This window comes from Nonomuraea sp. NPDC049625 (genome assembly GCF_040675285.1).
Taxonomy (GTDB): domain Bacteria; phylum Actinomycetota; class Actinomycetes; order Streptosporangiales; family Streptosporangiaceae; genus Nonomuraea; species Nonomuraea angiospora_A.
Genome location: NZ_JBFAOQ010000013.1, coordinates 57,672 through 285,123 on the forward strand (window position 1 = coordinate 57,672; position 227,452 = coordinate 285,123).

Annotated in this window: 208 protein-coding genes, 3 tRNA genes and 1 riboswitch (2 of these 212 only partly in view); of the genes, 88 read left to right on the forward strand and 123 right to left on the reverse strand. The window is 70.4% G+C overall.

The features are described 5' to 3' along the window. A protein-coding gene (locus AB0J87_RS42630; protein ID WP_363976021.1) for an NAD(P)H-dependent glycerol-3-phosphate dehydrogenase crosses the window boundary here: on the reverse strand, nt 1–734 show its 5' portion. The gene continues 277 nt to the left of window position 1, outside the view; 734 of the gene's 1,011 nt are visible here — the first part of the coding sequence; its start codon is at nt 732–734; the stop codon falls past the left edge of the window. Nucleotides 735–738: 4 nt separating this feature from the next. Beyond that, entirely contained in the window at nt 739–1,449 is a 711-nt protein-coding gene (locus tag AB0J87_RS42635) for a lysophospholipid acyltransferase family protein (protein ID WP_363976024.1), read from the reverse strand. 80 nt (nt 1,450–1,529) lie between these two features. Between AB0J87_RS42635 and cofC the strand changes: the two genes are divergently transcribed. Next, nucleotides 1,530–2,165 carry a 2-phospho-L-lactate guanylyltransferase gene (gene cofC, locus AB0J87_RS42640; protein WP_363976027.1) on the forward strand — a complete coding sequence of 212 codons (636 nt, stop codon included), beginning with the start codon at nt 1,530–1,532 and terminating at the stop codon, nt 2,163–2,165. 109 nt (nt 2,166–2,274) lie between these two features. Here cofC and AB0J87_RS42645 read toward each other — a convergent pair whose 3' ends face one another. Further along, entirely contained in the window at nt 2,275–3,483 is a 1,209-nt protein-coding gene (locus tag AB0J87_RS42645; RefSeq protein WP_363976030.1) for an MFS transporter, read from the reverse strand. A gap of 57 nt (nt 3,484–3,540) precedes the next feature. Between AB0J87_RS42645 and AB0J87_RS42650 the strand changes: the two genes are divergently transcribed. Next, a complete protein-coding gene (locus AB0J87_RS42650; RefSeq protein WP_350729709.1) occupies nt 3,541–3,780 on the forward strand; it encodes a hypothetical protein in 240 nt (79 codons plus the stop codon). A 91-nt stretch (nt 3,781–3,871) separates the two neighbouring features. On the opposite strand, the gene AB0J87_RS42655 is transcribed toward AB0J87_RS42650, so the two are convergent. The 4 genes from AB0J87_RS42655 to leuC form a co-directional block, all read right to left on the reverse strand. Continuing rightward, the gene (locus AB0J87_RS42655) at nt 3,872–4,171 is read right to left on the reverse strand and encodes an HU family DNA-binding protein (protein ID WP_350729708.1); all 300 of its coding nucleotides are present in this window, start codon (nt 4,169–4,171) and stop codon (nt 3,872–3,874) included. Nucleotides 4,172–4,270: 99 nt separating this feature from the next. Further along, entirely contained in the window at nt 4,271–4,498 is a 228-nt protein-coding gene (locus AB0J87_RS42660; RefSeq protein ID WP_355208881.1) for a hypothetical protein, read from the reverse strand. Continuing rightward, nucleotides 4,477–5,064, reverse strand: coding sequence for a 3-isopropylmalate dehydratase small subunit (gene leuD / locus AB0J87_RS42665; RefSeq protein WP_363976035.1), 588 nt, complete (start codon nt 5,062–5,064; stop codon nt 4,477–4,479). Before leuD ends, AB0J87_RS42660 begins: the two co-directional genes overlap by 22 nt. Nucleotides 5,065–5,078: 14 nt before the next feature. Further along, entirely contained in the window at nt 5,079–6,464 is a 1,386-nt protein-coding gene (gene leuC / locus AB0J87_RS42670) for a 3-isopropylmalate dehydratase large subunit (RefSeq protein WP_363976038.1), read from the reverse strand. Between the two features lie 234 nt (nt 6,465–6,698). Here leuC and AB0J87_RS42675 point away from each other — a divergent pair, with 234 nt between their 5' ends. Beyond that, a complete protein-coding gene (locus AB0J87_RS42675) occupies nt 6,699–7,415 on the forward strand; it encodes an IclR family transcriptional regulator (RefSeq protein ID WP_350729701.1) in 717 nt (238 codons plus the stop codon). Nucleotides 7,416–7,473: 58 nt separating this feature from the next. After that, the gene (locus tag AB0J87_RS42680; RefSeq protein WP_363976042.1) at nt 7,474–9,186 is read left to right on the forward strand and encodes a hypothetical protein; all 1,713 of its coding nucleotides are present in this window, start codon (nt 7,474–7,476) and stop codon (nt 9,184–9,186) included. Between the two features lie 588 nt (nt 9,187–9,774). Here AB0J87_RS42680 and AB0J87_RS42685 read toward each other — a convergent pair. The 5 genes from AB0J87_RS42685 to AB0J87_RS42705 form a co-directional block, all read right to left on the reverse strand. Further along, a tRNA-Glu gene (locus AB0J87_RS42685) sits at nt 9,775–9,847 on the reverse strand. A gap of 18 nt (nt 9,848–9,865) precedes the next feature. Next, nucleotides 9,866–9,941, reverse strand: a tRNA-Glu gene (locus tag AB0J87_RS42690). 80 nt (nt 9,942–10,021) lie between these two features. Continuing rightward, entirely contained in the window at nt 10,022–10,603 is a 582-nt protein-coding gene (locus AB0J87_RS42695) for a hypothetical protein (RefSeq protein WP_363976045.1), read from the reverse strand. 115 nt (nt 10,604–10,718) lie between these two features. Then, nucleotides 10,719–11,333 (reverse strand): response regulator transcription factor, encoded by a 615-nt coding sequence (locus AB0J87_RS42700; protein WP_192787601.1) that lies wholly within the window; start codon nt 11,331–11,333, stop codon nt 10,719–10,721. 283 nt (nt 11,334–11,616) lie between these two features. Further along, nucleotides 11,617–12,984, reverse strand: a complete 1,368-nt coding sequence (locus AB0J87_RS42705) for a sensor histidine kinase (RefSeq protein ID WP_363976048.1) — start codon at nt 12,982–12,984, stop codon at nt 11,617–11,619. 109 nt (nt 12,985–13,093) lie between these two features. Here AB0J87_RS42705 and AB0J87_RS42710 point away from each other — a divergent pair, with 109 nt between their 5' ends. Then, nucleotides 13,094–14,020, forward strand: coding sequence for an alpha/beta fold hydrolase (locus tag AB0J87_RS42710; protein WP_363976051.1), 927 nt, complete (start codon nt 13,094–13,096; stop codon nt 14,018–14,020). A gap of 5 nt (nt 14,021–14,025) precedes the next feature. On the opposite strand, the gene AB0J87_RS42715 is transcribed toward AB0J87_RS42710, so the two are convergent. After that, nucleotides 14,026–14,097 (reverse strand) — tRNA-Gln (locus tag AB0J87_RS42715). Between the two features lie 164 nt (nt 14,098–14,261). Here AB0J87_RS42715 and AB0J87_RS42720 point away from each other — a divergent pair. Further along, entirely contained in the window at nt 14,262–16,229 is a 1,968-nt protein-coding gene (locus tag AB0J87_RS42720; RefSeq protein WP_363976054.1) for a M3 family metallopeptidase, read from the forward strand. Between the two features lie 44 nt (nt 16,230–16,273). Here AB0J87_RS42720 and gltX read toward each other — a convergent pair whose 3' ends face one another. Further along, nucleotides 16,274–17,647 carry a glutamate--tRNA ligase gene (gltX, locus tag AB0J87_RS42725; protein WP_363976057.1) on the reverse strand — a complete coding sequence of 458 codons (1,374 nt, stop codon included), beginning with the start codon at nt 17,645–17,647 and terminating at the stop codon, nt 16,274–16,276. Then, a complete protein-coding gene (locus AB0J87_RS42730) occupies nt 17,640–18,416 on the reverse strand; it encodes a fumarylacetoacetate hydrolase family protein (protein WP_185068095.1) in 777 nt (258 codons plus the stop codon). Before AB0J87_RS42730 ends, gltX begins: the two co-directional genes overlap by 8 nt. Before the next feature lie 139 nt (nt 18,417–18,555). Here AB0J87_RS42730 and AB0J87_RS42735 point away from each other — a divergent pair, with 139 nt between their 5' ends. Further along, on the forward strand, nt 18,556–18,912 hold the full coding sequence (locus tag AB0J87_RS42735) for an antibiotic biosynthesis monooxygenase (RefSeq protein WP_355208858.1): 357 nt from the start codon (nt 18,556–18,558) through the stop codon (nt 18,910–18,912). 30 nt (nt 18,913–18,942) lie between these two features. On the opposite strand, the gene AB0J87_RS42740 is transcribed toward AB0J87_RS42735, so the two are convergent. Next, the gene (locus tag AB0J87_RS42740) at nt 18,943–19,539 is read right to left on the reverse strand and encodes an HD domain-containing protein (protein WP_363976062.1); all 597 of its coding nucleotides are present in this window, start codon (nt 19,537–19,539) and stop codon (nt 18,943–18,945) included. Between the two features lie 225 nt (nt 19,540–19,764). Here AB0J87_RS42740 and AB0J87_RS42745 point away from each other — a divergent pair, with 225 nt between their 5' ends. After that, nucleotides 19,765–21,321, forward strand: a complete 1,557-nt coding sequence (locus tag AB0J87_RS42745; protein WP_363976064.1) for a heparinase II/III family protein — start codon at nt 19,765–19,767, stop codon at nt 21,319–21,321. A gap of 15 nt (nt 21,322–21,336) precedes the next feature. Here AB0J87_RS42745 and AB0J87_RS42750 read toward each other — a convergent pair whose 3' ends face one another. Next, nucleotides 21,337–22,092, reverse strand: coding sequence for an SDR family oxidoreductase (locus tag AB0J87_RS42750; RefSeq protein WP_363976067.1), 756 nt, complete (start codon nt 22,090–22,092; stop codon nt 21,337–21,339). A gap of 73 nt (nt 22,093–22,165) precedes the next feature. Between AB0J87_RS42750 and AB0J87_RS42755 the strand changes: the two genes are divergently transcribed. Beyond that, entirely contained in the window at nt 22,166–22,786 is a 621-nt protein-coding gene (locus AB0J87_RS42755) for a TetR/AcrR family transcriptional regulator (RefSeq protein ID WP_363976070.1), read from the forward strand. A gap of 14 nt (nt 22,787–22,800) precedes the next feature. On the opposite strand, the gene AB0J87_RS42760 is transcribed toward AB0J87_RS42755, so the two are convergent. The 3 genes from AB0J87_RS42760 to AB0J87_RS42770 all read right to left on the reverse strand — a co-directional run bounded on the left by AB0J87_RS42760 (nt 22,801) and on the right by AB0J87_RS42770 (nt 24,590). After that, nucleotides 22,801–23,181, reverse strand: coding sequence for a nuclear transport factor 2 family protein (locus AB0J87_RS42760; RefSeq protein WP_363976073.1), 381 nt, complete (start codon nt 23,179–23,181; stop codon nt 22,801–22,803). A 93-nt stretch (nt 23,182–23,274) separates the two neighbouring features. Further along, complete coding sequence (locus AB0J87_RS42765) at nt 23,275–23,637, reverse strand: VOC family protein (RefSeq protein WP_363976076.1); 363 nt, start codon at nt 23,635–23,637, stop codon at nt 23,275–23,277. Nucleotides 23,638–23,753: 116 nt separating this feature from the next. Continuing rightward, the gene (locus AB0J87_RS42770) at nt 23,754–24,590 is read right to left on the reverse strand and encodes an alpha/beta fold hydrolase (RefSeq protein WP_363976079.1); all 837 of its coding nucleotides are present in this window, start codon (nt 24,588–24,590) and stop codon (nt 23,754–23,756) included. A 77-nt stretch (nt 24,591–24,667) separates the two neighbouring features. Between AB0J87_RS42770 and AB0J87_RS42775 the strand changes: the two genes are divergently transcribed. Continuing rightward, the gene (locus AB0J87_RS42775; protein ID WP_363976082.1) at nt 24,668–25,531 is read left to right on the forward strand and encodes a helix-turn-helix domain-containing protein; all 864 of its coding nucleotides are present in this window, start codon (nt 24,668–24,670) and stop codon (nt 25,529–25,531) included. Nucleotides 25,532–25,633: 102 nt separating this feature from the next. Here AB0J87_RS42775 and AB0J87_RS42780 read toward each other — a convergent pair whose 3' ends face one another. Then, nucleotides 25,634–26,458, reverse strand: a complete 825-nt coding sequence (locus AB0J87_RS42780) for a sugar nucleotide-binding protein (RefSeq protein ID WP_363976085.1) — start codon at nt 26,456–26,458, stop codon at nt 25,634–25,636. A gap of 96 nt (nt 26,459–26,554) precedes the next feature. Here AB0J87_RS42780 and AB0J87_RS42785 point away from each other — a divergent pair, with 96 nt between their 5' ends. Next, nucleotides 26,555–27,337, forward strand: a complete 783-nt coding sequence (locus AB0J87_RS42785; RefSeq protein WP_363976088.1) for a helix-turn-helix transcriptional regulator — start codon at nt 26,555–26,557, stop codon at nt 27,335–27,337. A gap of 263 nt (nt 27,338–27,600) precedes the next feature. Then, nucleotides 27,601–28,551, forward strand: a complete 951-nt coding sequence (locus tag AB0J87_RS42790; protein ID WP_363976091.1) for a GNAT family N-acetyltransferase — start codon at nt 27,601–27,603, stop codon at nt 28,549–28,551. A 315-nt stretch (nt 28,552–28,866) separates the two neighbouring features. On the opposite strand, the gene cimA is transcribed toward AB0J87_RS42790, so the two are convergent. Both cimA and AB0J87_RS42800 read right to left on the reverse strand, forming a co-directional pair. Beyond that, complete coding sequence (cimA, locus tag AB0J87_RS42795) at nt 28,867–30,444, reverse strand: citramalate synthase (protein WP_350729667.1); 1,578 nt, start codon at nt 30,442–30,444, stop codon at nt 28,867–28,869. A 192-nt stretch (nt 30,445–30,636) separates the two neighbouring features. Continuing rightward, nucleotides 30,637–31,281 carry a thioredoxin domain-containing protein gene (locus tag AB0J87_RS42800; protein WP_363976094.1) on the reverse strand — a complete coding sequence of 215 codons (645 nt, stop codon included), beginning with the start codon at nt 31,279–31,281 and terminating at the stop codon, nt 30,637–30,639. A gap of 59 nt (nt 31,282–31,340) precedes the next feature. On the opposite strand from AB0J87_RS42800, the gene AB0J87_RS42805 reads away from it, so the two are divergent. Continuing rightward, complete coding sequence (locus AB0J87_RS42805) at nt 31,341–31,985, forward strand: O-methyltransferase (RefSeq protein ID WP_350729663.1); 645 nt, start codon at nt 31,341–31,343, stop codon at nt 31,983–31,985. A 38-nt stretch (nt 31,986–32,023) separates the two neighbouring features. On the opposite strand, the gene AB0J87_RS42810 is transcribed toward AB0J87_RS42805, so the two are convergent. Continuing rightward, entirely contained in the window at nt 32,024–33,121 is a 1,098-nt protein-coding gene (locus tag AB0J87_RS42810; RefSeq protein ID WP_350729662.1) for a branched-chain amino acid aminotransferase, read from the reverse strand. A gap of 217 nt (nt 33,122–33,338) precedes the next feature. Next, entirely contained in the window at nt 33,339–34,385 is a 1,047-nt protein-coding gene (locus AB0J87_RS42815) for a 3-isopropylmalate dehydrogenase (RefSeq protein WP_350729660.1), read from the reverse strand. Nucleotides 34,386–34,486: 101 nt separating this feature from the next. After that, a riboswitch (cyclic di-AMP (ydaO/yuaA leader) is annotated at nt 34,487–34,630 on the forward strand. Nucleotides 34,631–34,678: 48 nt separating this feature from the next. On the opposite strand from AB0J87_RS42815, the gene AB0J87_RS42820 reads away from it, so the two are divergent. Next, nucleotides 34,679–35,209 carry a C40 family peptidase gene (locus AB0J87_RS42820; protein WP_363976099.1) on the forward strand — a complete coding sequence of 177 codons (531 nt, stop codon included), beginning with the start codon at nt 34,679–34,681 and terminating at the stop codon, nt 35,207–35,209. Nucleotides 35,210–35,241: 32 nt separating this feature from the next. Here AB0J87_RS42820 and AB0J87_RS42825 read toward each other — a convergent pair whose 3' ends face one another. Next, nucleotides 35,242–36,408 (reverse strand): ROK family transcriptional regulator, encoded by a 1,167-nt coding sequence (locus tag AB0J87_RS42825; protein WP_363976102.1) that lies wholly within the window; start codon nt 36,406–36,408, stop codon nt 35,242–35,244. A gap of 100 nt (nt 36,409–36,508) precedes the next feature. Between AB0J87_RS42825 and AB0J87_RS42830 the strand changes: the two genes are divergently transcribed. Genes AB0J87_RS42830 through AB0J87_RS42850 form a run of 5 tightly spaced genes read left to right on the forward strand, consistent with a single transcriptional unit; the run spans nt 36,509 to nt 41,181 of the window. Continuing rightward, nucleotides 36,509–37,612, forward strand: a complete 1,104-nt coding sequence (locus AB0J87_RS42830) for a sugar ABC transporter substrate-binding protein (protein WP_363976105.1) — start codon at nt 36,509–36,511, stop codon at nt 37,610–37,612. Next, complete coding sequence (locus AB0J87_RS42835; protein ID WP_363976108.1) at nt 37,613–38,332, forward strand: ATP-binding cassette domain-containing protein; 720 nt, start codon at nt 37,613–37,615, stop codon at nt 38,330–38,332. It begins immediately after the preceding gene. Continuing rightward, the gene (locus AB0J87_RS42840) at nt 38,329–39,513 is read left to right on the forward strand and encodes a sugar ABC transporter permease (RefSeq protein ID WP_363976111.1); all 1,185 of its coding nucleotides are present in this window, start codon (nt 38,329–38,331) and stop codon (nt 39,511–39,513) included. The genes AB0J87_RS42835 and AB0J87_RS42840 overlap by 4 nt, the downstream gene beginning before the upstream one ends. Next, on the forward strand, nt 39,510–40,361 hold the full coding sequence (locus tag AB0J87_RS42845; RefSeq protein WP_363976114.1) for an ROK family protein: 852 nt from the start codon (nt 39,510–39,512) through the stop codon (nt 40,359–40,361). Before AB0J87_RS42840 ends, AB0J87_RS42845 begins: the two co-directional genes overlap by 4 nt. 4 nt (nt 40,362–40,365) lie before the next feature. Beyond that, nucleotides 40,366–41,181, forward strand: coding sequence for a class I SAM-dependent methyltransferase (locus tag AB0J87_RS42850; RefSeq protein ID WP_363976117.1), 816 nt, complete (start codon nt 40,366–40,368; stop codon nt 41,179–41,181). Between the two features lie 351 nt (nt 41,182–41,532). On the opposite strand, the gene serA is transcribed toward AB0J87_RS42850, so the two are convergent. Further along, a complete protein-coding gene (gene serA, locus AB0J87_RS42855; RefSeq protein ID WP_363976120.1) occupies nt 41,533–43,122 on the reverse strand; it encodes a phosphoglycerate dehydrogenase in 1,590 nt (529 codons plus the stop codon). 333 nt (nt 43,123–43,455) lie between these two features. Here serA and AB0J87_RS42860 point away from each other — a divergent pair, with 333 nt between their 5' ends. After that, on the forward strand, nt 43,456–44,217 hold the full coding sequence (locus AB0J87_RS42860; RefSeq protein ID WP_350729645.1) for a hypothetical protein: 762 nt from the start codon (nt 43,456–43,458) through the stop codon (nt 44,215–44,217). A gap of 97 nt (nt 44,218–44,314) precedes the next feature. Beyond that, a complete protein-coding gene (locus tag AB0J87_RS42865; protein ID WP_363976124.1) occupies nt 44,315–45,676 on the forward strand; it encodes an MFS transporter in 1,362 nt (453 codons plus the stop codon). On the opposite strand, the gene AB0J87_RS42870 is transcribed toward AB0J87_RS42865, so the two are convergent. From AB0J87_RS42870 to AB0J87_RS42880, 3 genes are read right to left on the reverse strand one after another with little or no spacing between them, the layout of a single operon-like run. Then, complete coding sequence (locus tag AB0J87_RS42870; RefSeq protein ID WP_363976127.1) at nt 45,636–48,191, reverse strand: FtsX-like permease family protein; 2,556 nt, start codon at nt 48,189–48,191, stop codon at nt 45,636–45,638. The genes AB0J87_RS42865 and AB0J87_RS42870 overlap by 41 nt on opposite strands. Then, nucleotides 48,188–48,868: an ABC transporter ATP-binding protein gene (locus AB0J87_RS42875; RefSeq protein ID WP_363976130.1), complete on the reverse strand. Its 681-nt coding sequence runs from the start codon at nt 48,866–48,868 to the stop codon at nt 48,188–48,190. The genes AB0J87_RS42870 and AB0J87_RS42875 overlap by 4 nt, the downstream gene beginning before the upstream one ends. After that, complete coding sequence (locus AB0J87_RS42880; RefSeq protein ID WP_355208797.1) at nt 48,865–49,386, reverse strand: PadR family transcriptional regulator; 522 nt, start codon at nt 49,384–49,386, stop codon at nt 48,865–48,867. Before AB0J87_RS42880 ends, AB0J87_RS42875 begins: the two co-directional genes overlap by 4 nt. Before the next feature lie 88 nt (nt 49,387–49,474). On the opposite strand from AB0J87_RS42880, the gene AB0J87_RS42885 reads away from it, so the two are divergent. From AB0J87_RS42885 to AB0J87_RS42895, 3 genes are all read left to right on the forward strand, one after another. Then, a complete protein-coding gene (locus AB0J87_RS42885; RefSeq protein WP_350729636.1) occupies nt 49,475–50,026 on the forward strand; it encodes a DUF1707 and FHA domain-containing protein in 552 nt (183 codons plus the stop codon). A gap of 106 nt (nt 50,027–50,132) precedes the next feature. Beyond that, a complete protein-coding gene (gene dacB / locus AB0J87_RS42890; protein WP_363976134.1) occupies nt 50,133–51,677 on the forward strand; it encodes a D-alanyl-D-alanine carboxypeptidase/D-alanyl-D-alanine-endopeptidase in 1,545 nt (514 codons plus the stop codon). Nucleotides 51,678–51,875: 198 nt separating this feature from the next. After that, the gene (locus AB0J87_RS42895; protein WP_363976137.1) at nt 51,876–52,649 is read left to right on the forward strand and encodes a CAP domain-containing protein; all 774 of its coding nucleotides are present in this window, start codon (nt 51,876–51,878) and stop codon (nt 52,647–52,649) included. Nucleotides 52,650–52,782: 133 nt separating this feature from the next. Here the strand turns inward: AB0J87_RS42895 and AB0J87_RS42900 are convergent, their stop codons facing one another. Genes AB0J87_RS42900 through AB0J87_RS42915 form a run of 4 tightly spaced genes read right to left on the reverse strand, consistent with a single transcriptional unit; the run spans nt 52,783 to nt 56,100 of the window. After that, a complete protein-coding gene (locus AB0J87_RS42900; RefSeq protein ID WP_355208791.1) occupies nt 52,783–53,556 on the reverse strand; it encodes an ABC transporter permease subunit in 774 nt (257 codons plus the stop codon). Then, nucleotides 53,553–54,302 (reverse strand): ABC transporter permease subunit, encoded by a 750-nt coding sequence (locus AB0J87_RS42905; protein ID WP_350729629.1) that lies wholly within the window; start codon nt 54,300–54,302, stop codon nt 53,553–53,555. Before AB0J87_RS42905 ends, AB0J87_RS42900 begins: the two co-directional genes overlap by 4 nt. Further along, nucleotides 54,299–55,051 carry an ABC transporter ATP-binding protein gene (locus tag AB0J87_RS42910; protein WP_350729627.1) on the reverse strand — a complete coding sequence of 251 codons (753 nt, stop codon included), beginning with the start codon at nt 55,049–55,051 and terminating at the stop codon, nt 54,299–54,301. Before AB0J87_RS42910 ends, AB0J87_RS42905 begins: the two co-directional genes overlap by 4 nt. Next, the gene (locus AB0J87_RS42915; protein WP_355208788.1) at nt 55,048–56,100 is read right to left on the reverse strand and encodes an ABC transporter substrate-binding protein; all 1,053 of its coding nucleotides are present in this window, start codon (nt 56,098–56,100) and stop codon (nt 55,048–55,050) included. Before AB0J87_RS42915 ends, AB0J87_RS42910 begins: the two co-directional genes overlap by 4 nt. A gap of 219 nt (nt 56,101–56,319) precedes the next feature. Here AB0J87_RS42915 and AB0J87_RS42920 point away from each other — a divergent pair, with 219 nt between their 5' ends. Beyond that, the gene (locus tag AB0J87_RS42920; RefSeq protein WP_363976143.1) at nt 56,320–57,513 is read left to right on the forward strand and encodes an amidohydrolase family protein; all 1,194 of its coding nucleotides are present in this window, start codon (nt 56,320–56,322) and stop codon (nt 57,511–57,513) included. On the opposite strand, the gene AB0J87_RS42925 is transcribed toward AB0J87_RS42920, so the two are convergent. Continuing rightward, nucleotides 57,469–58,626 (reverse strand): helix-turn-helix domain-containing protein, encoded by a 1,158-nt coding sequence (locus AB0J87_RS42925; protein ID WP_363976146.1) that lies wholly within the window; start codon nt 58,624–58,626, stop codon nt 57,469–57,471. The genes AB0J87_RS42920 and AB0J87_RS42925 overlap by 45 nt on opposite strands. An 88-nt stretch (nt 58,627–58,714) precedes the next feature. Between AB0J87_RS42925 and AB0J87_RS42930 the strand changes: the two genes are divergently transcribed. Then, on the forward strand, nt 58,715–59,641 hold the full coding sequence (locus AB0J87_RS42930; protein ID WP_363976149.1) for an adenosine deaminase: 927 nt from the start codon (nt 58,715–58,717) through the stop codon (nt 59,639–59,641). Nucleotides 59,642–59,887: 246 nt separating this feature from the next. Here the strand turns inward: AB0J87_RS42930 and AB0J87_RS42935 are convergent, their stop codons facing one another. Further along, on the reverse strand, nt 59,888–60,151 hold the full coding sequence (locus tag AB0J87_RS42935) for a hypothetical protein (protein WP_355208778.1): 264 nt from the start codon (nt 60,149–60,151) through the stop codon (nt 59,888–59,890). A gap of 205 nt (nt 60,152–60,356) precedes the next feature. Then, nucleotides 60,357–60,620, reverse strand: a complete 264-nt coding sequence (locus tag AB0J87_RS42940) for a hypothetical protein (RefSeq protein WP_192787646.1) — start codon at nt 60,618–60,620, stop codon at nt 60,357–60,359. A gap of 308 nt (nt 60,621–60,928) precedes the next feature. Between AB0J87_RS42940 and AB0J87_RS42945 the strand changes: the two genes are divergently transcribed. Further along, nucleotides 60,929–61,126, forward strand: coding sequence for a hypothetical protein (locus tag AB0J87_RS42945; RefSeq protein WP_363976154.1), 198 nt, complete (start codon nt 60,929–60,931; stop codon nt 61,124–61,126). On the opposite strand, the gene map is transcribed toward AB0J87_RS42945, so the two are convergent. The 3 genes from map to AB0J87_RS42960 all read right to left on the reverse strand — a co-directional run bounded on the left by map (nt 61,113) and on the right by AB0J87_RS42960 (nt 63,206). Continuing rightward, on the reverse strand, nt 61,113–61,880 hold the full coding sequence (map, locus tag AB0J87_RS42950; RefSeq protein WP_363976157.1) for a type I methionyl aminopeptidase: 768 nt from the start codon (nt 61,878–61,880) through the stop codon (nt 61,113–61,115). The genes AB0J87_RS42945 and map overlap by 14 nt on opposite strands. Before the next feature lie 73 nt (nt 61,881–61,953). Further along, complete coding sequence (locus AB0J87_RS42955) at nt 61,954–62,676, reverse strand: siderophore-interacting protein (RefSeq protein ID WP_363976160.1); 723 nt, start codon at nt 62,674–62,676, stop codon at nt 61,954–61,956. Then, nucleotides 62,673–63,206, reverse strand: coding sequence for a PadR family transcriptional regulator (locus AB0J87_RS42960; protein WP_363976163.1), 534 nt, complete (start codon nt 63,204–63,206; stop codon nt 62,673–62,675). The genes AB0J87_RS42955 and AB0J87_RS42960 overlap by 4 nt, the downstream gene beginning before the upstream one ends. A 405-nt stretch (nt 63,207–63,611) precedes the next feature. Here AB0J87_RS42960 and AB0J87_RS42965 point away from each other — a divergent pair, with 405 nt between their 5' ends. Beyond that, entirely contained in the window at nt 63,612–64,076 is a 465-nt protein-coding gene (locus AB0J87_RS42965; RefSeq protein ID WP_363976166.1) for a hypothetical protein, read from the forward strand. 129 nt (nt 64,077–64,205) lie between these two features. Here the strand turns inward: AB0J87_RS42965 and AB0J87_RS42970 are convergent, their stop codons facing one another. The 4 genes from AB0J87_RS42970 to AB0J87_RS42985 are packed head-to-tail and all read right to left on the reverse strand — an operon-like array spanning nt 64,206 to nt 66,668. Beyond that, on the reverse strand, nt 64,206–64,679 hold the full coding sequence (locus AB0J87_RS42970; RefSeq protein WP_363976169.1) for an HIT domain-containing protein: 474 nt from the start codon (nt 64,677–64,679) through the stop codon (nt 64,206–64,208). Nucleotides 64,680–64,721: 42 nt separating this feature from the next. Further along, complete coding sequence (locus AB0J87_RS42975; RefSeq protein ID WP_363976173.1) at nt 64,722–65,168, reverse strand: NUDIX domain-containing protein; 447 nt, start codon at nt 65,166–65,168, stop codon at nt 64,722–64,724. Continuing rightward, nucleotides 65,161–65,694: a class I SAM-dependent methyltransferase gene (locus AB0J87_RS42980; RefSeq protein ID WP_363976176.1), complete on the reverse strand. Its 534-nt coding sequence runs from the start codon at nt 65,692–65,694 to the stop codon at nt 65,161–65,163. Before AB0J87_RS42980 ends, AB0J87_RS42975 begins: the two co-directional genes overlap by 8 nt. After that, a complete protein-coding gene (locus AB0J87_RS42985) occupies nt 65,691–66,668 on the reverse strand; it encodes an NAD(P)-dependent alcohol dehydrogenase (RefSeq protein ID WP_363976179.1) in 978 nt (325 codons plus the stop codon). The genes AB0J87_RS42980 and AB0J87_RS42985 overlap by 4 nt, the downstream gene beginning before the upstream one ends. A gap of 125 nt (nt 66,669–66,793) precedes the next feature. On the opposite strand from AB0J87_RS42985, the gene AB0J87_RS42990 reads away from it, so the two are divergent. The 3 genes from AB0J87_RS42990 (at nt 66,794) to AB0J87_RS43000 (ending at nt 70,967) form a co-directional block, all read left to right on the forward strand. Beyond that, nucleotides 66,794–67,132 (forward strand): hypothetical protein, encoded by a 339-nt coding sequence (locus tag AB0J87_RS42990; RefSeq protein ID WP_350729606.1) that lies wholly within the window; start codon nt 66,794–66,796, stop codon nt 67,130–67,132. Continuing rightward, a complete protein-coding gene (locus AB0J87_RS42995) occupies nt 67,110–67,604 on the forward strand; it encodes an acyl-CoA thioesterase (RefSeq protein ID WP_363976183.1) in 495 nt (164 codons plus the stop codon). Before AB0J87_RS42990 ends, AB0J87_RS42995 begins: the two co-directional genes overlap by 23 nt. Nucleotides 67,605–67,706: 102 nt before the next feature. Beyond that, nucleotides 67,707–70,967 carry a LamG-like jellyroll fold domain-containing protein gene (locus tag AB0J87_RS43000; protein WP_363976186.1) on the forward strand — a complete coding sequence of 1,087 codons (3,261 nt, stop codon included), beginning with the start codon at nt 67,707–67,709 and terminating at the stop codon, nt 70,965–70,967. 77 nt (nt 70,968–71,044) lie between these two features. Here the strand turns inward: AB0J87_RS43000 and ilvC are convergent, their stop codons facing one another. The 5 genes from ilvC to AB0J87_RS43025 form a co-directional block, all read right to left on the reverse strand. After that, nucleotides 71,045–72,028, reverse strand: coding sequence for a ketol-acid reductoisomerase (gene ilvC, locus AB0J87_RS43005; protein ID WP_350729809.1), 984 nt, complete (start codon nt 72,026–72,028; stop codon nt 71,045–71,047). A gap of 22 nt (nt 72,029–72,050) precedes the next feature. Further along, on the reverse strand, nt 72,051–72,575 hold the full coding sequence (gene ilvN / locus AB0J87_RS43010; protein WP_349450824.1) for an acetolactate synthase small subunit: 525 nt from the start codon (nt 72,573–72,575) through the stop codon (nt 72,051–72,053). Beyond that, nucleotides 72,568–74,307 carry an acetolactate synthase large subunit gene (locus tag AB0J87_RS43015; RefSeq protein ID WP_363976190.1) on the reverse strand — a complete coding sequence of 580 codons (1,740 nt, stop codon included), beginning with the start codon at nt 74,305–74,307 and terminating at the stop codon, nt 72,568–72,570. Before AB0J87_RS43015 ends, ilvN begins: the two co-directional genes overlap by 8 nt. A gap of 205 nt (nt 74,308–74,512) precedes the next feature. Beyond that, on the reverse strand, nt 74,513–77,140 hold the full coding sequence (locus AB0J87_RS43020) for an EAL domain-containing protein (protein WP_363976193.1): 2,628 nt from the start codon (nt 77,138–77,140) through the stop codon (nt 74,513–74,515). A 236-nt stretch (nt 77,141–77,376) separates the two neighbouring features. Next, nucleotides 77,377–78,195 carry a 2-hydroxyacid dehydrogenase gene (locus tag AB0J87_RS43025; protein ID WP_363976196.1) on the reverse strand — a complete coding sequence of 273 codons (819 nt, stop codon included), beginning with the start codon at nt 78,193–78,195 and terminating at the stop codon, nt 77,377–77,379. Between the two features lie 128 nt (nt 78,196–78,323). Here AB0J87_RS43025 and AB0J87_RS43030 point away from each other — a divergent pair, with 128 nt between their 5' ends. Next, nucleotides 78,324–79,382: a PQQ-dependent sugar dehydrogenase gene (locus AB0J87_RS43030; protein WP_363976199.1), complete on the forward strand. Its 1,059-nt coding sequence runs from the start codon at nt 78,324–78,326 to the stop codon at nt 79,380–79,382. A gap of 485 nt (nt 79,383–79,867) precedes the next feature. Here the strand turns inward: AB0J87_RS43030 and AB0J87_RS43035 are convergent, their stop codons facing one another. From AB0J87_RS43035 to AB0J87_RS43045, 3 genes are all read right to left on the reverse strand, one after another. Continuing rightward, nucleotides 79,868–81,853: a VanW family protein gene (locus AB0J87_RS43035; RefSeq protein WP_350729594.1), complete on the reverse strand. Its 1,986-nt coding sequence runs from the start codon at nt 81,851–81,853 to the stop codon at nt 79,868–79,870. Nucleotides 81,854–81,945: 92 nt separating this feature from the next. Next, nucleotides 81,946–82,608 carry a response regulator gene (locus tag AB0J87_RS43040; RefSeq protein ID WP_363976203.1) on the reverse strand — a complete coding sequence of 221 codons (663 nt, stop codon included), beginning with the start codon at nt 82,606–82,608 and terminating at the stop codon, nt 81,946–81,948. A gap of 88 nt (nt 82,609–82,696) precedes the next feature. Then, nucleotides 82,697–84,271 carry a sensor histidine kinase gene (locus tag AB0J87_RS43045; RefSeq protein WP_363976206.1) on the reverse strand — a complete coding sequence of 525 codons (1,575 nt, stop codon included), beginning with the start codon at nt 84,269–84,271 and terminating at the stop codon, nt 82,697–82,699. Nucleotides 84,272–84,406: 135 nt separating this feature from the next. On the opposite strand from AB0J87_RS43045, the gene AB0J87_RS43050 reads away from it, so the two are divergent. From AB0J87_RS43050 to AB0J87_RS43060, 3 genes are read left to right on the forward strand one after another with little or no spacing between them, the layout of a single operon-like run. Next, the gene (locus AB0J87_RS43050) at nt 84,407–85,378 is read left to right on the forward strand and encodes a tripartite tricarboxylate transporter substrate binding protein (RefSeq protein WP_350729589.1); all 972 of its coding nucleotides are present in this window, start codon (nt 84,407–84,409) and stop codon (nt 85,376–85,378) included. Next, a complete protein-coding gene (locus tag AB0J87_RS43055) occupies nt 85,378–85,863 on the forward strand; it encodes a tripartite tricarboxylate transporter TctB family protein (RefSeq protein WP_363976210.1) in 486 nt (161 codons plus the stop codon). Before AB0J87_RS43050 ends, AB0J87_RS43055 begins: the two co-directional genes overlap by 1 nt. After that, entirely contained in the window at nt 85,864–87,372 is a 1,509-nt protein-coding gene (locus AB0J87_RS43060; protein WP_363976213.1) for a tripartite tricarboxylate transporter permease, read from the forward strand. It begins immediately after the preceding gene. Here the strand turns inward: AB0J87_RS43060 and AB0J87_RS43065 are convergent. The 4 genes from AB0J87_RS43065 to gatC all read right to left on the reverse strand — a co-directional run bounded on the left by AB0J87_RS43065 (nt 87,356) and on the right by gatC (nt 92,132). Next, the gene (locus AB0J87_RS43065) at nt 87,356–88,717 is read right to left on the reverse strand and encodes an MFS transporter (RefSeq protein WP_363976216.1); all 1,362 of its coding nucleotides are present in this window, start codon (nt 88,715–88,717) and stop codon (nt 87,356–87,358) included. The genes AB0J87_RS43060 and AB0J87_RS43065 overlap by 17 nt on opposite strands. 138 nt (nt 88,718–88,855) lie before the next feature. Continuing rightward, complete coding sequence (gene gatB / locus AB0J87_RS43070; RefSeq protein ID WP_363976701.1) at nt 88,856–90,343, reverse strand: Asp-tRNA(Asn)/Glu-tRNA(Gln) amidotransferase subunit GatB; 1,488 nt, start codon at nt 90,341–90,343, stop codon at nt 88,856–88,858. A gap of 2 nt (nt 90,344–90,345) precedes the next feature. Further along, nucleotides 90,346–91,836, reverse strand: coding sequence for an Asp-tRNA(Asn)/Glu-tRNA(Gln) amidotransferase subunit GatA (gene gatA / locus AB0J87_RS43075; RefSeq protein WP_350729582.1), 1,491 nt, complete (start codon nt 91,834–91,836; stop codon nt 90,346–90,348). Further along, a complete protein-coding gene (gene gatC, locus AB0J87_RS43080; protein ID WP_185068184.1) occupies nt 91,833–92,132 on the reverse strand; it encodes an Asp-tRNA(Asn)/Glu-tRNA(Gln) amidotransferase subunit GatC in 300 nt (99 codons plus the stop codon). Before gatC ends, gatA begins: the two co-directional genes overlap by 4 nt. A gap of 146 nt (nt 92,133–92,278) precedes the next feature. On the opposite strand from gatC, the gene AB0J87_RS43085 reads away from it, so the two are divergent. Then, nucleotides 92,279–92,752, forward strand: a complete 474-nt coding sequence (locus AB0J87_RS43085) for a hypothetical protein (protein WP_363976220.1) — start codon at nt 92,279–92,281, stop codon at nt 92,750–92,752. Here the strand turns inward: AB0J87_RS43085 and AB0J87_RS43090 are convergent. The 3 genes from AB0J87_RS43090 to AB0J87_RS43100 all read right to left on the reverse strand — a co-directional run bounded on the left by AB0J87_RS43090 (nt 92,722) and on the right by AB0J87_RS43100 (nt 98,748). Next, nucleotides 92,722–94,794: an EAL domain-containing protein gene (locus AB0J87_RS43090; protein ID WP_363976223.1), complete on the reverse strand. Its 2,073-nt coding sequence runs from the start codon at nt 94,792–94,794 to the stop codon at nt 92,722–92,724. The two genes, AB0J87_RS43085 and AB0J87_RS43090, sit on opposite strands and share 31 nt — an antisense overlap. A 684-nt stretch (nt 94,795–95,478) precedes the next feature. Then, nucleotides 95,479–97,668, reverse strand: coding sequence for an NAD-dependent DNA ligase LigA (gene ligA / locus AB0J87_RS43095; protein ID WP_363976226.1), 2,190 nt, complete (start codon nt 97,666–97,668; stop codon nt 95,479–95,481). A gap of 87 nt (nt 97,669–97,755) precedes the next feature. After that, a complete protein-coding gene (locus tag AB0J87_RS43100; protein WP_363976228.1) occupies nt 97,756–98,748 on the reverse strand; it encodes a methionine synthase in 993 nt (330 codons plus the stop codon). A 24-nt stretch (nt 98,749–98,772) separates the two neighbouring features. Between AB0J87_RS43100 and AB0J87_RS43105 the strand changes: the two genes are divergently transcribed. Next, the gene (locus tag AB0J87_RS43105) at nt 98,773–99,405 is read left to right on the forward strand and encodes an MBL fold metallo-hydrolase (RefSeq protein WP_355205476.1); all 633 of its coding nucleotides are present in this window, start codon (nt 98,773–98,775) and stop codon (nt 99,403–99,405) included. On the opposite strand, the gene mnmA is transcribed toward AB0J87_RS43105, so the two are convergent. Continuing rightward, entirely contained in the window at nt 99,398–100,456 is a 1,059-nt protein-coding gene (gene mnmA / locus AB0J87_RS43110) for a tRNA 2-thiouridine(34) synthase MnmA (RefSeq protein ID WP_363976231.1), read from the reverse strand. The genes AB0J87_RS43105 and mnmA overlap by 8 nt on opposite strands. Before the next feature lie 67 nt (nt 100,457–100,523). Here mnmA and AB0J87_RS43115 point away from each other — a divergent pair, with 67 nt between their 5' ends. After that, the gene (locus AB0J87_RS43115) at nt 100,524–101,567 is read left to right on the forward strand and encodes a DUF695 domain-containing protein (RefSeq protein ID WP_363976234.1); all 1,044 of its coding nucleotides are present in this window, start codon (nt 100,524–100,526) and stop codon (nt 101,565–101,567) included. A gap of 19 nt (nt 101,568–101,586) precedes the next feature. Here the strand turns inward: AB0J87_RS43115 and AB0J87_RS43120 are convergent, their stop codons facing one another. Further along, nucleotides 101,587–102,750: a cysteine desulfurase family protein gene (locus AB0J87_RS43120; protein WP_363976237.1), complete on the reverse strand. Its 1,164-nt coding sequence runs from the start codon at nt 102,748–102,750 to the stop codon at nt 101,587–101,589. Nucleotides 102,751–102,804: 54 nt separating this feature from the next. On the opposite strand from AB0J87_RS43120, the gene AB0J87_RS43125 reads away from it, so the two are divergent. The 8 genes from AB0J87_RS43125 (at nt 102,805) to AB0J87_RS43160 (ending at nt 110,297) form a co-directional block, all read left to right on the forward strand. Further along, complete coding sequence (locus tag AB0J87_RS43125) at nt 102,805–103,317, forward strand: TetR/AcrR family transcriptional regulator (RefSeq protein ID WP_363976240.1); 513 nt, start codon at nt 102,805–102,807, stop codon at nt 103,315–103,317. 388 nt (nt 103,318–103,705) lie between these two features. Beyond that, complete coding sequence (locus AB0J87_RS43130; protein ID WP_363976243.1) at nt 103,706–104,902, forward strand: MFS transporter; 1,197 nt, start codon at nt 103,706–103,708, stop codon at nt 104,900–104,902. A gap of 188 nt (nt 104,903–105,090) precedes the next feature. Further along, entirely contained in the window at nt 105,091–105,990 is a 900-nt protein-coding gene (locus AB0J87_RS43135) for an ABC transporter ATP-binding protein (RefSeq protein WP_363976246.1), read from the forward strand. After that, the gene (locus AB0J87_RS43140) at nt 105,987–106,751 is read left to right on the forward strand and encodes a hypothetical protein (RefSeq protein ID WP_363976249.1); all 765 of its coding nucleotides are present in this window, start codon (nt 105,987–105,989) and stop codon (nt 106,749–106,751) included. The genes AB0J87_RS43135 and AB0J87_RS43140 overlap by 4 nt, the downstream gene beginning before the upstream one ends. Before the next feature lie 27 nt (nt 106,752–106,778). Next, nucleotides 106,779–107,480, forward strand: coding sequence for a response regulator transcription factor (locus AB0J87_RS43145; RefSeq protein WP_363976252.1), 702 nt, complete (start codon nt 106,779–106,781; stop codon nt 107,478–107,480). Beyond that, entirely contained in the window at nt 107,477–108,994 is a 1,518-nt protein-coding gene (locus AB0J87_RS43150) for a HAMP domain-containing sensor histidine kinase (protein ID WP_363976259.1), read from the forward strand. The genes AB0J87_RS43145 and AB0J87_RS43150 overlap by 4 nt, the downstream gene beginning before the upstream one ends. A gap of 59 nt (nt 108,995–109,053) precedes the next feature. Beyond that, a complete protein-coding gene (locus AB0J87_RS43155; protein WP_363976262.1) occupies nt 109,054–109,875 on the forward strand; it encodes an AraC family transcriptional regulator in 822 nt (273 codons plus the stop codon). A 62-nt stretch (nt 109,876–109,937) separates the two neighbouring features. Then, nucleotides 109,938–110,297 carry a hypothetical protein gene (locus AB0J87_RS43160; RefSeq protein ID WP_350729553.1) on the forward strand — a complete coding sequence of 120 codons (360 nt, stop codon included), beginning with the start codon at nt 109,938–109,940 and terminating at the stop codon, nt 110,295–110,297. 94 nt (nt 110,298–110,391) lie between these two features. Here AB0J87_RS43160 and AB0J87_RS43165 read toward each other — a convergent pair whose 3' ends face one another. Next, nucleotides 110,392–111,264: a hypothetical protein gene (locus AB0J87_RS43165; protein WP_363976265.1), complete on the reverse strand. Its 873-nt coding sequence runs from the start codon at nt 111,262–111,264 to the stop codon at nt 110,392–110,394. A 310-nt stretch (nt 111,265–111,574) separates the two neighbouring features. Here AB0J87_RS43165 and AB0J87_RS43170 point away from each other — a divergent pair, with 310 nt between their 5' ends. After that, entirely contained in the window at nt 111,575–112,369 is a 795-nt protein-coding gene (locus AB0J87_RS43170; RefSeq protein WP_363976268.1) for a metalloregulator ArsR/SmtB family transcription factor, read from the forward strand. Nucleotides 112,370–112,556: 187 nt separating this feature from the next. On the opposite strand, the gene AB0J87_RS43175 is transcribed toward AB0J87_RS43170, so the two are convergent. The 12 genes from AB0J87_RS43175 to AB0J87_RS43230 all read right to left on the reverse strand — a co-directional run bounded on the left by AB0J87_RS43175 (nt 112,557) and on the right by AB0J87_RS43230 (nt 125,830). Further along, nucleotides 112,557–113,510, reverse strand: coding sequence for an electron transfer flavoprotein subunit alpha/FixB family protein (locus AB0J87_RS43175; RefSeq protein ID WP_350729546.1), 954 nt, complete (start codon nt 113,508–113,510; stop codon nt 112,557–112,559). Between the two features lie 19 nt (nt 113,511–113,529). Continuing rightward, nucleotides 113,530–114,309, reverse strand: coding sequence for an electron transfer flavoprotein subunit beta/FixA family protein (locus AB0J87_RS43180; protein ID WP_350729545.1), 780 nt, complete (start codon nt 114,307–114,309; stop codon nt 113,530–113,532). Between the two features lie 195 nt (nt 114,310–114,504). Further along, the gene (locus tag AB0J87_RS43185) at nt 114,505–115,710 is read right to left on the reverse strand and encodes a serine/threonine-protein kinase (protein WP_363976272.1); all 1,206 of its coding nucleotides are present in this window, start codon (nt 115,708–115,710) and stop codon (nt 114,505–114,507) included. Between the two features lie 35 nt (nt 115,711–115,745). Then, nucleotides 115,746–117,569 carry a serine/threonine-protein kinase gene (locus AB0J87_RS43190; RefSeq protein WP_363976275.1) on the reverse strand — a complete coding sequence of 608 codons (1,824 nt, stop codon included), beginning with the start codon at nt 117,567–117,569 and terminating at the stop codon, nt 115,746–115,748. Nucleotides 117,570–117,585: 16 nt separating this feature from the next. Continuing rightward, nucleotides 117,586–119,541 carry a serine/threonine-protein kinase gene (locus AB0J87_RS43195; protein ID WP_363976278.1) on the reverse strand — a complete coding sequence of 652 codons (1,956 nt, stop codon included), beginning with the start codon at nt 119,539–119,541 and terminating at the stop codon, nt 117,586–117,588. 132 nt (nt 119,542–119,673) lie between these two features. Next, complete coding sequence (locus tag AB0J87_RS43200) at nt 119,674–120,192, reverse strand: YbaK/EbsC family protein (RefSeq protein WP_350729537.1); 519 nt, start codon at nt 120,190–120,192, stop codon at nt 119,674–119,676. A gap of 70 nt (nt 120,193–120,262) precedes the next feature. Next, nucleotides 120,263–121,813 (reverse strand): FAD-dependent oxidoreductase, encoded by a 1,551-nt coding sequence (locus AB0J87_RS43205; protein WP_363976281.1) that lies wholly within the window; start codon nt 121,811–121,813, stop codon nt 120,263–120,265. A 54-nt stretch (nt 121,814–121,867) separates the two neighbouring features. Next, nucleotides 121,868–122,710 (reverse strand): M55 family metallopeptidase, encoded by an 843-nt coding sequence (locus AB0J87_RS43210; RefSeq protein WP_363976284.1) that lies wholly within the window; start codon nt 122,708–122,710, stop codon nt 121,868–121,870. A gap of 16 nt (nt 122,711–122,726) precedes the next feature. Next, nucleotides 122,727–123,932 carry a DUF6395 domain-containing protein gene (locus AB0J87_RS43215; RefSeq protein WP_350729532.1) on the reverse strand — a complete coding sequence of 402 codons (1,206 nt, stop codon included), beginning with the start codon at nt 123,930–123,932 and terminating at the stop codon, nt 122,727–122,729. Continuing rightward, complete coding sequence (locus AB0J87_RS43220) at nt 123,923–124,288, reverse strand: hypothetical protein (RefSeq protein WP_363976287.1); 366 nt, start codon at nt 124,286–124,288, stop codon at nt 123,923–123,925. Before AB0J87_RS43220 ends, AB0J87_RS43215 begins: the two co-directional genes overlap by 10 nt. A 68-nt stretch (nt 124,289–124,356) precedes the next feature. Continuing rightward, on the reverse strand, nt 124,357–125,130 hold the full coding sequence (locus AB0J87_RS43225) for an enoyl-CoA hydratase-related protein (RefSeq protein WP_350729529.1): 774 nt from the start codon (nt 125,128–125,130) through the stop codon (nt 124,357–124,359). A 46-nt stretch (nt 125,131–125,176) separates the two neighbouring features. Then, complete coding sequence (locus AB0J87_RS43230) at nt 125,177–125,830, reverse strand: endonuclease (protein WP_363976291.1); 654 nt, start codon at nt 125,828–125,830, stop codon at nt 125,177–125,179. 94 nt (nt 125,831–125,924) lie between these two features. On the opposite strand from AB0J87_RS43230, the gene AB0J87_RS43235 reads away from it, so the two are divergent. Next, nucleotides 125,925–126,209, forward strand: coding sequence for a Fe-S cluster assembly protein HesB (locus AB0J87_RS43235; protein ID WP_350729526.1), 285 nt, complete (start codon nt 125,925–125,927; stop codon nt 126,207–126,209). Nucleotides 126,210–126,215: 6 nt separating this feature from the next. Here AB0J87_RS43235 and AB0J87_RS43240 read toward each other — a convergent pair whose 3' ends face one another. Continuing rightward, nucleotides 126,216–126,905 carry a rhodanese-like domain-containing protein gene (locus tag AB0J87_RS43240; protein WP_363976294.1) on the reverse strand — a complete coding sequence of 230 codons (690 nt, stop codon included), beginning with the start codon at nt 126,903–126,905 and terminating at the stop codon, nt 126,216–126,218. 68 nt (nt 126,906–126,973) lie between these two features. Between AB0J87_RS43240 and AB0J87_RS43245 the strand changes: the two genes are divergently transcribed. The 3 genes from AB0J87_RS43245 (at nt 126,974) to AB0J87_RS43255 (ending at nt 131,083) form a co-directional block, all read left to right on the forward strand. Next, nucleotides 126,974–128,980, forward strand: coding sequence for a CehA/McbA family metallohydrolase (locus AB0J87_RS43245; protein WP_363976297.1), 2,007 nt, complete (start codon nt 126,974–126,976; stop codon nt 128,978–128,980). A 206-nt stretch (nt 128,981–129,186) separates the two neighbouring features. Continuing rightward, nucleotides 129,187–129,948 (forward strand): hypothetical protein, encoded by a 762-nt coding sequence (locus AB0J87_RS43250; protein ID WP_363976300.1) that lies wholly within the window; start codon nt 129,187–129,189, stop codon nt 129,946–129,948. Then, entirely contained in the window at nt 129,941–131,083 is a 1,143-nt protein-coding gene (locus AB0J87_RS43255; RefSeq protein ID WP_350729519.1) for an XRE family transcriptional regulator, read from the forward strand. The genes AB0J87_RS43250 and AB0J87_RS43255 overlap by 8 nt, the downstream gene beginning before the upstream one ends. On the opposite strand, the gene AB0J87_RS43260 is transcribed toward AB0J87_RS43255, so the two are convergent. Both AB0J87_RS43260 and AB0J87_RS43265 read right to left on the reverse strand, forming a co-directional pair. Then, entirely contained in the window at nt 131,063–131,938 is an 876-nt protein-coding gene (locus AB0J87_RS43260; RefSeq protein ID WP_363976303.1) for an oxidoreductase, read from the reverse strand. The genes AB0J87_RS43255 and AB0J87_RS43260 overlap by 21 nt on opposite strands. A 131-nt stretch (nt 131,939–132,069) precedes the next feature. Beyond that, nucleotides 132,070–133,200, reverse strand: coding sequence for a DUF418 domain-containing protein (locus AB0J87_RS43265; protein ID WP_363976306.1), 1,131 nt, complete (start codon nt 133,198–133,200; stop codon nt 132,070–132,072). Between the two features lie 501 nt (nt 133,201–133,701). Between AB0J87_RS43265 and AB0J87_RS43270 the strand changes: the two genes are divergently transcribed. After that, the gene (locus AB0J87_RS43270) at nt 133,702–134,415 is read left to right on the forward strand and encodes a helix-turn-helix domain-containing protein (protein ID WP_363976309.1); all 714 of its coding nucleotides are present in this window, start codon (nt 133,702–133,704) and stop codon (nt 134,413–134,415) included. Nucleotides 134,416–134,733: 318 nt separating this feature from the next. On the opposite strand, the gene AB0J87_RS43275 is transcribed toward AB0J87_RS43270, so the two are convergent. Beyond that, nucleotides 134,734–134,994: a hypothetical protein gene (locus AB0J87_RS43275; protein WP_363976312.1), complete on the reverse strand. Its 261-nt coding sequence runs from the start codon at nt 134,992–134,994 to the stop codon at nt 134,734–134,736. A gap of 231 nt (nt 134,995–135,225) precedes the next feature. Next, nucleotides 135,226–135,474: a phosphopantetheine-binding protein gene (locus AB0J87_RS43280; protein ID WP_363976315.1), complete on the reverse strand. Its 249-nt coding sequence runs from the start codon at nt 135,472–135,474 to the stop codon at nt 135,226–135,228. Nucleotides 135,475–135,651: 177 nt separating this feature from the next. On the opposite strand from AB0J87_RS43280, the gene AB0J87_RS43285 reads away from it, so the two are divergent. The 4 genes from AB0J87_RS43285 (at nt 135,652) to AB0J87_RS43300 (ending at nt 140,012) form a co-directional block, all read left to right on the forward strand. Beyond that, nucleotides 135,652–136,680: a ketoacyl-ACP synthase III gene (locus AB0J87_RS43285; protein ID WP_363976317.1), complete on the forward strand. Its 1,029-nt coding sequence runs from the start codon at nt 135,652–135,654 to the stop codon at nt 136,678–136,680. A 234-nt stretch (nt 136,681–136,914) separates the two neighbouring features. After that, nucleotides 136,915–138,189, forward strand: coding sequence for a beta-ketoacyl-[acyl-carrier-protein] synthase family protein (locus AB0J87_RS43290; RefSeq protein WP_363976320.1), 1,275 nt, complete (start codon nt 136,915–136,917; stop codon nt 138,187–138,189). Next, entirely contained in the window at nt 138,186–138,968 is a 783-nt protein-coding gene (locus tag AB0J87_RS43295; protein ID WP_355205390.1) for an SDR family NAD(P)-dependent oxidoreductase, read from the forward strand. The genes AB0J87_RS43290 and AB0J87_RS43295 overlap by 4 nt, the downstream gene beginning before the upstream one ends. A gap of 72 nt (nt 138,969–139,040) precedes the next feature. Beyond that, nucleotides 139,041–140,012, forward strand: a complete 972-nt coding sequence (locus AB0J87_RS43300) for a zinc-binding dehydrogenase (RefSeq protein WP_363976324.1) — start codon at nt 139,041–139,043, stop codon at nt 140,010–140,012. A gap of 27 nt (nt 140,013–140,039) precedes the next feature. Here AB0J87_RS43300 and AB0J87_RS43305 read toward each other — a convergent pair whose 3' ends face one another. Continuing rightward, complete coding sequence (locus tag AB0J87_RS43305; protein WP_363976327.1) at nt 140,040–140,816, reverse strand: methyltransferase domain-containing protein; 777 nt, start codon at nt 140,814–140,816, stop codon at nt 140,040–140,042. Between the two features lie 55 nt (nt 140,817–140,871). Between AB0J87_RS43305 and AB0J87_RS43310 the strand changes: the two genes are divergently transcribed. Both AB0J87_RS43310 and AB0J87_RS43315 read left to right on the forward strand, forming a co-directional pair. Further along, nucleotides 140,872–141,810 carry an LD-carboxypeptidase gene (locus AB0J87_RS43310; RefSeq protein WP_363976330.1) on the forward strand — a complete coding sequence of 313 codons (939 nt, stop codon included), beginning with the start codon at nt 140,872–140,874 and terminating at the stop codon, nt 141,808–141,810. Between the two features lie 254 nt (nt 141,811–142,064). Continuing rightward, nucleotides 142,065–143,834, forward strand: a complete 1,770-nt coding sequence (locus AB0J87_RS43315; RefSeq protein ID WP_363976333.1) for an N-acetylmuramoyl-L-alanine amidase — start codon at nt 142,065–142,067, stop codon at nt 143,832–143,834. Here the strand turns inward: AB0J87_RS43315 and AB0J87_RS43320 are convergent. Together AB0J87_RS43320 and glgP are read right to left on the reverse strand one after the other, a co-directional pair. Further along, complete coding sequence (locus AB0J87_RS43320) at nt 143,797–144,693, reverse strand: MurR/RpiR family transcriptional regulator (RefSeq protein ID WP_350729495.1); 897 nt, start codon at nt 144,691–144,693, stop codon at nt 143,797–143,799. The genes AB0J87_RS43315 and AB0J87_RS43320 overlap by 38 nt on opposite strands. Nucleotides 144,694–144,746: 53 nt before the next feature. Further along, nucleotides 144,747–147,329: an alpha-glucan family phosphorylase gene (gene glgP, locus AB0J87_RS43325; protein ID WP_363976337.1), complete on the reverse strand. Its 2,583-nt coding sequence runs from the start codon at nt 147,327–147,329 to the stop codon at nt 144,747–144,749. A 293-nt stretch (nt 147,330–147,622) separates the two neighbouring features. On the opposite strand from glgP, the gene AB0J87_RS43330 reads away from it, so the two are divergent. The 3 genes from AB0J87_RS43330 to AB0J87_RS43340 all read left to right on the forward strand — a co-directional run bounded on the left by AB0J87_RS43330 (nt 147,623) and on the right by AB0J87_RS43340 (nt 152,827). Next, nucleotides 147,623–149,722 carry an alpha-1,4-glucan--maltose-1-phosphate maltosyltransferase gene (locus tag AB0J87_RS43330; RefSeq protein WP_363976339.1) on the forward strand — a complete coding sequence of 700 codons (2,100 nt, stop codon included), beginning with the start codon at nt 147,623–147,625 and terminating at the stop codon, nt 149,720–149,722. Between the two features lie 72 nt (nt 149,723–149,794). Continuing rightward, entirely contained in the window at nt 149,795–151,498 is a 1,704-nt protein-coding gene (gene treS, locus AB0J87_RS43335) for a maltose alpha-D-glucosyltransferase (protein WP_363976342.1), read from the forward strand. A gap of 3 nt (nt 151,499–151,501) precedes the next feature. Then, nucleotides 151,502–152,827 carry an aminoglycoside phosphotransferase gene (locus tag AB0J87_RS43340; protein ID WP_363976345.1) on the forward strand — a complete coding sequence of 442 codons (1,326 nt, stop codon included), beginning with the start codon at nt 151,502–151,504 and terminating at the stop codon, nt 152,825–152,827. A 28-nt stretch (nt 152,828–152,855) separates the two neighbouring features. On the opposite strand, the gene AB0J87_RS43345 is transcribed toward AB0J87_RS43340, so the two are convergent. After that, a complete protein-coding gene (locus AB0J87_RS43345) occupies nt 152,856–153,689 on the reverse strand; it encodes an NAD(P)-binding domain-containing protein (RefSeq protein WP_363976348.1) in 834 nt (277 codons plus the stop codon). A gap of 104 nt (nt 153,690–153,793) precedes the next feature. Between AB0J87_RS43345 and AB0J87_RS43350 the strand changes: the two genes are divergently transcribed. From AB0J87_RS43350 to AB0J87_RS43370, 5 genes are all read left to right on the forward strand, one after another. Then, a complete protein-coding gene (locus AB0J87_RS43350; RefSeq protein ID WP_363976351.1) occupies nt 153,794–156,874 on the forward strand; it encodes a BTAD domain-containing putative transcriptional regulator in 3,081 nt (1,026 codons plus the stop codon). A gap of 103 nt (nt 156,875–156,977) precedes the next feature. After that, the gene (glgB, locus tag AB0J87_RS43355) at nt 156,978–159,140 is read left to right on the forward strand and encodes a 1,4-alpha-glucan branching protein GlgB (protein ID WP_350729805.1); all 2,163 of its coding nucleotides are present in this window, start codon (nt 156,978–156,980) and stop codon (nt 159,138–159,140) included. 100 nt (nt 159,141–159,240) lie between these two features. Beyond that, nucleotides 159,241–161,133: a S8 family serine peptidase gene (locus tag AB0J87_RS43360; protein ID WP_363976354.1), complete on the forward strand. Its 1,893-nt coding sequence runs from the start codon at nt 159,241–159,243 to the stop codon at nt 161,131–161,133. Between the two features lie 140 nt (nt 161,134–161,273). After that, nucleotides 161,274–162,638: a S8 family serine peptidase gene (locus tag AB0J87_RS43365; protein ID WP_363976357.1), complete on the forward strand. Its 1,365-nt coding sequence runs from the start codon at nt 161,274–161,276 to the stop codon at nt 162,636–162,638. A gap of 235 nt (nt 162,639–162,873) precedes the next feature. Next, the gene (locus AB0J87_RS43370; RefSeq protein ID WP_363976360.1) at nt 162,874–164,232 is read left to right on the forward strand and encodes a S8 family serine peptidase; all 1,359 of its coding nucleotides are present in this window, start codon (nt 162,874–162,876) and stop codon (nt 164,230–164,232) included. Nucleotides 164,233–165,307: 1,075 nt separating this feature from the next. Here AB0J87_RS43370 and AB0J87_RS43375 read toward each other — a convergent pair. The 6 genes from AB0J87_RS43375 to AB0J87_RS43400 all read right to left on the reverse strand — a co-directional run bounded on the left by AB0J87_RS43375 (nt 165,308) and on the right by AB0J87_RS43400 (nt 170,431). Continuing rightward, nucleotides 165,308–166,210 carry an aminoglycoside phosphotransferase family protein gene (locus tag AB0J87_RS43375; RefSeq protein WP_363976363.1) on the reverse strand — a complete coding sequence of 301 codons (903 nt, stop codon included), beginning with the start codon at nt 166,208–166,210 and terminating at the stop codon, nt 165,308–165,310. A 251-nt stretch (nt 166,211–166,461) separates the two neighbouring features. Further along, complete coding sequence (locus AB0J87_RS43380) at nt 166,462–166,971, reverse strand: nitroreductase family deazaflavin-dependent oxidoreductase (protein WP_363976365.1); 510 nt, start codon at nt 166,969–166,971, stop codon at nt 166,462–166,464. After that, nucleotides 166,968–167,984: an alpha/beta fold hydrolase gene (locus AB0J87_RS43385; RefSeq protein WP_363976367.1), complete on the reverse strand. Its 1,017-nt coding sequence runs from the start codon at nt 167,982–167,984 to the stop codon at nt 166,968–166,970. Before AB0J87_RS43385 ends, AB0J87_RS43380 begins: the two co-directional genes overlap by 4 nt. Nucleotides 167,985–168,079: 95 nt before the next feature. Further along, entirely contained in the window at nt 168,080–168,610 is a 531-nt protein-coding gene (locus AB0J87_RS43390) for a PadR family transcriptional regulator (protein ID WP_363976369.1), read from the reverse strand. A gap of 349 nt (nt 168,611–168,959) precedes the next feature. Then, a complete protein-coding gene (locus tag AB0J87_RS43395) occupies nt 168,960–169,472 on the reverse strand; it encodes a hypothetical protein (RefSeq protein WP_363976372.1) in 513 nt (170 codons plus the stop codon). A gap of 119 nt (nt 169,473–169,591) precedes the next feature. Continuing rightward, nucleotides 169,592–170,431 (reverse strand): helix-turn-helix transcriptional regulator, encoded by an 840-nt coding sequence (locus AB0J87_RS43400; RefSeq protein WP_363976375.1) that lies wholly within the window; start codon nt 170,429–170,431, stop codon nt 169,592–169,594. Nucleotides 170,432–170,548: 117 nt separating this feature from the next. On the opposite strand from AB0J87_RS43400, the gene AB0J87_RS43405 reads away from it, so the two are divergent. Beyond that, the gene (locus tag AB0J87_RS43405; protein ID WP_363976378.1) at nt 170,549–171,169 is read left to right on the forward strand and encodes an NAD(P)H-dependent oxidoreductase; all 621 of its coding nucleotides are present in this window, start codon (nt 170,549–170,551) and stop codon (nt 171,167–171,169) included. Between the two features lie 48 nt (nt 171,170–171,217). Beyond that, entirely contained in the window at nt 171,218–171,853 is a 636-nt protein-coding gene (locus AB0J87_RS43410; protein WP_363976381.1) for a DsbA family oxidoreductase, read from the forward strand. 9 nt (nt 171,854–171,862) lie between these two features. On the opposite strand, the gene AB0J87_RS43415 is transcribed toward AB0J87_RS43410, so the two are convergent. Continuing rightward, nucleotides 171,863–172,378 carry a hypothetical protein gene (locus AB0J87_RS43415; protein WP_363976384.1) on the reverse strand — a complete coding sequence of 172 codons (516 nt, stop codon included), beginning with the start codon at nt 172,376–172,378 and terminating at the stop codon, nt 171,863–171,865. Nucleotides 172,379–172,696: 318 nt separating this feature from the next. Here AB0J87_RS43415 and AB0J87_RS43420 point away from each other — a divergent pair, with 318 nt between their 5' ends. Then, nucleotides 172,697–173,032 carry a hypothetical protein gene (locus AB0J87_RS43420; RefSeq protein WP_363976387.1) on the forward strand — a complete coding sequence of 112 codons (336 nt, stop codon included), beginning with the start codon at nt 172,697–172,699 and terminating at the stop codon, nt 173,030–173,032. Here the strand turns inward: AB0J87_RS43420 and AB0J87_RS43425 are convergent. After that, on the reverse strand, nt 173,029–174,168 hold the full coding sequence (locus tag AB0J87_RS43425; protein ID WP_363976390.1) for an alpha/beta hydrolase: 1,140 nt from the start codon (nt 174,166–174,168) through the stop codon (nt 173,029–173,031). The two genes, AB0J87_RS43420 and AB0J87_RS43425, sit on opposite strands and share 4 nt — an antisense overlap. Nucleotides 174,169–174,300: 132 nt before the next feature. Here AB0J87_RS43425 and AB0J87_RS43430 point away from each other — a divergent pair, with 132 nt between their 5' ends. The 3 genes from AB0J87_RS43430 to sppA all read left to right on the forward strand — a co-directional run bounded on the left by AB0J87_RS43430 (nt 174,301) and on the right by sppA (nt 177,972). Then, nucleotides 174,301–175,506, forward strand: coding sequence for a histidine kinase (locus AB0J87_RS43430; protein WP_363976393.1), 1,206 nt, complete (start codon nt 174,301–174,303; stop codon nt 175,504–175,506). Then, the gene (locus AB0J87_RS43435; RefSeq protein ID WP_363976395.1) at nt 175,503–176,198 is read left to right on the forward strand and encodes a response regulator transcription factor; all 696 of its coding nucleotides are present in this window, start codon (nt 175,503–175,505) and stop codon (nt 176,196–176,198) included. Before AB0J87_RS43430 ends, AB0J87_RS43435 begins: the two co-directional genes overlap by 4 nt. Nucleotides 176,199–176,274: 76 nt before the next feature. Continuing rightward, nucleotides 176,275–177,972 carry a signal peptide peptidase SppA gene (gene sppA, locus AB0J87_RS43440; protein ID WP_350729452.1) on the forward strand — a complete coding sequence of 566 codons (1,698 nt, stop codon included), beginning with the start codon at nt 176,275–176,277 and terminating at the stop codon, nt 177,970–177,972. A 4-nt stretch (nt 177,973–177,976) separates the two neighbouring features. Here the strand turns inward: sppA and AB0J87_RS43445 are convergent, their stop codons facing one another. The 5 genes from AB0J87_RS43445 to AB0J87_RS43465 are packed head-to-tail and all read right to left on the reverse strand — an operon-like array spanning nt 177,977 to nt 181,891. Beyond that, entirely contained in the window at nt 177,977–178,459 is a 483-nt protein-coding gene (locus AB0J87_RS43445) for a flavin reductase family protein (RefSeq protein ID WP_363976399.1), read from the reverse strand. A gap of 58 nt (nt 178,460–178,517) precedes the next feature. Further along, nucleotides 178,518–179,453 carry an ABC transporter substrate-binding protein gene (locus AB0J87_RS43450; protein ID WP_363976402.1) on the reverse strand — a complete coding sequence of 312 codons (936 nt, stop codon included), beginning with the start codon at nt 179,451–179,453 and terminating at the stop codon, nt 178,518–178,520. Nucleotides 179,454–179,491: 38 nt separating this feature from the next. Beyond that, complete coding sequence (locus AB0J87_RS43455) at nt 179,492–180,184, reverse strand: ABC transporter permease (RefSeq protein WP_355205310.1); 693 nt, start codon at nt 180,182–180,184, stop codon at nt 179,492–179,494. Continuing rightward, complete coding sequence (locus tag AB0J87_RS43460; RefSeq protein ID WP_350729446.1) at nt 180,181–180,861, reverse strand: ABC transporter permease; 681 nt, start codon at nt 180,859–180,861, stop codon at nt 180,181–180,183. Before AB0J87_RS43460 ends, AB0J87_RS43455 begins: the two co-directional genes overlap by 4 nt. After that, on the reverse strand, nt 180,854–181,891 hold the full coding sequence (locus AB0J87_RS43465; protein ID WP_350729444.1) for an ABC transporter ATP-binding protein: 1,038 nt from the start codon (nt 181,889–181,891) through the stop codon (nt 180,854–180,856). Before AB0J87_RS43465 ends, AB0J87_RS43460 begins: the two co-directional genes overlap by 8 nt. Nucleotides 181,892–182,217: 326 nt before the next feature. Between AB0J87_RS43465 and AB0J87_RS43470 the strand changes: the two genes are divergently transcribed. Further along, a complete protein-coding gene (locus AB0J87_RS43470) occupies nt 182,218–184,050 on the forward strand; it encodes a hypothetical protein (RefSeq protein WP_363976407.1) in 1,833 nt (610 codons plus the stop codon). An 87-nt stretch (nt 184,051–184,137) separates the two neighbouring features. Here the strand turns inward: AB0J87_RS43470 and AB0J87_RS43475 are convergent, their stop codons facing one another. Both AB0J87_RS43475 and AB0J87_RS43480 read right to left on the reverse strand, forming a co-directional pair. Further along, nucleotides 184,138–184,608, reverse strand: coding sequence for a DUF1801 domain-containing protein (locus AB0J87_RS43475; protein WP_350729441.1), 471 nt, complete (start codon nt 184,606–184,608; stop codon nt 184,138–184,140). Between the two features lie 89 nt (nt 184,609–184,697). Continuing rightward, nucleotides 184,698–185,153 (reverse strand): carboxymuconolactone decarboxylase family protein, encoded by a 456-nt coding sequence (locus tag AB0J87_RS43480; RefSeq protein ID WP_350729440.1) that lies wholly within the window; start codon nt 185,151–185,153, stop codon nt 184,698–184,700. 184 nt (nt 185,154–185,337) lie between these two features. On the opposite strand from AB0J87_RS43480, the gene AB0J87_RS43485 reads away from it, so the two are divergent. Further along, a complete protein-coding gene (locus AB0J87_RS43485; protein ID WP_363976411.1) occupies nt 185,338–187,815 on the forward strand; it encodes a tetratricopeptide repeat protein in 2,478 nt (825 codons plus the stop codon). A gap of 13 nt (nt 187,816–187,828) precedes the next feature. Here AB0J87_RS43485 and AB0J87_RS43490 read toward each other — a convergent pair whose 3' ends face one another. Next, complete coding sequence (locus tag AB0J87_RS43490) at nt 187,829–188,272, reverse strand: SRPBCC family protein (protein WP_363976414.1); 444 nt, start codon at nt 188,270–188,272, stop codon at nt 187,829–187,831. Nucleotides 188,273–188,535: 263 nt separating this feature from the next. Between AB0J87_RS43490 and AB0J87_RS43495 the strand changes: the two genes are divergently transcribed. The 3 genes from AB0J87_RS43495 (at nt 188,536) to AB0J87_RS43505 (ending at nt 191,804) form a co-directional block, all read left to right on the forward strand. Beyond that, nucleotides 188,536–189,837: a LamG domain-containing protein gene (locus AB0J87_RS43495; RefSeq protein WP_363976417.1), complete on the forward strand. Its 1,302-nt coding sequence runs from the start codon at nt 188,536–188,538 to the stop codon at nt 189,835–189,837. A 5-nt stretch (nt 189,838–189,842) separates the two neighbouring features. After that, nucleotides 189,843–190,286, forward strand: coding sequence for an Rrf2 family transcriptional regulator (locus AB0J87_RS43500; RefSeq protein ID WP_363976421.1), 444 nt, complete (start codon nt 189,843–189,845; stop codon nt 190,284–190,286). 156 nt (nt 190,287–190,442) lie between these two features. Then, a complete protein-coding gene (locus AB0J87_RS43505; RefSeq protein ID WP_363976704.1) occupies nt 190,443–191,804 on the forward strand; it encodes an MFS transporter in 1,362 nt (453 codons plus the stop codon). A gap of 523 nt (nt 191,805–192,327) precedes the next feature. On the opposite strand, the gene AB0J87_RS43510 is transcribed toward AB0J87_RS43505, so the two are convergent. Further along, a complete protein-coding gene (locus AB0J87_RS43510; RefSeq protein WP_363976424.1) occupies nt 192,328–192,795 on the reverse strand; it encodes a hypothetical protein in 468 nt (155 codons plus the stop codon). Nucleotides 192,796–192,818: 23 nt separating this feature from the next. Here AB0J87_RS43510 and AB0J87_RS43515 point away from each other — a divergent pair, with 23 nt between their 5' ends. After that, the gene (locus tag AB0J87_RS43515; RefSeq protein ID WP_363976426.1) at nt 192,819–193,211 is read left to right on the forward strand and encodes an RloB domain-containing protein; all 393 of its coding nucleotides are present in this window, start codon (nt 192,819–192,821) and stop codon (nt 193,209–193,211) included. 142 nt (nt 193,212–193,353) lie between these two features. Here the strand turns inward: AB0J87_RS43515 and AB0J87_RS43520 are convergent, their stop codons facing one another. From AB0J87_RS43520 to AB0J87_RS43560, 9 genes are all read right to left on the reverse strand, one after another. After that, nucleotides 193,354–194,193: an alpha/beta hydrolase gene (locus tag AB0J87_RS43520; RefSeq protein WP_363976429.1), complete on the reverse strand. Its 840-nt coding sequence runs from the start codon at nt 194,191–194,193 to the stop codon at nt 193,354–193,356. Nucleotides 194,194–194,306: 113 nt separating this feature from the next. Then, nucleotides 194,307–195,488 (reverse strand): DUF6596 domain-containing protein, encoded by a 1,182-nt coding sequence (locus tag AB0J87_RS43525; protein ID WP_363976432.1) that lies wholly within the window; start codon nt 195,486–195,488, stop codon nt 194,307–194,309. A 112-nt stretch (nt 195,489–195,600) separates the two neighbouring features. Continuing rightward, nucleotides 195,601–196,305, reverse strand: coding sequence for a YciI family protein (locus tag AB0J87_RS43530; protein WP_363976435.1), 705 nt, complete (start codon nt 196,303–196,305; stop codon nt 195,601–195,603). Nucleotides 196,306–196,588: 283 nt separating this feature from the next. Next, nucleotides 196,589–197,755, reverse strand: a complete 1,167-nt coding sequence (locus tag AB0J87_RS43535) for a lipid-transfer protein (protein WP_363976438.1) — start codon at nt 197,753–197,755, stop codon at nt 196,589–196,591. Next, nucleotides 197,752–198,156, reverse strand: coding sequence for a MaoC family dehydratase (locus tag AB0J87_RS43540; protein WP_363976441.1), 405 nt, complete (start codon nt 198,154–198,156; stop codon nt 197,752–197,754). Before AB0J87_RS43540 ends, AB0J87_RS43535 begins: the two co-directional genes overlap by 4 nt. Continuing rightward, nucleotides 198,156–199,082: a bifunctional MaoC family dehydratase N-terminal/OB-fold nucleic acid binding domain-containing protein gene (locus tag AB0J87_RS43545; protein ID WP_363976444.1), complete on the reverse strand. Its 927-nt coding sequence runs from the start codon at nt 199,080–199,082 to the stop codon at nt 198,156–198,158. The genes AB0J87_RS43540 and AB0J87_RS43545 overlap by 1 nt, the downstream gene beginning before the upstream one ends. Further along, nucleotides 199,079–200,233 (reverse strand): acyl-CoA dehydrogenase family protein, encoded by a 1,155-nt coding sequence (locus AB0J87_RS43550; RefSeq protein ID WP_363976447.1) that lies wholly within the window; start codon nt 200,231–200,233, stop codon nt 199,079–199,081. The genes AB0J87_RS43545 and AB0J87_RS43550 overlap by 4 nt, the downstream gene beginning before the upstream one ends. After that, nucleotides 200,233–201,204, reverse strand: coding sequence for an acyl-CoA dehydrogenase family protein (locus AB0J87_RS43555; RefSeq protein WP_363976449.1), 972 nt, complete (start codon nt 201,202–201,204; stop codon nt 200,233–200,235). Before AB0J87_RS43555 ends, AB0J87_RS43550 begins: the two co-directional genes overlap by 1 nt. After that, complete coding sequence (locus AB0J87_RS43560; RefSeq protein ID WP_363976452.1) at nt 201,205–202,809, reverse strand: AMP-binding protein; 1,605 nt, start codon at nt 202,807–202,809, stop codon at nt 201,205–201,207. A 234-nt stretch (nt 202,810–203,043) separates the two neighbouring features. Between AB0J87_RS43560 and AB0J87_RS43565 the strand changes: the two genes are divergently transcribed. After that, on the forward strand, nt 203,044–203,640 hold the full coding sequence (locus AB0J87_RS43565) for a TetR family transcriptional regulator (protein ID WP_355205529.1): 597 nt from the start codon (nt 203,044–203,046) through the stop codon (nt 203,638–203,640). A 177-nt stretch (nt 203,641–203,817) separates the two neighbouring features. Here the strand turns inward: AB0J87_RS43565 and AB0J87_RS43570 are convergent, their stop codons facing one another. Further along, nucleotides 203,818–204,777: a helix-turn-helix domain-containing protein gene (locus AB0J87_RS43570; RefSeq protein WP_363976455.1), complete on the reverse strand. Its 960-nt coding sequence runs from the start codon at nt 204,775–204,777 to the stop codon at nt 203,818–203,820. Nucleotides 204,778–204,855: 78 nt separating this feature from the next. Here AB0J87_RS43570 and AB0J87_RS43575 point away from each other — a divergent pair, with 78 nt between their 5' ends. The 5 genes from AB0J87_RS43575 (at nt 204,856) to AB0J87_RS43595 (ending at nt 209,808) form a co-directional block, all read left to right on the forward strand. After that, the gene (locus AB0J87_RS43575) at nt 204,856–205,797 is read left to right on the forward strand and encodes an NADP-dependent oxidoreductase (protein ID WP_363976708.1); all 942 of its coding nucleotides are present in this window, start codon (nt 204,856–204,858) and stop codon (nt 205,795–205,797) included. A gap of 97 nt (nt 205,798–205,894) precedes the next feature. Further along, the gene (locus tag AB0J87_RS43580) at nt 205,895–206,884 is read left to right on the forward strand and encodes a sigma-70 family RNA polymerase sigma factor (protein WP_363976458.1); all 990 of its coding nucleotides are present in this window, start codon (nt 205,895–205,897) and stop codon (nt 206,882–206,884) included. Between the two features lie 42 nt (nt 206,885–206,926). Continuing rightward, nucleotides 206,927–208,042, forward strand: a complete 1,116-nt coding sequence (locus AB0J87_RS43585; protein WP_363976461.1) for a steroid 3-ketoacyl-CoA thiolase — start codon at nt 206,927–206,929, stop codon at nt 208,040–208,042. Between the two features lie 40 nt (nt 208,043–208,082). After that, complete coding sequence (locus tag AB0J87_RS43590) at nt 208,083–209,102, forward strand: MBL fold metallo-hydrolase (RefSeq protein WP_363976464.1); 1,020 nt, start codon at nt 208,083–208,085, stop codon at nt 209,100–209,102. A gap of 25 nt (nt 209,103–209,127) precedes the next feature. Next, nucleotides 209,128–209,808 carry a FadR/GntR family transcriptional regulator gene (locus tag AB0J87_RS43595; protein WP_185068291.1) on the forward strand — a complete coding sequence of 227 codons (681 nt, stop codon included), beginning with the start codon at nt 209,128–209,130 and terminating at the stop codon, nt 209,806–209,808. A 5-nt stretch (nt 209,809–209,813) separates the two neighbouring features. On the opposite strand, the gene AB0J87_RS43600 is transcribed toward AB0J87_RS43595, so the two are convergent. Then, nucleotides 209,814–210,536 (reverse strand): SDR family oxidoreductase, encoded by a 723-nt coding sequence (locus AB0J87_RS43600; protein ID WP_363976467.1) that lies wholly within the window; start codon nt 210,534–210,536, stop codon nt 209,814–209,816. 102 nt (nt 210,537–210,638) lie between these two features. Between AB0J87_RS43600 and AB0J87_RS43605 the strand changes: the two genes are divergently transcribed. Beyond that, nucleotides 210,639–211,493 carry a helix-turn-helix transcriptional regulator gene (locus tag AB0J87_RS43605; RefSeq protein WP_363976470.1) on the forward strand — a complete coding sequence of 285 codons (855 nt, stop codon included), beginning with the start codon at nt 210,639–210,641 and terminating at the stop codon, nt 211,491–211,493. 302 nt (nt 211,494–211,795) lie between these two features. Continuing rightward, nucleotides 211,796–212,743 (forward strand): DNA polymerase ligase N-terminal domain-containing protein, encoded by a 948-nt coding sequence (locus AB0J87_RS43610; RefSeq protein ID WP_363976473.1) that lies wholly within the window; start codon nt 211,796–211,798, stop codon nt 212,741–212,743. A gap of 26 nt (nt 212,744–212,769) precedes the next feature. Here the strand turns inward: AB0J87_RS43610 and AB0J87_RS43615 are convergent, their stop codons facing one another. From AB0J87_RS43615 to AB0J87_RS43645, 7 genes are all read right to left on the reverse strand, one after another. Then, complete coding sequence (locus tag AB0J87_RS43615; RefSeq protein WP_363976476.1) at nt 212,770–213,690, reverse strand: aldo/keto reductase; 921 nt, start codon at nt 213,688–213,690, stop codon at nt 212,770–212,772. Between the two features lie 164 nt (nt 213,691–213,854). Then, nucleotides 213,855–214,835 (reverse strand): ABC transporter permease, encoded by a 981-nt coding sequence (locus AB0J87_RS43620; RefSeq protein WP_363976479.1) that lies wholly within the window; start codon nt 214,833–214,835, stop codon nt 213,855–213,857. 5 nt (nt 214,836–214,840) lie between these two features. Next, nucleotides 214,841–216,322, reverse strand: coding sequence for a sugar ABC transporter ATP-binding protein (locus tag AB0J87_RS43625; protein ID WP_363976482.1), 1,482 nt, complete (start codon nt 216,320–216,322; stop codon nt 214,841–214,843). Beyond that, the gene (locus AB0J87_RS43630; RefSeq protein ID WP_363976485.1) at nt 216,322–217,347 is read right to left on the reverse strand and encodes a sugar ABC transporter substrate-binding protein; all 1,026 of its coding nucleotides are present in this window, start codon (nt 217,345–217,347) and stop codon (nt 216,322–216,324) included. The genes AB0J87_RS43625 and AB0J87_RS43630 overlap by 1 nt, the downstream gene beginning before the upstream one ends. A gap of 15 nt (nt 217,348–217,362) precedes the next feature. Then, nucleotides 217,363–218,097 (reverse strand): SDR family oxidoreductase, encoded by a 735-nt coding sequence (locus AB0J87_RS43635; protein WP_350729393.1) that lies wholly within the window; start codon nt 218,095–218,097, stop codon nt 217,363–217,365. Further along, nucleotides 218,094–219,392 carry an L-fuconate dehydratase gene (locus AB0J87_RS43640; RefSeq protein WP_350729391.1) on the reverse strand — a complete coding sequence of 433 codons (1,299 nt, stop codon included), beginning with the start codon at nt 219,390–219,392 and terminating at the stop codon, nt 218,094–218,096. The genes AB0J87_RS43635 and AB0J87_RS43640 overlap by 4 nt, the downstream gene beginning before the upstream one ends. Continuing rightward, entirely contained in the window at nt 219,389–220,234 is an 846-nt protein-coding gene (locus AB0J87_RS43645; RefSeq protein WP_363976489.1) for a fumarylacetoacetate hydrolase family protein, read from the reverse strand. The genes AB0J87_RS43640 and AB0J87_RS43645 overlap by 4 nt, the downstream gene beginning before the upstream one ends. A gap of 680 nt (nt 220,235–220,914) precedes the next feature. Between AB0J87_RS43645 and AB0J87_RS43650 the strand changes: the two genes are divergently transcribed. Further along, the gene (locus AB0J87_RS43650; protein WP_363976492.1) at nt 220,915–222,120 is read left to right on the forward strand and encodes a cytochrome P450; all 1,206 of its coding nucleotides are present in this window, start codon (nt 220,915–220,917) and stop codon (nt 222,118–222,120) included. A 74-nt stretch (nt 222,121–222,194) separates the two neighbouring features. Here the strand turns inward: AB0J87_RS43650 and AB0J87_RS43655 are convergent, their stop codons facing one another. The 5 genes from AB0J87_RS43655 to AB0J87_RS43675 all read right to left on the reverse strand — a co-directional run bounded on the left by AB0J87_RS43655 (nt 222,195) and on the right by AB0J87_RS43675 (nt 227,059). Continuing rightward, on the reverse strand, nt 222,195–222,824 hold the full coding sequence (locus AB0J87_RS43655; RefSeq protein WP_363976495.1) for a DUF559 domain-containing protein: 630 nt from the start codon (nt 222,822–222,824) through the stop codon (nt 222,195–222,197). 1,198 nt (nt 222,825–224,022) lie between these two features. After that, entirely contained in the window at nt 224,023–224,763 is a 741-nt protein-coding gene (locus AB0J87_RS43660) for a class I SAM-dependent methyltransferase (RefSeq protein ID WP_363976498.1), read from the reverse strand. A gap of 207 nt (nt 224,764–224,970) precedes the next feature. Continuing rightward, nucleotides 224,971–225,381 (reverse strand): DUF2000 domain-containing protein, encoded by a 411-nt coding sequence (locus AB0J87_RS43665; protein WP_363976501.1) that lies wholly within the window; start codon nt 225,379–225,381, stop codon nt 224,971–224,973. Between the two features lie 56 nt (nt 225,382–225,437). Next, on the reverse strand, nt 225,438–226,271 hold the full coding sequence (locus AB0J87_RS43670) for an SRPBCC domain-containing protein (protein WP_363976504.1): 834 nt from the start codon (nt 226,269–226,271) through the stop codon (nt 225,438–225,440). Nucleotides 226,272–226,351: 80 nt separating this feature from the next. Then, the gene (locus AB0J87_RS43675; RefSeq protein WP_363976507.1) at nt 226,352–227,059 is read right to left on the reverse strand and encodes a helix-turn-helix domain-containing protein; all 708 of its coding nucleotides are present in this window, start codon (nt 227,057–227,059) and stop codon (nt 226,352–226,354) included. Between the two features lie 61 nt (nt 227,060–227,120). On the opposite strand from AB0J87_RS43675, the gene AB0J87_RS43680 reads away from it, so the two are divergent. After that, nucleotides 227,121–227,452 carry the 5' end (the start) of an AraC family transcriptional regulator gene (locus AB0J87_RS43680; RefSeq protein ID WP_363976510.1) on the forward strand. The gene runs 502 nt beyond the window's last position, so only the first 332 of its 834 coding nucleotides appear in the window; its start codon is at nt 227,121–227,123; the stop codon falls past the right edge of the window.

Here is a 227,452-nt window from a genome sequence, read left to right on the forward strand (position 1 = left end):
TCCCCCATGCCCGCGAGCCCCGCGAACGTGTGCTGGTCGGCCCCCAGGGCCGCGCCCAGGCGGGAGATCTCGGCCAGCCCCCTGGTGATGAGCATGGCGCCGACGTTGTCGCCCATGCCCATGCCCGCGGAGACGCCCACGGCCAGGGCGATCACGTTCTTCACCGCGCCGCCCAGCTCCACGCCGACCACGTCGTGGTTGGTGTACGGGCGGAACCACGGCGGCAGGTGGCAGATCGCCTGCAGCCGGGCGGCGACCGACTCGTCGGTGCAGGCGACGACGGTGGCGGCGGGCTGGCGTTCGGCGATCTCCTTGGCCAGGTTGGGGCCTGAGACGACCGCGACCCGCTCCTCGGGCACCTCGGCGACCTCGCGGATCACCTCGCTCATCCGCTTGGTCGTGCCCAGCTCGATGCCCTTCATCAGGCTCACCAGGACGGCGTTCGGCGGGATGTGCTCGCGCCAGGCGGCCAGGTTGGGCCGCAACTGCTGCGACGGCACCGCCAGCACCACGAACTCGGCCCCTTCGAGCGCCCGGGCCGGGTCGGTCGTGGCGCGCAGCTTCTCCGGGAGGGGGAGGCCCGGCAGGTAGTCGGGGTTGACGTGGTCGCGGTCGATCGCCTCGACCAGCTCCCGTCTGCGGCCCCAGAGCATGACCTCGTTGCCTGCCTCGGCCAGGATCGTCGCGAACGTGGTCCCCCACGAGCCCGTCCCGAAAACGGCCACCTTTGTCATGCCATCACTCCTTGGCCGGATCGTAGGGAGTCTCGGGGGCCTTCTCGCCACGCAGCTCGGCGAGCTGCTGGGTGATCGCGGCCGTGATGTCGGCCGTCGCCGCGCGCAACACCTCCGCCTGCAGCGGCCGGCCCTGGTACTTCGACAGGTCCACCGGTGGGCCCACCGTCACGCGGAACGTCTTGCGCGGGAACAGCCTGGGCTTCTTCTCCCCGTACGGCAGCAACTCATGCGCGCCCCAGTGGGCCACCGGGATGACCGGCGCGCCGCTCTCCAGCGCCAGCCGGGCCGCGCCCGTCTTGCCCACCATGGGCCACAGGTCGGGATCGCGGGTGCAGGTGCCCTCGGGGTAGAACAGGATCGCGGCGCCGGCCTCGAGCCGCTGGGCCGAGATGTGCAGGGACTTCGCCGCCTCGGCGCTGCCCCGGTCGACGGGGATGGCCAGGAGCCCCGTCACCGCCCTGCCCAGGAACGGCACCTTGAACAGAGCGGCCTTGGCCAGGATTACCGGCCAGCGCCCGTTGTTGTAGAGGAAGTGCGACAGCAGGACAGGATCAGTCCAGGAGAGGTGATTGGTCGCGATGATCACGCCGCCGGTGCGCGGGATGCGCTCCCCACGACGCCAGTCCCTCTTGACCAGGAGCCAGGACAGCGGTTTCACGATGACGACTGCCAGGGTTTCCCAGAAACGCGATGGTCGCGCGGGGCGGCTCATGGTCTCCTCCAACACGTACGGGATGCGCCCCAAGTCTCCCGGTTGGCCGCGCGGGATGTCGAGGCGGGATGCTTAAGACTATGAGCATCCGCTGGTCCCTGGTCATCCCGGTGAAGACGCTGGTCGCGGCGAAGACGAGGCTGGCGGCGGCCACGGGCCCGCACCGGACCAGGCTGGCCGTGGCCGTGGCGAGTGACACGGTGGCGGCGGCGCTCTCGTGCGCGCGGGTCGCCCGGGTGATCGTGGTGACGGCCGATCCCGCCGCGGCCGGGCCCCTGGGCGCGCTGGGGGCCGAGGTGGTGCCCGACCCGGACCGCGGCCTGAACACCGCCCTGCGCACCGGGGCCGCCCATGCCGTACGCGTCGCGCCGGGCGACGCGGTCGGGGCGCTCCAGGCGGACCTGCCCGCCCTGCGGTCGCCGGAGCTGGGGACGGCGCTGGAGGCCGCCGCCGAGTTCGACCAGTCCTTCGTGCCGGACGCGCTCGACGTCGGGACGACCTTCTACGGGGTGCGGCCGGGGATGCCGTTCACGCCGAGGTTCGGCGGGGAGTCGCGGGCCAAGCACCTGGCGGGCGGGGCCAAGGAGCTGTGCCTGACGGGGATCGACTCGGTGCGGCGGGACGTGGACACGCCCGACGACCTGCGCGCGGCGATCGCGCTGGGCCTCGGCCGCCACACGGCCGCGGTGGTCGCCGAGCTGTGGCCCGGCTCATGAGACGGCTGGGTCCGGTCTTCTCCTGCCGCGGGCTCATGAGACAGCTGGGTTCCCGTCTTCCTGCCGAGGGCTCATGAGACGGCTGGGCTCCGGTTTTCCTGCCGCGGGCTCATGAAGTGCTCGCGGAGGTCTTCATGATGGCGGGCGAGGTCGCCACCGCCAGGTGCGCCAGGCTCATCAGGGCCACGGCCGCGGCGAAGGCCGCGTAGCCGCCGAGCCACTCCCCCAACGCGCCGCCGACCAGCCCGCCCAGCGGGTACGCCCCCCACATCAGGAAGCGCATGCTGGCGTTGACCCGGCCCATCAGGTGGTCGGGCGTGATGCGCTGGCGGTAGCTGAGCTGGGCCACGCCGAAGATCGAGCTGACCGCGCCGAACAGCGACGAGGCGGCCGGGAAGATCAGCAGCTGCCAACCGGGGCCGGTCGCCAGCGCGGGCAGGTAGAGCACGGCCGCCAGGACGGCGGAGCCGTACAGGGTGGGGCCGCTGCCGAAGCGCGCGGTGAGGCGGGCCACCAGCGCGGCGCCCACGAGGGAGCCGACGGCGGCGGCCGACAGCAGCAGCCCGTACTGGGCGGAGCCGACCCCCAGCTCCTTGACCAGGTAGAGCGGCAGTCCGACGGCCGCGATGCCGTTGGCCGCCATGACGAGCGCGCCCACGATCGCGACCCTGCGCAGCACCCGCTCTCCCGCGACGAACCTGATGCCCTCCGCCACCTCCTGGCGCAGCCTCCGCTCGCCGCGCCGCGGGCTCTCCTCGGCGCGCACGCCCCACAGCAGGAACGCGGAGAGGAGGTAGCTGACGGCGTCGGCGAGCAGCGCGATCGGCGCGGTGAACACGGCCACCGCCCAGCCGCCGACGCCCGGTCCGGCGAGCAGCGAGGTGTTCCTGGTGACCTCCAGGACGCCGTTGCCGCGTTCGAGGCGCTCCTTGGTCACGATGGCGGGCAGGAAGCTCATGTGGGCGACGTCGAAGAAGACCGTGCCCACGCCCAGCACCAGGGCGACCGCGTACAGCTGCGGCAGCGTCAGCACGTCGAGCCAGGCCGCCACCGGGACCGACAGCAGCGCCACGCCACGCGCGAGGTCGGACCAGATGAGGATCGGGCGGCGCCGCGACCGGTCCACCCACACGCCCGCGGGCAGCCCGATCAGCAGGAAGGCGAGCATCTGGGCCGCCGACAGCAGGCCGAGCTGGAAGGCTCCGGCGTCCAGGGCGAGGAGCGCCGCCAGGGGCAGGGCCACGACCGTGACCTGCGTGCCCAACTGCGTGATGGCGTTCGCCCACGCGAACCGCCAGAAATCGCCCGTACGTCCCATGTCTCTCGATCTTTGCCGCCTGGCCGGGCAAGGGGCAAACGAATTACGCTGATCAGCGTGCAGGGAACGGTACGCAGCTTCGACGAGGCCACGCGCTCGGGGACGGTGTTCCTCGACGACGGGACCGTGCTGGAGTTCGGCACGTCCGCCTTCGACGCGGGGCCGCTGCGGCTGCTGCGCACGGGACAGCGGGTCAACATCGGGATGTCCGGCGAGGAGATCGCCTACATCACGCTCTCGACCTTCCCGGTCCCGGACGCCTTCCGCGGCCGCCCGCCGGCGGGCGATTCCGAGTAACAGGCCCTTTTGCCGGGTCGCGGCCCGGCCGATTGCGGGCCGAAATGCGAAACGCCCGGGCCGATGGCCCGGGCGGAAGCGCGTGCTGGGTTTACTTCTTCTTTCCGGCTTTCTTGCCGCCCTGGTTGACCAGTTCCTTGAAGTCGGATCCCGGGCGGAACTTCGGCCCCCAGCTCTCGGGGACGTTGATTTCCGCGCCGGTCGACGGGTTCCTGGCCGTGCGGGCGGGCTTGTTCACCATCTCGAATGCGCCGAAGCCCGTGATCGAGACCTTGTCGCCGCTCGCCACGGCCTTCTGGATGGTGTCGATGACCGCGTTCACGGCCTCGGTGGCCGTCTTCCTGTCGCCAACCCGATCAGCGATGGCCTCGACGAGTTCTCGCTTGTTCATGAAAGTCCTGCTCCCCCAGTTACGGCTCGGGGTTCCAGCTCATGAGTTCGCCCTAGAAACCCCTTACGGGCTTGAAAGTAGGCGGGATCGCCGGTGAACTCAATCACCTAGCGCGTTTTCCTCACTACGTGGCGTGTCGAGAGAGGCCAGAAAGGCGTCGAGTCGGGCGGCGGCCCTTTCCGGGTCACGCTTCGCCAGATCGCAAATCGCGAGGTAGCGGCGGGCCAGCCGGTCCTTCTCGGCTGGGGGAAGCATGCGGACGCGGCGGTGCGCCTCGCGCAACCGCCGCGCCAGTTCGTCGTCTTCTAGACGGTCGTCGGCAGCCATGGCTGCCGACCATTCTCGTACGACGCCACATCGTCGGCGTGACGCAGGGTCAGCCCGATGTCGTCGAGGCCCTCCATGAGCCGCCAGCGGGTGTAGTCGTCGATCTCGAACGACACGGCCTCATCGGCCCAGCGGACCTGGCGTTCGACCAGGTCGACGGTGACCTCGAGCTTCGGGTCCGCCTCGACGGCCGACTGCAGCGCCTCGACCTTGTCGCCCGGCAGGATGACCGGCAGCAGGCCCATCTTCGTGGAGTTGTTGCGGAAGATGTCGCCGAAGCGGGCGGCGATCACGACGCGGAACCCGTACTGCTGCAGCGCCCAGACCGCGTGCTCGCGCGAGGAGCCGGTGCCGAAGTCGGGGCCGGAGACGAGGATCGAGCCGCCCTCGTAGGACGGGTCGTTCAGCACGAACGTCGGGTCCTCGCGCCAGGCCGCGAACAGGCCCTTCTCGAACCCGGTGCGGCTGACCTGCTTGAGCCAGACGGCCGGGATGATCTGGTCGGTGTCGACGTTGCTGCGGCGCAGCGGCACCGCCGTACCGGTGTGGGTGGTGAATGCTTCCATCGGTCCAGGTCTCCTTACAGGTCGGCGGGCGCGGTCAGACGGCCGGTGACGGCGGTCGCGGCGGCGACCTGCGGCGACACCAGGTGGGTGCGGCCACCCTTGCCCTGGCGGCCCTCGAAGTTGCGGTTGGAGGTGGAGGCGCTGCGCTCGCCGGGCTGGAGCGTGTCGGGGTTCATGCCCAGGCACATCGAGCAGCCGGCCTCGCGCCACTCGGCGCCGGCAGCCTTGAACACCTCGTGCAGGCCCTCCTGCTCGGCCTGCACCTTGACCAGCATCGAGCCGGGCACGATCAGCGTGCGGGTCTTCACCTGGCGGCCGCGCAGGATCTCGGCGGCCGAGCGCAGGTCCTCGATGCGGCCGTTGGTGCACGAGCCGACGAACACGGTGTCGACCTCGATCTCACGCAGCGGCGTGCCGGCGGTCAGGCCCATGTACTCCAGCGCCCGCTCGGCGGCCGAGCGCTCGACCGGGTCGGAGAAGCTCTCCGGGGACGGGACGGACTCGCCCAGCGGCAGGCCCTGGCCCGGGTTGGTGCCCCACGTGACGTACGGGGTCAGCGTCGTGGCGTCGATCTCCACGACCTTGTCGAACACGGCGTCGTCGTCGGTGCGCAGCGTCTTCCAGTACGCGACGGCCTGGTCCCACGCCTCGCCCTCGGGCGCGTGCGGGCGGCCCTTCAGGTACTCGAACGTGGTCTCGTCCGGCGCGATCATGCCGGCGCGGGCGCCCGCCTCGATCGACATGTTGCAGACCGTCATGCGGCCCTCCATGGAGAGCTTGCGGACGGCCTCGCCGCGGTACTCCACGATGTAACCCTGGCCGCCGCCGGTGCCGATCTTGGCGATGATGGCCAGGATCAGGTCCTTGGCGGTCACGCCGGCGGGCAGCTCACCGGAGACCTCGATCGCCATCGTCTTCGGCCGGTACGCGGGCAGCGTCTGCGTGGCCAGCACGTGCTCGACCTCGGAGGTGCCGATGCCGAACGCGATGCCGCCGAACGCGCCGTGCGTCGAGGTGTGGGAGTCACCGCACACGATCGTCATGCCCGGCTGCGTCAGCCCGAACTGCGGGCCGATGATGTGCACCACGCCCTGACCGGCGTCGCCCATCGGATGGAGCCTGATGCCGAACTCGGCGGCGTTCTTGCGCAGCGTCTCGACCTGCGTCTTGGACACCGGGTCGGAGATCGGGCCGAGCACGGTCGGCACGTTGTGGTCCTCGGTGGCGATCGTGAGATCGGGCCGCCGCACCTTCCGGCCGGCGAGACGGAGCCCGTCGAACGCCTGCGGGCTGGTCACCTCGTGAATGAGGTGCAGGTCGATATAGAGCAGGTCCGGTTCGCCCTCGGCACGCCGGACTACGTGCTGCTCCCAGACCTTCTCGGCCAGTGTGCGGCCCATGATCTCCTCCTGTTTGTTCGCGGTGCGCCATCGCACCGCTTGCTCAGGCCCGGTCCCGCCGGTCGCCGCTCCGGGGGACCAGCGCTCCCTCCGTGCCTTCTGCGATGCTTCGCATCGCGGCTCGGTCGCTCAGGTCGGTCCCTTTCGTTCTTCAGTCCAGAGACCGGCGCTCCCTCGCGGCGGGAGTTTGCCTCCGACTTGCCTTCTCATATGTCGAGACGGCAGTATCGGTGTATGGACAACTCTAGCGGAGTCGGAGTACTCGACAAGGCCGTTCTTGTACTCAATGCCCTCGAAGCGGGACCCGCTTCACTGGCGCAGCTCGTCCAGGCCACCGGTCTGGCCCGCCCCACGGCCCATCGGCTGGCCGTCGCACTTGAGCACCACCGCATTGTGAGTCGTGACACACAGGGCAGGTTCGTCCTGGGTCCCCGGCTTTCCGAGTTGTCCACCGCGGCCGGCGAGGACCGGCTGCTGGCAGTGGCCGCCCCCGTACTGATGCAGCTCAGGGACCTCACCGGGGAGAGCGCGCAACTCTACCGCCGGCAGGGCGACGAGCGCGTCTGCGTCGCGGCCGCCGAACGCGCGAGCGGCCTGCGGGACACCGTGCCGGTGGGCTCCGCGCTGCCCATGTCGGCGGGCTCGGCCGCGCAGATACTGCTGGCATGGGAGGAGCCGGACCGGCTGCACCGCGGCCTGCGCGGCGCCAAGTTCAGCGCCGCCACCCTCGCCTCCGTACGGCGCCGCGGCTGGGCCCACAGCGTCGGCGAGCGCGAGCAGGGGGTGGCCAGCGTGTCTGCGCCCATAAGGGGCAGCGGCGGCAAGGTGATCGCGGCCGTATCGGTCTCCGGCCCCATCGAACGGCTCACGAGGGCGCCGGGCCGGCTCCACGCGGTGCCCGTTATGGCGGCGGCCGAACGTATAACGGAGGCAATGCGTCGCACGTCATGATCGGCGAAAGCAGGTATTTGGGGAGCCGAGTGCCTCGTGGGCGCACTAGCCTGAGTGCGTGACAGATCGCATCGAGGTAGCCGCCACTGAGCTGCGACCCCTGCTCGAAGAGTTCATCATGTGGGCGCGTGCGAACGCGCCCGGAAGCGACCCCGAGCTCGTGGGGCCTGCCGCACTGTGGCACCGTCTCGCCTTCTCGCAGGACCTCGGCACGTGGAAGCGTGCTGACCTGCGCAACCTGCTGCTCGACCGCATGCCCAAGGTCGTGGAGGATCCCGACGCCGCCGCCGACGGGATGCTCCCGGCCGTGGACGCGTACCTGACGTTCCTCTCCCAGACCGGCAGGCTGGCCGAGGGCTCGGACTCCCTCGCCGATCTGCAAGCTGAGCTCGACGACGTCGAGGACGAGTTCGTCGACCTCATGGAAGAGCTGCTCGACGACGCCGAGGGCGACGACGACGGGGAGGACGAGGTCGGCGACCTGGGCGATTTCGAGCCGTTCGCGGACGACCTCGCCGAACTCGACACGATCAGGCTGCGGCCCGACTCGGAGCTCGCCGCGGCGGCCCGGCAGGCGCCGCTGGTGGCCAAGGCCCGCGACCTCGCCCTCTGGGTGGGTTCCGGCCGCCGGGTGGGCGAGGACACCCTGCTCACCGACGCCGAGGTGGAGGAGGCGCTGGCGGCCGTCGGGCTGCCCAGGCCCGACACCGACGGCCCGATCGCCGAGGTCGTCCCGCAGCTCTGGAACATCTGGAACCTGGCCGTGGACCTGGAGTTCCTCCAGCCCGGCGAGGGCAACACGGTCGCGGTGCAGGACGACACCTCTGAGTGGCCGTTCGACGACGACGAGGACGTTCTCGACGCCTGGATGCTCGGGCTCCACTCCGTCGACTACGGCGACCCTGAGCTGAGCGACGAAGACCTCACGATGGCGCTGGCGGGTCTGACCCGGGGCCTGCTGGTCAGGCTGCTGCTGGCGGGGGGCTCGCGCGAGCTCGACGACCTGGCGCAGGACCTGGCCGAGTCCGCCGCCGACCTCGACGAGCTGGGCTCTGACGCGTGGGAGGCGGCAGGCGAACCGCTGGCCCCCGCGATCGACTGGCTCGTCGGGTACGGCATGGTCGAGGTCGACGGCAGCACCGTCCGCCTCACGCCGCTCGGCACCGAGGGGGTCGTCCACCTGGTGGACGACGCCGACATCGAAGTGGACGCGCGGCCCGCGATCGAGTCCATGAGCGCCCACGAGCTGCTGGCGCTCAGCGCCGAGCTGCCCGAGGACGAGGCCGACGCGGAGTTCGCGGCCTGGATGCGGCTCCGGGAGCCGGGCAAGGCGGCCGAGGAGCTGCTGGAGGCGGCGGCCGAGGACGAGAGCGACGCGCTGATCAGGGTGCAGGCGGCCAGCGTGGTCGGCACCCTGGGCGAGGCCGCCATCCCGGCCTGGCAGGCGGCGCTCAAACAGCCCTCGCTCCGGCCCTACGCGGCCACGCACCTGAGCCAGCTGGAGGTCGAGGGGGCGCCCGAGCCCACCCAGGACGACACCCACTGGCTGATCCTGGACATGTGGACGATCTCGGCCGGGCTGGGGCGTTCCGAGTTCGTGAGCAGCCTGCGGGACATCGGGCCGGAGATGGTCAACAACCTGCTCGAGGTGATCTGGCGGATTCCGCACGCGCACGTGGAGGAGTTGCTGGACCTGATCTCCCAGGTCCACCCGGACAAGCAGGTCGCCAAGACGGCCCGCCGCGCCCTCTTCAAGGCGCGCTCCGTGTAACCACCGCTCCATGGAGGCCCTCGCCACTCGGCGGGGGCCTTTCCACTTCCGGCCCCCGGAACCCCCGGCTTCTCAGGACTTCTCAGGCGAGCCACCCACCACACGCGGCCGGATACCTCGGCCCTGCACCCGCACGCGGCCGGACACCTCGGGCCCGCCACGCGTAACCGGGTCCCTGGGCCCTGCACGCCCACAGCGATCACCACCGCACGGAGCCGGACCCCTCGAACCGGCAACCACCGCGCGGCCTGGCCTCCTGAGCTTCGCACGCTCGCGAGGCGCAGCCCACTCATCGCACGTAGCCGGCCGTCTCGGGGCGGCGACCCACCGCACGTACCCCGGCCTCCTGGCGCTTTTACGCTCACGACAAACAGCCGCAAGAGCCGGACGCCTTGGGAGAGCAAGCACCGCACGCGGCCAGGCTTCGTGGGCCTCGGACTCCACAGCGAGCGCCCACCGAACGGGGCCGGACGCCTCGGGTCGGCGAGGCGCCGCATGTGGGTGGGTTTTGTCCAGGGAGACGTGGCAGGCGGGAGCGGAAAACAGAAACGCTCCGGGCTGTGAGCGCCGGAGCGAGTGTGATAGACGTAGTCCCGACCGGATTCGAACCGGCGCTACCGCCTTGAGAGGGCGGCGTCCTGGGCCACTAGACGACGGGACCTTCGCGGGCTTGTGACAGTGGTAGTCCCGACCGGATTCGAACCGGCGCTACCGCCTTGAGAGGGCGGCGTCCTGGGCCACTAGACGACGGGACCCTGTCCACAAGCTGCTGGTGCCGGGATCTCCCCGGCAACGCAGGTAACTCTACCGCACCCCGGAGACCACACCAAACTGCTTAACGGCCCATCAGGTCGGGCCTGTGGCGGCGTACCCAAGCCCCCATCGCCCCGCCTTCCCACAGCGGGTCGAACTCCCCGAGCGGGATCGCCACCTCCGGCCGGCCGGTGGCCGGGTCCACGGGGACGCGGGCCAGCCGCTCGCGCATCCAGCCCGGCACCCGCGGCGGCACCGTACGCTCGCCCCACCCGACGAGCCCCACCGAGCGCAGCGGCTCCACCCGTACCCGCACGCCGCCCGGACGGCCGATGCGCCTGGGGCCGGCCAGTTGGGTGTCCACGACGTCGATCCTGGTGATGTCGGGCCAGCGGAGGTGGACGCGGAAGCCGTACGAGTCGGTCAGCTCCACGCCGTCGGCGGAGAAGCGGACGACGGTGCCGGTGGCCAGACGGCGGTGCTTGGCCACGAGCACGGCCAGGAGGGCAGCGGTGGCCAGCGTCCCGATGACGGCGCCCAGCGGGGTGCTGCCGGTGAAGATGGCGCCGAGGAGCAGGCAGACGACGAAGAAGAGGGCGAGCGGAGCGACGAACGGGGCGACGAGGCGCGGGAAGTTGCCCGCGCGAATACGAAACTCATCCATAAGTCGGGCGGACTCTACCCAAACCACTGCTGTGACTCCACCCTCACGCCCCTCGCCCGCTGCCGGTCGGTGGGTCAAAACCTGGCCGGGGAAGCGCTCGTCTCCATCGTCACTGTCAGTCGGTGAGGAGGCCGCGACGGTAGGCCTCGGCCACGGCGGAGGCGCGGTCGCGGACGTCGAGCTTGGCGTAGATGTGCAGGAGGTGAGTCTTGACGCTGGCCTCGCTGATGAACAGGCTCGCCGCCGCCACCTTGTTCGTCGCTCCCCCGGCCACCAGGCGCAGCACCTCCAGCTCCCGTTTGCTGAGCCTGCCCCTGGTGGGCTTGCGGAGGGCCGCCGCGAGCCGGCCGGCCACGGCGGGGGCGAGGACGGTCTCGCCCCGGTGGGTGGCTCGGACGGCGCGCACCAGCTCCTCCGGCGGGGCGTCCTTCAACAGGTAGCCGGTGGCGCCCGCTTCGAGGGCGGGCAGGACGTCGGTGTCGAACGTGGTCAGGACCAGCACCCGCGGGCCCGTGCCGCTGAGGCGGCGGATGGCGGTGACGCCGTCCATCCCCGGCATGCGCAGGTCCATGAGGACGATGTCGGGCTCGAGCTCGGCGGCCAGGCGTACGGCCTCAGCGCCGTCGGCCGCCTCGCCGACGATCTCAAGGTCGGGCTCGCCGCCGAGTGCCGCGCGCAGGCCGTCGCGCACAATGGGGTGATCGTCCGCTATCAGCAGCCTCAGCCGCATCTCTCCCCTTCCGGCCGGCACCCGTCGTCCCTCGTCAGGGTCTCATCCATCGCCCCTCCTTGGGCCGAGGGCCGGCTGACCACACATCCGATGAACAGGGCGCGGGGGCGCCTCACTGGTAGCGCCGCGTCATGCGTGCGCGCGACTTCCGCCTTTGGGAAGAGGGCTGAGGGGGCCTGGACGGGACGAGCGGGCGTGGGGGACGGCGAGCAGGGCGGGCGTTGGGGACGGGGAGCAGGGGGCGGCGGCAGCTCCCGGGTGGTGGCCGTGGCCGGCTCGCGGATCATGGAGGGTCGTCCTCGGCGGGGATCGCGGGGATGGCGGCGGCTACGGCGGTGCCCTGGTCGGGGGTGGACTCGATGTCGAGGGTGCCGCCGACGGCGCGGACGCGTTGGCGCATTCCGTCGACGCCGAAGCCGTCAGCGGGCTCCTGCGAGGCAAAACCAGCGCCGTCGTCTCGAATGTCGAGGAGGACGCTTTCGTCCGTGTACGACAGGGTCAGGCCCGTCCTGGAGGCCCTGGCGTGCTTGGCGACGTTGGCCAGGGCCTCCTGGGCCACGCGGAACAGCGTGTCCTCGATGGGGGCGGCCAGGGCGACCGGCGTGCCGGTGATCTCGAGGGTCAGGTCGACGCCGGCCGACCGCGACCACGACTCGGCCAGGTCGGTGATCGCGTCCGGGAGCTTCGAGGTCTCCAGCGGCTCCGGGCGCAGGGCGCGTACGGACCGGCGGGCCTCGGAGAGACTGCGGCGGGCCAGCTCGGCGGCCTGGTCGAGGTGGCGGCGGCGGGCCTCGGCCCGGGAGGTGCGGTCGGCGGCGTTGAGCTGGCCGATCAGGGCGACGAGGTCCTGGGCGACCGTGTCGTGGATCTCGCCCGCCACGCGGTGCCGCTCGTCGAGCACGCCCGCCCGCCTGGCCTGGTCGAGGAGCCGGGCGTTGAGGGAGGCGTTCTCGGCCATGGCGGCGCGCAGGCGCTCGACCAGGCGGCGGCGCTTGTCGTGCTCGCCGGAGACGTACCAGCCGGCCACGACCAGCGGCAGCGCCACGCCCGCGATCACGGTGAGCAGGGTGCCCCGGGCGCCCGGCCCCGCCTGGGCCGTCACGATGACGATGGCGGTGAGCGTCACGCCCGCCATGGTCAGCCGGGCCGGGAGCAGGGCGCTGGCCAGCGGGTAGCCGATCGAGGCGAACACGATGAAGGCGGGGCTCGCGGCCGTCAGCACGGCGGCGAGCGCGATCAGTACGAGGAAGTGGCCCACGACGAGCGCGCGGCGCGTGTCCCTGCGGGGGTGGAGCCAGGCGATCGGCGCCACCCACACCGCCGCGGCCAGCGCGACCGCCGGCCACCACGGCGCGAACGCCGCCGGGCCGGGGCCGAAGTCGGCGGCCGGCCCGCCGGACCACGACCCGGCGACCGCCGTCCACGTCGCCGCAGGGCCGCCGCCCGTCGCCGTCCACGCCGTCGGGAGGCCGCCCGTCGCCGCCCACCCCGGGCCTGCCGTTTCGGCGAGCCAGGCCGGCAAGGGACCGGCCAGCCAGCGGAGGAGGGGCCAGGGCACGTCCGCGAGGGCGGCCGCGGTCGAGGAGATCCCGAGCAGTCCGTAGGCGAGGCACAGAAAGGCCCCGCGTTCGCGCCCGTCGAGCCAGCTCATGGGGTCAAGCCTGGCATGGCGTCAACCGATCGGTGGATGCCGGACGTCCACCGCACGATGAGCCGGGCAGGCGATGCGCACCCGCTCTGAGCTGGGCGAACATCGATTCATGAGCTTTCCGACCCGTAGGGACATGTTTCAGTACGCCGCCGTCGCGGGCGCGGGCGCCGTGGGCGCCCAGGCCGCCAAGCCGAGGCGGGAGGTGACCACGTACGTCTTCGTGACCGGCGCGAACGGCTCGGCCAGCGGCGACTCCGAGCTGACGCTGCGCGGCCACCGCACCGTGGGCGTGGCCCTGCCGGGGCACGGCCCCGAGGAGCAGTTTCACCTCGCCTACCAGACCCCGCAGGACCTGGAGAAGCTGGCCACGCTGCCGTCGCCGGTGGCGGGGGTCACGCTGGACGACTATGTCGAGGCCACGGTGGACGCCGTGCGCCGGGTCTCCGGCTACGGCCCGGTGATCCTGGTGGGCGGCAGCCTGGGCGGCGCGACCATCACGAAGGCGGCCGACGCGGTGCCCGACCTGATCGACCTGCTCGTCTACGACACCGCGTTCTGCTGCACGAAGCTGAGCTCGCCCAACGACTATCTGGGGACGCCGGAGGGCAAGGAGAGCCTGGCGGGCAGCGTGGCGGCGGGCATCATCGCCGACCCGAGGGTGATCGGCGCGATCCGCATGAACTGGCGGACCGGCGACAGGAAGTTTCTGGACGCGGTCAAGGCGGCGTTCATGGCGGAGGCGAGCGAGGGCGAGCTCCTGGCCATGCTGAACACGTTGCTGCCGGATGAGAGTTTCCTGGTGGGGAGCGCCGACGCTCGGGGGCGCAAGGAGGCGTGGGGACGGGTGCCGCGCGTCTACATCAGGCACACGCGGGACAGGGTGATCCCGCTCGCACTGCAGGACCGGATGATCAAGGAAGCGGATGCGGCCACGCCAGGCAACAAGTTCAAGGTTTACTCGGTGGAGGCTTCGCATGCGCCGACGGCGAGAACGTACCGGCTGATTACCGAAATCCTGCACAAACTGGCGAAATGATAAAGCTGGGGTACCAGGACTCGAACCTAGACTAACTGAACCAGAATCAGTCGTGCTGCCAATTACACCATACCCCACCGCTTGCGACCCCTGGAGGGCGCTCTCGGCGACGTCCGAAAGAATAGCCCAGCTCTGGGGCTAAGACCAAAACGAATAGCCAACGAACCCTCCAGCGCCCACAGCAGCGGCCCTCACGTGCCAAGCTGAAGGGGACAAAACACCACGTGGAGGAGCCCCACCGTTGGCCGGTAACCCGTTCTTCACCCCTAGCGACCTGCCGTACGAACTGCCGCCCTTCGCCGACGTCCGCGAGGAGCACTACCTGCCCGCGTTCGAGCGCGGCATGGCGGAGCAGCTGGCGGAGGTCGACGCGATCGCAGGCAGCACCGAGGCGCCGACGTTCGACAACACGATCGCCGCGCTCGAGCGGTCGGGACGGATTCTCGACCGCACGGCCACGGTCTTCTTCAGCATCGCCGCCTCCAACACCACCGACGGCATCATGGAGATCGAGAAGGAGATCTCTCCCCAGCTGACCAGGCACGGCGACGCGATCCGGCTCAACCGGGCGCTGTGGGCGCGCATCAAGCAGGTGTCCACGGAGGATCCCGAGGAGGCCTGGCTGCTGGAGAAGTACCGGGAGGACTTCATCAGGGCGGGCGCCGACCTGTCGGAGCCGGACCAGGACCGGCTCCGGCAGCTCAACGAGGAGCTGTCGAAGCTCTCGACGGAGTTCGCGCAGACGCTGCTGAAGGCCTCGACGGAGTCGGCGCTGGTGGTGTCGGACCCCAAGGAGCTCGACGGCTTCGACCAGGCCAAGATCGAGTCGCTGCTCAAGGACGGCAAGTACGTCCTGCCGCTGCTCAACTTCACCCTCCAGCCGGGCCTGGCCCAGCTCACCGACCGCGACGTGCGCCGCAGGCTGTACGAGCTGAGCGTCGGGCGGGCGCCCGGCAACTTCGAGCTGGCGGCCAGGATGGCGGCGCTGCGGGCCGAGCGGGCGGAGCTGCTGGGGTTCGCCAGCCACGCGGCGTACGTGGTGGCCGACCAGACGGCCAAGACCGTCGAGGCGGTCGAGGAGATGCTCGGCCAGCTCGTCGCCCCCGCCGTGCGCAACGCGCGCAAGGAGGCCGAGGCGCTGTCGGAGCAGGCCGGGTTCGACATCGAGCCGTGGGACTGGTCGTACTACTCCGAGAAGGTGCGCCAGGCCCGCTACGACTTCGACGCCGCCGAGATGCGGCCGTACTTCGAGCTCGACCGCGTCTACCGTGACGGCATCTTCTTCGCGGCCGGGAAGCTGTACGGCCTCACCTTCACCGAGCGGCCCGACCTGGGCGGATACCACCCCGACGTGACGGTGTACGAGGTGTTCGACGAGGACGGGAGCCGGCTGGGGCTGTTCGTGCTCGACCCGTACGCGAGGGAGACCAAGCGCGGCGGCGCGTGGATGAACAACCTGGTCGACCAGTCGTTCCTGTTCGGGCAGCTGCCGGTGGTCATCAACAACCTCAACGTCACCAAGCCGGCCTCGGGGCCGACGCTGCTGACGTACGACGAGGTCAACACGGCCTTCCACGAGTTCGGGCACGCGCTGCACGGGCTGTTCTCCCAGGTGCGCTTCCCGCGCGTGTCGGGCACCCACGTGCCGCGCGACTTCGTCGAGTACCCGTCACAGGTCAACGAGATGTGGGTGACCTGGCCCGAGGTGCTGGCCAACTACGCCAAGCACCACGAGACGGGCGAGCCGATGCCGGCCGAGCTGGTGGAGAAGCTGCAGGCGGCGGAGAAGTTCAACCAGGGCTTCAAGACCGTCGAATATCTCGCCGCGACCCTGCTCGACTGGGCCTGGCACAAGCTGGCGTCCGGGGAGACGGTGGCCGACCCCGAGGCGTTCGAGTCCGCGGCCCTGGAGTCCGCCCAGATCGCCGTGCCACAGGTCGGGCCGCGTTACAGGACCAACTACTTCGCCCACATCTTCTCCGGCGGCTACAGCGCGGGCTACTACTCCTACATCTGGAGCGAGGTGCTCGACGCGGAGAGCGTGGAGTGGTTCAAGGAGAACGGCGGGCTCACCAGGGCCAACGGTGACCACTTCCGCCGCGAGCTGCTCTCCCGCGGCGGCAGCCTCGACCCGCTGACCGCGTTCCGCAACTTCCGCGGGCGCGAGCCCAGCATCCAGCCGCTGCTCGTCCGCCGCGGCCTCGACTGAGCCCGTGCGCCGGCGGCCCGCCCTGCGGGCCGCCGGTCGCCGGATCAGCCCTTCAGGCGGGCCAGCGCGGCGCGCAGGCGCTCCTGCGCCCGGGCACGGCCCAGCACCTCGATCGACTCGAACAGCGGCAGGCCCACCGTCCGGCCGGTGATCGCCACGCGGACCGGCGCCTGGGCCTTGCCGAGCTTGAGCCCGTACGCGGTCCCGACCTCCTCCAGCGCCTCCTTGAGCGACTCGGGGTCCCAGCTGACCGTCTCCAGCCGCGACAGGTAGTCGGTGAGGATCTCCACCGGCGAGTTCTTCATCGCCTTGTCCCAGGACGCCTGGTCGAAGACCGGCTCGTCGAGGAAGAGGAAGTCGACGTTCTGCCGGATCTCCGACAGCACCGCGATGCGGGTCTGGGCCAGCGCCGCGACCTTGCTGAACAGCTCGCGGTCCCAGGACGGGTCGAGGTAGGGCTCGCAGCGCTGCTCGAACGTCTCCAGCGGCAGCGCCCGGATGTACTCGCCGTTGAACGCGCGCAGCTTCTTCTCGTCGAAGAACGCGCTGGCGGAGTTGACGTCCTCCAGCCGGAACAGCGGCATCATCTCGGACCACGGCATGATCTCGCGGTCCTCGCCCGGCCCCCAGCCCAGCAGCATCAGGTAGTTGACCGTGGACTCCGCGAGGTAGCCCTCCGCGCGGTAGTCCTCCAGGGCCACCTTGTCGCGGCGCTTGGACAGCTTCTTGCGCTGCTCGTTGACGATCACCGGCAGGTGCGCCCAGACCGGCGGCGTGGCGCCCAGCGCCGGCCACAGCAGCATCTGCTTGGCCGCGTTGCCCAGGTGCTCCTCGCCGCGGACGACGTGGGTGATGTTCTGGGTGATGTCGTCGACCGCGTTGGCCAGCACGTAGAGCGGCGAGCCGTCGGTGCGGGCGATGACGAAGTCCTCCTGCGCCTCGTTGGGGAACTCCACGTTGCCCCGGATGAGGTCCTCGACGACCGTGACGCCGTCGTCGGGGGTGCGGAAGCGGACCGCGCCCTCGGTCAGGCCGCGGTCGCGGCAGTGGCCGTCGTAGCCCCGGTGCTCGGAGCCGGTGCGGGCCACCAGCAGCTCACGCGTGCAGTCGCAGTAGTAGGCCCGGCCGTCGGCCAGCAGCTTCGCCACCGCCTCGCGGTGCTGGGTCTCGTACGCCGACTGGAAGTAGGGGCCCTCGAACGCCGGGTTGCCGCCGTTGATGCCGATCCAGTCGAGGGCGGAGATGATGCCCTCCGTCCACTCCGGACGGTTTCGCGACGCGTCGGTGTCCTCGATGCGCAGCACGAAGCGGCCGCCGGACTGCTCGGCCAGCGCCCAGTTGAACAGCGCCGTGCGGGCACCGCCCACATGGAACATGCCGGTTGGGGACGGGGCGAACCGCACCCGTACTTCAGTCACGGGAGACCACCTTGTTCGTGAGTGTGCCGATGCCTTCGATGCCGACGCTGACCTCGTCGCCGATCTCGAGCGGGCCGACGCCCGCGGGCGTGCCGGTCAGGATGACGTCGCCGGGGATCAGGGTCATGACCGCGCTGACGTAGGCCACCAGCGCGGGGATGTCGTTGATGAGCTGGCTGGTGCGGCCGCTCTGCCGGATCTCGCCGTTGACCGTGGTCGTCAGCGCCAGGTCGCTCGCGTCGAGGTCGGTCTGGATCCACGGCCCCAGCGGGCAGAACGTGTCGAACCCCTTGGCCCGGGTGAACTGCACGTCCTTCTTCTGGAGATCGCGGGCGGTGACGTCGTTGGCGCAGGTGTAGCCGAAGATCACGTCCTTGACCCGCTCGACCGGCACCTCGCGGCACAGCCTGCCGATCACCACGGCCAGCTCCCCCTCGTAGTCGACGCGGTCGGACAGCGTCGTGGGGTACGCGATGTTCTCGCCGTGGCCGATCACCGACGTGGACGGCTTCATGAAGATCAGCGGTTCCTCGGGCACCTCGTTGCCCAGCTCGGCCGCGTGCTCGGCGTAGTTTCTGCCGATGGCGACCACTTTGCTCGGCAGCATCGGGGCCAGCAGTTTCACCTGGGACAGCGGGTGCCGCTCGCCGGTGAACTGCACCTGGCCGAACGGGTGACCGGCGACCGCGGAGATGACCTCCTCGCCCGGGCCGCCCTCGACCACGCCGAACGACACGCCTTCGCCTGTGGAGAACCTCGCTATACGCACCTGACAAGGCTATCGCCGCCACCGCCAGGCTCCGCCCAACCCGTACCTCGTGCCGCGCCGGACCAGGAGCAGGACCCTGAGGATGCCCGCGTTAGCCTGGATCTCTCAGCAGGTGGTGTCGCCGAAGAGAGGGGCCCCGTTGTCCGTCGTGAAGATCAACGTCCTGAACGTGCCCGCCGACATGCGCGAGGAGCTCGAACGGCGCTTCGCCAACCGGGCGGGCATGGTGGAGTCGGCCGACGGGTTCGAGTGGTTCGAGCTGCTCAGGCCGGTGGAGGGCACCGAGCGCTACCTCGTCTACACCCGCTGGCGCAGCGAGGAGGACTTCCAGAACTGGCAGCAGGGTGAGGCCTTCCGGCGCGGGCACGCGCAGGCCGCGCAGGCCGCCCAGGAACAGGGGCACGGCCACGGCCACGGCCACGGGCAGGGGCCCGCGGCGACCGGCTCGGAGGTGTGGACCTTCGAGGTCGCCGAGAGCACCGGCCCCAAGTCATAGCCGATCCGGCTTCCAGGACCCTTTTCGGGGTCAGGCGTCCAGCGGGTTGCGCGCGATCCGGCCCACGATGCCGGCGCGGACGAACTGGCCGGCGATGCTGGACGGCTTGCGCGCGCCCTGCTCCGAGATGCACGCCCCGAACTCCTTGGCGATCTCCAGCCTCGGGTAGCGCTCCAGGACCTCGCGCCTGATCGCCTCGGGGATCTCCTCCGTACGGCGGCCCGAGATGTCCATGCCGGTCGAGAGCTCCAGCAGGTGGCCCTCCGGGTCCTCCTCCAGGGGCACCTCGTCCCACATGTGCCGGATGATCACCTCGCGGGCGCGTACCCTCCGCTCGGGCGACCAGCCGGCGCCGGCGCAGAAGACCCAGGCCACGTCGCCGCCCGCCTCCTCGAACGGCACCGAGTGGCTGTCGAACTCGGCCACCAGCCCGAGGTCGTGCAGCATGGCCGACACGTAGAGCAGCTCCGCGTCGAACGCGATGCCGTGCTCACGCGCGTACGCGGCCGCCCACAGGTAGGCCCTGATCGAGTGGTTGAGCAGCGAGGGCGTGTGGTAGCGGGCGGCCACCTCCAGCGCTCCGCGGCAGGCGGGTGTGTCCGGGATCACGAGGTCGTCGAATGTCACCGCACCAGCATGTCGCGCCAGGTACGGCTACGCCATGCGAGACACCGGGGGCGCATCGAGCATCTAACGAATCCGCCACTCAACTTGACCCATTGATCGCGATTCGGAAAGCATGTCCCACCTTCACTTTTTGTCCCGAAAGGAACTGGCGTGCGCCGGCTCGCGATACCTCTTGCCCTTTTGCTGGCGCTCGGCGGGTTAGGTAGCCCCGCGCATGCCGACAAGGTGACCCGGACCGCGGAGTGCCAGGGCGACTGGCTGCCCGGCACCCCCACGGCCGACGACGTCATGAAGGGCGAGATCTCGCTGGTCGGGCTGCCCGCGTACAAGCTCGGCAAGAAGATCAACTGGAGCGCGAGCCCGTACGGGAACCGTTCGTGGGAGTTCGTGTTCCAGTCGCTGCGCTGGATGGGCACGCTGGTCGTCGCGTACGAGAACAGCGGTGACCGCAGCTACCTGGATCGCGCCACCGAGATCACCAAGGACTGGGTCGCGAACAACAAGCCCGGGGCACGCGGCACCAAGCCGTACACGTGGAAGGACCACCCGGTCTCGCTGCGCACGCAGCCGCTGCTCTGCCTGAGCATGCACGTCAAGGAGAGCTGGCTGAAGGACAGCCTCGCCGACCACGCCAAGCTCCTGTCGGACTCGCGGCTCTACAAGAAGGGCCACAACCACGGCATCGACCAGGACATCGCGCTCATGGGCATCGGCTGCAGGTACGGCCGCAAGGACTGGTCGGACCTGGCCTCCCGCCGGCTGACCGGCACGGTGAAGCTCGACGTCGACTCGCAGGGCGCGCTCATGGAGCAGGCTCCGCGCTATGCGGTGTACGTCTACAGCCGGCTGCAGGTCGCGATGACCAACATGAAGGCGTGCGGCAGGAAGGTGCCCGGCGAGATCGCCAAGCGGGCCGAGGCGATGAAGGACTTCATCGCCCACGCCACCATGCCGACCGGCTACATGGTGCCCATCGGCGACGGCACCGCCGAGACCGAGCCGAAGATCGAGACGGGGACGCCGAAGCAGAAGGTCAAGACCTACCGGGCGGGCTACGTCTTCGGCCGCACGGCCTGGAGCAAGCCGGACTCGGCGTACTACTCGATCAGGTTCGGGCCCGGGCTGAAGTTCCACGGCCACGAGGACCACCTGGGCGTCACGTACTACGCCCATGGCCGCAATCTCCTGGTGGACGGCGGCTTCCACTCCTACGAGAAGAGCGCCTACCGCTACTGGACGCTCTCCCCCGAGGCCCACAACGTGCCGACGGTGGTCGGGGCCCGCTTCAAGCCGCGGACGTCCTCGAAGCTCGTGGCGTCGAAGTACGGCAAGGACCGGCAGTCGTTCAAGCTGACCGACAAGGCGTACGGGGTGAGCCGCACCAGGTCGGTCCTGGTGAACCACGGCGAGGACCTGATGGCGGTGCTGGACACGGCCTCGGGCGGCAAGAAGATCAGCAACCTCTGGCGGTTCGACCCGTCGCTCAAGCTGGTGTCCAACGGCGGGGGCAAGGTCGTGCTCGGGGACGGCAAGTTCAAGGTCACCCTGCTGCAGTTCTCGTCGTCGTGCGACCGGGTCGGCGGGCAGAAGGTGGAGCGCGGCGGGAAGGTGGGCTGGGTCTCGCCCACGTACCTGTCGAAGCTGCCGACCAATGTGGTGGTGTCGCCGGCGGCGCGGTCGCTGCTGACGGTGATCGTGCCCGGGACGGACTCGCCCAAGGTGTCCTGCTCGGGCGGGAAGGTCACGGTGGACGGCACCTCGTTCTCCGCCAAGGCGTTCTAGCCTCGGCTCCTGCCGTCAGCCCAGGAAGGAGCCGCCTCCATCCACCATGATCGAGCAGCCGGTGATGAATGAGGCGTCCGGCCCGGCCAGGAAGACGGCGGCGCGGCCGACGTCGGCCTCCGCGTCACCGGTTCGCCGCAGCGACAGGCCGGACAGCGCCGCGTCCAGCTCGTCCGGCCGCGTGTCGAAGTAGGATTTCGCCCCTTCGCTGAGCGCGAAGGGGCAGATCGCGTTGACCGTGATGTCGTGGGCACCCCACTCGCGGGCCGCGGTCCTGGTGAGGCCGCCGACGGCGGCCTTCGCCGAGACGTACGCGCCGTAGCCGACCAGCCCCTGGATCTCGGAGCCGGAGCGCAGGTTGATGACGCGACCGCCGCCCTTGAGGTGAGGGAAGCAGGCCCGCATGAAGTACGTGCTGGCCATGGGGCCGGTGCGGAACGCCAGCTCGAGATCCTCGTCGGTGATCTCCTCCAGCGGCACCCCGACGCGGGCCGCCATCGCGTTGTTGACCAGGATGTCCACGGTGCCGAACCGCTCGACCACCGCGGCCACCGCGGCGCCGACGGCGGCGGAGTCGCGGATGTCGCAGGTCAGCGGGATCGCCGCAGCGCCGAGGCGCTCGATCTCGCCGGCCGTCCCGGCCGCCGCCTCGCCGTTGAGGTCGACGACGGCGATCGAGGCGCCTTCCTTGGCCATGGCCGTCGCGATGCCGCGCCCGATCCCCTGCCCGGCGCCTGTCACTATCGCGACCTTGCCCTCCAACGAACCCATGACGGCTCCTTCCCTTCACGCTATCCAACACCTGTCGGCTAAACAACGGGTGCCGTCAAAGTACACTGAGCCCGTGCCCGAAGAGAAGCCCCCGCTGACCGGCCGCGTCCAGGCCGACCCCCGCGCGCGGCGATCCCTGGCCGCGCTGCAGCAGGCGCTGCTGGATCTCGTCCTGGACAAGGAACTGGGGCAGATCACGGTGGCCGACGTCACCAAGCGGGCCGGCCTGAACCGCTCGACCTTCTACGACCACTTCTCCGACGTCCACGCCCTCGCCGAGTCGGCCTGCGCGGCGATGTTCGACGGCCTGGTCGCCGCCGCGCCGAAGCTGGGCCGGTACGTGGCGACCCGGAGCGAGCCGCCCGTCGAGACCACGCGGCTGTTCGCGCACGTCGCCGAGCACGCGCACCTGTACCGGGCGCTGCTGGGCCCCGACGGCAGCGCCCGGCTCCAGGACCACCTGCGGCACCGCATGACCGTCGCCATCCACGTCAGCGGACAGCACACCTCACCGGACGACGGCGGCTCCACCCATGTCGACGATCCTGCGGACATCCCTCATGACGTTCCGGCGGCGTTCGTCGCGGGGGCGCTGCTGTCGGTGGCGGCGGACTGGGTGCGGCGGGGGTGCCCGGGCACCCCCGAGGAGCTCTCCGCGGCGGTCTGGCCCCTGATGGTCGGCGCCTCACCCTGAGCCGGCGGCCGCCGTCAGAACATCCCGTACGGGATCTCGCCGGGGTCGGGCACAGGCTGCACCACGTCCCAGTGCTCGACGATCTGCCCGTCCACCATCCGCCATATGTCGACGACCGCGATCCCGCGCCCGTCCCCTGGCGGGACCATGTGATAGTGCAGCATCACGTGGTCGTCCTCGGCGATGACCCGCTTGAGGTCGAGCTTCGCCCCGGCGACCGGGGCGCTCGCGATGAACTCGATGAACGCGTCTCTGCCTGAGGGATTTCCCGGGCTGTGCTCGATGAAGTCCTCCCGGAGCAGGTCGCGAAGTATCTCCACGTTCCCCGCCGCGAACTCCGAGAAGCCGCGCAGGACGATTTCCTTGTTGCGTCCGGCAATGCCGTTCTCACTCATGCGCCCACCATGCGGCGTCCCGGCCCGGCCCGTCGATTACATCCCATGTAATCGACAACCGGTTACCAGGGGGTCAGGGGAGCCCCTGGTCCGTCATTTCTTGGAGATCATGACCTCGTGGCCGTCCGGGTCGGTGGCCTTGATGTAAGTGCCCCAGGCCTCCTCTACCGGGTCGGTCACGGTGACGCCGAGCTCACGCAACTGACGCACCGTCTCGTCGATGTCATCGCAGGCGAAGGTGAGAAAGGCGCCCTCGCCCGGCTTCTTGTCGAACGCCTCCGCGCTGTGCAAGGTGATCGAGGTCTCTCCGTTCGGCGGCTTGACCTCCACCCAGCGCGCACCTGGCCACATCTCAGCATCGACGGTCTTGGTGAAGCCGAGCTTGTCGACGTAAAAATCCACCGACCGCTGCTGATCGGCTACATACATGACGGCGACGTTGATGTGGGTGATCATGGATATCCCTTTGTCGGCTCGACTGCATCGGTTGTCGGCGATGCCCGCACTGCCCTCTCCGCGCAGCGCGACACAGCAGAAGCCTATGTGAGCCGACCTTGCCGAACCCGCCGGCGTCACATCCCACGTGATCGACGGTGGATCGCGGTGAAGGCCAGGAGCAGTTCGGCGGTCCGCGGCGGATCTTCCACGATGGGCGAGTGTCCGGAACCGGGCAGCAGCTCGATCTTCGCGCCCGGAACGACGCCATAGTCGGCCGCGGACGAGGATCGCCACCTCCGGTCCTCCGCACCGAAGATCACCAGCAGCGGCTTGCCGAGGGCCTTCAGCCGATCCGGGAGCGCCCGCTCCTCCAGGTATTCGCGGGGTGCCTGCATGATCGCGACGAACGCATGGAAGCTCATACCGCGCAGCTCGTCCACGAACGCCTGCGGGATCGGGTGGTCCGCCCGCCTGAAACCGGTGCTCGAGAACTGGCGGATCAGCTCGTCGCTCGGCGGCCACTGCGAGGGTCCTATCGCGGCGGACTCCTGCGCGATGAAGGCGTCCATGCTGGGTCCGGTGTTGATGAGCGCGAGCGCGGTCACCAGGTCGGGCCGTTGCTCGGCGAGGGCGGTGGCGACGGCGCCGCCGCTGGAATGGCCGGCGACCACGGCGTGCTCGACGCCGAGCCGGTCCAGCGTCGCGCCGACCCTGCGTGCCTGGTCCGGGACCGCGTAGCTACCGTCGGCCGGTTGGCCCGACCGGCCGTGCCCGAGCAGGTCGATCCGGATGACGCGATGGGATCTGGTCAGCAGCGGAACCAGCAGGTCCCACCACATGGCCGAGGATGCCGTCCCGTGGATGAGCAGGAGCGGGGGCGCGTCGCGGGGGCCGTCCTGGCACACGTGGATGTCGCCGTCGTCCAGGGACAGGGTCTCGGTGGCCTCGGTTCCACCGTCAGAAATGGTCATGAGGCCACTCTCGCCGCCGGTACGGGTGGCTGGATTGGACAAATGTTCCCCTCGATCGGCCCGCGTAGCATGAAACGGTGCGGACATTCGTGCACGGCGCGGCTGTGTGGGACGTGGCATGCCCGCGGCGGCCCAGCCGGGTGGCCGGTGTCACCATGGCCGGGTTCCGGGTCCGTGACCTGGACACGCTCCGGATGGTCCCGCATCCGGCCGTGACGCTGCTGGTGGAGTTCGGCGCCGGTTCGGCCGTCATGGACTACGCCGCCGGGCGGCAGCAGCGGGGAAGCATCGTCGCCGGGCCCGGGCTCGGGTCCGGAGGCGCGGTCCGGGCACGGGGTGAGAACGTCGAGTGCGTGCAGGTGCGCCTGTCCCCGGCCATCGCACGCGCGGTTCTGGACGTCTCCCCCGCCGACCTCGACGGCACCGTGGTGGCCCTCGACGACCTGTGGGGCCGGGAGGCGTCCCGCATCCGCGAACGGCTGAGCGAGGTCTCGTCGTGGCAGGAACGCTTCGCGTTGACGGACGCGCTGCTCGCCCGCCGGCATGAGTCGGGGCCGCCGGTGGACCCGGAGGTGGCCTGGGCCTGGCAGCGGATCGTCGCCGGCCGCGGCCTGGTCCGGGTCGACGGGCTGGCTGCCGAGGTCGGATGGAGCCGTAAGCGCCTGTGGTCCCGGTTTCGCTCGCAGATCGGCCTGCCGCCCAAACGCGCGGTGAAGCTGGTCCGCTTCGATCATGCCGCCCACCGCCTGGTCGCGGGTGAGGGCCCGGCCCGAGTCGCGGCCGACGCCGGCTATGCCGACCAGTCCCACCTGCATCGGGACGTCGTGGCGTTCACCGGGGTGACGCCCGCGACCGTGGCCGGCGAGCCGTTTCTGGCGGTCGACGACATCGCGTGGCCCAGCCAGGTGACACCCGCCGGTTCGCCGGCCGGCCGCGCGTGAGACGGCCACCGCTTCGGTGGCCGATCGGACGTGAGACGGTCACCGCCTTCGGTCACCGACCGCACGCGAGACGGTCGCCGGCCAGATGTGAGGCGGCCACCGCTACCGGGCGGTCACGAACTCCCGCGCACCGCGCAGCCTGGTCCGCAGCTGCCGCTGGGTCAGGGTGCAGTCCAACCGCACATCGAGCGGCCCAGGCAGGTCGGTGTCGGCACGCCGGCCGGACGGCAACCGAGCCGGATCCAGTCCGTCGCGCCGGGCTACGAGGCAGCCCAGCTCATATCGGCTCACCGCATCCGCCCCGGCCACGTGATGGATCCCGGCGCGATCGCAGTTCGCGAGCTCCAGGAGGGCTGCCGCCAGATCACCGACATGCACCGGACAGCGCACGTCGTCGGTGAACAACACCCCGTGCGTGCCGCCTGCGGCCAGCGCGTGCACGAAGTCCTCGTGTGGAGAGCCGCCGTCACCGATGATCAGCGACGTCCGTACGACCACCGCCGCAGGATCGATCGCCTGCACGGCCACCTCCGCGGCCGCCTTCGCCGCTCCGTACGGACTGACCGGGTCGGGCACGCAGTCCTCGGCATAGGTGATCGCCCTGCCCGAAAAGACGGCGTCGCTGGACACGTGCACCAAACGTGCGCCGTTCCCGGAGGCCGCGACGGCCACGTGAGCGGCGCCCACGGCCGTCGTCACCCAGTCCGACTGGCGGTAGGCCGCGTTGACGACGACGTCGGGGTTGAACGCGCCGATCAGGTCGACCACGGTCGTACGGTCGCGGACATCGAGCGGCAGCCAGTCGACCCCCGCCGCCGTTCCCGGCCGCGTCAGACAGGTCGCGGCCACGACGTCACCGGCCGTCGCGGACTGCCGTACGAGTTCGGCGCCGAGAAAGCCGCTGCCGCCCACGATGAGGATTCTCATGAGCTGCGACCGTAGCGGACCGTGCTACGTCACGACGTTACGCCGGTAGTGGTAGGTCCCGCCCGGCTCACCACGGCGGCCCGGTAGAACTGGAGCATGCATCGCGATCGCACGGTCGGCGAACTGCTGCGGGAGTGGCGCCGGCGCCGCCGGCTGAGCCAGCTCGACCTGGCCGTACAGGCGGACGTGTCCAGCCGGCACATCAGCTTCGTCGAGACAGGCCGTACGGTCCCCAGCCGCCGGATGCTCCTGCACCTGGCCCAGCACCTGGACGTCCCCCTGCGCGAACGCAACCGGCTCCTGGTCGCCGCCGGGTACGCCCCCGCCTACGAGCGGCGCCCGCTGGAGGACCCGGAGCTGGCGCAGGCGTACGAGGCCATCCAGGGCGTGCTGCGCGGGCACGAGCCGTTCCCCGCCGTCGCCGTGGACCACCACTGGAACGTGCTGCTCAGCAATCCGGCCATGGAGATCTTCCTGGACGGCGTCGACCCGGAGCTCCTGAAATCGCCCGTCAACATGATGCGGCTGGGCCTGGACCCGCGCGGGTTCGCGCCCCGGCTGCAGAATCTGGGGCAGGTACGGGCGTACCTGCTGCCTCGGCTCGCCCGCCAGGCCGCCCGCACGGGAGACCCCGAACTGAGTGACCTGTACGAGGAACTCCGGTCCTACGGCAGCGAGGACGACCCGCCCACCGCCGGGGCCGCCGACATCGCCATGCCCATCCGGCTCCGGCACGACGGGGTCGAATTGAGGTTCTTCAGCACGATCACGACGTTCGGGGCGGCCTTCGACATCACCCTCGAAGAGATCGCCATCGAAACCCTCTTCCCCGCCGACCCCACGACCACCGCCTACCTGCGTCGCCTGGCCACCTCGTGATCAGCGGCTCTCCACTGTCGCCAGTTGCCCGGACAAGGAGCCTCAACGGCATCAGTCTCCGGGTGCGCTGATCACAAAAGGTTTGCGCGAGGGGCGGCGATCAGATAGACCTTGCTGCCGGACTCCTGTCGGCAGGACCGAGGAGCCACGACATCGAGAGGAGGGATAAGCCCATGATCCCCATGATCACTGCGCTTGTGTCCTCCCGGGGCGCGGACCGCGTCTGACCCCGGAGCGGACAGGCGCCTTCACCGGAGAGTGCCTTGACCGTGAAACAGAACGACCTGACCATCCGCCCGATCACCGGGCACGAAGAACTCAACCTCTTCTCCCGACTTCCCTACGTCCTCAACGAGGAACTGGCGGACGACCTCGCCGCCGGTCGCCGCCGACCGCAGTGGATGTGGGTGGCCCTTCGCGGCGACCACCTGGTGGCCAGAGCCGCCTGGTGGAGCCGGAACGGCGACGATACACCGTTCCTCTTGGACATTTTCGACATCGACGACAGCAGCGCGGATCACGAGCGCATAGAGATCGGCGTACGCCTGCTGCGGACCGCCATGGCCGAAGTTGCCCCGGCAGGCACCCGTCCCCCCGGGTACAGCCGCATGATCCCGTCTGACTGGCGCGAGGCCGGAGCGGCCAGGCGCGTCGTCGAGGACCGCATGGCCGCCCTGGAACGGACCGGCGCCCGCCTGCTCGTCGAACGGCTGCGCCTGGAGTGGCGCCCCGGGACGCCGATCTCCGATCCCGGTGGACGCCTGGCGTTCCGGCCGGTCCGGGACACCGAAGAAATCCTCGCCCTGATGACCTTGGTCCTGGATGGCACGCTGGACGCGCACAGCCGCGACGACCTGACCCGGATGTCCCCCCGCGAAGCGGCGATCAGGCACTATGAGGACGAGCTTGCGCATTACCGGAGCCCGCGAGACTGGTGGCGGGTCGCGACGCTGCCGGACGGCGAGCCGGTGGGGTTCGTCACCCCGGCCCGCAACGACTACAACCCCATCATCGGCTACCTCGCCGTGCTGCCCGCGCACCGAGGCAACGGCTACATCGACGACATTCTTGCCGAAGGCACCCGTATCCTCAGCGCGCAGGACGTCCCGCGTATCCGGGCGGCCACGGATCTCGGCAACGTTCCCATGGCGAGCGCCTTCCAACGCGCCGGATACGTCAACTTCGAACGGACGATCAACATGACCTGGGACTGATCCGGGCATCGGGCGGGAGGCCACAAACGACCTTCCCGCCCGGCTCGGCCGCATCCGGCGAAAGCCCTTCGGCCCAGCCGGCTCCGTCTGCCGACAGCCATCCCGCGCTGGGAGTCATTCTGAGCAATCGTCACCCCTCACGTCTCACTGCGCGGGCGAGCGAGCAGGCTTGGGTGGGCTCCAGCAGGCCCACCGCGTAACAGGGCGACGGGCGGGCGCAGCGAGCGGGGGTTTCGGGGACCGAAGGGGGCGGGAGCCCTCCTGGGAGGCGCTGCCCGCAGCGCCCCTATCGCGGAGGACCGGGCGGTTTCCCGCTCAGGCGGTCTTGTGGCCGGCGCGGAGGAGGCCGTAGGTGACTGCCTGCTCCAGGGCCTGCCACGACGCGTCGATGATGTTCTCCGCCACCCCGACCGTGGCCCACTCGGACGTGTCGTCGCTGGAGGTGATGAGGACGCGGGTGATGGCGTCCGTGCCGTGGGTGCCCTCGAGTATGCGGACCTTGTAGTCCACCAGTTCCAGCTTCGCCAGCTCGGGGTACAACTGCTCCAGCCCCAGCCGCACGGCCTTGTCCAGGGCGTTGACGGGGCCGTTGCCCTCGCCCGTGGCGACGATGCGCTCGCCCTTGGCGTGGAGCTTGACGGTGGCCTCGCTGACCAGTTCGCCGCCCTTCGTACGCTCCACGATCACGCGCCACGACTCGACCTCGAAGTGGCGCTTGCGCTTGCCCTCCACGGTGTCGCGCAGCAGCAGCTCGAACGACGCGTCCGCGGCCTCGAAGGTGAATCCGCGCGACTCCAGGTCCTTGACGCGTTCGACCAGGGTCTTGGTGTGTTCCGGGGTGAGGTCGTAGCCGAGTTCGCGGCCCTTGAGCTCGACCGAGGCGCGGCCGGCCATGTCGGAGACGAGCATGCGCATGTCGTTGCCGACGGCGGCGGGGTCGATGTGCTGGTAGAGGTTGGGGTCGACCTTGATGGCGCTGGCGTGCAGGCCGGCCTTGTGGGCGAAGGCGGAGGTGCCGACGTACGGGGCGTGGGAGTTGGGGGTGACGTTGGTGACCTCGGTGATCGCGTGGGCGATGCGGGTCATTTCGGCGAGGGCGGTCGTGGGGACGAGGTCGAAGCCGCGCTTGAGCTGGAGGTTCGCCACGACCGTGAAGAGGTTGGCGTTGCCGGAGCGCTCGCCGTAGCCGTTGGCGCAGCCCTGTACGTGCGTGGCCCCGGCCTTGACGGCGGCCAGGGTGTTGGCGACGGCGCAGCCGGTGTCGTCGTGGCAGTGGATGCCGACGCGGGCGCTGGTCAGGACGGCCTCGTGGACGATCTCGGCCAGCTCGTCGGGGAGCATGCCGCCGTTCGTGTCGCACAGGGCGATGACGTCGGCTCCGGCTTCGGCGGCGGTCCTGAGGACTTCGAGCGCGTAGGCTGGGTTGGACTTGTAACCGTCGAAGAAGTGCTCGGCGTCGAGGAAGACTCGCTGTCCCTCCGCACGAAGGTGAGAGACCGTGTCGCGGATCATCGCGAGGTTCTCCTGGAGAGTCGTGCGGAGGGCCAGCTCCACGTGCCGGTCGTGGCTCTTGGCGACAAGGGTCACGACCGGCGCGCCGGATTCGCGCAATGCGGCCACCAACGGGTCGTCGGCTGCCTTCACACCGGCTCGGCGGGTCGCACCGAACGCGGCGAGCTGCGCGTGCTTCAGGTCCAGCTCTGTTTGAGCACGCCTGAAGAACTCTGTGTCCTTGGGGTTGGCGCCCGGCCAGCCCCCTTCGATGAAACCGACGCCCAGGCTGTCCAGGTGGCGCGCGACGGCGAGCTTGTCGGCGACGGTGAGGCTGAGCCCCTCCTGCTGAGCGCCGTCACGCAGCGTCGTGTCGTATACGTGGAAGCGGTCGTCGGCCATGAGTCTCTCTTCTCTGGAAGCCTCTGGAAAGCAAAAAGACCCCTCACGGACGTGAGAGGTCTGCGCGCTGGCGGTGTCCCTTGTCAGCCAGCGCGCCTGCTGATAATGAGCAGACCGTAGAACATGGTGCCGCCCAGTCTGCCATACGCATTCAGCATCTGGCACATCGATCTCAGCTTCTGGGACAAGCCTTTACACGGTGACGCCGTCACCACCTGTGATGACGCGCTCGAGCGCGGCCGGGTCGAACGCCTCGTTGCCCAGCAGCTTCCCGTCGAGCAGCACCGTGGGCGTGCCCTGGAGGCGGACCTTCGCGGTCTCCGCCAGATGGGCCTGCGCGTACGACTGCGACCTGACGCACTCGTCCACCGACGCCCCCGCCTGCCTGGCGGCCTTGACCAGGTCCTCGACGGCGAATCCGGACGCCTCGCCGTGCGGCGCGGGCTGCATGGCGTACAGCTCGTCCCTGAAGCCGAGCCAGTTCTCCTCGGGGACGCAGCGGGCGGCAGCGGCGGCGCGGACGGAGTTGGAGCGCATGGGCTCCTCCTGGAAGATCGTCACCGGATGGAAGACGACCTTGACCTTGCCTTCCATGGCGAGTTTCCTGATGGTGCCGTCTACCTTGGCGTGCATGTCCTTGCAGATCGGGCAGTCGAAGTCCTCGTACACGTCCAGCACGGGGGCGTCCCCGCCCCGGTCGGCCAGGACCATCGATCCGTCCATCTGCCGGGTCAGCCGCACCCCGTCGGACGATCGGCCCGGCTCCGAGAACGACACCACCCCGAGTATGGCGATGGCCACGCACGCGAGCGCCACCGCCAGCAACCGCTTCATCATCAGCCCACTCTCACCTCATTGATCGCGCAGACCTTACCCGATGCCGGGAGAATGGATATATGAAGGCATACCTCCTAGATCCCGCCGTAGCACAGTACGTCCTCGCGCACACGACCCCGCCCGACGCCCTGCTGGACGAGCTGGCGAAGGAGACGCTCAGCGCCACCGGGGACGCCGCCGGCATGCAGATCTCGCCCGATCAGGGCACCTTCCTGACCATGATCACCCAGCTCGTGGCGCCCCAGGTCGTCGTCGAGGTGGGGACGTTCACCGGCTACTCGTCCGTGTGCATCGCCAGGGGCCTGTCCGGCGGGCGGCTGCACTGCTTCGACCTGAGCGACGAGTGGACCTCCGTCGCCCGCCGCTACTGGCGCGAGGCCGGGGTGGAGGACCGCGTGACGCTCACGCTCGGCCCCGCGCTGGAGACGCTCGCCGCCTTCGACCAGACCGTCGACCTGGCCTTCCTCGATGCCGACAAGGGCAACTACCCCGGCTACTACGAGCTGCTCATGGAGCGCCTGCGGCCCGGCGGCCTGATCGTGGCGGACAACACGTTGCGCCGGGGCCACGTGGCGGACCCGGCGCACGAGGAGCAGACCACCGTGGAGATCCGGCAGTTCAACGACCTGGTGATGGAGGATCCGCGGGTGACGGTCCTCATGCTGCCGGTCGCGGACGGGATGACCCTGATCAGGAAGAACTAGGCGCGGCGGCCGGGCCCTCGCGGACCCGGCCGTCCCCACTAGACGATCTTGTGGATCCAGTTGTGGGCGTCGGGGCGGGCGCCGTACTGGATGCCCACCAGCTCCTCGCGCACCCGCATCGTCACCGGGCCGGGGTTGCCGTCGGCGACGCTCCAGGAGCGGTCGGCGCCCTTCACCGTGCCCACCGGCGTGACCACGGCCGCCGTGCCGCACGCGAACACCTCGGTGAGCTCCCCGGACTCGCATCCGGCCTGCCACTCGTCGATCGAGATGAGGCGCTCCTCGGTCTCCAGGCCCAGGTCGCCGGCCAGCTCCAGGATCGACTCCCTGGTGATGCCGGGCAGCAGGGTGCCGGTCAGCGCGGGGGTGACGAGCTTGTCGCCGAAGACGAAGAACAGGTTCATCCCGCCCATCTCCTCGACGTACTTGTGCTCGTGGGCGTCCAGCCACACCACCTGGTCGCAGCCGTTCTCCACGGCCTGCCGCTGCGCGACGAACGCGGCCGCGTAGTTGCCGCCGCACTTCGCGAAGCCCGTGCCGCCGGGGGCGGCCCGCGTGTACTCGGTGGACAGCCAGACGGAGACGGGCTTGAGCCCACCCGTGAAGTACGAGGCCGCCGGGGAGGCGATGACCATGTACTTGTACGACTTCGACGGGTAGTTGACACCGAGCCCCGCCTGGGTGGCGATCATGAAGGGGCGCAGGTAGAGGCTGTGACCCTCGGTCGTGGGCACCCATTCCCTGTCGGTCTGGACGAGGAGCTCGAGCGACTCCACGAAAGCCTCCTCCGGCAGCTCCGGCATGGCCATCCGGAGCGCGGAGCGGTTGAAGCGGGCGGCGTTCGCGTACGGGCGGAACGCGACGATCGAGCCATTGGCCTGGCGGTAGGCCTTGAGCCCCTCGAACAGCTCCTGCGCGTAGTGGAAGACCGAGGTGGCCGGGTCGAGCGAGAGCGGGCCGTACGGAAGGAGCTTGGCGTCGTGCCAGCCCTGCCCCTCGGTGTAGTCGATCGAGACCATGTGATCCGTGAAGGTCTGCCCGAAGCCGGGGTTCGCCAGTACCTGCTCCCGCTCGGCCGCGGTGCGAGCGTGGTCGGATAGCTGCACGTCGAAGCTGAGCTTCTGAGCGATGGTCATGACGTCGGTCCTTCTCTCTGCGAATCTGCCCAAATCTACAAGAAATCTGCGGATCGGTGCTGGTGAGCGGGCGCTGCCCGGAAGGCAGTCCCGGTACTTCCTATTGTCTCGCTATATGGGATGGCAAGCGGCCAATGCGGCGATCAGCCCTTTTGGACGCAAAAAAGCGCCTGGCGGCCCTCGTCGGACCACCAGGCGCGTTGGGGGCTAGGCGGTCCTAGCCGGATACTCGCGCGGTGATGTCGTCACCGATCTCGTGGGTGGTGCGGCCCGCCCAGCCGGCCAGCCGCTCGAGGATGTCATCGGCGACCGCCTGCTCGACCTTGGCCGCCTCGGCGTGCAGGCCCAGGTGGTCGAGGAGCATGGCGACGGACAGGATGGTCGCGGTCGGGTCGGCCTTGCCCTGGCCGGCGATGTCGGGGGCGCTGCCGTGCACCGGCTCGAACATGCTCGGCGCGGACCGCTCGGGGTTGATGTTGCCGCTGGCGGCCAGGCCGATGCCGCCCGCGATGGCGGCGCCCAGGTCGGTGATGATGTCGCCGAACAGGTTGTCGGTGACGACCACGTCGAACCGTTCCGGCTGGCTCACGAAGAACATCGAGGCCGCGTCGATGTGGCAGTAGTCGGTCGTGACGTCGGGGTATTCCGCCGCCAGGCGGTTGACCGTGCGCTGCCACAGGTCACCGGCGAAGGTGAGGACGTTGGTCTTGTGGACGAGCGTCAGCTTCTTGCGCGGCCGCGTGACGGCCTTCTCGAACGCGTAGCGCACCACGCGCTCGACACCGTAGGCGGTGTTGAGCGACTCCTGGGTGGCGATCTCGTGCGGGGTGCCGCGCCGCATGGCGCCACCGGTGCCCGCGTAGAGGCCCTCGGTGCCCTCGCGGACGACGATCATGTCGATGTTCTCCGGCGGCGTGTCCGCCAGCGGGGTCTCCACGCCGGGGAACAGCTTGACCGGGCGCAGGTTGACGTAGTGGTCGAACTCGAAGCGGAGCCGCAGCAGCAGATCGCGCTCGAGGATGCCCGGCGGCACGCTGGGGTCGCCCACGGCGCCGAGCAGGATCGCGTCGTAGCCGCGCAGCTCTTCGAGCACGGCGTCGGGCAGCGTCTCGCCGGTACGGTGATAGCGTGCGGCTCCCAGGTCGTAGTGAGTGGGCTCGATCTTCGTGCCAACTGCCTCCAGGACCTTGAGCCCTTCGGCCACGACCTCGGTGCCGATCCCATCGCCGGGGATGACGGCCAGACGGATGTTACGCGACTCCATGGGCGGTACCTTACCGCGTCGTCTCGGCTGACGAACACTTCATCTCATCTTTCGGACGCCCCCTTTGTCCGGTATTGCGGTTCTTTGACCGTTTCGTTAAAGTCACCGACCAGCCTAATCCGCGCGCCGTTGCGTGGAGTCGGGGACCCACATTCCCCCTGGGGCGAGTCGGCATCCCCATGCCGTAGGGCTACTTCCAGGCCCGAGCCCGTCAGCTAACCCGGCCGGCCGTATGGAAGGACAGACCCCTGTCTCGAATCGCCATTGTCCTGGCGGCGGGCGCCGCCGGGCTCATGCTGGCCTCCCCAGCCCATGCCTCGTCCAAGCTCGACGACCTCACCACCCTGACCGGCGGCCAGATCAAGGAAATCCAGGAGAAACAGGCTCCGAAGCCCGCCTGGAAGGTCGCCATCAAGTTCGCCATGAGCAAGCGCGGCACCCCGTACGTGTGGGGCGGCGCCAGCCCGAGCGGATACGACTGCTCCGGGCTCATGCTCAGGGCGTACGAGCACGCCGGAATCGAACTCCCCCGCACCGCCGCCGAACAGTACGGCGCGTTCACCAAGAAGATCGCCTGGAAGGACCTCAAACCCGGCGATCTGGTCTTCTTCCACGGCCTCGGGCATGTCGGGATGATCTCCCGGCCCGGCTACATGGTCCACTCGCCGCACACGGGTGACGTGGTCAAGGAAGAGCGCCTGACCTCCTGGCGCAGAGACTCCTTCGTGGGCGGCGTCCGCCCCGACCGCAAGGGCGTACGCCTCTGGTCCAAGCTCCAGGAGCAGCGCGACGAAACGCCCACCACCCTCACGGCCACCCTGTAGGAGGCTGCGGCGTCCGCCTCCCCACGCGACGGTCAGGGGAGGCGGGCGTCGAAGATGAGCTCCCAGGCACGGGTCCTGGCGCGGGCCACCGCGCCCAGCAGGACGCCGCTGTCCCCCAGCGTGCTGGCCACCACCGACGGCCGCAGCGGGCCGAGCTCGGCGATGCGGGCCTCGATGGACTCCCCCAGGAGGTCCAGGTTGCGGCCCACGCCGCCGCTGAGCACGATCACCTCCGGATCCAGCACGGCGGCCACCGCCACCAGCAGGCCGCCGATGCGGCGCCCCTCGGCCTCCACCACCGAGCGGGCCACTCTGTCGCCGGAGGCCGCCGCGGCGAAGACCTTCTTGGCCGTCCGCAGGCTCAGGCCGGCGGCGCGGGCCGCGCGGACCACTCCGGGCGCGGCGGCGACCGCCTCCGTGGCGCCGTGGGCCAGGGCGTCACCGGCCGGCGGCGCCGGGTCCTCGGTCGCGGGCAGGTACGAGACCTCCCCCGCCGCTCCCCGGGCGCCCACGTACAGCTCACCGTTGATCACGATGCCCATCCCGACGCCGGTGCCGACGGACACCAGCGCGAAGTTTGACGTGCCGCGCCCCGCCCCGTGCGTGTGCTCGCCGACGGCGGCCAGGTTGATGTCGTTCTCGATGACGAGGTCGACCTCCATCTCGGCGCGCAGGCGCTCGGCCAGGTCGGAGCCGGGCAGGTTGGGGGCGAACTCCAGGCGCCCGAGCTCCGGGTCGTACACGCCGGGCGTGCCGACGACGGCGCAGGCGATGTCGGGCCAGTCGACGCCGGCCTCGTAGGCGGCGGCCCGGCACAGCTGTCCGACCAGGAGGGCCAGTTCGGCGGAGGTGAGGGCGGTGTTGCGCCCGTCCCTCCGGCCGGCGAATTTCCCGCGCAGGTCGGCGACGGCGACCCTGATCCAGTCACGCCCGATGTCGACGCCGGCGACGTGGGTGGCGGCGGCGTTGACGTCGTACAGGGACGTGACCGGCCCCGGGCGGCCGGAGACCTCGCCGACGAGGTGAACGAGCCCGTCCACCTCCAGCCCGGCCAGGGCCGCGGACACCGTGGGCTTCGACAGGCCGGTGATCTTGGCGAGGTCGGTGCGCGAGGCGGGGCCGTGCTCCTGAAGATGGTCGAGCAGGCGGCGCTCGTTCAGCACTCGCAGCATCCGCGGATTACCCAGGTCGCCCCGCATCTCACCCTCCTTGAGGAAACAGAGCCTAGCCAACTCGCCTGATAGTAAATTACCTTTCTTACCAAGCACAGGGGCGGCACATCCGGAAGGACGAAGTGCGATGCACCGAGCATGGCGATCAATCCCTGTCGCGGCGGTCCTCCTGGCCGCCGCCTGCGGAAACGCCGGGAACAGTGCCGGAAACGGCACCGGCGCCACCACCACGACCACGCAGAACCAGGGCGGCAAGACGATCGCGCTGTTCCTGCCCGAGTCCAAGACCACCCGGTACGAGGCGTTCGACCGCCCGCTGTTCGAGGCGAAGGTCAAGTCGCTCTGCCCCGACTGCAAGATCCTCTACAGCAACGCCGAGCAGGACGCCCCCAAGCAGCAGCAACAGGTCGAGGCCGCGCTCACCCAGCAGGCCGACGTGCTCGTGCTCGACGCCGTGGACGCCAACGCCGTGGCTCCCCTGGTGAACCAGGCCAAGCAGAAGAAGGTCCCGGTCATCGCCTACGACCGGCTGATCTCGGGGATCGACTACGCGTACTACGTCTCGTTCAACAACGTACGGGTGGGCGAGATGCAGGGCCAGGCCCTGCTCGACGCCATGACCGCCAGGGGCACGGCGGCGAAGGGCCAGATCGTGATGATCCACGGCTCCCCCACCGACCCCAGCTCGGCCGACTACAAGAAGGGCGCCAAGAGCGTGCTGGACGGGAAGGTGAAGGTCGGCAGGGAGTTCGACACGCCGGACTGGAGCCCCGACAAGGCGCAGCAGGAGATGGAGCAGGCCATCACCGCGCTGGGCAAGGACACCATCACGGGCGTGCTGTCCGCGAACGACGGCATGGCGGGCGGCGCGATCTCGGCCATGAAGCGCGCGGGCTACAAGCAGCTCCCGCCGATCACCGGCCAGGACGCCGAGCTGGCCGCCGTCCAGCGCATCCTCACCGGCGAGCAGTACATGACCATATATCTGGACATCAGGGCGGAGGCGGAGAAGTCCGCCGAGCTCGCCGTCGCCGTCGCCAAGGGCGAGCAGCCCACCGCGCCCGCCAAGGTCAACAACGGCGCGGCCGACATCCCGGCGTTCCTCCTCGACCCCATCCCCGTCACGGCCGACAAGGTCAAGGACACGATCGTGAAGGACGGCTTCTACACCGCCGCCCAGCTCTGCACGGGCGAGGTCAAGGCCGCCTGTGAGAAGCAGGGCATCGAGTAGATGCTCTCGGCGACAGACATCTCCAAACGGTACGGGGCGGTCCAGGCGCTCGACGGGGCCCGCCTGGACCTGCGCCCCGGCGAGGTCGTGGCCCTCATGGGCGACAACGGCGCGGGCAAGTCCACGCTGGTCAAGGCCATCTCGGGGGTCGTGACGCCGGACGCCGGCACGATCATCGTGGACGGCTCGCCGGTCAGGATCGCCAACCCGCACGACGCGCAGGCCCTCGGCGTCTCGACCGTCTACCAGGACCTCGCGCTCTGCGAGAACCTCGACGTCGTGGCCAACCTCTTCCTGGGCACCGAGCGCCGCCGCGGCTCGCTGCTGCGCCACATCGCCATGGAACGCGCGACCCGCGACCTCCTCGGCCAGCTCGACGTGCGCATCAGGGACATCAGGGTGCCGGTCGCCATGCTGTCGGGCGGCCAGCGGCAGTCGGTGGCCATCGCCAGGGCGCTCATCGGCGAGCCGCGGCTGGTCATCCTCGACGAGCCCACGGCGGCCCTGGGGGTCGAGCAGACGGCGCAGGTGCTGGCGCTGATCGGGCGGCTGCGCGAGCGCGGGCTCGCGGTGCTGGTCATCTCGCACAACCTCGCCGACGTACGCGCGGTGAGCGACCGCGTGGTGGTGCTGCGGCTGGGCCGCAACGCCGGTGAGTTCACCACGGCCACCGCCTCCCAGGAGGAGATCGTGGCCGCGATCACGGGGGCGGGGACATGACCGACACGCTGGTACGCAGCCCGTACACGCCGAAGGTCGCCGTCGAGCGGCTGCGCCAGGGGGACGTCGGCGCATGGCCGGTGGTCGGCGGGCTGATCGCGATCGCGATCGTGTTCAGCACGCTCAACGACCGCTTCCTGTCCCCCGAGAACCTCACCAACCTCGTGCTCCAGATGGCCGCCACCGGCACGATCGCGCTCGGCATCATCATGGTGCTGCTGCTCGGCGAGATCGACCTGTCGGCGGGCTCGGTCAGCGGTCTGTGCGCCACGATCATGACGATCGTCCACGTCAAGCAGGGCTGGAACCCGCTGCTCGCCATCCTCCTGGCGCTCGCCGTGGGCGCGGCGATCGGGTTCCTGCACGGCCTGATGCTGACCAAGCTGCGGATGCCGTCGTTCGTCGTGACGCTGGCCGGGCTGATGGGCTGGCTCGGCCTGCTGCTCTACCTGCTGCGGCAGGGCGGGACGATCAACCTGCCGTTCACCGGCTTCATCTCCAAGCTGAGCGACACCTGGCTGCCGGGCTGGCTCGCGTGGACGGTCGCGGCGGCCCTGGTGGCCGTGTCGGCGGGCGCGTCGCTCGCGGTCAGGAGGCTGCGGCTGGCGGCCGGGCTGCCGGTGACGCCGCTGTGGTGGTCGCTGGCCAAGGCGGGCGGGCTGGCGGTGCTGCTCGCCGCGGCGGTGATCGTCATGTCGGCGGACCGCGGCGTGCCGCTCCTGCTGATCATCTTCGGGGCGCTGGTGGTGCTGCTCGACCTCATGCTGAGGCACACCACGTTCGGGCGGCACCTGTACGCCGTCGGCGGCAACGCCGAGGCCGCCAGGCGCGCCGGCATCAACGTCACCAGGATCAGGATCCTCGCGTTCATGCTGGCCTCCACGCTGGCCGCGGCCGGGGGCATCCTCGCCGCCAGCCGCCTGTCGGCCGTCAACCAGGGCTCGGGCGGCAGCGACATCCTCCTCATGGCGATCGCCACCGCGGTCATCGGCGGCACCTCGCTGTTCGGCGGGCGCGGCCGGGCCTACGACGCGCTGCTCGGCGTCCTGGTCATCCAGGCCATCTCCAACGGCATGTACCTGCTCAGCGTGGACTCCTCGGTGCGGTTCATGGTGACCGCCGCGGTGCTGGCGCTGGCCGTGGCCATCGACTCGCTCGCCCGCAGGGGCGCCGCCCGGTGACCCGGGTTCTGGGCATCGACGTGGGCGGGACGAAGGTGGCCATCGGGGTGTCCACGGCCGACGGCCCCGCGCTGTCCGCCCACGTCCGCCTGGACACCGGGCCTGACACGCTCGCGCGGGCGCTCGCGGCGGCCCGGGCCCTGGACGGCGCGCCCGCCGCGGTGGGCTTCTCGACGTGCGGGGTGATCCGCGATGGCGTGGTGCGGCTCGCCCCGAACGTCCCCGGCTGGGAGGGCCTCGAACTGCCGAGGCTGCTCCAGGAGGCGTACGGCGCCACTCCGGTGTCCATCGACAACGACGTGAACGCGGCGGCCGCCGCGGAGCTGCGCTGGGGCGCTCTGCGCGGGGTCTCCACGGGCGTCTACCTGAACCTGGGCACCGGCCTGGCGGCGGCCCTGGTGGTGGACGGCCGGGTGGTGCCGGGCGCCCACGGCGCGGCAGGCGAGATCGGCTACCTCCAGGTGACGCCGGGCGAGCCCGCCTTCGCCGACGGCCGGGTGCCCCTGGAGGAGCGCGTCGCGGGCGGCGCGCTGGCCGCCCGCGGCACCGCCCTCCTGGGCCGCCCCGTCACGGCGGCCGAGCTCCTGGGCGGAGGTCACGCGCGGGAGCTGGTGGACGAGGCGCTGCGGACGCTGGCCATGAGCGTGGCGAACCTGTGCGTGGTCCTCGATCCCGAGCGCCTGGTGGTCGGCGGCGGCATGATGGGCGCGGCGGAGCTGATCCTGCCGAGGCTGGCGGCCGAGGTCGGCCGGGCGGTGCCGTTCCCGCCGGAGGTGCGCCCGGCCCGCTTCGCGGACGACGCGCCCCTGCTGGGCGCGCTGGCGCTGGCCCGCGCGGCGGTAGCGTAGGGGTATGGCACTGGAGCAGGTGCATCTCACCGGGGAGAAGGCCACCCTGCTCGCGACCCTGTACGGGCGGGCGCTGGACGCGCGGTCCCCGGATCCGATCCTCGGCGACGACCTGGCCGCCGAGGCGGTCGAACGCATCGACCACGACTTCACCGAGACCGGGATGAACGCCGGCCTGGCCGTCTCGGTCGCGATCAGGGCGCGGTTCATCGACCGGTGGGCGGCCGGGTTCCTGGCCACCCATCCCGAGGCCACCGTGCTCCACCTGGGCTGCGGCCTCGACACCCGCGTCCACCGGCTGGACCCGCCGCCCAGCGTCCGCTGGTACGACGTGGACTACCCCGACGTGATCGAGCTGCGGCGGCGCCTGTTCCCCGAGCGGCCCGGCTACCGCCTGATCGGCTCGTCGGTCACCGAGCTGAAGTGGCTGGAGCAGGTCCCGGGCCACGCCCCTGTGCTGGTCGTGGCCGAGGGCCTGCTCTACTATCTCGACCCCGGCGAGGGCCGGGCCCTCATCATGGCGATCGTCGACCGCTTCCCCGGCGGCCAGTTCGTCTTCGACGCGGTGAGCCCGCTCGGGCTCAAGACGCAGAAGCTCAACAGGCCGGTGCGCAAGGCGGACGCCCACCTGGTCTGGGGAATCGACGGGCCGGGCGAGCTGCTGGCGATCCATCCGAGGTTGCGTTGCCTGAGCGCGGTGAGCGCGTTCGACATCGAGGGGTTCGACCGCCTGCCGACGCCGCACCGCGTCGCGGCCCGGATCGCCGGGCTGCTGCCGGGGGTGAAGCGGGCGGCGGTGTTCTACCGGCTCGGGTTCTGAGGGGCGCCGCCGTTGTCCCTGCGGTCCAGGGCGGTCTGCAGGGCCTGCGCGGCCTCGTCCTCATGCTCCTCGGCACGGTTCCAGGCATACATCTCGTACATGTGACTCATCTCATTTCGCGAGCCGTTCGGCGGACGAATGGGACTTATTGGCCGACACCACGACGCTCCGCGGCGAGTCGTCGACCTGCCCTAACAGGCCCCGCCGCGGCAGGTAATAAGTACGAGCACCTGGCGCATTACCAGCAACAGTACCCCAGCAATCTCATTGGATGTCCTAGTATCTTGCATGCTGAGACAACAAAGGCCGCCACCCGGAACCGGGTGACGGCCTTCAGGCCGGGCAGGAGGCTCAGCCCTCCAGGTCCACGGAGCGGCCGCTCTCGGCGCCGATCTCGTTCCCGATCTGGTCGATCACGTCGGCCGGGATCGCCGAGTCGACGGTCAGCGCGATGAGCGCGTTGCCGCCCTTGGTGGAGCGGGCCACCTGCATCGAGGCGATGTTGACGCTGTGCTCGCCGAGGAGACGGCCGACCACGCCGACGATGCCGGGACGGTCGGTGTAGGTGAAGAACGCCAGGTGGGCCGTCGGCTCGATCTCCATCTCGTAGCCGTTGACCTCGACGATCTTCGTGATCTGGCGCGGGCCGGAGAGCGTGCCGGACACCGAGACCTGGCGGCCGTCGGCGAGCACGCCGCGCACGGTCACCACGTTGCGCCAGTCGGGGCTCTCCGAGCTGGTCACCAGCTCCACGTTGAGACCGCGGTCCTTGGCCAGCAGCGGCGCGTTGACGTACGTGACCTGCTCCTCGATCACGTCGGTGAACACGCCCTTGAGGGCGGCCAGCTCGATCACCCGCACGTCCTCGGAGGCGATCTCACCGCGCACCTCGACGTCGAGCTTGGTGGCCACCTCACCGGCCAGCGCGGTGAAGACGCGGCCGAGCTTCTCGGCCAGCGGCAGGCCCGGCTTGACGTCCTCGGCCACCACGCCGCCCTGGACGTTGACCGCGTCCGGCACGAACTCGCCCGCGAGCGCCAGCTTCACGCTCCGCGCGACCTGGGTGCCGGCCTTCTCCTGGGCCTCGTGCGTGGAGGCGCCCAGGTGCGGCGTGACGACGACCTGGTCGAGCTCGAACAGGGGGCTGTCGGTGCACGGCTCCTTGGAGAACACGTCGAGGCCCGCTCCCGCGACGCGCCCCTCCTTGATCGCCGAGTAGAGGGCGCCCTCGTCCACGATGCCGCCGCGGGCGACGTTGATGATGCGCACCGACGGCTTGACCTGGTGCAGCTCCCTGTCGCCGATGAGACCGAGGGTCTCCTTGGACTTGGGCAGGTGGACGGTGATGAAGTCGGCCTGCTTGAGCACCTCTTCAAGGCTGAGGAGCTTGACGCCCATCTGCGCGGCGCGAGCCGGCGGCAGGTAGGGGTCGTAGGCGATCAGCTCGACGCCGAACGGCTGCAGCCGCTGGGCCACGAGCTGCCCGATCTTGCCCAGACCGAGGATGCCGATGACCTTCTCGTCGAGCTCGACACCGGTGTACTTGGAGCGCTTCCACTCCCCGTTCTTCAGCGCGGCGTGGGCCTGGGCCGTGTTGCGCGCGCTGGCCAGGATGAGCGCGAGGGTCTGCTCGGCGGCGCTGGTGATGTTGGAGGTCGGCGCGTTGACGACCATGACACCGGCCTTGGTGGCGGCTTCGACGTCGACGTTGTCGAGGCCGACGCCGGCGCGGGCGACCACGCGCAGCTTCGGCGCCGCGGCGATGGCCTCGGCGTCGACCTGCGTGGCGGAGCGCACGATCAGGGCGTCCACCCCGGCGAGGGCGGGCAGCAGCTGGGAACGGTCGGCGCCGTCGGTGTGGCGGACCTCGAAATCAGCGCCGAGTACGGCGAGGCCAGCCTCGGACAGCTCCTCTGCGACCAGAACGACGGGCTTGTTCACTGGTGTGGATCCTTAACGGCACGGCGGGCATTCGGGGGACACGTCCACGGATCCCCCGACGGTCCCACAGATTCTATCCGGCGCTTGTGAACGCGTTCACGAGGCACCCACGATGTGAGACAGCTCCGCTCTACCCCCGGAGGAAGAAACTCATCCACTCCGCTCACATCTTTGTCTTGATCGGGAGATTTATTCGCCATTAGCCTGATAAGCCGTGGCCGAGTACCTAGGGTTCGTCTTATGAGCATCGGGAATCCTGCGCTTGCCGACGCGCTCGCTCAGCATGGCACTCCGCATCGCCTGCTGAGCGCTCTCGCCGACGGTGGAGTCCTGGTGGCAGTGCGGTCAGACCGCTCGGTCGTCCTCGGGACGACCCAGGCCGGAGACCGGGTGTTGCTCGGTTACACCGGCTCTGTCACCTATGCCAGGCACCGCGGCAGTCATTCCCTATCGGCGTGCGACGCCGACACCATCCTGGACATCCAGCGCGTCACCGGCGTGCGGGAGATCGTGATCGACGCGGCCGGACCAGCCGCCGCGGCCGTGCCCATCGACGACCTCCAGCGCTTCATGTCCTCGTCGCGTTCGGGGCCGACGCCCGTCCTCTCGGGGGCGGTGCCTGCCGCGTACGCGACGGGGGCGATGGCGACCGTGTCACGCGGTGCCGCGCTGGCCCAGGTGGCACCTCCGACTCCGCAGGCGCCGACGCTGCCGTGGGTGCCCGCGCCCCGGCCGCACCTGTCGGGGCCCATGCAGCAGGTGGACCCCGGCTACCGGCGGTGCGCGCATCCGATCCTGCCCGCGCTGCGGCAGGCCATCGGGCTGCTGCTCATGGACTTCCCGCTGGTGCACCACGTCTGGATCTCCGAGGCGCGCACGGCGTCCGGGGCTCCGGGGATCATGCTGCACGTGAAGGTGCACATGTCGGCCGCCGAGGACGTCGTACGCGACCTGCACCGCCTGGTACGCGCCCGGCTGCCGCAGTTCGCGGCCTCCGGTGCGCCGATCCTCATGGCGAGGGTGGCGGACGCGCGCAGCGAGCAACGGATGATCGAGATCGGCGCGCACGTGGTGTGCGCGAACGTTATCGACTGACGCGAGCCATATGGCGCGGGGCCCGGGTGATCGGGCCCCGCGGCATGGGAAAAAGTGGGCCCTCCCGAACAAGCCCTCGCTCGGGTTCAATGAGTAAATGATCACACCGGCGGTGCGCTCGTCCACGGTCTCCAGGGGCGTGCGCCTCGGCTACGGCGTCGGGTCCTTCTGCACGGCCACGGTCAGCACCGTGCCCGGCCTGCTCCTGCTGTACTACATGACCAATTTCCTGGCCGTGCCCGCCTGGCTGGCCGGGGTCGTGGTGACCGCGCCCAAGGTCTGGGACCTGATCGTCAACCCGCTGATCGGCCGCTGGTCGGACCGGACCCGGTCGCGGCTGGGCCCCCGGCGGCCCTGGCTGCTGGCGGGCGCCTGCACGCTGCCGATCGCGTTCTTCCTGGTGTTCGCGGGGCCGCCGCTGACGGGCGTGCCCGCCGCGCTCTACGTGGGGGTGTGCTTCCTCGTGACGGCGACGGCGTACGCGCTGTTCGAGGTGCCGTACAAGGCGATGCCCGGCGAGATGACCCACGACTACCACGAGCGCACCTCGCTGCTGCAGTGGCGCATGATCTTCATCGGCGCGGCCACCGCGGTCAGCGGCGTGCTCGCCCCGGCCATCGTCACGAGCCAGGGCGAGCACGGCACGCTGGACAGCTACCGGCTGATGGCCACGGTGATCGCGGTCATCCTGCTTCTCGCCATGCTGGGCTCCTTCTTCGGCACGGCCCGCGCGCCCATGACCGGCGCGCCGGAGGCGGACCGGGGAGGGTGGCGCGAGCAGTTCGCCGCGATCAAGGGCAACCGGCCGTTCCTGTGGCTGACCATGCTGGCCTGCACGCAGATGCTCGCCGTGAGCATGATGCTGGCCGCCGCGCCGTACTTCGCCGCGTACACGCTCGGCTCGCCGAAGGCCACGCAGACGCTCTTCGCCGCGCTGGTCGGCCCGATCCTGCTGACGATGCCGCTGTGGGTACGCCTGGCCAAGCGCTTCGACAAGCGGGGCGCGATGATCCTGGCGGCGCTCCTGTACGCCGGCGGCACGACGGCTGCCCTGGCCACGCCGGTCCTCGGCATCGTGTGGGCGCACGTGACGATCCTGGTGGTCGGCGTCGGCTACGCGGGGGTGCAGTTGCTGCAGTTCTCGATGCTGGCGGACGTGATCGCGGTGGACGCCGCCGAGACCGGCAAGCGGCGGGCGGGCGTGCTGACCGGGCTGTGGACGGCCATCGAGAGCGGCGTCAGCGCGTTCGGCGCGCTGATCTTCGGGGTGATCCTGTCGATCGGCGGTTTCATCGAGTCCGAGCCCAGCAGGCCGGTCGAGCAGCCGGACAGCGCGGTGACCGCGGTTTTGATCGGGCAGACCGCGGTCCCGGCACTGATCATCTTCCTGTCGGTGCTGATGACGCTGAAGTACCGCCTCACGCCACCCGGCGCGCCAGCACCAGACGCGTCCGCGTGAACAACCCCGCCGTCAGCGCCGCCAGCAGGGGCAGCCCCACCACGACCCCGGCCAGGAAGAGCCAGGGGACGGCGATCGTCGTGGCTCCCGGGTTGAACAGGTCCATGATCCCGTAAACCCTCCGGGTCAGCGGCCAGGTCAGCGCGATGCCGCTGACGGTGCCCGCCGCCAGGCCCACCAGGGCGCCGAGGCCGGAGATGTAGGCCGCCTGGGCCGCCACCACGAGCCTGCGGACCCGCGCCGTCCCGCCGACCGCGGACAGGGTGTCGAGGTCCGGGCGCATGTCGGCGGCGGCCAGCCCGGTGGCCGCGAACGTGCCGCCGAGCACCAGGACCAGCGCGGCCACGAGCAGGATCGTCAGGGTGAAGAAGCGGCTCTCGGCGTTGCCCCGCTCCGCGAGGGCGTAGGCCTGATCTCCGACAAGGACCCTGATCTCCGTGGTCAGCCGCTGATCGTCGATATCTGTGTACGCCGCGTAGAAGGTCCGCTGCGACACCTTGAACCCCGCCTGGGTCAGCACGGACGGCGGGATCAGCACGCCTGTCTGACCGACGTCGGCCGGCGCCGCCGCCACGGCGGGAACCCGGAGGGTCGTGACCGGCTCCCCGTCCCAGTCACCGACCCCGATCCTGATCACGCCGTCGCGCACGGCGCCCGGGCTGAACGCCACGGCCTTGCCCGCCGCCAGTGCCGCCGCCGCCTGCGGATCCCTGCGTTTCTGGAGGAAGGCGAGCACCTCCTCGTCGGCCACCTCCGCGGGGCCGTAGTCATGATCGCGGGGGTCGCACGGGGACGTGCAGCCCTCCGGCAGGGCGACGCTCAGGCTGAGGGGCTCGCCCCGCGCGTCCATCACGTTCAGCCCGTTGACCAGGCTCACCCCCGGCAGCTTCCGCTGCACGAGCTCCCGCACCCGCGCCCACCCCTGATCGTCCGCCTTCCAGGCACCGATCACCATGGTGTCCGCGGGGACGATCGAGTTGCGTTTCGCCTCCTGGTCGACATAGTCGCTGTTGAGGCCGATGCCCAGCGTGACGGCTCCCATCGTGGCCGCCATGACCGCGGCGGTGGCGGAGGCCGTACGGACGCGGTGGCGGGAGGCGTCGCGCACGGACAGGCGCAGCGGGAGCGGCAGCCGCCCGGCGAGCCGCCCCGTGGCCTGGACCAGCCACGGCATCAGCGCGACCAGCCCGAACACCACCGGCATAGAGGCCAGCGCGACCGACAGCAGGCCCCGGTGCAGGGCGACCCCCGTCGCGGCCAGCCCGAGCAGCACCAGCACGGCCCCGAGCACGGGACGGCCCGCGCGGCCGGACGTGTCCACGGCGGCACGCCCGGCGAGCACGTGCACGGGGCTCTGCCGGCTCGCCTGGATCGCGGGCACGATCGCCGCGGTCAGCGCGCTCACCACGCCCAGCGCGGCCACGCCGAGCACCTGCGCCCAGGGCACGTCCGCCGGACCGTGCGTCCAGTCCAGCCGGCGGGCCGCGAGCCACTCCCCCAGCAGCCCGGCGCCGATGCCCAGGGCGGCGCCCAGCAGGGCCGCCGCGCCGCCGAGCACCAGGCCGTCGGCCAGCACGATGGTCTTGAGGTGCCGCCCGGAGCCGCCCTGCGCGGCGATCACGGCGAGCTCCCTGCGCCTGCGGCGCAGCCCTACAGCGAAGGCGGGGCCCGCGAGCAGGACGGTCTCGGTCACGATGAGCACGACGCCGACACCCAGCTCGACCAGCCCGTGCAGGTCCCGGGGCCCGGAGTCGCCGGCGCCGGAGCGCTCGATCAGGAACCGGGACTTGACGCCCAGGCCCACCTTGTTGAGCCTCTGCACGTCCGGCTGCTGGACGGGGGCGGCGGTGTCGATGAGCCAGCCGCTGTCGTTGCCGTCGTTCTGGTGCGGGAGCAGCCCTTCCGGCAGGGCGAGCATCTCGCGCAGGCCGGGCCGGTTCGGGTGCTCGGCGACCCCGACCACCCGCACGGTGCGGTCCGGCCGCCACGTCTTGATCGTGTCGCCGACCCGGACACCGCTGTCGATCAGCGCGGGGGACACGGCGACCTCACCGGGTGCGGCGGCGAACCTGCCCTCGACCAGGTGGCGCATCCCCCTGGTCAAGGGGTCGCGCAGATCGGCCTCGAACACATCGACCCGGCTGTAGCCGTCCGCCAGGCGGGCCTGGACGACGTTCGCCTGGTAGCGGAGCAGGCGGCCCTGGAGCAGCGTGCCGATCTCGGCGGGCGTCCACGGCCGCTCGGGACTCTGCGATTGGCGCAAATTGGTGATCTCCCCGTCCGCGCTCTGCTCGACCGGGGTGCGGAACGGGGTCGTGGCGATGCGGGCGTCGGCCGCCCCCAACGTCGAGTCCAGCTTGTCGCGGCTGGTGATGCTCGTGGTGGCGGCGCCGGTGAGCACCGCCGTGATGACCAGGACGGGCAGGCCGATCATCACCATGATCAGCGCGGTCCGGCCCTTGAAACGCAGGGCGTCCCTGCGGGAGATGCGCAGCGCGGCGCGGAACGCGCTCATCGGGCGCTCTCCAGCCGCACGGCGCTCGACTCCACGATCACGCCGTCACGCAGGTAGACCACCCGGTCGGCCCAGCCCGCGTACCGCGGTTCGTGGGTGACCAGCAGGACCGCCGCGCCGGCGTCGCAACGGTTGCGCAGCAGCTGCAGGATCTCGTCCCCGGTGGCGGTGTCGAGCGCGCCGGTCGGCTCGTCGGCCAGCAGCAGCCGCCGATCGCCGACCAGCGCCCTGGCGATGGCCACACGCTGGCGCTGCCCGCCGGACAGCTCCTCGGGGAAACGGCCGGCGACCTCCCCGGCCCCCACCTCGGCGAGCACGGCCAGCGCCTCCTCGCGGGCGGTCCCGGAGCGCACGCCGTCGAGCTCCCTCGGCAGCATCACGTTCTCGGCGGCCGTCAGGGACGGGATGAGGTTCAGGTCCTGGAAGACGTATCCAACGCTGGTGCGCCTGAGCGCGGCCAGGTCCTTCACCCTGGTCAGGTCCTCGCCCTCGATGGTCACGGTCCCCGAGGTGGGCCGGTCGAGACCGCCCGCCACGTTGAGCAACGTCGACTTGCCAGAGCCCGACGGGCCCATGACCGCGACCAGCTCCCCCGCCGCCACCTCCAGGCTCACGCCCTTCAGGGCCTGCACCTGGCCATGCTCGCGGGTCACGTCCCGCAAACTCACCACAGTCATCGCTCTTGCTCCTTGGACATCTGCTTGGAAACGGCCTCGCAGTGGTCCAGCCAGCGCTGCTCCGCCTCGGCCTTGAAAATCAGCGAGTCGAGGACCAGCCGCTGTGCGAACCCACCTGCCGCGGCCCGTTTGGCCCGGGTCAGCTCCTGCAGCCCGCGCATGGTGGCCACGCGCTGGGTCTGGATGACCTCGGCCACGTCCAGGCCACCGGCCACGGCCATCGCGATCTTGATGGCCAGCTCGTCCCGAGGCCGGTCGGACTGGGCGACGGGGGTGCTGAACCATCGCTCCAGCTCCTCCCGGCCGGCCTCGGTGATCGTGTAGACCGCGCGGCCCTGCTCGTCGGCTCCCCCTGGGGCCACCAGGCCATCTCGCTCAAGCCGGGAGAGCGTCGTATAGACCTGGCCGATGTTCAGCGGCCAGGTCGCCCCTGTGGACGTCTCGAACTCAACCCTGAGCTGATAGCCGTAACGCGGTCCGCTGCTCAGCAACGCGAGCAGTCCGTGTCTTATCGACATGGATACTGAGTATGCATACTGAGTATGCCCATCGCAAGCGATCCGTGTTTTCTGGACAGCGAGCGCCCTTCGGTCCGATACTCGCTACATGAGCTCGACGCAGCCGCCTTTTCGCGCATCAGACGGGGAACGCGACCGCGCGATCGGGGAGCTCAGGGACCAGGCCGTGGAGGGCCGGATCTCCCACGACACGTTCGTAGGCCGGGTTGACCAGGCGCTGCGCGCGCAGAACCGGCACGAGCTCGACAAGCTGGTCGCGGACCTGCCGCGCAAGCCGACGATCCGGCAGCGGCTGACCGACGCCGTCGCGTCGGTCTCCGAGTTCACCACCCGGGTGCAGTCCGCGTGGCGGCGGCCCCGGCTGCCCAAGCTGGCGCTGCCCGACGACGACCGGCTGCGTTACGTGGTGGGGCGCGGGTCGGCGTGCGACCTCGTCCTGTCGGACTTAACCGTCTCCCGGGTCCACGCCGAGCTGCGCCGCGAGGACGACGGCGAGTGGATGCTGGTGGACCTCGGCTCGCTCAACGGCACCCGGCTCAACGGGTGGCGGCTGGTGGGGCCGGCGCGGGTGCGGTCGGGTGACGAGATCTCGTTCGGCGACTGCGGTTTCATGGTGAGCTCGGGCCAGCCGTCCTTCTGACGCCTCCGCCCAGAGTCGCCCGACAAATACGGATATTTGCGGATTACAGCTGGCTTGCGGTGATCCACGCTGGCATGGCGATTCCCCATTCATTTGGAGACCCCCCATGCGGCGCACCTCAGCATCCCTCGTCGCGGGCACGCTCGTCGCGGCCCTCGCGTGGGCGTCCAGCCCCTCCTCCCCAGCCGTCGCCCTGGAGCCCTCCGCCGGCGTGGCGGACCTCAACCAGGACATCAACAAGATCCTCAGCGACTCCCGGCTCACGATCGCCAGAGCGGGCGTGGTCGTCAAGAGCGCCGCCACCGGCGAGGAGCTGTACGCCACGGACGCGGGCAAGCTCCTGACCCCCGCCTCCAACACCAAGCTGTTCACCTCCGCCGCGGCCGCCGAGACCCTCGGGCTCGACTACCGCTTCTCCACCACCGTGCTCTCCTCGGGCCGCAAGGCCGGGTCGCTGCTGGCCGGGGACCTGGTGCTGCGCGGGACCGGCGACCCGACCATGCTGGCCGAGGACTACGACGCGCTGGCCGCCAAGGTCGCCGCCGCGGGCGTCAAGGTCGTGACGGGCAAGCTGGTGACCGACGACACCTGGTTCGACTCGCAGCGGCTCGGCAACGACTGGTCGTGGGACGACGAGACCGCCTACTACGCGGCGCCCATCTCCGCGCTGACGGCCTCGCCCGACAGGGACTACGACGCCGGGTCGGTGATCGTCTCCGTGGCCGCCGACGGCGACAAGGTCAAGGTGTCCACCACCCCGGAGACCGGCTACCTGAAGATCGTCAACAAGGCCACGGTGGGCTCGGAGACCGACGTGCTCATCGAGCGGCAGCACAACAGCCGCACCGTCGTGATCACCGGCACGGTGAAGGACCCGTACCAGGAGTGGGTGGCCGTGGACGACCCCACGGCGTACGTCGCGTCGCTGTTCCGCGCGTCGCTGACCAAGCACGGCGTCAAGGTGCTCGGGCCGACCGTCACGGGCGCGGCCCCGGCCGAGGCCAAGGAGCTGGCCGGGCACCAGTCGATGACGCTGGGCGAGCTGCTGGTCCCGTTCCTGAAGCTGAGCAACAACATCCACGCCGAGATCCTCACCAAGGCCATGGGCCGCAAGGTCGCGAACCAGGGCACGTGGTCGGCCGGGCTCAAGGTCAGCACCGACTTCGCCAAGGCGAACGGGGTGCAGGTGATCAACATGCGGGACGGCTCCGGCCTGTCGCGCCGCGACGGCTTCTCGCCGGGCTCGATCGTGCAGCTGCTGACGGCGGTGCGGAGCAAGCCCTGGTTCACCACCTGGTACGAGTCCCTGCCCATCGCGGGCAACGCCGAGCGCTTCGTGGGCGGCACCCTGCGCAGCCGGATGCGGAACACGCCGGCCGCGAACAACGTCCACGCCAAGACGGGCTCGCTGACGGGGGTGACCTCGCTGTCCGGGTACGTCACGAGCGCCGAGGGCGAGCCGCTGATCTTCTCGATCATGCTGAACCAGTACCTGTCCGGCTCTCCCAAGGACATCGAGGACAAGATCGCCATCCGGCTCGCCCAGTTCACGCGCGCCACCGCGACCGCCGACGCCACGCAGCTCCGCGCCACGGAGCAGGGCGAGGCGGGCGACCTCGAATGCTCCTGGCTGAAGCCCGTGCAGTGCTAGCCATCACCTGAAATCGCCTGAAACCGCGCGGCCCTCTGACGCTCAGGGGGCCGCTGTGGTTTACCGGGATCGAGGCAGCTGGATCACGATTCGGCCACTTGGAGCTCCAAGTTAGGTCTGAAATTTCCGTACATCGTCGACTCGGGAGCGCCAGAATGCGGGTTCGACGCAATGTCGAGCCCTGAACCGGAGGAAAGAATGCGCGGACAGCTCCAGGCACTCGTCTGCCTCGGGAGTCTGGCGGCGTTGAGTTTCCCCGCGACCGCCGCGCAGGCGGTCACCCAGGCCGCCTCGGCGCAGGCGTGCCGCGTGGTCGCGGCCAAGCCGGTCGCGACCAGGGGCGTGGTCCAGGGCACCGCAACCAGGACGGGCTGCACCGACCGGGCCCGGCTCAGGGTACGCATCCAGGTCGTCGCGCCGGGCCCCGACCGGGTCCTCAAGAGCGGCTCGAAGACGGTCGGCACCGGACGGATCACCGCAGGCGTGCGGTGCTCCCCCACCCCGCGCAGCTACTACGTGGTCGCGGTCGACTCGAAGGGGCGCAGCGGCCGGTCGCGCCCCGTGAGGCTGTCGTGCGCGTCGGGCGGCGGCTTCGCGTCCCCGATCGAGACGGAGGTCGTCAAGATCACGAACAGGGCCAGGGCGAAGAAGGGCTGCCGCCCCCTCATCCACGACCCCAGGCTGCACCTTGCCGCCGAACGCCATTCGGCCGACATGGGGGAGAACAACTACTTCTCGCACGACTCACGTGACGGCCGCACGTTCGACCGGCGCATCAAGGCCGCCGGTTTCTCCTTCAGCTCAGCCGCCGAGAACATCGCCATGGGCCAGCCCACCGCGGCCTCCGTGATGAGCGGCTGGCTCAAGAGCTCAGGAAACCGGGCCAACATCCTCAACTGCTCCTTCACCCACATCGGTGTCGGGCACAACGCCAAGGGACCGACCTGGACCCAGGTCCTCGCCACCCACTGAGCCACGGGAGCGTCGGGCCTCCACCGGCCACACCCGCCGGTATCCCACCGCACGCCCACGCGCTCCCTTCCGAGCGGGTCCGGCCGCGTCTCCCCCGCACACAGGACCGCGGCCGGGCCCGCAAACTCCCCGCTTACGAGCGGTCGGAGAAGCGGGCCAGGACCAGCGACTCGACCACGCCGACGACCGCGTACGCCAGGATCGACACGGCGGTGACCACCACGATGTCCGCCCACACCTCGTCGTAGCGGAAGCCGCCGATCGCCCGCAGGATCTCGGCGCCGATCCCCCGCCCCGTGGCCAGCCACTCCGCGATGAGCGCCCCGATGATCGAGGCGGGCACGGAGATCCGGGCCGAGGCGAAGACGGAGGGCATCGCGGTCGGCACGGCCACCTTGCGCAGGACGGTCAGGCGCGTCCCACCGTACGCCATGATCAGGTCGGTGGCCTGCGGCGAGGCGGAGCGCAGCCCGAAGGCGATGTTCACCAGCGCGGGGAAGAAGACCACGATGCCGCCGATCACGGCCACGCCCAGCAGGTCGCGGCCGAAGATCAGGGTGATCAGCGGCGTCATCACCACGAGCGGCACCGACCGCAGCAGCATCGCGACCGGCATGAACGTCTGCTCGACGGTCCTGAACAGCACGAACGCGACCGCCACGACCATGGCGGCGATCATCCCGGTGGCGAACCCGATGGCCGCGTCCCTGATCGTGATGCCCAGCGCGCCGAACACGGCCTCGCGGTGGGCGGCCGACGAGGTCAGGTACTCCCAGACCTGCGGCGGGCGCTTGCCGACGAGCGGGCTGATCCCGAACGCCTCCAGAGCCACCCACCACGCGGCCACGACGATGACCACGGAGGGAACCAGCGGCCCGACGATCCTCAGCACGGTGCGGCCGATCACTGTGACTCGCCTCTCGACCAGGGGGTGACCACGCGCGCGAGGAGGGCGACGATCGCGTACCCGAGCCCGGCGATCAGCCCGGACACGAGCGCGAGCCCCCACGTGCGCGGCACCTGGAACTGCTGCTGGGAGATCATCAGGGAGACGCCCAGCCCGGAGTCGTTGCTGCCGAGGTACTCGCCGATGATCGCCCCGAGCAGCGCGGAGGGCGCGGAGATCTTCAGGCCCGCGAACGTGCTGGGCAGGGCGGAGATGATCTGCACGTAGCGGAGCCTGGCCAGCCGGCCGCCGCCGTACACGGTGACGACGTCCAGGCTGGCCCGGTCGGCGGAGCGCAGCCCGAGCAGGGCGCCGATGAGCGTGGTGAAGAAGACGGAGATGGCGGCGAGGAAGACCACGGTGGCGTCGCCGCCGAAGACCACCAGCACGATGGGGCCGATGGCGAGCAGCGGGATGCAGTAGCTGATGACGGCGAGCTGGGTGGCGACGGCCTCCAGCCGGGGCACGAGCAGCACCAGCAGCGCCACGCCGATGGCCAGCCCGTTGCCCCACAGGAAGCCCTGGACCGCCGCGCCGAGCGTGGCCGAGACGTTCGGGCCGTAGAAGGCCCAGCCGTCGGCGCCCATGGCGGCCAGCACCGCCCACGGGGTGGGCACCGCGCCGCCGCCGGCGAACACGGTGACGGCGAGCAGCCACCACAGCGCGACGAGCGCGACGACGCCGAGCAGCCCTTGGACGCGCCTCATGCGCCGTGCCCGAACAGCAGGTCGCTGAGGTGGTCGTGGATCGCGTGGAACTCGGGCGTACGCATCATCTCGGGGGTGCGGGGCCGGGGCAGCCCGATCTCCACCATCTCGATGACCCGCCCCGGGCGCGGGCTCATGACGGCGACCACGTCCGAGAGGAAGATGGCCTCGCCGATGCCGTGGGTGACCATGAGCGTCGTGGCGGGCTTCTCGGTCCAGATGCGCAGCAGCTCCAGGTTGAGCCGCTGCCTGGTCATGTCGTCCAGCGCGCCGAACGGCTCGTCGAGCAGCAGCACGCTGGGCTTGACCACCAGCGCGCGGGCGATGGACACGCGCTGCCGCATGCCGCCGGACAGCTCGGCGGGCCGGGCCTTCTCGAACCCCTCCAGCCCGACCAGCTTGATCAGGTCCTCGATCACGCCGGGCTCCGGCTTGAGCCCGGCGACCTCCAGCGGCAGCCGGATGTTGGCCGCGACGCTGCGCCAGGGCAGCAGCGCGGAGTCCTGGAAGGCGATGCCGAGGTGGTGGCTCCTGCGTAGCTCCTCGGGGGTCTCGCCGTTCACCCGGATCTCGCCCGACGTGGGCTCCTCCAGCCCGGCGAGGATGCGCAGCACCGTGGACTTGCCGCAGCCGGAGGGGCCGAGCAGCGACAGGAACGAGCCCTTCGGCGTCTGGATGTCGACGCCCTGCAGCGCGGTCACTCCCTTGCCGAAGGACTTGCTCAGCCCCGCGATGCTGATCCCCGTCATGACAGCTTCAGGCTCGGGTCGGCCTTGTAGATCTCGTCCAGGATCGTCAGGTCGAACAGCTGCTCGGCCTTGATGGTCAGGCCGGCCTTGGCGAGCGAGGCGATGTTCTGCTCGATCAGCTCCGGCGTCATCGTGAACAGGCCGTTGGCCTTGACGTCGGGGGTGACCACGAGCTCGTTCTGCATCTTGGCCTCCTCGGTCTGCTCCTTGACGTCGAGGTTCTGGTCCTTGCCGTAGACGGTGGCGGCCAGCTCGGCGGACTTGGCCGGGTCGGCGACGGCGTCCCTCCAGCCCTTGATCTCGGCGGTCAGGAACGCCTTGAGCTTGTCGCGCTCCTTGTCGATCGTCTCCTGCGTCACCGTGAACGTCTCGGCGACCAGCGGCAGGCCGGCGTCGGCGAACAGCAGGTAGGCGGGGTCGTGGCCCTGCATCCGCAGCCGTACGGGACCGCTGGTGACGTAGCCGACGTAACCGTCGAGCTGCCCGGAGGTGAGCATCGAGGGGTCCGACTGGAACGGCACGCGGGTCACGCTCGACGGGTCGAGGTTGTTGGCCTTGAGCAGCGCGTTCCAGACCAGCTCGTTGGAGTCCTGGACGCCGATCTTCTTGCCGACGAGGTCCTTGGCGTCCTTGATCGGGTTCTTGTTGAGCGAGACGATCGCGAACGGGTTCTTCTGGAAGGTCGCGCCGACGATCTTCAGCTGGGCGCCCTGCAGGACGGCCGGGGCGGTGATCGTGGGCGCGGACAGGCCCGCCCAGCAGCGGCCCGTGGCCAGGCCCGACTCGACCGAGGTGCCGGAGCCGCCGCCCGACAGGAGCTCGACCTGCGAGAACCCGGCGGCCTTGAAGTAACCCTTGGTGTCCGCGAAGTACTCGCCGGCGAACTCGACGTTCTTCTTCCAGGAGAGCTGGAGCTTGACCGAGCCCAGCCCGCTCGTTTCTCCGCCCCCGCCGGCGGCCGTGGTCTCGCCGCAGGCGGCCAGGCCGAGCGCCAGACCGGCCAGACCTGTTGTCCGCAGGAACGCGCGGCGATCGAGAGAAATAGCCATAATTCATCCTTGAGCGGCGGTGAACGTGCAGGTCAGGACGGTATCCATTGATTATTACCATCGTGTGACGGTGGTTTTGGACGCCCGGGCACCGGAAGCCGTCACGCAGGGAGAATGCGGGAAAACCGCTGGCGAGCCCTGTAGGTCCCTACGAGAGCGCCGTCCGAGGACCGTAGATCCCTCCAGCCACCCGGCGGCTCCGGTAGCGTCGAGCCTGAAATGAGACTCGACGGAATCCCCCTTTGGGACGGTACCGAATATCGCGGCCCAGTCGATCTGAGCTGGGAGCCGGACCGGATCATCAGCGTGCAGCCGGACGCCGTGCCCGGCCATGACGGTCTGTGCGTGCTCCCCGGCCTGGTGGACACGCACGTGCACCTGGTCGGCTACGCGGGCCCCGGCGACCCGCCGGACTTCGCGACCTGGCCGCTGGTGACCACCCGGGACGAGCAGGTGCTGCACGGCGCCGCCCACGCCCAGCGGGCCATGCGGCACGGCGTGACGACCCTGCGCGACCTGGCGGGCGACGAGGCTCAGATCGCGCTGCGCCGGGTGTTCGACGCCGGGGTGCTGCCCGGGCCGCGCGTCCAGGTGCACGGCGTGGTGGGGATGACGGCCGGGCACAACGACCTGTTCGTGCCGCCCGCGTTCCCCGTGCGCAAGCCCACGGCGGACGGCCCCGACGAGTGCCGCAAGCTCGTACGCGCCTGGGCCCGCGCCGGCATGGACGGCATCAAGCTCACGACCAGCGGCGGCGTGCTGTCGATCGGCGACAAGAACGCCTGGCGCAACTACACCCGCGACGAGATCAGGGCGGTCGTCGACGAGGCGCACGCGCTCGGCATGCTGGTGGCATCGCACGCCCACTCCGAGGACGGCATCCGCGTGGCCGTCGAGGAGGGTGTCGACTCGATCGAGCACGGCACGCTCATGAGCAAGGACCTGGCCGAGACGCTGGCCGCCCGGGGCACGCCGGTCGCGCCGACGCTGCTGATCAACGAGGCCATCGCCGAGGGCCGCGTCCCCGTCACGCCCGAGGCCAGCGCCAAGGCCGCCGAGCTGATCACCCGGCGCGACGTGCTGCTGGCCCAGGCCGCCGCGCTGGGCGTGCGGTTCGTGCTCGGCACCGACGCCAACGGCCACCACGTGCAGTTCGGCGACCAGTTCGCCGAGGTCGTCCACATGACGCGGGTGCTCGGCATGGACGCCGAGTCCGCGCTGCGGGCGGCCACCTCCGACGCGGCCGACTCGATCGGCATGCCCGTGGGGCGGATCGCGCCGGGGCTGGGCGCCGACTTCGTCGTGCTGCGCGGGCGTCCGTGGGAGCGCATCGAGGACCTGGCCACGGAGAACATCGTGGCCGTGGTCTCACGGGGCCGCGTCGTCGCGGGCCGCCTGCCCGTCTCTCCCTGACCGCAACGCCAGGTAGAGGTCGGTACGGTCGCGCATCGACGACATGCGCCGCCCGGTCAGCTCCTCGATCCGCTGCATGCGGTAGCGCAACGTGTTGACGTGCACGTACAGCTCGTCGGCGGTGCGCTGCCAGGAACCGCACGTCTCCAGGAAGATGTCGAGCGTGCGCAGCAGCTCGGAGCCGTGCCGCGCGTCGTACTCCTCCACCGGCCCCAGCAGGTGATCGCGGAAGGACCGGCGCACGCTGGCCGGCAGCGCGGCCATCAGCAGGTCGAAGCTGTCGATGTCGGCCACCGACATGATCGACACCGGCCCCGGGCCGCCCCGCGCGGACTCCATGCCCCGTCTGGCCGTCTCCAGCGCCTCGCCGAGCTGCGACACGCTGGCCGCCATCTCGCTGATCCCGGCGGCGATGCTCAGCCCGGGGCGCTCCGCCACCAGGCCGCGCAGCTCGTCGGCCAGGCTCTTGCGCGACGCCCGGCCGTTGACCAGCACGATCGCCTCCTGCGAGGTGCCGCCGACGATCAGGTGCCGGCCCCTCCTGGCCAGGCCCTCGTGCAGGACCTCGGGCAGGTCGTAATCGTCATTCACCGGTCCCGTCCGCGTGACCGCCATGGCGGCGGTCGGCAGGCCCGGGTCGGCGCCGAGCAGCCGCAAGTGCGCGGAGACCTCGCCCGGCGGGATGTGGCCCAGCACGTCGAGCAGCGTCTGCGCCCTCACCCGTTCGGCCCTGCGCTGCTCGGTCGCGAACCCCTCGGCCGTCACGACCTGCGTGATCACGCCGAACGACTGGTCGGGAGCGGCCAGGAGCAGCGGCAGCCGGCGCCGTTCGCACGCCTTGACCAGCTCCTCGGGCAGCTCTCCCAGCACGATCAGCCCCACGACCAGGCCGGCGGCGTCGGTGGCCCACAGCGCGTCGGCGAACCGCTCGCAGTCGGCCGGCTCGCCGTACCAGACGCCGCTGGTGAGCACGAGGTCGCCGGACTGCAGGTAGCGTCGCGGGTCGGGCAGGTCCGTCGGGTACGCGCGCCGGATCTCGCGGTCGACCTCCTCGTGACCCGTCACAAGCGTCAGCCGCAGGTCGTCGCGCGCGAGCAGGTCCGACAGCCTCATGAAATCTGATGTTATGCCAGCTCAAAACCCAAGAGTTCAGAGGTTCGCACGATACTCCGACCTCGCGGTGTCGGGTTTACTCGTGGTCATGCGTCCCAAAGCAGAGCTCCATCTGCACATCGAAGGCACCCTCGAGCCAGAGCTCGTCGTCGAGCTGGCCCGGCGTAACCGGATCGACCTGCCGACCTTCGACGTGGACGCCATCCGCTCCCGCTACTCCTTCACCGACCTGCAGTCCTTCCTGGACCTCTACTACGAGCACATGGCGGTCCTGCGCACCGAGGAGGACTTCTACGACCTCGCCGCCGCCTACCTGCGACGGGCCAAGGAGCAGGGCGTGCGGCACGCGGAGATCTTCTTCGACCCGCAGGCGCACCTGAGCCGGGGCGTGCCGCTGGAGGTGGTGTTCGGCGGGCTGTCGGCGGCCCTGAAGGACGGCGGCGTGTCGGCCGCGCTGATCCTGTGTTTCCTGCGTGACCAGGGGGCGGACGAGGCCGAGCAGGTGCTGCGGGCGGCGCTGCCGTACCGGGAGTCGTTCATCGGGGTGGGGCTGGACTCGGCGGAGGTGGGCTACCCGCCGTCGCTGTTCAGGCGGGTCTTCGAGATCGCGGCCGCCGAAGGGCTGCACCGGGTGGCGCACGCGGGCGAGGAGGGCGGTCCCGACTACGTGTGGGAGGCGCTGGACATCCTGCGCGTCGAGCGGGTGGACCACGGGATCAGGGCCATGGAGGACCCGCAGCTCGTGGCCAGGCTCAGGGACGAGCGGATCCCGCTGACGGTGTGCCCGCTGTCGAACGTACGGCTGCGCGCCGTGCCGTCCCTGCGTGACCACATCCTGCCCGCGATGCTGGACGAAGGGCTCGTCGTGACCGTCAACTCGGACGACCCCGCGTACTTCGGCGGTTACGTCGAGGACAACTACGCGGCGCTCCAGCGGGAGCTGGGGATGACGGACGAGCAGCTCGACCGGATCGCCCGCAACTCCTTCGATGCTTCGTTCGCGTACGAAGCGTGAGACTACGGGGACCTGCCCCTCGGCATCGGCCGCCGAGGAGCAGGTCCGGTAGCGGCATCGCTGTTCTGGCGAGGTGTTCGCAACCACCGCCTCCGAGTGGCCCTGCGTGGGTGACGGACGCGGATTCGAAGTGCGGGCCGACCACCTGCGCGAGGCCTCTCTCACAGACGAGACTGGGCGAGACCGTGAGGCCCGACCCTGCGGGCGGGCCCCGTGGTCACGTTTCTCAACCGCCGAAGAGACTACTTAGGCGAGCGTGCACTTCCGGTTGTCGTTCTCGTCGTGACGGCTGAGGATGTCGAGGATGTCGCCGGTCTTGACGCTCAGCAGGCTGTTCTCGTTCGTGTTGATGTCGCCGCCGGCGATGAGGTTGTCGTCGCCACAGACGAACAGGATCTTCCTGTTGTCGTCGTGGTCCTTCGGGAAACCGGTGGTGGCCGCGAACGCGGAGCCGCCGAACACGGCCATCCCGGCGACGAGGCCGGCCAGAACGAGTCCATGTCTGTACATGTCGATTCCTCTCTGATGCATTTCAACTACTCTCCGTAGCTGTCGGAGGGAGATGTCCCCGACGCTCGACTGCGACAAACGCCCACAATTTTCACTTTTGACCCTGCGGGCGCTTCTCTCACAGACGAGTGGTTGAGCAAGACCAAGGGGCCCGGCCTGACAGGCGGGCCCCGTGGTTACGTTTCTCAACCGCTGAGGAGACTGCTTAAGCGAGCGTGCACTTCCGGTTGTCGTCCTCGCTGTGGGCGCTGAGGATGCCGAGGATGTCGCCGGTCTCGATGTTCAGCAGCTTGTTCTCGTTCTTGTTGATGTCGCCGCCGGCGATGTAGTTGTCGTCGCCACAGACGAACAGGATCTTCCTGTTGTCGTCGTGGTCCTTCGGAAAGCCGGTGGTGGCCGCGAACGCGGAGCCGCCGAACACAGCCATCCCGGCGACGAGGCCGGCCAGAACGAGCCCATGTCTGTACATATCGATTCCTCTCTGGTACATGTCCACTACTCTCCGTAGCTGCCGAGAGTGAATGTCCCCGGCCCCCAACTTCGACAAACGCCCACAATTTCGCTCTTGACCTGGCGAAATGGCGCGCATGGCCGAACCGATATACAGATCGTCGATCTTGACGTGGCAGTGCTTCCCCGTGGTGACTCCTGTACCTTTTCCCACCTCGCCACAGACCATGGCGCGGGCGCATTCGGGACCTCAGACTGGTACATACGGGCGGTGATCATGACCATGCGTAACGACCCGCCCCATCCGACCGCCCCGAACTCGACGTGATGCGTGCCCTGGTGCTGGTCGGGCTGGTGTTCTTCCACGCGTCGCCGGCGTTCGGCTCCCAGGACGACTTCCACGGATCACGTTCGTCGGCGCGGCACTCCGCGCGATCTGGGCCGCTCACGTTCTCGCTGCTGCTCGCGCCGCTGGTGCGGCGCGCCAGGTTCCCGTTCGGGATGCGGGGGCCTACGGCACGGTGAGGATGACCGGGCCGTCCGCGGTGATGGCGACCGTGTGCTCGACGTGCACGCTCCTGCTGCCGTCTCCCGAGCACACCGACCAGCCGTCCTCGGACATGTAGTACTCGTCGTCGCCCCCGGCCATCAGGCTCGGCTCGATCGCGATCACCAGGCCGGGCCGCAGTCGCATCCCGCGTCCCGCGCGGGCCTCGTTGGGCACGAACGGCGACTCGTGCATGGCCCGCCCGATGCCGTGGCCGCCGAAGTCGTTCTGCATGCCGTATCCCGCACCGCGCCCGACCGTGGACATGGCGTGGCCGATGTCTCCCATCCGGCCGCCGGGCACGGCCGCCTCGATGCCGGCGGCCAGCGTCTCCTCGGCGACCCTGATGAGCTTGAGGTCCTCCGCGCGCTGCTCGCCGACCGCGAAGCTGACCGTGCCGTCGGCGTGCCACCCGTCCACGAACGCGCCGCAGTCGACGCTGATCAGGTCGCCGTCACGCAGCCGGTACGGGCTCGGCAGGCCGTGCAGCATGACCCCGTTCACGGACGTGCAGATCACCCCCGGGTACGGGGTCGCGCCGAACGACGGGTGGTAGCCGAGGAAGGACGCTCCCGCCTTAGCGTCCTCGATGACCGTCCGGGCCACCTCGTCGAGCGCCTTCAGCGAGACGCCGACGGCGGCCCGCTCGCGCACCGCGGCGTGGACGGCGGCGACGACCCGCCCCGCCTCCCGCATCGCGTCGATCTCTCCAGCACTCTTCAGCTCGATCACGGCCCCTCCTCGCATGCGTTACCAATAACTATACCGGTATTACTATCACGCTACGAGGGCCTGTCGCACCGCTCTAGTCGAGCCCCTTTCTGCCGGGCGTCCAGAAGGGCTTCGTACGGACGTCCCTGCGCTGCCAGCCGCGCTCGTTGACCAGGTGGGCACGGATGGCCTGGATCGTGCGCGCCTCCCCGGCCAGGTAGGCCACGCCGGGCCCGTCCGGCAGGTCCAGCTCCCTGACGGCGTTGACCAGGACCTCCGACCTGGCCGCCGGCTTGCCACCCCGGCACACCTTGACCAGCTCCTTGGGCAGCTCCAGATGGTCGCCCGGCCCTTCGGCCTCCACCGCGCCGTATGCCGCGACGCCTTCCGGGAGCGCCCGCAACATCGCGCCGAACGCCACCGAGGCCGTCTCCTCGCCCGCGAACAGGTGGTAACGGGCTTCCTGCGTGACGAAACTGCCGTCCGGCCTGGTGAAGGAGATCTCCATGCCGGGCTCGGCGGTCCTGATCCAGGAGGCGCCCGGCGAGTCGCCGCCGTGGTCGTAGCCGATCAGGTCGATGGCCTCCCAGGCCGGGTCGTGCCGCCAGATCGAGTAAGTGCGCAGGACGCCGCCCAGCAGGCCGCCGCCGTCGCCGATGAAGAGGCGTACGTGCTGGCCGGGCGTCCATTCCAGGCCGGCGAGCGCCTCTCCCCCGATCCTGACCCGCCGCATGCGGGCGGTCACCTCCTCGACCTCGACCACCTCGCCGGTGAGGAACATCCGGTCGAGTAACCGCCGTGCGACGCTCCGCCTCATGGCGCCTCCTTCCATGGCCGTCTCCTGGTGTCCAGCTCCTCGATCCTGCGGCGGGCCTCCACGAAGACCTCCTGGATGCGCTCGACCACGGCCGGGTCGCCGTGCGCGTGGGCCAGCGCCTTCACGGCGGCTTTGACCAGGCGCAACGCCGGCCCGACGATCTCGGCGGCCTCGGGCTCGCGGAACATCCCCCACTCGCCCCTGCTGGCCGCCCGCCCCCACAGCCGCTCGATCACGTCGGCCTGCTCCTCGGCCGCCCGCCTGCCGTCCTCGGTGACGTGGTAGACCTTGCGGCCGTCCGTCTGCTCGACGCGTACCAGTCCTTCGTCCTCGAGCAGCTGGAGGGTGGGGTAGATGGAGCCGGCGCTGGGCTCGTAGGTGCCGTTGAAGCGGTCGGCGAGGCGGCCCATGACCTCGTAACCGTGGCCGGGCCGCTCGACGATCAGGGCCAGGATGGCCAGGCGAAGCTCGCCAGGACCGAAGAAGCGCCCGGTGGGGCCCCGCTCGGGGCCGCGACGCGCGTGCATCATGGCTCGGATGCTATATCGAACGATATAGCTAAGCAACTGTCGATCGAGCCCATCGCGGCCCGGCCACCCGGTAAAGCCGCAGGACAGGGCTCTTCTTCGGAGATTGTGGTGGCGGTTGGTGATGCCACTGTCGGGGGTATGGAGGCTAACGGTGCTGTTGTGGAAGGTGTGGAGTCGTTTGTTGCCGGAGGGCGTGTGCGCACCGTACGCCCCTCTTCCGTCCACGCTCGCTATGACGGACGCCTGAAAACAAGGCTATGGCCTGTCCTATGCCCGGCTCCTCGGCGAACATGGCAAAACCACAGAACGTGTCTCCGCTTCGTCACAGGAGCGCGGCCGTCGTGGCGCCGTACTCATCCAAGGTCCCGGACACGCGGGGCGAGCCATCCAACACTGGGGGAATTGATGAGTACACGGGGGAACGGCAAGCGGCCGCGGATCCGCGCTCTGCGCGCGCACGGCGTGCGGGCGCTGGCCGTGGGAGGGACGCTGGCCGCCTCGCTGCTGGCCGTCGCCGGGCCGGCGCACGCCACGACCGACGTGAGCGTGTCCGGTTCGGAACTGTACGTCTACGGGGGCGACGCGTCCGACAACATCGACCTGTCCCTGTCCGGCCGCTGGGTGATCGTTTCGAACGCCGGCGACAGGATCGAAGCGTCCGCGCCGTGCAGGCGGGAGAGCGCCAACCGGGTGGCCTGCCCGGCAGACGAGATCGAGTCGATCGTGGCGGTCACCGGGCCGGGCGACGACACGCTGCGGAACCGTACGCGCCTGCCGATGCGGGCGAACCTGGCGCCGGGGCGGGACAACCTCATCTCGGGGAACGGGGCCGCCACCATCGGCGGCTCCGGCAACGTGATCGAGATGTAGTCGGGCGACGACCTGCTTTCCGGCAACGGGGGCATCGACCTGGCCGGCGTGGGCGATGGCATGGACAGGTACGACGCCGGGGCCGGGAAGTTCGGCGAGAACTGATTGACGGGTGAGTGCCCCGCCGCTTCAGGAGAGGCGGCGGGGCGCTGACCGGAACCGGCGGATCTCCGCCCCCAACCCCCGCAGCGACTCGACCGGATGCTCGATCTCCGTCCACGGAGGCGTGAGATCCGTGTCCGTGTAGCGCGGGACCACGTGAATGTGGAAATGGAAGACGCTCTGCCAGGCGGTCTCACCGCTCGCGTGCCACAGATTGACCCCCTTCGCCCCCAGCGCGCCCGTGAGCCGGCGCCCCACCTCCACGGTGGTCCGCATGACGTGGGCCGCCTCGTCGAGCGGGATGTCCGTCAGATCCCGGTGATGCGCTCTCGGCACGACGAGCGTGTGCCCCTTGGTGGCCTGGGCGAGGTTGAGGAAAGCGATCGTGTGGTCGTCCTCGTGGATCGTCTGCGAGGGCTCGGTGCCTTCGACGATCCGGCAGAAGACGCACGTGCCGCCGCTCAGGCCGTCGGCGCCGCGCCCGGCCTCGGTGTCCGTCACGGATCACGATGCTCGCAGCCCGCCCGGAACCCGCTCAACCGATTATCCGGCGTCCTGCTCGAACAGGCGGTGGAGGAGCGCGCCCTGGCCGGATTGCAGCACGTGGCCGTGCTCCAGCGGGATCCAGAAGCACTCGAACCGCGTGGGCGGCTCGTTCCCGTCATGGTCCTCGCGGCTCGCCCACCGATCCGGGGTCTCTTCGTGCAGGGCCAGCTGGAAGATGTGGCGGCGCTGGAGCTCGGCGCGGTAGGGGGTTATGTCATACTCCGCCACGCCGAGTTTCCGCACGACGGTGAAATCGTGGAGCCCGGTCTCCTCCCGCGCCTCCCTGAGCGCCGCGTCCCGAGGGTCCTCCCCCTCCCTGATGCCCCCCGCGGGGACCTGCACGCCCACTTCCTCGGGGCTGTAGTCCACGTGGCGGAACACGAGCAGCTTGTCATCCCGGACGATGTAACAGAGGGCCGTGTCGCGGATCGTTCTGTCAGGCATAGGCGATGATCGCATAGCGCTCGTCGTGCACGGGACCGCCCCAAAGGTCGATGTCGTCGCTGAGCGGCTCGACGCGCAGGTCGGCGACCAGCGGGCGGACGGCGGCGGCCAGGTCGGCGGCGCCGAGACCGCCGTTCCAGGGCAGCGATCCGGCTCCCTCCACGTAGGGGTGCCCGGTCTCCCGCCAACGTCCCTCCACGAGCACGAGCCTGCCGGACGGGCGCAGGCGGCCGACCCACTCGCGCAGCGCCGCCTCGGGGTCGTTCAGGGTCCACACCAGGTGCCGGCAGAGCACCACGTCGAAGCGGTCGTCGCCGGTGGGCGGGGCGGCGGCGTCGCCGACCAGGAACCGCCCCGCGAGCCCGGCGGACGACAGCTTGGCGCGGGCCTGCTCGATCATCCGTGGCGCCACGTCCACGCCGGTCACCCGGTGCCCGGCCGCGGCCAGCAGCATGGACAGGGACCCGGTGCCACAGCCGACGTCGAGGACGTCGGCCGGCTGGGGCGGGGTCAATCCCGCCGTCATGCCATGGTGATGACGACCTTGCCCCGGGCGTGGCCGTGCTCGATGTAGCCGATCGCCTCGGGGACCTCGCTCAGCGGGTGGGTCCGGTCGATGACCGGCCTGATCTTCCCCGCTTCGAGCAGGTCGCGCAGGGCTACGAGATCGTCCGTGTTCTCGTCGGCCACGTATCCGGCGCGCAGGCTCTGCCGTACGAACAGGGACGACACCATCACGTGGATGATGCGGGTCATGACCCCCACCCAGCGCCCGCCCTTGTCGCCGCTGTTGTGCAGATAGATCCCCTGAGGGGCGAGCACGCGCCTGCAGTCCGCCAGGGAGCGGTTGGCCACGTTGTCGAGGATGACGTCGTAGCGCTCGCCGCTGCGCGCGAAGTCCTCCTTGGTGTAGTCGACGACGTGATCGGCCCCGATCGAGCGTACGATCTCCACGTTCCCGGGCCCGCACACGCCGGTGACCTCCGCGCCCAGGGCCTTGGCGATCTGCACCGCGAACGGCCCCACCCCGCCCCCCGCGCCATTGACCAGCACCTTCTGCCCGGCCCTGACCTGCGCCTTGTCACGGAGGGCCTGTAACGCGGTGACGGCCGCCACCGGCACGGCCGCCGCCTCCTCGAACGTCAGCCCGGCGGGCTTCCGCACCACGAACCCCTCCGCCGGAACGGCCACGTACTCGGCGAACGCGCCACGGCAGAAGCCGTACACCTCGTCGCCGGGCCGCAGCGCGGTGACGCTCCTGCCGGCCGCCACGACCTCCCCGGCCAGGTCGCCGCCCAGCAGGTGGGCCTTGGGGCGGGTCAGCCCGGCCTGCGCCCTGAAGATGTAGGGCAGGCCGCGCAGGAGGTGCCAGTCCCCCGCGTTGACGGAGGCCGCCCGGACGCGGACCAGCACGTCATCGTCGCCGATCTCGGGTTTGTCGACGTCCAGGAGCTTGATGACGTCGGGCGAGCCGTAGGAGTGGTAGCGGACGGCCTTCATGGCGATGCTCCCTGGTCAGAGTCTTTGGTCACGTGTAAGATTCTTCTTACACATGAAAGACGGTAACACCCGCCGATCGCCATCGACAATGCTCACCAATCGGTAGCAATTGCTAACCTATGAACATGGAGCCATGGCCGCAGAAAGATCAGATAGCCGCGGCGCTACGCCAGATCAGCGCCGGATTCGCGGCGCTGGCGGATGCGATCTCGGCCGATCCGGCTCAACCCCCAGCAGACAGCCGGCATCGAGCGCTCATCGCCGAATGGGGGCGCGATGGCCTGACCAGGGCTGAAGCCAGCGCGTTGTTCCGCAAGCACGGCTTCTCCCCCCAGGCCGCCGGCGGCTGGGCCCGCGGCGACTGGCTGGAGGTCCGCGAGGACGGTCGCCGCTATCTCACCGAACGTTCGCTGCACTGGCTGGCCGAACAAGGAGCCCCCGATGACGCACAGCCCCGTGACTGAGCCCTTCAGCGTCCGCCTCGAGGTCCGCATCTACGAGATCGACCCGCAGCTCCACCTCAACGGCGGCTTCTACATCCAGTACGCCGACCACGCCCGCTTCGCCTGCGTCCGGGCCGCCGGGGTGTCGGTCGAGGAACTGCTCGACAGCGGCCTCGGCCCCGTCAACCTCGAGACCGTCATCAAATACCACCGCGAGCTGCGCGGCGGCGACGAGGTGGACGTCACCTGCGACTGGGAGTGGAGCGGCGGGAAGACCTACCGGGTGCACCATCTCCTGCGGCGCGTGGACGGCACCGTGGCGGCCGAGGTGAGCCACGTGAGCGGCCTGCTCGACCTGAAGACCCGCCGGCTGGTGCCCGATCCCGACCGCGAGTGGCACACGAGAGCCGCCAAACCCGAACTCCTCGGCCTCACCGCAAATTCGGCCCCTGAAGAAATCTTCGAGCAGAATGCACAAAACCCTGGACTCTGAGTTCCGGGGCGGGTGAAAATCCGATCGTCCATCCGAAGATCGTGGAGACGCCGGGCAGCTCTTGTTCCGCGCGTAACCCCTGCTCAACACGGGCGAGGACGTATGCGGGTAGTGCATGGGCTGCTCACGGCGGCGCTGATCTTAACCATCTCTCCGGCGGTCGCCGCCCAGGCCGACGAGGTGCCGGAGCCACCGAAGGCCGTTCAGGAGCCGCCGAAGGCCGAGGAGGCCGCGGTCGCGGCCGCTCGGAGCGCCGGCCGGCCGGTGGAGATCGAATCGATGCGTACGGAGACCCGCCAGGTCTTCGCCAAACCGGACGGCACGCTCTCGATGGAGCTGAACGTCCGCCCGGTACGCGTCCGGCAGGCGGGCGGCTGGGTCCCCGTCGACACCACGCTCCGCCTCAACCCCGACGGCTCGGTCAGCCCGGCCGCGACGGCGATCGGGCTGAGGTTCTCCGGCGGCGGCAACGCCCCGCTGGCCAAGCTGTCGCGCGGCGCCAAGTCCCTGGAGCTCGGCTGGCAGGGCACGCTCCCCAAGCCCACGCTGAACGGCGACACCGCCACCTACGCCGAGGTCATGCCGGGCGTGGACCTCCAGGTCACCGCGGACGTGGACGGCTTCTCCCACATCCTGGTGGTCAAATCGCGGGCCGCCGCGGAGAGCATGACGGAGCTGACGTTCCCGCTGTCGGCCTCCGGCCTGTCGGTCGAGTCGGACAAGGCGGGCAACATCGAGGCCGTCGACAAGAACGAGGGCACGATCTTCACCGCGCCCACCCCGAAGATGTGGGACTCCAAGGGCATCACGAGCCCGCAGGCGCTCAAGGAGGGCCGCTCCCCGGAGGCGCGCGAGGCGACGATGGGCGTGGAACTGGCGGGCAAGCAACTGCGGCTCAAGCCCGACAGAACGATGATGACGGACCCGAACACCAAGTTCCCCGTCTATCTCGACCCGTACTTCTCGGCCGCCCGCAACGCCTGGACGGCGGTCTGGAGCAACTGGCCCAACTCCAACTACCTCAACTCCAGCGACGTCGCCCGGGTCGGCCACGTCGAGTCGCAGAAGAACCGCTCGTTCTTCCAGATGAACACCGGCTCGACCATCCACGGCAAGCAGATCATCAAGGCCACGCTGCGCACGTACGAGACGTGGTCGTACTCCTGCAGCGCCCGCAAGGTCGAGGCCTGGGCCACCAACACCATCAGCAAGGCCACGACCTGGAACAAGCAGCCCTCGTGGGTCAGGCTGCTGTCCACGGTGAACGTGGCCAAGGGCTGGGGCTCGTCCTGCCTGCCCGGCGGCGTCGAGTTCGACGTCACCTCGCAGGTCGTGGACGCCGCCGCCAAGAAGTGGCCCAACGTCACGATCGGTCTGCGGGCCACCAGCGAGACCGACGTGTACGCCTGGAAGAAGTTCAAGAACAACCCGAGCCTGGTCATCGAGTACAACTCGATCCCGTCCGACCCGGTGGCCGCCGACGCCTGGTCGGACCCGGGCGGCCCCTGCGTCTCCGGTGACGGGCGGCCGGTCATCAGCACGGCCACTCCCAAGCTGTGGGCCAAGCTCAAGGACACCGACAACTCGGTCAAGGGCCGTTTCGAGTGGTACAACGCCGCCGGGACCAAGACCGGCGAGTACGTCACCGCGACGGGTTCGTCCGGCTCCGCCTACTACGCGACGATCCCGGTCAGCCTGTACGCGGACGGCGCGCTGATCCGCTGGCGCGTCCGGGCCGAGGACGGCAAGGCCAACAGCGCCTGGAGTCCCTGGTGTGAGGCCACCGTGGACGCCACCGCGCCCGGCAGGGAGCCGGTCGTGACCTCGCCCCAGTACGCCGAGGAGGGCTGGAGCGACGGCGTCGGCCTGGCCGGCACGTTCACGTTCGATCCCAACGGTGTCACCGACGTGGCCGCCTACGTCTACGGGCTGGACACCACGCCGAAGTCCGAGGTGGCGCCCGCCGCCGACGGCACGGCCACGATCGCGCTCACCCCGCGCCACGATGGCCCCAACGTCCTGTCGGTACGCAGCAAGGACCGCGCGGGCCAGCTCGGCCCGATCCGCACCTACGTCTTCAACGTCAACGGCGGCAAGGGCCCGAACGGCCACTGGGCCATGAACGAGGGCCAGGGCGGCGTGACCGCCGACGCCACCGGCGCGCACCCCGCCACCCTGTACGGGACGTCGTGGACCACCGGCAGGACCGGCGCGGGGCTGAAGCTGGCCAACGCCTACGCCCAGACCACCGGCCCCATCACGGACACCAGCCGCAACTTCACCGTCACCGCCTGGGCCCGCCTGACGGGCACGACCGCCTCCGCCACCGCGCTCACCCAGGAAGGCGGCAGGACCGGCGCGGTCTCGCTGCAGTACAGCAAGACCGACGACCGGTGGGCGCTGGTGCTGACGGGCACGGACGCCGACAACGCGACGACCGTGCGCGCCCTGTCCGGGGCCGCTCCCCGGTTGAACGAGTGGACCCACCTGGCCGGCGTCTACGACTCGGCCGCCCGCCAGATCTCCCTCTACGTCAACGGCAGGCTCGAATCCACGGTCGCCGCCACCTCACCGTGGAACGCGGCCGGACCCCTCACCATCGGCCGCGGCAAGATCAACGGCGCAGCGGCGGACCCCTGGACGGGCGACCTCGACGAGGTCCGCGTCTACGGCCGCGCCATGTTCGCCGACGAACTCGCCGACCTGGTCAACAGCGCTGCCACGCTGGTCGGCCACTGGACGCTGGATGAGGAGTCCGGCCTGACGGCCGCCGACTCGTCGGGCAGGGCAACACCCGCGACCCTGTCGGGCGCAGCCTCGTGGACGGCCGGCTGGCTGGACGGCGCGCTCGCGCTCGACGGAGTCAACGGCTACGCCCAGACCACCGGCCCCGCCATCAGCACCAGATCCAGCTTCACCGTGGCCGCCTGGGTCCAACTCGACTACCTGCCCACCACCGACACCGCCGCCGTGGCCCAGCCCGGCAGCCGGACAGCCGGATTCCAGCTCGGCTTCGACAAGGAACAACAGCGGTGGACCCTCGGCATGAGAGCCGCCGACACCGACACCGCCACCCTCGTACGCACCCGCTCCGACGCCATCCCCAACCCACTGGAGTGGACCCACGTCGCCGGCGTCTACGACGCGCTGGCCGGCGAACTGCGCATCTACATCAACGGCCAACTCTCCACCACCACCATCACGTCCCACACGAGCGCGTGGAACGCCACCGGCCCGCTCCAGCTCGGACGGACCAAGACCGCGGGTGCCTTCACCGGCTACTGGCCGGGGACCGTGGACGACGTCCGCACGTACGACGGCGTGCTGAGCGCCGAGCAGATCGCTCAGCTGGCCGCCCAGTAAGTCCCTCTCAACACCGCCGGTAATACGGCAACGGGTGGGTGGGCCCGAGGCCCACCCACCCGTCATGCTCCGGCGTGTTACGCCTTCAGCCAGCTCATCATCGGACGCAGCTTGGCACCCGTCTTCTCGATCGGGTTCTCGGCCAGCTCGTCGCGGTGACGCTGGAACTCCTTCTGGCCGCCGTCGAACTCCTCGACGAGCTGCCGCGCGAAGGTGCCGTCCTGGATTTCGGCCAGGATCCGGCGCATCTCCTGACGGGTCTCGTCGGTGATGACGCGCGGGCCGCGGGTGTAGCCGCCGTACTCGGCCGTGTCGGAGACGGACCAGTACATCTTCGAGATGCCACCCTCGTACATGAGGTCGACGATCAGCTTCATCTCGTGCAGGCACTCGAAGTAGGCGACCTCGGGCTGGTAGCCCGCCTCGATGAGGGTCTCGAAGCCAGCCTTGATCAGCTCGGACACGCCGCCGCACAGCACGGCCTGCTCGCCGAACAGGTCGGTCTCCGTCTCCTCGGTGAACGTCGTGCGCAGCGCGCCGGCGCGGGTGCCGCCGATGCCCTTCGCGTACGAGAGCGCCAGGTCCAGCGCCTTGCCCGAGGCGTCCTTCTCGACGGCCACGAGACACGGCACGCCGCGCCCGGCCTCGAACTGGCGGCGGACGAGGTGGCCCGGGCCCTTGGGGGCGACCATGCACACGTCGACGCCCTCGGGCGCCTCGATGAGGCCGTAGCGGATGTTCAGGCCGTGGCCGAAGAACAGCGCGTCGCCCTCGACCAGGTTGGGGGCGACGTGGTCGGCGTACAGGTGGCGCTGGATGTGGTCCGGCGCGAGGATCATGGTGAGGTTGGCCTCCTCCACCGCCTCCGCCGGGGTGACGACCCGCAGCCCGTCGTTCTCCGCCTTCTCGCGGCTCTTGGAGCCCTCCGGCAGGCCGACACGCACGTCCACGCCGGAGTCACGCAGGGAGAGCGCGTGGGCGTGGCCCTGGCTGCCGTACCCCAGCACGGCCACGTGGCGCCCCTGGATGATCGACAGGTCGGCCTGGTCGTCGTAGTAGATCTCGGTCACTTGCTAATACCTTTCAGGCGGTACGGTCCAGTGCCCTGAGGGACCGGTCGGTGATGGAACGGGCGCCGCGGCCGATGGCCACCATGCCCGACTGGACGAGTTCTTTGATCCCGAACGGCTCGAGGACCTTGACGAACGCCTCGAGCTTGTCGGGAGTGCCGGTGACCTCGATGGTCACGGCGTCGGCGGCCACGTCGACGCAGCGCGCGCGGAAGAGGTTGACCAGCTCCAGCACGTGGGAACGGCTGTCGGCGTCGGCCTTGACCTTGATCAGCATCAGCTCGCGCTGGACGGACTGCGACGTGTCGAGCTCGACGATCTTCAGGACGTTCACCAGCTTGTTGAGCTGCTTGGTGACCTGCTCAAGCGGCAGCTCCTCGACGCTGACCACGATGGTCATGCGCGAGATGTCGTCGTGTTCGGTCGGCCCCACTGCCAGCGAGTCTATGTTGAAGCCCCTTCGGCTGAACAACGCGGACACGCGTGCCAGTACGCCCGGCTTGTTCTCGACAAGCACCGACAGAGTATGCCTACTCATCCTCGTTCTCCCACTTGGGCGCCATGTCACGGGCGATCTTGATGTCGTCGTTGCTGGTGCCCGCCGGGACCATGGGCCAGACCATGGCGTCCTGGTGGACGACGAAGTCGACCACGACGGGCACGTCGTTGATCTCCATGGCCTTCTTGATCACGGCGTCCACGTCCTCGGCACGCTCGCATCGCAGGCCCACACAACCATAGGCCTCGGCCAGCTTGACGAAGTCGGGGATGCGGCGGACCGTCTGCAGGTCGGTGTTGGAGTATCGCTGGTCGTAGAAGAGCGTCTGCCACTGGCGGACCATGCCGAGGTTGCCGTTGTTGATGACGGCGATCTTGACCGGCACGCCCTCCAGGGCGCAGGTGGCCAGCTCCTGGTTGGTCATCTGGAAGCAGCCGTCGCCGTCGATGGCCCACACCGTGGATTCGGGGCGGCCCATCTTGGCGCCCATCGCGGCCGGGACGGCGAAGCCCATCGTGCCGAGGCCGCCGGAGTTGATGAACGTGCCGGGGTTCTCGTAGTCGATGAACTGCGCGGCCCACATCTGGTGCTGGCCGACCCCGGCCACGTAGTACGTGTCGGGCCCAGCGATCGCGCTCAGCCGCTCCATGACGTACTGGGGCGCCAGCGTGCCGTCCTCGTACGTCTCGTAGCCCAGCGGGTACGTCTGCTTGTAGCCGTTGAGCGTCGTCCACCACTCGGTGTAGTCGCCCTTCTGGCCGGACGCCTGGATCACGGCGACCAGGTCGCTGATGACCTCCTTGCAGTCACCCACGATGGGCACGTCGGCGTGGCGGTTCTTGGAGATCTCCGCCGGGTCGATGTCGGCGTGCACGACCTTGGCGTACGGGGCGAACGACGCCAGGTCGCCGGTCACCCGGTCGTCGAAGCGCACGCCCAGCCCGATGAGCAGGTCGGCCTTCTGCAGCGCGCCCACGGCCGACACGCTGCCGTGCATGCCCGGCATGCCCATGTGCTGCGGGTGGCTGTCGGGGAACGTGCCGCGCGCCATCAGGGTGGTGATGACCGGGATGCCGGTCAGCTCGGCCAGCTGCAGCAGCTCGGCGGAGGCACGCGCCTTGTGGACGCCGCCGCCGACGTACAGGACCGGCCGCTTGGACTCGGCGATCAGCTTGGCGGCCTCGCGGATCTGCTTGGAGTGCGGCCTGGTGACCGGGCGGTAGCCCGGGAGCTGCATGGTCGGCGGCCAGCTGAAGGTGGTGTCGGCCTGCAACGCGTCCTTGGAGATGTCCACGAGAACCGGGCCGGGACGGCCGGTGGAGGCGATGTGGAAGGCCTCCATGATCGTGCGGGGGATGTCCGCCGGGTCCGTGATCAGGAAGTTGTGCTTCGTGATCGGCATGGTGATGCCGACGATGTCGGCTTCCTGGAACGCGTCCGTGCCGATGGCCGCGCTGGCCACCTGGCCGGTGATCGCCACGATCGGCACCGAGTCCATGTACGCGTCGGCAATCGGCGTCACCAGGTTGGTGGCACCGGGGCCGCTGGTGGCCATGCACACCCCGACCTTGCCGGTCGCCTGCGCGTAGCCCTCGGCCGCGTGACCGGCGCCCTGCTCGTGGCGTACGAGCACGTGCCGGACTTTGGTCGAGTCGTAGAGAGGATCGTAGGCCGGCAGAATGGCACCGCCCGGGATCCCGAACACTGTGTCGACTCCAACGTGCTCCAGCGCCCTCACCAGGGCCTGTGCACCTGTCATCCGTTCGGTCATCGGCTCGTTCCTTGCGTGGCTACTCGCTTAAGGACATAAAAAATGCCCCTTCCCACCGGGACGGCGGGTCTGGGGCGGCGCGCAGGTCGTCGTGCTTCGCTATCGGCCTGCGCGCCGGCGAAGTACTACGAGAATCTCACTGCGAAGCATGACCTACACCATAGCCGCACTGAATGCCCTGGTGCCAACTTCGTGGACACATGTCTCAAACAGTGAGACTCGTACGCATCAACGAGTCGACTCCGCGCGCCGCCATCGGCCGTGCGACCAGGAAGCCCTGACCCTTCGTGCACCCCATCCGCTTGAGCAGATCGAGCTGTTCGGGACGCTCTATCCCCTCTGCCACCACGATAAGCCCGAGGTCGTGGCCGAGCCGAACGATGGTACGGGTGAGCAGGGTCAGCGTGTCGTCGTTGCCCAGCCCCGACACGAACGACGGATCGATCTTGATCATGTCGACCGGGAGCTGCCGCAGGAACGCGAGCGACGCGTAACCCGTGCCGAAGTCGTCGATGGCCAGCCGCACCCCGAGCGCCCGCAGCTCCGACAGCCGCTTGATCGTCTCCTCGGCGTCCTCGACCAGCATCTCCTCGATCACCTCGAGGGTGAGCGCGGAGGCCGGCAGCCCGCTCTCGGCCAGCGCCTCCTCGACCGTCTCGACGAACCGCGGCGCGGTGATCTGCCGGGCCGACAGGTTGAGCGACAGGCCGATGTCCCAGGACGAGGCCCGCCAGGCGGCCACCTCGCGGCACGCCTCGCGCAGGATCCACTCCCCCAGCGGCACGATCAGCCCGGTGTCCTCGGCCGGGCCCAGGAACTGCTCGGGCGGCACGAACACCGACCCGCGCCACCACCGCACCAGCGCCTCGACCGAGGTCACCCGCGAGGTGGCCAGATCGACGATCGGCTGGTACTCGATCGCGAACTGCTGCTCGATCAGCGCCCGCTGCAGGTCGGCCGCCAGCTCCAGCCGGCGCACCACATCGGCGTGCATCTGCGCGGCGAACACCTCGACCCGCCGCCCGCCCAGCTCTTTGGAGCGCGCCATCGCGACATCCGCGTTACGGATGAGGTCTCCGGCCGGCATGTCGTCCTCGGTGAAGGCCACGCCCACGCTCGCGGTCAGCGCCACGTCGCGGTCGGCGACGCGGAACGGCTCCTGCGAGACCGCGCGTACGAGCCGCTCGGCCAGATCGACCGCGACCTGCGCGTCACCGCCCGTCTCCACGAGCACCGCGAACTCGTCGCCGCCCCACCGGGCGAGCGTGTCGTCGGCGCGTACGGCGCCGCGCAGCCTGCGCGCGGCCTGCCCGAGCAGGTAGTCGCCGCTGGCGTGGCCCACCGAGTCGTTGACCGAGGTGAACCCGTCGAGGTCGAGGAAGATGACCGCGACGTTGGCCGCTCCGGCGCCGGAGGTGCGCCCCGAGAGCACCTCGCGGGTGCGCTCCTCGAAGTAGGAGCGGTTGGGCAGCCCGGTGACGCCGTCGTGGAAGGTCAGGTGGGCGACCTGGTTGCGCAGCGCCTCCTCGTCGCTGACGTCCCTGGTGGTCACCAGCAGCAGCTCGTCGCCGCCGACGTGGCGGGTGGCGACCGACTCGGTGGGCCGCCACGTGCCGTCGGCCGCGCGCACCCGGCAGGCGATCAGGCAGGCGCCGGGCGCGGCGTTGTCCTCGTCGAGGTGCATGGCGCGCAGCGCGACCTGGATGCCGGGGACGTCCTCCGGGTGGATGTAATCGAAGATCGATCCGCCGACCACGTCTTCGGGGCGGTAGCCGTACGTGACCTCGACCCCGGCGTCGATCTCCCGCACCACACCCTCGTAGTCGGCGAGGAACACCACGTCGCCGGTGCTCTGGGCGAGCTCCCTGAGCTGCCGCTCACCGAGCTTGACCAGGCCGCGCAGGCGCATGTTGGTCGCCGAGACGAAGAACAGGCGGACGATCAGGAGCAGCACCACGGAGACCGCGACCACCACGACGCCGGTCACCGGCCGCTCGGCCCCGCCGCCCACCAGGTGGGCGAGCAGCGTGCAGGCGGCCACGGCGACCAGCCCCATCGGCACCAGCGCGACCACACCTCCGACGGCGGATCTCCCCGCCGCACCCGGACGCGGCGCCCACGGGATGGCGGCGAGCAGCAGGAACGCGACAGGCGCGAGCATGACGGTCCAGATCTGCGGATCGCCGCCGTCGAGCCTGGCGACGCCGGCCGCCAGGCCCGCCACGGTCATGGTGGCGAGCACGCCGACGCCCGCCAGGGCGAGCGGCCAGGAGGAGGCCCGGCTCGTCAGCACCGACGGGATCACGGCGCACGTCACCAGCAGCGCGATCATCGGCGGCAGCATGACCAGCGTGAACGCCGCCGGGTCCGCCGCGTCGTCGTAGACGTGCCGCAGCGCGGCCACCCAGCCGATCAGGAAGAGCGAGGCGGCGCACAGGTAGGCGTCGGTGACATGCCGTAAAACGACCCTGGCCGGGAATCTGCGGTCGGCGGCGATCAGCGCGCCTCCCGCCGTCACCACGGTGCCGAGCAGCACAAACAGGTCGGCGAAACTGACCAGGAAGCTCTCGGCGAACGGGCGCAACGCCACGCCGGCGGCCCAGATGACGGCTCCGCCGCCCATCCAGCGCGCGCCCAGCGCCGTCGGCCGGTGCCCGGCCGACTTCACCGAGGCGAACAGCAGCGAACCGGCCGCGATCAGCGCCGCCAGCCCGCCGGCGACAGCGCCGGTGAGCAAGGCCTCACCGCGTACGCCGAGCGCGGCGGCGAAGGCCACCGCGCCTGCCGCCGCCGCGGCGGTCAGCGGCACCCGTGGATCACGCCAGCGGATCACAGTCGTTGCCCATCCCGTCTCGAACCCTGCACCTGCGACCGCCGAAGCCCGGTCGATCACTTCGCCAGTGTGTGCGCTCGTGGGTGCGCGGGTGGTGACAACGCCGATGTCGTCACCGATCTGATAACCACACAGACCAATTTCCGCCAAGAGATCCTTGACAGCGAGTCAGGACCTCCTCGCAAAGGCAACCGTACGCACCGAAGGTCACGGACCAGCCACTTTCCGGGATCCTCTCAGTACGAGTCGGTGATGACGTTGACCAGCGGTTCGTCTGCGAGATAGCGCAGCAGCTGGGCGCGGATCAGGCGCAGCATGCGCCGCCCGGACGCGGGGGTGCTGCCCGCGACGTGCGGAGTGATCAGGAGGCCCGGAGCGCTCCAGAGGGGGTGGCCCTCGGGCAGCGGCTCGGGCGCGGTCACATCCAGCGCGGCGCGTAGCCTACCGTTTTTGAGCTCCGCGATCAGCGCGTCCGTGTCGACGATCCCGCCCCTGGCGGCGTTGACCAGCACGGCGCCGTCCTTCATCCGCGCCAGGAAAGCCGCGTCGACCATGCCCGCGGTGTCGGCCGTGGCGGGCACGAGCAGCACCACGACGTCAGCCTCCGGCAGCAGGGCTGGCAGCTCGTCCATGGCGTGCACGCCGTCGCGGGCGTTCCTGGCCACGCGTACGACCTCGACCTCGAACCCCTCCAGCCGCCTCTCCAGCGCGGCGCCGATGGAGCCGTAGCCGACGATGAGCACGGTGGAGTCGGCCAGCACGTCGGTGTGGTGGTAGGTCCACTCGCCCCTGCGCTGCGCGTCCACGAACCCGGGGAACTCCCGCAGCACCGCGATCATCGCCCCGACGGCCCATTCGGCGGTCCCGGCGTCGTGCACGCCGCGGGCGTTGCACAGCACCGCGCCGTCCGGCAGGTGCGGTCGGTACGGCTCCACACCCGCGGTGACGGTCTGCACCAGCCGCAGGGAGCTCATCCTGGCCAGCGTGCCCGGGACGTCCGGCACGGTGACGAGCGGCGGGATCCAGACCTCTACCTCGTCGATCCCTTCCGGCATCGGGGCTGTGCCATCGTAAACAGCACATTCAACCCCAGGCAGGTCGGACAGAACATCAGCCGCCGAATCGGACGGAACCCAGGTCTTCATGCCGAGAACCTTATGACTCCAAGGGAAGTATGGAACACATGAGGAAGCTCTGGACGCTCATGCTCATGGCCGTGCTCACCGCCTGTTCCAGCGGTCTGGCCGGCGGCGGGGAGGTGACGCCGACGGCCACCGCGCCGGCCGGGGCCGGGCCGGGAGAGCCCAGGGACGTGGTGACGGGGCTGGCGGTGCCGTGGGCGATCACGTTCCTGCCCGGAGGCGACGCGCTGGTCACGGAGCGTGACACGGCCAGGCTGCTTCGCGTGACCCGGGACGGGAAGGTGACCTCGCTGGGCACGATCCCGGGGGTGAGCGCGGCCGGCGAGGGCGGGCTGATGGGGGTGGCGGCAAAGGATCAGCACATATTCCTTTACTACACCGCGGAACAGGACAACCGGATCGTCCGCTACCAGCTCACCGGCGACCGCCTCGGCGACGAGCGGGTCCTGGTGCGGGGCATCCCCAAGGGCGGGATCCACAACGGGGGACGGCTCGCGTTCGGACCCGACGGGTTCCTGTACGCCTCCACCGGCGAGACCGGCGACGACCAGCTGGCCCAGCAGCGCGACTCGCTGGGCGGCAAGATCCTCCGCATGACCATGGACGGGGCGCCCGCGCCCGGCAACCCGTTCGGGACGCTCGTCTACAGCTACGGCCACCGCAACGTCCAGGGGCTGGCGTGGGACACGTCCGGCCGCCTGTACGCGTCGGAGTTCGGCCAGAACACCTATGACGAGGTGAACCTCATCAAGGCGGGAGGCAACTACGGCTGGCCGGAGGTCGAGGGGCGCAGCGACGACTCGCGCTACGTGAACCCCATCGTCACCTGGTCCACCGACGAGGCCTCGCCGTCGGGGATGGCGTACGCGAACGGCTCGCTGTGGGTGGGGGCGCTGCGCGGGACGCGGCTGTGGCAGGTCCCGCTGGCGGCGGACGGGTCGGCGGGCACGCCCGTCGCCCACTTCACCGGCCGCTACGGCCGCCTCCGCGCCGTCACCGCGGCCCCGGACGGGACGCTGTGGGTCGGCACCAGCAACAAGGACGGGCGCGGCTCCCCGCGGCCGGGTGACGACCGCATCCTCTCGGTCCCGCTCTCGTAACCCCGCCTCAGACGCCCCCAGACGCGCCCCAGACCCGGGCAAACGCCCTCGGGGCCCCGAAGTACCCGAAAGGGAACCCGGCGCCGCCCACACGCCACACACCGTCCGCGTCGCCCGTGCAGCACGCGGGCGGCGCCGCCGGCTCGGCTGCTGAGGTACGGACCCACGCCCGCCGGCGGGACAGCGCCCACACCGTAGGCGCGTCTCGGCGTGCCCCGTCTTCGGCGGAGGGCCGGGCGGGCGGCGAGCGGCAGGCGGGCGACGGCAGGCGGCGGGCGGCGGGCGGCGGGCGGCGGTAGGGAAACGCCAGTTCCCGCCCAGCGCGCGGTCGCGTCTCGGGGGCCGTCAGGTGGGAGGGGCTTGGCGTGGAAAGCGGCGGGCCGGGCCGTGGGAGGGCCCGGCCGGGAAAGGCACGGGCCCGGACCGTGCGAGGGTCCGGGCCGGGGAAGGACGTGGGCCGGAGGTGGCCCCGGGACGAGCGGGGGTCAGCTGCAGGTGGTCTGCGTCTGGGGCCGGTACTTGGTGGTCAGCTTCTTGTCCTTCTTGACCACCTTGCCGTCCTGGTGGAACACCCGGGTCACATCGATCGTGAACCCCTGCTCCCCCACCGTCGGCAAGCACCCGGGCGCCGAGCTGGTCTCGGTCCGGAACGGCCGGATGTCCCGCTTCTCGGACGCCACCGCCTCCACCTCGTCGTACCGCTCGGTGCTCCACAAGGTGACCGTCACCGAAGTCTCCGTGAAGGCCGTCTTGATCAGCACGCCGAAGTCGGAGTCGTTGCGCCACTTCAGGTCCGTGTCCGGATAGAGCAGCGCCACGTCCCGCCCGGGCGGGTAGCGGGGGGCGTAGAAGTCCATCGGCTGGTGCTCGACCAGGTCGAACCCGCCGAAGAAGGCCGCGTTGTACATGGTCGTGGCGAACTGGGAGACCCCGCCGCCGACGATGCTCACCATCCGCCCGCCGACGATCTGTCCCGCCTCGACGTACCCGTCCTCGACGGTGCGCTCGCCCACGACCTCGTTGATCGAGAACGTCGCCCCGGGCTTCACCAGCTGCCCGTCGAGCTCCTGCGCCATGCGCTGGATGTTCTTGACGCGAGGCTGGCCGGCGTCGAACGACGTGGTGAACGTGCCCACGGTCTCCTTGACCCCGAGGTCGCGTACCTGCTCCGTCGTGACCGCGGGGGCGACGGCGCCCAGCCGGACCGGGATCGTCCGGCTGCCGCCCTCGTCGAACAGCCGCTCGGCGTCCCTGGCCAGCAGCTTGTCGTTCACGCCCCGCCCCGTGCGGGCGGGCACCAGGACCGGCTTGCCGTTCACGATGTCGTACGTGGCGTCGCGCGGCTGCTGGGCCGCGTCCACCAGCCGGCTCTCCAGGGCCGCCAGCACCGCCGTGGTGTCGAACTGGGGCGCGAGCCCGCCGGAGCCGTCGGAGTTGTAGGTCAGGTTGGCGGCGATCATGGCCGGGGGGATCTGCGCCTGCTTGTCGCCGACCGTCAGCGTGACGGGCCCGGAGACGGCCTGCTTCGCCTTGGTGAGGGCGGTCGCGACGGCGTCGGCGCTGGTGACGGACTTGGCCGGCCTGAGGGTGAGCACGACGTTGCCGCCGCCCTGCAGGAAGGCGTCGCCGATCCGGCGCACGGCGTCCTCCCGGTCGAGCAGCACGCCGTCCTCGGGCTGGCGGGCCTTCGGCTCCAGCCCGGTGAAGGTCACCCGGCCCTCGCGGGGCTTCTTGTCAGCGGCCTCGGCCATGCCCTCGACGGTCCTGGCCAGCTGCGAGGAGTCGAGGTTCACCTTCGGCTGGAGCTGGGTCTTGCCGGTGAGGCCCCGCCACACCTCCTGCGGGCTGGGGAACCCGCTGGGCGCCTGGCCGATCGTGCCGACCACGTCGAGTTCGAGACCGGCCTCGTCGGACTGGATGGTCTCCTTGCGGCCGGCGATGTCGACCACGACCGGGCGGCTCAGCCGGGTGGCGAGCTCGTTGCGGAGCTTGTCGGCCGCCTGGGTGACGGTCAGCCCGCCGATGTCGACGCCCGAGACCTGGGTGCCGCGCAGGACGGAGCCCGACATGAGCACGGCGGGCACCACGTACGCCAGCGCCGCGAGCAGCACGACGCACACCAGCAGGCCCGGCAGGAGGCGGCGCTTGCGAGGCGGCTCGGGCTCGTACGAGGTCGGCCGCTCCGAGGGGGAGCCGAACACGGGCGCGGGCGGGGTCGGCGGTTGCTTGCCGTTCACCGGCCATGGCTGCGCCGGCGGCGCCACAGGGGGCAGCGCACCGCCCGAGGGACCGCCCGGGGCGCTCGGGCCTTGGGCCGGCCGGGGTTCCTGCCTGTCCGTGGGGCCGAAGATGTCCCGGGAGACACCCGGGGGCAGCCCTTCGATCCGCGGCTTCTTGGAGACCCCCGACGCGGGTAACGGCACCGAGGCGAACGGGTCGGTCGGTGATTCGATCGGTCCGGCGTTACGCACGCCTCAATCTCCTCCCGGTCCGCAGCCAAGTCTCAGGCAACAGTAAGGCACGCGGATCCGCATATGTCACGGGAAATGGCTACGGAAGTGTGTCAACCTAGCCACCGGTAGCGATGTTCCGGTCGTCCGGCGGTGCCGTAACGGGGCCGGAACTCGGCCTGCCCGGCCACGCACAGGTATTCGAGATAGCGGCGGACGCTCACCCTCGACAGGCCCGTGAGCTCGGCCGTCTCGGTCGCCGACAGGTCGCGGCCCGCCTCCCGGAGGGTGTCCGCGACCAGTTCGCACGTGGCCGCCGACAGCCCCTTCGGCATCGGCGCGGACGTCTTGGGGCTCCCGAAGAGCCGGTCCACGTCGTCCTGCCGCGCCTCGGGGCCGATGGCGGTCAGGCGCCTGCGGGTGTCGGCGTACTGCTGGAGCCGGTCGGTCAGCGCGGCGGCGGTGAAGGGCTTGATGAGGTAGTTGACGGCGCCGCCGCGCATGGCCTCCCTGACCGTGGGCACGTCGCGGGCTGCGCTGATCATGAGGACGTCCACGCCGTGGAGCTGATTGAGCACCTCAAGTCCCGACATGTCGGGCAGATAGATGTCGAGCAGCACGAGGTCCGGCCGCAGCTCGGCCACCGCGGTGAGCGCGTCGGCCCCGCTGTGCGCGACGGACACGACCCGGAACCCGGGTACGCGCGCCACGTAGCCGCTGTGGATGCGGGCGACCATGAAGTCGTCATCCACCACCAGCACCCGGATGTCACTCATGACCGCACCTCCGCCAGGAGCCCGGGCACGCGCACCACTGCCGCAGGTCCCGGCACGCGCACCTCCGCCGCGGGTCCCGGCACCGGGATCACGTGCGGCCCTTCGCCGGGAGCAGGGCCGTGAAGACCGCGCCGCCCGAGTTCCGTACACGTACCCAGCCGCCCCGGCGCAGACACGCCTGCCGGGTCAGCGCCAGCCCGAGCCCGCGCGGCCCCGACTGGGCGGCCTTGGTGGTGAACCCCTCCCTGAACACCTCTTCCACCAGGTCGGGCGCGATGCCCGGCCCGGAGTCGCCCACCCGTACGCGCAGCCCGCCGGCGTCGGCCTGCACCGACACCTCGATCGTGCCCTCGGCGCCGTCGAGCGCGTCGATGGCGTTGGCGACCAGGTTGCCGACCACGAGGACCGCGTCCTGCGGGTCGCCGAGCAGGCCCTCGGGCACGGCGGAGTCGTCCGACAGCACGAGCCGGGCGCCCCGCTCGGCCGCCTCGGCGGACTTGGCCAGCAGCAGGGCGGCCAGGGTGGGGTCCTGGACGCGTTCGCGCAGGTCGGTGACGTAGCTGCCGCCGGTGCTGCGGGTGATGAAGTTGATGGCCGCATCGTGCTCGCCCAGCTCCAGCAGGCCGACGATGGTGTGCATGCGGTTGGCGAACTCGTGCGCCTGCGCCCGCAGCGCGTCCGTCGCGCTGCTGGTGTCGTGGAGCTCGCGGGCCAGCCGGGTCAGCTCGGTGCGGTCCCGCAGGGTGACGACCCAGCCGCGGTGCTGGCCGCGTACCGAGACCGGGGTGCGGTTGAGCACCAGCACGCGCTCGCCGTGCAGCACGACGCGGTCCTCGCCGGGGTCGGCGCCCCCGAGCACGTCGCGCATGCGCTCGGAGACCGGCATCTGCGTCAGGTCCTCGCCGACGTTGCCCAGGAGCTCGCGGGCGGCGTCGTTGACCAGTGTGACGCGGCCGTTGAGGTCGAGCGCGAGCACGCCCTCCTTGACGCCGTGCAGCACACCCTCGCGCTGCTCCAGCAGCGCGGCGATCTCGCGCGGCTCCAGCCCGAACGTCTGCCTGCGCACCCGCGCGGTGATCACCGCGGCCAGCGTGAGCCCCGCCAGCAGCACGGCCAGCGCCGTCCAGATCAGCGGCGGGAGCGCGGCGCCGAGCTGGCCGACGACCGTGGTCTCCAGCACGCCGACCGAGACCAGGCCGATCACGCTGCCGTATTCGTCGCGGATGGGGGCCTTGCCCCTGACCGTGGTGCCGATCGTGCCGGTCTCGGTGCCGACCCAGCTCCTGCCGGTCTTGAGCACGGTGGTGCCGTCGGTGGACAGCTGCTTGCCGATCAGCAGGGTGTTGGGATGGGCGTAGCGCTTCTGCTCGGCGTTGGCGATCACGACATAGTCGGCGCCGGTCTCGTGCTGCACACTCATGGCCAGCGGCTGCAGGACCGTCTCCGGATTCTTCAGTTTGAACGCTTCCCTGACCTGTGGGAGCCCTGCCACGGACTGCGCGATGGCCAGCGCCCGCTGCTGGTGCAGCGAGTCGAGCTGATCGCGCGTGTGCTCGGCCCACACCCCTGCGGTGCCCCCGACGGCGAGGATCACGATCACCATCTGGAGCACGAACAGCTGGGTCCCGAGGGAGGCGTCCTGGACGCGTCTCACGTTGCACATGGAAACAAACGCAGGTCACGGCCAGGTTGCGACCAATACGACCACTATGACGGCAAGCGTGCAAAGCCTCGACGTGGGCGAGCGGGGGCTTCACGATCCCAGTTTTACAACCGTGAAACACCCCCTGGAGTGATCATGCGCTTGCGCGTATTCGCCGCCCTCGCGGCATTCTCCCTCGCCGCGCTGACCGGCTGCGGCGAGTCAGGCACCGGCACGTCCGCCAGCGGCTCCTTGCGGATCATGGCTCCGGCCTCCCCCGGCGGCGGCTGGGACCAGACCTCCCGCATCGCGGAGCAGGCGATCAAGGCCGCCGACTCCAAGCGCAAGGTCGAGGTGTACAACGTGCCCGGCGCGGGCGGCACGATCGGCCTGGCGCAGCTCGCGGGCGAGAAGGGCAACGGCAACCTGCTGATGACCATGGGCCTGGTCATGGTCGGCGCCATCGAGCAGAACAAGTCCAAGGTCACCCTGGCCGAGACCACTCCGATCGCCAAGCTGACCGAGGAGTACGAGATCGTCGTCGTCCCGGCCGAGTCCCCGTACAAGTCGCTCGCCGACATGGTGGCGGCCTGGAAGGCCGACCCGAAGAAGGTGTCGATCTCGGGCGGGTCCGCCGGCGGCACCGACCACATCGTGGCGGGCCTGATGGCCAAGGCCGCGGGCGTGGACCCGAAGCAGGTCAACTACATCGCCCACTCCGGCGGCGGCGAGGCGCTCAACGAGCTGCTCGGCAACAAGGTCAGCGCGGGCATCTCGGGCGTGGCCGAGTTCGCGGAGCACGTGAAGTCCGGCAAGCTGCGCGCCCTCGGCGTGACCTCCGCCGAGCGGATCCCCGGCCTGGACGCGCCCACGCTGAAGGAGGGCGGCCTGGACGTCTCGCTGGCCAACTGGCGCGGCTTCGTCGCCCCCGGCGGCCTGTCCGACGCCGACAAGAAGGCGCTGACCGACCTGGTCACCAAGATGCACGACTCGCAGCCGTGGAAGGACGCGGTGAGCAAGAACGGCTGGATCGACTCGTTCCAGACCGGGCAGCAGTTCACCGACTTCCTGAGCTCCGAGCAGACCCGGGTCAAGGGCATCATCGCCGAGATGGGGCTCGTTTCCTGATGGCTCGCTGGTGGCGGCCCGAGCTCGGGCTGGCGGTCGTGGTGCTGGGCCTGGGCGTGCTCGTCGTGATCGGGACGCTGGACGTCTCCGCGGCGGCCTCCCAGCTCGGCATCGGGCCCCGTTTCTTCCCCATGCTGGTGGGCGGCGCCATGGTGCTCATCGGCCTGTTCTACGTGGCCGACGTCCTCCGCGGCGGCCACGGCGACCCTGAGGAGAGCGAGGACGTGGACGTGGAGGCGCCCACGGACTGGCGCAGCGTCGGGCTGGTCAGCGGGATCTTCCTGGCGTTCACGGCGCTCCTCAACGTGCTCGGCTGGATCATCGGCGCGAGCCTGCTGTTCTTCGGGCTGTCGCTGGCGCTCGGGGCCGAGCACAAGGTGCGCACGGCCGTGATCTCGGTGGTCGTGGGGCTCGCCACGTACCTGCTATTCGTCAAGGGCCTCGGCGTGTCGCTGCCGGGCGGGCTGCTGGCGGGGGTGATCTAGGTGGAGTCGCTCCAGCTTCTGCTCGACGGCTTCGCCGCCGCGCTCACCCCCGTCAACCTCCTGTACGCGCTCGTCGGCGTCACGCTCGGCACCCTCGTCGGCGTGCTGCCCGGCATCGGGCCCGCGATGACCGTGGCGCTGCTCCTGCCGATCACGTTCACGGTGCCGCCGGCCAGCGCGTTCATCATGTTCGCGGGCATCTACTACGGCGGCATGTACGGCGGCTCGACCACCTCCATCCTGCTCAACACGCCCGGCGAGTCCTCGTCGATGATCACGGCGCTGGAGGGCAACAAGATGGCCCGGCGCGGCCGGGCGGCGCAGGCGCTGGCCACGGCGGCCATCGGCTCGTTCGTGGCCGGGACGATCGCCACGGCACTGCTGGTCGTGGCCGCGCCCGCCGTGGTGAGCTTCGCGATCTCGTTCGGCCCCGAGGACTACTTCGCGCTGGCGATCCTGGCCTTCACCGCCGTGTCGTCCGTGCTGTCCCGCTCGGTCGTGCGCGGCCTGGCCTCTCTGGGCCTCGGGCTGGTGATCGGGCTCATCGGCATCGACCAGCAGACCGGCCAGGCCCGGCTCACCATGGGCATCCCGCAGTTGCTCGACGGCATCGACGTCGTGATCGTCGCGGTGGGGCTCTTCGCGCTCGGCGAGGCCCTCTACGTGGCCTCGCGGCTGCGCCACGACACGCCCGAGGTCGTGCCCGTCGGACGGGCGTGGATGGGGCGCGCGGACTGGCGGCGCTCCTGGTTCCCGTGGCTGCGCGGCACGGCGCTGGGCTTCCCGTTCGGCGCGCTGCCCGGCGGCGGGGCGGAGATCCCCACCTTCCTGTCGTACGCGGCCGAGAAGCGGCTGGCGCGCGGACAGGCCCGCGAGGAGTTCGGCAAGGGGGCCATCGAGGGTGTGGCCGGGCCCGAGGCGGCCAACAACGCCTCCGCGGCGGGCACCCTGGTCCCGCTGCTCACGCTGGGCCTGCCCACGTCGGCGACGGCCGCGATCCTGCTGGCCGCCTTCCAGCAGTACGGGCTCCAGCCCGGGCCGCAACTGTTCGACCACAACCCGGCGCTGGTGTGGGGCATGATCGCGTCGCTGTTCATCGGCAACACGATGCTGCTGGTGCTGAACCTGCCCCTCGCTCCCCTGTGGGCTCGCGTCCTACGGATCCCCCGCCCGTACCTGTACGCCGGGATCGTCCTGTTCGCCGCCCTCGGCGTCTACGCCCTGAACGGCACCGTCGTGGACCTCGTGGTCCTGTACGTCCTGGGTCTCCTGGGCTACGCCATGCGCCGCTTCGGCCTGCCGGTCGCCCCCGCGGTGATCGGCATGATCCTGGGCCCGATGGCGGAGATCCAGCTCCGCCGGGCCCTGGCGATCGGGGCCGGCGACGTGACGGTCCTCGTGCGCAGCCCGGTCGCCGTGGTGCTGCTGGTCCTGGCCGCCCTGGCGTTGCTCACGCCGGTGTTCAGGACGCTGTCGGCCCGGCGGCGTGCGGTCACGCCGGTCGATTGACGGGCTCACGAGCTGGTTCCGCCGGTGCCACCGGATCGGCGGAACCGCTCGTGGCCCGGCGCCCGAAAGACCGGGGCGCGATCGCCAGCCCGGCCAGCGCCATGACCAGCGTGGCCGCGTACACCGTCCAGTATCCCGAGTGGGCCGCCGTGAACAGCGCACTGGTGACGGCCACCGCCACCACCGAGAACACCGACTCGCCCACCTGCAACGCCGAGCTGTTCCTGCCCTGCTCGCCGGGTGCCGACAGCTCCAGCGTCAGCACCGACAGCGTCGGGTAGAGCAGGCCGATCCCGAAGCCGGTGATGATCCACGCCGGGTAGGCCAGCGCCACCGGCACCGCGGTGAACGTCACCGTGCCCATGAGCAGGATGCCCAGCGCCAGCATGGCCGAGCCCAGCCGCAGGTTCGTCGCCTGGCTGAAGGTCTCGCGGCCCTGCAGCCACGAGGCGAACGACCAGGTCAGAGAGCCTCCCATGAGCACGAGGCCGGCGGCCAGCGTCGACAGGCCGCGCGCCTGGATCAGCATGAGCGGCACGATCACCTCGGCCGCGAAGAACGCGCCGGAGGCCAGGCCGCGCAGCCCGACCACGGACGGCAGCCCGCGGGCGGCGCGCAGCGTACCGGCGGGAAGCAGCCTGGGCAGCGCCACGAGCAGCACCGCCAGGCCCGCGACCAGCAGCACGAGCCGCCCGTCGCTGCCGTACTGCATGAACCCGGCGCCCACGGCCGTCACGACCGCCCAGCCGATCTTCCCCGGCAGGCCGGGCTCGGACTCGCTCTGCCCACCGGCCAAAGGCTGACCCGCCAGCCCGCGCAGCAGCACCAGGCCGCCCGCCACGGTCAGCATCGGCACCAACAGGAACACCCAGCGCCACCCGAGCGTCTCGGTCACCACCCCCACGATCGCCGGCCCCGCCATCGAGGGCACCACCCACGCGGTCGCAAAGAGGGAGAAGATCCGCGGATGCAGCTCCTCGGGATAGACCCGGGCCACCACGACATAGAGCGCCACGCTGACCAGCGCGCCGCCGAACCCCTGCAGGAACCGGCCCGCGATCAGCACCTCCATGCTCGGCGCCAGCCCCACCACCGTCAGACCGCCGACAAACCCCGCCACACCGGTCCACAGGGGCGCCAGGGGGCCGCGTACGTCCGCCCACCGGCCGCCGAGCACGGTGCCCACCACGCTGGCCGCCATCGCCCCGCTGAACGCCAGACCGTAGAGCTCCAGCCCGCCGAGCTCCTTGGCCACGACCGGCATGGCGATCGCGACCGCCATGTACTCGAAGGCCACCAGCGACACCATCGCCACCAGGCCCGCCGTCAACGCTTTTCTCTTCATGCCCCGAACGCTACGGAGCCCCGCCTCCCGGCGCCTCCAGCGCCGGTCCTAGCCGGCCCCGGCAATTGGGCCTAGGACCCCGCGCCAACGATGAGGGCCCCGCCGTCGGAACGGCGAGGCCCTCATCGTTTGCCGGCGTTATTCGGAGACGCCCAGCTTCTCCAGGATCAGCTGGCGGGCGCGGGCCGCGTCGGCCTTGCCCCTGCTCGCCTTCATGACGCCGCCCACCAGGGCGCCGGCTGCGGCGATCTTGCCGGACCTGACCTTCTCGGCCGCGTCGGCGTTGGCGGCCAGCACCTGGTCGATGATGGCCAGCAGCTCGCCCTCGTCGCTGACGATCTGCAGGCCGCGCTTCTCGACCACCTCGTCCGGGGTGCCCTCACCGGCCAGCACGCCTTCGAGCACCTCGCGCGCCAGCTTGTCGTTGAGCGCGCCCGAGGCCACCAGCTCGGTCACCCTGGCGATCTGCGCCGGGGTGATGGGCAGGTCGGCCAGCGCGACGCCGGTCTCGTTGGCGCGCCTGGCCAGCTCGCCCATCCACCACTTGCGCGCGTCCGCCGCCGGGGCGCCCGCCGCGACCGTGGCCTCGACCAGGTCGAACGCGTCGGCGTTGTGCATGGCCTGCATGTCGAGGTCGGACAGCCCCCACTCGGCCTGCAGCCGCTTGCGCCTGACCGACGGCAGCTCGGGCAGGGCCGCCTTCAGCTCCGCCACCCAGGCGGTGTCGGGCGCGATCGGCACCAGGTCGGGCTCGGGGAAGTAGCGGTAGTCCTGCGCCTCCTCCTTGGACCTGCCGGACGTGGTGGTGCCGGTGTCCTCGTGGAAGTGCCGGGTCTCCTGAATGATCTTCCCGCCGTCGGCCAGTACGGCCGCCTGGCGCTCGATCTCGCTCCGCACGGACCGCTCGACGCTGCGCAGCGAGTTGACGTTCTTGGTCTCCGTACGGGTGCCCCACTCGGAGGAGCCGCGCGGCATGAGCGACACGTTGACGTCGCACCGCAGCGAGCCCTCCTCCATGCGCACGTCGGAGACGCCGAGGGAGCGCATGATCTCGCGCAGCTCGGTGACGTACGCCTTGGCCACCTCGGGCGCGAGCCGGTCGGTGCCCGGGATGGGCTTGGTCACGATCTCGACCAGCGGGATGCCGGCGCGGTTGTAGTCGACGATCGAGTAGTCGGCCCCGTGGATGCGCCCGGTCGCGCCACCCACGTGGGTGGACTTGCCGGTGTCCTCCTCCAGGTGCACCCGCTCGATCCCGATCCGCACGATCTGCCCCTCGACCTCGACGTCGAGGTAGCCGTCGAAGCAGAGCGGCTCGTCGTACTGCGAGATCTGGTAGTTCTTCGGCATGTCCGGATAGAAGTAGTTCTTCCGGGCGAAGCGGCACCACTCGGCGATCGAGCAGTTCAGCGCCAGGCCGATGCGGATGGTCGACTCGATGGCCGCGGCGTTGGCCACCGGCAGCGACCCGGGGAGCGCCAGGCAGGTCGGGCAGACCTGCGTGTTGGGCGGGGCGCCGAAGGCGGTCTTGCAGCCGCAGAACATCTTCGACCTGGTGCCCAGCTCGACGTGCGTCTCCAGGCCCAGCACCGGCTCGAACCGGTCGAGCGCTTCGTCATAGACCATGGTCATAGCGACGGGGCCTCCTTCAGCAGCGGGCCGCCCCAGCGGCTCTCCAGGGCCTTCTCGACGGCCGCACCGACGCGGTAGCAGCGGTCGTCGGCCAGGACCGGGGCCATGATCTGCAGGCCGACCGGCAGGTTGTCCTCGTCGGCCAGGCCGACCGGCACCGACATGGCCGCGTTGCCCGCCAGGTTGGACGGGATGGTGCACAGGTCCGCGAGGTACATCGCGATCGGGTCGTCGGCGCGCTCGCCGATCCCGAACGCCGTGGTCGGCGTGGTCGGCGACACCAGCACGTCGACCTGCTGGTAGGCGGCCTCGAACTCGCGGGAGATGACCGTGCGCACCTTCTGCGCCTGGCCGTAGTAGGCGTCGTAGTAGCCGCTCGACAGCGCGTACGTGCCGAGCATGATGCGCCGCTTGACCTCGGCGCCGAACCCGGCGGCCCTGGTCAGCGCCATGACCTCCTCGGCGCTGCGGGTGCCGTCGTCGCCGACGCGCAGGCCGTAGCGCATGGCGTCGAAGCGCGCCAGGTTGGACGAGCACTCCGACGGCGCGATCAGGTAGTAGGCGGGCAGCGCGGTCGTGAACGACGGGCAGGAGACCTCGACGACCTTGGCCCCGAGCGACTCCAGGAGCTGCACGGCCTCGTGGTAGCGGGCCAGCACGCCGGCCTGGTAGCCCTCGCCGGCGAACTCCTTGACGACGCCGATCCGCATGCCGGCGATGTCGGGGTTCTTCGCGGCCTCGACCACGCTCGGCACGGGCGCGTCGATCGAGGTGGAGTCCATCGGGTCGTGCCCGGAGAACGCCTCGTGCAGCAGCGCCGCGTCGAGCACGTTGCGGGCGAACGGGCCCGGCGTGTCGAGCGAGCTGGCGAACGCGATGAGCCCGTAACGGGACGAGCCACCATAGGTGGGCTTCATGCCCACGATGCCGGTCACCGAGGCCGGCTGCCGGATGGAGCCGCCCGTGTCGGTGCCCGTGGACAGCGGCGCCTCGTACGCGGCCACGGCGGCGCTGGAGCCGCCCGACGAGCCGCCGGGCACCTTCGTCAGGTCCCACGGGTTGTGGGTGACCTGGTACGCCGAGTTTTCCGTGGAGGAGCCCATGGCGAACTCGTCCAGGTTGGTCTTGCCCAGGAAGACCAGCCCGGCCTCGCGCAGCCGCGCGGTGACGGTCGCGTCGTACGGCGGGCGCCAGCCCTCGAGGATCTTGGACGCGGCCGTGGTCGGCATGTCGCGCGTGGCGAAGATGTCCTTGTGCGCGATCGGCACGCCGGCCAGCGGGCCGAGCTTCTCGCCCGCCCTCAGCCTGGCGTCGACGGCCCGCGCCTGCTCCAGCGTCGTCTCGCGATCGATGTGGAGGAACGCCTGGACCTTGGGCTCGACCTCGGCCATGCGGTCGAGGTGCGCCTCGGCCACCTCGACGGCCGACACCTCGCCGCCGGCGATCATCGATCCCAGCTCGGCGGCCGTCTTACGGATCAGACTCATGCCTCCTCCCCGAGGATGCGCGGCACCCGGAAGCGGTCGTCCTCGACGGCGGGCGCGCCGGAGAGCGCCTGCTCGGGCGTCAGGCACTGTCGTACCTCGTCGGCACGGAAGACATTGGTCAGCGGAAGCGCGTGCGACGATGGCGGCACGTCCTCGGCGGCGACCTCGGCGACCTTCGCAACCGCTTCGATGATGGCATCGAGCTGGGTGGCGTAGTGGTCGAGTTCGTCGTCGGTGAGCGCCAGCCTGGACAACCGGGCCAGGTGTGCGACCTCGTCGCGGGTTATGGCGGACATGAGTCGTGTAACCCGTTTCGTGGATGGAGTCTTTGGACAATGCCATCCTAGGGGGCTTGACGTGGCAGCCCCGAACCGATTAACCGCCCCGAAACGAACCTCACCCTGCTCCCGCTCGTTATCCGCTTGGGGACAGGGGGTCGGCTGTGGAGCGGAACGGCTGCGGCGCGGGATGCCTGGTGGTGCTCATCGTGCTGACGATGCCCCTGGTGCTCGTCGCCGGAGTACTGCTGGCGGCCGCCACCGTGTCCGCCGCCCGGCTGGAGTACCGCGCCGCGCACGGCGAGGGCACGATGGGCACCTTCACGGCGACCGACCTGGACTGCTCGGGCCGCGGCCCCTGCCGCTGGGAGGGTGTCTTCGAGTCCCCCGCACGGATCCGGCAGGATGCCTGGATCTACGGGTACGAGCCCCTCGACCTGTCCGAGGGCGACCGCGTGCCCGCCCTGGACGCGGGCCACGACGTCAAGGTGTTCCGTCCGGGCTCCTACGACTGGCCCGGCGTGCTGCTGCTGTCGGTCCTCTCGCTCGCCACCCTGCTCCTGCCCGCCTACCTGCTCCGGCGCGTCCTGCGGAAGCGCCCGCCGGGTCAGGCCGATCGGCTGACCTCGGGCTGGTAGCCGTACTCGATCCCGGGCCCAGCGCCGGTGTGCTCCCTGAGCCAGACCGTGGCGTCGGCGGCGGCCATGGGCCGCCCGAACAGCCACCCCTGCCCCATGTCGCACCCCATCTCGTCCAGCCGCATCGCGACCTCGTCCGACTCCACGCCCTCGGCGACCGAGCGCAGGCCGAGCGAGCGGACCAGGTCCACGATCGAGCGGACGATCCGGTAGTCGTCCTCCGACTCGGCGATCCGGCGTACGAACGAGGCGTCGATCTTGACCTCGGACACGGCCAGGCGCTGGAGCCGGATCAGCGACGAGTAGCCCGTGCCGAAGTCGTCGAGCGCCAGCGGCACGCCCAGCGCGGCCAGCGCCTTGATGGTCTCGTGGGTGTAGGCCTGGTCGCCCGTCAGGATGCGCTCGGTCACCTCCAGCTGGATGGCCCCCGGCGGGAGCCCGGAGGCGGCCAGGCCGACCTCCAGTTGCTCCGGCAGGGCCGAGTCGAGCAGGTCACGGGCCGAGATGTTGACGGAGATCTGCACCTGCAGCCCCGTGTGCCACCAGCGGGCCGCCTGCTCCAGCGCCGCCTCGATGACGTACGCCGTGAGGGGCCGCATCAGGTACGACTGCTCCGCCAGCGGCACGAACTCCGACGGCGGGATCATCCCGTGCACCGGATGACGCCACCGCAGCAGCGCCTCGACGCCCTGGACGGCGCCGGTGCCGAGGCTGACCTTGGGCTGGAAGTGCAGCCGCAGCTCGCGGCTGTCGATGGCACGGCGCAGGTCGCCGAGGAGATTGAGGCGTTCGGGAGAGTTGCGGTCCTTGTCGGGCTGGTAGAGCTCGACCCCGGTCCGCCCCTCCTTCGCCAGGTACATGGCCACGTCGGCCCGTTGCAGCAGCAGCTCGAAATCGGGGGCGTGGTCCGGATAGAGCGCGATCCCGACGGAACCGTCCACGTCGAAGGTCATGCCCTCCAGCCGGACCGGCTCGGTCAGCGCCGCCCGCAGCCGGGCCGCGACCTCCCTGGCCGCGTGGGCGTCCCTGATCGAGGGCAGCAGCACGGCGAACTCGTCACCGCCCAGCCGCGCCACGACGTCGCCGGGGCGTACGGAATGGGTGAGCCGGTGAGCCACCGTCTGCAGCAGCCGGTCGCCCACCGGATGCCCCATCGTGTCGTTGACCTCCTTGAACCGGTCGAGGTCGAGGAGGAACAGGCCCACCCGCTCGTCGTGCCGGGCCTCGGCCAGCGCCTCCTCCGTGCTGACGATGAGCATCTTGCGGTTGGGCAGGCCGGTCAGCTCGTCGTGCAGGGCCTGATGGTCACGGCGCATCGAGAGCGTGGCGGTGAAGTAGACGGCGGCCAGCGGGGCGACGAAGAGGGGCACCATGCCGGGCGAGTGCTCCATGGCCACGACGACCAGGGGCGCCAGGCCGAGCAGCCCGACGTACACGAGGCTCTGCGGGACGACCGTGACCCTGAACACCCGCATGATCGAGCGCCGCTCGTGCAACGCGACCGCGCCGCACACGAGAGCCGCCCTGGTCGCGAAGTACGCGACCCCGGCCAGCGCGATCGCCGGCAGGTCCGACCCGTCCGGCACCCACGGCACGGCCGGGCTCGGCGCTATCCCGAACACCCCCATCACCACGGCCGCCGCGGTGAGCGCGAGCGTCGACTGCGCGATGTTGAACATGACCCGATGCCACGCCTTACGCGTCACCACCCCGTTCATGGCGACGGCGACGGCCTGCATGAGCACCGCGACGGGCAGCCCGAAGTGCAGGAGCACGGCGAAGGTGAACATGGTGGAGGGGTACGTGCCACCCACCGAGGCGGCGGACGACACCATCACGGGCCTCAGCTCGCCCAGGATCACCAGCACCGACAGCGCCCAGAACAGCGGCGTGCGGGCGAGCTCCACCAGCCCGACGGCGTCCAGCCTCAGCATGGCCACCACGAGCGCGGTGAAGCCGATCACGGTTACGCCCGCGAGGAACGCCCAGAGCGGCGAGCCGACGCGTGGTCCGGTGTCGCGGGTGTCGGTTGGGTCAGTCATCGGTAACAGAACCCCCATTAGGTCACTATGGGAGGGTACGACCTTCACCCCACTTCGCGAAACCAAGCGCGTACGTTCCGTCACTTCTCCTTTCCGACATATACCCAAAAACCACCCTCGGTAGCAAGCCGCCTACCCTCCCCGCACAACCGACCCTCTCGGCCCCCATCACCGACAGCGGCCCGCCCCGACGCCGCACAGCCCGCCCCACTCCACCCGACGCGCATCCCGCATCGAGCCGGGCACCACATACCAGCGCCACACCCCACGGCGGCCGGGCACCGCACACCAGCGCCGAACTCCACCGCGCCACACCCCGCCGACGCGGCGCCCAAGACCTCGTGGTGCTGCACGCCAAGATGCGACGCGCCAAGGCCACCGCACGCCGCCCAACCCCGCCGACGCGGCGCCGCCCTGCCGCTCCAACCGCCCCCGCGCGCTGGCGTGCCATCCCGGCGACGCGACGCCACCCCCGCCGCTCCCGCGCGCTGCCGTGCCATTCCGGCGACGCGACGCCACCCCCGCCGCCTCACCCGCTCCCGCGCGCTGCCGTGCCATCCCCACACGCGCCACCCACCAAGCGCCCAGCTCGCCGGAGCGCCGCATAGCGCACGCCGCTCGCCCGGCACCGCATCCCGCGAAGCAGCCGGACGCCGCGCACCAGCGCCCGGCCGTCGAGAGGTGCTAAGCCTCCGTGGGCACCGCCGCGGCCGCGGCCGCTTCCGGACCGTCCTTCAGCAGGACCTCGAACCCGGCCCCGTCCAGGATCGGCACCCCGAGGCTCACCGCCTTGTCGTACTTCGACCCCGCGTTCTCCCCCACCACCAGGAACGACGTCTTCTTCGACACCGACCCCGACACCTTCCCGCCCCGGCTGGTGATCGCGTCGGCCGCCGAGTCGCGGGTGTAGCCCTCCAGCGTCCCCGTCACCACGAACGTCAGCCCCTCGAGCGTCTGCGGCCCCTTCTCCGGCGCGGGCTCGTCCTCCATCCGCACCCCCGCGGCCCGCCACCGGTCGATGATCTCCCGGTGCCAGTCGACCGAGAACCACTCCCGGATCGTGGCCGCCACCCGGGGCCCGATGCCCTCGACGGCGGCCAGCTCCTCCTCCGAGGCGTTCATGATGCGGTCGATCGAGCGCATCTCGTCGGCCAGCGCGCGGGCGGTCGGCGGGCCGATGTGCCGGATCGACAGGGCGACCAGCACGTTGGCGAGCGGCGCCTGCTTGGCCTGCTTCAGCTCCTCGATGAGCTGCAGCGCGTTCTGGCTGGCCCCGCCGTCGATGTTGGAGAAGAAGGTGACGACCTTCTCCTCCCCGGTCTTGGGGTCGATCTTGGCCAGACCGGTGTTCTGGTCGCGGACGATCGACTTGATGGGCAGCAGCTGCTCCAGCGTCAGGTCGAACAGGTCGGCCTCGGTGCGCACCACGGGCTCCTGGGGCGGCAGCGGCTGGGTGAGCGCGGTGGCCGCGACGTAGCCGAGCCCGTCGATGTCGAGCGCGCGCCGCCCGCCCGCGAAGAAGATGCGCTCGCGGATCTGGGCGGGGCAGCGGTGGGTGTTGGGGCAGCGCAGGTCGGCGTCGCCCTCCTTCTCGTACGCCAGCTCGGTGCCGCACTCCGGGCAGTGGGTCGGCATGACGAACTCGCGCTCCGACCCGTCGCGCAGCGCCGTCACCGGCCCGACGATCTCGGGGATGACGTCGCCCGCCTTGCGCAACACCACGGTGTCGCCGATGAGCACGCCCTTCTTGACCACGATGGCGGCGTTGTGGAGCGTGGCCCGCTCGACGGTCGAGCCCGACACCGTCACGGGCTCCATCACCGCGTACGGCGTGACCCGCCCCGTGCGGCCCACGCCCACCTCGATGTCGAGCAGCTTGGTGTTGACCTCTTCCGGCGGGTATTTGTACGCCATCGCCCACCGCGGCGCCCGCGACGTGGAGCCCAGCTCCCGCTGCGTGCGGAAGTCGTCGACCTTCACGACCACCCCGTCGATCTCGTACGGAGGATCGTGCCGGTGCACGCGGTAATTCTCGATGAACTCGTTGACCTCGGTGAGCCCCGGCACCACCTGGTAGAGATCGCTGACCGGCAGCCCGAACTCCCGCAGCCGGTCGTACACGTCCGACTGCGCCCGCGGCACGGCCGAGCCCTCCCAGATGCCGATGCCGTGCACGAGCATCCGCAGCGGCCGCTGGGCCGTGACGCGCGGGTCCTTCTGCCGCAGCGTGCCGGCCGCGGAGTTGCGCGGGTTGGCGAACGGCGTCTTGCCCTGCTCAATGAGCTGCTCGTTGAGCTGCTTGAAGTCCTCGACCGGGATGTAGACCTCGCCGCGCACCTCGACCAGGCTGGGGACGTCGTGGCCCGTGAGCCGGTGAGGGACGCCCTTGATCGTGCGGACGTTGGCCGTCACGTCGTCGCCGGTGCGCCCGTCGCCGCGGGTCGCCCCGCGCTCCAGCTTGCCGTCACGGTAGACCAGCGCGATCGCCAGCCCGTCGATCTTGAGCTCGCAGAGGTAGGGCCCCGGATCTCCCTCGGCCAGCCGCTCCGCCCGCTGCATCCAGGCGGCCATGTCGGCTTCGTTGAACGCGTTGTCGAGGCTCTCCATGCGGTTGAGGTGCTGGACCTTGGCGAAGTCGCCCGACACGGGGGCGCCGACCTTCTGTGTCGGCGAGTCGGGGGTCTGGAGCGACGGATGCGACTCCTCCAGCGCGAGCAGCTCCTTGAACCACCCGTCGAACTGGGCGTCGCTGACCGTCGGCTGGTCGAGCACGTAGTAGCGCCAGCGAGCGTCGTCGACCAGCTCGCTCAGCTCGGCATGCCGCTTGAGCGCGGCCACGGGCACGCCCGCCACCTCGGCGCCTGGCTCACTCACCGTCTGCTCCCCTCCCGAACCCGAACCCGAATCCGAACCGTACGTCAACCTGTGCAAACGCTACCGCTGAGCACTGACCTTCAGCGCTCACCCCCGTTGCGACCCGGCCTCCGGGTCCTCCCTGAGCACCTGGGCCGCCTTCCGGCAGGCCGCCAGGGCCGCGCGGGCGTACGCGGGTGACGCCCCGGCCAGCCCGCACGCCGGGGTCAGCACGACCTGCTCGGCCAGCCGGTCGGGCGCGAACCCGAGCCGCCGCCACAGCTCCAGCGCCGGTTTGGCGACCACCCCGACGCCGGGCAGCCGGGGGTCCCGGCCGGGCACGACCCCCAGCAAGAACCGCAGACCCGCCTCGACGGCCTCCCCGACGGAGTCCTCGTCCCTGCGCCGCAGCAGCGCGGCGTCCACCGACACCCCGCGCACCCCGGCCCTGCGCAGCACGTCGAAGGGCACGGACGGCGCGCAGCAGTGCACGATCGGGGCGTCGAAGGAGCGCATCGACTCCTCCACCCGCCACTCCTCGACGGCCGCCAGCCGCCCGAACCCCGACGCCGTCGGCACGGTCCCCGCCAGCACCCCGGGCAGCCCCGGCTCGTCGAGCTGCAGCACGATCTCCGTCACCCCGGGCAGCCGCCGCCGCACGTCGGCGCAGTGGTCGGCGACCCCCTGCGCCAGCGAGTCGGTCAGATCGCGTACGGCCCCGGGGTCGGAGAGCATCTTGTCGCCGTGTTTCAGCTCGATCGACCCGGCCAGCGTCCACGGGCCGCAGACCTGCAGCTTGAGCGGCCCGGAGTAGTCGTGGCCGACCTCCTCCAGCCCGTCGAGATCCCGCCGCAGATGATCGACGGCCCGCTGATGGTCGCGCCCCGGCCGATCGGCCAGCCGCCACCCGGAGGGCTGCACCTCGACGGGCAGCTCGACGAGCAGCCCGGCCGTCCTGCCGATCATGTCGGCGCCGACGCCCCTGGCTGGCAGCTCGGGCAGGTACGGCAGTCCGGGCACCTCACCGAACACGACCCTGATCGCCTCGAGATGGTCCTCGCCCGGGTGCGAGCCGACTCCGGTGGCTTCCCACGTTGACATGGGGACAAGCGTAGGCTCTGCGGAATGGAGCTGACGAAACACGAGCACGCCTGTGTACGCGTGGAGAAGAACGGCAAGGTCCTGATCATCGACCCCGGGACGTTCAGCAAGGGACCCGTGCTCGACGGGGCCGACGCGGTCCTGATCACCCACGAGCACTGGGACCATGTGGACGTCGACAAGTTGAAGGCCGCGCCGCCCGCCCTGGAGATCTACACCTGCGAGGGCGTCGCCGCGGATCTGACGGACGTTCCGCAGAAGGTCCAGGTGGTACGGCACGGCGACGCGTTCGAGGCGGCCGGTTTCCGCGTGCGGGCGTTCGGCGAGTGGCACGCCAAGAACCACCCCGACGTGCCCGTCGTCCAGAATGTCGGGTTCCTCGTGGACGACGAGATCTTCTACCCGGGTGACGCCTTGACGGTCCCGGGAGTGGACGTGCCCACCTTGCTGGTCCCGACCGGCGGACCCTGGCTGAAGCTCGGGGACATGATCGGATATCTCCGCGAGATCCGCCCGGCAAGGGCGTTCTCCACCCATGACGGCCTGTACAACGACATCGGCTTCGGCCTGGTGGACAACTGGCTGAAGATGGAGTCGGAGCACCAGAGCGCCGACATCCGCCGCCTGGCGGTCGGCGAGTCGGTGACGCTCAGCTAGCGGCGACGATCGTCGCCGAGCCGATCACGGTCTCGCCGGAGTAGAGCACGGCCGCCTGGCCCGCCGCCACCCCGGTGGCCGGGCGGTCGAGATCGATGCGGACGCCGCCACCGACCTCCTCGAAACGGCACCCGTAGACCTCTCCGTGCGCCCGCAGCTGCACGGTCAGGTCCTCGAACGTGGACGGGCCGTTCCACACCGGGCTCCCGCACGTGATCGAGGTGACCTCGAGCGCGGCACGCGGGCCGACCGTGACGGTGTTGGACACCGGCTCGATCGACAGCACGTAGCGGGGCCGGCCGTCGGCCGCAGGGCGGTCGATGTGCAGGCCCTTGCGCTGCCCGATCGTGAAGCCGTGGGCGCCCTGGTGGCTGCCGACGACCTCACCGCTCTGGTCGACGATGGGGCCCTCGGCCGAGCCGAGGCGCTCGGCCAGGAAGCCGCGGGTGTCGCCGTCGGCGATGAAGCAGATGTCGTGGCTGTCGGGCTTGTCGGCGACGGTCAGGCCGCGCCTGGCGGCCTCCTCGCGCACCTGGGCCTTGGTCGAGTCGCCCAGCGGGAAGATCGCGTGGCTGAGCTGCTCGCGGGTGAGCACCCCGAGCACGTACGACTGGTCCTTGCCCTGGTCGGGGCTCCTGGACAGCACGCCGTCGACCAGCTTGGCGTGGTGGCCGGTGGCGACCGCGTCGAAGCCCAGCGCCAGCGCCCGGTCGAGCACCGCCGAGAACTTGATCTTCTCGTTGCACCGCAGGCACGGGTTGGGCGTGCGGCCCGCGGCGTACTCGGACACGAAGTCCTCGACCACGTCGCGTTGGAAGCGCTCGGCCATGTCCCAGATGTAGAAGGGGATGCCGATCACGTCGGCGGCGCGTCGCGCGTCGCGCGAGTCCTCGATCGTGCAGCAGCCCCGCGCACCCGTGCGGTGGGATTGGGGGTTGGCCGACAGAGCGAGGTGCACACCAGTGACGTCGTGACCGGCCTCGGCGATCCGAGCGGCGGCCACGGCGGAGTCGACGCCGCCCGACATGGCGGCAAGCACACGCAGTCCCATGACCGTTCCAGCGTACTGTCCGCGCGGGAGTGCGCGACCATGGGCGGGGTCTGCGAGTATTCAGGCCATGCGACTGTTCGGGCGCAAGGGCGCAGAGGAAGAGACCGGCGACGGGATCGCCGAGTTCTGGGCGTGGTGGCAGGAGTCCAGGCCGGGGCTCGACTCCCTGGTCGCGAACGGCGACGTCGAAGGGCTTGAGGAGCGGCTGGCCCCGGCGGTCGCCGCCATCCACCCGGGCCTGGTCTGGGAGGTGGCTCCGGGCAAGGAGGCCGCACACGCCCTGGTGGTGACCGCGGCCGGCGACCCCGAGCTGCGCTCGCTCGCGCACCGCTGGGCCAAGGCGGCGCCGCCGTCCGACATGCTGTGGGAGTACCACCCGTCGCGGCAGGCCAATCCGCAGGCCATGGAGCTGACGCTGGACGTCGGCGGCTTCGAGTTCGCGCTCGACAAGCTGATGCTGGGGCTGCGGGTGCCGAGGGACCAGCCGCGGGTCGACGTGTCCGCGTACCACCCGATCTTCGGCGAGCTGGACGAGGACACCAGGATGGAGGCCACCCTGCTGGCCCTCGACTGGCTGCTCGGCGAGGACGACGTGGCCCGCTGGGTCGGGGAGATCACGCCGGCCACGTTCCAGCCGATCGACTCCGTGCCCGCCGTTCACCTGCCCGCCGTGGTCGCCGACGTGGCCTCGGGCTACACCGAGGAGGAGTGGGTGCTGCTCGAAGGGCAGACCGGCAGCGGCGCGCCGCTGGTGGCCACGGCCCGCCACCCGCTGCGGCCGGTGGACTATCCGCTGTTCGACCAGCACATCGCGATCACGCTGCCGTACACCCACCGCGACGAGAACGGCCTGCCGGTCGGCGACTCGCTGACGGCGCTGCGCGACTTCGAGGAGCGACTGGCCGCGCGGCTGCTCAAGCTGCGCGACGACGCGGTGCTGGCGGCGCACATGAGCGCCGAGGGGCATCGGATCATCCACGTGTACGCCGACCCGACCGGCGACGCGGCGATCCACGCGAAGGAGCTGATCGTGAGCTGGGAGGAGGGCGAGCCCCGGGTGGACGTGGCCGCCGATCCGTCCTGGTCCGCCGTGGTGTCCTTCCTGACCTGAGCCCCCGGCTGCCCGGGTCTCAGCTGAGGCCGGCTCGGCGGGCGCGTTCGACGGCGGCGGGGAGCACCTCGATCAGGCGGTCGACGTCGTCGCGGGTCGAGGTGTGGCCCAGCGTGAACCTGAGCGAGCCCCGCGCCGCCGCCGACTCCGCCCCCATGGCCAGCAGCACATGGGACGGCTGCGCCACGCCCGCCGAACACGCCGAGCCCGTCGAGCACTCCACGCCCTTGGCGTCGAGCAGCATGAGCAGCGCGTCTCCCTCGCAGCCGGGGAAGGAGAAGTGGGCGTTGCCGGGCAACCGGTCGGCGGGGTCGCCGTTGAGCACCACGTCGGGGACGGCCTGGCGTACGCGCTGGATGAGCTCGTCGCGCAGCGACGTCAGGCGGCGGGCCAGGGCCTCCTGCTCCTTGACGGCGGCGCTGACGGCGGCGGCCAGCCCGGCGATGGCGGGCGCGTCGAGCGTGCCCGAGCGCACGTCGCGCTCCTGGCCTCCGCCGTGCTGGACGGAGACCGGCGTCAGCCCTCTGGCCAGCAGCAGCGCACCGGCCCCCATCGGGCCGCCGACCTTGTGGCCGGTCAGCGTGAGCGCGTCGACCCCCGAGGCCGAGAACGACACGGGCAACTGCCCCACCGCCTGAACCGCGTCGGTGTGGAACGGGATGCCGTGGTCATGGGCGATGGCCGCCAGCACGTGGACGGGCTGGACCGTGCCGACCTCGTTGTTGGCCCACATGACGCTGATCATGGCCACGTCGCCGGGGTCGCGCTCGATGGCCTCGCGCAGCGTCTCGGGGTGGACCCGGCCGTACGCGTCCACGCCGAGCAGCTCGACCTCGGCGCCCTGACTGTCGGCCAGCCAGTGGGCGGGGTCGAGCGCGGCGTGGTGCTCCACCGAGCTGATCAGCACGCGCCGCCTCGGACGGCGCGACCAGTAAAGGCCCTTGATCGCGAGGTTGTCGGCCTCGGTGCCGCCCGAGGTGAACACGACCTCGCTGGGCCGGGCGCCGAGCGCGTCGGCGATCGCCTCGCGCGCCTCCTCGACCACCCTGCGCGTCCGGCGGCCCGCGGCGTGCAGCGAGGAGGCGTTGCCGACGCATTTGAGCTGCTCCGTCATGGCCTCGATCGCCTCGGGCAGCATGGGTGTGGTAGCCGCATGATCAAGATAGGCCGACGGTCTGGTCACCCGATCAGGGTATCTCGTTTGCTACTGTACCGTCCGGACGGTACAGTAGAGCCCATGCGAAGGGACGAGCTTTTGGACGCGGCAGAGGACCTGCTCTGCGATCAGGGCTCGTCCGCACTCACCCTGGCCGCCGTGGCGGACCGGGCAGGCGTCAGCAAGGGCGGCCTCCTCTATCACTACGGCACCAAAGAAGCCCTGATCAAGGGCATGGTGGAGCGTCTGATCGAGGACTTCGACCAGCTCATGGTCGCACAGCCCGGGGAGACCTACACCGAGCGCTACCTGCACGCCACGCTGGCCGCCGTCCGCTCCGGACGGCTGCGACGATGGGCCGTGGTCACGGGCGCCTCGGGCAACCTCTTCCTGCTCGCGCCGCTACGCGAGGCGATGGCCCGCTGGCATCGCGAGGGGTTGGGCGAGGAGCCGGATCCGCGGACGTCGCAGATCGTACGACTGGCGTGTGAAGGGCTCTGGGACGTGGCCAGCCACGACCCGGAGCTGAACACCGAGGACGATCTCCAAGCGCTCGAGACCCGGATGAAAGCGCTGCTCAAACCCCCTTCCTGAGCCCCTGACCCGCCCGCCTCCCCACCGTGGGGACGCGGGCCCGTCGATGTCCTCGGACGACAGCCGGTACGGCGCCGGCCCGACTGGCGCGCGGCCTTCCCTCAAGGCGGAGGCCACGATCGAGCCGGCGCCCGGACCGCGTCCCAGACACGGGCCGCCGCTCGCCCGGACACCCGTCGCGACCACTCGACCTGGGTGCTCGGCCAGTGACTGTGCTCGGTGCTCAGTACGAGCGGGCAGGCGGAACCCCTCGGGCCACAACCGTCCAGCCGAACCCCTCCGAACCCCTCCCCCACCCCGGCACGAGCTCGCCCGGATGCCGCGGGGCGGGCGGGTCCCGAGACCTAAATATGGCGAAATAGTGCGAATTCTTGTGAGGTGTTAAACGATGACCCGTTCCCTGAGGAGTGCCCGTTACGGGGCGGTTCTGACGTTTGTGCTGGGCGGACTGATGGTCGGCACCATGACGGTGCGCATCCCGGCGCTGACCGACAAGCTTGGCCTGTCCGAGTCGACGGTCGGCGCCGTCCTCCTCGTGTGGGGCCTGGGCGCGCTGGTGACGATGCAGTCCATGCGCCGGATCATGGCCCGGGCGGGTAGCCGGGCGGTGCTGCGGATCGGCGGGCCGCTCACCGCGCTGGGACTCGTGGCCGTGGCGTTCGCCCCGAACCTCCCGTTGCTCATGGTGGCCGTGGCGCTCTTCGGCATGGCGTTCGGCACCGTGGACGTGGCCATGAACGCCCAGGGCTCCACGGTCGAGCAGGCGTACGGACGGCCGCTGATGAACGGCATGCACGCGGGCTGGTGCGTGGGCGCCATCTCGGCGGGCGCGCTGGGCAGCGTGGCGATCGCCGTGGGGCTGCCGTTCACCGCCAACGTCGCGCTGATCGGCCTGATCTCGCTGCCCGTCATGGTCATGATCGGCCGTACGTACCTGCCCGAGCCGCCGGCGGCCGAGACCGCGACGGCGGCCCGCCGGCGCATGCCGCCGATCGTCTACCTGCTGGGCGCGATCATGTTCTTCGCGTTCATGGTCGAGGGCACGGTCGCCGACTGGAACGGCCTCTACATGCGGAACGAGCTGGGCGCCCCCGAGGCGCTGGCCGCCCTCGGCTACCCGGTGTTCGAGCTGGGCATGCTGATCGCCAGGCTCACCGGGGACCGGCTGCGGACCAGGTTCGGCGTGCGGGGCATGCTGACCGTCTCCGGGGTGGCGACGGCCGGGTTCTTCGCGGTGGTGCTGATGGCGCCGGCGGCGCTGGTGGCGGTGTTCGCGATGTTCTTCGTCGGGCTCGGCGTGGCGACGATCTCGCCGCTGACCCTGTCGCTGGCGGGCACCGCGACCGACTCCCCAGGACCGGCGATCGCCCAGGCGGGCGCCATGGGGTATGCCGGCCTGCTGCTCGGGCCCGTCGTGATCGGCTTCATCTCGGACGCCACGACGCTGCGTACCGCGCTCGGCATCGGGGTCGTCCTGGGCGTGCTGATCGCCGCCGCCTCCCGCCTCCTCCCCCGTAGCGAGCCGTCGGCGATCACCCCGGCGGTCACCCCGGCCGACCGTGAGACCGTCGAGGTCGCGGCCTGAACATTTGTGCCGGCTCACTCTGTACGCCGCCGTCGCCGCCCAGGCGTACGAAGCCCGCATGACGTCCTAAGAGTTCTCTGTGGATCGGCGGCCGGCGGCGCCCCCACCGCCCACGTGGGGGCGCCCGGCTCACAGACAACTCACAGACTCCTCAGAACTCCCCCAACCGCCGCCCCCACGCTGGACCCATGATCCAGCTCGACGGACTGACCAAACGCTACGGCGACGTGCTCGCCGTGGACGATCTCACCTTCACGGTGCGCCCGGGGCAAGTCACCGGCTTCCTGGGCCCGAACGGCGCGGGCAAGACCACCACGATGCGCATGATCCTCGGCCTCGACCTGCCCACCTCCGGCACCGCCACGATCAACGGCCGTGCCCACCACGAGCTCCGCCACCCGCTGCGCGAGGTCGGCTCGATGCTGGAGGCGCAGGCCGTGCACCCGAGGCGCAGCGCGTACAAACACCTGCTCTACCTCGCCCAGACGAACGCCATCCCCGACGTCCGCGTCGCCGAGGTGCTGGACCTGGTCGGGCTCACGGCGGTGGCGGGCAGGAAGGCGGGCGAGTTCTCGCTGGGCATGGGACAGCGGCTGGGCATCGCCGCTGCGCTGCTCGGGGATCCGCCGGTGCTCATGCTCGACGAGCCCGTCAACGGCCTGGACCCCGAAGGCGTCCTGTGGATCCGCACGCTCATCCGCGGGCTGGCCGCGGAAGGGCGCACGGTGCTGGTGTCCAGCCACCTGATGAGCGAGATGGCGCTGACCGCGGACCGCCTCGTGGTGATCGGCAAGGGCCGGCTCATCGCGGAGGGGGAGATCGACGACTTCACCGAGGGCGGGGCGGCGGTGTTCGTACGCACGCCCGACGCCGCCTCCTTCGCCCGGCGCCTGGAGCTGTCCGGCGCCCACGTCCGGCCCGGCGGCGCCGACGAGCTGCTGGTCACCGGCATGACGGCACCCGACGTCGGGCGGCTGGCGGCGGCCGAGGGCGTGCCGCTGTTCGAGCTGGCCCCCCGCCGCGCGTCACTGGAGGAGACGTTCATGGAGCTCACCCGGGAGAGCGTCGAGTACGGGGCGGCACGATGATCGACGCGGGGGTGCTGAAAGCGGAGTGGACCAAGTTCAGCAGCATCAGGTCCACCATGGTGCTGTCGGTGGCCACCGCCGCCGTCGCGGGGCTGCTGGGGTGGCTGTTCAGCACCACGGCCGCCAAGGAGTACGCCACGGCCACGGCGCAGGAGCGGCTCGACTTCCAGCCGCTGGACCTGGGCATGCGCGGCGTGTTCATCGTGCAGCTGCTGGTGGCGGCGCTGGGCGTGCTGGTGGCCTCCTCCGAGTACGGCTCCGGCACGATGCGGGCCAGCCTGGCCGCCGTGAGCAGTCGCGGCCGGCTGCTGGCGGCCAAGTGCGGGATCACCGTGCTGACCGCGCTGCCGGTGAGCGTGGCCGCGGTGTGGCTGATGTTCACGACGAGCCAGCTGACGCTGTCCGCGGGCGGCGCCCCGTCCGTCCTGCCGGGCGATCCTGTCGCGCTGCGGCTGCTGCTGTTCGGACCGCTCGTACTGACACTCCTCGCGCTGTTCGGCCTGGCGCTGGGCGTCCTGCTGCGCGGCACGGCCCCCGCCGCGAACGTCAGCACCGCCTTCCTCCTGCTCCCCGTCATGGCCGGGGCCTCGCCCGGCTTCCTGCGCGATCTCATCGGCGTCTACTGGCCGAGCATGGCCGCCCTCCAGGCCGTCTCCGGGAAATCCGAGCTGCCGGGGGCGCTGGGGTTCGGGCTGCTGGTCGGGTTCGTGGCGGTCATGCTGGTCGCCGCGTACGTCCAGCTCAAGAATCGCGACGCCTGACTACGCTGGACCGGGGAGGTGCCTCTCGTGGGGAAACGGCTGCTCGTGGTCGACGACGAGCCCACCGTCAAGGAGCTGCTCTCCGCGACGCTGCGGTTCGCCGGCTTCACGGTGAGCTCGGCTGAGAACGGCGCGCAGGCGCTGGAGGCGGCCCGGCTCGACCCGCCGGACCTGGTCCTGCTCGATGTCATGCTGCCCGATCTCGATGGGTTCGAGGTGATCCGCCGGCTGCGGAGCCTGCCCAGGGGCGGCGGGCGGCCCGGTCCGGTGCCCGTGCTGTTCCTCACGGCGCGGGACGCCACGGCCGACAAGATCAACGGGCTGCGGCTGGGCGGCGACGACTACGTGACCAAGCCGTTCGACCTGGAGGAGCTGCTGGCCCGCATCAGGGCCATCCTCCGCCGCACGGGCGCGGCCCCCGACGATTCCACGCTGGTGGTCGGGGACCTCGAGGTCGATCCCGACGGCCACCAGGTCACCAGGGCAGGACGTCCGGTACGGCTGTCGCCCACGGAGTTCCGCCTCCTGCTCCACCTGGTGCTCAACGCCGGGCGGGTGCTGCCCAAGACCCAGATCCTGGAGCACGTGTGGCGCTACGACTTCGCCGGCGACACGAGCATCGTGGACACGTACGTGAGCTACCTGCGGCGCAAGCTCGACGCCGGCGAACCCAAGCTGATCCACACCGTCCACGGCGTCGGCTACGTGCTGCGCAAGCCCAAGCGATGATCGGCCGGCTGTCGCTCGCCGCCCGGCTGCTGGCCATCGCGGTCGCGCTGCTGGTGGTCGGCCTGGTGGTGATCAGCTCGGTGGTGCTGCGTCAGCTCGAGACCCAGCTCATGACGCGCGTCGACGCCCAGTTGGAGCCGATGGGCAAGGCGGCGTCCGCGATCCCGCCGGACCTGGTCGTGAAGCTGGCGAGCAGCCCGCTCCCGGCCGGGCCGTTCGACCTGATGGGGAAGGGGTTCGTGGCCTACCTGGCGGCGGACGGGTCCGTTCTCCGCGAGCTCGGTGACCTCGCCGGGCCCGCGCTGCCCCGGCTCGACAGCGCCGCGGTGGCGGCCCGCGCCGGGCAGCCGTTCACGGTGAACGGCACGGACGGCGACGAGTGGCGGGCGGTGGCGCTGCCCCGCGCCGGCACGAACGGCCCGCGCTCCGGCTCCGGCCCCGGCTCCGACTCCGGCTCTGGCTCTGGCTCTGGCTCTGGCTCTGGCTCTGGCGGCACGAGTCTCGGTCCGGCCGATCACACCGCGGTGGTGGCGGCGGTCTCGCTCGCCGAGCTGCACACCACGGTCGACCGCCTCCGGGCGGCCTGCCTCCTCACGGGCGCCGTCCTGCTCGGCGTGCTCGCGCTCGTCGGCGGGGTCGCCATCAGGGCCGGGCTGGCTCCGCTGCGGCGGGTGGAGGAGACGGCGGCGGCCATCGCGGACGGCGACCTGACCAGGCGCGTACCCGAGCCGGCCGGCCTCTCCACCGAGGTGGGCCGGCTGGCCCGCTCGCTCAACAAGATGCTGGCCCAGATCGAGCAGGGCGTCGCGGCGAAGGTGGAGTCGGAGGCCAGGATGCGCAGGTTCGTGGCGGATGTCAGCCACGAGCTGCGCACCCCGCTGTTCGGCATCAAGGGCTTCTCGGAGCTCTACCGCATGGGCGGCACCGAGGCGGGACCCGCGCTGGCCCGCATCGAGAGCGAGTCGGGCCGCCTGGCCCGGCTGGTGGAGGACCTGCTGCTGCTCGCCGGCCTCGACGAGAGCGACGGGCCGGGGCTCGACCTCACCCCCATGGACCTCCGTACGCTGGCCGCCGACGCCCGTCACGACTTCGCCGCGCTCGACCCGTCCAGGCCCGTCGCCTTCACCGGCCCGTCCGGCGGCCCGGCGGCGTCCGCGCCCGTGCTGGGGGACGAGGCCCGCCTGCGACAGGTCGTCAGCAACCTCGTCGGCAACGCCATCACCCACACACCCGCCGGCACCCCGGTACGGATCGGCGTCGGGACGGACGACGGGGAGTCGGTCCTGGTCATCGAGGACGAGGGGCCCGGGCTGAGCCCTGAGGAGGAGGCCCGCGTCTTCGACCGCTTCTACCGCGCGGACGCCTCCCGCGCCCGCGCGACGGGGGGCGCGGGACTCGGACTGGCGATCGTCCGCTCCATCGTCACGGCCCACGGGGGCCGGGTGGAGCTCCGCTCCTCGCCGGGCAGGGGCGCGGCCTTCCAAGTACGCCTCCCGGTCGCCGACCCGCGCTGACGCCGGCGCGCGTCACCATGGGCCGTCGCCGGAGTCCGGGCCGCGAGTAGCGTTGTGGCATGCGGACGGTGACGAACCTCGCGGCCGGAGACGGGTTCTCGCTGGAGCGGGTCAGGATCCGGGCCGAGAGCGAGACGTGGTCGCCGCCCGAGGTGGCGACGGCGTACCGCGTGGTGCTGGTACGAAGCGGCGCCTTCCGGGCCCGTGTGGACGATCAGGTCCTGCTGGCCGATCCTGCGCTGGCCTACCTCGGCGGCGTGGGCCAGGAGCTGAGCATCGCCCACCGCCCCGGGATCGAGGACATCTGCACGACCGTGACCTGCTCACCCGGCCTGATGCGCGAACTTGCGGGTGACGAGCCGCCGCGTGCCGTGGCGTTGCCGGTCAACGGCAGGCTGGCCCTCGCACATCGGCTGCTGGTGTCACGGGCCGGGAAGGGTGCGGATTCCCCGGAACTCGCCGAGATGGTGATCGGCCTGATGGGCGACCTGTTCGAGGCTCGGCACCGCGCCCACCCGGACCGGACCCGCGGCCGGGCCGCCACACTGGCGCGACGGCGGGCCCTGGTGGAGTCGGTGCGCACGCTCATCGCCGACGATCTGAGCGCCTCCCTGCGTGATCTGGCCCGGCGCGTCGGCTGGTCGCCCTATCACCTGAGCCGCGCCTTCCGCCAGGAGACCGGGGTGACCCTGACGGCGTACCGCAATCGCATCCGCACCATGCGCGCGCTCGAGGCCATCGAGGCGGGGCACGATGATCTGGCCTCTCTCGCCGCCGACCTGGGCTTCGCCGATCACGCCCATCTGACGCGCACGATCCGTGGGGAGTGCGGGCTGACACCGGTGGCCGTGCGCCGCATGCTGGCGGTCCCGCCGCGCTGACGATGCGACCTCATTCGAGCAAGGATCTTCAAGCGGCGGCCGTACGACGGGGACGAGACTCGGTGACGTCCGATCCCCGTACGGTGAAGGAGAACGAGCCGATCATGATCGCCCGAGTATGGCGCGCCAGGACCACCGGCACTGCGGCTACCAGCAGATATCAGCAGGTGTTCGAGTCAGAGGTGATGCACGACCTGCGGGGGCTGCCCGGCTTCCGCGGCGCGTACCTCCTGGCCCGCCACGACGCGGAGGCCATGGAGCTGACGACCGTCACGCTGTTCGACTCCCTGGACACGGTCAAGGCGTTCGCGGGCGCGGACCACACCCGCGAACGCGTCACCCCGCCCGCCCGCGCGACGCTGCTGGACTCGGACCCCCACGTCCTGCACTTCGACGTGCTGGTTCACACGCTTGTTCATTGATCGCGCCGCAGTCCGAGCCCGACCGGGCGGCGGTTGAGCTGGTGGGAGGCCCGCAGCTCTTGGTCAGTGAGATCGATGCTGTCCCAGGTGAGCCCTAGCAGTGCTGTGCACCGGTCTCGTCGAACAGGTCCTCGAGGGACTGGGCGGTCACCGCACGAGTGGCCCATGATTCCAACTGGACCAGATCAGCGCAGGTGGAGATCCGGGTGCGCATGTCATCCGGAATGTCGAAGCCACGGGCGCCCAGCACCAGCAGAAGCATCCTGACCGCCTCCTCCGCCTTGCCTTCTGCCACGCCCTCCGCCTTGCCTTCTTCCTGGCCGCGGCCGTAGTGCTCGCGGGCGAAGGGGCTGTAGACGGGCCAGGTGGTGGACGTCATGATGATCTCCTCCAGGAGGCGCCGCACTTCGGGCGCGGACATGCTGTAAGCGTATTCATAGTACTTCGCAGCGTGTTCATCACGCAGCTCTGTCAGCGCCATGGCGAAAGCCTCCACCACCTTGGGGTCACGACCGTGGGCCATGACCGCCATGATCGACAGACCCGGGCGGGCGACAGCCTCCTGAGGATCGGTGATGGCCGGAATGTCATCCGGCCCCAACACCTGTGCCTGCAGGCGGTAGCCGCTCAACCCTGAATCGACGGGCTTCGCGTAATGGACGGCAACTCCACGATCGGGGCAGACGAGCAAGACCGTGACATCACAGCGCAGCATGAGCCACAGCGCGGCAGCGTAGCGCGCCAATTGCAGAGGATCCTTGGACTTGTCCTGCTGGACCTCCAGGATGATGGCGTGCGCGGCGGTCTGCGGCGGCCCCATGACAACGACCAGGTCGGACTCCAGGTCGTCGGAGGGGCGAGTGTTGAAGGTGGACTTCTCCAGCCGGACCAGCTGGGTGGCGGGCAACTCGACTCCCAGAAGATCACGCAAGACCTCCACCGCCAGTAGGGGACGGTCAGTGAACATCTGGACGAGGGCGTCATGTCGGGGGGACGGCATGACACTTATTGTCACATGTCCAGCACTTAAAGTTACGAGAATGGCGACGGAACTTACTTCTCTGTGCGAGACGCCTCCCAGCGTCGGCCTGGACTGTCGACCTCTCAAAGGTTGCGACATCCGATGATCCAGAGCATTCCTCCCACATGACCGCCGTCCCGAGGATGATCAGCTCCCGCCAGTCGCGCGTGTTGACAGGCAGCCATCTGGCTGCCTAAATTAAAGGCAGCCGAAAGGCTGCATATCGACAAGCGGCAACCCAGGTACGAGGGCGGACATGGACGAGGTGTTCAAGGCGCTGGCCGATCCGAGCCGGCGCGCGCTGCTCGACTCGCTCAACGCCCGCAACGGGCAGACGCTGCGCGAGCTGTGCGCCGGGCTCGACATGGCCAGGCAGTCCGTCAGCAAGCATCTCGCGGTGCTGGAGGAGGCCGGGCTCGTCGCCACCGTGCGGCGGGGCCGGGAGAAGCTGCACTACCTCAACGCCGCGCCCGTGCACGAGATCGCCCACCGGTGGATCAGCCGCTACGACCAGGCCAGGGTCCAAGCCCTGGCGGACCTGAAACTCGCCCTTGAGGAGACCCCGATGGACGCCCCGACCTTCGTCTACACCACCTACATCCGCACCACCCCGCAGAAGCTCTGGCAGGCGCTGACCGAGCCCGCCTTCACCCGCCGATACTGGGCCACGGAGTTCACCACGGACTGGTCCGTCGGCTCGGCGATGACCTGGGACAACCACGGCGTGCTGATCAGCGACCCGGAGCAGGTCGTGCTGGAGGCCGAACCCTACAGCCGGCTCTCCTACACCTGGCACGCCATCACCCCGGAGCTCGCCAAGCGCTTCGGCTGGGACGAGGAGATGCTCGCCCGGCTGTCTGGCGAGGCCCGGTCGAAGGTCACCTTCACCATTGAGGAGGCCGCCGCGCAGGTCGTGAAGCTCACCGTCATGCACGACGGCTTCGAGCCCGGATCGAGCCTGGCCGAGATGGTCAGCCACGGCTGGCCGAACGTGGTGGCGAGCCTGAAGTCGCTGCTGGAGACCGGCGAACCGCTGCCGGAGGATGCGTGACCTGCCCGATCAGGGCTCGACGACGTCGCGAGGTGCCCGCGCCCCCAATGTCACAGCCCGAGCCCCATGCGCGAAGCGCCCCCACCGCGAGGACCGCGCCTTGAAGCCAAGGGCTTGGGGGGCCGTGCCCCGGCCGTGCCCCCCAAAGTCACAGCCCGAGCGCTATAGCGCGAAGACCGTGCTGCGGCTACTTGCGCTTGTTGATCTCCTCGGTGAGCTGCGGCACGACCTGGTGGAGGTCGCCCACCACGCCGTAGTCGGCCAGCTCGAAGATCGGGGCCTCCGGGTCCTTGTTGATCGCGACGATCGTCTTGGCCGTCTGCATGCCGGCCCGGTGCTGGATGGCGCCCGAGATGCCCGCCGCGATGTACAGCTGCGGCGACACCGTCTTGCCCGTCTGCCCCACCTGGAACTGGTGCGGGTACCAGCCGGCGTCCGTGGCGGCGCGGGAGGCGCCGACGGCGGCGCCGAGCGAGTCGGCCAGGCCCTCGATGATCGAGAAGTTGTCGGCGGAGCCGACGCCGCGCCCACCCGAGACCACGATCGCGGCCTCGGTCAGCTCCGGCCGGGCACCCTTCTCCTGCTTGACCCGCTCGACGATGCGGGCCGCCTTGGCGGCGTCGGACAGGGTGACCGACACCTCCTCCTCGGTGCCGGCGGCGGGGGCGGCCTCGGGGGCGGTCGAGTTGGGGCGTACGGCGACGATCGGCGTGCCCTTGCTCACCTTGGACTGCACGTTGATGCCGCCGCCGAAGATGGACTGGTCGGCGACGAAGCCCTCGCCCAGGCCCACGGCGTCGGTGATGACGCCGGAGTCGGTCTTGACGGCCAGGCGGCCGGCGACCTCCTTGCCCTCGGACGTGGCGGCCACGAGCACGGCGGCCGGGGACGTGGCGGCGACGAGCTGGGCGAGCAGCTCGGCCTTGGGCGCGACCACGTAGTCGACGATGTCGCTCGACGCGGCGACGTAGATCTTGTCAGCGCCGTACTCGGCGAGCCTGGCCTTGGCCTCGGCGGTGAGGCCGGGGCCCGCCCAGACGGCGGAGGGGGTGCCGAGCGAGCGGGCCAGGGTCAGCAGCTCCAGCGTGACCTTCTTGACCTCGCCTTCGACCTGCTCGACGAGAACGAGAATCTCCGACATATCAGCAAAACTCCCGTTCTCAGATGAACTTCTTGGACGCGAGGTAGTCGGCGGCCTTCGCGCCACCGTCGCCCTCGTCCTTGACGATCGTGCCGGCCGCGCGCGGCGGGGCGGCGGCGAAGTCGACGACCGAGGACCACGCGGCGGCCAGGCCCACCTGGGCGGCGTCGATGGAGGCGTCGCCGATGGCCAGCGTCTCGACCGGCTTCTTCTTGGCGGCCATGATGCCCTTGAACGACGGGTAGCGCGGCTCGTTGATCTTCTCGACCACGGAGACGACGGCCGGCAGCGTGGCCTCGACCTTGTCGAAGCCGTAGTCGGTGATGCGCTGGACGGCGATCGAGGAGCCTTCGACGTCGACCTTGTTGGCCAGCGTGAGCTGCGGGGTGCCGAGGCGCTCGGCCAGCATCGCGGCCAGCACGCCGGTGCGCGCGTCGGTGGACTCGGAGCCCAGGATGACCAGGTCGAACCCGATCTTCTTGAGCACCTGCGCCATCGCGTACGAGGTGGACAGCGCGTCGGAGCCGTGCAGCGCGTCGTCGCTGAGGTGGACGGCCTTGTCGGCGCCCATGGCCAGCGCCTTGCGGATGGTCTCGGTGGCCTTGCCGGGGCCCATGGTGAGCACGGTCACCTCACCACCGTGGGCCTCCTTGAGCCGCAGCGCCTCCTCGACCGCGTACTCGTCAAGCTCGTTGACCACGCCGTCGACGGCGTCGCGGTCGAGCGTCTTGTCATCGGACCGCAGCTTGCGCTCGGTCGCAGTGTCGGGGACCTGCTTCACGCAGACGACGATGTTCATGGCCGGTGGCCGACCTCCCGTGTTCGCGTGCGCCACCGCCTCGTTGCGGCGGGCGCCGAATGCAATGCTGTCCAGACTGCCAGGTGCCCACCGGGCCACTGACAGAGGGTCTGCCCAAGCTTTCGCCAGTTATGTTACCCATGAGTAGCTTAACTGCAAACCCGCAGCCACCCACTATACAGAACTTTGTTCGGTCTAGGCCGACAGCAGGAACACGACCCCCACCACCAGTGCCGTACCCGCGAACAGCGCCAGCGTGAACGTGCTGAACACCGTCGCCAGCCCGAAACACAGTCCCACGGCACCCGCCACGCTGACCAGATCCGTGATCATGCGGCTGCGCCGGAACAGGCTTTTCGAGAACAGCGCCACCCCGGCGTCGGCCACCACGGCCAGCGCGTACGCCGCCAGCAGAAACAGCGCCACCTCGGGCAGCGGCTCGCGGGCGGCAGCGGCCAGCAGCGACACGAACAGTCCCGAACCGATCAGCCAGCGCCTGCGCACCTTCTCCCGGTGCCTGGCCCTGGACTCCTCCACGGACCTGCGCGGCCGTCTCTTGCCCAGCCGCCACTCCCTCGTGGCAAGGTCGTCGGCGGCGTTCGCCGCCCGGGGTGGGACCTGCCGTACGTGGGAGACCGGCTCGACCCCCAGCCTGGCGCAGAGCTGCGCGGCCGTCGGCCGCGCGGCAGGGTCGGTGGACAGGCACTCGCGTAACAGCGGCGCCAGCCACTCGGGGACGCCCTCCAGGTCGGGCGAATGGTGCACGACCCGGTAGGCCACCGCGGAGGCGGGCCCCTGCCCGTACGGCTGCCGCCCCGTCGCCGCGTACGCCAGCGTCGCCCCGAAGGAGAACACGTCGGCCTCCATGCCCGCGCTCTTGCCCTCCAGCACCTCGGGGGCCAGGTAGCCGGGCGTGCCCACCACGGCGCCGGAGGCCGTGACCGACAGCGAGTCGAGCGCGCTGGCGATGCCGAAGTCGATGACGACGGGCTCGCCCTCGGCCATCATCACGTTGGCGGGTTTGAGATCTCGGTGCACCACGCCGGACTCATGCATGGCGAGCAGAGCGTCGGCCAGCCCGGAGGCCAGCCTGCGCAGGTCGGCCACGGGCACGGGCGTGGCGCTGAGCGGGCGGCCCTGGACGTAGCGGGTCACAAGGTAGGGCCGGGCGCCCTCCAGCGAGGCGTCGAGCACCTCCGCCACGTGCGACCCGCCGACCCGGCGCATGGTCTCCACCTCGCGCGCCAGCCGGGCCAGCGCCCCGCCGTCGGCTATGACGTGGGGATGGAGCACCTTGACCGCGACCGTACGTCCCTCGGCGTCGAGGGCGAGATGCACCTCGCCGAACCCGCCCGCCCCGAGCTTGGAAAGAAGCTCATATGGGCCGAGGTGCTCGCTCATACCTCATCTCTCCCCCCGAGAGCCGATGGGGACACTCAGGACCAGGGAGTCAGGAACCCCAGCCCGAGGTCGCTGAGCAGGCTGTCGATCAGCCCGGTGATCAGGCCGATCGTGCTCTGCTGGGCGTTGTTCGCCAGCTCGTCGATGACCGTCTTCGGCGCCCGCCACGGGTACCACGACGCGTCCTGCCCCAGCGCGAACATCACCGCGAACAGCGCCGCCGTACCCACCAGCACGACCGCGACCAGCGCCGCGCCGGGGCTGCGCAGCACGCCGGTGAGCGTGCGGGTGACGGCCTGACGCGGCGCGCCGCCGCCCGGCAGCACGAACAGTCCGGCCGCGAAGGCGCCCGCCGCGAACGAGGCCGCCTCGTTGACGCTCATCCCGCCCACCCAGCGGAGCAGGCCCCAGACGCACAGGCCGAACAGCAGCGCGAGCGGCACGTGCACGGCCGTCACGAGCGCGGACTTGACCAGTGCCCAGGGCGTGCCGACGACCGCCAGCAGCGGGTCGGCCGAGCTGCTGCCGCGCATCTGGCGCCGCTTGACCAGGTCACCGAAGAGGTATTCGCCGAGCCGCAGCACCAGCGCGAGCGCGACGGCGATCGCGCCGACCATGACCGGCATCATGACGGTCAGCGCCACCAGCGTGACCAGCAGGAGCAGGCCCACGACCTGGCTGCCGAACAGGTATCTCTTCCGCTCGGACGGCGGGGTGTACTGAGGCGGCGGCGTGTAGGGCCTGACCTGCGACGGCGAGGTGGGCGGCGGCGCCGGGTAGCCCGCGACCCGCTGGTCGGTGCGGGCCATCGGCCTGGCCGCGACCGGCGCGGGCACGTACGGCGGCGGCCGCTCCTCCCGGTACGGCCGCTCCTCCCGGCGCGGTGGCGGCCGTTCCTCCCGGCGGGTGGGCGGCCGCTCCTCCCGCTGCGGGGGCGGCGCGGTCTTGCCGTACTCGACCGGCGGCAGCAGATCGGAGAACGTGTCCATGGTCCGCGTGCCGCCGCCCATGCGCTTGGTGCCGGTCGGCCCGTCGAAGGACGTCTCGTTGAAGGTGGTCACGGCCGGGTCGAGCGCCCTGGCCATCCGCAGCAGCTCGTGCGCGCTGGGCCGGGACGCGGGGTCGACCTGCAGCGCCCTGCCGAGCCAGCCGCGCAGCCACGCGGGCGCCTTGTCGATCTGCGCCCGCCCTTCCATGATGTTGAAGCAGACCGCCTCGAACGTTCCCGTGCCGAACGGCGGCGCCCCCGTCGCGGCGAAGAACACCGTCGAGGCCAGCGCGTGCACGTCGGCAGCCTGGGTGATCTCGGAGTCACGGATGATCTCGGGCGCCAGATAGCCCGGCGTGCCGACGAACATGCCCGTCTGGGTCAGCCTGGTCGCGTTGACCAGGTGGGCGATGCCGAAGTCGATGACCAGCGGCTCGCCGTTGACCAGCATGACGTTGGACGGCTTGAAGTCGCGGTGGATCACGTCGGCCGTGTGGATGGCCACCAGCGCCTGGCAGAGGCCCTGGGTAAGCCTGATGACCTCGCGCGCCTCCAGCGGGCCGTCGGCCAGGACGGTGTCCTCCAGCGTGCGGCCGGGGGCGAAGCGGGTCACGACGTACGGCTGGCCGCCCACGAGCTCGGCGTCGATCACCTCGGCGACGTGCGGGCTGCGCACCCGGCGCATGGTCTCGACCTCGCGGGTCAGCCGGTCGCGCGCCTTGAGGTCGGCGGCCACGTGCGGGTGGAGGACCTTGATGGCGACTTCGCGGCCCTCGCCGTCGAGACCGAGGTGGACGACCCCCATGCCACCTTCGCCGATCTTCCTGACCAGCCGGTACGGGCCCAGGCGTTCTGGTGCTTGGGTGCTCATCGCCACCTTCCCCGCGTCATCCCCCGGGATTCCCCCTTAGCCCGTCTAGCTGTCTGACCACTGGATTGACGTTCAGCGGAGTCCATACGGCCCCCCTTGGCTTGTCCCCGAACGTGCCTGCGGCGAGGATCAGCGAGAGCGCGGCGGCCGCCGCGAGAGCCCCCGCCATCACCATCGCCGCTGTCCTCGAGGGTACGAGCGATGAGAGCGTTCTGCGCATTTGTTTGCCAGGACCCTCCACTCCCGGGCCCGCGCAGACGGTCCACAACGCGACCGCGGCGCCCCAGGCCAGGGCGTTGGACGGGTCCATCCTGGCCACCACGGTGAGCAGCAGCGTCACCGGAAGGCCCAGGATGAGCGCGTACAGCATGAGTGCCAGCGTGATGCCCACCGACTTGGCCAGCGCCTGCGGGAAGGCGAACACCCTGACCACGTCGAGCGCCGCGGCCCCCGCGGCCCTGCGGGAGGTCAGCTGGGGCTGGGCCAGGTCGGCCGCGCGCAGCAGGATCGCGGCCGGGATCGCCACGACCGCGACCAGCACGGGCGCGATCACGGCCGCCACGATCATCACGACGAGCAGCATCGCGCCCGCCACGCCGTAGGCCCTCGACCGCTGCAGCATCTTGCCCGGCGCGACCGACGGGATGTACGGCTCCCGCTTGGTGCTCGGGTCGGGCTGCGGGTACTGCGGCGGGATGTACGGGGGCGGCTGGAGCGGGCTCGGCCCGGGCCGGGCGTAGTCGGGCACGTCGGGACCCGCGCTCGGCACCTGGGCATGAGGCGCCTGGGCGTTCGGGACCGGCGTGTGGATCCGTCCGTAGTCGGCCGAGTCGGGGCGAACCCGTCGGGTGGGCACGTCGCCCTCACCCGGCGGGGCCACGAGGCCGTGGTTGTTGACGGGCTGCTGCGGCTGCCAGGGCGGCGGGGTCAGGCCGCTCTCGCGCTGGATGCGCCGCAGCTCCTCCGGCGTCACCCTGCGGGTCGGCCACGGGTCCGGCTGGTTGGGCAGGAGCGAGACGTACTGCTGGTCCTGCGGCGGCGCGGTGGGCTGCTCCTGGGACTCCAGCAGGCGCTTGGGCGTCACCGGCGGCGTGGAGATGTCGTACGACGGCTTGTCCTGCGCCGGCGGGGCCTCGGTCGGCCGGGGAACGGTCGAGATCTCGTCGGGCGAGTTGCTCGGCGTCTTCTGGAGCATCCGGGCGGTCTGCTCGGCCAGGTCGGCCGCCTTGGGGCGCTTGTTCGGGTTGCGCTGGAACGCGGCCTTCAGCAGCGGCTGCAACGTCGCCGGGGCGGCGCTCACGTCGGCCTTGCCCGCGGTGATGTTGTAGAAGATCATCTCCAGCGTGCCCTTGCCGAAGGGCGGCTGGCCGGTGGAGGCGAACAGCAGCGTGCCCGCCCACGCGTGCACGTCGACCTCCGGCCCCGCCTCCTGGCCCTCGATGATCTCGGGCGCGAGGTAGCCGGGCGTGCCGATGAACATGCCGGTCTGCGTCAGCCGGGTCGCGTCGACCGCCTGGGCGATGCCGAAGTCGATCAGGACGGGCTCGCCGTCGAGGATCAGCACGTTTCCGGGCTTGAGGTCGCGGTGGATCACGCCCACCGAGTGCACGGAGGCCAGCGCGGCGGCCACCCCGTGCGCGAGCTTGACCAGCGAGGGCAGGTCGAGGGGCCCGTCGTCCTTCACGATCTCGTCGAGGGGACGACCGGGGACGTAACGGGTGACGATGTACGGGCGATGACCGGTGACATCGGCGTCGAGCACCTCGGCGATGTATTTGCTCCGCACGCGCCGCATCGTCTCGACCTCGCGCGAAAGCCGCCGCCTGGCGACCTCGTCGCCGGCGACCTCTCCGCGCAGGACCTTGACCGCCACCTGCCGCCCCTGGGGGTCGACAGCGAGGTGGACAACGCCCATCCCGCCTTCACCGAGCCGCCTGAGCAGCCGGTAAGGGCCTAGTCGGTCATCGTTCATGGCATGAAGCACCATACCGGCTTAATCCCCGCCCACGAGATGAACCATGAGGCCACATTCCCACTCGTACAACGTCCAGAAAGGGGCCATCGGTTTCCCATCCAACGGTCTCGAATCGGCTTCAGTTTCCCCTCAACCGGCCAGCGGCAGAACCTCGGCGCTCTTCAGCCCGGCCAGCGCGGCACCGGACACGGCCAGTTTCGACCTGCGCACGCCGCTCCCGATCACCACTCTGGGATGCTCCGCGACGTGCGTGTCCACCAGGATGGGCCAGTCTGCGGGCAGGCCCAGCGGGGTGATGCCGCCGTACTCCATCCCGGTCAGCTCGACCGCGTCGGCCATCGGCGCGAAGCTCGCCTTCCGGGCGTCGAGGTGGCGGCGGACGACTCCGTTGACGTCCACGCGCATCGTCGCGAGCACCATGCAGGCCACGTAGCGCGTCTCGCCGCCGCGCTTGGCCGCGACGACCACGCAGTTGGCCGACTCGTCGAGCGTCACGCCATACCGCTCGCAGAACGCCGCCGTGTCGGCCAGCTCAGGATCGATCTCGGCCACTTCGACGCCCTCCAACTCCGGCACGGCGAGCGCGACCGGGTCGGCCAGCAGGTCGGTCCGGTCGTTGGCGGGCACCCAGTGCAACGCCATCCCCATCTCCTCGATTTTATCTCCGCAGATCGCTTCTCCCAGGAGCCTACGGTGGCCGCGGGGGTGGCGTGCGGCGTCAGGCGGACTGCAGCACTCGCTGGTGCAGCTGGGTGACGGCGCTGCGGGCGGACTCCATGGCCCCCGCCTGCCATGCGATCAGATGGGTGAGCCAGTCGCCCGCGAAGTAAACCCTTCCGGCGGGGCGTTGCAGAAAAGTGAAGGACGAATCAAAGTCGGGCCAGCGCACCCAGCCTCCCTGGATGTGCGGCTGGCGGTCCCAGGCGATGGAGACGCCGGACAGGAGGTTCTGGCGGTACTTGTCGCCGTGGATCTTCTTGCCCTGGGTGAGCGCTCTGCGCCTTCTGTCCTCGGGGGTGAGGGCCGCGTACAGCTCGGCGTTCCGCTCGGTGTTGTAGTAGCCGACGAGGAGGCCGCGCTCGGAGTGGTAGCCGTGGGACGGGTACCAGATGTGGGTGATGTCCAGGTCGGTCTCGGTCACGCCGCCGTAGATGCGGTCCTCCAGCTCCCACCAGCGCCGGCCGTACTCCAAGCCGATCTTGCCGGCGGCGACCGGGATCGGGGTGCTGAGCGCGGTGGTGACCTGGGCGCCGAGGTTGTGCGGGATCTTGGCGAGGATGTGGGGCGGCAGGGCGGCGATGCAGTAGTCGGCCTTGATGCCGCCGCCCTCCCAGGCGACCTCGACGCCGTCCGCCAGGCTGGTGATCTTGGTGACCTTGGCGCCGGTCCTGATCCGGTCGCGGCCGACCGCCTCCGTCAGCTTGGTGACGATGGCGTCCATGCCGCCGACGGGCTGGAACATGGGGGTGGCCTGTTCGTAGCCGAAGTCGTTGGTGATGGCCCGGCCGGTGCCGGCGGCGAGGACCTGGTGGAGGGTGCCCGGAGCGTCGAGAGGAGTGCCGGTGTCTATTGCCGGATATTTCGTGAAACCGCGGCGCATGGACCCTTCGTATTCGTGCTTCGGGCCCAGGTCGCCGAATCTCCGGAGAAAGTCGAGCAGCGTCTCCTGGTCGGCCTTGCTGACGGTTTTGTCCAGCGCACCGACATTTGTCGCTTTAGCCAGTAATTCAGCGATATAGCCATACATGTCGGCTCGGGCCGTGCGCGCCCGCACCGTCCGGCTGTTGGTGTGCACGTAGGCGGCGGCGTTGTTGTTGACGAAGGTCTCGATGGGGACGCCCAGCTCACGGCAGTAGTCGAGGGTCACCATCCAGGGGGCGATCCGGCCGGGGCCGGCGTTGAAGTAGACGCCCTCGCCGAACTTCACGTCCTGGGCGGGCCCGTTCAGCTCGGCCAGCCGGTCGCCGCCGCGCAACGTGAGGTTCCGCCCGCCCGGCTTCTCCCTGGCCTCCAGGAGCGTGCAGTCGTACCCGGCCTTGCCCAGCTCGTACGCGGCCGTCAGCCCCGCCACCCCGGCGCCGAGGATCACGACCTTCGCCGCCCCCTTGCCGCTCAGGCTGAAGTCGCCCGGCCTGGGGGCGGCGAACTGCTTGTCCTGCTCGGACGGCGCCAGTCCGAGGGCGCCCATGGCGGCGTACATGGCGCCCGCGCCGCCCACCGCCCCGATCCCGACGAGCAACCCCCGCCGGGTCAGCGCCGCACCCTCCACGCCGCCGTCTCCCCTCCGCACTCCACAGAACCGCTCCGCACCATACGTCCGGGGTCAGCCGTACGGGCCGCTGCCGCAGGCGATCTGGCCGCCGATGGTGGCGAAGATGCCGAACAGGGCCATGACCTGGGCGAAGTCGTCCGTCGTGAACTCGATGTGCCGCGGCCCCACCGACTTCACGCCCGGGATCAGCGCCACGGCGGCCGCGATGGCGGTGGAGTTCCACTCCACCCCGAGCGTGTACGGCGCAGCCACCGCATAAGGCGTGAAGTCGCTCAACCGGTTGAGCGCACGAGCCGTCCCCTCACGGATCCTTGCCTGGGCGACGCTCGGCGGCAGCAACTCGGCGGAGAACTTGTCGATCCCCTTCTTCACCGCGACCGTCTCGACGTCGCCGAGCAGCTCGCGCGCCTCTTCCCCGACGGCCTCGTCCCCGGCCACCAGCACGACCGGCACCCCGTGGAACCCGGCGCACGCCGCCACGAGCCTGGTCTCGCCGCACAGCTCGCCGTTCAGGTAGACGTTCTGGATCTCCTTGCCCATCCAGGTGTGGTTGAGCACGCCGTGCGGCACGCCCGCGCGGGCGTGGTAGCCGACGAAGCACGCCGCCTGGAACGAGCCGTCGAGCCCCTGGGCCATCCGCTGCGCCTTGCCCGGGCCGCGGATGAGGCTGGCGCGCGGGTCGAGCAGGTCGATCCGGAGGTTCTTGGTGGAGCCGTGGGCGTCGTTGACCAGGACGCCGGCCGCCCCGGCGTCGAAGGCCCCCTCGATGGCGGCGTTCGCGTCGGCCGTCATCAGCTCGCAGCCGCGCTCGTACCCACGCTTGCCGGCGTGCATCTCCTCGGGGTCGGTCAGCCCCGTGACGCCCTCCATGTCGACGGACAGATAAACCTTCACGCGTTCCCACTCCTCATCAGGCGCCCCATGTCTCCACCCGCCGGACCTCGTCCTCCGTCATGAGCCCCACGTGCTTCTCGACGAACGCCGTGGCCTCCTCGCGCCACCGGTCCGGGATCTCGGCCAGGGCCCGCGGGTAGCAGCGGTCCAGCCAGGCCGTCGACTCCTCCGAGACGTCGAAGTAGTCGAGCGCCTTGGCGAAGAGCGTGTTCTCGATGCCGGGGACGCGGGCGAACCCGTACTCGATCATCTCCTGCCCCCCGTACGGCGGCTTCTTGAGGTACTTCTGCGCGACGGGGCGGTCGGCGGTGATGGGGGTGTCGAGGGGGCGGCGCTCGACGGCCGCCTGGATGAGCTCCTTGTAGAGGCACTTCCCGCAGGTACGGCACGGGCCGTCGGTGCCGCGCAGGCACCAGCGCACGTAGTCCTTGAGGTCGGACCCCAGGGCCAGGCGCATCGTCGTCGCCTCGCTCACCCCGCCGACGGGGAGCACGATGTGCACGCCGGCGGCGGCGAACAGCCGGCCCCACCTGCCGTGCGGCGACCACATGGGGTTGTCGGGCGTGTAGCGCCACAGGTAACGGCCCCCGCCGAGCCAGCGCGAGCCGAGCTCGTAGCCGAAACCCAGCCCGCCGAGGTCCAGCTGGTCGGCGAGCAGCAGCGCGCCGGCCGCGACCGCGTGGTGCTCCGGGTAGCCGGGACGCGGCTCGGCCAGGGTGAACTCCAGGTCGGAGGTGACCGTGCTCAGCTCGCGCCCGGTCTTGGCGGCGAGCTTGGCCAGGACGTCCGACCGGTAGTGGGACCAGCGGTTGGGGACGCGCGGGTGCGGCACCCGGCGGAAATGCACGAACGGCGCCTGCGGGTAGACGGTGGCCGCCGCCACGGAGTCCGCGCCGCCGCTGTACGAGATCGCGAGCCGGGCCCCGGGGCGGCGCGGCTCGGCCCCCACCGGACCGGCCTCGACACCCCATCCGGAGTGCAGGGCGTCGGCGAGGTCGGCCGAGATGGCGCGGTCGAAGGAGATGCGCTTCCTCGTCCACGGCGCCACGACCGTCCAGGCGGCGACGGCGAAGAGGTCCGGGTGGGCGTCGCCGGGGACGCCGCCGATGGAGCAGGAGTTGATGGCCAGCTTGATGGGGTGCTCGTCGGAGGCCTTGCCCGTGATCTCGTCCTCCGCGTCGAGGCGGAAGGTCAGGCTCGTGCCGGTCCAGGTCACGCGCACGGCTGCTCCCCCGGTTGCCCGGAAGCGCTTCCGGAGCGGAGGTCGTCGATGGCCTGCCAGACCAGGACCTCGTTCTGGAGCACGCCGTCCAGCGCCTTCGCCGTCTCCTGGGCGAGCCGGTGGGTGTCGTCGAGCTTCGCCTTGTCGGCCCTGCCGATCCCGGAGCCGCCGGTCGGGCGGGCGTTCCTGAGCCGCTCCACCTCGCTCTGGAGGGTGGCCATCTCCCGCCGGACCGTCTGGACCTCCCAGAGCGCGTCCCTGATGTCCTGACGGTGGTCGGAAATGGAGATGTAGCGGGAGTCGAACCACGTACGCACGGCCTTCCGGAGCCGCGCAGGGACCAGGACGCGCATCATGAAACGCCACCATACTGGCAAACCCGCGCCCCATAGGACGAGCCGTTCGAATGGGTCGACTTTCCTTTTCAGCGACCGGTGAACTTGGGCTTGGCCTTCTCCGAGAAGGCCCGCATGCCGATCTTGGCGTCGTCCGTGGCGAACAGTCCGGAGAACTGCAGACGCTCGATCTCGAGCCCCGTGTCGAGGTCGGCCTCCAGACCCTGATCGACCGCCTGCTTGGCGGCGCGGAGCGCTACCGAGGGGCCGCCGACGAACGTGGCGGCCCACTCCAGGGCGGCCGTGTAGACCTGCTCGTCAGGCACCACCCGGTCCACCAGGCCCAGGTCGAGGGCCTCGGCGGCGGGCACGTGGCGGCCCGTGAAGATCAGGTCCTTCGCCCGCGCCGGGCCGATCAGGCGGGGCAGGCGCTGGGTGCCGCCCGCGCCGGGGATGAGGCCGAGCAGGATCTCCGGCTGGCCCAGCTTGGCCGACTCCCCCGCGACCCTGAAGTCGGCGCAGAGGGCGAGCTCGCAGCCGCCGCCCAGCGCGTAGCCGGTGACGGCGGCGATGACCGGCTTGCCGATCCGCGCGACCTCGGTGAAGCAGGCCTGGAGCGTACGGGAGTGGGCGGCCATGTCGGCGTAGGACATGTCGGCCATTTCCTTGATATCCACGCCCGCGGCGAAGACCTTCTCACCGCCGTAGACGATCACGGCCTGCACCTGCGGGTCGGCGTCCACCTCGCGGGCCGCCTCGACGATCTCCCGCTGGACCTGCATGTTGAGGGCGTTCATCTTCGGACGGTCAAGACGGATCGTGGCGATCTGGTCGGCCACCTCGACGCTCACAAACTCACCCATGAGCCGAACCTAACAGAGTGATCGCGTTCGTCCATGGCAGCCACGGTCAACGGGCGGCTGAGATCACCTCGTCCACCGTCTTCCTGCTGCGGGAGGCGCGGACGAGCGCCGCCGACAGCCGGGCCAGCTCGTCGCCGGAGTGGGCCAGCGCGGCCAGCGGGCGCGCCTGGCGGGGCAGCCCGAGCTTGCCCGCACCCTCCAGCACCCGCTGGTCCAGGTGCGGCGCGACCTGGGGCCACACGGCCTGGACCTCGCGCAGGAAGATGTCGGCCCCCGTCGGGCCGATGCCCGGGAACTCCGTCAGCAGCGCCGCGATCCTGCGGTCGTCGCCGCCGGCCTCCTCGCGCAGGCGGCGCAGATCGCCCTTCCAGCGATCGAGGAGCAGTTCGGCACCCTTGCCCAGCATCGTCGAGGTCCGTTCGTCGTAGCGGACGTAGTGGCCGCGGTCCAGCGCGTCCACCCGGTCCTGCCAGCTCGCCTCCCGCATGGCCTTCGGCGTGCCGTACCCGGCCCCGAACAGCTCCCTGGCGCCCGCGACGGCGACCTCGGCCGAGATGCGCGCGCTGAGCAGCGTGGCCAGGACGAGCAGCTGGTAGAGGGGCTTCGGCTGGTCGGCGAGTTTGATGCCGGCCTCGCGGGCGAACGTCCGGCCGAATCGGTCGAGCAGCACGTCCACGACGGCTTTCTCGGTCTTGCCCATGCCCGCCCGCTACCCGGGGCGTGTCGTGACATGCCGGGTTTGGGGTGGAGGTCGCTGGGGAGGCGGAGGGTTGGCGACTGCGAAGGAGCTAGCCGTGCTGACCTTGACTGACAACGCCGTCGAGGCGATCCGCGATCTGATGGTCGGAGAGGACGTGCCCGCCGACGCGGGCCTGCGCATCTCCCCGAAGCCCGACGAGGCGGGAACGCTGGAGCTCTCGCTGACGAGCACACCGGAGGCGAGTGACCAGGTCGTCGAGAAGGAGAACGTCCGCGTCTTCGTCGCCGAGGACGTGGTCGAGATCCTCGACGACAAGGCGCTCGACGCGCAGCCGGGCGCGCCGGGGCAGCCGATGTTCCGGCTGGGTCGGCGGGCCTGACAGGGCTCAGCCGAAATCGGGTCCGGTCTCGGGCGGGCGCACGTCGCCCAGCCCGAACAGGCCCACCAGCGTCCCATCCACCCGGGTGACGACGACGTGGTCCACCTTGGCCCGGTCCATGCGCCGGACCAGCGGTTCGAGCTCCTCGCTCGGCCGTACGGCGGTCACGCCGACCCGCATGGCCCGCTCGGCGACGCCGTTCAGATCGGCGCCCTTGAGCTCGCGCGAGCCGATGACGCCCTGAACCACGTCGTCGTCGTCCACGACGACCGCCAGCCCGGCCGGGTCCGCGATGATGCGCTCGGTGATCTCGTCCAGGGGGTCGCCGAGGGCGGCCCTCACGGGGTCGCGGCGCAGGTGCCGCGACACCAGCGTGGCCGTGCCCTCGTAGGGCAGGTCCGCGGAGAGCCAGTCCATCTTGCCCTGCCGGTAGTCGTACACGTGCTCGAACCCGAGGTGGTCGAGCCGGTGGGCGGCCCGCGGGCTCAGGTCGCAGAGCCAGTCGTGGCAGTAGACGACGACCGGCCGCGCCGGATCCAGCTCGCCGGCGGATGTGCGCATCGCGGCGAGCGGCAGGTGCACGGCCCCGGGCAGGTGCGCCCACGCATATTCCTTCTCCGGCAGCACCTCCACGAGCTGGGCCCGCCGGTTGGCGACCAGGTCCCGCACGGCTTCGCGATCGATGATGTTCGTCATGGCGTCCCCCTGCCCTCAGACGGCGATTCGTGTCACGATGACGAGGCGTCCTATTCAGGGAGTGCCCGATGTGTGACGATCCGCTGCTGCCCGCCTCCGTGGCCCGCGCGCTGGCCGACTACCGTGAGCTGCGGGACGCACACGGCCCCTGCTGGGGCGAGCCGCCCATCCCGTACGTCGTCCAGGCCTGGGCCACCGTCTTCCTCGACCGCCGCCACAACTACTGGGGCGCGGGGCTGCGCCAGCTCGCCGGGCGATATTCCCCGGAGGAGGCCGAGGACCATCTCGACGAGGTGGATCCGGAGCGGGCGGTGCGGGACGCGCTGGCGGGCGACGTGCTGGACAACCTGGCCGCGCTGCGCCTGACCCCCGAGGGGTTCGCGCTGGAGGCCGTCACCCGGGTGGTGCTGGACGACCGGCCCTTCCGTACGTCGCTGCTCCTCGACTCCAGCGTGGACGAGCCGGTCACGGTCGTCGTGGACGGCACGCCGTACGAGGTGCCTCCTCATGGCGCCCGGGTGGCCGGCCTGGAGCGGGACGTCAGCGTGAACGGGGAGCCCGTGGACCTGTCGCCGCTGCGCAGGCGGGCGGAGGCGGCCACGATCAGGGTGCGGGCGGGGTTCCCGTGCCGGTGGAGCGTGACGGGAGCCGGCGGGCAGGGCTGGTACCCCGAGGGCGCCCCGCCCAAGGTGGACGTCCACCGCAGGCCGTTCTTCCACGGCGACGACCTCGTGATCGCCGTGCCCGCCGAGCCGGTCACGGTGGCGGTGGCCAGGGGCATGGAGTACACCTCGTCCGAGGTCGTGATCACCCCCGAGGCGGGCGCGGAGACGCTGGTCGAGCTGGCCCCCGAGCGCCTGTACGACGCGGCGGCCCGCGGCTGGTACGGCGGCGACCTGCACGTGCACCTCAACTGGATGGGCGAGGAGCCCGCCGCGCCCGAGCTGGCCGCGGCGGCGCAGCACGGCGAGGACCTGCACGTGCTCAACCTCGTGGCGGGCAACGTCGCGAGCGGGCGCGTCTACGACGTCGAGGCGCTGGAGCACTGGGTGGGCAAGGACCTGCCCTGGTCCGACGACAGGCACCTGGCCAGGCTCGGCGTCGAGTACCGCAACGACGTCGTCGGCCACCTGACCGCGTTCGGCCTGCGGGAGCCGCCGAGCCGCTACCACGCGGGGTTCGAGGGCACGGTCGACTGGCCGCCCAACGCGGTCGCACTGGAGGAGCTGCGCCGGCTCGGCGGGGTGACGGGGTACGGGCACCCGTTCCACACGGCGTTCTCCGACGACGACCCGCCGGACGTGATCCTCAACACCGGCCGCAACTGCGCGGCCAGGGAGATCGTCGCGGACGCCGCGCTCGGCCTGATCGACACGCTCGACGTGCTCAACCACTCCTCGCTCGCGGCCACCGCCACCGTCTACCGCCGCCTGATCGGCGCGGGCAACAGGCTCACGGTCACCGCGGGCACCGACGCCGTGCTGTCCTTCTGCCGCCGCGGCACCGCGTCGAGCCCGCCGGGGTGGGAGCGGGTGTACGCGAACGTCGCGGGCCCGCTCACCGCCGAGTCCTACGCCGAGGCGATCCTGCTCGGCCGCACGTTCGCCACCACCGGGCCGTGGCTGGAGCTGACCGTGAACGGGCACGGGCCGGGCGACACGCTGGAGCTCGCGCCGGGGCAGCGGGTCGAGATCGTGGTCTCCTCGATCGGGCCCGAGGTCGAGTCGCTGGAGATCCGCACCGCCGACGGCGTCCTGGCGCAGGGGCCGCCGGGGCGGCTGGTCGCGTCGATGACGGCGGGCGAGCCGACGTACGTGGTCGCGGTGGCCTCGGGCGGGCCCCACCCGCGCACCGTGCACCGGTCGGGGGCGTACGCGCACAGCAGCCCGGTGTACGTGGACGTCGCGGGCGGGCACGTGGCCAGGGAGGCGGACGTCCGCTGGTGCCTGGCGTGGCTGGACCGGCTGGAGGTCCTGCTGCGGCGGTACGGCACGTTCGAGACGCCCGCCCAGCTGGACGACCACCTGGAGCTGTACGAGCGCGCCAGGGCCGTCTACCGCGCCCGACTTCCCTAGGGCCCGACTTCCCTAGGGCCCGACTTCCCTAGGGCCCGACTTCCCTAGGGCCCGACTTCCCTAGGGCCCGACTTCCCTAGGCGAGACCCGCGACACGCGCGTGTCGGCGGAGTGGCTTCGTGAAGTCGTGGCGGGTCTATGATGTTGGAAACTGAAGCGGCTCCGGTCCCCGGTCGCCGCCGGGCGAAGCGTTCGGAGGTCGGCGCATGCTGGAGTCGCAGTGGGCCCGTGACACGTTCGGGCAGCGGGTGCCGGCGATCAGACAGGCGATCGCCGAGGCGCTGTCGGTCGCGCTCGACAACGCCCGCGACGCCCAGACGGCCGCGCAGACCGAGCACACGCACCCGTTCGGGTTCACGCTCATGTCGCGCAAGTTCGAGGCGCTGGCCAAGGCGTTCGAGGACATGGGCGACGTGCGGATCATCAAGCCCGCCGGGTCCCCCCACGAGCTGGTGGTGCTCGACGGCAAGCTGCTGTTCCCGTTCCGCTATGCCAAGGACCGCTCGATCGGCGTGATGAGCGCGCGCATCGGCGAGGGCCGCCCGTCGGCGCTGGTGCAGGCGCTGTTCAACCGGTTCGGGCCCGAGCCGCGGATGCGGCAGCTCTCGCTGCACGACCTCGCGCCGCAGGCGGTGCCGGTGGCCGAGGCGCTGTCCGACCTGCCCGACGACACGAGCCTGGTGCTGATCGCGTACGCGTGCAACGCGCACGCGGGGCTGCTCGACGCCTGGTGGGGCGAGGCCGAGTTGCTCGACCGCACCGGCAGCCTGCGCTGGCACGTGTGCGAGCCGATCCCCCTGGCCCAGGACGCGACGACGGCCGGGCAGTCCGGGGCGCAGCCGGCCGCGTTCGACCAGGGCGCCCTGCCCACCCCGGCGCTCAACCCCCGCACCGGGGCCGGGCGGCTCACGGCGCCCGTCAGCGAAGCCGTACCGATCACCAGGGCAGAAGCCGCCGGCGGTGAGTGAGTTCAAGACCGGCGCGCCGACCCCCCAAGCCGTCGCCGACGCGTTCGACGCCACCCGCCTCACCCAGGCCCGCCATCTGGCCGCGCTCACCAAGAAGGAGGTGGCCGAGCTCCTCGGCGTCTCCCCCGCCGCGGTCGGGCAGTACGAGGCGGGCGTCACCCGCCCGCGCCCCGACCTGGTCCCGCTGCTGGCCGAGGCGCTGGCCGTGCCGATGGCCTTCTTCCTGCCCGGACGGCCGCACGGCAAGCTCGACGGCTCCATGGCCCACTTCCGCAGCCTGCGTTCCACCCGCGCCTACCAGCGGGCCAAGGCCGTGGCCTTCGTCGAGCAGGTGTGGGAGCTGACGTACGCGCTGGAGAAGCGGATCCAGCTGCCGGCCGTCGACCTGCCCGGGTTCGCGGGCGGCGAGATGCACTCGGCGCTGCCGCGCGACCCGGCGGGCGCGGCCCGCGCGCTGCGGGCCCACTGGGGGCTCGGCACCGGCCCGGTCAGCCACCTCGTACGCCACATGGAGTCCCACGGCATCGTCGTCGCCTTCCCCCGCCACGACCCCGACGCGGTCACCGTCGACGCGTTCTCCACCTCCAGCCTGCCGCGGCCGATCGTCGTGCTGACCCCCAACCGGTTCGACGACATCTACCGCCACCGCTTCACCGCCGCCCACGAGCTGGGCCACCTCGTCCTGCACGGCGACACGGCGGCCGGTGACAGCCATCAGGAGCGCGAGGCCGACGCGTTCGCGGCCGAGTTCCTCACGCCGCGCGGCAGCATCCTGCCGCAGCTGCCGCAACGGGCCGACCTGCGCAAGCTCGCCGAGCTGCGGCGGACATGGGGGGTGTCGGTCGACTCGCTGCTCTACCGGTGCCGCGAGACCGGGCTGATCTCCGACTCCGCCGCCGGCCGCGCCTACCAGCGCCTGGCCGCCCTGCGCGACCAGCCGGGCTTCACCAACGAGCCCGTCTCCGGCTACCCCGGCGAGCAGCCGGTCCTGCTCGCCCACGCCTTCGACCTGGCCACCCGCGAGAGCGACCTGACCGCCGCCACCCTCGCCCGGGAGCTGGCCTGGCCCATCACCCGCGTACGCGAGTTGATCGGCCTGCCCGACCAGCGGCCCTCACTGAAGCTCGTCCTCTAGCCCCGCGCCGATGGCGTCCAGCTCCGCGACCGCGTCCGGGGGCAGGACCAGGTCGGCGGCGGCGACGTTCTCGCGGAGATGGGCCGGGGACGAGGTCCCCGGGATGAGGACGATGGTGGCCGAGCGCTGCAGCAGCCAGGCCAGGGCGACCTGCTGGGGTGAGACGCCCAGGCGGGCGGCCACGTTCCGGAGCGTCTCCGACTGGAGCGGGGTGAAACCGCCCAGGGGGAAGAACGGCGCGTAGGCGATGTTCTCGGCGGCGCACCGCTCGACGAGGGCGTCGTCCTGCCGGTTCGCCACGTTGTAGAGGTTCTGCACGGTGACGACGGGTGCGATGGACCGGGCCTCGGTGAGCTGGGCCGTGGAGACGGCGCTGAGGCCGAGGTGGCGGATCAGCCCCTCCTCGCGCAGCTCCGCCAGAGCCCCGAACTGCTCCGCGAGCGACTCGTCGGTGGTGCCCTCGTGCGTGACCACGCGCAGGTTGACGACGTCGAGGACGTCCAGGCCGAGGTGCCGGAGGTTCTCGTGCACCGCGACCTTGAGGTCCGCGGGGTCCTGAGCGGGCATCCACTCCCCCTGGGGACCGCGGCGCGCGCCGACCTTGGTGACGATGCGCAGGTCTGCCGGGTACGGGTGCAGGGCCTCCCTGATGAGCTCGTTGACGACCGCGGGGCCGTAGAAGTCGCTGGTGTCGATGTGGTTGATCCCCAGTTCGAGGGCTTCGCGAAGCACGGCGATGGCCTGGTCGCGGTCTTGGGGCGGACCGAAGACGCCGGGGCCGGCCAGTTGCATGGCGCCGTAGCCCATGCGGTTGAGGGTGAGGTCGTCCGCAAGCGTCAGCGCCTTATCCGACATTTCATGATTTCCTCTCATTCCGTGGACACTCTGCAACGTGCCTGCCCCAGGTGGGAGTACCCGCTGTTCCAGCGTCGCAGGACCCTGGTCGGACCTCGCCTTGGTCACCTTCCACGCACAACCTGGCCGCCTCACCGCTTGGGGCGGCCGTACGACATCCGCCGGAGGAACACCTCCGCCGGGCCCCGGTGGCCGACGGCGCGCAGCCACTCGGCCAGCACGATCGACAGCAGCCAGACCCCGACGGCGATCCCGAAGGTGAGGGCGAAGCTCACGCCGTCTCGCAGGCCCAGCGTGAACGGGTAGAAGAGCACCACCCAGACCACGGCTTGGAACAGGTAGAACGTCAACGACCGCTGCCCCAGCGCCGCCAGGGCCGTGGTGAGCCGGCCACGCCGGACCTTGACCGCGACGAGCCCGATGGCGGCGGCCATGCCGATGCCGCCCGCGTACCCGGTCAGGTCATGCGCCACGGCGACCGCCCAGCTGACGGGGACCGAGGTGGGAGTCCACGCGCCGGCCGCGAGCAGCGCCGCGGGCAGCCTGCCCGCCACTGCCACGCCGATGAGCACCACGGTGACGCGGCGCAGCAGCGGCAGGTGCCGCTCGGGCTCGTCGAGGAACCGGCGCCTGGCGGCCCAGATGCCCAGCATCATGCCCGGCACCACCATGACGGTGGAGATCGCGGTCTCCACCGGCCAGGACGGAATGGCGGCGACGAGGTGCGCGGCGAACGTGGGCTCCATGAACTCCGCCATGGCCACCGGCTTCGCCTGGGCCACCACGCTCTGCCAGGCCAGCAGGAGGGTCGCGGGGACGAGCGTCAGCAGGCCCGTCCACCACAGCACCGAATCCCGCGCTCGCACAAGGGGAGCGAGCACCAGCAGGGTCAGCCCGTACACCGCGATGATGTCGATGGGCACGAGCACCACCGTGTTCAGGAAGCCGATGACGATCAGCCAGAGCGCCCGGCGTCGCAGCAGGCTCCGGATCGAGGCCCAGTCGCCGCCCCTGGCCTGCCGGCTGTGGGCTAACTGCCCGAGCCCGTAGCCGAACAGGAACACGAACATGTCGCGGGCCTGGTTGTCGGCGAGCAGCGACTTGATGAACTTCGCCGCGGCGTCAAGCGCGGCGGGCCCAGCGTCCCAGTCGCCGACGAACGCCGGCGCGTGTGACAGGGCGATCAGCAGCAGCATGAAGCCGCGTGCCAGATCCGGCGCCAGCGCTCTCGCTGTCACGCCGGTGGGCGCCGTGAGGGTCATGTCGGTTTCCTTCCGGTTCGGCGTGCCGGGCCGCTGCTGCGGGCCTGACGGTGCTGCTACGTCCTGCGGGGCCACGGCTCGCCGGGAGCCGCTTCGACGGAGATCTGGCGCGAGCAACGGCGCTGGGCGTTCGACCGGCTGCTGCGCTCGACCGTCAGCGGCGTCAGCGGCCCCACGCTCGCGACCGGTCGCGACGTCGGCACAGGCTTCCCCGGCCCAGCACCCGCATGACGATGGGCTTTCATCATCCCGCCATTCGCGATAGTACGCGTTCACTCGAAGCAAAAAGCTACGTTGCGTTTAAATTCTTGTCAATCAGACATGCGCCGAGAACTCGCTATTCATGCAGCTAGATGGCGACAATAATTGCAATGGATCTGAAGCTGAATGCAACTCTCAAGCTTGCCTCTATTGCAATGGGGTGCGATCGAAGGCAATACTGGATCGCCAGAGCACAGGGACAGGAGCACCAGGAGGCGAGCGCCGATGCCGGGAGGCAGGTTGACCCAACAGGACCGCCGGGACATCGCCGCAGGCCTGGCGAACGGGCTCGGCTACGCCGAGATCGCCCGGCGCCTGTCCAGGCCGACCTCCACCGTCAGCCGGGAGGTCAGCCGCAACGGCGGCCCCGGAGCGTACCGGGCCGAGCGGGCGCACCAGGCGACCGAACGACGTGCCCGCCGCCGCCGGCAGACCCCGCGATCAGCGCCCCCGGCCGCCAACAGCGCGTACGGCCGCGACCCCGAGGAGATGCGCGAATTCGCGGAGCGCCTCGTCGAGACCCTGGTGCAGACGGGTGTGCAGCGGATGGCATCGAGGGTCCTGGCCTGCCTCTACATCACCGACACCGGCGCGCTCACGGCCAAGGACCTCGCCCAGCGCCTCCAGGTCAGCCCCGCCTCGATCTCCACCGCCGTCGCCTACCTGGAGGAACAGGAGCTGATCAGGCGCGACCGCGACCCGCGGAGCCGTCGCGAGTTGTACAGCGTCGACAACGCTCTTTGGTACCGGTCGTTTCTGGCGAGTGCGCAGCGAAACTTCTTGCTGGCCGAGACCGCCCGCGACGGGGCACGCATCCTGGGCGCCACGACCCCGGCCGGAGCGCGCTGTGAATTCGTGGGTGAATTCCTTCGACGTACCGGCGAGGACATACTCCAGACAGCCGAACGCTGGCAGCACCTTTTGATCCCGCAAGCACGCGAAAACCCTGAGTAATTCAACGCGATCCGTCGACGCGGCGACACCGCCACGGTCGCCGATGCAGCGGGTGGACGCGGTCACGTCATGCGCCATCCGCACGAACTCGACGCCGGGCGTTGACGACGGCGCCTGAGATCCTGAGCTCGGCCTGGATGAGGCTGCCCGATTCGGGTTGCCGTCGCCATCGCCTGACCTGCGGCAAGCAACCGCTCACCCGCTCACATGGGGCCGATGCGAGGGGCAGCCCTGGCCCGCGATGGCGACCGGCGCAAGGGCGCTTCAGCCGGTACAGCGGCAGGCGGTCCGAAAACACTCAACGAGGCGGCGGGCAAATCAACACGATGTTCTTTCCAGGATGGTCACGTCTTTCAGCAGCTTGCCGCGGAAGAAGTCAGAAGGGGAAATCTGGTCTCCCTTCGCAATTTTTTCCATGGGAATGGTCACATCGCCTGTAGTGACGAAATCCATGAAGGACTGGGCGATGGCCGTTACCGGGATTTTCACGCAGGCTTTCGGCAGGGTGTCGGCGGTGGCGGCCGGGCCTGAGAGCAGAGCGGCGCCGATGGCGGTCGCGGTCAGAGCGTGCTTGTACATGTTGCTTCCTTCGCAGCTGACGAGAAGATCAAATTCGTGCTGTCGCCGATGAGGCGCCGACGCCCATCGCACCCGCGCCCGCGTCTCAACGAGGGGACCCCCAGCGCTTGCGCGCACGCCCCGGGCGGACCGCGGGCAAACGCGAGCACCCACCCAACCAGGGGGGCGAGGGAGCGAGAGCGCCCTTCACGCACGTGTCGCGGTCAGCAGGCGAGGGAGCGGGAGCGTGCTTCACGTACGCGCCACGGCCAAGAGGCGGGCCCGCGCGAGCACGTCGGCGATCGTGCGTACGCCGACGAGGGTTTCGCGGGGCATCGGGCCCCACGTGTCCTCCATGGCGACGTGGAGTTCGGCGAGGTCCAGGCTGTCGGCCTCCAGGTCCTCGCGGAGCCGCGCGTCCAGCGTGACCCGGCTCGGGTGGACCTTCAGGATGCTGACGCAGCGGTCGCGCACCACGGTCAAGATCTCCTCGTCGCTCACACCGAGCCCTTTCCTCGTAGCGGTCTTGTCACTTAGCGTGGCCGGTCGCCCGATAAATGGGCACTCGTGACGCGGAACCCGCCGTTAAGGAGTTGATCAAGTTTCGAGGGTCGCGACGGGCGCCCGCGGGGCCGCGTACCTATCCTGAGCAGCACCTGATCTTGAGGAGGGATGGGCGTGGCCGCGCAGTCCGAGCCGTACCCGAGGCGGTACGCCCACGTGGCCGGGGTGGCGGTGCACCTGCCTGAGGAGAGCCTGACCACGCCGGAGCTGGAAAAGCTACTGGCCGCCCGTAATCCGGGCACGCACATCCCCCTCGGCGTCATCGAGCAAGCCAGCGGCGTGGAGCGGCGGCACGTGGCCGCTCCCGGTCAGACGGCCGCCGGGATGGCCGCGGCCGCCGCCCGCACTCTGCTCGAGCAGACCGGGCATGTCCCGCCCGTCATAGACCTGATCATCTATGCGGGGGTGACCGTCGACGCCGTCGAGCCCGCCACCGCGCACATGGTGGCCGCCGAGCTGGGGGCGAGCTGCCCGGTATTCGATGTACGCAATGCATGCAACAGCGTTCTGAACGCGGTCGAGCTGGCCGACACGCTCATCACGGCCGGCCGCTACCGTACGGTCCTCATCGTGTGCGGGGAGGTCGCCACTCCGGCCATCCGCTGGCAGGTCGAGTCCGACGCGGACTTCGTCGCCGCCGGGCCCTCCTACACCGTCTCCGACTCGGGGACGGCCATGCTGCTGGAGGCCAGTGCGGTGCCCGGGGTGCTGGGGCACCGGTTCTGCGCCAGCTCGGCACACTGGGACGCCGCCGTCCTGCCGGTCACGCGTTCCATCTCGGCCGGTTATCAGGTGGGCGCGTTCACCGTGGACCCCGTGGGGCTGGCCGTCGGGGTGCACAAGCTCGACCGGTCCGTGCTGCGGGCGCCGCTGGCCGAGCGCGGGCTCGACTGGGACGACATGGCGGCGATCTGCGTGCATCAGGCGTCCCTGTCGTCCTTGCACACCTTCTGCGAGGCGGCCGGGATCCCGCTGGAGAAGGTGGTGGTGACCATCGCCGAGCACGGCAATCTCGTCGCCTCCACGATCCCCGTGCAGTTGCACCAGGCAGTCCAGTCGGGCCAGGTGCAGCGGGGCGATCTGGTCGCGCTCGTGGGGGTGGCCAGCGGGGTCAGCGCAGGGACCGTGCTGCTGCGCTGGTGACGGCCTCCAAGACTCCCGGCAGCGAGGGGCTGGAGGTTCTCGGGAAACGGTGACCGGCGTCGAAGGGCTGGGGTTCCCGGGAGACGGTGACCGACGGTGAAGGGCTGGAGGTTCTCGGCGGACGGTGAGCGGCGCTGAAGGGTGGCGGGTGCCGGTGTGGCGGGGTTGAGGGTGGGGGGCGAACGGCCGCGACACTACGGAGTTGCCGCGCTACCTTTCGTGACAATGCGTGCGATGATCGTTTCCATGTGGGACATGCGATCCAGCGGAGGTCCGGTGCGCGCCCGGGTCGCCGTCACCGGCATGGGCGTGCGTACCCCAGCGGGCGCCCATCCCCAGGAGCTGTGGGACACCCTGCTGGCCGGCCGGTCGACGGCGCGTACGATCACCTCGTTCGACGCCGAGGGCCTGCCGGTGGACTTCGCCTGCCAGGTGCCCGACCTCGACCTGGACGGCTACGTGAAGCCCAGGGACGCCCGCCGGATGGACCGGGTCACGCGACTGGCGTTCTGCGCCGCGACCGATGCCCTGGCCGATGCGGGCCGGACGGCGGCGGCGCCCGAGCGCCGGGCCGTCGTGACCGGGACCGGGTACGGCGGGGTCGCCACCCAGGAGCTCGCCTTCGGCACCCTGGACGAGCGCGGACGCGCCTGGCCGGGCCCCCTGCACATCCCCATGAGCATGCACAACGCCGCCGCCGCCGAGATCAGCATCCGGCACGCGTTCCTCGGTCCGAGCATGTCGGTGGCGACCGCGTGCGCCTCCGGCAGCCACGCCATAGGTGAGGGCATGCGGCTGGTCCGCGACGGGACGGCCGATGTGGTGCTGGCGGGCGGCATGGAGGCGGGGGTGCAGGCCAGCGCGCTGGTGGGGTTCGGGCGGGTGGGGGCGCTGTCGCGCCGCGCGTCGGAGCCCGAACGCGCCAGCCGCCCCTTCGACGCCGATCGCGACGGGTTCGTGCTGGGTGAGGGAGCGGCGTTCCTCGTGCTGGAACGGCTGGAGGCCGCGCTGCGCCGGGGCGCCCACGTGTACGCCGAGCTGAGCGGGTACGGCCGGACGTCCGACGGCCATCACCTCACGGCCCCCGACCCCGAGGGCGGCGGCGCGTACCGCTGCATGCGTCACGCGCTGGCCGACGCCGGGGTCGCGGCGGCCGAAGTCGTCCACGTCAACGCGCACGCCACCTCCACCCGCCTCAACGACGAGATCGAGGCGCGGGCCATCGCACGGCTGTTCGGCGAGTACGCGGTGCCCATCACGGGGAGCAAGAGCGTGATCGGCCACGCCCTGGGGGCCTCGGGCGCCATCGAGGCCGTGATCAGCGTGCTGACCCTGATCGAGCGCACCATCCACCCCACCGCGAACCTCGACCACCGGGACCCGGCCTGCCCCGTCGACGTCGTGACCGCGCCGCGCCCCGTCGTTCCCGGGCCGGTGCTGTCCAACTCGTTCGCCTTCGGGGGGCACAACGCGACCCTCGTCTTCACCCCGTTCCGGGAGGACCGATGAAACTGGCGGGCACGACCGCCCTGGTCACGGGCGCCAGCGGCGGCATCGGCCAGGCCACGGCCCGCGCGCTCGCGCGGCACGGCGTGCACCTGGTCCTGACCGGCCGCGACGCCGGCGTGCTGGAGACGCTGGCCACGGAGGTGGGCGGGCGTGCCGTCCCCGCCGACCTGACGGGCCGCAAAGCCATCGCGAAGATGATGAAGCAGGCCGGACCGGTCGACATCCTGGTGGCCAACGCCGGGGTTATCGCTCCCGCGCGGATGACCGATCACGACCTCGACGAGATCGACCACTACCTGGAGCTCAACCTGCGCGTGCCGCTCGTGATGGCCCGCCTGGCCGCCGAGCGGATGGTGGCCAACGGGCGCGGCCACCTGGTGTTCATGAGCTCGATCGGCGGGAAGATGGCGCATCCGCATCTAGCCGTGTACAACGCGACCAAGCATGGCCTGCGGGGGTTCGGGCATGCGGCCAGGATGGATCTGGCACCCTACGGCGTCGGCGTCTCCGTCATCTGCCCGGGGCTGGTGCGCGACGCCGGGATGCTCACCCGTACCTCGCTGACCGTGCCCCCATGGATGACGCGCAGCCCGCTGCACGTGGCGCGGGCGGTGTGCCGGGCCATCCTGACCGACGCCGCCGAGATCGACGTCGCGCCGCTGCCCGTCCGCGTAGCGGCTGGGCTGGCGAGCGTGTGGCCCGGGGCCGGGGCGCGGGTGCAGCGCCTCATGGGAGTCGAGGGGTACGCCCGCGCCGCCGCCGGCCGCGGCTTCCTGTGACCGGTTGACATCAAGCAAGGTTGAGGTTGCAGGCTCGGAAGACGAGTTGACCGCTGTCTCCGGGAGTGCGCCATGCATGCCGTCGTCCTGCACACCTTCGGCCCCGCCGAGAACCTCCGCTACGAGAGCGTGCCCGACCCCGAGCCGGGGCCCGGCCAGGTTCGCATCGCCGTCAAGGCGGCCGGGGTGCACCTGATCGAGACGACGATGCGGTCAGGGGCGACCGGTGGCATGACGCCGCCGCTGCCGGAGCTCCCGGCGATCTTCGGCGGCGAGGTGGCCGGACGCGTGGACCAGGTGGGTCCCGGGGTGGATCCGTCCTGGATCGGGCGCGATGTGGTGACCTCGTACGGCCGCCCCGGCGGCTACGCGGAGCTGGCGGTCGCGGACGTGACGTCCGTGCACCCGATCACCTCCGCCTACGAGACGGCCGTGGCCATGGTCGTCACCGGGGTGACGGCGCTGCAGTTCCTGGACGTGGCCAAGCTGACCGCTGACGACGTCGTGCTGGTGACCTCGGCGGCCGGCGGCATCGGGCGCCTGATCGTCCAGTACGCGCGCGGCCTCGGCGCCAGGGTGGTCGGCGCGGCGGGCGGGGCCGCGAAGGTGGCGGCCGTACGCGACCTCGGGGCGGACCTCGCCGTCGACTACGACCAGCCGGGCTGGGAGGAGACCGTCGCCAGGGAGCTGGGCGGCCGCGCGGTCACGGCCCTGCTCGACGGGGTCGGCGGCGACAGGGCGCGGGCCGCGTTCGGGCTGCTGGCCGACGGCGGCCGCTACGTCACCATCGGCAACGCCTCCCGCCAGGACTTCCAGCCGGACCCCCGGACGGTGGAGGAGCGCGGCCTCACCGTGACCAACGCCCTGATGCTGCTGCTCAGCGAGCCGAACACGCGGCCGGACTACGAGGTCAGGGCGCTGGCGGCGCTCGCCGACGGCACGCTGACCCCTGCCGTGCAGACGTTCCCGCTCGCGGAGGCGGCGGCCGCCCACGCCGCGCTCGAAAGCAGGCGTACGACGGGCAAGGTCGTGCTCATCCCCTAGCCGCGAATCCCCTGAGCCGCGAATCCCCTAAGCCGCGATTGCCTTGGCCGCGATGGCGTACTGCGGGTTCTCGGGGCGGTAGGACGAGCCGACGACGGTGAACCCGGCCTCGGCCAGCCGCGCCTCCAGGTCGGCGGGGGTGAACGGCAGGAAGTCGATGGTGTGCCGGTGGTGGCTGAGCGTGCCGTCGGGGTGCTCCTGGACGAACAGGATCTCGGCCAGGCACGGCTCGCCGAAGCTCTCGGGGAAGGTCCAGACGTAGACGCAGGTGGACCGTACGCCGTCCCGCTCGCGCACCCGGTCACCGACCACGATCCGCCGGCGCTCGCGATAGAGCAGCTCCCAGTTGCGGGAGTCGACGATCAGCGTGCCGGTCGGGGACAGCACCTGCCGCATCCCTGACAGCGCCACCACCATGGCCTCGCGCGACCCCGTGTGGACGAGGGAGTTGCCCAGGCACAGCACCAGCTCGTACGGCCCGGTCACGGCGGCGGGCAGGTCCTCCCACCGGGAGGTGAGCAGCTCCACGCCGCCGGGCACGCGGCGGCGCGCCTCCGCGACCATCTGCGGGCTGCCGTCGGTGGCGGTCACCCGGAACCCGGCGTACGCCAGCGCCATGGCGTCCGCCCCGATGCCGCAGGCGCAGTCGAGCACGGGGGCGCCCGGCGGCAGGGCATCGACCACGGCTTGGATGAACTCCCGGCTGGAGACGGACGTGCCGCCGATCACGCCCGGGGCATTCACGATCTCGTCGGCGAAGATCCAGTGGTAGTCGACGGCCAGGTCACGGTAGTAGTCCGACACGAAGCGAGCCTCGCACGATCATCGGAGCAGGTCCACCCAATAAAGTGGCCAGGCGATGGACACCTTACGAGCTCCCCGCCTGATGTCCGGCGATCGCGTCCGGGTCGTCTCCCCCGCCTCCCCGCCCAACCCCGACCTGGTCGCCGCCGGAGTCGAACTCCTCACCTCGTGGGGCCTCCGGGTCGAGCTGGCCGAGCACGCCTTCGACCAGTGGGGCTACATGGCGGGCCGCGACGAGGAGCGCGCCGCCGACCTGAACGACGCCTTCCGGGATCCGGGCGTACGGGCCGTGTTCGCGACGAGGGGCGGCAAGGGCGCGTACCGGATCGTGGACGACCTGGACTTCGACGCGCTCGCGCGGGACCCCAAACCCGTGATCGGCTTCAGCGACATCACCCACCTCCACCTGGCCGTGTGGCGGCACTGCCGCCTGGCCGGCCTGCACGGCCCCTTCGTCAACTGGAACGCGTCCGTCACGGGACCGGCGTCGGCCGAGGCGCTGCGCCGCGCGCTGATGACCACCGACCCCGTCACCGTCCATCGCGACCCGTCCGAGGTCACCGCGCAGGTCGCCGCGGCGGGCAGCGCCACGGGCACGCTGATCGGCGGCAACCTGAGCGCGGTCCGCACGCAGGTCGGCGCCGGGCTGCCCAGCCTGGAGGGAGCGATCCTCTTCCTGGAGGACAACCGCGGCACCGGTCTGGGCGAGGTCGACCGCACCCTGACGCAGCTGTCCCGCTCGGGAGCGCTCGACGGCGTTCGGGGCATCGCGCTCGGGCAGTTCCGGGGGTTCGAGCAGGACGACGGGGACCCGACGCTGGGCGGCTGGGGCGTCGTGGACGTGCTGCGCGACCACCTCGACCGGCTCGGCGTCCCGATCCTCGGCGGCCTGCCGGCCGGGCACGGCGACAACCCGCCGACCATCCCCATCGGCACGGAGGCCGCGATCGACACGGCCGCGGGCACCCTGACCGTGCAGGCCGCCGTCAGGTGATCCGCGTTAAGCGATGAAGAATCTCTTCGCAAAGATCTCGCTTACGAAGGAAAATGTTGAGACGCTGATCTGCACCAGGTGCCCCCAGCCCCAAGGAGTGGTTCATGCGCCGCCTATTGGCGATCTCCGCGGTCGCCGCGCTGCCCTTAACTTCTGGCATCGTTCCAGCTCACGCCCAGGATCCCGCTGATCGGCAGCAGGCCTTCGCGGCCGCCGCGCAGGAGTTCAAGGTCCCCGAGAGCGTCCTGCTCGGCGTGTCCTACCTGGAGTCGCGGTGGGAGGCCCATGCCGGGCAGCCGTCCAATGACGCCGGGTTCGGGCCCATGCATCTCACCGACGCCGCCGCGTACACCGCCTCCAACCATCACAGCGACGGCGAGGAGGATGCCCGGGGCGACGAGAACCGGCCCCTGCCCGCCCCCGAACCCCAGCAGTCCTCCGTAGCGGTCCCCGCCTCCCTCCGCACCATGGAGAAGGCCGCGCAGCTCACCGGCGAGACCCACGAGCGGCTGCGTACGGACGACGCCGCCAACATCCGGGGCGGCGCCGCGCTGCTCGCCGACTACCAGAAGGCGCTCGGCGCGCCGCTGAGCGACAACCCCGGCGAGTGGTACGGCGCCGTCGCCAAGTACTCCGGAGCCCAGGAGGACGGGGCGGCGAAGTTCTTCGCCGACGAGGTGTTCGCGACGATCAAGGACGGCGAAGCGCGCACCACGGACGACGGGCAGCGGGTCGCGCTCCCGGCCGTGCCGGACCTGGAGAAGATCGAGAAGTGGCTGGAGAAGCTCGGTCTGCGCCCGTCCAGGAAGGACGGCGTGGAGTGCCCGATCACCGTCTCCTGCGAGTGGATCCCGGCCGCCTACCAGGAGCTGCCCCCGGACGACTACGGGCACTACGACCTGGCCAACCGGCCGTTCAGCCAGAAGATCGAATACATCATCATCCATGACATGGAGGGATACTTCGACTCCTCCATCCGCCTGAACCAGGACCCGAAGTACGGCGCCAGCTGGCAGTACTCGGTCCGCTCCAGCGACGGCCACATCGCCCAGCACATCAAGGGCAAGGACGTCGCCTGGCAGGCCGGCAACTGGTACGTCAACGCCAAGTCCATCGGCATCGAGCACGAGGGCTTCCTGGCCGAGGGCAGCACCTGGTACACCGAGGCGATGTACCGCTCGAGCGCCCGGCTGGTCCGCTACCTGGCGTTCAGGTACGGCATCCCGCTCGACCGCGCCCACATCCTGGGCCACGACAACGTCCCCGGCACGCTGCCCACGACCGTGAAGCAGATGCACGAGGACCCGGGCCCGTTCTGGGACTGGGCGCACTACTTCCAGCTGATGGGCGCCCCGTTGCACCGGTTCGGCGGGCCCAACTCCGGCTCGGTCATGATCAAGCCGGACTTCGCGACGAACAAGCCGTACTTCTACGGGTGTGACCGCAAGAACCCGGAGAACGCCTGCCCGCCGCTCCCGGCGAGCACGGTCTGGCTGCGCACCGAGCCGAGGGCGGACGCGCCGCTGGTCAAGGACATCGGCAAGCACCCCACGGGCGGGTCCCTCTACAGCGTGTACGACCACAGCGCCCGCGCCACCACCGGCCAGCGCTTCGCCGTGGCCGAGCGCCAGGGCGACTGGACGGCCATCTGGTACCTGGGTCAGAAGGCGTGGTTCCTCAACCCGGCGAGCGCGCCGACCGCCGTCCCGTCGGCCGGACTCGTGGTCACCCCGAAGCCGGGCAAGGCCACCGTCCCGGTGTTCGGCAGGGCGTACCCGGAGCAGGAGGCGTACCCGGCGGACATCCCGTACCAGGCGGTGACCCCGCTGCAGTACACGTTCTCGGCAGGCGAGAAGTACACGCTCGCCGGGGCGGCGCCCGCGGAGTACTACCGGGCGGTCACCTTCACCATGGACCAGGACCACAAGGTGGTCCGGGGCAAGACGAAGTACCTGCAGATCCAGTTCGGCCACCGCGTCATGTTCGTCAAGGCTGACGACGTGCAGGTGACGTTCTCCGGGTGAACTCCTTGACGGCGCGCCTGGTGCTCGCGAGCGCCTCCTGAGAGGAGTCGTACGTGCGCTGGGCGACGCCGACGAACACGCAGTCGACGACGAGGAGCTGGCTGATCCGGCTGGCCAGGGCGCCGGGACGGAACTCCGTCTCGCGCCCGGCGGAGATCAGCACGTGTTCGGCCAGCTCCGCGATGGACGAGCGCGGGTTGTTCGTGATCGCGACCGTGGTGGCCCCGGCCTCCTTGGCCCGGGTCAGCGGCTCGATCACGTCGGGCGTCTCCCCCGACGTGCTGATGCCGATCGCGACGTCGCCCTCCCTGAGCAGCACCGCGCTGGTCAGCGCCAGGTGCGCGTCCTGGAAGGCGTGGCTGGACAGCCCGATGCGCAGCAGCTTCTGCGCGACGTCCTCGGCCACCAGCCCGGAGGCGCCCACGCCGTACGCGTCGATCCGCCGGGCACCCACGATGGCGTCCACAACCAGGCCCAGCCGCTCGGAGGTCAGCTGGGCCACGGTGTCGTTGATCGCCTCCGACTCGGCCCGCGCGACCTTCTGGATGACCTCCGACAACGGGTCGTCCGGCGCCAGGTCGCCGGGCACGAGCCGGTCGGGCTGCGCGGCGGCAGCGGCTAAGGCCAGCCGGAGCTGCGGATATCCCGCGAACCCGAGCAGCCTCGCCGTGCGCACGATCGTGGCCTCGCTGGTGCCCGAGGCGGCGGAGAGCTCCGTGATGGTGCTCCTGGCCACCGTCGCGGGGTCCTCCAGGATGAGCCGGGCGACGGTCTGCGCGGCCGGCGTCAAGGACGGCAGCACACCGCGGACCGTGGCCACCAGAGTGTCGGCCCGCATGCCGTTCCCGCTGTCGTCCACGTCCTGATTATGCCGTCCGTTTAACGCGATATGCCGTTCGTGGGTGCCCCTGATTAACGCAATGTGCCATTTGTCATGCCCACGGGCTCCTCCGGCACGGCGATCAGGCCGAGCTCGGCGGGGGTGGCCACGAGCGGGTGGAAAGGAACGACGCGCACGGTATATCCGAACGCTCCCGTCCGGTCGAGCGGCACCGTGCCCGTGTAGTGGGCCCGGCCGTCGTCGCCCACCGACGCGACGGTCAGCTTCGCGTACGTCGGACGCATCAGCTCGTCGTGCGGCCCGACCTTGCCGTAGACGGCCTCGACCAGCACGTCGTCAGGCTCCAGGTCGCCGAGCGCGATCGTGGCGTGCAGCTCGATGGAGGCGCCCACCTCCGGCGTGTCCCCCACGCCCGAGGCCTCGACATGCTCGACGCGCACCCCGGGCCAGGCCCTGGTGACCCGGACCCGCCAGGCCGCGAACGCCTTCGCGGGCGCGTACGAGTCAGCTGACAGCGCGTTGGCCGCGGCGGCGGCCGGGTTGTACAGGTCGACCACGTAGTCGCGCAGCATGCGACCGGCCAGCACCTTGTGGCCCAGCGAGGTGAGCGTGTGCTTGACCATCTCCAGCCAGCGCCGCGGCAGCCCGTCCACGGGACGGTCGTAGAACCGGTCGGACACCTCGTGCTCGATCAGGTCGTAGAGGGCGGCGGCCTCCAGCTCGTCGCGCCGGTCCGGGTCCGTCACGCCGTCGGCGGTCGGGATCGCCCAGCCGTTGGTGCCGTCGTACCACTCGTCCCACCAGCCGTCGCGGATCGACAGGTTGAGCCCGCCGTTCAGCGCGGACTTCATCCCCGAGGTGCCGGACGCCTCCAGGGGGCGCAGCGGGTTGTTCAGCCAGACGTCGCAGCCCTGGGTCATGAGCTGGCCGAGCGCCATGTCGTAGTCGGGCAGGAAGACGATGCGGTGGCGCACGTTCGCCTGATCGGCGAACTTGACGATCTGCTGGATCAGCTTCTTCCCGCCCTCGTCCGCGGGGTGCGCCTTGCCTGCGATCACGATCTGGACCGGCTTTTCCGGGTCGAGCAGCAGCTCGGTGAGCCGCCGGGGATCGCGCAGCATCAGCGTCAGCCGCTTGTAGGACGGCACCCGCCGGGCGAAGCCGATGGTCAGCACGTCGGGGTCGAGCGCGTCGTCGATCCAGCCGAGCTCGGCGTCCGAGGCGCCGCGCTCTCGCCACGACCTGCGCAGGCGCACCCGGGCGCCCTCGACGAGCCGCTGCCGCAGCGTGCCCCTGATCTGCCAGAGGTCGGCGTCGGAGATCTTCTGGATGCCCTCCCAGCCGCGGGCCCGCTCCAGCAGCGAGGGCAGCTCGCGCTCGGCCAGCTCCATGAGCTCCCTGCCGACCCAGGTGGGCGCGTGCACGCCGTTGGTGATCGACCCGATCGGCACCTCGTCCACGTCAAATCCGGGCCAGAGATCCTTGAACATCTCCCGGCTGACCTTGCCGTGCAGCACGGAGACGCCGTTGACCCGCTGGGCCAGCCGCATGCCCATGACGGCCATGTTGAACCGGGTGGGATCGGCCTCGGCGCCCAGTGCCAGGATCCGCTCGACGGGCACGGTCGGCCAGGCGTTCGCGCCGCCGAAGTGGCGCTCGATCATGTCCACGGGGAACCTGTCGATGCCCGCGGGGACGGGCGTGTGCGTGGTGAACACCGTGCCCGCCCGCACCGCCTCCAGCGCCTCGTCGAACGAGAGCCGCGCCTCGGTGAGCTCGCGGATGCGCTCCAGGCCGAGGAAGCCGGCGTGCCCCTCGTTCGTGTGGAACACCTCGGGATCGGCATGTCCGGTGATCTTGCAGTACGCCCTGATGGCGCGCACGCCGCCCACGCCCAGCAGCAGCTCCTGCATGAGCCGGTGGTCGGTGCCCCCGCCGTAGAGGCGGTCGGTGATGTCGCGGGCGGCCGTGTCGTTCTCGGCCACGTCGGAGTCGAGCAGCAGCAGCGGCACCCGTCCGACCTGCGCCACCCACACCTGCGCGTGCAGCTCGCGCTCGCCCGGCAGGGCGAGGCGGATCTTGACCGTCTCGCCGGCGGCGTCCTTCAGCAGGCTGAGCGGCAGGCCGCCCGCGTCGAGCGACGGGTAGTGCTCCAGCTGCCAGCCCTCCGGCGACAGCGACTGCGTGAAGTAGCCGTGGCGGTAGAGCAGGCCGACCGCGAGGATCGGCACGCCCAGGTCGCTGGCGGCTTTGAGGTGGTCTCCGGCCAGGATGCCGAGGCCGCCCGAATACTGCGGGAGGGCGGCGGCGATGCCGTATTCGGGGGAGAAGTACGCGATGGCCCGCGCCCCGTCGGGAAGCGTCTGGTACCAGCGCGGGGAGGTCATGTATTCGCGGAGGTCGTCGGCCGCGTCGGCGAGGCGGCGCAGGAAGCGGCGATCTGCGGCCAGCTCGCTGAGCCGCGCGGGGGTGACGGCGCCGAGCAGGGCCACGGGGTCGTGCCCGACCTGCTCCCAGAGGGCGGCGTCCACCTCCGCGAAGAGGTCCAGCGTCTCCGGGTGCCAGGACCAGCGGAGATTGTGGACGAGCTCGCCGAGGGCGGCCAGCTCCGCGGGCAGGACGGTGCGGACGGTAAACCGGCGGATTGCTCTCACGTTTCTGCACCCTACGGGCTAGGAGGGACCTCTCAGTCCTTCACCCCCAAGAAGACCGTTCAAACCCCTTCCGGGAACAAGCATGAAGACGGACGATTGGGGCAACTTTCCTGAATGTTGGCACTCCCGCGGACACACTCGGGAGGTCTATCCGCTGCTGTCCACAATTTACATGCAAGGATCGTTCCGACCACGGTGGTTCGCTTCCAGCGGCCCATCGCCAGGACGCGGAGTCTGCACCCACGGAAAGCCTCCGGCGGCACCGAGCGCGCCGTCGCCAACCCTTGAATGCGATGATCGGACGAATTCCCATCACGGACATCTCCCCCGTCGTCGACTGCGGGCAGTGGCCCGCCAAGGCGGTCGCCGGCGAGACCTTCGAGGTCTCGGCGACCGTGTTCAGAGAGGGCCACGATGCCGTGGCCGCGGGCGTGGTGCTCACCTCGCCCGATGGGCAGCGTGCCCGTCTGAGACGGATGCGCGAGCTCGCCCCCGGCACCGACCGCTGGGGCGTGGAGGTCTCCCTTCCCGCCGAGGGTGACTGGCTGTTCCGGGTAGAGGCCTGGAGCGACCCGATCAGCACATGGCTGCACGACGCCGAGATCAAGATCCCTCGCGGCATGGACGTCGATCTGATGTGCGAGGAGGGCGCCCGGCTGTTCGAGCGGGCGGCGAAGGCCGTGCGCACGGCCGACTGCCCCAACGGCAAGCCCAAGAACGGCTCGAACGGCACTAACGGCGGCTCGAACGGCCGCTCCAAGGGGAACGGCAACGGCGACAGCGCCTGCGGGCACCGTGCCGCCCTGCTGTCGGTCTCCGCCACGCTGCGCGACGAGGACCTGGACCCCCGGGCTCGGCTGTCGATCGCGCAACTGCCGGAGACGGCCGCGCTGCTGGAGTCGCACCCGTTCCGGGAGCTGGTGACCAGGTCCAAGTCGAACAAGATCAGGGTGGACCGGCGCCGGGCGCTGTACGGCTCCTGGTACGAGTTCTTCCCCAGGTCGGAAGGCGCGGTCGTCAACGAGCTCGGCATCTCCAAATCCGGAAATTTCCAGACTGCTGCCAAGCGCCTCCCCGCCATCGCCAAGATGGGCTTCGACGTCGTCTACCTGCCGCCGATCCACCCCATCGGCGCGACGTTCCGCAAGGGCCGCAACAACACGCTCAGCCCCGAGCCCGACGAGCCCGGCTCCCCCTGGGCCATCGGCTCCGAGGACGGCGGCCACGACGCCATCCATCCCGACCTGGGCACGTTCGAGGACTTCGACGTGTTCGTCGGCCGCGCCAAAGAGCTGGGTATGGAGATCGCGCTCGACCTCGCGCTCCAGTGCTCGCCCGACCATCCGTGGGTGAAGGAGCACCCCGAGTGGTTCACGATCAGGGCCGACGGCTCCATCGCCTACGCCGAGAACCCGCCGAAGAAGTATCAGGACATCTACCCGATCAACTTCGACAAGGACCCCGAAGGCATCTACGCCGAGGTCAAGCGGGTGCTGATGCGCTGGATGGCCCACGGCGTGCGGATCTTCCGGGTGGACAACCCGCACACGAAGCCGGTCGGGTTCTGGGAGCGGCTGCTGGCCGACGTGCACACCACCGACCCCGACGTGATCTTCCTGTCGGAGGCGTTCACCAGGCCCCCGATGCTGCGCATGCTGGGCAAGATTGGCTTCCACCAGTCCTACACGTACTTCACCTGGCGCAACACCAAGCCCGAGGTGGAGTCGTACCTCATGGAGCTCTCCCACGAGACTCCCACCTACGTGCGCCCCAACCTCTTCGTGAACACGCCGGACATCCTGCACGAATACCTGCAGCACGGCGGCATCCCCGCTTTCAAGATCAGGGCGGTGCTGGCGGCGCTCGGCTCGCCGAGTTGGGGGGTTTACTCCGGATATGAGCTTATAGAGAACATTCCGGTACGCCCCGGCAGCGAGGAATACCTCGATAGCGAGAAATATCAGTACAAACCTCGCGATTGGGTTACCGCCGAACGTGAGGGGTGGAGCCTGGCGCCCTTCATCACCCACCTGAATTTGTTCCGAAGAGCGCATCCCGCACTGCAGGAATTGCGTAATCTACGGATCCACAGGGTCGACCAGCCGGACATCGTCTGCTTCTCGAAGCGGCTTCCCGGCGCCTATGATCCGGCCACGCGCAGGCACGGGCCGGGCGACGTGGTGCTGGCGGTCGTCAACCTGGATCCGCACCATACCCACGAGGCGACCGTAGAACTTGACCTTCCTGCCATCGGACTCGACTGGAACGCCGAGTTCGTCGTGGACGACGAACTCTCGGGTGAGTCGTACCGCTGGCGGCAGAGCAACTACGTGCGCCTCGATCCCCACATCCAGCCTGCCCATATCCTCACCGTCCGAGCCGCTCCACGGTAAGAACTGAATTCAGCGGGGAGTCTTCAACGTGTGTGAAAGCGCCTCCGTCATGAGCCACTCCCGGAGTGGCTCATGAGCTCAACCACACCCATTCCCAACACCTTTGACGAGGAAAAGCCGCGCGATCCGTACTGGTACAAACGCGCGGTTTTCTACGAGGTCCTGATCCGGGGTTTCGCCGACTCCAACGGCGACGGGACGGGCGACATCAGAGGTCTCATCGACAAGCTCGACTACCTCCAGTGGCTCGGGGTCGACTGCCTCTGGCTGCTGCCGCTCTTCGAGTCGCCACTGCGCGACGGCGGCTACGACATCGCGGACTTCATGAAGATCCTGCCCGAGTTCGGGGACCTGGGAGACTTCGTGAAGCTCGTGGACGAGGCGCACAAACGCGGCATGCGCGTCATCGCCGACCTCGTCATGAACCACACCAGCGACGCCCACCCGTGGTTCCAGGCCTCGCGCCACGACCCCGAGGGGCCGTTCGGCGACTTCTACGTCTGGTCCGACTCCGATGAGAAGTACCAGGACGCCCGGATCATCTTCATCGACACCGAGACGTCCAACTGGACCTACGACCCGGTGCGCGGCCAGTACTACTGGCACCGCTTCTTCCACCACCAGCCGGACCTCAACTACGAGAACCCGGACGTGCAGGAGGCCATGCTGGAGGTCCTGCGCTTCTGGCTGGACCTGGGCATCGACGGGTTCCGGCTGGACGCGGTGCCGTACCTCTTCGAGGAGGAGAGCACCAACTGCGAGAACCTGCCGAGGACCCACGAGTACCTCAAGCGGATCAGGGCCGAGATCGACCGGCTCTACCCCGACCGGGTGCTGCTCGCCGAGGCCAACCAGTGGCCGTCGGACGTGGTGGAGTACTTCGGCGACCCGGTGGGCGGCGGGGACGAGTGCCACATGGCCTTCCACTTCCCGCTGATGCCGCGCATCTTCATGGCCGTACGCCGGGAGTCTCGCTACCCCATTTCCGAAATCTTGGCGCAAACGCCGAAAATTCCGGAGCACTGCCAGTGGGGGATCTTCCTCCGTAACCACGACGAGCTGACGCTCGAGATGGTCACGGACGAGGAGCGCGACTACATGTACGCCGAGTACGCCAAGGACCCCCGCATGCGGGCGAACGTCGGCATCCGCCGCCGCCTGGCCCCCCTGCTGGAGAACGACCGCAACCAGATCGAGCTGTTCACCGCGCTGCTCCTGTCGCTGCCCGGCTCCCCCGTGCTCTACTACGGCGACGAGATCGGTATGGGCGACAACATCTGGCTCGGCGACCGCGACGGCGTGCGCACGCCCATGCAGTGGGATCCCGACCGCAACGCCGGCTTCTCCGACTGCGACCCCGGCCGGCTCTACCTGCCGGTCATCATGGACCCGATCTACGGCTACCAGGGCCTCAACGTCGAGGCCCAGCAGCGCAACGCCGGCTCCCTGCTCCACTGGACCAAGCGCATGATCGAGATCCGCAAGCGGCACCCGGTGTTCGGGCTGGGCGGTTACGCGGAGCTCAACTCCTCCAACCCCAGCGTGCTCGCGTTCGTCAGGGAGCTGGGGGACGACCGGATGCTCTGCGTGAACAACCTGTCACGCTTCCCCCAGCCGGTCGAGCTGGACCTGCGGAGATTCGTCGGCGTCTCCCCCGTGGAGACGATGGGTGGGGTCCCATTCCCGGCAATTGGCGAACTTCCGTATCTTTTGACGCTTCCTGGGCATGGGTTCTACTGGTTCACACTCCCGCCGGCCATCACCCAGGAGGAGTAGGACGTGCTGAGCGAGCCCCTTGCCGCATGGATCGGTCGTCAGCGTTGGTTCGGCGGCAAGGGGCGGGTGATCGACGAGTTGTCGATCGAATCGGACGTCGAACTGACGTCCGGGCTCAGACATCTGATCGTCGCCGTGTGGCAGGAAGGCTCGCGCGACCGCTACCAGATCCTGCTCGGCGAGCGGGTAGAGCTCCCCGACCGCCTCTCCCACGCCCTCATCGGCACCATCGGCGACACCTACCTCTACGACGCCGTCCACGACTCCGAGCGCATGAGCTGGCTCCTCGAAGGCATGGCCCACGACGTGAGCGGCAACGGCCTGCGCCTGCGCCACGTGCCGGAGGCCGCCATCGACACCTCCCAGCGCAGCCTGGTGCTAGGGGCCGAGCAGTCCAACACCTCGCTCGTGTACGGGGACGCGTACATCTGCAAGCTCTTCCGCCGCCTCATCCCCGGCGTCAACCCCGAGCTGGAGATCGTCACGGCGCTGGCGGCCAGGGGCGCGCCGCACGTCGCGAAGCCGTACGGGTGGATCGAGACGGACCTCGACGGCACCGACACCACGCTCGGCTTCATGCAGGAGTTCCTGTCCAACGCCAACGACGGCTGGGACCTCGCCCTGGCCAGCGTCCGCGACCTGTACGCGTCGCTGCCCGAGGTGCCGGCGGCCGAGGCGGGCGGCGACTTCGCGGCCGAGTCGCTGCGGCTCGGCAGCGCCAGCGCGCGGGTGCACCACGAGCTGGCCGCGGCCTTCCCCACGGACGTCATCGAGTCGCACGAGGTCAAGCGCATGGCCGAGGCGTTCCGGCGGAAACTGGGCCGGGCCGCCGCGGAGGTACCCGAGCTGCGCCAGCACGTGACCGCCATCGAGGACGCCTACCACCAGGTGGAGCTGCTCACCCACGAGGTGCCCGTGCAGCGGGTTCACGGCGACTTCCATCTGGGCCAGGTCATGCGCACGCCCACGGACTGGGTGGTGCTGGACTTCGAGGGCGAGCCCGGGCAGCCGCTGGCCGAGCGCAGGGCGCTGTACTCGCCGCTGCGGGACGTGGCGGGGATGCTGCGCTCGTTCGACTACGCGGCCAGGCACCTGCTGGCCGGCCACTCCCAGGCCGAGCGGCTGGAGCCGCGGGCCCAGGAGTGGGCGGACCGGAACCGGGCGGCGTTCCTGGAGGGGTACGCCGAGGGCGGCGGCGTGATCTCGCGGAGCGACGCGGCGCTGCTGCGGGCGTTCGAGCTGTCCAAGGCGGTGTACGAGGTCGTCTACGAGGCCCGTAACCGCCCGTCGTGGATCTCCATCCCCCTGGCCGCCTTCCGCCCCCGCTAGAGACCCTCCCCGCCAGAGTCCCTCCGCGTCAGAGCTCCTCCACCAGCCCCGACAGGCCCTCGTGGCTGAGACCGCGGGCCACGCGCCGGTCGATGACGGTCTTCATGGGCAGGAGCAGGTCCGGCTTGACACCCTGCTCCTCGAAGGCGCGGACGAGGTTCTCCATGCCCGCCCTGTTGACCTCCAGGTTGGACACCTCGGTCCGGTAGTCGCCCGCCTCGATCTCCGCCGCCCAGCGGGGCAGCATCGAGCCCATCGCGTTGAGCCACGGGACCAGCAGTTCCGCGGTGAACTCCGTCAACGGGTATTTCGCCGACCTCACCAGGGCGAGGGCCTCCAGGGAGCCGGCCATCTGGCCGTACATGCCGGTCAGCATGGCCAGGTCGAGCAGCGGGGCCATGCCGGGGTCGTCGCCGGTGTAGCGGGCCCCGGCCATGGCCCCGAACGCCTGCTCATAGCGCTCGAACGCCGGCTGCGAGCCGCTGTAGAGGATGAGCGCCCCCGGCTTGGCGATCATCTGGGGCACCGCCATGATGCCCCCGTCCAGGTAGTCGCCGCCGCGCTCGCCCACCCAGGCCGCCATCTCGCGGGCCTCGGCGGGGCGGCTGGTGGTGAGGTTGGCGACGACCCGGCCCGCCAGCGGGGCGTCCTCGAGCACGTCCAGGACGGAGGGGTTGTCGAGCAGGCAGACGATCACCAGCGGGCTCGCCTCGACGGCCTGCGCCGGGGTGGCCGCCCAGGTCGCGCCCTTGGCGACGAGGGGGTCGGCCTTGGCCGGCGTACGGTTCCACACGGTGACGCGGTGGCCCGCCTCGATGAGGCTCGCCGCAAGCGCGGTGCCCATGAGACCGAGGCCGAGCACGGAGATATTTTCCGACATTTCAGTGTTCTCTCTGAGTAGGAGTGATGCGTTCACCCTCCAGGTGCGCGGTTATGGTCTGATTCGGAGTCGGTTATGGGGGCGGGATGCGGTTCGGGGTGCTGGGCCCGCTCGCGGTGTGGACCGCGGACGGGGAGCCGGTCAAGGTGCCGGAGGTCAAGGTCCGGGCGCTCCTCGCCGACCTGCTGATCCACGCCGGCCGCCCCGTCTCCGCGGACCGGCTGATCGAGGACCTCTGGGGCGACCGTCCCCCGGCGAACGCGTCCGGCGCCCTCCGGGTGAAGGTGTCGCAGCTGCGCCGGGCGGTCGGCGGGCTGGTCGCGTACCGGGCGCCCGGGTACGTGCTGCACGTGGAGCCGTCCTCCGTGGACGCCGGCCTGTTCGAGACGTTGATCGGGCGCGCGCAGCGGGCCTCCGGCCCGGAGGAGCGGGCCGCGCTGCTGCGCGAGGCGCTCGGGCTGTGGCGCGGGGACGCCTACGCCGAGTTCGCCGACGAGCCGTTCGCCCTGGCGGCCGTGGCCCGGCTGGGCGAGCAGCGGCTGGCGGCCCTGGAGGAGCTGGCCGAGGCGCGGCTCGGGCTCGGTGAGCACGTCCTGCTCGCGGCCGAGCTGGCCTCCCTGGTGGCCGAACATCCGCTGCGCGAACGGCTGCGCGCCGCGCACGTACGGGCCCTCTACCTGGCCGGGCGGCAGAGCGAGGCGCTGACCGGCTACGAGGAGCTGCGGCGGCGCCTGTCGGAGGAAATGGGCCTGGACCCCGGGCCGGAGCTGGCGGCCCTGCACCAGGCGATCCTGCGGCAGGACCCGTCCCTGGGCCCGGTCGCGCGCTCCCGCGTCAACCTCCCCGCGCCCTTGACGAGCCTGGTGGGCCGGGACGAGGCGGTGGCCGAGGTCCGCTCGCTGCTGCGGGCGGGCCGCCTGGTGACGCTCACCGGCCCCGGCGGCGTCGGCAAGACCCGCCTGGCCCTGGCCGCCGCCTCGGGTACGGGCGGCGGGGACGTGTGGCTGGTCGAGCTGGCCGCGCTGCGGCCGCGGGCGGCGGAGGTCGAGGTGGCCGAGGCGATCGCGGCCGTGCTCGGCCTGCGCGACGACACGGCCGGGCCGGGCGCTCCGTACGAGGGCGCGGTCGAGCGGATCTCGGGGGCGCTGGCGGGCGGGGAGACGCTGCTCGTGTTGGACAACTGCGAGCACGTCGTCGAGCAGGTCGCCGCGCTGGCCGGGCGGCTGCTCCAGGCCGCTCCCGGGTTGCGGATCCTCGCCACCAGCCAGGAGTCGCTGCGGATCGGGGGCGAGGCCCTGTGGAGCGTGCCGGCGCTGACGCGCGAGGCGGCGGTGGAGCTGTTCGCAGCGCGCGCCGGGGTGGAGCCCGACGCGGACGTGGCGGAGATCTGCGCCCGCCTGGACGGCCTGCCGCTGGCGCTGGAGCTGGCCGCGTCCAGGATGCGGGCGCTGACCCCGCGCCAGCTCGCCGACCGGTTGGACGACCGGTTCAGGCTGCTCGCATCGGGTCTGCGCGGGGCTCCGGCCAGGCAACGGACGCTGCGGGCGATGATCGACTGGAGCTGGGAGCTGCTGAGCGACCCCGAGCGCGTCGTGCTCCGGCGGCTGGCCGCGCACGCCGACGGCAGCACGCTGGAGGCCGCCGAGGAGGTGTCCGCCGACCCCGGCGTGGACGTCCTCGACGTGCTGGCCAGGCTCGTGGACCGCTCGCTGGTCGTCCGCGTGCGGGCGCCCGGGGCCGAGCCGCGGTACCGGCTGCTGGAGTCGGTCTCGGCCTACTGCCTGGAACGGCTGGAGGAGGCCGGCGAGCTGGACGAGGTGCGGCTCAGGCACGCCGCGTACTACACGGCGCTCGCCGAGCGGGCGGAGCCGTACCTGCGGGGTCACGGGCAGCGGGACGCGCTCGCGCTGCTCGACGCCGAGAGCGCCAACCTGCGGGCGGCGCTGGAGACGGCGGTGCGGCTGGCCCGGCCCGGCGAGGCGGTGCGGCTGGTGAACGCCATGGCCTGGTACTGGGTGCTGCGCGGCAGGCTCGGCGAGGGACAGCGGGCGCTGGAGGCCGCGCTGTCCGTCCCGGACGCGGCCGGGCCCGGCGCCGCGCAGGCGAGGGTGTGGCTGGCCGGGCTCCGGATGCTGGCGGGGTGGCTGCGGCCGCCGGACGACGAGGTGTTCGAGGCCATCGAAGGGCGGTCGGCGCGGGCCAGGGCGCGGTGGTTCATCGGGTACGCGATGTTCGGCTACGACGATCTGTCGGCCAGCCGGGCCCTGATCGAGCGGGCGCTGGAGACGTTCCAGGAGCTGGGCGACAAGTGGGGCACCGGCGCGGCGCTGAACGTGCTGGCCCGCTACGCCGCCACCCGCGGTGACCTGGCGGCGCTGCGGCGGGACGGCGAGCGGGGGCTGGCGCTGTTCAGGGAGCTCGGCGACCGGTGGGGCGAGCTGCGGGCCGCCGAGAACCTCAGCACGCTCGCCGAGATCACCGGCGACTACGAGCGGGCCACCGAGCTGCGCGCGGACGGCCTGCGGATGGCGGAGGAGCTCGGGCTGTGGAGCTCGGTGTCCGACGCGCTGTCCCGGTTGGGGCGGATCGCCCTGCTGACGGGCGACCACGCGCGGGCCGACGACTATCACGAGCGGGCCAGGCGGCTGGCCGTGGAGCAGTCGAACCGTCCGGCCGAGGAGTTCGCCGAGCTGGGCCTGGCGCTCGCGGCGCGGCGGCAGGGGCGCCTCGACGAGGCCGAGCGGCGGCTGCGGGCCTGGCTGGGCTGGGTCAGGGAGGTGGCCGGCGAGCCGGGGGCGGCGCTGATCCTGGCCGAGCTGGGGTTCGCGGCCGAGCAGCGGGGCGACGCGGCCGCCGCCCTGGAGCTGCAACTGGAGGGGCTCAGAGCGGCCCGCAGGGTCGGCGATCCGCGGGCCACCGCGCTCGCGCTGGAAGGACTGGCGGGCGCGCGGGTCCTGGGCGGACGTCACGAGGAGGCGGCGCTGCTGCTGGGCCGGGCGGCGGCGCTGCGGGCGGCCTCGGGCGCGCCGCTCCCCGCCGGGGAACGGGGCGACGTCGACCGGATCACCGCCGCGGTGCGGGCGGCCCTGGGTCAGGAGGCGCTCGACGCGGCTCTGGCACGCGGCGCGGAGTCGGAGCCGGAGAGGCTGGATCCAAGCCTGGTGTGAGGCAGGTTAAACCCAGGATTTCGCACTTTCGGTGATTGTCTCGGTGAAAGCGGGCAGTGCCTGGGATGGACGGTCATCATAGGGCAAGGTTGGGAGCATGCCGATGAGGACAGAGCTCGACCGCCTCGCGGGTGGGGCACACCACGATCCGCACTCCGTGCTGGGGGCGCATCCCGTGTCCGGCGGGGTGGTCTTCCGCACGCTGCGCCCGCTGGCCGAGCGGGTGCGAGTGGTGCTGGAGGACGGCACGGCCCACGACATGAAACACCAGGCCCACGGGGTGTTCGAGGTCACCGTCCCCGGCCTGGACAAGGTGCCCGGCTACGCGCTGAGCGTCAAGTACGCCGACCACGACCCGTACGAGGTCCGCGACCCCTACCGGCACTGGCCCACGCTCGGCGAAGTGGACCTGCACCTCATCGGCGAGGGGCGCCACGAGCGGCTGTGGGAGGCGCTCGGCGCCCGCGTGATGGAGCACGAGGACGTCGAGGGCACGGCGTTCGCCGTCTGGGCGCCCAACGCGCGCGGCATCCGGGTCGTCGGCGACTTCAACCACTGGGACGGCACCGCCTACCCGATGCGGTCGCTGGGCCGCTCCGGGGTGTGGGAGCTGTTCGTCCCGGACGTCGGCGCGGGCGAGCGGTACAAGTTCCAGATCCTGGGCGCCGACGGCGTGTGGCGTGACAAGGCCGACCCGATGGCCAGGCGCACCGAGGTGCCGCCGCTGACCGCCTCCGTGGTCGACAGGTCCGCCTACGCCTGGGCGGACGACCAGTGGGTGGCGGACCGGGCCGAGAGCCATCCGCAGGACGGGCCGATGAGCATCTACGAGGTGCACCTGGGGTCCTGGCGGCCGGGCCTGTCGTACATGGAGCTGGCCGAGCAGCTGTCCGCGTACGTGGTCGACATGGGGTTCACCCACGTGGAGCTGCTGCCGGTGGCCGAGCACCCGTTCGGCGGGTCGTGGGGCTACCAGGTGACGTCCTACTACGCGCCGACGGCCAGGTTCGGCACGCCCGACGAGTTCCGCCACTTCGTGGACCTGATGCACCGGCGCGGCGTCGGCGTGCTGCTGGACTGGGTGCCTGCGCACTTCCCGATGGACGACTGGGCGCTGGCGCGCTTCGACGGCACCCCCCTCTACGAGCACGCCGACCCGGCCAGGGGCGAGCACCCCGACTGGGGCACGTACGTGTTCGACTTCGGCCGCAGGGAGGTGCGCAACTTCCTGGTGGCCAACGCGCTCTACTGGCTCAAGGAGTTCCACATCGACGGGCTGCGGGTGGACGCGGTGGCGTCGATGCTCTACCTCGACTACTCGCGGCGTGAGGGCGAGTGGACGCCCAACGTCTACGGCGGCAGGGAGAACCTCGACGCGGTCGAGTTCCTCAAGGAGATGAACTCCGTCGCCTATCGGGAGACGCCCGGCATCTCGACCGTCGCCGAGGAGTCGACGGCCTGGCCGGGGGTCTCGCGACCGGTGCACCTGGGCGGGCTCGGGTTCGGGTTCAAGTGGAACATGGGGTGGATGCACGACACGCTCGAATACCTGCGCCACGAGCCGATCTTCCGCCAGTACCACCATCATCAGCTGACGTTCTCGCTGCTGTACGCGTACTCCGAGAACTACGTGCTGCCGCTGTCCCACGACGAGGTCGTGCACGGCAAGGGGTCGCTGCTCGGCAAGATGCCCGGGGACGAGTGGCAGCGGTTCGCGCAGCTGCGGGCGCTGCTGGCGTTCATGTGGGCGCATCCGGGCAAGCAGCTGCTGTTCATGGGCGGCGAGTTCGGCCAGGGCTCGGAGTGGTCGGAGGAGCGCGGCCTCGACTGGTGGGTGCTGGAGTTCGACGGGCACCAGGGCGTGCAGCGGCTGGTCCGCGACCTGAACCGGATCTACAAGGAGACCCCGGCGCTGTGGCAGCAGGACTCCAAGCCCGAGGGGTTCCGGTGGATCGACGCCGACGACGCCTCCGGTAACACGTTCTCGTTCGTCCGCTACGCCGACGACGGGTCCGCGCTGGCGTGCGTCATCAACTTCAGCGGCGCTCCGCACGAGAGCTACCGGCTCGGCCTCCCCTACTCCGGCCAGTGGTCGGAGATCGTCAACACCGACGCCTACGACTACTGGGGCAGCGGCGTGGGCAACATGGGCGTGGTCGAGGCCGACGACGAGCCGTGGCACGGGCTGCCGCATTCGACCACGCTGAGGGTGCCGCCGCTCGGCGCGGTGTGGCTCACGCACGAGGGGGAAACGCTGAACGTTTGAGGTGCGCCCGCTGAGAGTTCGGTGAGAAACCGGCCCCGAGACCTGTCTCTATCCGGAAAATCACCCTAAACTCCGAGATCATCCCCCTCTCGGAGGACGCGTGCGACTTCGCCCCCTGATCGTGAGCTCGATCGCGCTGGCCCTGCTGCCGTTATCGGCGCCGGCCTACGCGGAGGATCCGACTCCCAGTCCGAGCGTCGTGGAAGAGACAGCCTCCACCCCCGGCGATCCCCCCGCCAAGGTGGAGGAGGGGTTAGGCGTCGACGGCGGCTCCGTGCGGGCCATCGTCGAGCTCACCGACCCGGCGCAGAACGCGCCCGTCGCGAGCCAGGCGGCCGCCGAGAGCGTGGACGTGGTGATGCAGCCGCAGAACCAGTCGTTCATGGTCGTGGAGGGGACCGCGGAGGAGCTGGCCAAGCTGGCAGACGACCCGCGGGTCACGTCCATCCACCGGGACAGGACGTACGCGCCGGTGGACGTGAGCCCCAACCTCAAGCTGATCGGGGCCGACCAGGCGCACGCCAAGAACTACACCGGCACCGGGCAGGCGGTGGCCGTGCTGGACACCGGCATCGACCGCGACCACCCGTGGTTCGGGAACAGGATCGTGACCGAGGCCTGCTTCTCCGCCGTGGAGGCCGGCGTCGAGTCGCTCTGCCCGAACGGGCAGACGTCACAGACCGGCGCGGGCGCGGCGGACGCCACGACGGCCAAGTGCCTGGCCGACGGCGCGAACCTGTGCGAGCACGGCAGCCACGTCGCGGGCATCGCGGCCGGCACCGGCGGCGTCGCGCCGGGCGCGAACATCGTGGCGGTGCAGGTCTTCAGCCGGGTCAACGACGAGGACATCTGCGGCGAGCCGTCGTGCCTGCTGGCGTTCGAGTCGTCGCTGCGGCAGGCCATGGACTACGTGGCGGGCCTGACCGAGCCGGTCGCCGCCGTGAACCTGAGCCTGGGCGGCGAGCTGTCCGAGACCGACTGCGACTCCAGCGAGGAAGGGTTGATCTTCAAGCCGAAGATCGACGCCCTGCTGGCCAAGGGCATCGCGACCGTGGTCGCCGCGGGCAACGAGTTCTTCGAGGGGGCGTCGTACCCGGCCTGCATCTCCTCGGCGGTGGCCGTCGGGGCGAACGATAACAACGACGTCATCGCGGACTTCTCCAACCGCGGGGCCATCGTGGACCTGTTCGCGCCGGGCGTGGACATCGAGTCGTCCGTGCCGGACAACCGGACGGCCGTCTTCAGCGGCACCTCGATGGCGACCCCGCACGTGGCCGGTGCGCTGGCGCTGATGAAGCAGGCCTCGCCGCAGACGCCGATGGCCGACCTGATCAACACGCTGAAAACGACCGGCAGGCCGTACTCGTACCAGGCCAACGGCCAGCAGGTCAGCACGCCGCGCCTGGACCTGGCGGCGGCCCTGGCCGGTGCCTCGCCGCAGCCGACCATCACGCAGTCCCCGGGCGTGCCGACCGAGGACCCCGAGCCCGATCCGTCGGACAGCAGCGGCCCCAGCCCCGAGCCCGACGACCCGGCCGACCCCACGCCCCAGCCCTCGACCTCCACCTCGCCGGTCCCACTGCCCACGGTCACCGTCACGGTGACGATCACGCCGACCCCGAAGACCACCGCGCAGGTCTGCACGCGGGGCACGAACGCCACCAAGCTGTCGGCCAAGCAGTGGTCCGTGGAGATCCACCGCAGCAGCGGCACGATCCCGGACGCCACGCTCACCTGCTACCTCAAGCTGATCGGCAAGTCGAGCAAGGTGTTCCCCGAGGTCACGAAGGCGTCCTCGCTCGGCAAGGCGTACCGGGTGCTGAAGAGCACCAAGGCGAGCAAGGCCAAGCTGGACAGCGCGCTGCTCACGTCCTGGCTGAACTGGGCGCACGGCACGAACGGCACCAAGAAGCTGACCACCGCCGAGAAGGTGCGGCTGAACGGCAAGTCCACCGCGGCGGCATTGCGGAAGGCGGCGAAAACCGTCAAATAGCCAGTGCTAGGCGGCTAGGGCCGCAGGAAGGCAAAAAAGCCTCCAACGTTTCTCTGGGCTACATAGACCACCGACATCACAGTTGTCGCAGGTGGGGATGTATGCGGCTGTAAGCGAGCCAGGAGCTCTCGGAGGAACAAGTGAGGCTACGAACTCTGTTGGCCGGCGCCGCGGCGCTGGCCGCAACAGTCGCCGGGCTCTGTACGGGCCCGGCGCTCCACGCCGACTCGGGCGATCCGATCATCAGCCCGTCGCTGGCCGCGGAGGTCGAGGCGAAGTCCAGGGTGCGCTCCATCATCCAGCTCAAGCCCGGGCAGAGCGTCGAGGCCGTCGCGCGCGACATCGAGAAGGCGTCGGACGGCAGCCGGGTCCTGGAGTCCGCGCAGTCACCGCACTTCTTCGTGGCCGAGGTGGACGGCCCCACGCTGGCCAAGCTCAAGAAGGACAACCGCGTCCAGTCCGTCTACAAGGACGAGCTGCGCATGCCCACCCTTGACGCCAGCACCGCCGTCATCCGCTCGAACCGGGCGAACCAGGCCGGTTGGACCGGCCGGGGCGCCACCGTCGCCGTCCTGGACACGGGGATCGACCGGGACCACCCGTTCTTCGCGGGCCGGATCGTGGACGAGGCGTGCTTCTCCTCCTCCGACGCCAGCGACGGCGCCGTCTCGCTCTGCCCGAACAACCAGCCCAGCCAGACCGGTCCCGGCGCGGCGGACGCCGAGACCGCCCAGTGCGTCATCAGGGGTGCGAACGCCTGCTCCCACGGCACGCACGTGGCCGGCATCGCGGCCGGCCGGCTGGCCACGGGGGCGCCGTCCAACGGCGTCGCCCCCGAGGCGGGCATCCTCCCGGTCCAGGTCTTCAGCCGCGTGGACAACCCCATGACCTGCCTGATCGGCGGCGTTTCCGCACCGTGCTTCCTCAGCTACACCTCCGACCAGAAGCTGGCGCTCGAGTACATCGCGCGGGTGGCCAAGACGCACAACATCGCCTCGGTGAACATGAGCCTCGGCGGGGGCGGCCCGTACGCCCAGGCCTGTGACACGGACGCGTCCGCCGCCGCGGTCAAGCCCGAGTTCGACACGCTGGTGGGCCTGGGCGTGGCCCCCGTGGTGGCGGCGGGCAACAACGGCTTCCCGAACGGCGTCGCCACCCCCGCCTGCATCTCCACCGCCGTCACGGTGGGCGCCACCGACGACTCCGACGCGCTGGCCTCCTTCACCAACCGGGGGCCGCTGCTCGACCTGTTCGCGCCGGGGGTGAACATCAACTCCTCCGTGCCGAACAACACGTACGCGGAGAAGAGCGGGACCTCGATGGCCGCGCCGCACGTGGCGGGGATGTTCGCGCTGATGAAGCAGGCGTACCCGGCCTTCACTGTCGCGCAGAGCCTGCAGCGGCTGCAGGAGACGGGCACGCCCATCCGCTACGACGCGGCGGGCACCTCAGTGACCACCACGCGGATCGACGCCGAGCGCGCCACCGCGGGCGCCCGCGCCTGATCGGCGCGGGGAAGGCCGGACGGCGGGGTCCGGCTGCGAGGGCCGGACGGCGGGGGGCCGGCCACAAGGGCCGGATCGGCGGGATCCGGCCCTTTTCGCTGCGTGATTACACCAATCGTTACTCTTAACGACAAACACCCCTCACTCCCGTCCCCCTCCTCACCCCCACCCCACCCTCCTCAACTTCACCCCACCCTCCTCAACCCCCTCGCTCCCTCAACCCCCGGAGGAACAGTTGAGACTCTCGTCTCTGCTGGCCGGCGCCATCGCACTAGCCGCCACCTCGGCCGCGCTGGTCGCCACACCCGCCCTGGCCGACCCCGAGTCCAAGATCGACCCAGCGATCACCGCGACCGGCGAGCACCGCGCCATCGTCCGCGTGCAGCAGCCCGCGCAGGTGCGGTCCGTCCAGTCCAGCGCGGAGGAGGTCAAGCGGGACAAGAAGAACGTCTACGCGGATCCGCCCTCCGAGGTGGCCGGCAAGCTGGACTTCTTCGTCTACCGGGGCACCCGGGCGGAGCTCGAGCAGATCGCCGAGCAGTCCGACGTGGTCTCGATCCGCAAGGACAGGCTCAACGAGCCCTCGCTCGCCGAGAGCATCCCGCTGATCGGCGCGGACCGGGCACACGAGAAGGGCGTCACCGGCAAGGGCACGGCCGTCGCGATCATCGACAGCGGCATCGACAACGACCACCCCGCCTTCGGCAATCGCATCGTCGCCCAGGCCTGCTTCTCGGCCACCGACCCGGTCGACAACTCCACGCCGCTGTGCCCGAACGGCAGCCAGTTCCAGATCGGCGACGGCGCCGCCAACGCCGAGACGGCCGCCTGCATGACGGGCGCCCCGCAGCCGCAGTACGGCCTGTGCTACCACGGCACCCACGTCGCCGGCATCGCCGCCGGCCAGGCCACCGCCGACTTCCCGGCCAGCGGCGTCGCCCCCAAGGCCAAGATCGTGCCGGTGCAGGTGTTCAGCCGCTTCGACAACTCCCCGTACTGCGCCGGCCGCCCCGTCTGCATCCTGGCGTACGACTCGTCGGTCCTGACCGGCATGGCGTACGCGGACCTGCTGGCGGACCAGTACAACATCGCCTCCGTCAACCTGAGCCTGGGCGGCGGCCAGTACACCGAGGCCTGCGACACGGGCGACGGGGCCGACTTCAAGACCGAGGTCGACAAGCTCCTCGCCAAGGGCACCGCCACGGTGGTCGCCTCGGGCAACAACGGCTTCGAGTCCGCGGTGTCGTGGCCCGCGTGCGTCTCCAACACGGTCACGGTCGGCGCCACGGACAAGCAGGACGCGGTGGCCGCCTTCTCGAACCGTGGGACGCTCCTGGACGTGTTCGCGCCCGGGGTGTCGATCAAGGGTGCGATCGCGGGGAACACGTACGCGACGCTGAACGGCACCTCCATGGCCGCGCCACACGTGGCCGGCTCCCTGGCCCTCCTCCACCAGAAGCGGCCGCGCGCCGGGGTGGACAGCATGGTGGACGCTTTGAAGCGCACGGGCAAGCCGATCACGTACACGAGCGCGGAGACCGAGGTCACAACACCCCGCATCGACGTGTACGCGGCCCTGCGCACCCACTACTAGACGGCCCCCGTTGCCCTACTGGGTGGTCAGCCTGCTGGACCCCGCCCCGAGCCAAAGGTCTTCGCGGAGAAGCGCTTCGCGCTCGGGGCTCAGGCGTTTCTCCTTCAGGCGCCTGGCGGCGCAACCCCCCGCGCCTTCGGCGCCATCGCCCACCCGTGACCCGGTTACCGGTCTGGCCAGTTGGAGCCCACCCCGAAAACCCCGCTCGCTCCGCTCGCCGGTCAGCCCACCCGTTGACCGGTGAAGCGGTGGGCCGACCGACGCCCACCCCGGACCGGACGCCTTCCGGCCCCCCCTTGGCCGCGGGCCGTTCGGGCTCGCCCTTGGCCAGCTGGACTTTGCCGGCCTGGACGCGATCTCCTGCACCCTCGCGGGCCTGTTCTGGGCACGGATCGAAGCCCTGCCGCCAGGAATCAGCTCGTGCGGCTCCCGGCGGCAGTGGCCCGCGCCTGGAAGGAAGACCTGAAGACCAAGAGCGCACCACCACTGGACCCGGCGGGACACCCGTCGAGATCTCCAGCCCGCGGCTCAACACCAAAGACGAGCTCATCCGCGTCCGTGCCTTTCTATCTCGATACCGCCCAGTGGGCAGCCGAAGAACCAGCCCGCTGGGGGCTATGGGCCGTGCCCGATCAGCGACGATGAGATCCACAAAGCCAAGGACCGAAAGCACCGCAAGGCCCGAATGGACCAACGCACCCGCGAACGGCAGACCGTCCTCCCGGTGCTGATCAGCACCACCGACCGCCATCGCCACACGGCCACCGGGCTGCTTCAGGCCGCACAGAACAGCGCGCCCGGAGCGGTGATCCCCGGCACCAGTGGGTCACTGCGCAGGGCCCTGGCTCCGATCGCCACAGGCCACCTCACCTGGGCCAAAAGTCTGGAACGCGCCGATGCCGCTGCTGTTCAACACCCTGGCGGCTACCAACCTGACGGACGGCGAGGGCCGGCTTCTCCACTTCTCGCCCGACGACTTTCGCCGAACCCTGGCATCCCCACCACGCGCGGTGATCGATGAACCTTACGAAGGTGGGCTGCCGCATAGCCCTCAACCAAGATCGAGAAGTGTGCGTCAAACGCCCTTCAGAACACGATCAAGTGCCGCCCGGCCCGCAGGTCCCCAGTTCGGCTTGCCGCCGGGAAGGCCCCGATCTCCGTTCTGCCCCATGAGCATCAGGAAGAGGCTCTTCATAGCGGCCAGCCCGCGGGCGCGCCTGATCGTTGCCTCGTCCGCGTGCGCGTACGCGTCGAAGAACCGTGCGGCCGCGCCCGCGGGAAGCAGCACCCACGCGGCGCCGAGGTCCCACGCGGGATCGCCGGCGAACAGGGCACCGAAATCGATCACGCCCGAGAGCGTCCCGTCCGAGACGACGACATTTGCGGGATGGAGGTCGCCGTGCACCCACACCGGCGGGCCCTCCCACTCGGGGGCCGCGACGGCATCGGCCCAGACGGCCCGGACGGCGGGGACATCGCCGACGGCGTCGGGGTCAATGGCCTGCAAGAACTGCTCGAAGCCACCCGTGCACCTCTTGGGATGAGCGCCGAAGTCCGAACTGGCCGGGGCCTCGGCGGGCGCCTCCACATGGAGCGCCCTGAGGAAGCCCGCCAGCGTGTCGGCCGCGTGGGCGCCGCGGCTGATCGAGCCGTGGTCCAGCGGCTCGCCGGGAACCCACGTCATCACGGTCCAGTGCTTCGGGAAGCGCTCGGACGGTTCGCCGAACCGCACCGGGGTCGGCACCGGGAGCGGCAGGCGCGGGGCCAGCACAGGTAGCCACCGCCGCTCCTTGAGCTGGAGCTCCGGGGTAGGGTCCATGCGCTGCATGCGCACGACCAACTCGTCCCCGAGGCGCCACATTTGGTTGCCCCAGCCGCCCGCCACCTCGCGGATGGCCAGCCCTGCAAGGTCTGGATGTTGCTCCTGCAGCAGGTCGCGGACCAGGTCTGCGGTGATCGCGATCTCGGTGTCGGTCATGCGAAGTCACAGTACTGAGGCGGCAGGCGGAGCGGCTCTCGCTCTCCGGGCTCTCCGGCAACGATCGGTCCCTGCTGATCGGCGGTCCCCAACCACCACGGCCTCGTTGTGGACACGGTCTCCAACGAGGCCACCCAGGTCATAGGCCATGCAACGATCAGCGGCTCAAGATGATGACCACTTGTGAAACGCCGGGTGGGGGTCCAGCCCAATGATCGTGAAAGTTGGGATTTGAGACACAGAAAGCGATCTCAAAACTGGCCAAGGTCATGTCCAACGTCGTGCGTGCGGTCGACAAGATGCGCAGGAGCATCGCTGCCGAGTTCTGGCATTGCCGCCCGCTCGATGATCACGATCGGGATCTGCCTTGACGTCTCTCGCTGGTAGCCGATGTAGCGCGGCCATATCCCGGTCATCGTCTCCCACAGGCGAAGCCGCTCGTCCTCGGCCGCCGGGCGGGCCACCGCATCGAACACCTCGGCCCCGACCTGCACCTTGACCTGCGGCTGAGCGAGCAGATTGTGGAACCAGAGCGGATGGTCGGCGGCGCCGCCGTTGGAGGCGACCACGAGGTAGCGGTCGTCGTCGCGGCCGTAGATGAGGGCCGTGCGCCGGGGAAGTCCTGAGCGGCGGCCGATCGTCGTGATCAGCAGCGTGGGGGCGCCGTGGAAGAGGTGACCTCGAGCGCCGCCGGACTCGGCGTAGCTCTTGACGTGCCTGGCCACCCACCCGGTCGGGCTGTCGATCGGCTCTTGGCTCATCGCGCCGCTCCGCCCACGCGGCGGTCGGCCCACTCGCGTGCCTGGGCGAACCAGTGGGGCGCGGTGCGGTGGCCATTGAGCACGTGACCGGTGCCGGGGACCAGGACGGTCTCCAGCCTGGCGCGGGGACCGTAGAAGGGGGCCTCCTGGGCGTGCAGCGCGGCCGAGGAGGAGCGGGCTCCGGCCAGCAGCTTGTCATGCTCGCCGTTGACGATCAGTACGGGGGCCTGGATCTGCTTGTTGATCGAGGGCGGGGTGTAGGAGTCGCCGGGAGGGAAGACGTCCGTCGTCTTGGTGGCCTCGTCGGCGGCGATGACCTTGGGGTCGGCGTTGGGCCGGTGGTAGAACCAGGTGACCCGCAGGCCGGGCCGGGTGGTGAGGTAGCCGTCGTCGAGCCCGCGACCGGCGAAGCGGGGGTCGTCGGCGGCGCGGTAGATTCCGGCGCCCATCTGCTCGAAAGCGGCCTCGTTCGGCACGCTCGATTCGCCGGTCAGGATGACGCCGTCCACCTCCGCCGGATGTGCGGCGGCCACCGTGCGGGCGAGGGTCGAGCCCAGCGAGTGTCCGACCAGAACGACCTTGGCGAACCGGCCACCGCCCAGACGACCCTCGCGCAACTGCCGGATGAGCTGGCGGATGACGATCTGGTGGGTGTCCTGCCCGAAGCGGGCGCTCGGCGGGTAGGAGCTCGCCCCGGTGCCGAGACGATCAATGGCCAGCGTCGCGTACCCGGCGGCGGTCATCGTCTCCACGTAGGAGGGACACTGCCGGTCGCCGCGCATCCGCCAGTAGGCCTGGCCGTAGAAGCCGCCGGGAATGAGCAGCTGAACGGTGGCGGCACGGCCGCGCGGCAGGCACAGAGTGCCGGCGACGCGCTGGTCGGCGGGGCCACTGGAGGTCATCGCCACCTCGGCGCTGACCGTCCGGCAGGCGGAGGCGGCGTTCGCCGCTGCCGGGATCGAGGTTGCGGGGATCGAGACGAGCGCCAGAAGTACCGCAGTCGTGATGCGCATGAAGCTCCTTTGAGATACCCAAATTTGGTTAACCAAATTTGGGTATCGAACTATGGCTGATCCACCCTCCTGCCGTCAAACCGGTCTCCGGCCGATCAGGCCGGCTCCTCACCGCGTTCCAGCCGCCCGATCAAGTCACGGATCCACGCCGCCTCACCCGCCGCCTGCGCCGCGCGCAGGGTGAACAGCTCTCTCACGTTCCTTGGGCGCTTTCCCTCCCGGGCCGTGGCCATGATCTGCTCCCGCTCGCCCTCCAGAGCGTGCACCCGCTCCTTGAGCAGCGCGATCACTTCCTCCTCGGGCAGCGCGGGTAGCAGCACAAGGGCCGCGTTGAGCAGCTCCGGACGCCGATCGGGAACCCTGAGGGCGCTTCTGAGCAGCCCGAGGAACTCCGCCTCGCCCTTCTCATTGATGGCGTAATCGACGCGGCCCGGCCATTCGTGCACCTCGCTGGTGTCCAGAAGACCTTCCTTGGCCAGCTGACGCAGCGCGTGGTAGATCGAGCCAGACCTGAGCCCTGCCCATTGCCCGGCCTCCCACGACTCCAGTTCGGAGCCCACCAGATAGCCGTGTGCCTGACCGTGCAGCCGCACCACGCCAAGGACCAGCAGTCGCGTCGCCGACATCGTCTCCCTCACTCGCCGGGGCCCCGCACCCGCCAAAGCCCTGCCGAACAGGCTAGCTGTCGTGTACGTGGAGGCGAGAAGGCGACGGGCATACCAGTATTCGTCACCCGCGTGATTCCCGCAGTTCGCCGGGCCATGTGAGCTCCGGGCCGTCATGGGGCGAACAGGACGCGGGGCTCAAGGAGCGGTCGGCGGGCCGAGGTTGAATGTCCGGTTGCCGAACCGGCGGATGACGCGGGTGATGCCAGGTCGTCGGGATCGACGTGGCGGCCTTCGGCGGCGTCACTGATGTCGCAGGCGGTGGATGGCACCTTCGTAGATGAAAGGCCGCCGAACGGCGATCGGTCTCTCACTCCTCGTCAGGTTCGGCCCAGAACGGTGGCACGAACGCGCCATCGCGACGCGTCACAACCTTCCCGTCGCGGACGCTCAGCAGCTCCGGCTCATTGTGCTCGTACCAGCGCTGATATCCGAAAAAGGACTCGTTCTTGTGGAGCCGGGCGGCCAACCAGTTCATCAGCCCGGCCACCTCGGCATGCCCGTCGGGGTGGATCTCCCAGCGGCAGGTCAGCGCCCAGCGTTCGTCGCCGTGGTCGTCCGCGCGCACCAGGATCGAGCAGCCGGCGCCCGAAATCTTCGAGGCCGCGTACGGCGAACCATCGCTCCACACCGGTTGCGGAAACTCCTTGATCACCCAGTCGCCGTTCTCGTCCTGCACCGCCTCCTGCTCGTCGTCCAGCAGATCGAGGACCTCGTTGACGATGATCGTCTTCTCGGTGATGTGCTCGGGCCGCGACCCGAGGCCCACGTGCCAGCGCAACTCGGCGAGTTCGGTCTCGGACAAGTCGCCGCGCAGGTCCATCGCGACCATGAGTTCGTGAATGTCAGCCACGGCAGCACCGTAGCGACACGGACCGACACCGGGCGGCCGCACCAGAACGGCGGGTCCGCTCTGAGGCCGAAGCAACTACTCGCGGCCCGCTAGGAGGCGGCGGGGTGATGGTCGGTGAGGCGGTCGAGGGCGGCGGCGGTGGCCTCGTCGGAGGCGAGGTAGACGACCAGCCGCTGCTCGTCGGGGTCGGGCAGCTCCAGGCTCTCGTACGCCAGCCGTAGCTCCCCCACCTCCGGGTGCGCCCACCGCTCGACGCCGGTGCGCGTGGGCAACGCGGCCGAGCCCTCGAACCGGTCGCGGAAGCGGTCGCCGGCGGTGATCGTCAGCTCCTCGGCGAGCAGCGCCGCATGCGGGTCTCCGAGCGCGGACGCGGCCCGCAGCGCGGCGGCCCGCTCGTCGGCGACCGTGTCCCAGCCGGGGTGGGCGTCGTGCGCGCGCGGGTCGGTGAAGACGTACCGGACCAGGTTAGGCGGCTCGGCCTCCAGCAGCCCGCTCGGGCCGGCGAGCTGCGCGAACCCGGCCGTCCACGCGAGCAGGTCGCCGGGCCGGTTGGCAACCAGCGCCGGCGCGGGCTCGAGCCGGTCCAGCAGCGCCTGCACGGTCGGGCGGACCGTCCGGGCCCGCGTCATGGCGGCCCCGTCGCACGTGCCGCCACCGGTGGTCTTCGCCAGCCGGTGCAGGTGGATCCGCTCGTCACGGGACAGACCCAACGTCTCCGCGAGCGCGGAGAGCACCTGGGCGGACGGGCTGCGGTCGCGCCCCTGCTCCAGCCGGGTGAGGTAATCGACGCTGACGCCGGCGAGCGTGGCCAGCTCGGCTCGGCGCAGCCCCGGGGTGCGGCGCCGGTTCCCGTTCGGGAGCCCGACCGCGGCCGGCGGGACCGCCTCCCGGTGTGCGCGTAGAAAGGCGCCCAGCTCTGTCTCCCTCATCAACCGCGATTGTATTCGCGGCGAGCCTGGCCCTGCCAGGGCTAGGAAAACCGCAGCCTGGCCCCGACACACCCAGCGCCGGGACGCTAGCAGGCATGAGCACCTTGGAGGAGGCCCATGATCCAGATCGCGATCATTCTGGGCAGCACCCGCCCCGGGCGCCGCGTCGAGGACGTGGCCCGGTGGGTCGCCGAGGCCGCCGGCCGGCACCCTGCGGTCAAGACCGGGGAGGCCGGCCTCGAACTCGTCGACATAGCCGAGCACGAGCTGCCGTTGCTGGATGAGCCGGCGCCCGCGGTCATCGGTTACTACCAAAATGCGCACACCAAGCGGTGGGCGGCCACGATCGACAGGTTCGACGGGTTCGTGTTCGTCACCCCGGAGTACAACAGTGCCATCCCCGCGGCGCTGAAGAACGCCATCGACTACCTGTACGCGGAATGGAATGACAAAGCAGCCGGGATCGTCAGCTACGGGGTTTACGGCGGCACCCGCGCCGCCGAACAACTACGGCAGACCATGGGCGAGATCAAAATCGCCGACGTACACGCCCAGGTCGCGATCAATCCGTACTTCGACTTCGACTTCACCGACTCCGAAGCCGGCGTCTGCGCCCCCGGCGAGCGCCAGGAAACCGCCCTGATCACCATGCTGGATGAAGTCCTCGCATGGTCCCGTGCCCTCCGGGTGCTGCGGGACCCCACCGCGAGCCCCGACCACCGGGCCGGAACGACCTGATCCACGCGCTCTGTTCCGCCGGCAGCTACTTCCACACAAGAAAGGACCATGATGAAAGTAGAGATATACGCCGATATCGCGTGCCCGTGGTGCCGCCTCGGCACGTACCAGTTCCACCGCGCGGTGGCCGCGGCCGGCACAGAAGCGGAGGTCGAACTCGTTCATCGTCCGATCCAGCTCCTTCCCGACGCGCCCGAGGAACCCCGGCCACTGATGGACGCGGTGGTCGGGATGTTCGGTCGCGAACAAGCCGAGGCGATGGTCGCGGAGATGACCCGGCTCGGCGCCGGCGAAGGAATCGAGTACCGATTCGACCGTGCGGTGGCGGTCAACACCTTGACCGCGCACCGGCTGCTGTGGCTCGCCCTGCACGAGCACGGTGCCGAGGTGCAGGCCGCGCTGGCGACCGCCCTCTTCGACGCGTACTTCCGCGACGGCGTGAACATCGCCGACCACACGCAACTCACCGAGCTGGCCGAACGGGTCGGCCTGGAGGGCGGCCGGGTGCGGGACTTTCTCGCCTCCGAGGAGGGGAGCGCCGAGGTACGTGAGCAGGCGGCCGCGGCGCGGCGGGACGGCGTCACCACCGTGCCGAGATTCGTCTTCGAGGACGGCGCGCTGATCGTAGGTGTGACCAGCACCGAGGCGCTCGGCGACGCGCTCCGGAAGGCCGGCGGCCGGTAAGGCGCTGCCTCAGGTGACGGTGCCGTCCCAGTGAGCGATCCCTTCGCCCTGCTTGACGACGACGGGCGGGGACGGCTGTGCGGGCCAGATCTGCAGGTAGTGGTGGTCGCCGTCGAAATCCGGCCGTTCCGTGAGCGTGCTCCAGACGTGGTAGCGCAGCCGGTGCATGCCCGGACCGGCGGGCAGCGGGGGAAGGCGGCGCATCGCCGTGTCGTCCCAGTCCATGCACCATCCGATCAGGAAGAGCTCGCCGGTCGTCGACATGAAGTCGATCTCCACGATCTCCTCGTACCCGTCGAGGTCGGCGCCCGGATCGTGGTCGGCGACGGTCACCGTGAGGGGGATGCCGTCGCCGTGCTGGTAAGAGATCGCCAGTTCGGCCATGGCCTTCCGTACCGTGACGAGCGCGACGGACCGCTCCACGTCGCCCGCGTCGTCCCCGTCCCAGTCCCCGTTCATCAGGAAGACAGTGCTGCAGTCCTCGACGTCTACTTCCACCTGGACGGTCTCCGCATAGGGGCTCATGGCGGCGAGCGTAGAGCCCGCGACCCACCTCCGTCGCGCCGGTACCTCTCGGGCAGGTCCGGCCGATACAGTCCAGGGGTGCGTTGATCCTCCGGGCGGCGGCCACGTACCGCCGCGGACGGTGCGGGCGACCCCGGCAGGCGGGGCCGCCCCGGCAGGCTTCCCCCGTCACGATCCCACCGGAGATCACCATGCCCGCCCGCCAACCTCTCACCTACCGCTCGTTCGTCGAGCTCGCCACCGCCGACCCCGCCGTCGTCGGGCTCGTCCTCAAGGGCTCCCGCGCCCACGACGGCATGGTCACCGAGCACTCCGACCATGACCTGTACGCCGTCCTCGCCGACGGCGCGGCGACGGCTCGATGCGGCCGACAGCATCCGGTTCCTGCTGGAGCTGCTGTTCGCTCTCGACCGTCGCCCCCGCCCGTACAACAAGTACCTGGAATGGGAGCTCGCCCGGCACCCGCTGCCGGGCTGGGACACCGGCATGCTGCTGGACGCCGCCCGCCGCATCTCGGGAACGGGCGACGTACCGCTGCAACGGCGCCTCTTCGCCCAGGTCGAGGCGGCGGCCCGGCGTGCCGGGCACGGCGCGGTGCTGGACGCGTGGGGCAAGGACCTCGACCTGATGCGACCGCAGCAGGACAGGTCCTAGCCCGCCGGCTTGACCTCCGGGTAGCGCGAAGCCGGGTCGTTCAGGATCGGCTGTGGCTTGCCCCGCAGGTGGAGGTCGTAGAAGGCCGCGACGATCCCGCGCGTGATCTCCAGGGATCGCGTGGCGGGCAGGTCGGCGCCGTCGTCGATGCCGAGCTGCTCGGAAAGCACGGAAATGTCGGTGAAGGAGGCGTGCTCGGTACCCGTCACCACGAACCAGCGCTTCCAGCCGGTGAGGTTCGGCCAGGCCTGGTCCCAGGTGGGGTCCTTGCCCGGGCTGTGCTTCGCCTCGGAGCCGAGGAGCAGGTACGGCTTGGCCAGCCCACTGCTGGGGACCGGGACGACGGCGGTGCCGTCGATGTTCATCCCGGCGCGCAGCCGGGAGTCCTTCAGCAGGGCGGCCACGGAGCTCGCGCCGCCCACGGAGTGGCCGCCCATGGCGATCCTGGATCGGTCGATCAGCTTGGGATACCTGGCGAGCACCGAGTCCAGGACGAAGGTGACATCGGCCGCCCGGATCTGCCCGACCTTGGCCCAGAACGCCGGATTCTTCGGTTCGACCTCGCACGCGACGCACTCGGCGACCCTCCCGTCGGGGAAGCTCGTGGCGACGTTCTCGTACGTGTGCCCGATGACGGCCACCGCGTAGCCCCGGCCGGCCAGGTCCTCGGCCAGGCCGGTGAGCGAGTAGCGGGGCTTGGTGAAGCCCGGGGAGAGGACCACGAGGGGCAGCCGTCGCTTGGCCGGCCTGGCGTCCTTGACGGCGTCGATCCGCGTCTTGCTGAGCAGATCGCCCGGTACGCCGGAAGCGCCCGCCTCCTTCAACGTGAGCTCGGACTCCTTGACCGTCATGTACGGCGCCGGCACCCCGCCGGCCTTCGCCGCCGGATACCAGAGCGAGACCATGAGCTCCCGCGCCTTCACGCTGGGCACCCAGGGATCGGGGCGGGAGGTGTCCTTGAGGTGGAGGGAGGTCATGCCGACCGGCAGCTTGCCCATCGGCTTGGGGATGCGCAGAGCGGGTGCCGGCTCGGTGGTTCGGTTCCTGACGGCGGCCTCCGACGTGGCCGCCCAGGAGGCGGCGGCCGGCAGGGCGAGGAGTACGGCGAGGGCAAGCCGCCCGATTCGGTGACTCATGGGGCTCGACGCTAGAGCCGGGCGATCTCCGGTCGCGTCGGCCGTGACGACGACATCGGCGGCGGGGTCGTCCTCGAGATGTAGTCCGCTCCGCCGATGCCCCCCATACGCCACGAACAGGACAATGTGCGAGTGTCACTGATCAGAAGGCGATGGCGGGACCTGCTCCGCGCGGAGCACAGGCCCTCGCGTCGCGCGCTCATGTTCGACGTCCTTCTCGCGGTCGCCTTGGCCGTGCTGGCGATGGTGGCGGCGGCACCCGCCGTGGACGCCGTCCACAGCGTCGATCCCCTGCGGCTGCCTCCCCCGCCCCGGCCCGTCCTGCCCACCCACAGTGACGCGGTCGATCCCGGTCTGCTCTTCGCGGTGGCGCTGACGGCGTTGCCGCTGGCCGTACGGCGGCTGTATCCGTTGACCGCCTTCTGGATCGTGCTGCTCGCCGCCCTGGCCACCGATGACGAGGCGACCTGGGTCACCGTGGCGACCTGCGCCATCGCCGCCTACGGAGCGGTCGCCTACAGCCGCAACCGGCTGGTGGCGCTGGGCGGTCTGGTGCTGGCCACCGTGCTGGCGGGGATGGCCTTCAAGGATGCCGTGGCGGGGTTGCCGAGCTGGCTCGGGCCGTTCGTGGTGCTGCTCGGCGCGGGGGTCATGGCGAGCTTCGTCCGGTTCTGGCGGCAGCAGCTCGCGGAGCGGGACGAGAAGCTCCGCCGGGCCGTACAGGTGGAGCGCTCGCGCATCGCCGGCGAGCTGCACGACGTCGTCACCCACAATGTGAACGTGATGGTGATCCAGGCGGGGGCGGCGCGCAAGGTGATGGACACGACGCCGGAGCGGGCCAAGCAGGCCATGCTCGCGGTGGAGACCAGCGGCAGGGCCGCCATGGCCGAGCTCCGCCACGTCATGGGCCTGCTTGCCGCCTCCGGCAGCGGGTCCGACCTTCTCGAACCGCAGCCCGGGCTCGACCAGCTCGACCCGCTCATCGAGCGCGTGCGCGCGGCCGGGGTTCCGGTCAGCGCCGAGATCGGTACGCCGGAGGGTCCGGTGCCGCCCGGGGTGGGCCTGGCCGTCTACCGCGTCGTCCAGGAGGCGCTCACCAACACGATCAAGCACGCGGGCGGCGCCGCCGTGTCGGTGGCGATCAGTCACACCGGAGACTGGCTGGACATCGAGATCGCCGACCGCGGCGGCATTCCCGCGGCCCGCGCGGGGGACGGCCAGGGCCGGGGGCTGATCGGGCTGCGCGAACGGCTGGCGCTCTACGACGGGACCCTGGAGGCGGGGCCGCGGAGCGGCGGAGGCTTCGTGACCAGGGCGCGCCTGCGGTGGACGGCATGAACGAGGCGCCCCGCGTGGTCATCGCCGACGATCAGGCGCTCGTACGCAGCGGGTTCGGGATGATCCTGGCCGCCGACGGGATCGAGGTGGTCGCCGAGGCCGCCGACGGCGTCGAGGCGGTCTCCGCCGTCCGGCGGACCCGGCCCGATCTCGTGCTCATGGACGTACGGATGCCGCGCCTGGACGGCATCGAGGCCACCCGGCAGATCCTGTCCGGCGGCGCGGACGGGACCCGCGTCCTCATCCTGACCACGTACGACCTCGACCACTACGTCTACGCGGCGCTCACCGCCGGGGCCAGCGGCTTCCTGCTCAAGGACGTCTCCCCCGAACACCTGGTGGCCGCGGTGCGCCTGGTGCGCACGGGGGACGCGCTGCTCGCGCCCGCGATCACCCGCCGCCTGATCGAGCGCTTCGCCCGCCACGACGAGCCCGCCCGCCGCGTCGTGCACGGCGACCTGTCTCAGCTGACCCCGCGCGAGCTGGAGGTCCTGCGCCTGCTCGCGACCGGCATGAGCAACGCCGAGGTCGCCGACCGCCTGGTGCTGAGCCCGACGACGGTCAAGACGCATGTCGCGCGCATCCTGTCAAAGCTGGAGCTCCGCGACCGCGTCCAGGCCGTCGTCCTCGCCTACGAGACGGGCCTGGTCAGCCCCAGCAAGCCGGCTCCGATCACGCGTAAAGCTCCTTGAGGCCGACCAGGCGGACGCCTTTATGCAGCCATAGATCCCTAAACGCATTTCGTATTGTGTCGCTTAGGGTGGCTTCATGGAGGCAGGAAAGGCGATCTTCGAAACCGTCGACAAGCTTCGTCAGCGGCGCACGGCCCCGCTGGTGCTGGAGCTCGATCTCACAGAGGGCCTCACCGAGGGCCCGCCGGCGGACCCGCTCGCCGCGGTGCTGTCCATGCGTAAGACGCGCCTGTCCGACGTCCTGTCCGGGCTCAGGCGCGCCAGGCAGGACTCCAGGGTCAAGGCGCTGGTGGTGAGGATCGGGGGCAACCCGCTGGGCCTGGCCATGGTGCAGGAGCTGCGCCAGGCGGTGATCCAGTTCAGGGCGTCGGGCAAGCTGACCGTCGCGTTCTCGGAGACGTTCGGGGAGTTCGGCGGCGGTACGGTGCCGTACTACCTGGCCACCGCGTTCGAGCGCGTCTATCTGCAGCCGAGTGGCGACGTCGGGCTGACCGGGGTGGCGCTGGAGCAGCGCTTCGTCAAGGGGGCCCTGACGAAGCTGGGTGTCGGGTACGAGGCCGGGCAGCGGCACGAGTACAAGACCGCCGTCAACACCTTCACCCAGGACCACATGACCGAGCCGCACCGCGAGTCCATGGGCCGCATCGTCGAGTCGGTCACCGAGAGCCTCAGCGCGGGCATCGCCGACGGGCGCCGGCTCGACGCGGGCAAGGTGCGGGAGCTGATCGACCGCGGCCCGTTCACCGCCTCCGAGGCGCTGGAGGCCGGGCTGGTCGACGGGCTGGCGTACCGGGACGAGGTGTACGAGCAGGTCAAGCAGGCGGCGGGCGACGACTCGCACCTGCTCTACGTGTCCAGGTACGCCAGGGGCGCGGCCGTGCGGAAGCTGCCGCACCCGACGGCGGACGGGATCGCGCTCATCCACGGCACGGGCATGATCAGGACCGGCCGCAGCGGGCGCAGCCCGCTCGGCGGGGGCGGGGCGATGGGCTCCGACACGATCAGCGCCGCCTTCCGGGCGGCCCGGCGGGACGAGCACGTCAAGGCGGTCGTGTTCCGGGTGGACAGCCCCGGCGGCTCGTACGTGGCCTCCGACACGGTCTGGCGCGAGGTGACCCTCACGCGCAAGGTCAAGCCGGTGATCGTCTCGATGGGCGACCTGGCGGCGTCCGGCGGCTACTTCGTGGCGATGGCCGCCGACGTGATCGTGGCCCAGCCCGGCACGCTGACGGGCTCGATCGGCGTGTACGGCGGCAAGCCCGTCGTCGCGGAAATGCTCGAAAAAATCGGCATAAATTCGGAAATGGTGGCGTCCGGGGCTAACGCGGGAATGTTCTCTACATCTCGCGGCTTCTCCCCCGAGCAATGGGACCGCGTGAACGCCTGGCTCGACCGTATTTACGATGACTTCGTGGGCAAGGTCGCCGCGAGTCGCGACCTGACCCGGGAACGCGCGCACGAGCTGGCCCGCGGCCGCGTCTGGACCGGCGCCGACGCGCACGCCAGCGGGCTCGTGGACGAGCTGGGCGGCCTGGAGGACGCGCTGGTCCTGGCCAGGAAGCGGGCCGGCCTCCCCGACGACGCCCCCGTACGCGCCTACCCCCGGCTCAACCCGCTGGAGCGGCTGCGCGGGCCGGACTCTAGCGAGGACAAGTCCGCCGCCCTGGCCCGCCTGCGCCTGGACGCGTGGGGCCCTCTCGCCCGCCTGTCCGCCGAGCTCGGCCTCCCCGCCGCGGGCCCGCTGCTCCTGCCCACGTGGTACGTGATCCGCTGAGCGCTCACGAGCCGATCGGGCGGTAGCGGGAGCGGAGCCGTACCAGAGGCTGGAGAGCGGCCTCGACGTAGGGGACCGCGAGGACGGTGGCGATGAAGAGGGTGTGATCCCCGGCCGGGACCACTTTGGTGGTCTCGGCCTCCAGGGCGGCCACCCCGCCCTCCACCACCAGCGCGTCCGAGTGCGTTCCCCGGTGATGCGGCGTGCCCGCCAGCAGCAGCCGGGCGCTGGGCCGACCGGCGGTGGCGAAGCGGCTGGCGATGGCCGCCTGGCCGGACGACAGGAGCGAGGCCGCCCAGCGGTCCTGCCGGAGCAGGACCTCGTTGAGGTAGCCGCCGCTGGCCAGGCTCACCAGGAGGAGCGGGGGCTCCAGCGAGACGGACATCAGCGCCGACACCGTGGTGCCCAGGTCGTCGCGCCCATCGCGTACGGTCACCACGGCCACCCCGGCCGCGAGCTGCGCCATCGCCTCCGTGAACTCGCTCACGGCACGAACCTAGCGGTGCGGGCCCCCGGACGGCGGGGACCCGCACCGGAAAACGGCGTCAGCCGAGGCTGTTGGCGGTCAGCCATTCCTTGGCCACGGTGCCGGGCTCGTCCTTGTTGACGGAGATCTTCTGCATCATGTCCAGGAGGGACTGCGTGGTGAGCTTCGCCGAGACGGCGTTCAGCGTGGTCTTGATCGTGTCGTTCGCGGCCGCCTTGTTGAGGAGCGGCGTCACGTTCTGGGCGGGGAAGATGTTCTTGGGGTCCTGCAGCGGCACCAGGTTGTTGGCCGTCATCTTGGGGTCGGTGGTGAAGACGTTGCCGACCTGGATCGTGCCGTCCTTGATCGCGTCAGCGGTGGTCGGGCCCGTGGGCTTCCACTGCTTGAACTCGATCCCGTAGACCTCCTTGAACCGCGCCTCCCACCGCTTCTTGAACTCGGGCGGGCCGCCGACGACGAAGTCCTTGGAGACCTTGGCCAGGTCCTCCATGGTGTTCAGCGACTGCTTGGTCTGGGTGTCCTTGGAGATGGACAGGCTGTCCTTGTCCTCGGCCGGGGAGGAGTCGAGCACCTCCAGCTCGGCGGGGAGCTTCTCCTTCAGCGCGGCGTTGACCTCGTCGGTGGTCGCGGCCGTGTTCTTGAGGTCGACGAAGGCCAGCAGGTTGCCGTTGTACTCGGGCACGATGGTCAGGCCACCGCTTTTGACCTGGTCGATCACGACCTCGCGGCTGCCGATGCGCGGCTTCTCCTCGACCTGCACGCCCTTGGCCTGCAGCGCCTGGGCGTAGATCGACCCGAGCAGCACGCTCTCGTCGAAGTCGAAGGATCCGATGACGGCCTTGCCCCCGCCCCCGCTCGAAGCCGAACCGCTGGGGGCCGCGCTCGAGGTGTCGAGCGGGTTGCCTCCAGTGTTGCCACCGCCGCCACCGCCACAGGCGGCCAGCGCGAGCATCGCCGAAACGAACACCCCGGCGATGCCGTACTTGCGTCCCATCTTGCTTTTCCCTTCTAAGCGGGAGGTAATACAGGAGACTATCGGACCTTCAGCCGCTGGCTCACGCCCGGGGATACCGTCACCCTCTGGGCAAGCGTGAACAATATCTGGACCATCAGGGCAAACAGCACAATCAGTACTGAACCGCCGACGACGCTCGCGTAATCCTTCGTCGCGAAACCGTCGATCACGAACCGCCCCAGACCACCGAGCCCGGTGTACGCGGCGACGGTGGTGGTGGCCACGACCTGGATCGCCGACAGCCGGCACCCCAGCAGGATCAGCGGCAGCGCGACCGGGACGAGCACCCGCCCGAGCACCTGCCCGCCGCGCAGCCCCATCCCGTACGCGGCGTCGCGCAGCTCGGGATCGACGCCCTTGATGCCCTCGAACGTGTTCACCAGGATCGGCGGCACCGACAGCAGCACCAGCGGGACGATCACCGGCAGGCTGGACGCCGTCCCCAGCAGCAGCACGAACATCACCAGCAGGCCCAGCGTGGGCAGCGCCCTGGCCAGGTTCGCGGTGACGGCGACCAGCACCTCGCCCCGGCCCGTGTGGCCGATCAGCAGCCCCAGCGGCACCGCGATCACCACGGCCAGGACCAGCGCCAGGGCCGAGAACTCCAGGTGCTCCAGCAGGCGCATGGGGATGCCGTCGGGGCCGGACCAGTTGGCGCCGTTGCCGAAGAAGTCGGCCAGCCAGCCGAAGAAGTCGGTGAGCCAGCTCACGATCCCTGCCCCCTTCGGGCCCGTACCCATGGAGTGAGCAGCCGCTGCGCCAGCACCAGCAGCCCGTCGGCGACCAGCGCCAGCGCCACGATCAGCACGATCCCGACGATCACCGGCGGCATGAACGGGTTCTGGTACGCCCGCGTGAACAGCCCGCCGAGCCCGCCCTGCCCGATCAGCGCACCCACGCTGACCAGGCTGATGCTGGAGACCGCGACCACCCGCAGGCCCGCCAGCACCACCGGGACGGCGATCGGCAGCTCGACCGCGAGCAGCCTGCGCAGCGGCGTGAAGCCCATCGCGATCGCCGACTGCCGCACGTGGTCGGGCACCGAGCCGAGCCCGTCCACGACGGCCGGGATCAGCACGGCCATGCCGTAGAAGGTCAGCGGGATGATCACCGTGGTCTGCGACAGCCCGGTCACCGAGATCAGCAGCATGAAGACCGGCAGTGAGGGGAGCGCGTAGACGACGTTCATGAAGCCGGCGGTCGGCTGGTAGAGCCAGCGCCAGCGCACGCAGGCCAGCCCCAGCGGCAGCGCGACGACCAGCGCGAACAGGATCGGCACGAGGGACATGGTCAGGTGGTCGAGGAGCAGGTTCTTGATGCTGTCGACCCGGCCGGTATCCCAGTTACGCCCGATCCATTCCCATATGGAAGGAGGGCCGTCAGCCATCTGCCGCCTCCGCGAGCGCCTTGTCGAGCGTCTCCCTGGTGGCCACGCCGACGACCTTGCCCTGCTCGTCCACGGCCACCGCGCAGCCGGACGGCGACAGCAGCGCCGCGTCGAGGGCCGTGCGCATGGAGTCGCGCCCGTACACGAACGTCCCGTACGGCTCCAGCTCGTCGGGCCGCTCCCGGGAGACCCACCCGGTCGGCCTGCCGTCCTCCATGACCAGCCGCCACGGGTCGTCCGCGGTGTCGGTCAGGTCGGTACGCAGCCGCAGCCCGCCCGTCGAGATGAACTGCAGCCGCCGGATCCCCCGGTCGTGCCCCAGGAACTCCTTCACGAAGTCGTCGGCCGGCTCCGACAGCAGCGTCTTGGGAGCGGCGAGCTGCGCCAGCTTGCCGCCCACCCGCAGCACCGCCACGCGGTCGCCCAGCTTGATGGCCTCGTCGATGTCGTGCGTGACGAACACGATGGTCTTGTTCAGCTCGGACTGGAGCCTGAGCAGCTCGTCCTGCAGGCTCGTGCGCACGATGGGGTCGACCGCGCTGAACGGCTCGTCCATGAGCAGCACGGGCGGGTCGGCGGCCAGCGCCCTGGCCACGCCCACGCGCTGCTGCTGCCCGCCCGAGAGCTGGAAGGGGTAGCGACCGGCCAGCGCCGGGTCGAGGCCCACCCGTTCGAGCAGCTCCATGGCTCTGGCGCGGGCCTTCTTCTTGTCCCAGCCGAGCAGGTACGGGACCGTGGCGATGTTGTCCACGATCTTGCGGTGCGGGAACAGGCCGGCCTGCTGGATGACGTACCCGATGCCGCGCCGCAGCGTCGGCGGGTCGATGCCCTGCACCGGCGTGCCGTCGAGGAGGATCTGGCCCTCGGAGGCGTCGATCATCCGGTTGATCATCCGGAGGGATGTGGTTTTTCCGCAGCCCGAGGGGCCGACGAGCACGGTGATCTCTCCCGTGGGCGCCTCGAGGTCGAGACGGTCCACGGCGACCGTTCCGTCTGGGTAGCGTTTGGTGACAGCGTCGAATGTGATCACGCGCGAACTCTCGCTTCAGGCTTCTGTGGCAGGGGCCGCAGCCCCCGTGCCACGACCGCCGCATGATCTATCGCAGCACAGACTACGGCGCTCCGGACCACCGTGTCGTCCTGGGATCCAGCTGAAACGCTTCAGTTGAGCTGGATATTTACCCCAAATGTTGAAGTGGTAGTGCGCCGGACCGTGGTGTCTTGGCATGATTACCTCCACGAACTTCTGACCTATACCTCCACAAAGTCCTGACGAACACCCCGAACGAAATTCACGAACTTCAGCCCCGCACCCCTCACCCTCAGCGTCCGCTCACAGCAAGAGGATCCGGCCCCGTGTCTCAGCCGCTCACCGATCAGCGCCGACGCGCCGAGTTGATCGCAGAGCTCTACGACCGCCATGCCGCTGGGCTGTTCGCGTACTGCGCTGACCAGCTCGGCGACCTAGGCTCCGCGTCCGACGTACTGGTGACCTTGTTCTCCAGCGTCGCCGGCGTTCCCTCCGCCGCCGAAGCGCCTCGCGCCGCTCTCTACGCGTTCGCCCGCCGCGAGATCCACCGGCGGGACATCGTCTTCGCGCCCCCCTCCATCGATCCGCTGATCGACCCCGCCTCCGCCCTCGTCGAGCGCACCTTCCGCGAACTGCGACCACACCAGCGTGAAGTGCTGGTGCTGTGCGCGGTCTGCGGGATGAGCAAGGCGGAGCTGGCGTGGGTACTCGACGTCGCCCCCGACACCGCCGAGGAACTGGCGGTAGGGGCGGCCCACCACTTCCGGCACGCCTTGGTGACGGCGCTGTCCTCCACCGGGGTCCGCGTGCCCAAGCCGGTGGCGGACGTGTACGGCGCCCTGGGCGTGGCCCCGCTCGCCGACATCATCGGCCGCCTCCCCTGGGCGCAGCCGCCCGGAGCCCTCCGCATCCACTTCGCGGGCTCCCGTTCCGCCAGCCCCGGCCCTCTCTTCGTCAAGCCCCGCTGGCCCAGCCCGCCGATGTGGCCCCAGCCCCTGGCTGACGGGGACCCGGCGACCAGCACGGTCATCTTCCCGGCCGAGCTGCTGACGCCGCCGTCACCGTCGCAGGTGCCCGAGCACGCCGCCACCACGGCCCCGATGCCCAAGCTGAACAACTCCCCGGAGTCCGCACCGCGCCGCGGAGAATTCCCGGCCTCGCACGTCCCCTTCGGAGAAGCCCCGACCTCAACGCCACGCTCGTTCTTCGGAGAGAGCCGGAGCTCGACTCCGGTCTCCTTCTTCGGAGACGGCACGGCCTCGACCGCCCGCTCCCCCCTCAGGGACCCGTTGGCCTCCGCCCAGCGTCTGCACGATCCGCTGGGCCCCACCCCGTCTCTCAGAGATCCTCTGGCGGCGGTGGACGGCGCACGGCCCGACCAGCCCGGCACACCACACACAGCTCCACCCTTCGCAGGGAGGACCCCAGTGCCGCCTTACATCCATCCGTTCTTCCAGGACCCGCCCGACGAGCCTTTCGGCGGTCTGGAGCCCTTCGCGACCGGCGACGTGATCTTACCCAGGGACACCCCTGAGCCCTTCGCGACCGGCGACGTGATCCTGCCCAGAGATGTCCCGAGGCCGTTCTCGGACGACGATGACGGCGACATCCTGGCCCCCAGGGACCCGCACCCCGACGTACTGGTGCACAAGGGCCCCGCCCGCCCGCTCCAGCAGCCGCCGCGGACGAACGAGCCGGCCCGCGACGCGGCGCCCCTCTTCCGCCCCCGCCCCAAGTCGGCCAGGCGCACCAAGCCCGCCAAGTCCTCCGAGCCGGCCAGGCGCACCCCCAAGCCGGCCGAGCCCACGAGGCCCGCCGAACCGGTCTACCGCCTGCCCCTGTACGACAAGGCGCCCCCGAAGCCCCCCACCCTCCCCAGGCCCTCCTCCTCATCGAGCAGGAGAACCCCTGCTCCACCTGACGAGGAACCCCAAGGGACCTTCGCCTCGCTGGCCCCGGAGCCCTCTCTCCTGGCCCCGCGCCCGGTCCGCGCCCGTCCGGTGCCCAAGAAGCGCCCGGCGTACACGGCCCGGCCCGAGAAGCCCCGCCGCCGCCAGGACCGGCACTTCGACTGGGCCTGGGAGGTCGTCGGGTTCCTGATCTGCGTGGCGATCGCCATGATCGTCTTCTTCTCGATGCCCGCGTTCCTCCACCCGTGAGGTGCGTCGTCGTATCGGCTCGGCAACTGACCCCGTCGAGCCGATCGTCGGACGTGACGCGCATCCCCTTCGCGCCGACACGAGTCCTCAGCTCGCCGCCCGCTTCACGAGCGCGCTGATCCTCGCCTCGTCGTCGGCGGTCAGCTCCGTCAGTGCGAAGGCGGTCGGCCACATGGTGCCGTCGTCGAGGTTCGCCGGGTCGTTGAAGCCGAGAGTCGCGTACCTCGTCTTGAACTTCTGGGCGGGCTGGAAGAAGCAGACGATCTTGCCGTCCTTCGCGTAGGCGGGCTGCCCGTACCAGAGCTTCGCCGTCAGGGACGGAGCGTCGGCCTTGACGATGGCGTGGATCCGCTCGGCGATGACCCGGTCCGCCTCCGCCATCTCGGCGATCTTCTCGAGCACGTCCCGCTCCGTGTCGGCCTTCGCGCCCGAACCGCGGCGCGCGGCCTTCTTCAGCTCCTGGGCGTGCTCCTTCATCGCGGCTCGCTCGTCGTCGGTGAACCCGTCGAACTTGCCGGCGGCCGCGGTGCTCTTGGTGGCCTTCTTCGTTTCGCTCATGGTGAGAATCTCCTTGTCTGCGAGTCATCTGTCCTGCTGGGTGGCCCCGGGCGACGGATCAGTGGATGTCGCCCGGGGACCGGCGTGCCCTACCCCCACGCGCCGGCGATCTGCCGGGTGGTGGCGTTGAGCCGGTTGAACATGTTGGTGACGCCGATCATCAGGACGATCGCGGCCAGCTGCTTCTCGTCGAAGTAGGTGGCGGCGCTGTCCCAGACCTCGTCGTTGACCGCGTCGGCGCGGTCGGCCAGCCGGGTGGCGGCCTCGGCCAGCGCGAGCGCCGCCCGCTCCTCATCGGTGAAGTACGGGGTCTCCCGCCAGGCGGCGACCGTGGCCAGCTTCTCCTCGCTCACCCCGGCCTTGCGGGCCGTCTTGACGCCGCCGTCCACGCAGGCGCTGCAGCCGTTGATCTGGCTGACCCGCAGGTGCACCAGCTCCAGCGTCTGCCCCTCGACCCCGCCGGAGTGCACGGCCTTGAAGATGTCCTGAATGGGCTGCATCGCGCCGGACAGGATGACGGCGGGGTTCTGCATACGGGACTGCATCGGGTTTTCCTCTTTCAGGTCTGTGCCCCGTTCCCTCGGGGGCGTGACTCCATGACAGCCTGTGGAGGGCTACGATGACGACGTCCATGGGACACTCTGGGACAGTTGATGTGCCTCTGACCAGCGGTGATCGCCTTCGAGAAGTTTCCGCCGGTGTGGGACAGAAAGACAGGGAACGGTGGCTGTGCACCAGAAGGCAGCGAAGGCCGACCCGAAAGACGAGCTGGCCGCCCGCCTGCGCCTGCTCCAGGAGCTGTCGGAGCGCGGCGTGCGGGCCCTGGCCCGGGACGCCGGCCTCAGCTCGTCGTCACTGTCGCGCTACCTCAGCGGCCAGACGTTGCCGCCCTGGCCCGCCGTGGTCGCGCTCTGCCGCCTCCTCAAACGTGACCCCCGCCCGCTGCGCCCCCTGTGGGAACGGGCCTCCAACCCCCTGCCGGCTCCCCCGAAGACCAGCCGCCAGGTCCAGCCCCCGTCGCCACCCGCGGGAGCTCCGCGCCCGCCCCGCAACGACCTGCCGCGCGACGTGCCCGACTTCACCGGACGCGAAGCCCAGCTCGCCGCCGTGCTCGCCGGCGTGGACAGCAGCCGAGTGGTCGCCATCGACGGCATGGCGGGCGTCGGCAAGACCTGCCTGGCGGTGCACGCCGCGCACCGGCTCGGCGCCGACTACCCCGACGCGCAGCTCTACCTGGACCTGCACGGGTTCACCGCCGGCCGGGAGCCGCTCGGTCCCGATCCCGCGCTGCGGGCCCTGCTCGCCGCCCTCGACGTCCCCTCGGAGAAGATCCCGCAGGAGGGCGGCATCGAGCCGCTGGCCGCCTGCTGGCGCTCCGAGCTGGCCCACCGGCGGGCCGTCGTGGTCCTCGACAACGTCGCCGACGCCGACCAGGTCCGCCCGCTGCTGCCCGGCGCCGGTCCCTCCGTGGCCCTGATCACCAGTCGCAACCGGCTGCTGGGCCTGGACGAGGTGCCCCCGGTGTCGCTGGACGTGCTGACCCCGCAGGAGAGCGCCGAGCTGCTGGCCCGCGCCAGCGGCGACCCGGGCGAGCCCGACAGCCGGCTGGCCCGCGACCCGGAGTCCGCCGCCGAGGTGGTACGGCTGTGCGGCCAGCTGCCGCTGGCCCTGCGGCTGGCCGCGGCCCGGCTGCGGCACCGGCCGGGCTGGACCGTGGGCATCCTCGTCGAGCGGATGGCGGAGGGGGCCACCGAGTTCGACACGGCGTTCGCGATGTCCGTACGGCAGCTGGACCGGACGCAGCGCCGCTTCTTCCGGTTGCTGGGCCTGATGCCCGGCTCGACCTTCGACGAGTACGTGGCGGCGGCGCTGGCGGACATACCGCTGCGCAGCGCCCGGGCGATGCTGGAGGACCTGCTCGACGCGCACCTGGTCCAGCAGCCGGCGGCCGGCCGCTACCGCCTGCACGACCTGGTGCGCCAGCACGCGCGCCGGGCCGCCGCCGAGCAGGACTCACCGGCGGACCTGGAGCAGGCGCTGGGCCGGGTGCTCGACTACTACGTGCACGCGGCGGCCGCCGGTGACGCCGCGATGTCGTACCTGTCTCCCGTCCGGGAGGTCTCCGCGGGCCGGCCCCCGGCCGAGCTGCCGCGGTTCGCCGGCAAGCACGCGGCCCTCTACTGGTTCGCCACCGAGTACACCAACCTGATGGCCGTCTTCGAGGCTGCCGTCGCGGCCGGAGCCGACGCGCACGTGTGCGAGCTGCCGCGCTTCATGCGGGCGTTCTTCGCGCGGCGCTGCGGCACGACGCACCTCAACGTCCTGTTCGAGCGGTCGCTGGTGGCCGCGCAGCGCCTGGGCGATCCGGTACAGCTGGCCGAGGCGCACAGCGACCTGGGTTTCGCCCGGTACAACGCGGGCCGGATGGCGGAGGCGGAGGCCGCGTACGAGGCGGCGGCGCCGCTGGTGTCCCAGACCGGGGACACCAGGTCCGAGGCCGAGCTGACCATGCGCCGCGGCTACCTGAGGTGGGACGAGGGCTACGTCGAGGAGCCGCTCGACCTCTTCCGGCTGGCCGGCAAGCTGTACGCGGACGCCGGCTGCCCGATGGGCACGGTCCATGCGACCGCGTACGAGGCCTGGGCGATGCTGCAGCTGGGACACCACGAGGAGGCGGCGCGGCTGGCCCGCGTGGCACTGGACATGCCGCACGCCGACCCCGCGTGGCCGCCCACGCTGACGGCCAGGATCACCCTCGGCGTGGCCATCGCCCCCGAGGCGCCCGGCGAGGCGCTGGAGCACCTGGAACAGGCGCTGACGCTGGCCCGCGAGGACGGCCACAAGCACAACGAGGCGTGGTGCCTCAACTGCATGGGCGTGGCGCTGCGGCAGATGGGCCGGTACGAGGAGGCGCTCGCGAGCCACCGTCAGGCGTTCGCGCTGCTGGACGAGCTGTTCGAGGAGCATTGGAAGATCCATTTCCTCAACGGCTACGCCGAGACCTGCCGGCTGGCGGGCCTGCCCGAGGAGGCCCTGCGCCTGCACCGGCAGGCGCTGGAGCTGGCCCCGAAACTGGGATACCGGTACGCGGAGGCCCTGGCCCACGAGGGGATCGCCGCGGTCCTCGACGAGAGCGACCCGCCCACGGCCGCCGAACACCGCGCGGCCGGTCAGGCCATCCTTCAGGAGCTCAAACCGGAGACCTGACGCGACCAGCCGTTCACGTCAGTCGTGGGGCTCGGCCGACGAGGATGTCCGCGCGGGCGGCTTGCACCTGGCGGGCCTTGCGGGCGGCGTACCGCAGCACCGGCCCCAGTGTCGCGTGCACCGTCAGCACGTCCTCGACAGCGGTCCCCATGCCGTCCGCGGTCAGCCCGAACCGGTAGCCGAGCCGCACTCCGCCCGGGCTGTCCACCTCTCCCTCGATACCTTCCTCGGTGGCGCGTAACGTCACCTCGATCAGGTTGTCGTACTTCACCAGGCCGAAAAAGCGGAACCGCTCCACGGCCACGAACCGCGTCTCGCCGGGCTCCCGGCGAACGTCGCGTACCGCCACCACGAGCGGCGACAAGCCGACGTAGTTCGACGGCTCGCTGAGGTGCGCGAGCACCGCGGGCGGCGGAGCAGGAACGTGAAAAGCGTGACGGAGCACGGTGCCCGGCATCGTTCACCTCACAGTCGTCGAAGGACTGCAACCGAGTATGACGCCGGGACCGCCCCGAACCGTTCGGCGAGGCGGGCCACCGCGGCGGCTGTCTCCACGCAGATTCGGTCCTGTAAAAACCTTTGCGCAGCATGAACAGAACCCTGGACTCCCGGTTCGGGGGCGGGTAAAAATCCGATCGCCCATCCGAAGATCGTGGAGACGCCACCGGCGCCCACCCCGCGACGCTGTACGGGGCCACGTGGACGACCGGTAAGACGGGCATGGGGCTGAAGCTGGCCAACGCCTACGCCCAGACCTCCGGCCCGATCACCGACACCGGCCGCAACTTCATCGTCACCGCCTGGGCCCGCCTGACCGGCAACGCCGCGACCGCCACCGTCGTCACCCAGGAAGGCGCCAGGACCGGCGGCTTCACGCTCCAGTACTCGAAGCCCGACGACCGCTGGGCGCTGGTCCGCGCGGGCTCCGACGCCGACGGCGCCGCGACGGTCAAGGCCCTGTCGGCCGCCGCACCCAGGCTGAACGAGTGGACCCACCTGGCCGGCGTCTACGACTCCGCCGCCCGCCAGATCTCCCTCTACGTCAACGGCAGGCTCGAATCCACGGTCGCCGCCACCTCACCGTGGAACGCGGCCGGACCCCTCACCATCGGCCGCGGCAAGATCAACGGCGCAGCGGCGGACCCCTGGACGGGCGACCTCGACGAGGTCCGCGTCTACGGCCGCGCCATGTTCGCCGACGAACTCGCCGACCTGGTCAACAGCGCTGCCACGCTGGTCGGCCACTGGACGCTGGACGAGGAGTCCGGCCTGACAGCCGCCGACTCGTCGGGCAGGGCAACACCCGCGACCCTGTCGGGCGCAGCCTCGTGGACGGCCGGCTGGCTGGACGGCGCGCTCGCGCTCGACGGCGTCAACGGCTACGCCCAGACCACCGCCCCCGCCATCGGCACCAGATCCAGCTTCACCGTGGCCGCCTGGGTCCAACTCGACTACCTGCCCACCACCGACACCGCCGCCGTGGCCCAGCCCGGCAGCCGGACAGCCGGATTCCAGCTCGGCTTCGACAAGGAACAACAACGGTGGACCCTCGGCATGAGAGCAGCCGACACCGACACCGCCACCCTCGTACGCACCCGCTCCGACGCCATCCCCAACCCACTGGAGTGGACCCACGTCGCCGGCGTCTACGACGCGCTGGCCGGGGACCGTGGACGACGTCCGCACGTACGACGGCGTGCTGAGCGCCGAGCAGATCGCTCAGCTGGCCGCCCAGTAAGACCCGCTCAACACCGCCGGCCGCCGCGATCAGGGCAGCCGGCGGTCCTCAGAGCTCACCGACCGCGAGGCGGCAGCGATCGACGGGCTCGGACACCTCTACATCGTCGTCGGCTCCACCTTCCTGGTCGAGTTCGAGGACCAGCGGCTGTCCGGATGGGACAGGCTGATGCGGCTCAACCCGGACTCAGCCATGACCGTCTGCCACACGGCCGCCCGGGATTGACGGACGGCCATACCGCAACTAGCTTGGTTGCAGTATGGCGGATGTCGACCGAAGGGTGAGAGCAGTGAGCCTCAGCAGTAGGAGTGCCGTCGCGATTCATGCGCTCACGATGTTGGGTCGCTGGGATCGCTCGCTGACCTCGACCGAGATCGCCGACAGTCTGGCGAGCAATCCCGTACTCGTGCGACGCATCCTCGGCAGCCTGCGGGATGCGGGTCTGGTGTGGTCGACGGAAGGTCGCGGGGGCGGATGGTCGCTCGCTCGTCCCGCTCGTGAGATCACGCTCTACGACGCGCATGTCGCCGTAGAGGCAGGGCCGGTCCTGTCGCGGCACGCCCATCCACCCAGCGATGCGTGCGAGGTCGGCCGCCACATGCAGACCCTCCTTGAGACGGAGTTCCGGGAGGCCGAACAGGCCATGCAGGAGCGACTGGCTCAGACGACCATCGCCCACCTGGTCCATCAGGTGCTGACCGAAGAGCGAAAACCGGCGACACGGCACCGGTAGCTGGATAACGGCGGAGAGGACGTCTCCGCCGTTTCTCTTCATCTTAACTGTAACCAATCTGGTGGCAGTAATGGCCACGCGGAGGGACGCTGAATGACAGCCGCATCGACCAGAACAGGACGAACTGGTTCCGCGCCGACACTGCTGGCTGTGTTGATGCCGGCGATGCTCGCCACGGTCATCGCCAGTGACATGGTCAATCTGATGCTCCCCTCGATCGGCGAGGAGTTCGGGGCTTCGGAGGCCGAGCTCGCCTGGGTTGTCACCGGTTTCCTGCTGATGTTCTCGGTCGGCATCCCGTTCTACGGCCGCATCTCTGACCGGGTCAGTCTGCGGCGTCTGTTCTGCTTCGCTTTGGTGACTTACGCCGCGGGGAGCCTGATCTCCGCGCTTGCGCCGGGGCTCCTGGTGCTCGTGCTCGGACGGATCGTGATGGGGGTGGGCGCGGCTGGGTTGCCCGTGCTGTCGATCATCGCCGTCACCAGGCTGATGCCTGAGGACAAGCGAGGGATGGGGATCGGCGTCGTGTCCGCGGCCACAGGGATCGGCACCGCCGCAGGACCGGCCATCGGTGGTGGGCTCGGCCAGTTCGTCGGCTGGCCCGCACTGTTCTGGATGATGCTCGTGGTCGCGCTGGCGCTGGTTCCCGCGGCGTGGCGCGTGCTACCAGGCGAGCGCCCGGCCGGCGCGGGCCGCTTCGATCTTCCGGGTGGCATCCTGCTCGGACTCGGCGCCGGGCTCATCCTGTTCGGGATCACCCAGGCACAGGCCGCCGGTGTCGCGACCCCGTCGTCCTGGGGCAGCCTAGCGGTGGCTGTGGCGGCGTTCGTGCTGCTCGGGTGGCGCACGGTCCGCCTCGCGGATCCGTTCGTCCCGCCCGCACTGTTCGGCAGCCCGATCTACCGGGCCGCGGTCGTCGTCGCGTTCCTGGCCATGGTCGTCAATCTGGGTGGCATGGTGTTCGTTCCGCTGCTCGTGGTCGACGTCAACGGTCTCGAACCGGGCGCGGGTGCCCTGGTGATGATCCCGGCCGGAGTCGCGGTCGCCGCCCTCTCACCGTTGATCGGTCGCCTCGCCGACCGCATCGCCACCCGACTGCTCGTGCTGCCGGGGCTGGTGGCCGTAGGGCTGTTCTCCCTGTTCCTCTCGACCTTCGCGGGAGGCAGTTCGGTGATCCCCGCAGGGCTCGGGATCCTCGGACTCAGTGTCGGCTTCTTCTTCGTGTTGACCCCGATCATCAGCGCGGCTGCGAGTGCGCTTCCGCCCGGCCAGGCCGGCGTCGGGCTCGGAATCCTGCAAGGAGCCCAGTTCCTCGGCGCAGGCACCGGCCCCGCTCTCCTCGGCGTGCTGGTGACCGCGCGGCAGCAAACCGGCGCTGATGCCTTCAACCCCCTCCATACCGGGCAAGACGGTGCTGCCTATTCCGATGTCTTTCTGGCCATGGCCGTGATCGCCGTCCTCGCAGTGATCGCCGCGTTCAGGATGCGTCCAACAGCCACCGCGGATACGAAGGGGTAAGGCGCCGGCGATCGGGTTTCTCATGAGCGACAGGTCGTCAGGTTCCGCATGGGCATTGAGCTCGAGGCCGCTGTCGACCACCCGGGAAGACAATAAGGCGCTCGCGGTCCTTGCCATCCTTAAGATCGAGGAGCTCGCTTGCGATGACCTCACCGTCGGCCAGTTCATGGGCCCCTGACCGCCGAAAAGTCAGCGGCTCTCCATCCCAGGATGTGGAGACCAGGACGTTCGAGAACGTCACGCCGTTGCCGCTCGCGAGTTGGCGGCGCAGTGCGGCGACAGGGTCGAGGCGAGCCTCGGCTACGGCTGACGGTGGGACGATCACGGCAACGGACGTGATCGTCAGGGCAAGCGCCCAAAGCCTCATGCGGTCGTCTTCCTCGAAAACGGGGCCAGGCCGGATGATCAGCGCAGGCGGAGATCTCGTCCCGGTATCGACGCTTCACGCCGCTGTCCGCACATCCGAACCATGATCGCGAAGTGTCACTGGAGTACTGGGCGAGAAGTCGGAGCTCACGCGTTCTCATGTTGTGAAACCGAGTAGCTGAAGGCCGGGATGGCTGCGGTAGTGGTCGGTGGCGGCGGCGATGTTGGTCCAGCCGGTCAGGCGGGCCAGGCCGATTGCCAGGTTGCGGAGGCCGGCCATGATTCGGGGTGCGTTGCCCGTCCGGATGCGGGAGGCGTCTTCGCGGTAGGTGAAGTCGCGGATGTGGTGCAGGGCTTCGATGCTCAGTGGCCGCGGATCAGCGCGGCGAGTTGAGCGTGGGTGATCCGGCCCAGTGGGAGGCTGGTGACGGCGTAGATCATCACGATGGTGGCTTTGCCAGTCTTGTGGTCGGTACGGCGGCATTTGACCTGGATGGCCTGGGTGGCGTGGGGGGAAGGGCAGGTGCGGGCGGGCGGTGCAGATCTTCATGCGGCGGATCTCGCGGCGGCCGTGTCCGGTTTCGTCGGTGCGATCGTTGAGGATCGCTGCGACTGGCGTAGACAACCGACGATCATCGGGGGTCGCGTTTGTCATTCGCCCCCCGGGGTGCCCCTCAACCACCGCCGCGTCATGCCCCGCAGGCGCCCACCAGCCGAGAACGCTTCGGCCCTGATCAGTGGGAGGACAAACCGCGGGCGGTCAAGACGGCCGCAGAGGCTGGGATCGAGCTCGCGTTTTCACACCCATCATTTGACCTGCGGCTCCTGCTGCACTTTCAGCCATTCGGAGGAGCTCAGGGCGGCAGCAGCAAGCTCGAGATCGAGAAGCTGCGACAGGCCAAGGACTCGGACGCCTTCAAGAACTACGACAAAGGGAGCGACAAGAGCATCAGAGGTCCTCGACGCGATGCTTTGAAGGGACGGGCGGATGCGGTGGCGCATGCTCGGCGATTGGCGGTCTCCTGCTCCCACAGGGTGTAGGCCTGCTCATGCGAAGACCGAGCCGATCGACCGCGATGCCGAACCACAGTCCCCCAGGAGTGGGCGGCCCGCTCCGGTCACGCCCTGTCCTTCAGCGTGATCCGTCCACCGACGTATGGCGCCTGCTGGTTGCGCTGGGTATTCACACAGACGGAATTACTTTCGTCGCTCTGGTTAGGACGTTGATGAGGGTGGTGGCAAACTCGGCGGGCTGGGACCAGTAGCCAGTGTGGTCGCCCGGGAAATCGATCACGTGTTTCCCCCAGCGGTCGGCCAGGGCAAGGCTGGGACGGTAGGCAAAGTGCTGACGGGAGTCCCGGCCACCGGCCATCACGATCCGCTCCCGCTGGGCGTCGAGGGTCACCAGATCGGGACGATGACCGGGTGCCTGCCGTACTTCGTGGTCAAGGAAGAAGCCGATGTTGGCCGACAGGCGGTGGATCAGTTCGGGGTCGATGTGAGCCGGCCGCTGGAGCGCGTCCAGGCCGATACCCGTCATGAACATCCGCATCGCCGGCTCCGCGCCGTCCCGTCGGTAGGTGTCGTACACCTCCTGGAAGAACGTCCGCCACCTGGGTGCATCGGCCAGCACCTCCGCCAGGGGCGGCTCATGGGCGATCAGCCTGGTGACCAGGTCAGGGCTCTGGCTGATCAGAGCGAGTCCGATGACCGCGCCCGCGCTGCTGCCGAAGACCTGCGCCCGCCCCCTTGCAACCGCCCGCAGTAAGCGACGCGCGTCGTCGACGTGGGTATCGCCCCAGGCGCTGTTGTCGAATGATCCGTTGACGGTGCTTCTGGAGAACCCTCGCCGGTCGTAGGTGATGACGGCGTAACGAGGGGCGAGTAGGTCCGCGACGGCGTCGAACAGGTCGGCGTCGCCGTTGCTCCCAGGGATCAGCAGGAGCGCGGGCCCCTGCCCGCGCACCTGGTAGTGGAGGCGGGCACCGGGCACGTCCAAGGTGTGGGTCTGCTTGACGGGCATGGCGATGATCCTTTCCTTGCTTACCTGTCGTAAGGTAAGCAAGGCTACTAACCGGCCGTCAAGTAAGTTGCCCCGCAATCGTGAATTTACGGACGGCGGGCATGCTCCAACGACTAGCCCGAGCCTGTCCTGCCTGCCAGTTCCGTAAGCCGGCGTTCTAGGAAGCGCCGTTCGGCGCCATCATCGGTGAGTTGTCTCGCACGTCGATAGGCGTCACGCGCCTCGTCGGTGCGCCCGAGGCGTCGCAAGAGTTCGGCCCTGGTCGAGTGCAGGTAACGGAAGTCGTCAAGACCGAGTTGGTCGACGATGCGCAGACCGGCCTCGGGGCCTTCGGCCTCGGCGATCGCGATGGCGCGGTTGAGCTCCACGATCGGCGAGCCGGTCAGGCGGGCGAGCCGGCCGTACAGGGCCGCGATCTGCGCCCAGTCGCACGGCACCTCGGCGTGCAACGAAGCGATGGCGGCCTGCAGGACATAGGGCCCGCGGCCGCGCAGGGCGATCGCCCGGTCGAGCTCCGCGCGTCCGGCGGCGATCTGCTCGTTGTTCCAGCGTGACCGATCCTGGTCGTCGAGCAGCACGAGCTCGCCGTCGCTGAACCGCGCCTCGCGACGGGAGTCGTGCAAGAGCATCATCGCCAGCAGCCCATGAACCTCGGGGTCGTCCGGAAGCAGTTCGGTCAGCGCGCGTCCCAACCAAAGCGCCTCCGCCGCCAGCTCGTCGCGGCCGCCGTAGCCCTCGTTGAAGATCAGGTAGACGACGGCGAGAACGGCGTCGAGCCGCTCGCGGAGCAGGTGAACCGGTGGCACGCGAAAGGGGATCCCCGCTGCTTTGATCTTGCGCTTGGCCCGCACCAGCCGCTGCGCCATCGTGCGCTCCGGCACCAGGAAGGCACGGGCGATCTCGTCGGTGCTGAGCCCGCCAAGGGTGCGCAGGGTGAGCGCCACCTGCGCCTCGATCGCGAGCGCCGGGTGACAGCAGGTGAAGATGAGTTCCAGGCGCTCGTCGGGAAACGTCATGGCGTTCATCGGCACCTCCGTACGATTGCCGGCGACGAGCAGGCCGAATTTGGTCGCGAGGGACCGGTCGCGGCGGATGCGATCCGTCGCTCGGTTCCGAGCCGTCGTCATCAGCCAGGCGCGCGGGTTGCTCGGGACTCCGTCGCGTTCCCACCGGTCGGCGGCGATCGCGAACGCCTCCTGCGCGGCTTCCTCGGCGACGTCGAAGTCGCCGAGGAAGCCGATCAAGGTGGCTAGGACACGGCCCCATTCCTCGCGGAAGACCTGTTCTAGCGTCACTACCAATGCACGTCCAAGGGGTGGATCTCGATGGCCGCGTCGAGGTCGTCGGGCTCGAGGATGAACCAGCCGCCTACGGCCACCTTCATCCCGACGAACGGGCCGTCCGTTGTCAGGAGGTTTCCTTCGACCAGTACACCTCTGAGGGACGGATCTCGATGGCGCCACCGTAGCGTGCCGCAGGGTGACGGGCGGCCAGCTCGATGGCCGCGTCGAGGTTGTCCGCCTCGAGGATGAACCAGCCGCCCAGGGCCTCCTTCATCCCGACGAACGGGCCGTCCGTCGTCAGGGTCTTGCCGCCTTCGACCCGCACGGTGGTCGCGTTCTCGGGCAGGCCCATCGGCACCCCGGGGGTGACGCCCGGCGTCTGATTGATCCCTTGGTAGTCGGCGTAGACCTGCTTCCGCTCCTCCTCGGACAACATGGCCTGTCCCTCAAGCGCGGCGCCCTGAAAGATCAGCATGACGTACTTCATCGTTTCCTCCTCGTCGCTACCAGGTTGGTCGCGCAGTAAGACGAACGGCGAGCCATGAAATCGACAGGGCGACTGGAAATCTTTCTCGCCTCGGCCCGGTTCTGGCACGTGACCAGGCGGCTCGGCGAGATCAGCGTGCTCGTGCTGATCGTGGGCGGCACCTGTGATCAGCCCGTTCCGCCTGATCCGGTCCACGCCACCGCATCCGGAATTTCGGAAGCGCGCCTGGTCTTCCTTCCAGGTCGAGGGTATGTCACCGTGCTTTTGAAGTCGGGTCAACGGCATGGCCCGCGGTACGTCGGTCGGGGTGAGCGTCACTCCGCCCACCGCTTCGCCGGTCAACGGGTCAGTCGGCCCGCCGCTTCGCCGGTCAACGGGTGAGGTGACCGGCGAGCGGAGCGAGCAGGGGTTTCGGTGGGCTCCAGCAGGCCAGACCGGTAACCGGGTCACGGGTGGGCGATGGCGCCGAAGGCCCGGGGGGTGCGTCGCAAGGCGCCTAAATAAGGAACGCCTGAGCCCCGAGCGCGAAGCGCCTCCCCGCGAAGACCTTTGGCTCGGGGCGGGGTCCAGCAGGCTGACCACCCAGTAGGGCAGCGGGTGGGTGAGCCCCGGCCCACCTACACGCCTACGAGTCGGAGGAGAGGATCAGGCCGCTGGTGGGTACGCCGGTGCCGGCGGTTACCAGGACGTTTCGGACGGCTGGGAGTTGGTTGGCGGCTGTGCCTCGGATCTGGCGGACGGCTTCCGCGATGCCGTTCATGCCGTGGATGTAGGCCTCCCCCAGTTGGCCTCCGTGGGGGTTCACGGGCAGGCGGCCGTCCAGTTCGATCGTGCCGTCCCGGAGGAAGTCAGGGGCCTCGCCTCGGGCGCAGAAGCCGAGCTCTTCCAGTTGGGCCAGGACGAACGGGGTGAAGTGGTCGTACAGGATTGCGGTCTGGATGTCTTTTGGCGATAAACCGGACATGTCCCAGAGTTGGCGGGCTACCACGGCGATCTCAGGGAGGCCGGTCATGTCGTCGCGGTAGTAGCTGGTCATCATCATCTGGCCCGATCCCGCGCCCTGGGCCGCGGCCGTGATCAGGGCGGGTGATCTGCGGAGGTCACGGGCGCGTTCGGCCGAGGTGACCACCAGGGCCACGCCGCCGTCGCTCTCCTGGCAGCAGTCGAGCAGGTGCAGCGGCTCGACGATCCATCTGGACGCCTGGTGCTCCTCCAACGTGATGGGGCGCCGGTAGAACCAGGCGGCGGGGTTGGTGGCGGCGTGGCGGCGCATGGCCACCGCCACCCGGCCGAAGTCCTCCGAGGTCGCGCCGTACGTGTGCATGTACCGGCGGGCGAACATCGCCACCCAGGCCGCCGGCGTCATCAGCCCGTACGGCACGTGCCAGCTCATCTCCAGCCCCTGGGAGGTGGGCTCGCCGGTCAGGCGGCTGTTCGGCTGGCCGAAGCGGCGGCCGGAGCGTTCGTTGAAGGCGCGGTAGCAGACGACCGTCCGCGCCATCCCCGTGGCCACGGCCATGGCGGCGTGCGCCACGGTCCCACAGGCCGCGCCGCCGCCGTACTCGACCCGCGAGAAGAACGTCAGGTCCCCGATCCCCGCCTCCCTGGCGACGGCGATCTCCTGGCTGGAGTCCTGGGTGTAGGTCACCATGCCGTCCACGTCGCCGGGTGAGAGCCCGGCGTCGTCCAGCGCCGCCAGTACGGCCTCCGCTGCCAGCCGCAGCTCCGAACGCCCCGACTTCTTGCTGAACTCGGTGGCACCGATGCCCGCGACGGCAGTACGCCCGCTCAACACGGCTTTCCCTCCTCGGCCAGGGCGAAGGTGACGGTCCCGGTGGCGTGGTCGCCCAGGCTCACCTTGCCGCGTACCTCGACCGTCAACCGGCCCTCCTCGCGCGACACGACCGTCCCGTTGAAGCACAGCCGGTCCCCCGCGTACGCCGGGACGCCCAGCTTGACGGCGACCCGCTCGATGACGGCCTCGGGCCCGGCCCAGTCGGTGACGTACCGCTCGACCAGGCCCATGGTGGTCAGGATGTTGAGGAAGATGTCCTTCGAACCCTGGGCGCGGGCCTTGTCGACGTCGTGGTGCACCGGCGTGAAGTCCATGGTGGCCAGCGCCGTGGAGACGACGAAGGTGGGGGTGAGGTCGATGGCCAGCTCCGGCAGCGCGGACCCGATCTCGGTACGCATCACGCGTCCTCCTTCGAAGGAGCCCACATCGGCAGGACGAGCTGGTCGTCCATCGGCCGGTACGTCACGCGCAACGGCATGCCGACGGCCACCTCCTCGATCGGACAGTCCACGACGTTGCCGACGATCCGTACCCCCTCCGGCAGCTCCACCACGCCGACGACGAACGGCGTCTCCCGGCCCGGCACCGGCGGGTGGTGGTGCACGACGTAGCTGTAGAGGGTTCCGTGGCCGCTCGCGACCAGGTGGGAGCTGTTGGCCGAGCGGCATTGCGGGCACAGAGGGCCGGGCGGGTGGCGGTGGTGGCCGCAGTCGGCGCAGGTCTGGATGCGCAACTCCCTTTCCCGTACGCCTTCCCAGAAGAACGCGGTGTCCTGGTTGATCGCCGGTTGGAGCGGGTACGCCGGCCGGTCGGCGGCGGGAGCCGCCTTGGTGCGTGGGCGAAATTTCAGGACTCGGAAGAGCATTTCGGCGACCGGCTCGTCGTCCTCGCCGTACCAGGTGACCTTCCAGGTGGCGAAGAAGCCGACCCCCAGCGCCGTCCGCTTGGGCCCGGCCAGGTCCGAGAACCGGGTGGCCGGGGTGAGCCGCTCGCCGACCCGCGCGTACCGGTGGTAGGTCTGCTCGCAGTTCGTCGCCACGACGCCCGTGTAGCCGCTCGCGTCGAGCGCGGCCATCATGTCGTCCACCGCCGAACGGTCCTTCGCCGACCGGCGCACCCCCGGCATCGTCCACACCTGGGCCATCGCGGGCGGGGCGACCCCTTTCTCCAGGTACGCCGGGTTCTCGTCGCCCATGGCGTCCAGCCAGTGCCGGATCATGGGGCCGTTCACCGGGTCCTGCGCCGGGGTCCCGCGCACCTCGCCCAGCGCCGCCTGCTTGCCCGCGAGCTCGTGCAGCTCCTCGTCACTCAGGGGAGGGGTCATCGCGGCGGCCTCGGCAGGTTCAGGCCGAGCATGGCGATCAGCTCCCGCTGCACCTCGTTCACCCCGCCGCCGAACGTCAGCACCACCGCACCCTTCACCCCGTGATCGGTACGTTCGAGCAGCTCGGCCGTCTCCGGATCCGACGGGTCCCCGTACCTGGCCAGGATGTCGCCGACGATCCTGCCGACCTCCTGCATGCGCTCGGAGCCGTAGATCTTGGTGGCCGACGCGTCGGGGGCGCCGAGCCAGCCGAGGTCCATGTTCGCGGCGACCTGCCAGTTCAGGAGCTCGTTGGTGCGGAAGAAGCCCCACACCCTGGCCAGCGCCCGCCGTACGTCCGGTTTGTCCGCCACCCCGGTGCGGCGGGCCCAGGCGAGGAAGCGGTCGTAGGTCTGACCGAGGTTCCCGGCCGGGCCGAGGGTGACGCGTTCGTGGTTGAGCTGGTTGACGATCAGGTCCCAGCCCCGGTCCACCTCGCCGACCACCATGTCCACGGGCACGCGTACGTCGCTGTAGTAGGTCGCGTTCGTGTGGTGGCGGCCGTCCATGGTGACGATCGGCGTCCAGGAGAAGCCGGGGTCGTCCGTGGAGGCGATCATCATCGTGATGCCCTTGTGCTTCTTGGCCTCGGGGTTCGTGCGGGCGGCCAGCCAGATGTACTGGGCGTAGTGCGCGCCGCTGGTGAAGACCTTCTGGCCGTTGACGACGTAGTGGTCGCCGTCGAGCACCGCCGTGGTGCGCAGGGAGGCCAGGTCGGTGCCGGCCTCGGGCTCGCTGTAGCCGATGGCGAAATGGCACTCGCCGGCGAGGATGCGGGGCAGGAAGAGGTCCTTCTGCTCCTGGCTGCCGTACTGCATGAGCGTGGGCCCCACGGTCTGCACCGTGATGATCGGGTACGGAACGCCCGCCCTGGCTATCTCGTTGGCGAAGATCTGCTGCTCCAGGGGGCCGTAGCCGCCTCCCCCGTACTCCTTGGGCCAGCCGAGGCCGAGCTTGCCGTCGCGGCCGAGGCGGCGGCAGTGCTCCATGTACGCCCCGCCGAACGGATCTTCCGCGATCTTCCTGCGGTCCTCGTCGGTGAGGCAGCCCTGGAAGTACTCGCGCAGCTCGTCGCGCAGGGCGCGCTGGGCTGGGGTCAGGTCGATCAGCATCAGAGGAGCGCTCCGATCAGGTCGAGCTGGGCGTCGGCGCCGCCGAGCAGGTGGGACAGGTGCTTGGCCTGCGCGAAATAGCGGTGCAGCGGGTACGTGACGTCCAGCCCGAGGCCGCCGTGCAGGTGCTGGCAGGTGTAGAGGGCCTTCCAGGCCTCGCTGACGTGGTACGCGGCCAGCGCCAGGTCCTCGTCGGCCGGCAGATCCTCGGCCAGGCGCCAGACCGCCGACCACATGGCCACGTCCAGGGCCCGCGCGGCGATGTAGACGTCCGCGATCTGCATGGTCACGGCCTGGAACTCGGCCAGCGCCCGGCCGAACTGCTTCCTCGTCCTGATGTACTCGGTGGTCAGCTCCAGCGCGCCCGCCAGCACGCCGCTCGCCTGGGCCGCCACGGCCGCCATGAACAGCCGCCGGGCCCCGGTGACCGCGGCGGTCCCCGCGACCCGCTCGGCCGGGGTTCCGTCGAGCACGATCGTGGCAGCGGGCTCGCCGGTGGAGGTGTACTCGGGGGTCGTGGCCGGCGACTCCACCAGGAACAGCCCCTCGTCGGCGGTGACGAGCACCAGGTCGCCGGGGTACGGCACCGAGACCTTGCGCCCGGTCAGCGCCCAGCCGCCGTCCACGGCCCGGGCGGCCGTCGAAGGCGGGTCGGCCGGCGCTCTGCCGGGCTCGCGGAGCGCGAGGGTCATCCCGTTCTCGCGACGTTGCTGGTCAAGGGTGCCATAGCGGGCCAGGGTCAGCGTGCTCACCAGCGCGGGCAGTGCGGGCACCGGCGCCGCCCGCGCTCCCACCTCCCGCAGCACCACGGCCATCTCCACGGGCCCGAGCCCGGCTCCCCCGGCCTCCTCCGGCACGCACACGCTCATGAGCCCGGCCTGCCGCAGCCGCTCCTCGTCCCCTTCCCTGGCGAGCACCTCGGCCGCCAGCTTCCGCAGGTCCTGCTGGGTTTCGTCCAGGTTGAAGTCCATTCACGTCTCCAAGAGGTGTTGCCTGCCGTGCCGTACGAACTCCTCCTCGATCCCCTTGACGTCCGAGTCGGTCAGCGGCCGGAGGCCGGAGCCCGACCGCATCCAGACCGGGTCTGCGGTACGCCAGCCCTCGCGGGCGAGGACCCGCTTGATGACCTTGTGGGAGGGCGTCTGGGGCAAGTGATCAGAAAGGCGGATATATCGGGGTAAGGACTTGGCACCCAGATCGCGGCGCGCCGCCAGGAACGCCGTGAACGCCCCCGGGTCGAAGGCCCCCTCCAGCACCAGAGCCGCCATGACCTGGTCGCCCGCCGCCGGGTCGGGCACCGGGTAGACGGCCGCCTCGACCACCCCCGCGAACTCCCTCAGCGCCGCCTCGATGGGCGCGACCGCCAGGTTCTCGCCGTCCACGCGCAGGCGTTCGGTGCCACGGCCCGCGAAGAACACGTAGCCGTCCCCGTCCGCGTACGCCAGGTCGCCCGACCAGAACGCGCCGTCCCTGATCCGCTCGGCGTCCGCCTCGGGGTCGTTGTAGTAGCCGTCGAACAGCCCCCGCCCGCGCACGTTGACCAGTTCGCCGACGGCTTCGTCCGGGTTGAGCAGCCGGCCGTCCTCGATCCGGCCCGGCGGGCAGGGACGGCCGGTGAAGGGGTCGAGGATCAGGATGCCCTCGGGCAGCCGCCCCAGGCACCCCGGCGGCCCGGACGGGTCGGGGGTGAGCGAGATGGCCGTCTCCGTGGAGCCGAAGGCGTCGATCACCCGGCACCCGAACCGCTCCCCGAACCTCCTCGTCGCCACCGCGCTGCCCTCGTTCCCGAACGCGATCCTGAGCGGGTTGTCGGCGTCGTCGGGGCGCTCGGGGGTGGCCAGGACGTAGGAGAGCGCTTTGCCCACGTAGTGCAGGTACGTGGCGCCGTACCGTCTGATGTCGGGCAGCAGCCCCGACGCCGAGAACCGCCGCCGCAGCGCCAGCGCCGCCCCCGACACCACGGCCGGGGCGTAGGCGGCCATGAGCGCTCCGGAGTGGAACAGCGGCATCGAGCAGTACACGACGTCGGACGGCGTGAGCAGCGCCCCCAGGCTCAACCCGGGGACGGCCATCTTGCGCTGCGTGATCCGCACGGCGCGCGGGCGGCCGGAGGTGCCCGAGGTGAAGATCAGCATCACGAGGTCCTCGGGCGCGGCATCCTCGCCGGACGCGGTGTCCGTGGGAGACGACGAGGCGTCCGGCAGGGGCAGCACCTCCACCCCCAGCGCCTCGGACAGCGGCCCGGCCAGCCCCGCGTAGGGGGTGTCCGCCAGGATCAGGTCCACGTCCGTGGCGCGGGCGTCGCGGATCAGCTCGTCGACCGAGCGGGTCGGGTTCAGCGCGACGACCACGTGCCCGGACAGCGCCGCCCCGCCCACGAGGAACACCAGCCCTGGAACGTTCTCGCTGAGCACCCCCACGTGCAACCCCGCGCCGCGCCCGGACAGCCAGGCCCCGGCGGCGCGGCAGGCAGCCACGTGCTCGCGCCATGACCACGTCGTGTCCTCGAACATCAGCCCAGGTCGATCGTCGTCGGCCCGTGCACGGAGCAGGGCCGCCAGCGTGTTCGCCGCCATCCGGAGTCTCCACCAAGCGCTCGGTCAGCCGAATCGCAAACTAGAACAGATTCTAATATCTGTCCAGTGCCCACCTATCCTGATAAGTCGCGACATACGGCTGTAACGCCACAGACATGGGGCTATAGGGCTTCTTTGTGACCCGCGAGTAACAAGCCACGTCATCGAGAAATCAGATAACGTGTTCTTATGCGTACCACGCACGCCGCGCCCTCCAGCGACACCGAGGGGACCATGGAGAGCCACCCCACGCCGGGCACGCACAGCGTCCGTACGCGTAGCCAGCACCAACGCCGCAAGCGCATCGTCCAGGCCGCCGCCGCGCTGGCCTCGCGCGGCGGGGTCGAAGCCATGCAGATGCGCACGGTGGCCGAGCGCGCGGGCGTGGCGCTTGGCACGCTCTATCGCTACTTCCCGTCCAAGATGGACCTGGTGGTGGCGGTGGTGGGCGAGGAGATCGACCTCCTCGAGAGCAGCATCGAGCGGCGTCCGCCCGGGGCCACCACCCCGTCGAGCCGCGCGGTGGACGTGCTCATGCGGGCGACCCGGGGGCTGATGCGCGAGCCGGAGCTGGCCGACGCGCTCATCCGCTCGTTGATCATGGCTGAGGTGCAGACGCCGTTCGGGGAGCGCATCACGGGGCTGCTGCTGCGGGTCTCGGCCGACGGCCTGACCCTCGAGGACGCCACCGAGGAGCAGGCCGACCTCGCGGGGTCGCTGGCCAGCGTGTGGGTGCAGGAGCTCCTCGAGATGCTCCGCGGCCGCCGCACCTACGACCAGATCCAGCGCCGCATCGAAACCGCCGCCGCACGACTTCTCACCGACATCTGACCCGTCGCCCGCCGCACTTCGGCAGAAGAGCAAAGCCCTACGTTACGGCTGCGCACGGGCAGGCCACCCGCCGCACTTCGGCTCAGGGCCCTCCAGGAAACGGCCGCTGACCCTTCAGTGGCGCGCCGCCGTTACGGCGCGCACAGTGGGCCGCCCGGGTGGTGTCCGGTGGGCCGATCACCTCATGTGGAACGTGCGCCGATACGCGTGCGGCGAGACCCCCACCGCCGCCTGCAGGTGCTGCCTGAACGAGGCCGCCGTCCCGAAGCCGGCGCGGTCCGCGACGCGGTCGACCGGCAGGTCGGTGCTCTCCAGCAGCTGCCTGGCCAGCGCGATCCGCTGCTGCGTCAGCCACTGCCCCGGGCTCAGCCCCACCTCCTGCCGGAAATGCCGGGTGAACGTGCGCCTGCTCATCCCCGCGTGATCGGCCAGGTCGTCCAGCCGGAGCGGCGTGCCCAGCCGGGTCATCGCCCAGGCCCGGGTGGGGGCGGTGCCGACGCTGGACGGCTCGGGCACCGGGTGCTCGACGTACTGCGCCTGGCCCCCGTCCCGCCACGGCGGCACCACGCAGGCCCTGGCCACCTGGTTGGCGACCCGGCTGCCGTGGTCGCGGCGGACGAGGTGAAGGCAGAGGTCCACCCCGGCCGCGGCGCCGGCCGAGGTGAGCACGTCGCCGTCGTCCACGAACAGCACGTCCGCGTCCATCCGCACCTTCGGGAACGCGGCGGCGAACCGCTCGGCGTCCCGCCAGTGCGTGGTCGCCGGACGGCCGTCGAGCAGCCCGGCCGCCGCCAGCACGTACGTGCCGATGCAGATGGAGACGATCCGGGTGCCGGGGCGGATCCGGGCCAGCGCCGCGGCCAGCCCGGCGGGCATCGAGTCCGCGCCCGTGAGCCCGGCGAACCACTCCGCGGCGGGCACCACCACCGTGTCCGCGCTCGCCAGCACGCTCGCGTCGTGCTCGACGGCGATGGAGTAGTCGGCGGCCGTGGCGACGGGACGGCCGTCGACCGTGCAGGTGACCACGTCGTAGAGCGGCTCGCCGCCGGGCCCCTGCGCGGCGCGGAAGATCCTGGACGGCACGCTCAGCTCGAACGGGATGACCCCGTCCACAGCGAGGACGGCAACGCGATGCATGGCCCGATTTTTACACATCATGACCTTTGGGCCACTCGCGGGTCTGGTCCCGGAACCAGCAGGCTGGGTCTCATGAAGATGAAAGCGATCAGCCAGGACGTCCTGGGCGGCCCTGAGGTTCTGAAGACGGTTGAGGTCGAGCGGCCCGTCCCCGGCCCGACCGAGGTGCTGGTGCGGGTGGAGGCGGCCGGGCTGAACCCGACCGACTGGAAGACCCGCGCGGGCGGCGGCTTCCTGCGGGACAAGCTGCCGTTCGTGCTCGGTTACGACGTCTCGGGCGTGGTCGAGGAGTCGGGCGTCGGGCAGGCGCTCTACAAGCCGGGCGACGAGGTGTTCGGCATGCTCAAGTACCCGGACGCGCACGGCGCCTTCGCCGAGTACGTCACCGCGCCGTCCCGCCACTTCGTGCGCAAGCCCGCCGCCGTCGACCACGTCCAGGCGGCCGGGATCCCGCTCGCGGGGCTGACCGCGTACCAGGCGCTCGTGGACGTCGCCGGGCTGAAGGGCGGTCAGCGCGTGCTCGTTCACGCCGCCGCGGGCGGGGTGGGGCACCTGGCGGTGCAGATCGCCAAGGCGCGCGGCGCGTACGTGATCGGGACGGCCAGCGCGGCCAAGCACGAGTTCCTGCGCGGTCTGGGCGCCGACGAGCTGGTCGACTACCGGGACGAGGACTTCGCCGAGGTCGTGCGGGACGTGGACGTGGTGCTCGAGACCATCGGCGGCGACTACGGGCCGCGTTCGCTGCGTACCCTGCGCAAGGGCGGCACGATCGTCTCGCTGGTGCTCCGGGAGCTCGACCCCGACCTGCACCGGCAGGCCGCCGAGCTGGGCATCCGCTCGGAGGCCATGCTGGTGGAGCCCGACCACGCCGCGATGCGCGCGCTCGCGGCCCTGGTCGAGGCGGGCAGGCTGCGCGCGGAGATCGCCGCCGCCCTGCCGCTGGCGGAGGCGGCCAAGGCGCACGAGCTCGGCGAGACGAACCGGGTCACCGGCAAGATCGTGCTCACCGTCTCCCACTGACCTGATTCATGGTCATTTCTTTGGGTCCGTAAAAGGTTTCCCTTAATCGACCGGCCGTGCGGTCAATTGTCGGTGGCAACGTCTATACAAGGGAGGTATGACCGACAAGCCGACGAACGAGGAGTTCCTCCAACAGGCTGACCCGATGCGGCGCGAGCTGCTGGCGCACTGCTACCGGATGATGGGCTCGGTGCACGACGCCGAGGACCTCGTCCAGGAAACGTATCTGCGCGCGTGGCGGGCCTATGAGGGCTTCGAGGGGCGCTCCTCGTTGCGCACGTGGCTCTATCGCATCGCCACCAGCGCCTGCCTGACCGCGCTCGACAGCCGGAGCAGGCGGCCGCTGCCCACCGGTCTCGGTGCCCCCAGCACCGAGCCGACCGCTCCCCTGGTGTCGGACCACGAGGTGCCGTGGCTGGAGCCCGTGCCCGACGCCCTGGCAGGCGTCGGCGGCGACGATCCCGCCACGATCGTGGCCGGCCGCGAGAGCATCAGACTTGCCCTGATCGCCGCGCTGCAGCACCTGCCGCCGCGGCAGCGGGCCGTGCTGGTGCTGCGTGACGTGCTCAGATGGAAGGCCGCCGAGGTGGCCGAGGCGCTGGAGACGTCCACCGCGGCCGTCAACAGCATCCTCCAGCGGGCCCGCGCCCAGCTCAACGAGGTGCAGCCGAGCCTCGACGACCCGGTCGAACCGCTGTCGGCCGAGCAGCGGGCCCAGCTCGACCGCTATGTCGCGGCGTTCGAGAACTATGACGTCGACAGCCTGGTGCACCTGTTCACCAAGGACGCGGTCTGGGAGATGCCGCCGTTCGTCGGCTGGTACCAGGGGCCCGAGGCAATCATGGAGCTCACCAGGACGCAGTGCCCGGCCGAGCGCCCCGGCGACCTCAAGCTGGTCCCGATCGCCGCCAACGGGCAGCCGGCGTTCGCGGTGTACTACCGCGAGAACGGCGTCTACGGGCAGTTCGCGATCATGGTGGTGACGTTCGCCGGGGAGCAGATCCGGCACGTCGGCATGTTCTTCGAGGAGAGCCTGTTCGAGACGTTCGGGCTGCCGTCGACGCTGGAGGGTTCCACGACAAAGTAGAACGCGTTACAGTCTCGCCAGAGCAACGTTCTGGAGGCGACTGTGGGCACACCTGTGATCGTCGAGGCCGTACGCACTCCCATCGGCAAGCGAGCCGGCTGGCTGGCCGGGTACAAACCGCAACAGGTTCTGGCTACCGCGCTGAACGGCCTCGTCGAGCGGTCGGGGCTCGACCCGGCGGCCGTCGAGCAGGTGTTCGCCGGGTGCGTGACCCAGGCGGGCGAGCAGGGCGGGCACGTCGGGCGCTACTCGTGGCTCTATGCCGGGCTGCCGTACCGGACCGGGGTGACGACGGTCGACGCGCAGTGCGGGTCGTCGCAGCAGGCGGTGCACCTCGCGGCGGCGATGGTGCGCGCGGGCGTGATCGAGGCCGGCGTCGGCTGCGGTGTCGAGGTGATGAGCCGGGCGCCCCTCGGCAGCAACGTGCGGCCCGCCACGGCCAAGCCGGACGACTGGAGCATCGACCTGCCCGACCAGTTCACCGCGGCCGAGCGGATCGCGCGGCGGCGCGGGCTGACGCGGGAGCGGCTCGACTGGCTCGGGGCGCGCTCCCAGCGGCTGGCGGCCAAGGCGTGGGCCGACGGGCGGTTCGAGCGCGAGATCGTGCCGGTCGGGGACGTACGCAGGGACCAGGGCTTACGCGAGACCACGGTCGAGACCCTCGCCAACCTCAAGCCCGTCGCCGAGGGCGCCCTCCACACCGCGGGCACCTCGTCGCAGATCTCCGACGGCGCCGCGGCGGTGCTGGTGATGAGCGAGGAGGCGGCCGCCAGGCACGGGCTGCGGCCCAGGGCGCGGATCCTGGCACAGGCGCTCGTCGGCGCGGAGCCGTACTATCACCTGGACGGGCCCGTGGAGGCGACGGCCAAGGTGCTGGCGGCGGCCGGGATGACGATCGGCGACATCGACAGGTTCGAGGTGAATGAGGCGTTCGCATCGGTGGTGCTGTCGTGGGCGGGCGTGCACGAGCCCGACTTCGACCGCGTCAATGTCAACGGCGGCGCGATCGCGCTCGGCCATCCGGTCGGCGCCACGGGCGCGCGGCTGATCACCACGGCGCTGCACGAGCTGGAGCGGTCGGACTCGGCGACCGCGCTCGTCACGATGTGCGCCGGCGGGGCGCTGGCCACGGCCACCATTCTCGAGCGGGCCGGCTGAGGGCTCGGCCGGTGACACTCATCACCCGATCGGGGGGCGCATGAAGAGCAGACGCAGGCCGTACGCGGAGCAGCGGCCGCAGGATGTCGGCGGCGGGGTGTGGAGCGTGCCGGTGCCGATCCCGGGCAACCCGCTCGGCTACACGCTCGTCTACGCCCTCGAGTCCCCCAAGGGGCCGGTGCTGGTCGACGCCGGGTGGAACCATCCGGACGCCTGGGACGCGCTCAGCGGCGGCCTCGCCGCGGTCGGGATCGACGTGAGCACGGTGAGCGGGGTGGTCGTCACCCATTTCCATCCCGACCACGCCGGGCTCGCGGGGCAGGTCAAGGACGTGTCCGGCGCGTGGATCGCGATGCATGAGGACGACGCGGCGCTGGTCAGGCTCATGCACGACTACGCGGCCGAGGAGCACGAGAGCTTCCAGTCCGACATGCTCCGGCGGGCCGGGGCCGATCCTGGCGAGGCGCGGCAGGCGGTGAGCCGCCCGACGCCGCCGGCGCTGCCCGACCGCCGGTTACGTGACGGGGACCTGGTGGACCTGCCCGGCCGCAAGCTCCGGGCCGTCCACACGCCCGGCCACACCCCGGGGCACATCTGCCTGCATCTGGAGGATGCCGACCGGCTGTTCACCGGCGACCACGTCCTCCCCGACATCACCCCCCACGTCGGGATTTATCCGTATGACCGGGACGATGTCGATCCGTTGAGCGATTTCCTGGACTCCTTGGACCGGGTCGCCGACCTGGGGCCCCTGGATGCGTTGCCCGCACACGAATGGATATTTCCTGATGTGGCCGCGCGAGCCGTCCAGATCCGCCACCATCACGATGAGAAGCTCGTACGGCTGCGCGCCCTCCTGGCCCGGCGGCCGGAACCGCTGACCATCTGGGAGGTCGCCGCGATGATGACGTGGAACAGGCCGTGGGACGACCTGTCCCCGATGCTGAAAGGCATGGCGGCAGGGGAGGCCGCGGCGCATCTGCGCGCTCTGGAGGCCAGGGGCGAAGTTCGCCGGGTCCCCGGTGTCGATCCCGTCCGCTTCCAGGCTCTAGACTCCTAGACATCCGATGTCTAGGGAGCGAAGCGTGGCGGTCACCGACGCGGCCATCGACAAGATCAAACAGATGATCCTCTCGGGCGAGCTGGCCCCGGGCGACCGGCTGCCCAAGGAGGCCGACCTCGCCGAGCGGCTCGGCCTGTCGCGCAACTCGTTGCGCGAGGCCGTGCGCGCCCTGTCCCTGATCAACGTGCTCGACGTACGTCAGGGTGACGGCACGTACGTGACCAGCCTGGAGCCGCGGCTGCTGCTGGACACCATGTCGTTCGTGCTCGACCTGCACCGCGACGACACGGTGATCCAGTTCTTCGAGGTCAGGCGCATCCTGGAGCCGGCCGCGACCGCGATGGCGACCGAGCTGATGACCGACGCCGACGTCGAGGAACTCCGCGTGATCCTGGAGTCCCTGCCCGCGGAGCCGACGGTCGAGGAGCTGGTGGCCAACGACCTCCAGTTCCACCAGCGGATCGCGCGGGGTTCCGGGAACAGCGTGCTCTGCTCGTTCATCGAGAGCCTGTCAGGTCCGACCACTCGGGCCAGGATCTGGCGCGGGCTCACCCAGGAGGGGGCGATGCAGAAGACGCGGGAGCAGCACACCGCGATCTACGAGGCCATCGCCGCCCGCCAGGCCGACGTGGCCCGGTCCTGGGCGACCGTGCACGTGGCGGGCGTGGAGTCGTGGCTGCGCAAGGCGCTCGATCTCGACTGACCCCGCTACCAGGGGTTGGTGCCGCCCTGCTCGCTGAGGAAGACGCCGGTCGGGACGTCGGGCAGGGTGGCCTGGCGGGCCACGTGCTCGCCGCCCTCGTCGGCGGTCAGCGTCCCGATGAAGCCGTTGAGGTCGGTGGCGCAGAAGCCGGGCGCGACCGCGTAGACCTTGATCGGCGTGTCGCGCAGCTCCTCGGCGTAGATCAGGGTGACGGCGTTCAGCGCTGCCTTGGAGGAGTTGTAGCCGAGCAGGGTCGCGTACTGGCGCCACTCGGACTCCTCGTCGGCCAGGAACGCGAACGTGCCCAGGCCGCTGGAGACGTTCACCACGCGGCCGGCCTCCGACCTGCGCAGGAGCGGGAGCATGGCGTTGGTCACGGCGACGACGCCGATCACGTTCGTCTCGTAGACCTCGCGCAGGGCGGCGACCGGGAGCCGGCTCGGCGTGCGCTCGTGGTCGCGGCTGATCGCGGCGTTGTTGATGAGCAGGTCCAGGTGGCCGAACTCGCGCTCGACGCGAGCGGCGGCCGCCTCCACGGTGTCCTGGTCGGTGACGTCCAGGCGTACGAACCGGGCGTCCAGCCCTTCCCCCGCCAGCTCCTCGGCGGCCTTCCTGCCACGCTCGGGGTTCCGGGCCCCAACCAGGACGACATATCCGGACTTGGCCAGTACGCGGGCGGTGGCGTACCCGATGCCCTTGTTGGCACCGGTGATGAGTGCGATGTTCATGCCCTCAAGGCTGAGCGGGGCCGCGTACGAACGGGAGAGAACCGCTGAGGCCCGGATTGACAGTCCCTGGTTACGGCGTCGCGGACCAGGCATCCTGAGGTCATGGACCGGATCAACAGGGCCGGCCTGGCGGGCTTCCTGCGCAGCCGCCGCGAACTGGTGCGGCCGTCCGACGTGGGCCTGGAGGGCGGCAAGCGCCGCCGCACACCCGGGCTGCGGCGCGAGGAGGTCGCCCGGCTGGCCGGGATGTCCGTCGACTACTACGCCCGCCTGGAACAGGCCCGCGGACCTCGCCCGTCGCGCCAGATGCTCGGCGCGATCGCCAGGGCGCTGCGGCTGACGGACGACGAGCGTTCCCACCTGTACTACCTGGCCGGCGAGCCGCCCGGACCGCCTCCCGGCCCGTCACAGGACGTCAGGCCCGGCGTCCTGCACCTGCTCGACCGGCTGGACGACACCCCGGCGCTCGTGTCGGACGCCAAGTACGACGTGCTGGCCTGGAACCCTCTCGCCGCCGCGCTCCTCACGGACTTCTCCGTGCTCCCGCCCGGCGAACGCAACCTCATATGGCGCTACTTCACCGATCCTCGGGCCCGGGACCGCCACGACCCCGAGGGCTCGTGGCGGTTCGCCCGGGAGTCGGTGGCCGACCTGCGCGCCGCCGCCGCCCGCTACCCGGACGACCCCGGCATCCGCCGGCTGATCGACCGGTTGCTGGCCGCCAGCACCGAGTTCGCGGAGCTGTGGGCCGGACACGACGTCACGGTCCGCAGGTCCGCGCGCAAGCGGATCAACCATCCGGCGGTGGGGTGGCTGGAGCTCGACTGCGAGACGCTGCACGTGCCCGAGGGCGACCAGTGGATCGTCCTCTACACCACGGCGCCGGGATCGCCGTCGTACGAGGCACTGCGCCTCCTCAAGGTCATCGGCACACAGAACCTCCAGCACTCCCCCTGAACCCACCCTCATCCGCACGCAGCACCACGGAGCCCAGCGCAACGGCCCGCGCCACAACGGAGCCCGGCACGGCACAACCGCCCGGCAACCCCAGCCCCACACGGACACCCGGCCACCCCAGCCCGACGCAACCCCGCACGGCACGCCACAGCCCAGCCCGGCGGCCCGGTTACAGCACGCCATCCCGCGCGGTGCTGGGCGTGTCCGGTCGCGCTCGGTCGGCATGACCTTGACCGGCGCGGGGTCCGTCCGCCGTACCCCGCTGGTGGTCCGGGAGAGTACGGGCGGGTAGTACCCCTGTCGTGGCCGACAAACTGGAGCGATACCGGAGCAAGCGCGACGCCAGCCGCACCCCCGAGCCCATCCCCCCGTCGCCGCCCTCCTCCGGGGACGGCAACGCGTTCGTCATCCAGGAGCACCACGCCCGGTCCCTCCACTGGGACCTGCGGCTCGAGCGCGACGGCGTCCTCGTGTCCTGGGCCGTCCCCAAGGGCCTGCCCGCCGACCCCGGCACCAACCACCTCGCCGTGCACACCGAGGACCACCCGATGGAGTACCTCACGTTCCACGGGGAGATCCCCAAGGGTGAGTACGGCGGCGGCACGATGACCGTCTGGGACACCGGGACGTACGAGACGGAGAAATGGTCGGATCGCGAGGTCAAGTTCGTCCTGCACGGAGAGCGGACTTCGGGGAGGTTCGTCCTGTTCCGGACCCGGGGCCAGAGCTGGATGATCCACCGCATGGACGCCCGGGCCCGCGACCCGTTCCCGCCACCCGAGCCCATGCTCCCGACCGAACGCGCCAAGCCCCCGAAGGACGTCTCGGCCTACGCCTTCGAGTTCGCGTGGGGCGGCCGCCGCCTGCTCGTCCCCATCGAGGGCGGGCGCACGACGGCCGCGCGGGAGCACCCGTGGTTGCGGGGGCTCGCGGAGTCGTTCGGCAGCCGCACGGCGATGCTGGACGGGGAGGTGGCCACGCTCGGGGGCGCCGAGATCCTGGTCTTCTACGACCTGCTGTACGACGACGGCCGCTCCCTGGTCGACCAGCCTTACGCGGAGCGGCGGGCGGCATTGGACGCGCTGGAGCTGGCGGGAGCGCACTGGCAGACCGCTCCGTCGTGGCCGGGCGAGGCGGGCCCGGTCCGTCAGGCCGCCCGCGAACAGGGCCTGCCCGGGATCGTGGCCAAACGCCTCGACTCGGCGTACGAGCCAGGGCCCTCGAAGTCCTGGCTGTACATCCCCACCTGAGCCCCGCCGGGCTCAGCGCCTCGCCGTCACTCCTTGGGCAGTAACTCCTCCGACACCAGCTCGTCCCACACCGCCTCCGGGACCGGGCGGGACAGCAGGGCGGCGTTCGCGGTGATCTCCTCGGGCGAGCGGGCGCCCAGAACGACCGAGGCGACGGCCGGGTGGCGGAGGGGGAAGGCCATGGCCGCCTGGGGCAGCGTGACGCCGTGGCGTTCGCAGATCTCCGCGATCCTCGTCGCCCGCTCCATCACCGACGCCGGTGCGGGCCCGTAGTTGTACGTGCCGGTCGGCCGCGAGGTGGCCAGGATGCCGCTGTTGAAGACGCCCGCCGCTAGCACCCTGACCCCGCGACGCGCGCACTCCTCCAGGAGCGGCAGGCCCGACTGGTCGAGCAGGGTGTAGCGGCCCGCGAGCATCACGACGTCGATGGTGGTCTCCTGGACGAAGCGCAGGAGCGCCTGCCACTGGTTCATCCCGACGCCGATGGCCTTCACCACGCCCTGCGCCCGCAGCTCGGCCAGCGCCGGGTACGCCTCCGCCAGCGCCTGGTCCATGTGGTCGTCCGGGTCGTGGATGAGCGCGATGTCGACGGCCGGGAGCCCCAGGCGTCCCAGGGACTCCTCCAGGGATCTGCGTACGCCGTCGCCGGAGAAGTCCCACACCCGCTGGAGGTCGGCGGACACGTCGAAGCCCTGCTCGTCGCGGCCACCCGATGACGAGCCGGGCACCAGCAGGCGGCCGACCTTGGTGGACAGGACGTAACCCGAGCGGTCCTTGAGCGCGGCGCCGAGGCGGCGCTCCGACAGGCCGAGCCCGTAGTGGGGCGCGGTGTCGAACAGGCGCACCCCGGCGTCCCACGCCGCGTCGACCGTGGCCCGCGCCTGCTCCTCCGACACCTCCTGGTACAGGTTTCCGATCGGCGCACCACCGAAGCCGTGCCGCGACACCTCGACCCCGCCACCGTCACGCCCGACCCAAGACCCGCCGCCCTCACGACCGGTCGGAGACCCGCCGCCCTCACGACCGGTCGGAGACCCGCCGCCCTCACGACCGGTCGGAGACCCGTCCGGCGCGTCGCCGTCCGAGCCGGCCGGAGGTTCGTCGATCCCGTTCAATCCTGTGCCTTTCCGCCCGCGATCCGGCTGATCATCAACGCGATGAGGATGATCCCGCCATAGATCACCGGCTGCCAGAAGCCGGAGACGCCGATGAGCGTCAGGATGTTCTGCACCAGGCCGATTACCAGCACGCCGGTGAGCGCGCCCAGGATCGTGCCCTTGCCGCCGTCCATGCTCACGCCGCCGATGACCGCCGCCGCGAACACCATGAAGATCCACCCGACGCCCTGGTTGTTGCCGATCGCCCCGAGGCGGCCGGTCTCCAGGATCCCGGCGAGCGCCGCGAGCGTCCCGCCCAGGATGAACACCCCGTACAGCACCCGATCCACCCGGATGCCGGCGGCGCGGGCGGCGTCGGTGTTGCCGCCGATCGCGTAGAGCGCGCGGCCGAGCCGCAGGTAGCCCAGGCCGAAGATGCCCGCCGCGAACAGCGCACCGGCGATCCAGATGGCCGCCGGCAGGCCGAGCCATATGGCGCTGCCCAGGTAGAGGATCGAGTCGGGGAGCTCGAACAGCGTCTTGCCCTCGGTCGGCCCCTGGAGGAGGCCGTGCACGATGATCAGCATGGCCAGCGTCACGATGAACGCCGACAGCTGGAACCTGATGATCAGGAAACCGTTGAACGCCCCGATGGCCGCGCCGACCAGCAGGGCCAGCGGGATCACCAGCGCGCCGGGCAGCCCGATGCCGAACCCGCCCGCGGCCGCCGGGATCACCAGCATCACCGCGATGGCCGGCGCGGTGCCGACCGTCGACTCCAGCGACAGGTCGAACTTGCCGGCGATGAGGATCATCGCCTCCGCCAGCACGACGAGCGAGATCGCCGCCTGCTGCTGGAGCACGTTCGTGAGGTTGCCCGCGGTCAGGAAGGTCGGGTCGAGGAACGCGCCCACGACGAGCAGGATCACGATCACCGGCACCAGCGTCAGGTCACGGAACCTGGCCAGGCGCACCCGTGGAAGCGGCGCAGTCATAGTGGTCAATCTTCTATGCCCTCCATCACGGCCACGAGTTCGTGGTCCGTCCAGCCACGCGGCACGTCCTTGACGACCCTGCCGTGGAACATGACCAGCACCCTGTCGCAGATCCGCAGGTCGTCGAGCTCGTCGGAGACCACGACGGCCCCCGCGCCCCGCCCGACCGCGTCCTCGACCGCGCCGAGCAATGCCTGCTTGGCCTTGACGTCGACACCGGCCGTCGGGTTGATCACGACCAGCACCGTCGGGTCGTCCACGAGAGCCCGCGCGAACACGACCTTCTGCGCGTTCCCCCCGGACAGGTCGCCGACCGGCTGATCCGGGCCTTCCGTCTTGATGTCGAGGTTATTGATCATCTCGTCGGCCTTGGCCCGTCGGCGGGCCGGCGACACGATCCCGTACCGGCCCAGCTTGCGGGCGATCGGGAACGTGGCGTTCTCCCCCACCGAGAGCAGCGGGACGAAGCCCTCATGGTGGCGGTCCTCCGGCACGAACCCGAGACCCGCCTTCATGGCAGCGGGCACGTCGCCCGGTTTGACCCGGTTGCCGTTGACCGTGACCGTGCCGGAGTCGGCTTTGCGGAGCCCGACGAGGGTCTCCGCCAGGCCGACCTTGCCGCTGCTCGCGGAGCCGGCCAGGCCGACGACCTCGCCCGCTTTAACGGAAATATCGATATCTGCGTAGCGGTCGCCGAGCGAGAGTCCCTCGCCCGACAGCACGACCCGATCGCCGGGCGTGCGGGAGCGGGACTCGTACGCCGTCGTGGCCTCCCCCGTCATCGCGGCGACCAGCTCGTCGTGGGGAAGCTCGGCGACCGGCCTGGTCACGATGTGCCGCGCGTCGCGGAAGACCGTGACGCTCTGGCAGATCTCGTAGACCTCGTCGAGGTGGTGGGAGATGTACATCATCGTGACGCCCTGCTCGCGCAGCGAGCGCATGCGCGCGAACAGCCGCTCGATGGCCGGGCCGTCGAGCCGGGCGGTCGGCTCGTCGAGGATGATGAACCTCGTCCCGAACGACAGCGCCCTGGCGATCTCGACGAGCTGGCGCTGCTCGACGGTCAGGTCGCCGGCCAGCGCCTGCGCGTCGACGTCCACCTCGTACGTGTCCAGCAGCTCGCGCGCCCTGGCCCGCAGCGCGCGCCAGTTGATCCTGGCGCCCCTGGCCGACTGGCGGTTGAGGAAGAGGTTCTCGGCGACCGTCAGCGCGGGGATGATCGTGGACTTCTGATAGACGCAGGCGACGCGCTGCCGCCAGGCGTCGCGGTCGGCGAGGGCGGGCGCCGCCTCTCCCGAGAACAGCACCTCGCCCTCATCGGCCGGCTGGAGCCCGGTGAGGATCGACACGAGGGTGGACTTCCCCGCGCCGTTCCTGCCGACGAGCGCATGGGTCTCGCCCTCGGCGATCGCGATCCCGGCGCCGTTCAGCGCGACGGTGGGGCCGAAGCGCTTGACGACGTTTCGGGCTTCAACGTGATTTTTCATCACTTGATCTGATTACCCCAAAGGCTCTTGTCGTCCACGTTGTCCTTACTCACGAGCGGCGCGGGGAGCTGGTCCTCCAGGCCGTTCGGGAGCTGGATGATGTTGCTGTCATGGTCCGTCGGGCCGGGCTTGAACGTCTTGCCCTCCAGCGCGGCCTTGGCGTAGAAGACCGCGTACTTGGCATACAGGTCCGCCGGCTGCGACACCGTGGCGTCGATGTCGCCCTTGCGGATCGCCTCGAGCTCCTCCGGGATGCCGTCGTTCGACACCACGAAGACGTGCTTGGAGTCACTCGGCGGGACGAGCAGGCTCTTCTGCTTCAGCACCTGCAGCGTCGGCGCCAGGTGCACGCCGCCGGCGTGCATGTAGATGCCCTTGATATCGGGATTCTGCTCCAGGCGGGTCTGCAGCATGGACGCGGCCTTGGTGCCCTCCCACTCCGTGGGCTCGCTGAACACGGTGATGCCGGGGAACTTGGACTTCATGCACTCCAGGAACGCCTCCGACCTGTCACGGCCGTTGATGGAGCTGAGGGCGCCCTGGAGCTGCACGACCTTGCCCTTGCCCCCCAGCTTCTCCCCGAGGAACTCGCAGGCCTTGGTCCCGTACGCGCGGTTGTCGGCGCGTACGACCATGTAGACCTTTCCCTTGTCCGGACGGGTGTCGACGGTCACGACGGGGATCTTCTTGTTCTCCAGCTGCTGCAGCGTGTTGGCGATGGCACCGGTGTCCTGCGGAGCCATGATGATCGCCTTGGCACCCTGACCCACCAGCGCCTGCACGTTGTTGACCAGCTTGGAGACGTCGTTCTGCGAGTTCGTGGGTGGCATGAGGTCCACCTTGTACTCGCCGGCCATCTGCGGGACGTACTTGATGTAGGAGTTCCAGAAGTTGGAGTCGGCCCGCGGGTGGTCGATGCCGACCTTCCCGCCGCCGCCCCCTCCTCCGGTTGTTGTCGTGCCCGAGCCACACGCGGTGACGACCGCCAAGAGGGCCGCCGCCGCGACCGCCGATCCGAACTTCATGGGGGGTTACCTTCCTTAGTTGGACGCCCTCAGCCGGAGCCCTTGCATGCCCCCGTCGACCGCGAGCGCGGTCCCGGTGGTGGCGCCGGCTTCAGGACTGGCGAGATAGGCGATCGCCGCGGCGACCTCCTCCGCGCTGACCAGACGGCCCATCGGCTGCCTGGCGTTCAGTGCGGCCCGCTCCCCCTCGGGGTCGTCGGCCTTGTCGAGCAGCCTCGCGACCCACGGGGTGTCCGCGGTGCCGGGGTTGACGCAGTTGACGCGAATGCCCTCACGGATGTGGTCCGCGGCCATCGCGAGGGTCAGCGAGAGCACCGCGCCCTTGGTCGCGCTGTAGAGCGCGCGCTGCGGCAGGCCCGCGGTGGCCGCGATCGAGCACGTGTTGACGATGGAGGCGTGCTCTGACTGCCTGAGGTACGGCAGCGCCGCCCGCGCGACCCGGACCATGCCGAGCACGTTGACGTCGAACACCCTCTGCCACTCGCTGTCCGGGTTGTCCTCGATGGTGCCCAGAGCGCCGATGCCCGCGTTGTTGACGAGCACGTCGATGCCGCCCAGCCGCTCGGCGGCCTCCGCCACCGCCGCCCGTACCTGTGCGTCATCTGTGACATCGACCTTGATCCCGATGAACGGCTCGCCCGGCGGATTGATGTCGAGGCAGGCGACGGTCATGTCGCGCTCGGCGAGCAGGGTGGCCACGGCCAGCCCGATGCCGGACCCGCCGCCGGTCACGATCGCTTTCAGGCTCACGCGTCCCTCCATACTTCGCCGCCGGGGAATGTGTGGGCGGCGATCGACACTGCGTGCATCTCCGCGCTGAAGCCGGGCGCGGACGGTGCGGCGTAACGACCGTTGCGGATGACCACGGGGTCCACGAAGTGCTCGTGGAGGTGATCGACGTACTCGATCACGCGGTTGTCCATGGAGCCGGTGATCGCGACGTAGTCGAACATCGACAGGTGCTGCACCAGCTCGCACAGCCCGACGCCGCCCGCGTGGGGACACACCGGCACGCCGAACTTGGCCGCGAGCAGCAGGATCGCCAGGTTCTCGTTGACGCCGCCGACTCTGGCCGAGTCGATCTGCAGGTAGGAGATGGCGTTGGCCTGCAGGAGCTGCTTGAACATGATGCGGTTCTGGACGTGCTCGCCGGTGGCCACGGGGATGGGGTCGATGCCCCTGGCGATGGCGGCGTGGCCGAGCACGTCGTCGGGGCTGGTCGGCTCCTCGACCCAATGGGGGTGGAACTCGCCCAGCGCGTTGATCCACTCGATGCCCGATCCGACGTCCCAGCGCTGGTTGGCGTCGATGGCGATCGGGAAGTCGGGGCCGCAGACCTCGCGGGCGACCCTGAACCTGCGCCGGTCGTCCTCGAGGTCGGCGCCGACCTTGAGCTTGATCTGCTTGAAGCCCTGCTCCAGGGCCTCCTTGCAGAGCCTGCGCAGCTTGTCGTCGTCGTACCCGAGCCACCCGGGGGAGGTCGTGTAGGCGGGGTAGCCGACCTCGATGAGCCGGCCGATCCGCTCCTCCTTGCCCGCCTCCTGGCTCTTCAGGATCTGGAGGGCCTCTTGCGGCGTCAGCGCGTCGCTCAGGTAGCGGAAGTCGATGAGGTCGACGATCTCCTCGGGGGACATCTCGGACAGCAGCCGCCACAACGGCTTGCCCGCCCGCTTGGCCTTGAGGTCCCACAGGGCGTTGACCACGGCGGAGATCGCCATGTGCATGACGCCCTTCTCCGGTCCCAGCCAGCGCAGCTGCGAGTCGTTGACCATGTCCTTGTAGAGCACGCCGAGGTCCTCGACGTCCTTGCCGATCACGTACGGCTCGAGCGCGCTGATGGCCGTGGTCTGGATGTCGTTGCCACGCCCGATCGTGAAGGCGAACCCGTGCCCCTCGAACCCGTCATCGGTCGTGAGCACGACATAGGCCGCGGAGTAGTCGGGATCCGGATTCATCGCATCCGAGCCGTCGAGCTCGCGCGAAGTCGGGAACCGCACGTCGTGCGTCTCCATCCCGACGATCCGGTACGCGCCAGGAGTCGTCATGCCTGCCCCACCATCTGGCGCTGCCGCCCGAGCCCTTCGATCTCCAGCTCCATCACGTCACCTTCACGCAGGTACGGCTGCCCCGGCATGCCCATCGCCACGCCGGCCGGCGTACCCGTATTGATCACGTCACCCGGCTCCAGGACCATGAACTGGCTCAGGTAGCGCACGATCTCGGCCACGTCGAAGATCATGTTCTTGGTGTCGCCGTCCTGGCGCAGCTCACCGTTCACCCAGAGGCGCAGCGGCAGGCTCTGCGGGTCGCCCACCTCGTCCGCCGTAACCAGCCACGGGCCGAGCGGGTTGAACGTCTCGCACGACTTGCCCTTGTCCCACTGCCCACCGCGTTCGAGCTGGAACTCGCGTTCGGAGACGTCGTTGGAGATCGCGTACCCGGCGATCACGCCGAGCGCCTCCTCCCGGCTGCCCAGGTAGCGGGCCTCCTGGCCGATCACGACAGCCAACTCCACCTCCCAGTCGGTCTTCACACTGCCCCTGGGCACGAGCACCTCGTCGTACGGGCCGACCATGGTGTTCGCGGCCTTCATGAACACGACCGGCTCGGCCGGCACATCCTGCCCGGACTCGGCGGCGTGGTCGCTGTAGTTCAGGCCGATGCAAACGATCTTGCCCGGACGAGCGATCGGGGCGCCGATCCGCAGCCCTTCGGCGTCGACGACGGGCAGTGCACCACGCTCGAGCGCGTCCCGGACGCGCGCCACTCCCCCGGAAGCGAGGAAAGCCCCGTCAATCTCGGGCTCTCCGATGTCGCGCAGGCGACCGGCGTCATCCATGACCACCGGACGTTCCTGACCGACAGGTCCTACTCGCAGCAGCTTCACACCGCATCCTTCTCATATACATCGGATGTCTCGATTCATGATGCTCGTGCGATCGGGCAGAGTGTGTCAAGGGTGACAAGACGGATACATCCGATCCGTGACCTCGAAAGACACCCCCTGGGGGTGGTCGATGCCTGTGAAGCGACTTTACCGCTCCGATGGCTGCGTTCACATACACGAATTAACGCCTCCAAATACATCGGAGGTAAACCCCACCCCCAAGGCCACACCTCCCACCTGCCACGCCAACCACCACCGGCAAACATCCCCCCAGGACAATCCACCCCACGCCGACCGGGATGGCGGCGCGAGACTCCAGCCCTCGCGACAGGCGCCAGCGCGGGACTCCAGCCCTCGCGACAGGCGCCAGCGCGGGACCCAGGTCTCCGCAGCGGGTGCCGGCGTGGGCCCCGTGACAGGTGCCAGCGTGGGACTCAAGCCCTCGCGATAGGGGGCACAGGCCGGCGGCACGCACGCAATCGGCCAATGACACGCGTGTTTCCCGCCGCCAAGCGAGGCTGCTGTCGTCGATGACCGCGGGGACCTGGCGCGAGCCGCATCGCCCGACTAATGCCCGACCTCGGCGGACCCCTTGTGGAGCCATTTCGCCACTACATTGCCCCTTGACGGTCGTACAGGGACGTAATAGAACACGTTTCAAGTAGTAGTAAACCAAGCGCTTGATCAAGAGGGTGAATCTGGTGCACATCGACCTCGTCGACAGGGACATCTACGCGACCACCGGACCACCACACGAGCAGCTCGCCTGGCTCCGCGCGAACTCCCCCGTCCACTGGCACGAGGGCGAGCCCGGATTCTGGGCCGTCACCCGATACGAGGACGTCGTCCATGTATCGCGGCACTCCGACCGGTTCTCCTCGCACAAGAAGCTCGCCCTGTTCGAAGAGCTGACCCAAGAACAGATCGATCTCCAGCGCCACATGATGCTCAACCAGGATCCGCCCGAGCACACGAGACGGCGTTCCCTGGTCAACCGCGGCTTCACTCCGCGTACGATCGGCGCGCTCGAAGAGCACATCCGCGACATCTGCGACGACCTCCTGGACAAGTGCACCGGCGAGATCGACTTCGTCACCGAAGTCGCCGCGCCGCTCCCCCTGTACGTGATCTGCGAATTGCTCGGCGCGCCCGTGACCGACCGCGACAAGCTCTTCACCTGGTCCAACCGCATGATCGGCAGCCAGGACCCGGACTACTCGGAAACTCCCGAGGTGGGCTCGGCCGCCGCCATGGAGGTCTACGCCTACGCCAACGAACTCGCGACACGCCGCAGGGACACCCCGAAGAACGACATCGTCACCAAGCTCCTTCAGCCCAACGAGCACGGCGAGACGCTTGACCAGAACGAGTTCAACCTGTTCATCCTCCTCCTGGCGGTCGCCGGCAACGAGACGACCCGCAACGCGGCCTCCGGCGGCATGCTCACCCTCTTCGAGCACCCGGACCAGTGGGCCCGCCTGGTCGCCGACCCCACCCTCGCCAAGACCGCCGCCGACGAAATCGTCCGCTGGGTCTCCCCGGTCAACCTCTTCCGCCGGACCTCCACCACCGACCAGGTGCTGGGCGGGCAGGAGATCAAGGCCGACGACAAGGTCGTGGTCTTCTACGCCGCCGCCAACCGCGACCCCGCGGTCTTCTCCGATCCCGAAGTCTTCGACATCACCCGCGACCCGAACCCGCACATCGGCTTCGGCGGCGGCGGAGCTCACTTCTGCCTGGGCAACCACCTGGCCAAACTCGAACTCCGGATCCTCTTCGAGCAACTGGCCCGCCGACGCCCCAAACTCCGCCAAACGGGCTCTGCTCGCCGGCTTCGCTCGAACTTCATCAACGGCATCAAGGAGCTTCCTGTCGCCGTCGGCTGACCCCTGGCGGCGGTCACCGCAGGGAATCAGCTCCATCCCATGTCACTCCGCTCACCGCAGCGGCCTGTCGGTGGTCAGCACAACCCCAACCCAGCCCAGCCCGGCCCGGCCCGGCCCGACGTTCCGCCACGAACGCCCACCAAGGCTCCGGTGTGACGCCCAGCCGACACCGCGGCGCGGGCACCCCGACACCGCTGCGCGGCGCCCGGCTGATGCTCCGGCGTGGCGCCTGGCTGGCATTTGGGCACGGCGCCAGTCATCAGTGCGGCGTGGGCGCGCGGACGGCGAGCGGACGCGGACGTCTGACCGGCGCTCGGCGTGGTGGGTTGGAGGGGCGGGTGGCTGATTAATCGGAAGCGGGAGCGGCGGCGGGCGGCTCGGATGCGGCGGAGGATGTGGTTGGTGCGCTCCGGGCCGGGCTGCCAGCCACATTCGATCAAGGCATTGGCCACATGATGGAGGAGGTCGGCGATCTGGCCGGGGATGACGTCTCGGCGGACGGCGATCACGCGCCAGCCGCGGCGGCGCAGCTCCTCGCGGCGGTCCGCGTCGTGTTGCTGGTCGGTGGGTGAGGTGTGATGCTCCTGGCCGTCGTACTCGACTGCGACCTTGAACTCCTCCCAGCCCAGGTCGAGGTACGCGAACCGGTCGTCGTCCAGCCCGACCCGGATCTGGGTGGTGGGTCTGGGGAGGCCGCCTTCCACGAGGATGACCCGGAGCCAGCTCTCCCTGGGTGAGGCGGCGCCCCGGTCGGCGAGGCCTAGGGTGTCGCGAAGGCGCCAGGAGTTGAGCGGGCGGTGCCACAGAGCTTCGAGATCGACGCCTCGGCGTGCGAAACTGGTCGAGGATCGCCACCGCCTCCATACGGGGCAACCAGCGGGCGCAGTCGAGGGCTGTGCGTTCCATGGTGGTGAGGCGGACGCCCTTGTGCATGGTGATGTCTTCCGGAGGAAGCGGTGCCGGGTAGGTGACGCAGCCTGGGAGAGCAAGGTGGCCGGGGGCGGTCAGCTCTATGGGCCAGTCGGCTTCTGGGGTATGCAGGGCGTTCAGACCCCAGATGTGGGCGGCTGTCTGGCGGCAGACAACGGCCTGCGGGATCGCTCGGGTGATTCGGGCGGTCCGCTCGGCGAGTGATGGCGGGGTGGGCGGGGTGAGTGGCAGCTCTGCCTTTGGAAGCCCGGGATCGGTCTTTCCCTGAACGGGAGGTGGCTCTTTCAGGGGTGCGGTGCTGGGTGTCGATGTCCCTCTTTCGGGGTCTACAGCTCCGAGGGGCGGTGCCGCATGGGGTGGAGGGCCGTGAGGCGTGGTTACGGCGCTGGGGTAAGCGGGGTCGGTGACGGTGCAATCGGTGACTCTGGGGCCTCTGAGGCTGGAGTCGGTGACGGTGAGGTGGGTGGGGTGGTGTGGGTGGTGCATGACGCACAGGGTGCTATGGCGGGGCTGGTGGCGAGCGGCCGAATGGAGTTCTGTGGAGGACGTTGAGTTTTCCACAGTTCAGGGAATTGACCTGCGGTTTTAGGACCTACGTTGCTCCGTGGTGGTACCCCAACCCCAGCACACAGAACCTGTGCCGGGAGTCGCACGCTCACGCGGGGCCGAAGATTGCACTCCGCGAGGGGCTGTCTAGAACCCCGCCACCGCACCAGGCAGGCGACCTCGGGCATCAGCCCGGGCCTACTCCAGGCAGAATCCCCCGGCTCCACCGCTCGCACGTCGATCAGCCGCATCAGCAGTTCCCGCGCCGGCAAGACCGACCGCACAATACGAGCCTTGCTCATCGCCGAGAAGACAGCGCCCTCCGAAGTAAGGCGCTCCGGTACCCGTCAGGTCATCACTGAGCAACTTCGCGGGGTCCTCACAGCAAGCTATCCGGCTTGCGAGAACTCGCCCGGCGCGCCGGCGTCACCCTCTGAAATCGGCGGCTTGCAGCTGGAATTGCAGGTCGGAGGCGCCTGGCGTCTCCAGGACCGACACCGCGATCAGGCCGGCGGCTGCGGCAAGGCTCTCGAATCCCGAGCGGGTATACCAGTGCAGCACCCAGGGGCGGTCCACGACGGTGCTCTCGCCGTCGCGGTACCGCTCGTAACGCAACACCGTCGTCTGCGTCCGCGCGGAATCGCTACGCTCCTCGGACACCACCGAGACACGCAACTCAGCACCGTCGTCCGCCGTAGCGGTGCGCACTCGGCCGATCCGTTCGGCAGGTGTGGGCGACGGGACGAACAGAGGCACCAGGGCGGTGCCGCCCACGGCGAGATGGTTGCGGATGCGGTGGAGGGCAGCCAGAGCGATGGAGTCGTCGGGGAGCAGGTTGAAAGTCGGCCCGGCAAGAAAGATCGCGCGGTAGCGGCGTGGCAGATCGAGCGCCTCCATGCGCTGGTGGTAGACGACGACATCGACGCCTTGCTGCCGCGCCCGGCGACGGCACCGCTGCAGCATGTCCGCCGAGGAGTCAACACCCTCGACGTCCAGGCCGCGCCGACGCAGGTCGAGCAATGGATCGCCGTCCCCACACCCCAGCTCCAGAGCCGGGGAACCAGCCTCTTGGACAAACGCCGCGTAGGGCTCTGGATCTTGGGCGACGGACTTCAGCGGCCCATATAACTCGGCGACGATGCCTGTGTAGAAATCAGCGGGATGCACGCCCGCACCTTACCTGCCGCGCTCACCGAGTGAACGACACCTTAACGAGCGCGCCGGCCATCCGCGCGCTTCACTGGCCTGACCGATCAAGCCCGGCCGGGGTCGAAGAGAGGGCAGGCGATGACACCGGGCCGTCGAACGAACCCGTCTGCCGGCTGCCGTCGGCTCCGCCGCCACCAACGCCAAACCCAAAAGCGCGGTGGAGGGTTAAGGGTGCAGGGGGAGGCCCTTCAGGACCTTGTCCACGCCGTTCTTCGGCCCATGGATCGCCACCCCCACCAGCGCCAGTTCATCGGCCTCCACCGCCCGCACGGCCGCTCGGTTGTCCGCGTCGTGTCCCGTCTTGAACATCTCCTCGATGTAGACGGCCACGTCCATCTCCCGGCCCACCGCCTTCTCCCGGACGCCCCGGAGGCCCTCCAAGTCGGCCGTGTAGACGAGCACGGGCTGGCGGAGCATCGGCAGGTACGAATTGCCGGACCCGTCCTCGTACGGCTCCCCCATGAGCCCCGGCACCCCGCCCGCCACCGCGCTGGACAGGAAGGCGGTGACGTTGAGCTTCTGCCATGCGGCCAGATCCGCGCGGACCACGATGCCGATCTTGGTGTCGAAACGCATGGTCACGAGTCTCCACGTCCCGCCCCCGCCGTGTCTTGAACGCTGGTGCGGAAGCGTCAGCTCACGATGACCGGCTTCCAGTCCGGCACCTCGTGGTAGCGCCGCAGCTCCGCGACGCCCGACAGGATCCCGCCCCACGCCGCGTACGGCGGGCGCTCCGTGTCGAACCCGCTCTGCACCAGCGTCAGGCGCGTCTGCCCGCCGGAGCCCTCCAGCTCCCACGTGGCGACTCCCGGGGCGCCCCAGTCCAGGGAGAACTTGCTGCCGGGCTCGAGCTCCAGCACCTTTGCGGGGCTGGGGTCGTTGGCCAGGCCGCCCATCGCGAAGCGGCCGCCCACGTACGGCTCGATCTCGATCGGGAACCCGAACCACCGCGTCACCGCCTCCGAGTCGATCAGCGACTCGAACACCTTCTCCGGCGAGGCGTCGATGGTGACCTGAGCGCGCAGGTCCGAGGAGGTGAAGTCGATCTTGGGTGTGAGCTCGCGCCCCTCAAGGTGCTCGGCCAGGTTGGCGACGGCCAGGCACCAGTACGTCTGGAGCACGCCCCGGATGCTCTTGCCCGTGATGACGTCCTGGAAGTCGAAGTGCGTCTGCGACAACGTCAGGATCGTCGCGTCCCCGTCCTCCTCCAGCTTCAACTCGGTGGTCGTCTCCTCGCCGTCCAGCACCCACGCGAAGCGCACCGTGCGCTCGTCCGCGTGCAGCAGCCGCTGGTGCGGCGCATCCCCCTCAGGCGTGGTACGCCCCCAGAACCCGAACCGGTCGGGCAGCTCCACCTCGGCGTGCTCGGCCAGCCAGATCCGCAGCGTGGCCGGGTCGGTGAGCGCGTGGCGCACATCCTTGACAGGCGCCTGGATGCGGGCACGAAGGGTCATGGGCTCGGTCATCGTCATCTTCTCCTTTGGAGAGGGCGAGTGTGAGTGTGAGTGGCCGATCCGCGTGGGCGGTCGCCGGTCGGGCGTCGGCTTCAGGCTGGTCGTGGTCGGTCGCCCCCGTCCGGCCGCCGATGCGGGCCGGTCTCGTCCGTGGGCGCCGGAGGGGCATCGAACGCGGGAGGAGCGGTGGGTGCCGGAGGGGCGGGGGCGGCCGGAGGGGTGCCGGGCTCGGGGATGTCTGCGGGAGGGTCGGCGGCGGCGTTCGGGTAGCAGGCGACGGCGAGCTTGAACGCGTCCCCCTCCGCCCCGCCGTACCGCGTGAACAGCTCCTGCAGCATCGTCTGCAGATCGTTCAGGAACTCCTGACGCTCTTCGGGACGCACGCGGATCTCCCCCGACAACCCGATCGACGGCAGCTCGGGCGCGCTCCTGTCGAGCGCCGCGATGTCCGACTGGACCTCCTCCATGAGATCCAGCAGGTAACCGAGGCTCAGCTCGTCACGCGCCTTGCGCAGCCCGATCCGGCCCACCAACCGGGGCGACAGCCAGTACGAGCGAGCACCGGCCTGATAGATGCCCTCGTGGATCCCGCGCACCTTGCGCTCGGACACGAGATCCACCAGGCCCGCCTCGACCAGCCGTTTGACGTGGTAGTAGACCCGCTGCGGCGTCTGGCCGAGCCGTTCGGCGACCTCCGAGCACGTACGCGGCTCGGCCAGCTGCCGCAGCACCTCCACGCGCTGCGGCTTGAGCAGTGCCTCGGCCTGCTCGATCTCTTCCAGGTACAGGACGTCTCTCATCGCAAAAACAATCCTTTACGTAAAAATTTGGTTTGTCAATGGCGATGAGGACAATGGATGGATGGCGCATGACTGGTCCCGATACTGGCGGTCACCCGACCGGCCGGTGGAGGCCATGCATGCCCACTTCGAGCGGCACGTGTACCACCGGCACAGCCACGAGACCTACTCGTTCGGGGTCACCGAGACCGGCGCGCAGTCGTTCACCTGCCGCGGCTCGGCCCACACGAGCTCGGCGGGCATGGTCATGGCGTTCAACCCGGAGGACCCCCACGACGGCCACGCCACGAACGCGTACGGGTTCACGTACCGGATCGTCCACATCGGTCCCGAGCTCGTGTCCAACGCCCTGACCGACGCGACGGGTCGCCACCTGGGCCTGCCCCTGTTCGC

Coding starts and splice junctions, on each gene's coding strand:
- AB0J87_RS42780 (WP_363976085.1), bottom strand. CDS start 26,458: ATGAGAATCCTCATCGTGGGCGGCAGCGGCTTTCTCGGCGCCGAACTC.
- AB0J87_RS42760 (WP_363976073.1), bottom strand. CDS start 23,181: ATGAGTGAGAACGGCATTGCCGGACGCAACAAGGAAATCGTCCTGCGC.
- AB0J87_RS42830 (WP_363976105.1), top strand. CDS start 36,509: ATGCACCGAGCATGGCGATCAATCCCTGTCGCGGCGGTCCTCCTGGCC.
- AB0J87_RS43045 (WP_363976206.1), bottom strand. CDS start 84,271: ATGTGCAACGTGAGACGCGTCCAGGACGCCTCCCTCGGGACCCAGCTG.
- mnmA (WP_363976231.1), bottom strand. CDS start 100,456: ATGGGACTGCGTGTGCTTGCCGCCATGTCGGGCGGCGTCGACTCCGCC.
- leuC (WP_363976038.1), bottom strand. CDS start 6,464: ATGGGCCGCACACTGGCCGAGAAGGTCTGGGAGCAGCACGTAGTCCGG.
- AB0J87_RS42955 (WP_363976160.1), bottom strand. CDS start 62,676: ATGAGGCGGAGCGTCGCACGGCGGTTACTCGACCGGATGTTCCTCACC.
- gatC (WP_185068184.1), bottom strand. CDS start 92,132: ATGTCCGCCATAACCCGCGACGAGGTCGCACACCTGGCCCGGTTGTCC.
- AB0J87_RS43400 (WP_363976375.1), bottom strand. CDS start 170,431: ATGAGGGAGACAGAGCTGGGCGCCTTTCTACGCGCACACCGGGAGGCG.
- AB0J87_RS43570 (WP_363976455.1), bottom strand. CDS start 204,777: ATGCATCGCGTTGCCGTCCTCGCTGTGGACGGGGTCATCCCGTTCGAG.
- AB0J87_RS43065 (WP_363976216.1), bottom strand. CDS start 88,717: ATGAAGAGAAAAGCGTTGACGGCGGGCCTGGTGGCGATGGTGTCGCTG.
- AB0J87_RS42920 (WP_363976143.1), top strand. CDS start 56,320: ATGAGACTCGACGGAATCCCCCTTTGGGACGGTACCGAATATCGCGGC.
- AB0J87_RS43565 (WP_355205529.1), top strand. CDS start 203,044: ATGGAGAGCCACCCCACGCCGGGCACGCACAGCGTCCGTACGCGTAGC.
- AB0J87_RS43620 (WP_363976479.1), bottom strand. CDS start 214,835: ATGACTGCGCCGCTTCCACGGGTGCGCCTGGCCAGGTTCCGTGACCTG.
- treS (WP_363976342.1), top strand. CDS start 149,795: ATGAGCTCAACCACACCCATTCCCAACACCTTTGACGAGGAAAAGCCG.
- cofC (WP_363976027.1), top strand. CDS start 1,530: ATGAGCATCCGCTGGTCCCTGGTCATCCCGGTGAAGACGCTGGTCGCG.
- AB0J87_RS43450 (WP_363976402.1), bottom strand. CDS start 179,453: ATGGGACGCAAGTACGGCATCGCCGGGGTGTTCGTTTCGGCGATGCTC.
- AB0J87_RS42865 (WP_363976124.1), top strand. CDS start 44,315: ATGATCACACCGGCGGTGCGCTCGTCCACGGTCTCCAGGGGCGTGCGC.
- leuD (WP_363976035.1), bottom strand. CDS start 5,064: ATGGAAGCATTCACCACCCACACCGGTACGGCGGTGCCGCTGCGCCGC.
- AB0J87_RS42815 (WP_350729660.1), bottom strand. CDS start 34,385: ATGGAGTCGCGTAACATCCGTCTGGCCGTCATCCCCGGCGATGGGATC.
- AB0J87_RS43275 (WP_363976312.1), bottom strand. CDS start 134,994: ATGTACAAGCACGCTCTGACCGCGACCGCCATCGGCGCCGCTCTGCTC.
- AB0J87_RS43040 (WP_363976203.1), bottom strand. CDS start 82,608: ATGAGTGACATCCGGGTGCTGGTGGTGGATGACGACTTCATGGTCGCC.
- AB0J87_RS42840 (WP_363976111.1), top strand. CDS start 38,329: ATGACCGACACGCTGGTACGCAGCCCGTACACGCCGAAGGTCGCCGTC.
- AB0J87_RS42770 (WP_363976079.1), bottom strand. CDS start 24,590: ATGACCATTTCTGACGGTGGAACCGAGGCCACCGAGACCCTGTCCCTG.
- cimA (WP_350729667.1), bottom strand. CDS start 30,444: ATGGCCGACGACCGCTTCCACGTATACGACACGACGCTGCGTGACGGC.
- gatB (WP_363976701.1), bottom strand. CDS start 90,343: ATGGTCTATGACGAAGCGCTCGACCGGTTCGAGCCGGTGCTGGGCCTG.
- AB0J87_RS42700 (WP_192787601.1), bottom strand. CDS start 11,333: ATGCGGCTGAGGCTGCTGATAGCGGACGATCACCCCATTGTGCGCGAC.
- AB0J87_RS43665 (WP_363976501.1), bottom strand. CDS start 225,381: ATGCGTTTCGACACCAAGATCGGCATCGTGGTCCGCGCGGATCTGGCC.
- AB0J87_RS43135 (WP_363976246.1), top strand. CDS start 105,091: ATGATCCAGCTCGACGGACTGACCAAACGCTACGGCGACGTGCTCGCC.
- AB0J87_RS43330 (WP_363976339.1), top strand. CDS start 147,623: ATGATCGGACGAATTCCCATCACGGACATCTCCCCCGTCGTCGACTGC.
- AB0J87_RS43580 (WP_363976458.1), top strand. CDS start 205,895: ATGACCGACAAGCCGACGAACGAGGAGTTCCTCCAACAGGCTGACCCG.
- AB0J87_RS43295 (WP_355205390.1), top strand. CDS start 138,186: ATGAAACTGGCGGGCACGACCGCCCTGGTCACGGGCGCCAGCGGCGGC.
- AB0J87_RS42930 (WP_363976149.1), top strand. CDS start 58,715: ATGCGTCCCAAAGCAGAGCTCCATCTGCACATCGAAGGCACCCTCGAG.
- AB0J87_RS43250 (WP_363976300.1), top strand. CDS start 129,187: ATGCTGGAGTCGCAGTGGGCCCGTGACACGTTCGGGCAGCGGGTGCCG.
- AB0J87_RS42750 (WP_363976067.1), bottom strand. CDS start 22,092: ATGGGTTCGTTGGAGGGCAAGGTCGCGATAGTGACAGGCGCCGGGCAG.
- AB0J87_RS43590 (WP_363976464.1), top strand. CDS start 208,083: ATGAAGAGCAGACGCAGGCCGTACGCGGAGCAGCGGCCGCAGGATGTC.
- AB0J87_RS43380 (WP_363976365.1), bottom strand. CDS start 166,971: ATGAGCCAAGAGCCGATCGACAGCCCGACCGGGTGGGTGGCCAGGCAC.
- AB0J87_RS43425 (WP_363976390.1), bottom strand. CDS start 174,168: ATGAGTCACCGAATCGGGCGGCTTGCCCTCGCCGTACTCCTCGCCCTG.
- AB0J87_RS43390 (WP_363976369.1), bottom strand. CDS start 168,610: ATGTCGGCGACGCGACTGCTGGTCCTTGGCGTGGTGCGGCTGCACGGT.
- AB0J87_RS43185 (WP_363976272.1), bottom strand. CDS start 115,710: ATGAGCGAGCACCTCGGCCCATATGAGCTTCTTTCCAAGCTCGGGGCG.
- AB0J87_RS43115 (WP_363976234.1), top strand. CDS start 100,524: ATGCGACTGTTCGGGCGCAAGGGCGCAGAGGAAGAGACCGGCGACGGG.
- AB0J87_RS43140 (WP_363976249.1), top strand. CDS start 105,987: ATGATCGACGCGGGGGTGCTGAAAGCGGAGTGGACCAAGTTCAGCAGC.
- AB0J87_RS42810 (WP_350729662.1), bottom strand. CDS start 33,121: ATGACCATCGCTCAGAAGCTCAGCTTCGACGTGCAGCTATCCGACCAC.
- AB0J87_RS43090 (WP_363976223.1), bottom strand. CDS start 94,794: ATGACTGACCCAACCGACACCCGCGACACCGGACCACGCGTCGGCTCG.
- AB0J87_RS43395 (WP_363976372.1), bottom strand. CDS start 169,472: ATGGACCTGCGCGGCGACTTGTCCGAGACCGAACTCGCCGAGTTGCGC.
- AB0J87_RS43260 (WP_363976303.1), bottom strand. CDS start 131,938: ATGTCGGATAAGGCGCTGACGCTTGCGGACGACCTCACCCTCAACCGC.
- AB0J87_RS42880 (WP_355208797.1), bottom strand. CDS start 49,386: ATGTCGATAAGACACGGACTGCTCGCGTTGCTGAGCAGCGGACCGCGT.
- AB0J87_RS43410 (WP_363976381.1), top strand. CDS start 171,218: ATGATGAAAGTAGAGATATACGCCGATATCGCGTGCCCGTGGTGCCGC.
- ilvN (WP_349450824.1), bottom strand. CDS start 72,575: ATGAGTAGGCATACTCTGTCGGTGCTTGTCGAGAACAAGCCGGGCGTA.
- AB0J87_RS43540 (WP_363976441.1), bottom strand. CDS start 198,156: ATGCGTACCGAGATCGGGTCCGCGCTGCCGGAGCTGGCCATCGACCTC.
- AB0J87_RS42705 (WP_363976048.1), bottom strand. CDS start 12,984: ATGAGCTGGCTCGACGGGCGCGAACGCGGGGCCTTTCTGTGCCTCGCC.
- AB0J87_RS43375 (WP_363976363.1), bottom strand. CDS start 166,210: ATGACCGACACCGAGATCGCGATCACCGCAGACCTGGTCCGCGACCTG.
- AB0J87_RS43175 (WP_350729546.1), bottom strand. CDS start 113,510: ATGTCGGAGATTCTCGTTCTCGTCGAGCAGGTCGAAGGCGAGGTCAAG.
- AB0J87_RS43125 (WP_363976240.1), top strand. CDS start 102,805: ATGCGAAGGGACGAGCTTTTGGACGCGGCAGAGGACCTGCTCTGCGAT.
- AB0J87_RS42915 (WP_355208788.1), bottom strand. CDS start 56,100: ATGGCTATTTCTCTCGATCGCCGCGCGTTCCTGCGGACAACAGGTCTG.
- AB0J87_RS43150 (WP_363976259.1), top strand. CDS start 107,477: ATGATCGGCCGGCTGTCGCTCGCCGCCCGGCTGCTGGCCATCGCGGTC.
- AB0J87_RS42980 (WP_363976176.1), bottom strand. CDS start 65,694: ATGACGGCGGGATTGACCCCGCCCCAGCCGGCCGACGTCCTCGACGTC.
- AB0J87_RS43420 (WP_363976387.1), top strand. CDS start 172,697: ATGACCTGTACGCCGTCCTCGCCGACGGCGCGGCGACGGCTCGATGCG.
- AB0J87_RS42825 (WP_363976102.1), bottom strand. CDS start 36,408: ATGCGGGGCGACCTGGGTAATCCGCGGATGCTGCGAGTGCTGAACGAG.
- AB0J87_RS43265 (WP_363976306.1), bottom strand. CDS start 133,200: ATGACCCTCACGGCGCCCACCGGCGTGACAGCGAGAGCGCTGGCGCCG.
- AB0J87_RS43310 (WP_363976330.1), top strand. CDS start 140,872: ATGGACACCTTACGAGCTCCCCGCCTGATGTCCGGCGATCGCGTCCGG.
- AB0J87_RS43495 (WP_363976417.1), top strand. CDS start 188,536: ATGGGGCTGAAGCTGGCCAACGCCTACGCCCAGACCTCCGGCCCGATC.
- AB0J87_RS43245 (WP_363976297.1), top strand. CDS start 126,974: ATGTGTGACGATCCGCTGCTGCCCGCCTCCGTGGCCCGCGCGCTGGCC.
- AB0J87_RS43100 (WP_363976228.1), bottom strand. CDS start 98,748: ATGTCAACGTGGGAAGCCACCGGAGTCGGCTCGCACCCGGGCGAGGAC.
- AB0J87_RS43640 (WP_350729391.1), bottom strand. CDS start 219,392: ATGACGACTCCTGGCGCGTACCGGATCGTCGGGATGGAGACGCACGAC.
- AB0J87_RS43555 (WP_363976449.1), bottom strand. CDS start 201,204: ATGGACTTCAACCTGGACGAAACCCAGCAGGACCTGCGGAAGCTGGCG.
- AB0J87_RS43015 (WP_363976190.1), bottom strand. CDS start 74,307: ATGACCGAACGGATGACAGGTGCACAGGCCCTGGTGAGGGCGCTGGAG.
- AB0J87_RS43220 (WP_363976287.1), bottom strand. CDS start 124,288: ATGATGCGCGTCCTGGTCCCTGCGCGGCTCCGGAAGGCCGTGCGTACG.
- AB0J87_RS42710 (WP_363976051.1), top strand. CDS start 13,094: ATGAGCTTTCCGACCCGTAGGGACATGTTTCAGTACGCCGCCGTCGCG.
- AB0J87_RS42800 (WP_363976094.1), bottom strand. CDS start 31,281: ATGATGAAGCGGTTGCTGGCGGTGGCGCTCGCGTGCGTGGCCATCGCC.
- AB0J87_RS43545 (WP_363976444.1), bottom strand. CDS start 199,082: ATGACCCCTCCCCTGAGTGACGAGGAGCTGCACGAGCTCGCGGGCAAG.
- AB0J87_RS42940 (WP_192787646.1), bottom strand. CDS start 60,620: ATGTACAGACATGGGCTCGTTCTGGCCGGCCTCGTCGCCGGGATGGCT.
- AB0J87_RS42850 (WP_363976117.1), top strand. CDS start 40,366: ATGGCACTGGAGCAGGTGCATCTCACCGGGGAGAAGGCCACCCTGCTC.
- AB0J87_RS42875 (WP_363976130.1), bottom strand. CDS start 48,868: ATGACTGTGGTGAGTTTGCGGGACGTGACCCGCGAGCATGGCCAGGTG.
- AB0J87_RS43475 (WP_350729441.1), bottom strand. CDS start 184,608: ATGAGCGAAACGAAGAAGGCCACCAAGAGCACCGCGGCCGCCGGCAAG.
- AB0J87_RS42895 (WP_363976137.1), top strand. CDS start 51,876: ATGCGCGGACAGCTCCAGGCACTCGTCTGCCTCGGGAGTCTGGCGGCG.
- AB0J87_RS43630 (WP_363976485.1), bottom strand. CDS start 217,347: ATGAAGTTCGGATCGGCGGTCGCGGCGGCGGCCCTCTTGGCGGTCGTC.
- glgB (WP_350729805.1), top strand. CDS start 156,978: ATGAGGACAGAGCTCGACCGCCTCGCGGGTGGGGCACACCACGATCCG.
- AB0J87_RS43505 (WP_363976704.1), top strand. CDS start 190,443: ATGCCGGCGATGCTCGCCACGGTCATCGCCAGTGACATGGTCAATCTG.
- dacB (WP_363976134.1), top strand. CDS start 50,133: ATGCGGCGCACCTCAGCATCCCTCGTCGCGGGCACGCTCGTCGCGGCC.
- AB0J87_RS43055 (WP_363976210.1), top strand. CDS start 85,378: ATGGCTCGCTGGTGGCGGCCCGAGCTCGGGCTGGCGGTCGTGGTGCTG.
- AB0J87_RS43385 (WP_363976367.1), bottom strand. CDS start 167,984: ATGCGCATCACGACTGCGGTACTTCTGGCGCTCGTCTCGATCCCCGCA.
- AB0J87_RS43290 (WP_363976320.1), top strand. CDS start 136,915: ATGATCGTTTCCATGTGGGACATGCGATCCAGCGGAGGTCCGGTGCGC.
- AB0J87_RS43300 (WP_363976324.1), top strand. CDS start 139,041: ATGCATGCCGTCGTCCTGCACACCTTCGGCCCCGCCGAGAACCTCCGC.
- AB0J87_RS43675 (WP_363976507.1), bottom strand. CDS start 227,059: ATGAGAGACGTCCTGTACCTGGAAGAGATCGAGCAGGCCGAGGCACTG.
- AB0J87_RS43560 (WP_363976452.1), bottom strand. CDS start 202,809: ATGGCGGCGAACACGCTGGCGGCCCTGCTCCGTGCACGGGCCGACGAC.
- AB0J87_RS43170 (WP_363976268.1), top strand. CDS start 111,575: ATGGACGAGGTGTTCAAGGCGCTGGCCGATCCGAGCCGGCGCGCGCTG.
- AB0J87_RS42820 (WP_363976099.1), top strand. CDS start 34,679: ATGCTGGCCTCCCCAGCCCATGCCTCGTCCAAGCTCGACGACCTCACC.
- AB0J87_RS43460 (WP_350729446.1), bottom strand. CDS start 180,861: ATGGCTGACGGCCCTCCTTCCATATGGGAATGGATCGGGCGTAACTGG.
- AB0J87_RS43350 (WP_363976351.1), top strand. CDS start 153,794: ATGCGGTTCGGGGTGCTGGGCCCGCTCGCGGTGTGGACCGCGGACGGG.
- AB0J87_RS42785 (WP_363976088.1), top strand. CDS start 26,555: ATGCATCGCGATCGCACGGTCGGCGAACTGCTGCGGGAGTGGCGCCGG.
- AB0J87_RS43520 (WP_363976429.1), bottom strand. CDS start 194,193: ATGCCCGTCAAGCAGACCCACACCTTGGACGTGCCCGGTGCCCGCCTC.
- AB0J87_RS43435 (WP_363976395.1), top strand. CDS start 175,503: ATGAACGAGGCGCCCCGCGTGGTCATCGCCGACGATCAGGCGCTCGTA.
- AB0J87_RS43200 (WP_350729537.1), bottom strand. CDS start 120,192: ATGGGGATGGCGTTGCACTGGGTGCCCGCCAACGACCGGACCGACCTG.
- AB0J87_RS43105 (WP_355205476.1), top strand. CDS start 98,773: ATGGAGCTGACGAAACACGAGCACGCCTGTGTACGCGTGGAGAAGAAC.
- AB0J87_RS42995 (WP_363976183.1), top strand. CDS start 67,110: ATGACGCACAGCCCCGTGACTGAGCCCTTCAGCGTCCGCCTCGAGGTC.
- AB0J87_RS43130 (WP_363976243.1), top strand. CDS start 103,706: ATGACCCGTTCCCTGAGGAGTGCCCGTTACGGGGCGGTTCTGACGTTT.
- AB0J87_RS42990 (WP_350729606.1), top strand. CDS start 66,794: ATGGAGCCATGGCCGCAGAAAGATCAGATAGCCGCGGCGCTACGCCAG.
- AB0J87_RS43030 (WP_363976199.1), top strand. CDS start 78,324: ATGAGGAAGCTCTGGACGCTCATGCTCATGGCCGTGCTCACCGCCTGT.
- AB0J87_RS43225 (WP_350729529.1), bottom strand. CDS start 125,130: ATGGGTGAGTTTGTGAGCGTCGAGGTGGCCGACCAGATCGCCACGATC.
- AB0J87_RS43605 (WP_363976470.1), top strand. CDS start 210,639: ATGGACCGGATCAACAGGGCCGGCCTGGCGGGCTTCCTGCGCAGCCGC.
- AB0J87_RS43490 (WP_363976414.1), bottom strand. CDS start 188,272: ATGCCGGGCACCGTGCTCCGTCACGCTTTTCACGTTCCTGCTCCGCCG.
- AB0J87_RS43165 (WP_363976265.1), bottom strand. CDS start 111,264: ATGTTCACTGACCGTCCCCTACTGGCGGTGGAGGTCTTGCGTGATCTT.
- AB0J87_RS43050 (WP_350729589.1), top strand. CDS start 84,407: ATGCGCTTGCGCGTATTCGCCGCCCTCGCGGCATTCTCCCTCGCCGCG.
- AB0J87_RS42805 (WP_350729663.1), top strand. CDS start 31,341: ATGAAGGCATACCTCCTAGATCCCGCCGTAGCACAGTACGTCCTCGCG.
- AB0J87_RS42765 (WP_363976076.1), bottom strand. CDS start 23,637: ATGATCACCCACATCAACGTCGCCGTCATGTATGTAGCCGATCAGCAG.
- AB0J87_RS42870 (WP_363976127.1), bottom strand. CDS start 48,191: ATGAGCGCGTTCCGCGCCGCGCTGCGCATCTCCCGCAGGGACGCCCTG.
- AB0J87_RS42960 (WP_363976163.1), bottom strand. CDS start 63,206: ATGATGCACGCGCGTCGCGGCCCCGAGCGGGGCCCCACCGGGCGCTTC.
- gatA (WP_350729582.1), bottom strand. CDS start 91,836: ATGAGTCTGATCCGTAAGACGGCCGCCGAGCTGGGATCGATGATCGCC.
- AB0J87_RS43550 (WP_363976447.1), bottom strand. CDS start 200,233: ATGCTGATCGACCTGACCCCAGCCCAGCGCGCCCTGCGCGACGAGCTG.
- AB0J87_RS43600 (WP_363976467.1), bottom strand. CDS start 210,536: ATGAACATCGCACTCATCACCGGTGCCAACAAGGGCATCGGGTACGCC.
- AB0J87_RS42925 (WP_363976146.1), bottom strand. CDS start 58,626: ATGAGGCTGTCGGACCTGCTCGCGCGCGACGACCTGCGGCTGACGCTT.
- AB0J87_RS42645 (WP_363976030.1), bottom strand. CDS start 3,483: ATGGGACGTACGGGCGATTTCTGGCGGTTCGCGTGGGCGAACGCCATC.
- AB0J87_RS43195 (WP_363976278.1), bottom strand. CDS start 119,541: ATGAACGATGACCGACTAGGCCCTTACCGGCTGCTCAGGCGGCTCGGT.
- AB0J87_RS42965 (WP_363976166.1), top strand. CDS start 63,612: ATGAGTACACGGGGGAACGGCAAGCGGCCGCGGATCCGCGCTCTGCGC.
- AB0J87_RS42835 (WP_363976108.1), top strand. CDS start 37,613: ATGCTCTCGGCGACAGACATCTCCAAACGGTACGGGGCGGTCCAGGCG.
- AB0J87_RS42945 (WP_363976154.1), top strand. CDS start 60,929: ATGCGTGCCCTGGTGCTGGTCGGGCTGGTGTTCTTCCACGCGTCGCCG.
- AB0J87_RS43405 (WP_363976378.1), top strand. CDS start 170,549: ATGATCCAGATCGCGATCATTCTGGGCAGCACCCGCCCCGGGCGCCGC.
- AB0J87_RS43480 (WP_350729440.1), bottom strand. CDS start 185,153: ATGCAGTCCCGTATGCAGAACCCCGCCGTCATCCTGTCCGGCGCGATG.
- AB0J87_RS43625 (WP_363976482.1), bottom strand. CDS start 216,322: ATGAAAAATCACGTTGAAGCCCGAAACGTCGTCAAGCGCTTCGGCCCC.
- AB0J87_RS42905 (WP_350729629.1), bottom strand. CDS start 54,302: ATGAGGCGCGTCCAAGGGCTGCTCGGCGTCGTCGCGCTCGTCGCGCTG.
- AB0J87_RS42635 (WP_363976024.1), bottom strand. CDS start 1,449: ATGAGCCGCCCCGCGCGACCATCGCGTTTCTGGGAAACCCTGGCAGTC.
- AB0J87_RS43000 (WP_363976186.1), top strand. CDS start 67,707: ATGCGGGTAGTGCATGGGCTGCTCACGGCGGCGCTGATCTTAACCATC.
- AB0J87_RS43190 (WP_363976275.1), bottom strand. CDS start 117,569: ATGAGCACCCAAGCACCAGAACGCCTGGGCCCGTACCGGCTGGTCAGG.
- AB0J87_RS43025 (WP_363976196.1), bottom strand. CDS start 78,195: ATGCCGGAAGGGATCGACGAGGTAGAGGTCTGGATCCCGCCGCTCGTC.
- AB0J87_RS43415 (WP_363976384.1), bottom strand. CDS start 172,378: ATGAGCCCCTATGCGGAGACCGTCCAGGTGGAAGTAGACGTCGAGGAC.
- AB0J87_RS43230 (WP_363976291.1), bottom strand. CDS start 125,830: ATGGGCAAGACCGAGAAAGCCGTCGTGGACGTGCTGCTCGACCGATTC.
- AB0J87_RS43240 (WP_363976294.1), bottom strand. CDS start 126,905: ATGACGAACATCATCGATCGCGAAGCCGTGCGGGACCTGGTCGCCAAC.
- AB0J87_RS43575 (WP_363976708.1), top strand. CDS start 204,856: ATGAAAGCGATCAGCCAGGACGTCCTGGGCGGCCCTGAGGTTCTGAAG.
- AB0J87_RS42655 (WP_350729708.1), bottom strand. CDS start 4,171: ATGAACAAGCGAGAACTCGTCGAGGCCATCGCTGATCGGGTTGGCGAC.
- AB0J87_RS42885 (WP_350729636.1), top strand. CDS start 49,475: ATGAGCTCGACGCAGCCGCCTTTTCGCGCATCAGACGGGGAACGCGAC.
- AB0J87_RS42660 (WP_355208881.1), bottom strand. CDS start 4,498: ATGGCTGCCGACGACCGTCTAGAAGACGACGAACTGGCGCGGCGGTTG.
- AB0J87_RS42695 (WP_363976045.1), bottom strand. CDS start 10,603: ATGGATGAGTTTCGTATTCGCGCGGGCAACTTCCCGCGCCTCGTCGCC.
- AB0J87_RS43180 (WP_350729545.1), bottom strand. CDS start 114,309: ATGAACATCGTCGTCTGCGTGAAGCAGGTCCCCGACACTGCGACCGAG.
- AB0J87_RS42910 (WP_350729627.1), bottom strand. CDS start 55,051: ATGACGGGGATCAGCATCGCGGGGCTGAGCAAGTCCTTCGGCAAGGGA.
- AB0J87_RS43670 (WP_363976504.1), bottom strand. CDS start 226,271: ATGACCGAGCCCATGACCCTTCGTGCCCGCATCCAGGCGCCTGTCAAG.
- AB0J87_RS42985 (WP_363976179.1), bottom strand. CDS start 66,668: ATGAAGGCCGTCCGCTACCACTCCTACGGCTCGCCCGACGTCATCAAG.
- sppA (WP_350729452.1), top strand. CDS start 176,275: ATGGAGGCAGGAAAGGCGATCTTCGAAACCGTCGACAAGCTTCGTCAG.
- AB0J87_RS42935 (WP_355208778.1), bottom strand. CDS start 60,151: ATGTACAGACATGGACTCGTTCTGGCCGGCCTCGTCGCCGGGATGGCC.
- AB0J87_RS42675 (WP_350729701.1), top strand. CDS start 6,699: ATGGACAACTCTAGCGGAGTCGGAGTACTCGACAAGGCCGTTCTTGTA.
- AB0J87_RS42975 (WP_363976173.1), bottom strand. CDS start 65,168: ATGCCTGACAGAACGATCCGCGACACGGCCCTCTGTTACATCGTCCGG.
- AB0J87_RS43155 (WP_363976262.1), top strand. CDS start 109,054: ATGCGGACGGTGACGAACCTCGCGGCCGGAGACGGGTTCTCGCTGGAG.